At 68.8% G+C, this 229,178-nt stretch carries 205 protein-coding genes, 8 tRNA genes, 1 other RNA gene and 1 pseudogene (2 of these 215 cut by a window edge); 81 read left to right on the plus strand and 134 right to left on the minus strand.

Features of this window, described 5'->3' with window-relative positions:
- Nucleotides 1–794 carry the 3' portion of an MBL fold metallo-hydrolase RNA specificity domain-containing protein gene (locus ACXKZF_RS07020; protein WP_488985803.1) on the plus strand. It extends 637 nt beyond the left edge of the window, so the window shows 794 of its 1,431 coding nt (coding positions 638–1,431); its start codon lies off the left edge, out of view; it ends in the stop codon at nt 792–794.
- A 100-nt stretch (nt 795–894) separates the two neighbouring features.
- Here the strand turns inward: ACXKZF_RS07020 and ACXKZF_RS07025 are convergent, their stop codons facing one another.
- Both ACXKZF_RS07025 and ACXKZF_RS07030 read right to left on the minus strand, forming a co-directional pair.
- On the minus strand, nt 895–1,374 hold the full coding sequence (locus tag ACXKZF_RS07025; RefSeq protein WP_488985804.1) for a pyridoxamine 5'-phosphate oxidase family protein: 480 nt from the start codon (nt 1,372–1,374) through the stop codon (nt 895–897).
- Complete coding sequence (locus tag ACXKZF_RS07030) at nt 1,359–1,493, minus strand: SDR family oxidoreductase (protein WP_488985805.1); 135 nt, start codon at nt 1,491–1,493, stop codon at nt 1,359–1,361. Before ACXKZF_RS07030 ends, ACXKZF_RS07025 begins: the two co-directional genes overlap by 16 nt.
- Nucleotides 1,494–1,725: 232 nt before the next feature.
- On the opposite strand from ACXKZF_RS07030, the gene ACXKZF_RS07035 reads away from it, so the two are divergent.
- Complete coding sequence (locus ACXKZF_RS07035; RefSeq protein ID WP_488985806.1) at nt 1,726–2,562, plus strand: universal stress protein; 837 nt, start codon at nt 1,726–1,728, stop codon at nt 2,560–2,562.
- 2 nt (nt 2,563–2,564) lie between these two features.
- Here ACXKZF_RS07035 and ACXKZF_RS07040 read toward each other — a convergent pair whose 3' ends face one another.
- Nucleotides 2,565–3,383, minus strand: a complete 819-nt coding sequence (locus ACXKZF_RS07040) for a universal stress protein (RefSeq protein WP_488985807.1) — start codon at nt 3,381–3,383, stop codon at nt 2,565–2,567.
- Nucleotides 3,384–3,653: 270 nt separating this feature from the next.
- Between ACXKZF_RS07040 and ACXKZF_RS07045 the strand changes: the two genes are divergently transcribed.
- The 3 genes from ACXKZF_RS07045 to ACXKZF_RS07055 all read left to right on the plus strand — a co-directional run bounded on the left by ACXKZF_RS07045 (nt 3,654) and on the right by ACXKZF_RS07055 (nt 6,275).
- Complete coding sequence (locus ACXKZF_RS07045; RefSeq protein ID WP_488985808.1) at nt 3,654–4,319, plus strand: BON domain-containing protein; 666 nt, start codon at nt 3,654–3,656, stop codon at nt 4,317–4,319.
- An 11-nt stretch (nt 4,320–4,330) separates the two neighbouring features.
- Nucleotides 4,331–5,347: an alcohol dehydrogenase AdhP gene (adhP, locus tag ACXKZF_RS07050; RefSeq protein ID WP_488985809.1), complete on the plus strand. Its 1,017-nt coding sequence runs from the start codon at nt 4,331–4,333 to the stop codon at nt 5,345–5,347.
- Nucleotides 5,348–5,612: 265 nt separating this feature from the next.
- On the plus strand, nt 5,613–6,275 hold the full coding sequence (locus tag ACXKZF_RS07055) for a BON domain-containing protein (protein WP_488985810.1): 663 nt from the start codon (nt 5,613–5,615) through the stop codon (nt 6,273–6,275).
- Between the two features lie 303 nt (nt 6,276–6,578).
- Here the strand turns inward: ACXKZF_RS07055 and ACXKZF_RS07060 are convergent, their stop codons facing one another.
- The 4 genes from ACXKZF_RS07060 to ACXKZF_RS07075 all read right to left on the minus strand — a co-directional run bounded on the left by ACXKZF_RS07060 (nt 6,579) and on the right by ACXKZF_RS07075 (nt 9,985).
- A complete protein-coding gene (locus ACXKZF_RS07060) occupies nt 6,579–7,523 on the minus strand; it encodes a hypothetical protein (protein WP_488985811.1) in 945 nt (314 codons plus the stop codon).
- Nucleotides 7,524–8,005: 482 nt separating this feature from the next.
- Nucleotides 8,006–8,854 carry a hypothetical protein gene (locus ACXKZF_RS07065; RefSeq protein ID WP_488985812.1) on the minus strand — a complete coding sequence of 283 codons (849 nt, stop codon included), beginning with the start codon at nt 8,852–8,854 and terminating at the stop codon, nt 8,006–8,008.
- A 204-nt stretch (nt 8,855–9,058) separates the two neighbouring features.
- Complete coding sequence (locus ACXKZF_RS07070; protein WP_488985813.1) at nt 9,059–9,427, minus strand: hypothetical protein; 369 nt, start codon at nt 9,425–9,427, stop codon at nt 9,059–9,061.
- A 75-nt stretch (nt 9,428–9,502) separates the two neighbouring features.
- Nucleotides 9,503–9,985, minus strand: coding sequence for a hypothetical protein (locus tag ACXKZF_RS07075; protein ID WP_055954940.1), 483 nt, complete (start codon nt 9,983–9,985; stop codon nt 9,503–9,505).
- A 70-nt stretch (nt 9,986–10,055) separates the two neighbouring features.
- On the opposite strand from ACXKZF_RS07075, the gene ACXKZF_RS07080 reads away from it, so the two are divergent.
- Complete coding sequence (locus ACXKZF_RS07080) at nt 10,056–10,226, plus strand: hypothetical protein (RefSeq protein ID WP_488985814.1); 171 nt, start codon at nt 10,056–10,058, stop codon at nt 10,224–10,226.
- A gap of 16 nt (nt 10,227–10,242) precedes the next feature.
- Here ACXKZF_RS07080 and ACXKZF_RS07085 read toward each other — a convergent pair whose 3' ends face one another.
- Nucleotides 10,243–11,055, minus strand: coding sequence for an SDR family NAD(P)-dependent oxidoreductase (locus ACXKZF_RS07085; RefSeq protein ID WP_488985815.1), 813 nt, complete (start codon nt 11,053–11,055; stop codon nt 10,243–10,245).
- Between the two features lie 94 nt (nt 11,056–11,149).
- Here ACXKZF_RS07085 and ACXKZF_RS07090 point away from each other — a divergent pair, with 94 nt between their 5' ends.
- Nucleotides 11,150–12,205 (plus strand): hypothetical protein, encoded by a 1,056-nt coding sequence (locus ACXKZF_RS07090; protein WP_488985816.1) that lies wholly within the window; start codon nt 11,150–11,152, stop codon nt 12,203–12,205.
- Nucleotides 12,206–12,243: 38 nt separating this feature from the next.
- Here the strand turns inward: ACXKZF_RS07090 and ACXKZF_RS07095 are convergent, their stop codons facing one another.
- The 6 genes from ACXKZF_RS07095 to polA all read right to left on the minus strand — a co-directional run bounded on the left by ACXKZF_RS07095 (nt 12,244) and on the right by polA (nt 20,855).
- Nucleotides 12,244–12,762, minus strand: coding sequence for a hypothetical protein (locus ACXKZF_RS07095; RefSeq protein WP_488985817.1), 519 nt, complete (start codon nt 12,760–12,762; stop codon nt 12,244–12,246).
- 59 nt (nt 12,763–12,821) lie between these two features.
- Nucleotides 12,822–13,586 carry an SGNH/GDSL hydrolase family protein gene (locus ACXKZF_RS07100; RefSeq protein WP_488985818.1) on the minus strand — a complete coding sequence of 255 codons (765 nt, stop codon included), beginning with the start codon at nt 13,584–13,586 and terminating at the stop codon, nt 12,822–12,824.
- Between the two features lie 317 nt (nt 13,587–13,903).
- A complete protein-coding gene (locus ACXKZF_RS07105; protein ID WP_488985819.1) occupies nt 13,904–15,238 on the minus strand; it encodes an MFS transporter in 1,335 nt (444 codons plus the stop codon).
- Entirely contained in the window at nt 15,235–16,311 is a 1,077-nt protein-coding gene (locus ACXKZF_RS07110) for an LLM class flavin-dependent oxidoreductase (protein WP_055954912.1), read from the minus strand. The genes ACXKZF_RS07105 and ACXKZF_RS07110 overlap by 4 nt, the downstream gene beginning before the upstream one ends.
- Nucleotides 16,312–16,409: 98 nt before the next feature.
- A complete protein-coding gene (locus ACXKZF_RS07115; RefSeq protein ID WP_488985820.1) occupies nt 16,410–18,086 on the minus strand; it encodes a DUF885 domain-containing protein in 1,677 nt (558 codons plus the stop codon).
- Nucleotides 18,087–18,218: 132 nt separating this feature from the next.
- The gene (gene polA / locus ACXKZF_RS07120) at nt 18,219–20,855 is read right to left on the minus strand and encodes a DNA polymerase I (protein WP_488985821.1); all 2,637 of its coding nucleotides are present in this window, start codon (nt 20,853–20,855) and stop codon (nt 18,219–18,221) included.
- Between the two features lie 72 nt (nt 20,856–20,927).
- Between polA and ACXKZF_RS07125 the strand changes: the two genes are divergently transcribed.
- Nucleotides 20,928–21,359: a hotdog fold thioesterase gene (locus tag ACXKZF_RS07125; protein ID WP_243223165.1), complete on the plus strand. Its 432-nt coding sequence runs from the start codon at nt 20,928–20,930 to the stop codon at nt 21,357–21,359.
- Nucleotides 21,360–21,444: 85 nt separating this feature from the next.
- Here ACXKZF_RS07125 and ACXKZF_RS07130 read toward each other — a convergent pair whose 3' ends face one another.
- The 29 genes from ACXKZF_RS07130 to pyrR all read right to left on the minus strand — a co-directional run bounded on the left by ACXKZF_RS07130 (nt 21,445) and on the right by pyrR (nt 54,674).
- On the minus strand, nt 21,445–22,065 hold the full coding sequence (locus tag ACXKZF_RS07130) for an ANTAR domain-containing response regulator (protein WP_055954901.1): 621 nt from the start codon (nt 22,063–22,065) through the stop codon (nt 21,445–21,447).
- A gap of 59 nt (nt 22,066–22,124) precedes the next feature.
- A tRNA-Leu gene (locus tag ACXKZF_RS07135) sits at nt 22,125–22,205 on the minus strand.
- A gap of 75 nt (nt 22,206–22,280) precedes the next feature.
- Nucleotides 22,281–23,726, minus strand: a complete 1,446-nt coding sequence (gene pyk, locus ACXKZF_RS07140; RefSeq protein WP_055954898.1) for a pyruvate kinase — start codon at nt 23,724–23,726, stop codon at nt 22,281–22,283.
- Between the two features lie 55 nt (nt 23,727–23,781).
- Nucleotides 23,782–25,248, minus strand: coding sequence for a glutamate synthase subunit beta (locus ACXKZF_RS07145; RefSeq protein ID WP_055954895.1), 1,467 nt, complete (start codon nt 25,246–25,248; stop codon nt 23,782–23,784).
- Nucleotides 25,241–29,818: a glutamate synthase large subunit gene (gltB, locus tag ACXKZF_RS07150; RefSeq protein WP_488985822.1), complete on the minus strand. Its 4,578-nt coding sequence runs from the start codon at nt 29,816–29,818 to the stop codon at nt 25,241–25,243. The genes ACXKZF_RS07145 and gltB overlap by 8 nt, the downstream gene beginning before the upstream one ends.
- A gap of 52 nt (nt 29,819–29,870) precedes the next feature.
- Nucleotides 29,871–30,875 (minus strand): prolipoprotein diacylglyceryl transferase, encoded by a 1,005-nt coding sequence (gene lgt, locus ACXKZF_RS07155; protein ID WP_488985823.1) that lies wholly within the window; start codon nt 30,873–30,875, stop codon nt 29,871–29,873.
- The gene (trpA, locus tag ACXKZF_RS07160; RefSeq protein WP_488985824.1) at nt 30,872–31,678 is read right to left on the minus strand and encodes a tryptophan synthase subunit alpha; all 807 of its coding nucleotides are present in this window, start codon (nt 31,676–31,678) and stop codon (nt 30,872–30,874) included. The genes lgt and trpA overlap by 4 nt, the downstream gene beginning before the upstream one ends.
- The gene (gene trpB / locus ACXKZF_RS07165) at nt 31,675–33,039 is read right to left on the minus strand and encodes a tryptophan synthase subunit beta (protein ID WP_488985825.1); all 1,365 of its coding nucleotides are present in this window, start codon (nt 33,037–33,039) and stop codon (nt 31,675–31,677) included. Before trpB ends, trpA begins: the two co-directional genes overlap by 4 nt.
- Nucleotides 33,036–33,812: an indole-3-glycerol phosphate synthase TrpC gene (gene trpC / locus ACXKZF_RS07170; protein ID WP_488985826.1), complete on the minus strand. Its 777-nt coding sequence runs from the start codon at nt 33,810–33,812 to the stop codon at nt 33,036–33,038. Before trpC ends, trpB begins: the two co-directional genes overlap by 4 nt.
- A 2-nt stretch (nt 33,813–33,814) precedes the next feature.
- The gene (locus ACXKZF_RS07175; RefSeq protein WP_055954875.1) at nt 33,815–34,045 is read right to left on the minus strand and encodes a DUF6704 family protein; all 231 of its coding nucleotides are present in this window, start codon (nt 34,043–34,045) and stop codon (nt 33,815–33,817) included.
- A gap of 343 nt (nt 34,046–34,388) precedes the next feature.
- Nucleotides 34,389–34,976, minus strand: a complete 588-nt coding sequence (locus tag ACXKZF_RS07180; RefSeq protein WP_488985827.1) for a Trp biosynthesis-associated membrane protein — start codon at nt 34,974–34,976, stop codon at nt 34,389–34,391.
- Nucleotides 34,976–35,314: a phosphoribosyl-AMP cyclohydrolase gene (gene hisI / locus ACXKZF_RS07185; protein ID WP_055954870.1), complete on the minus strand. Its 339-nt coding sequence runs from the start codon at nt 35,312–35,314 to the stop codon at nt 34,976–34,978. Before hisI ends, ACXKZF_RS07180 begins: the two co-directional genes overlap by 1 nt.
- Complete coding sequence (gene hisF, locus ACXKZF_RS07190) at nt 35,311–36,075, minus strand: imidazole glycerol phosphate synthase subunit HisF (protein WP_488985828.1); 765 nt, start codon at nt 36,073–36,075, stop codon at nt 35,311–35,313. Before hisF ends, hisI begins: the two co-directional genes overlap by 4 nt.
- A complete protein-coding gene (hisG, locus tag ACXKZF_RS07195; protein WP_243223173.1) occupies nt 36,075–36,917 on the minus strand; it encodes an ATP phosphoribosyltransferase in 843 nt (280 codons plus the stop codon). Before hisG ends, hisF begins: the two co-directional genes overlap by 1 nt.
- A 46-nt stretch (nt 36,918–36,963) precedes the next feature.
- The gene (locus ACXKZF_RS07200; RefSeq protein ID WP_055954861.1) at nt 36,964–37,227 is read right to left on the minus strand and encodes a phosphoribosyl-ATP diphosphatase; all 264 of its coding nucleotides are present in this window, start codon (nt 37,225–37,227) and stop codon (nt 36,964–36,966) included.
- Nucleotides 37,228–37,721: 494 nt separating this feature from the next.
- Nucleotides 37,722–38,393, minus strand: coding sequence for a ribulose-phosphate 3-epimerase (gene rpe, locus ACXKZF_RS07205; protein WP_308220483.1), 672 nt, complete (start codon nt 38,391–38,393; stop codon nt 37,722–37,724).
- A 263-nt stretch (nt 38,394–38,656) separates the two neighbouring features.
- On the minus strand, nt 38,657–40,027 hold the full coding sequence (locus ACXKZF_RS07210) for an RsmB/NOP family class I SAM-dependent RNA methyltransferase (RefSeq protein WP_488985829.1): 1,371 nt from the start codon (nt 40,025–40,027) through the stop codon (nt 38,657–38,659).
- Nucleotides 40,024–40,941, minus strand: coding sequence for a methionyl-tRNA formyltransferase (fmt, locus tag ACXKZF_RS07215; protein ID WP_488985830.1), 918 nt, complete (start codon nt 40,939–40,941; stop codon nt 40,024–40,026). The genes ACXKZF_RS07210 and fmt overlap by 4 nt, the downstream gene beginning before the upstream one ends.
- Before the next feature lie 88 nt (nt 40,942–41,029).
- Complete coding sequence (locus tag ACXKZF_RS07220) at nt 41,030–43,012, minus strand: primosomal protein N' family DNA-binding protein (protein ID WP_488985831.1); 1,983 nt, start codon at nt 43,010–43,012, stop codon at nt 41,030–41,032.
- 253 nt (nt 43,013–43,265) lie between these two features.
- Nucleotides 43,266–44,459 carry a methionine adenosyltransferase gene (gene metK / locus ACXKZF_RS07225; RefSeq protein WP_488985832.1) on the minus strand — a complete coding sequence of 398 codons (1,194 nt, stop codon included), beginning with the start codon at nt 44,457–44,459 and terminating at the stop codon, nt 43,266–43,268.
- A gap of 121 nt (nt 44,460–44,580) precedes the next feature.
- A complete protein-coding gene (gene rpoZ / locus ACXKZF_RS07230; RefSeq protein WP_055837405.1) occupies nt 44,581–44,835 on the minus strand; it encodes a DNA-directed RNA polymerase subunit omega in 255 nt (84 codons plus the stop codon).
- Between the two features lie 320 nt (nt 44,836–45,155).
- On the minus strand, nt 45,156–46,061 hold the full coding sequence (gene gmk / locus ACXKZF_RS07235; protein ID WP_243223176.1) for a guanylate kinase: 906 nt from the start codon (nt 46,059–46,061) through the stop codon (nt 45,156–45,158).
- Complete coding sequence (gene pyrF / locus ACXKZF_RS07240; protein WP_488985833.1) at nt 46,054–46,914, minus strand: orotidine-5'-phosphate decarboxylase; 861 nt, start codon at nt 46,912–46,914, stop codon at nt 46,054–46,056. Before pyrF ends, gmk begins: the two co-directional genes overlap by 8 nt.
- Nucleotides 46,911–50,198, minus strand: a complete 3,288-nt coding sequence (carB, locus tag ACXKZF_RS07245; RefSeq protein WP_488985834.1) for a carbamoyl-phosphate synthase large subunit — start codon at nt 50,196–50,198, stop codon at nt 46,911–46,913. The genes pyrF and carB overlap by 4 nt, the downstream gene beginning before the upstream one ends.
- Nucleotides 50,191–51,363: a glutamine-hydrolyzing carbamoyl-phosphate synthase small subunit gene (carA, locus tag ACXKZF_RS07250; protein ID WP_055954832.1), complete on the minus strand. Its 1,173-nt coding sequence runs from the start codon at nt 51,361–51,363 to the stop codon at nt 50,191–50,193. The genes carB and carA overlap by 8 nt, the downstream gene beginning before the upstream one ends.
- Nucleotides 51,360–51,863: a PH-like domain-containing protein gene (locus tag ACXKZF_RS07255; protein WP_488985835.1), complete on the minus strand. Its 504-nt coding sequence runs from the start codon at nt 51,861–51,863 to the stop codon at nt 51,360–51,362. Before ACXKZF_RS07255 ends, carA begins: the two co-directional genes overlap by 4 nt.
- Complete coding sequence (locus tag ACXKZF_RS07260) at nt 51,860–53,182, minus strand: dihydroorotase (protein ID WP_488985836.1); 1,323 nt, start codon at nt 53,180–53,182, stop codon at nt 51,860–51,862. The genes ACXKZF_RS07255 and ACXKZF_RS07260 overlap by 4 nt, the downstream gene beginning before the upstream one ends.
- Nucleotides 53,179–54,147, minus strand: a complete 969-nt coding sequence (locus ACXKZF_RS07265) for an aspartate carbamoyltransferase catalytic subunit (protein WP_488985837.1) — start codon at nt 54,145–54,147, stop codon at nt 53,179–53,181. Before ACXKZF_RS07265 ends, ACXKZF_RS07260 begins: the two co-directional genes overlap by 4 nt.
- Nucleotides 54,144–54,674, minus strand: coding sequence for a bifunctional pyr operon transcriptional regulator/uracil phosphoribosyltransferase PyrR (gene pyrR / locus ACXKZF_RS07270; protein ID WP_055954820.1), 531 nt, complete (start codon nt 54,672–54,674; stop codon nt 54,144–54,146). Before pyrR ends, ACXKZF_RS07265 begins: the two co-directional genes overlap by 4 nt.
- Nucleotides 54,675–54,795: 121 nt before the next feature.
- Here pyrR and ACXKZF_RS07275 point away from each other — a divergent pair, with 121 nt between their 5' ends.
- Nucleotides 54,796–56,343 carry an HNH endonuclease signature motif containing protein gene (locus ACXKZF_RS07275; RefSeq protein WP_488985838.1) on the plus strand — a complete coding sequence of 516 codons (1,548 nt, stop codon included), beginning with the start codon at nt 54,796–54,798 and terminating at the stop codon, nt 56,341–56,343.
- 383 nt (nt 56,344–56,726) lie between these two features.
- Here ACXKZF_RS07275 and ACXKZF_RS07280 read toward each other — a convergent pair whose 3' ends face one another.
- The 7 genes from ACXKZF_RS07280 to ACXKZF_RS07310 all read right to left on the minus strand — a co-directional run bounded on the left by ACXKZF_RS07280 (nt 56,727) and on the right by ACXKZF_RS07310 (nt 65,470).
- A complete protein-coding gene (locus ACXKZF_RS07280; RefSeq protein WP_488985839.1) occupies nt 56,727–57,122 on the minus strand; it encodes a VOC family protein in 396 nt (131 codons plus the stop codon).
- Nucleotides 57,123–57,125: 3 nt separating this feature from the next.
- Nucleotides 57,126–58,688: a Rieske 2Fe-2S domain-containing protein gene (locus tag ACXKZF_RS07285; RefSeq protein WP_488985840.1), complete on the minus strand. Its 1,563-nt coding sequence runs from the start codon at nt 58,686–58,688 to the stop codon at nt 57,126–57,128.
- A 153-nt stretch (nt 58,689–58,841) separates the two neighbouring features.
- Nucleotides 58,842–61,793, minus strand: a complete 2,952-nt coding sequence (locus ACXKZF_RS07290) for a DEAD/DEAH box helicase (protein WP_488985841.1) — start codon at nt 61,791–61,793, stop codon at nt 58,842–58,844.
- A gap of 298 nt (nt 61,794–62,091) precedes the next feature.
- Complete coding sequence (gene nusB, locus ACXKZF_RS07295) at nt 62,092–62,502, minus strand: transcription antitermination factor NusB (protein ID WP_488985842.1); 411 nt, start codon at nt 62,500–62,502, stop codon at nt 62,092–62,094.
- A 2-nt stretch (nt 62,503–62,504) separates the two neighbouring features.
- Nucleotides 62,505–63,065 carry an elongation factor P gene (gene efp / locus ACXKZF_RS07300; RefSeq protein ID WP_055954808.1) on the minus strand — a complete coding sequence of 187 codons (561 nt, stop codon included), beginning with the start codon at nt 63,063–63,065 and terminating at the stop codon, nt 62,505–62,507.
- 121 nt (nt 63,066–63,186) lie between these two features.
- The gene (locus ACXKZF_RS07305) at nt 63,187–63,645 is read right to left on the minus strand and encodes a type II 3-dehydroquinate dehydratase (protein ID WP_488985843.1); all 459 of its coding nucleotides are present in this window, start codon (nt 63,643–63,645) and stop codon (nt 63,187–63,189) included.
- A 13-nt stretch (nt 63,646–63,658) separates the two neighbouring features.
- Nucleotides 63,659–65,470: a sugar phosphate isomerase/epimerase and 4-hydroxyphenylpyruvate domain-containing protein gene (locus ACXKZF_RS07310; protein WP_488985844.1), complete on the minus strand. Its 1,812-nt coding sequence runs from the start codon at nt 65,468–65,470 to the stop codon at nt 63,659–63,661.
- A gap of 50 nt (nt 65,471–65,520) precedes the next feature.
- Between ACXKZF_RS07310 and ACXKZF_RS07315 the strand changes: the two genes are divergently transcribed.
- The 3 genes from ACXKZF_RS07315 to ACXKZF_RS07325 all read left to right on the plus strand — a co-directional run bounded on the left by ACXKZF_RS07315 (nt 65,521) and on the right by ACXKZF_RS07325 (nt 68,734).
- A complete protein-coding gene (locus tag ACXKZF_RS07315) occupies nt 65,521–66,153 on the plus strand; it encodes a TetR/AcrR family transcriptional regulator (protein WP_243223186.1) in 633 nt (210 codons plus the stop codon).
- A 354-nt stretch (nt 66,154–66,507) separates the two neighbouring features.
- Nucleotides 66,508–67,401 carry a shikimate dehydrogenase gene (locus tag ACXKZF_RS07320; protein WP_488985845.1) on the plus strand — a complete coding sequence of 298 codons (894 nt, stop codon included), beginning with the start codon at nt 66,508–66,510 and terminating at the stop codon, nt 67,399–67,401.
- A gap of 13 nt (nt 67,402–67,414) precedes the next feature.
- The gene (locus tag ACXKZF_RS07325) at nt 67,415–68,734 is read left to right on the plus strand and encodes an MFS transporter (RefSeq protein ID WP_055954794.1); all 1,320 of its coding nucleotides are present in this window, start codon (nt 67,415–67,417) and stop codon (nt 68,732–68,734) included.
- 82 nt (nt 68,735–68,816) lie between these two features.
- Here ACXKZF_RS07325 and aroB read toward each other — a convergent pair whose 3' ends face one another.
- The 10 genes from aroB to ACXKZF_RS07375 all read right to left on the minus strand — a co-directional run bounded on the left by aroB (nt 68,817) and on the right by ACXKZF_RS07375 (nt 80,321).
- Nucleotides 68,817–69,893, minus strand: a complete 1,077-nt coding sequence (gene aroB, locus ACXKZF_RS07330; protein ID WP_243223190.1) for a 3-dehydroquinate synthase — start codon at nt 69,891–69,893, stop codon at nt 68,817–68,819.
- Complete coding sequence (locus ACXKZF_RS07335; RefSeq protein WP_488985846.1) at nt 69,890–70,441, minus strand: shikimate kinase; 552 nt, start codon at nt 70,439–70,441, stop codon at nt 69,890–69,892. The genes aroB and ACXKZF_RS07335 overlap by 4 nt, the downstream gene beginning before the upstream one ends.
- Nucleotides 70,428–71,654, minus strand: coding sequence for a chorismate synthase (gene aroC / locus ACXKZF_RS07340; protein ID WP_314456278.1), 1,227 nt, complete (start codon nt 71,652–71,654; stop codon nt 70,428–70,430). The genes ACXKZF_RS07335 and aroC overlap by 14 nt, the downstream gene beginning before the upstream one ends.
- A 4-nt stretch (nt 71,655–71,658) precedes the next feature.
- A complete protein-coding gene (locus ACXKZF_RS07345; protein WP_488985847.1) occupies nt 71,659–72,522 on the minus strand; it encodes a shikimate dehydrogenase in 864 nt (287 codons plus the stop codon).
- Complete coding sequence (mltG, locus tag ACXKZF_RS07350; RefSeq protein ID WP_488985848.1) at nt 72,489–74,192, minus strand: endolytic transglycosylase MltG; 1,704 nt, start codon at nt 74,190–74,192, stop codon at nt 72,489–72,491. The genes ACXKZF_RS07345 and mltG overlap by 34 nt, the downstream gene beginning before the upstream one ends.
- Nucleotide 74,193: 1 nt before the next feature.
- Nucleotides 74,194–74,667 carry a Holliday junction resolvase RuvX gene (gene ruvX / locus ACXKZF_RS07355; RefSeq protein WP_243223541.1) on the minus strand — a complete coding sequence of 158 codons (474 nt, stop codon included), beginning with the start codon at nt 74,665–74,667 and terminating at the stop codon, nt 74,194–74,196.
- Entirely contained in the window at nt 74,664–77,333 is a 2,670-nt protein-coding gene (gene alaS, locus ACXKZF_RS07360; RefSeq protein ID WP_488985849.1) for an alanine--tRNA ligase, read from the minus strand. The genes ruvX and alaS overlap by 4 nt, the downstream gene beginning before the upstream one ends.
- A 64-nt stretch (nt 77,334–77,397) precedes the next feature.
- Nucleotides 77,398–77,742 carry an ATPase gene (locus ACXKZF_RS07365; RefSeq protein WP_235561248.1) on the minus strand — a complete coding sequence of 115 codons (345 nt, stop codon included), beginning with the start codon at nt 77,740–77,742 and terminating at the stop codon, nt 77,398–77,400.
- A 337-nt stretch (nt 77,743–78,079) separates the two neighbouring features.
- Nucleotides 78,080–78,709: a 30S ribosomal protein S4 gene (rpsD, locus tag ACXKZF_RS07370; protein ID WP_055954772.1), complete on the minus strand. Its 630-nt coding sequence runs from the start codon at nt 78,707–78,709 to the stop codon at nt 78,080–78,082.
- A 187-nt stretch (nt 78,710–78,896) separates the two neighbouring features.
- Nucleotides 78,897–80,321 (minus strand): replication-associated recombination protein A, encoded by a 1,425-nt coding sequence (locus tag ACXKZF_RS07375; protein ID WP_488985850.1) that lies wholly within the window; start codon nt 80,319–80,321, stop codon nt 78,897–78,899.
- A gap of 129 nt (nt 80,322–80,450) precedes the next feature.
- On the opposite strand from ACXKZF_RS07375, the gene ACXKZF_RS07380 reads away from it, so the two are divergent.
- From ACXKZF_RS07380 to ACXKZF_RS07390, 3 genes are all read left to right on the plus strand, one after another.
- Complete coding sequence (locus tag ACXKZF_RS07380; protein ID WP_488985851.1) at nt 80,451–80,747, plus strand: dioxygenase; 297 nt, start codon at nt 80,451–80,453, stop codon at nt 80,745–80,747.
- An 81-nt stretch (nt 80,748–80,828) separates the two neighbouring features.
- The gene (locus ACXKZF_RS07385; RefSeq protein ID WP_488985852.1) at nt 80,829–82,556 is read left to right on the plus strand and encodes a DUF349 domain-containing protein; all 1,728 of its coding nucleotides are present in this window, start codon (nt 80,829–80,831) and stop codon (nt 82,554–82,556) included.
- 63 nt (nt 82,557–82,619) lie between these two features.
- The gene (locus ACXKZF_RS07390; RefSeq protein ID WP_488985853.1) at nt 82,620–83,159 is read left to right on the plus strand and encodes a type IV toxin-antitoxin system AbiEi family antitoxin; all 540 of its coding nucleotides are present in this window, start codon (nt 82,620–82,622) and stop codon (nt 83,157–83,159) included.
- Here the strand turns inward: ACXKZF_RS07390 and ACXKZF_RS07395 are convergent.
- The 10 genes from ACXKZF_RS07395 to pdxS all read right to left on the minus strand — a co-directional run bounded on the left by ACXKZF_RS07395 (nt 83,146) and on the right by pdxS (nt 93,353).
- Nucleotides 83,146–85,395: a RelA/SpoT family protein gene (locus ACXKZF_RS07395; RefSeq protein WP_488985854.1), complete on the minus strand. Its 2,250-nt coding sequence runs from the start codon at nt 85,393–85,395 to the stop codon at nt 83,146–83,148. The two genes, ACXKZF_RS07390 and ACXKZF_RS07395, sit on opposite strands and share 14 nt — an antisense overlap.
- Nucleotides 85,396–85,505: 110 nt before the next feature.
- Nucleotides 85,506–86,492: a protein translocase subunit SecF gene (gene secF, locus ACXKZF_RS07400; protein WP_055954756.1), complete on the minus strand. Its 987-nt coding sequence runs from the start codon at nt 86,490–86,492 to the stop codon at nt 85,506–85,508.
- On the minus strand, nt 86,492–88,201 hold the full coding sequence (secD, locus tag ACXKZF_RS07405; RefSeq protein WP_488985855.1) for a protein translocase subunit SecD: 1,710 nt from the start codon (nt 88,199–88,201) through the stop codon (nt 86,492–86,494). Before secD ends, secF begins: the two co-directional genes overlap by 1 nt.
- Before the next feature lie 48 nt (nt 88,202–88,249).
- Nucleotides 88,250–88,690, minus strand: a complete 441-nt coding sequence (locus ACXKZF_RS07410; RefSeq protein WP_055954750.1) for a preprotein translocase subunit YajC — start codon at nt 88,688–88,690, stop codon at nt 88,250–88,252.
- A gap of 80 nt (nt 88,691–88,770) precedes the next feature.
- Nucleotides 88,771–89,817 (minus strand): Holliday junction branch migration DNA helicase RuvB, encoded by a 1,047-nt coding sequence (gene ruvB / locus ACXKZF_RS07415; protein WP_488985856.1) that lies wholly within the window; start codon nt 89,815–89,817, stop codon nt 88,771–88,773.
- The gene (ruvA, locus tag ACXKZF_RS07420; protein WP_055954743.1) at nt 89,810–90,430 is read right to left on the minus strand and encodes a Holliday junction branch migration protein RuvA; all 621 of its coding nucleotides are present in this window, start codon (nt 90,428–90,430) and stop codon (nt 89,810–89,812) included. The genes ruvB and ruvA overlap by 8 nt, the downstream gene beginning before the upstream one ends.
- 9 nt (nt 90,431–90,439) lie before the next feature.
- The gene (gene ruvC, locus ACXKZF_RS07425) at nt 90,440–91,051 is read right to left on the minus strand and encodes a crossover junction endodeoxyribonuclease RuvC (protein WP_488985857.1); all 612 of its coding nucleotides are present in this window, start codon (nt 91,049–91,051) and stop codon (nt 90,440–90,442) included.
- 39 nt (nt 91,052–91,090) lie between these two features.
- Nucleotides 91,091–91,849: a YebC/PmpR family DNA-binding transcriptional regulator gene (locus ACXKZF_RS07430; protein ID WP_055954736.1), complete on the minus strand. Its 759-nt coding sequence runs from the start codon at nt 91,847–91,849 to the stop codon at nt 91,091–91,093.
- Nucleotides 91,850–91,858: 9 nt separating this feature from the next.
- Entirely contained in the window at nt 91,859–92,479 is a 621-nt protein-coding gene (gene pdxT, locus ACXKZF_RS07435) for a pyridoxal 5'-phosphate synthase glutaminase subunit PdxT (protein ID WP_488985858.1), read from the minus strand.
- Nucleotides 92,469–93,353: a pyridoxal 5'-phosphate synthase lyase subunit PdxS gene (gene pdxS / locus ACXKZF_RS07440; protein ID WP_243223530.1), complete on the minus strand. Its 885-nt coding sequence runs from the start codon at nt 93,351–93,353 to the stop codon at nt 92,469–92,471. Before pdxS ends, pdxT begins: the two co-directional genes overlap by 11 nt.
- 118 nt (nt 93,354–93,471) lie before the next feature.
- On the opposite strand from pdxS, the gene ACXKZF_RS07445 reads away from it, so the two are divergent.
- Together ACXKZF_RS07445 and pdxY are read left to right on the plus strand one after the other, a co-directional pair.
- Complete coding sequence (locus tag ACXKZF_RS07445) at nt 93,472–94,812, plus strand: aminotransferase class I/II-fold pyridoxal phosphate-dependent enzyme (RefSeq protein WP_488985859.1); 1,341 nt, start codon at nt 93,472–93,474, stop codon at nt 94,810–94,812.
- On the plus strand, nt 94,809–95,663 hold the full coding sequence (gene pdxY, locus ACXKZF_RS07450) for a pyridoxal kinase PdxY (protein WP_488985860.1): 855 nt from the start codon (nt 94,809–94,811) through the stop codon (nt 95,661–95,663). Before ACXKZF_RS07445 ends, pdxY begins: the two co-directional genes overlap by 4 nt.
- 105 nt (nt 95,664–95,768) lie before the next feature.
- Here the strand turns inward: pdxY and ACXKZF_RS07455 are convergent, their stop codons facing one another.
- From ACXKZF_RS07455 to ACXKZF_RS07470, 4 genes are all read right to left on the minus strand, one after another.
- Nucleotides 95,769–96,818 carry an RICIN domain-containing protein gene (locus ACXKZF_RS07455; protein ID WP_488985861.1) on the minus strand — a complete coding sequence of 350 codons (1,050 nt, stop codon included), beginning with the start codon at nt 96,816–96,818 and terminating at the stop codon, nt 95,769–95,771.
- Nucleotides 96,819–97,206: 388 nt separating this feature from the next.
- A complete protein-coding gene (locus tag ACXKZF_RS07460; protein WP_488985976.1) occupies nt 97,207–97,704 on the minus strand; it encodes an HIT family protein in 498 nt (165 codons plus the stop codon).
- 119 nt (nt 97,705–97,823) lie between these two features.
- On the minus strand, nt 97,824–99,809 hold the full coding sequence (gene thrS / locus ACXKZF_RS07465) for a threonine--tRNA ligase (RefSeq protein ID WP_488985862.1): 1,986 nt from the start codon (nt 99,807–99,809) through the stop codon (nt 97,824–97,826).
- Between the two features lie 160 nt (nt 99,810–99,969).
- Nucleotides 99,970–102,840, minus strand: coding sequence for an RCC1 domain-containing protein (locus ACXKZF_RS07470; RefSeq protein ID WP_488985863.1), 2,871 nt, complete (start codon nt 102,838–102,840; stop codon nt 99,970–99,972).
- Nucleotides 102,841–103,269: 429 nt separating this feature from the next.
- On the opposite strand from ACXKZF_RS07470, the gene ACXKZF_RS07475 reads away from it, so the two are divergent.
- Nucleotides 103,270–104,421 (plus strand): SLC13 family permease, encoded by a 1,152-nt coding sequence (locus tag ACXKZF_RS07475; RefSeq protein WP_488985864.1) that lies wholly within the window; start codon nt 103,270–103,272, stop codon nt 104,419–104,421.
- Nucleotides 104,422–104,448: 27 nt separating this feature from the next.
- Here ACXKZF_RS07475 and ACXKZF_RS07480 read toward each other — a convergent pair whose 3' ends face one another.
- From ACXKZF_RS07480 to ACXKZF_RS07490, 3 genes are all read right to left on the minus strand, one after another.
- Complete coding sequence (locus ACXKZF_RS07480; RefSeq protein ID WP_488985865.1) at nt 104,449–104,841, minus strand: TIGR03618 family F420-dependent PPOX class oxidoreductase; 393 nt, start codon at nt 104,839–104,841, stop codon at nt 104,449–104,451.
- Nucleotides 104,842–104,881: 40 nt separating this feature from the next.
- Entirely contained in the window at nt 104,882–105,265 is a 384-nt protein-coding gene (locus tag ACXKZF_RS07485) for a DUF7882 family protein (protein WP_488985866.1), read from the minus strand.
- Nucleotides 105,266–105,449: 184 nt separating this feature from the next.
- Nucleotides 105,450–105,863, minus strand: coding sequence for a PPOX class F420-dependent oxidoreductase (locus ACXKZF_RS07490; RefSeq protein WP_243223523.1), 414 nt, complete (start codon nt 105,861–105,863; stop codon nt 105,450–105,452).
- Nucleotides 105,864–107,108: 1,245 nt separating this feature from the next.
- On the opposite strand from ACXKZF_RS07490, the gene ACXKZF_RS07495 reads away from it, so the two are divergent.
- The gene (locus ACXKZF_RS07495) at nt 107,109–108,050 is read left to right on the plus strand and encodes a hypothetical protein (RefSeq protein WP_488985867.1); all 942 of its coding nucleotides are present in this window, start codon (nt 107,109–107,111) and stop codon (nt 108,048–108,050) included.
- Nucleotides 108,026–108,340, plus strand: coding sequence for a tyrosine-type recombinase/integrase (locus ACXKZF_RS07500; RefSeq protein ID WP_488985868.1), 315 nt, complete (start codon nt 108,026–108,028; stop codon nt 108,338–108,340). The genes ACXKZF_RS07495 and ACXKZF_RS07500 overlap by 25 nt, the downstream gene beginning before the upstream one ends.
- 3 nt (nt 108,341–108,343) lie before the next feature.
- Here the strand turns inward: ACXKZF_RS07500 and ACXKZF_RS07505 are convergent, their stop codons facing one another.
- Nucleotides 108,344–109,138 carry a hypothetical protein gene (locus ACXKZF_RS07505; protein WP_488985869.1) on the minus strand — a complete coding sequence of 265 codons (795 nt, stop codon included), beginning with the start codon at nt 109,136–109,138 and terminating at the stop codon, nt 108,344–108,346.
- 111 nt (nt 109,139–109,249) lie between these two features.
- Complete coding sequence (locus tag ACXKZF_RS07510) at nt 109,250–110,140, minus strand: hypothetical protein (RefSeq protein WP_488985870.1); 891 nt, start codon at nt 110,138–110,140, stop codon at nt 109,250–109,252.
- 166 nt (nt 110,141–110,306) lie between these two features.
- On the opposite strand from ACXKZF_RS07510, the gene ACXKZF_RS07515 reads away from it, so the two are divergent.
- The 6 genes from ACXKZF_RS07515 (at nt 110,307) to ACXKZF_RS07540 (ending at nt 113,298) form a co-directional block, all read left to right on the plus strand.
- Nucleotides 110,307–110,507, plus strand: coding sequence for a helix-turn-helix domain-containing protein (locus tag ACXKZF_RS07515; protein WP_488985871.1), 201 nt, complete (start codon nt 110,307–110,309; stop codon nt 110,505–110,507).
- A 462-nt stretch (nt 110,508–110,969) separates the two neighbouring features.
- On the plus strand, nt 110,970–111,647 hold the full coding sequence (locus ACXKZF_RS07520) for a hypothetical protein (RefSeq protein ID WP_488985872.1): 678 nt from the start codon (nt 110,970–110,972) through the stop codon (nt 111,645–111,647).
- 209 nt (nt 111,648–111,856) lie between these two features.
- A complete protein-coding gene (locus ACXKZF_RS07525; protein ID WP_488985873.1) occupies nt 111,857–112,354 on the plus strand; it encodes a hypothetical protein in 498 nt (165 codons plus the stop codon).
- Nucleotides 112,351–112,506, plus strand: a complete 156-nt coding sequence (locus tag ACXKZF_RS07530; RefSeq protein ID WP_488985874.1) for a hypothetical protein — start codon at nt 112,351–112,353, stop codon at nt 112,504–112,506. Before ACXKZF_RS07525 ends, ACXKZF_RS07530 begins: the two co-directional genes overlap by 4 nt.
- Nucleotides 112,507–112,517: 11 nt before the next feature.
- Nucleotides 112,518–113,066: a hypothetical protein gene (locus tag ACXKZF_RS07535; RefSeq protein WP_488985875.1), complete on the plus strand. Its 549-nt coding sequence runs from the start codon at nt 112,518–112,520 to the stop codon at nt 113,064–113,066.
- On the plus strand, nt 113,059–113,298 hold the full coding sequence (locus ACXKZF_RS07540; RefSeq protein ID WP_488985876.1) for a hypothetical protein: 240 nt from the start codon (nt 113,059–113,061) through the stop codon (nt 113,296–113,298). Before ACXKZF_RS07535 ends, ACXKZF_RS07540 begins: the two co-directional genes overlap by 8 nt.
- 390 nt (nt 113,299–113,688) lie before the next feature.
- Here ACXKZF_RS07540 and ACXKZF_RS07545 read toward each other — a convergent pair.
- From ACXKZF_RS07545 to ACXKZF_RS07555, 3 genes are all read right to left on the minus strand, one after another.
- A tRNA-Val gene (locus ACXKZF_RS07545) sits at nt 113,689–113,763 on the minus strand.
- A 27-nt stretch (nt 113,764–113,790) separates the two neighbouring features.
- Nucleotides 113,791–113,861, minus strand: a tRNA-Cys gene (locus ACXKZF_RS07550).
- Between the two features lie 65 nt (nt 113,862–113,926).
- Nucleotides 113,927–113,999: transfer RNA gene (locus ACXKZF_RS07555), tRNA-Gly, on the minus strand.
- Nucleotides 114,000–114,151: 152 nt separating this feature from the next.
- Between ACXKZF_RS07555 and ACXKZF_RS07560 the strand changes: the two genes are divergently transcribed.
- A tRNA-Val gene (locus tag ACXKZF_RS07560) sits at nt 114,152–114,227 on the plus strand.
- 94 nt (nt 114,228–114,321) lie between these two features.
- On the opposite strand, the gene ACXKZF_RS07565 is transcribed toward ACXKZF_RS07560, so the two are convergent.
- The 3 genes from ACXKZF_RS07565 to zapE all read right to left on the minus strand — a co-directional run bounded on the left by ACXKZF_RS07565 (nt 114,322) and on the right by zapE (nt 117,401).
- Entirely contained in the window at nt 114,322–114,852 is a 531-nt protein-coding gene (locus ACXKZF_RS07565; protein WP_488985877.1) for a type II toxin-antitoxin system PemK/MazF family toxin, read from the minus strand.
- A gap of 72 nt (nt 114,853–114,924) precedes the next feature.
- Nucleotides 114,925–116,199, minus strand: a complete 1,275-nt coding sequence (locus tag ACXKZF_RS07570) for an ammonium transporter (protein WP_055954699.1) — start codon at nt 116,197–116,199, stop codon at nt 114,925–114,927.
- A gap of 164 nt (nt 116,200–116,363) precedes the next feature.
- Nucleotides 116,364–117,401, minus strand: a complete 1,038-nt coding sequence (zapE, locus tag ACXKZF_RS07575) for a cell division protein ZapE (RefSeq protein ID WP_488985878.1) — start codon at nt 117,399–117,401, stop codon at nt 116,364–116,366.
- A gap of 118 nt (nt 117,402–117,519) precedes the next feature.
- Here zapE and ACXKZF_RS07580 point away from each other — a divergent pair, with 118 nt between their 5' ends.
- Both ACXKZF_RS07580 and ACXKZF_RS07585 read left to right on the plus strand, forming a co-directional pair.
- Nucleotides 117,520–118,422 (plus strand): sulfurtransferase, encoded by a 903-nt coding sequence (locus ACXKZF_RS07580; RefSeq protein WP_488985879.1) that lies wholly within the window; start codon nt 117,520–117,522, stop codon nt 118,420–118,422.
- Between the two features lie 46 nt (nt 118,423–118,468).
- On the plus strand, nt 118,469–118,909 hold the full coding sequence (locus ACXKZF_RS07585; RefSeq protein ID WP_055954690.1) for a SufE family protein: 441 nt from the start codon (nt 118,469–118,471) through the stop codon (nt 118,907–118,909).
- Between the two features lie 105 nt (nt 118,910–119,014).
- Here ACXKZF_RS07585 and ACXKZF_RS07590 read toward each other — a convergent pair whose 3' ends face one another.
- The gene (locus ACXKZF_RS07590; protein WP_488985880.1) at nt 119,015–120,220 is read right to left on the minus strand and encodes an alpha/beta hydrolase family protein; all 1,206 of its coding nucleotides are present in this window, start codon (nt 120,218–120,220) and stop codon (nt 119,015–119,017) included.
- A 25-nt stretch (nt 120,221–120,245) separates the two neighbouring features.
- On the opposite strand from ACXKZF_RS07590, the gene ACXKZF_RS07595 reads away from it, so the two are divergent.
- From ACXKZF_RS07595 to ACXKZF_RS07610, 4 genes are all read left to right on the plus strand, one after another.
- Nucleotides 120,246–120,836, plus strand: a complete 591-nt coding sequence (locus tag ACXKZF_RS07595; RefSeq protein ID WP_055955404.1) for a DUF3000 domain-containing protein — start codon at nt 120,246–120,248, stop codon at nt 120,834–120,836.
- Nucleotides 120,829–122,025 (plus strand): ribonuclease D, encoded by a 1,197-nt coding sequence (locus tag ACXKZF_RS07600; RefSeq protein WP_488985881.1) that lies wholly within the window; start codon nt 120,829–120,831, stop codon nt 122,023–122,025. Before ACXKZF_RS07595 ends, ACXKZF_RS07600 begins: the two co-directional genes overlap by 8 nt.
- A 71-nt stretch (nt 122,026–122,096) precedes the next feature.
- Nucleotides 122,097–123,305, plus strand: a complete 1,209-nt coding sequence (locus ACXKZF_RS07605) for a thiolase family protein (RefSeq protein ID WP_243223514.1) — start codon at nt 122,097–122,099, stop codon at nt 123,303–123,305.
- A complete protein-coding gene (locus ACXKZF_RS07610; protein WP_488985882.1) occupies nt 123,302–125,440 on the plus strand; it encodes a 3-hydroxyacyl-CoA dehydrogenase NAD-binding domain-containing protein in 2,139 nt (712 codons plus the stop codon). The genes ACXKZF_RS07605 and ACXKZF_RS07610 overlap by 4 nt, the downstream gene beginning before the upstream one ends.
- A gap of 443 nt (nt 125,441–125,883) precedes the next feature.
- Here ACXKZF_RS07610 and dxs read toward each other — a convergent pair whose 3' ends face one another.
- The 5 genes from dxs to dut all read right to left on the minus strand — a co-directional run bounded on the left by dxs (nt 125,884) and on the right by dut (nt 132,871).
- The gene (dxs, locus tag ACXKZF_RS07615) at nt 125,884–127,833 is read right to left on the minus strand and encodes a 1-deoxy-D-xylulose-5-phosphate synthase (RefSeq protein ID WP_488985883.1); all 1,950 of its coding nucleotides are present in this window, start codon (nt 127,831–127,833) and stop codon (nt 125,884–125,886) included.
- Between the two features lie 227 nt (nt 127,834–128,060).
- Nucleotides 128,061–130,901, minus strand: coding sequence for an aconitate hydratase AcnA (acnA, locus tag ACXKZF_RS07620; RefSeq protein WP_488985884.1), 2,841 nt, complete (start codon nt 130,899–130,901; stop codon nt 128,061–128,063).
- A 133-nt stretch (nt 130,902–131,034) separates the two neighbouring features.
- Nucleotides 131,035–131,790, minus strand: coding sequence for a DUF3159 domain-containing protein (locus tag ACXKZF_RS07625; protein WP_055954667.1), 756 nt, complete (start codon nt 131,788–131,790; stop codon nt 131,035–131,037).
- Nucleotides 131,787–132,419, minus strand: a complete 633-nt coding sequence (locus tag ACXKZF_RS07630) for a DUF3710 domain-containing protein (RefSeq protein ID WP_243223511.1) — start codon at nt 132,417–132,419, stop codon at nt 131,787–131,789. The genes ACXKZF_RS07625 and ACXKZF_RS07630 overlap by 4 nt, the downstream gene beginning before the upstream one ends.
- On the minus strand, nt 132,416–132,871 hold the full coding sequence (gene dut, locus ACXKZF_RS07635) for a dUTP diphosphatase (RefSeq protein WP_055954664.1): 456 nt from the start codon (nt 132,869–132,871) through the stop codon (nt 132,416–132,418). The genes ACXKZF_RS07630 and dut overlap by 4 nt, the downstream gene beginning before the upstream one ends.
- Before the next feature lie 12 nt (nt 132,872–132,883).
- Here dut and ACXKZF_RS07640 point away from each other — a divergent pair, with 12 nt between their 5' ends.
- Entirely contained in the window at nt 132,884–133,375 is a 492-nt protein-coding gene (locus ACXKZF_RS07640) for a DUF3093 domain-containing protein (protein ID WP_055954662.1), read from the plus strand.
- Here ACXKZF_RS07640 and ACXKZF_RS07645 read toward each other — a convergent pair.
- A complete protein-coding gene (locus ACXKZF_RS07645) occupies nt 133,350–133,643 on the minus strand; it encodes a DUF4193 domain-containing protein (RefSeq protein ID WP_488985885.1) in 294 nt (97 codons plus the stop codon). The two genes, ACXKZF_RS07640 and ACXKZF_RS07645, sit on opposite strands and share 26 nt — an antisense overlap.
- Nucleotides 133,644–133,864: 221 nt before the next feature.
- On the opposite strand from ACXKZF_RS07645, the gene sepH reads away from it, so the two are divergent.
- On the plus strand, nt 133,865–134,890 hold the full coding sequence (gene sepH, locus ACXKZF_RS07650) for a septation protein SepH (protein ID WP_055954656.1): 1,026 nt from the start codon (nt 133,865–133,867) through the stop codon (nt 134,888–134,890).
- Nucleotides 134,891–134,935: 45 nt separating this feature from the next.
- Here the strand turns inward: sepH and ACXKZF_RS07655 are convergent, their stop codons facing one another.
- Nucleotides 134,936–136,054, minus strand: coding sequence for an alkaline phosphatase family protein (locus ACXKZF_RS07655; RefSeq protein ID WP_488985886.1), 1,119 nt, complete (start codon nt 136,052–136,054; stop codon nt 134,936–134,938).
- A 70-nt stretch (nt 136,055–136,124) separates the two neighbouring features.
- On the opposite strand from ACXKZF_RS07655, the gene ACXKZF_RS07660 reads away from it, so the two are divergent.
- Nucleotides 136,125–138,590, plus strand: a complete 2,466-nt coding sequence (locus ACXKZF_RS07660) for a DNA gyrase/topoisomerase IV subunit A (protein ID WP_488985887.1) — start codon at nt 136,125–136,127, stop codon at nt 138,588–138,590.
- A gap of 152 nt (nt 138,591–138,742) precedes the next feature.
- Here ACXKZF_RS07660 and ACXKZF_RS07665 read toward each other — a convergent pair whose 3' ends face one another.
- On the minus strand, nt 138,743–140,815 hold the full coding sequence (locus tag ACXKZF_RS07665; RefSeq protein WP_488985977.1) for a DNA gyrase/topoisomerase IV subunit B: 2,073 nt from the start codon (nt 140,813–140,815) through the stop codon (nt 138,743–138,745).
- A gap of 162 nt (nt 140,816–140,977) precedes the next feature.
- On the opposite strand from ACXKZF_RS07665, the gene ACXKZF_RS07670 reads away from it, so the two are divergent.
- Nucleotides 140,978–141,196 carry a DUF7455 domain-containing protein gene (locus ACXKZF_RS07670; RefSeq protein WP_055954644.1) on the plus strand — a complete coding sequence of 73 codons (219 nt, stop codon included), beginning with the start codon at nt 140,978–140,980 and terminating at the stop codon, nt 141,194–141,196.
- 70 nt (nt 141,197–141,266) lie between these two features.
- Here the strand turns inward: ACXKZF_RS07670 and ACXKZF_RS07675 are convergent, their stop codons facing one another.
- The gene (locus ACXKZF_RS07675) at nt 141,267–142,298 is read right to left on the minus strand and encodes an alanine racemase (protein WP_243223507.1); all 1,032 of its coding nucleotides are present in this window, start codon (nt 142,296–142,298) and stop codon (nt 141,267–141,269) included.
- Nucleotides 142,295–142,930: an alanine racemase C-terminal domain-containing protein gene (locus tag ACXKZF_RS07680; protein ID WP_488985888.1), complete on the minus strand. Its 636-nt coding sequence runs from the start codon at nt 142,928–142,930 to the stop codon at nt 142,295–142,297. Before ACXKZF_RS07680 ends, ACXKZF_RS07675 begins: the two co-directional genes overlap by 4 nt.
- Nucleotides 142,931–142,975: 45 nt before the next feature.
- Here ACXKZF_RS07680 and ACXKZF_RS07685 point away from each other — a divergent pair, with 45 nt between their 5' ends.
- Nucleotides 142,976–143,998, plus strand: coding sequence for a sugar-transfer associated ATP-grasp domain-containing protein (locus ACXKZF_RS07685; RefSeq protein WP_055954634.1), 1,023 nt, complete (start codon nt 142,976–142,978; stop codon nt 143,996–143,998).
- Between the two features lie 201 nt (nt 143,999–144,199).
- On the opposite strand, the gene ACXKZF_RS07690 is transcribed toward ACXKZF_RS07685, so the two are convergent.
- From ACXKZF_RS07690 to ACXKZF_RS07700, 3 genes are all read right to left on the minus strand, one after another.
- Nucleotides 144,200–144,898 (minus strand): coenzyme F420-0:L-glutamate ligase, encoded by a 699-nt coding sequence (locus tag ACXKZF_RS07690; RefSeq protein ID WP_488985889.1) that lies wholly within the window; start codon nt 144,896–144,898, stop codon nt 144,200–144,202.
- Nucleotides 144,895–146,223: an RNA polymerase sigma factor gene (locus ACXKZF_RS07695; RefSeq protein ID WP_055954628.1), complete on the minus strand. Its 1,329-nt coding sequence runs from the start codon at nt 146,221–146,223 to the stop codon at nt 144,895–144,897. The genes ACXKZF_RS07690 and ACXKZF_RS07695 overlap by 4 nt, the downstream gene beginning before the upstream one ends.
- Nucleotides 146,224–146,500: 277 nt before the next feature.
- Nucleotides 146,501–147,427, minus strand: a complete 927-nt coding sequence (locus tag ACXKZF_RS07700; RefSeq protein WP_488985890.1) for a proteasome assembly chaperone family protein — start codon at nt 147,425–147,427, stop codon at nt 146,501–146,503.
- Nucleotides 147,428–147,511: 84 nt separating this feature from the next.
- On the opposite strand from ACXKZF_RS07700, the gene ACXKZF_RS07705 reads away from it, so the two are divergent.
- From ACXKZF_RS07705 to sucB, 3 genes are read left to right on the plus strand one after another with little or no spacing between them, the layout of a single operon-like run.
- Nucleotides 147,512–148,978 (plus strand): leucyl aminopeptidase, encoded by a 1,467-nt coding sequence (locus tag ACXKZF_RS07705; RefSeq protein WP_488985891.1) that lies wholly within the window; start codon nt 147,512–147,514, stop codon nt 148,976–148,978.
- Entirely contained in the window at nt 148,975–150,348 is a 1,374-nt protein-coding gene (lpdA, locus tag ACXKZF_RS07710; protein ID WP_055954618.1) for a dihydrolipoyl dehydrogenase, read from the plus strand. Before ACXKZF_RS07705 ends, lpdA begins: the two co-directional genes overlap by 4 nt.
- A 54-nt stretch (nt 150,349–150,402) precedes the next feature.
- Nucleotides 150,403–152,115 (plus strand): 2-oxoglutarate dehydrogenase, E2 component, dihydrolipoamide succinyltransferase, encoded by a 1,713-nt coding sequence (gene sucB / locus ACXKZF_RS07715; protein WP_488985892.1) that lies wholly within the window; start codon nt 150,403–150,405, stop codon nt 152,113–152,115.
- A 17-nt stretch (nt 152,116–152,132) separates the two neighbouring features.
- On the opposite strand, the gene ACXKZF_RS07720 is transcribed toward sucB, so the two are convergent.
- Nucleotides 152,133–153,239, minus strand: coding sequence for a hypothetical protein (locus tag ACXKZF_RS07720; protein WP_488985893.1), 1,107 nt, complete (start codon nt 153,237–153,239; stop codon nt 152,133–152,135).
- A gap of 117 nt (nt 153,240–153,356) precedes the next feature.
- Here ACXKZF_RS07720 and ACXKZF_RS07725 point away from each other — a divergent pair, with 117 nt between their 5' ends.
- A complete protein-coding gene (locus tag ACXKZF_RS07725; RefSeq protein WP_488985894.1) occupies nt 153,357–154,067 on the plus strand; it encodes a DUF4191 domain-containing protein in 711 nt (236 codons plus the stop codon).
- 56 nt (nt 154,068–154,123) lie between these two features.
- Here the strand turns inward: ACXKZF_RS07725 and ACXKZF_RS07730 are convergent, their stop codons facing one another.
- A complete protein-coding gene (locus ACXKZF_RS07730) occupies nt 154,124–154,552 on the minus strand; it encodes an RDD family protein (RefSeq protein ID WP_055954606.1) in 429 nt (142 codons plus the stop codon).
- A gap of 132 nt (nt 154,553–154,684) precedes the next feature.
- Between ACXKZF_RS07730 and glnA (ACXKZF_RS07735) the strand changes: the two genes are divergently transcribed.
- A complete protein-coding gene (gene glnA / locus ACXKZF_RS07735) occupies nt 154,685–156,109 on the plus strand; it encodes a type I glutamate--ammonia ligase (protein ID WP_055954603.1) in 1,425 nt (474 codons plus the stop codon).
- A 468-nt stretch (nt 156,110–156,577) separates the two neighbouring features.
- A complete protein-coding gene (locus ACXKZF_RS07740) occupies nt 156,578–156,772 on the plus strand; it encodes a helix-turn-helix domain-containing protein (protein WP_488985895.1) in 195 nt (64 codons plus the stop codon).
- A 720-nt stretch (nt 156,773–157,492) separates the two neighbouring features.
- Here the strand turns inward: ACXKZF_RS07740 and ACXKZF_RS07745 are convergent.
- Entirely contained in the window at nt 157,493–157,750 is a 258-nt protein-coding gene (locus ACXKZF_RS07745; protein WP_488985896.1) for a hypothetical protein, read from the minus strand.
- A gap of 323 nt (nt 157,751–158,073) precedes the next feature.
- Here ACXKZF_RS07745 and ACXKZF_RS07750 point away from each other — a divergent pair, with 323 nt between their 5' ends.
- From ACXKZF_RS07750 to ACXKZF_RS07765, 4 genes are all read left to right on the plus strand, one after another.
- Nucleotides 158,074–161,460 (plus strand): AAA domain-containing protein, encoded by a 3,387-nt coding sequence (locus ACXKZF_RS07750; protein WP_488985897.1) that lies wholly within the window; start codon nt 158,074–158,076, stop codon nt 161,458–161,460.
- The gene (locus ACXKZF_RS07755; RefSeq protein WP_488985898.1) at nt 161,457–162,674 is read left to right on the plus strand and encodes a hypothetical protein; all 1,218 of its coding nucleotides are present in this window, start codon (nt 161,457–161,459) and stop codon (nt 162,672–162,674) included. Before ACXKZF_RS07750 ends, ACXKZF_RS07755 begins: the two co-directional genes overlap by 4 nt.
- Nucleotides 162,675–162,933: 259 nt before the next feature.
- Nucleotides 162,934–164,412 (plus strand): AAA family ATPase, encoded by a 1,479-nt coding sequence (locus tag ACXKZF_RS07760; protein WP_488985899.1) that lies wholly within the window; start codon nt 162,934–162,936, stop codon nt 164,410–164,412.
- Nucleotides 164,405–165,268 carry an HNH endonuclease gene (locus ACXKZF_RS07765; protein WP_488985900.1) on the plus strand — a complete coding sequence of 288 codons (864 nt, stop codon included), beginning with the start codon at nt 164,405–164,407 and terminating at the stop codon, nt 165,266–165,268. The genes ACXKZF_RS07760 and ACXKZF_RS07765 overlap by 8 nt, the downstream gene beginning before the upstream one ends.
- Before the next feature lie 208 nt (nt 165,269–165,476).
- Here the strand turns inward: ACXKZF_RS07765 and ACXKZF_RS07770 are convergent, their stop codons facing one another.
- A complete protein-coding gene (locus tag ACXKZF_RS07770; protein ID WP_488985901.1) occupies nt 165,477–168,962 on the minus strand; it encodes an NACHT domain-containing protein in 3,486 nt (1,161 codons plus the stop codon).
- A gap of 138 nt (nt 168,963–169,100) precedes the next feature.
- A complete protein-coding gene (locus tag ACXKZF_RS07775; RefSeq protein WP_488985902.1) occupies nt 169,101–169,946 on the minus strand; it encodes a DUF6988 family protein in 846 nt (281 codons plus the stop codon).
- A 292-nt stretch (nt 169,947–170,238) separates the two neighbouring features.
- Here ACXKZF_RS07775 and ACXKZF_RS07780 point away from each other — a divergent pair, with 292 nt between their 5' ends.
- Nucleotides 170,239–171,144: a hypothetical protein gene (locus tag ACXKZF_RS07780; protein WP_488985903.1), complete on the plus strand. Its 906-nt coding sequence runs from the start codon at nt 170,239–170,241 to the stop codon at nt 171,142–171,144.
- Nucleotides 171,145–171,362: 218 nt separating this feature from the next.
- Nucleotides 171,363–171,692 carry a hypothetical protein gene (locus tag ACXKZF_RS07785; protein WP_488985904.1) on the plus strand — a complete coding sequence of 110 codons (330 nt, stop codon included), beginning with the start codon at nt 171,363–171,365 and terminating at the stop codon, nt 171,690–171,692.
- A gap of 97 nt (nt 171,693–171,789) precedes the next feature.
- Here ACXKZF_RS07785 and ACXKZF_RS07790 read toward each other — a convergent pair whose 3' ends face one another.
- Nucleotides 171,790–172,050, minus strand: coding sequence for a hypothetical protein (locus ACXKZF_RS07790; protein WP_488985905.1), 261 nt, complete (start codon nt 172,048–172,050; stop codon nt 171,790–171,792).
- A 108-nt stretch (nt 172,051–172,158) separates the two neighbouring features.
- Here ACXKZF_RS07790 and ACXKZF_RS07795 point away from each other — a divergent pair, with 108 nt between their 5' ends.
- The 10 genes and pseudogenes from ACXKZF_RS07795 (at nt 172,159) to ACXKZF_RS07840 (ending at nt 177,559) form a co-directional block, all read left to right on the plus strand.
- Nucleotides 172,159–172,443 (plus strand): hypothetical protein, encoded by a 285-nt coding sequence (locus ACXKZF_RS07795; RefSeq protein WP_488985906.1) that lies wholly within the window; start codon nt 172,159–172,161, stop codon nt 172,441–172,443.
- Nucleotides 172,444–172,649: 206 nt separating this feature from the next.
- The gene (locus ACXKZF_RS07800) at nt 172,650–173,141 is read left to right on the plus strand and encodes a hypothetical protein (protein ID WP_488985907.1); all 492 of its coding nucleotides are present in this window, start codon (nt 172,650–172,652) and stop codon (nt 173,139–173,141) included.
- A gap of 237 nt (nt 173,142–173,378) precedes the next feature.
- Nucleotides 173,379–173,564, plus strand: coding sequence for a helix-turn-helix domain-containing protein (locus tag ACXKZF_RS07805; RefSeq protein WP_488985908.1), 186 nt, complete (start codon nt 173,379–173,381; stop codon nt 173,562–173,564).
- A 477-nt stretch (nt 173,565–174,041) separates the two neighbouring features.
- A complete protein-coding gene (locus tag ACXKZF_RS07810; RefSeq protein ID WP_488985978.1) occupies nt 174,042–174,452 on the plus strand; it encodes a helicase associated domain-containing protein in 411 nt (136 codons plus the stop codon).
- Between the two features lie 5 nt (nt 174,453–174,457).
- Nucleotides 174,458–174,709 (plus strand): hypothetical protein, encoded by a 252-nt coding sequence (locus ACXKZF_RS07815; RefSeq protein ID WP_488985909.1) that lies wholly within the window; start codon nt 174,458–174,460, stop codon nt 174,707–174,709.
- Between the two features lie 11 nt (nt 174,710–174,720).
- Nucleotides 174,721–175,227: a hypothetical protein gene (locus tag ACXKZF_RS07820; RefSeq protein ID WP_488985910.1), complete on the plus strand. Its 507-nt coding sequence runs from the start codon at nt 174,721–174,723 to the stop codon at nt 175,225–175,227.
- Nucleotides 175,224–175,334, plus strand: a pseudogene (locus tag ACXKZF_RS07825) (HTH domain-containing protein); the annotation flags it as partial. The gene ACXKZF_RS07820 and the pseudogene ACXKZF_RS07825, both read left to right, overlap by 4 nt.
- A 99-nt stretch (nt 175,335–175,433) precedes the next feature.
- Entirely contained in the window at nt 175,434–176,075 is a 642-nt protein-coding gene (locus ACXKZF_RS07830; RefSeq protein ID WP_488985979.1) for a GIY-YIG nuclease family protein, read from the plus strand.
- Between the two features lie 51 nt (nt 176,076–176,126).
- Nucleotides 176,127–176,939: a GIY-YIG nuclease family protein gene (locus tag ACXKZF_RS07835; protein WP_488985911.1), complete on the plus strand. Its 813-nt coding sequence runs from the start codon at nt 176,127–176,129 to the stop codon at nt 176,937–176,939.
- 374 nt (nt 176,940–177,313) lie between these two features.
- Nucleotides 177,314–177,559, plus strand: coding sequence for a helix-turn-helix transcriptional regulator (locus tag ACXKZF_RS07840; protein ID WP_488985980.1), 246 nt, complete (start codon nt 177,314–177,316; stop codon nt 177,557–177,559).
- A 376-nt stretch (nt 177,560–177,935) separates the two neighbouring features.
- Here the strand turns inward: ACXKZF_RS07840 and ACXKZF_RS07845 are convergent, their stop codons facing one another.
- Entirely contained in the window at nt 177,936–178,979 is a 1,044-nt protein-coding gene (locus ACXKZF_RS07845) for a hypothetical protein (protein WP_488985912.1), read from the minus strand.
- A gap of 82 nt (nt 178,980–179,061) precedes the next feature.
- Complete coding sequence (locus tag ACXKZF_RS07850) at nt 179,062–179,469, minus strand: hypothetical protein (RefSeq protein ID WP_488985913.1); 408 nt, start codon at nt 179,467–179,469, stop codon at nt 179,062–179,064.
- 162 nt (nt 179,470–179,631) lie between these two features.
- On the opposite strand from ACXKZF_RS07850, the gene phoA reads away from it, so the two are divergent.
- The gene (phoA, locus tag ACXKZF_RS07855) at nt 179,632–181,533 is read left to right on the plus strand and encodes an alkaline phosphatase (RefSeq protein WP_488985914.1); all 1,902 of its coding nucleotides are present in this window, start codon (nt 179,632–179,634) and stop codon (nt 181,531–181,533) included.
- Nucleotides 181,534–181,587: 54 nt separating this feature from the next.
- Here the strand turns inward: phoA and ACXKZF_RS07860 are convergent, their stop codons facing one another.
- Nucleotides 181,588–181,899, minus strand: coding sequence for a DUF2277 domain-containing protein (locus ACXKZF_RS07860; RefSeq protein ID WP_055954591.1), 312 nt, complete (start codon nt 181,897–181,899; stop codon nt 181,588–181,590).
- Between the two features lie 107 nt (nt 181,900–182,006).
- Here ACXKZF_RS07860 and ACXKZF_RS07865 point away from each other — a divergent pair, with 107 nt between their 5' ends.
- Entirely contained in the window at nt 182,007–183,704 is a 1,698-nt protein-coding gene (locus tag ACXKZF_RS07865; protein ID WP_055954587.1) for a long-chain-fatty-acid--CoA ligase, read from the plus strand.
- Nucleotides 183,705–183,827: 123 nt separating this feature from the next.
- On the opposite strand, the gene ACXKZF_RS07870 is transcribed toward ACXKZF_RS07865, so the two are convergent.
- From ACXKZF_RS07870 to ACXKZF_RS07880, 3 genes are read right to left on the minus strand one after another with little or no spacing between them, the layout of a single operon-like run.
- On the minus strand, nt 183,828–186,818 hold the full coding sequence (locus ACXKZF_RS07870) for a bifunctional [glutamine synthetase] adenylyltransferase/[glutamine synthetase]-adenylyl-L-tyrosine phosphorylase (protein ID WP_488985915.1): 2,991 nt from the start codon (nt 186,816–186,818) through the stop codon (nt 183,828–183,830).
- Nucleotides 186,819–186,828: 10 nt separating this feature from the next.
- A complete protein-coding gene (gene glnA / locus ACXKZF_RS07875; RefSeq protein ID WP_055955399.1) occupies nt 186,829–188,169 on the minus strand; it encodes a type I glutamate--ammonia ligase in 1,341 nt (446 codons plus the stop codon).
- Nucleotides 188,170–188,192: 23 nt separating this feature from the next.
- Nucleotides 188,193–188,396 carry a hypothetical protein gene (locus ACXKZF_RS07880; RefSeq protein WP_055954581.1) on the minus strand — a complete coding sequence of 68 codons (204 nt, stop codon included), beginning with the start codon at nt 188,394–188,396 and terminating at the stop codon, nt 188,193–188,195.
- 95 nt (nt 188,397–188,491) lie between these two features.
- Between ACXKZF_RS07880 and ppgK the strand changes: the two genes are divergently transcribed.
- Nucleotides 188,492–189,277: a polyphosphate--glucose phosphotransferase gene (ppgK, locus tag ACXKZF_RS07885; RefSeq protein ID WP_243223493.1), complete on the plus strand. Its 786-nt coding sequence runs from the start codon at nt 188,492–188,494 to the stop codon at nt 189,275–189,277.
- A 24-nt stretch (nt 189,278–189,301) separates the two neighbouring features.
- Here ppgK and ACXKZF_RS07890 read toward each other — a convergent pair whose 3' ends face one another.
- The 4 genes from ACXKZF_RS07890 to ACXKZF_RS07905 all read right to left on the minus strand — a co-directional run bounded on the left by ACXKZF_RS07890 (nt 189,302) and on the right by ACXKZF_RS07905 (nt 192,638).
- Nucleotides 189,302–189,592 (minus strand): hypothetical protein, encoded by a 291-nt coding sequence (locus tag ACXKZF_RS07890; RefSeq protein WP_488985916.1) that lies wholly within the window; start codon nt 189,590–189,592, stop codon nt 189,302–189,304.
- A 195-nt stretch (nt 189,593–189,787) separates the two neighbouring features.
- Nucleotides 189,788–190,156, minus strand: an RNA gene (gene rnpB, locus ACXKZF_RS07895) — RNase P RNA component class A.
- 31 nt (nt 190,157–190,187) lie between these two features.
- Nucleotides 190,188–191,894: a bifunctional 3'-5' exonuclease/DNA polymerase gene (locus tag ACXKZF_RS07900; RefSeq protein ID WP_488985917.1), complete on the minus strand. Its 1,707-nt coding sequence runs from the start codon at nt 191,892–191,894 to the stop codon at nt 190,188–190,190.
- Between the two features lie 15 nt (nt 191,895–191,909).
- Entirely contained in the window at nt 191,910–192,638 is a 729-nt protein-coding gene (locus ACXKZF_RS07905; protein WP_488985918.1) for a zinc ribbon domain-containing protein, read from the minus strand.
- Nucleotides 192,639–192,920: 282 nt separating this feature from the next.
- On the opposite strand from ACXKZF_RS07905, the gene ACXKZF_RS07910 reads away from it, so the two are divergent.
- Nucleotides 192,921–192,993: transfer RNA gene (locus ACXKZF_RS07910), tRNA-Val, on the plus strand.
- 3 nt (nt 192,994–192,996) lie between these two features.
- On the opposite strand, the gene ACXKZF_RS07915 is transcribed toward ACXKZF_RS07910, so the two are convergent.
- The gene (locus ACXKZF_RS07915; RefSeq protein ID WP_488985919.1) at nt 192,997–193,692 is read right to left on the minus strand and encodes a hypothetical protein; all 696 of its coding nucleotides are present in this window, start codon (nt 193,690–193,692) and stop codon (nt 192,997–192,999) included.
- A 263-nt stretch (nt 193,693–193,955) separates the two neighbouring features.
- Here ACXKZF_RS07915 and aceE point away from each other — a divergent pair, with 263 nt between their 5' ends.
- From aceE to ACXKZF_RS07945, 6 genes are all read left to right on the plus strand, one after another.
- Nucleotides 193,956–196,682, plus strand: a complete 2,727-nt coding sequence (aceE, locus tag ACXKZF_RS07920) for a pyruvate dehydrogenase (acetyl-transferring), homodimeric type (protein WP_488985920.1) — start codon at nt 193,956–193,958, stop codon at nt 196,680–196,682.
- A 125-nt stretch (nt 196,683–196,807) separates the two neighbouring features.
- Nucleotides 196,808–197,986 carry a PucR family transcriptional regulator gene (locus tag ACXKZF_RS07925; RefSeq protein ID WP_055955396.1) on the plus strand — a complete coding sequence of 393 codons (1,179 nt, stop codon included), beginning with the start codon at nt 196,808–196,810 and terminating at the stop codon, nt 197,984–197,986.
- Between the two features lie 82 nt (nt 197,987–198,068).
- On the plus strand, nt 198,069–198,989 hold the full coding sequence (locus ACXKZF_RS07930) for an ACP S-malonyltransferase (protein WP_488985921.1): 921 nt from the start codon (nt 198,069–198,071) through the stop codon (nt 198,987–198,989).
- Nucleotides 198,986–199,990 carry a beta-ketoacyl-ACP synthase III gene (locus tag ACXKZF_RS07935; RefSeq protein WP_488985922.1) on the plus strand — a complete coding sequence of 335 codons (1,005 nt, stop codon included), beginning with the start codon at nt 198,986–198,988 and terminating at the stop codon, nt 199,988–199,990. The genes ACXKZF_RS07930 and ACXKZF_RS07935 overlap by 4 nt, the downstream gene beginning before the upstream one ends.
- A 69-nt stretch (nt 199,991–200,059) precedes the next feature.
- Nucleotides 200,060–200,308, plus strand: a complete 249-nt coding sequence (locus tag ACXKZF_RS07940) for an acyl carrier protein (RefSeq protein ID WP_108320051.1) — start codon at nt 200,060–200,062, stop codon at nt 200,306–200,308.
- A gap of 69 nt (nt 200,309–200,377) precedes the next feature.
- The gene (locus tag ACXKZF_RS07945) at nt 200,378–201,616 is read left to right on the plus strand and encodes a beta-ketoacyl-[acyl-carrier-protein] synthase family protein (protein WP_488985923.1); all 1,239 of its coding nucleotides are present in this window, start codon (nt 200,378–200,380) and stop codon (nt 201,614–201,616) included.
- A gap of 263 nt (nt 201,617–201,879) precedes the next feature.
- Here the strand turns inward: ACXKZF_RS07945 and ACXKZF_RS07950 are convergent, their stop codons facing one another.
- From ACXKZF_RS07950 to ACXKZF_RS07960, 3 genes are all read right to left on the minus strand, one after another.
- Nucleotides 201,880–202,383, minus strand: a complete 504-nt coding sequence (locus ACXKZF_RS07950; protein ID WP_055954545.1) for a DUF3145 domain-containing protein — start codon at nt 202,381–202,383, stop codon at nt 201,880–201,882.
- Between the two features lie 111 nt (nt 202,384–202,494).
- A complete protein-coding gene (locus tag ACXKZF_RS07955) occupies nt 202,495–203,382 on the minus strand; it encodes a hypothetical protein (protein ID WP_488985924.1) in 888 nt (295 codons plus the stop codon).
- A gap of 119 nt (nt 203,383–203,501) precedes the next feature.
- The gene (locus tag ACXKZF_RS07960; protein ID WP_488985925.1) at nt 203,502–204,071 is read right to left on the minus strand and encodes a hypothetical protein; all 570 of its coding nucleotides are present in this window, start codon (nt 204,069–204,071) and stop codon (nt 203,502–203,504) included.
- 144 nt (nt 204,072–204,215) lie between these two features.
- Between ACXKZF_RS07960 and ACXKZF_RS07965 the strand changes: the two genes are divergently transcribed.
- On the plus strand, nt 204,216–204,890 hold the full coding sequence (locus ACXKZF_RS07965) for a response regulator transcription factor (protein WP_055954538.1): 675 nt from the start codon (nt 204,216–204,218) through the stop codon (nt 204,888–204,890).
- Nucleotides 204,887–206,305, plus strand: coding sequence for a sensor histidine kinase (locus tag ACXKZF_RS07970; RefSeq protein WP_488985926.1), 1,419 nt, complete (start codon nt 204,887–204,889; stop codon nt 206,303–206,305). The genes ACXKZF_RS07965 and ACXKZF_RS07970 overlap by 4 nt, the downstream gene beginning before the upstream one ends.
- Before the next feature lie 42 nt (nt 206,306–206,347).
- Here the strand turns inward: ACXKZF_RS07970 and ACXKZF_RS07975 are convergent, their stop codons facing one another.
- Nucleotides 206,348–206,689 carry a DUF7882 family protein gene (locus ACXKZF_RS07975; protein ID WP_082484892.1) on the minus strand — a complete coding sequence of 114 codons (342 nt, stop codon included), beginning with the start codon at nt 206,687–206,689 and terminating at the stop codon, nt 206,348–206,350.
- Nucleotides 206,690–206,943: 254 nt separating this feature from the next.
- Between ACXKZF_RS07975 and ACXKZF_RS07980 the strand changes: the two genes are divergently transcribed.
- The 6 genes from ACXKZF_RS07980 (at nt 206,944) to ACXKZF_RS08005 (ending at nt 212,791) form a co-directional block, all read left to right on the plus strand.
- Entirely contained in the window at nt 206,944–207,342 is a 399-nt protein-coding gene (locus ACXKZF_RS07980) for a GntR family transcriptional regulator (protein WP_055954530.1), read from the plus strand.
- Nucleotides 207,339–208,250 (plus strand): ABC transporter ATP-binding protein, encoded by a 912-nt coding sequence (locus ACXKZF_RS07985; protein WP_243222332.1) that lies wholly within the window; start codon nt 207,339–207,341, stop codon nt 208,248–208,250. Before ACXKZF_RS07980 ends, ACXKZF_RS07985 begins: the two co-directional genes overlap by 4 nt.
- Nucleotides 208,247–208,942: a hypothetical protein gene (locus tag ACXKZF_RS07990; protein ID WP_243222331.1), complete on the plus strand. Its 696-nt coding sequence runs from the start codon at nt 208,247–208,249 to the stop codon at nt 208,940–208,942. The genes ACXKZF_RS07985 and ACXKZF_RS07990 overlap by 4 nt, the downstream gene beginning before the upstream one ends.
- Nucleotides 208,943–209,293: 351 nt before the next feature.
- Complete coding sequence (locus ACXKZF_RS07995; protein ID WP_055954520.1) at nt 209,294–210,697, plus strand: hemolysin family protein; 1,404 nt, start codon at nt 209,294–209,296, stop codon at nt 210,695–210,697.
- Nucleotides 210,694–211,719, plus strand: a complete 1,026-nt coding sequence (locus ACXKZF_RS08000; protein WP_488985927.1) for a CNNM domain-containing protein — start codon at nt 210,694–210,696, stop codon at nt 211,717–211,719. Before ACXKZF_RS07995 ends, ACXKZF_RS08000 begins: the two co-directional genes overlap by 4 nt.
- A 253-nt stretch (nt 211,720–211,972) precedes the next feature.
- Complete coding sequence (locus ACXKZF_RS08005; protein WP_055954515.1) at nt 211,973–212,791, plus strand: SDR family oxidoreductase; 819 nt, start codon at nt 211,973–211,975, stop codon at nt 212,789–212,791.
- Between the two features lie 29 nt (nt 212,792–212,820).
- Here the strand turns inward: ACXKZF_RS08005 and ACXKZF_RS08010 are convergent, their stop codons facing one another.
- The 4 genes from ACXKZF_RS08010 to ACXKZF_RS08025 form a co-directional block, all read right to left on the minus strand.
- A complete protein-coding gene (locus ACXKZF_RS08010) occupies nt 212,821–213,687 on the minus strand; it encodes a zinc-ribbon domain-containing protein (protein WP_488985928.1) in 867 nt (288 codons plus the stop codon).
- A 94-nt stretch (nt 213,688–213,781) separates the two neighbouring features.
- Nucleotides 213,782–214,756 (minus strand): 3-oxoacyl-ACP synthase III family protein, encoded by a 975-nt coding sequence (locus ACXKZF_RS08015; protein WP_488985929.1) that lies wholly within the window; start codon nt 214,754–214,756, stop codon nt 213,782–213,784.
- Nucleotides 214,757–214,773: 17 nt separating this feature from the next.
- Nucleotides 214,774–215,535, minus strand: coding sequence for an MBL fold metallo-hydrolase (locus tag ACXKZF_RS08020; protein WP_488985930.1), 762 nt, complete (start codon nt 215,533–215,535; stop codon nt 214,774–214,776).
- Entirely contained in the window at nt 215,528–216,535 is a 1,008-nt protein-coding gene (locus tag ACXKZF_RS08025; RefSeq protein WP_488985931.1) for an NAD-dependent epimerase/dehydratase family protein, read from the minus strand. The genes ACXKZF_RS08020 and ACXKZF_RS08025 overlap by 8 nt, the downstream gene beginning before the upstream one ends.
- A gap of 39 nt (nt 216,536–216,574) precedes the next feature.
- Here ACXKZF_RS08025 and ACXKZF_RS08030 point away from each other — a divergent pair, with 39 nt between their 5' ends.
- Entirely contained in the window at nt 216,575–217,783 is a 1,209-nt protein-coding gene (locus ACXKZF_RS08030; protein WP_488985932.1) for a glycosyltransferase, read from the plus strand.
- 90 nt (nt 217,784–217,873) lie between these two features.
- Here the strand turns inward: ACXKZF_RS08030 and ACXKZF_RS08035 are convergent.
- Together ACXKZF_RS08035 and ACXKZF_RS08040 are read right to left on the minus strand one after the other, a co-directional pair.
- Nucleotides 217,874–217,947: transfer RNA gene (locus ACXKZF_RS08035), tRNA-Ile, on the minus strand.
- A gap of 295 nt (nt 217,948–218,242) precedes the next feature.
- Entirely contained in the window at nt 218,243–219,208 is a 966-nt protein-coding gene (locus tag ACXKZF_RS08040) for a DMT family transporter (RefSeq protein WP_488985933.1), read from the minus strand.
- A 41-nt stretch (nt 219,209–219,249) separates the two neighbouring features.
- Between ACXKZF_RS08040 and def the strand changes: the two genes are divergently transcribed.
- Nucleotides 219,250–219,816 carry a peptide deformylase gene (gene def / locus ACXKZF_RS08045; protein ID WP_183419786.1) on the plus strand — a complete coding sequence of 189 codons (567 nt, stop codon included), beginning with the start codon at nt 219,250–219,252 and terminating at the stop codon, nt 219,814–219,816.
- Between the two features lie 72 nt (nt 219,817–219,888).
- On the opposite strand, the gene ACXKZF_RS08050 is transcribed toward def, so the two are convergent.
- From ACXKZF_RS08050 to glsA, 3 genes are all read right to left on the minus strand, one after another.
- Nucleotides 219,889–220,557 carry a DUF4166 domain-containing protein gene (locus ACXKZF_RS08050; RefSeq protein WP_488985934.1) on the minus strand — a complete coding sequence of 223 codons (669 nt, stop codon included), beginning with the start codon at nt 220,555–220,557 and terminating at the stop codon, nt 219,889–219,891.
- The gene (locus ACXKZF_RS08055) at nt 220,554–221,171 is read right to left on the minus strand and encodes an SRPBCC family protein (RefSeq protein ID WP_488985935.1); all 618 of its coding nucleotides are present in this window, start codon (nt 221,169–221,171) and stop codon (nt 220,554–220,556) included. Before ACXKZF_RS08055 ends, ACXKZF_RS08050 begins: the two co-directional genes overlap by 4 nt.
- Before the next feature lie 69 nt (nt 221,172–221,240).
- Nucleotides 221,241–222,167, minus strand: a complete 927-nt coding sequence (gene glsA / locus ACXKZF_RS08060; protein ID WP_488985936.1) for a glutaminase A — start codon at nt 222,165–222,167, stop codon at nt 221,241–221,243.
- Between the two features lie 193 nt (nt 222,168–222,360).
- Here glsA and ACXKZF_RS08065 point away from each other — a divergent pair, with 193 nt between their 5' ends.
- A complete protein-coding gene (locus ACXKZF_RS08065) occupies nt 222,361–223,980 on the plus strand; it encodes a serine/threonine-protein kinase (RefSeq protein ID WP_488985937.1) in 1,620 nt (539 codons plus the stop codon).
- Between the two features lie 173 nt (nt 223,981–224,153).
- On the opposite strand, the gene ACXKZF_RS08070 is transcribed toward ACXKZF_RS08065, so the two are convergent.
- The 5 genes from ACXKZF_RS08070 to dusB all read right to left on the minus strand — a co-directional run.
- Nucleotides 224,154–224,229, minus strand: a tRNA-Asn gene (locus ACXKZF_RS08070).
- A 62-nt stretch (nt 224,230–224,291) separates the two neighbouring features.
- Nucleotides 224,292–225,065 (minus strand): ATP-binding cassette domain-containing protein, encoded by a 774-nt coding sequence (locus tag ACXKZF_RS08075; RefSeq protein ID WP_055954492.1) that lies wholly within the window; start codon nt 225,063–225,065, stop codon nt 224,292–224,294.
- 194 nt (nt 225,066–225,259) lie between these two features.
- Nucleotides 225,260–227,101: a DNA primase gene (gene dnaG / locus ACXKZF_RS08080; RefSeq protein ID WP_488985938.1), complete on the minus strand. Its 1,842-nt coding sequence runs from the start codon at nt 227,099–227,101 to the stop codon at nt 225,260–225,262.
- Nucleotides 227,101–228,414 (minus strand): deoxyguanosinetriphosphate triphosphohydrolase, encoded by a 1,314-nt coding sequence (locus ACXKZF_RS08085; protein ID WP_488985939.1) that lies wholly within the window; start codon nt 228,412–228,414, stop codon nt 227,101–227,103. Before ACXKZF_RS08085 ends, dnaG begins: the two co-directional genes overlap by 1 nt.
- A gap of 7 nt (nt 228,415–228,421) precedes the next feature.
- A protein-coding gene (gene dusB / locus ACXKZF_RS08090) for a tRNA dihydrouridine synthase DusB (RefSeq protein WP_488985940.1) crosses the window boundary here: on the minus strand, nt 228,422–229,178 show its 3' portion. Its footprint extends 410 nt past the window's final position; the window shows 757 of its 1,167 coding nt (coding positions 411–1,167); the start codon falls outside the window, past its right edge — the gene reads right to left on this strand; the stop codon is at nt 228,422–228,424.

Raw genomic sequence — 229,178 nt, forward strand, 5'->3', positions numbered from 1 at the left:
CTCCGGCGCCGCGGACGGACACCGACTACGTCGTCGTGGAGTCGACGTACGGTGACCGCCACCACGCGGCGGACGACTCCGCGACGATTCTTGGAGACGCTATTTCGCGGACGGTCAACCGAGGGGGTGTGATCCTCATTCCGGTCTTCGCGGTCGGCCGGACGGAGCAGGTGCTGCTCCTGCTCGACGAGTTACGGCAGAGCGGTCAACTCCCCGAGGTTCCCGTGTACCTCAACAGCCCTATGGCCACGGACGTTCTCAGCGTGTACGGGCGGCATCCCGACGAACACCGGCTTCCCCCCGAGCAGCTTCACCGCATGTATTCGCAGGTGACTCCGATCCGAAGCGTCGGTGAATCGAAAGCACTGAACAGCCAACCCGGTCCCATGATCATCCTCTCCGCGAGCGGCATGCTCAGTGGAGGGCGGATCCTTCATCACCTGGTGCGGTTCGGCGTCGAGGAGCGAAACACGATCATCCTCACCGGTTTTCACGCGCCGGGCACACGCGGTGCAGCACTTGCGGCGGGGGAGAGGACAGTCCGGGTTTTCGGGAAAGACGTCCACGTGAGGTCGGAGATCGTGCAGATCGTGTCCCTTTCGGCGCACGCGGACGGCGATGGAATCATGGCCTGGCTGCGTACCTCCCCGTCGAGGCCTGCCGAAGCGTTCGTGACGCATGGGGAACCGGCGGCAGCTGATGTTCTTCGTGCCCGTATCACGCACGAACTGGGGTGGACCGCGCGCGTACCGGAGCTTGGCGACGGTGTCACACTCGAGGCGCGCAGACCGTGAACGAACGGATGCGTCGACCTCGTCGCCCGGCGCTGGATCCCCTCCCGTACATCTGTCCTGAATCCGATGTTGAGCATGCGGGGTGCGCAGGATTGATCGGTCAGGAGTTGTCGGGGACGCGGACCGTGAAGCGACGGCCTACGACATGAAGCGGGGCGATGCGCAGGAACACGGTCGTCGGGAGGGGGAGATGCGGCATCATCGCGGTGATGCCGCTGTCGTAGATCTCGAATTCGTCGTCCATACGCCACGCGATGCCGCGGAAGACGACACTCCACCGTTTCGCGCCGGTGATGCCGTCGATTTCGAAAGCGATCTGTGGGTTGTGGGTGAGGGCAGCGGTCTTCGTACCGGGGGACGTGCGGCAGTAGATCTGTCGCTGCGTGACGATGAAGTTCAGGGGGACGATGTCGGGTGCGCCATCCGGCGCGATGAAGCCCATTCGTCCCACGCCCCGTTCATCAGCCGCAAGACGCCAGCATTCTCTCGTGGAAAGCTCTTCCACCGTGGTGCCCAGACTCAGCTGCGGAAGATCCGCCGCGTGGGTCTCGCTGTTGTCATCCATCACACAGCCGCCCATCCGCCGTCGACGGGGAGAATCGACCAGGACACCCCGGAGGCGTCGTCGCTGAGCAGCCAGCAGATCGCCGCGGCGATCTGCTCGGGCCGCGCGGACGGGGGAATGGTGGTGGAGAACAACGGCGTGAGCCGGTTCTGTGCGAGCCGGCGCCTGTCACCACGACGGTCCGTGCGGAGAACCGTCCGTTGCTGATGCTCATATCCCTCACCTCGAGGTGAGTCTGATCCGACGGCACTCTTCTGTGAGGGCATAAAGTCCCCCACATCTGAGCCTCATTCGGGACTTTCGTCACGCCGTGAGGAGAGGGCCCGTGCCTACGATCGCCGCGAGAAGTATCGGGAAGGTCTCGTGATGAATCGCGTAGTGATCGGCGTTGATGGTTCGGCGGCTTCCACCGCCGCAGCAGAGTGGCTTGTTGATCGAGTGGGAGACAGTCCCACCCTGATCGACCTCGTTTCCGTTCATTCGTGGCTGGCGCGTCTCCTGGCTGATCGCGCTGTCCAGACCGATCTCGAGCACATCGAACGGATACTCACCGGGTGGAACGACGCGTACTCCGTCTCCACCCACCGATCCAGCGGACGCCCGGCGCGGGTTCTCGCAGAACTCGCCAGGGGGTCGGACCTGCTCGTCATCGGAGTTGACCCCAAGCGGCCGCTCAGCGCGGCTCTGCGCGGGTGGCTGCCCGTGCGTGTGTGTGCGGCGTCATCAGTACCGGTGTGCGTCATCCCCGTGGGGTGGCGGCCGAGTGACGATCCGATCACCGTGGGTGTCGACGTGGACGGCTCATCCGGGGCTGCCGTGCGGTGGGCCGTTCACGAAGCGGAAGTCACCACACGCCGGCTTCGCCTGCTCCACGCCTGGCACCTGCCCGAGCCCACTGACGCCGGAGCCGTTGCCTACCTTGCCAACCCCGCGAGAATTCTCTCCGAGCATCGCACCGCCCTGGAGGCTGTGCGCCATGTCGTGGCGAAAGCGCATCCGCAAGTCTCGCTCGAAACCGACCTGACACGCTCCGCGCCCCCTGCCGCGCTGTTGAGTTACGCCCCCTCGTCATCAATCATCGTGCTGGGTTCTCACCGCCTCGGCGTTCTCCCAGGCGGGCTCATGGGCGCAACCGCGGCGGATCTGTTCTGGCGAGCGGGCTGCCCGATCGCCGTCGTCCCTCCGGACACTTACGACGAATGACCTCACGGCACGATGATCAACGGACCGCGAAGATCCCTCGTCATGTCCCGGGCCACTGAACCGAGGAACTCGTCGGCGATGATGCCTCGCCGGTGACTACCGATCACGGTCTCACAGGCGTGCGTGCTAGCGACGGTGAGTGTGCTGACGGGGTTGTCGTGCACCATTGTGAGTTCGACAGCTAAGGCTGGCCAGCCGGTCCGAACACGCGCGGCGACGACGTCGAAGAGGCGGCGGTGCGCCGCCTCGATGTCCGACGTGTGGGGGAGTGCGTCGTCGCGATGCGCGGAAAGTAAGGGCATGTTTCTCCAGGCGTGGACCAGGTGAATGGGCACTCGGAGCCGGGTGGCTTCGTCGGCGGCGTACGTGACCGCCGGGTCGGAGGACCGGTCGTCGTCGATGCCGACGACCACTCGTAATCCCGCGGTGTCGGGCGCCCATCCCTCGGGGACAAGACAGGTGGGGCAGGTTACCCGGTCGGCGATGCGGAGGGGTAGGCGCCCGCTGCTGGGCCCGGCATCGCTGCTCTGGCGCGCCACCCCCATGACCACGAGGTCCGCCTCGATTGCGCCTCGCAGGAGGTTCGGGACCTTCCGGCCGTCCCGTTCGATTGCGTGCACCGTCAATCGGGGGTTGTCGTGGCGAAGACGGTGGCGGGCGTCGTGCAATTGTGACTTCACCTGCGTCTTGTCCGCCCACAGCGGGTTGTCGACGTGCAGGAGGTCGACGACGGCGTTGTGGCCGGCGGTGCGCCGAGATACCCATTGCAGGGCCGATTCTGCACCGGCGCTGGCGTCATAGGCGAGAACGATGTGTTCCATGTGGACCCTCCGCTCCCACCGTAGGAGCAGCAACAACACGGGGGAGGGGTCGTAGGTCCTAGCGGGTCACCGGCCGTGATCGCGTTGGTGTGACCCCGCGACTTCGCTCCCCGGGGTGCGGTCGATGGGATTCGCCAGTCCCCGCCGCACAAGTTCGTGGTCCGCGCCCCCACCGGCTGAGCCCGAGGGCCCCGACGACGGGACCTTAGACCCGATCACCGGACGCGAACGCGACCGATCCTGGATGCTCCGACACACGAGGGAGAGACCGTGAGCATCACCATCGATACCGACTATGACCTGCAGACAGACGTCCAAGACGAACTCGCCTGGACACCGGAAGTGGATGAGGCGAGCATCGGGGTCGCGGTCTCAAACGGTACCGTCACCCTCTCCGGGCAGGTGGAATCCAGCTCGGAGCGTATCGCCGCGTCGAAAGCAGCGCTCCGAGTTCGCGGCGTCCGCGCACTCGCTGACGAGCTCACCGTCCACCCGCGCGAAGGGTGGGTGGCAAGCGATGTGGACATCGCGAGCGACGTCGCTCGCGCGCTTCGCTCCGCGATCAACGTGCCCGACACCGTACAGGCCACCGTCCACTCGCACGTCGTCACCCTCACCGGGGAGATCGGTTGGCAATACGAACGACGCTGCGCCATCAGCATCGCCGAGAACCTGCGGGGTGTGAGCGAGGTCATCGACAACATGACCCTTCGAGCGCGCGCCTCTGCCGCCGACACGGAAGACCGGATCCGACGCGCTTTGGCCCGTAACGCGGAGATCGATTCGCAGACCATTCATGTCACCGTCGACGGGTCGACGGTGACCCTGACTGGATCGGCGACATCCTGGTCGGAAAAGTTCGAAGCCGGCGCCGCGGCATGGGGCTCGCCGCACGTCACCGCCGTCCACAACAAGATCGTCGTGGCCTCGCGGTGAGGGGCGCTCTGATGAAAGCCGCCGTCGTCACCTCTTTCGATCAGGCCATCGAGCTGCAGGAGCACCCCGTCCCCACCCCGCCCGCTGACCACGTCTTGGTCCGCATCGAGGCATGCGGCCTCTGTCACACCGACATCCACGCCGCGCATGGCGACTGGCCCGTCAAACCCTCCCTCCCCTTCGTTCCCGGCCACGAAGGAATCGGCATCGTCGAATCGCTCGGCGACGGCGTCACGAACCGCAGGGTGGGGGAGCGGGTCGCCATCGCCTGGCTCGGGTACGCATGCGGTGAATGCCGCTACTGCATCGACGGTCGAGAGACGCTGTGCCTGTCCCAACGCAACAGTGGCTACAGCGTCGACGGGGCGTTCGCCGAGTACGCCGTCGTCCACGCCGATTTCGCGGTCCCCGTCCCGCCGAAGATCGCGGCGCTCGAGGCCGCGCCGCTCGTCTGCGCCGGAGTCACGACCTACAAGGCGTTGAAGGTCGCGCACATCGTTCCTGCCGAGACGGTTGCCGTCTTCGGTGTCGGCGGACTCGGCCATCTCGCCATCCAATACGCCCGGCTCTTCGGTGCATCCGTCATCGCCATCGATGTCGAACCCGAAAAGTTAAAGCTCGCTCTCGAACTGGGAGCCGACCACGTCATCGACGCCGCGGCAGACGACCCGGCGGCGAAGATCGCCGACCTCGGGGGAGCGGATGTCGCCATCGTTCTCGCACCGTCGGCGCAGGTCTTCCAGGCAGCGTTCACCTCGCTGAACCGCGGCGGACGATTGGTGTGCGTAGGACTTCCCGCTGGCGGCACCCTGACATTCCCCATCTTCGACATCGTTCTGAAAGGAATCTCGGTGATCGGCTCCATTGTGGGAACGCGACAAGATCTCCGCGAGGTCTTCGACCTCCACGCCGCAGGACGAACGCGCGTGATCACCGAATCGTTCTCGATGGACACCATCAACGACCAGATCGCACGCGTAGAGCAGGGCGCCGTGCCCGCGCGCACGGTGATGGAGTTCCTCCCGTGACCGTTCCACCGTCCCGGCAGGACACACCCCTGGTTGGTCCCGCGGATCTTCAGCTGCCCCCGACGCAACCCATCGATATCACCGACCTCCTCCAGGTAGCCACCCGCCCCTCGGATGCGATCGAGCAATGAAGCGCCATCGCGGGTGACCGACGAGGGCTCCTGGCACCGGGGAGGTCGCGTCAGGGGGACGAACGGCCCACACCTGCAGAGTGCAGATCATCACAGTTGAGACGTGCCTGACGAACACCACCAGGAGGAAAGAAATGAGCACCACCACAACCGACCCCATCCTGAAGACCTCGGTGCAAGAAGAACTCGAGTGGACCCCGGACGTCGACGCCACGAGCATCGGCGTCAGCGCGGACGGGGGAGCGGTGACCCTCTCCGGTGAAGTGGATTCCTACGCCGAACGGATCGCCGCCAAGCGAGCGGCATTCCGGGTGCGGGGCGTACGAACCGTCGTCGACGACATGACCGTGCATCCCAAAGCCGCATGGCCCGTCACGGAGCAGGACATCGCCAAAGAAGTCGAGCACGCCCTGCGCGGCGCCAGCAACATCCCCGCCACCGTGCACGCCGAAGTCAACACCCATAACGTCACCCTCACCGGCGAAGTCGACTGGGAGTTCCAACGCGCTGCGGCCAAAAAGGCCGTCCAGTACCTCCGCGGCGTCTACACCGTCAACAACATGATCACCCTTACGTCCAAGCCCTCCGCCGCCGACACCGCAGAACGCATCAAGAACGCACTCACTCGCAACGCACAACTCGACGCCGGGAAGATCCACGTCAACGCATCAGGCACCACGATCACCCTGACGGGCGTGGTGAGGTCGTGGGCTGAGAGATCTCAAGCCGGAAACGCCGCGTGGGCGTCACCACACGTCACCCACGTCGACAACCACATCGTCGTGCAGGCCTCCTGAGCCGGCGATGCATCCGCTGGGGCTGTGGGTCCTCCTGAGCCGGCGATGCATCCGCTGGGGCTGTGGGTCACCTCACAAGCTCCGCGCTGATCGAACCACTACTGGCCCCCGTTGCAGGCCAGGCGCACAGGCGCCAGGACCTAGCCGCGACGTAACGCGTGCGCCGATAATGCACATTATGTCAGTTTGCAGCGGCGACACGGTTCGATCTCTCCCCCGTTCGGCCGCAAGGTCGCGGGGCTGGCGGGAGGCGATACGGCTCTCGTCCCCCGCCAGCGGGCCCCGGCGACTCGTGCGGAAGCCTCAGATATCGAGGATGCCGTCGACTGCCGTCTCGACCGGAGGAATCCTCTGCGTCGCGAGGTCCTCCATGAGGTGCACCGACGCATAAAGCGCAGGCACGAACCGTCCGGCAGCGTCAAAGACGTGGAGCGTCCGCCGCATCCGCCCGCCCGGAAAGAGAGGATTCCGAAAACTCACCTCCACGCGGGTGTCGGGCCACTCCCCTCCCACCTCGACCCGGGGTTGGCGCAGGTCCCCCGTGAGTGGTGACGTCGCTCCGGAAGGATCGGTCCAGTAGGCGGCCAGGTCCGCGAATTCCCCGGTGACGGCTGCGACCGCCGCCGTGCGGTCGGCGGCGGACACCGGTGCCGGCCGCCACGACGCGCGAGGATCACCTGGCTCGCGCGCGACGCGTTGCGGTAAGAGGGCGCTGATCGCCTTGATCATCGCGGCGTCGTCGACGGGATCGAGCACGAGGGCCCGGGTACGGAGCTCCGCGGGAAGTTCTCCCGGCTGCAGAGGGATGTGGGCGGTCGTGTATACCCGGCCCCGTGGCGACCGGCGCGGTGGCTCCGTAAAGACAGCCACACGAGTGTCGGAGGCTCCCGCGTCGAGCGCCCATGCGATGCGCCGGTCCACGGGCATCCGATGCTCAGCACCCTCGTTGGACCACACTCGCACGTCGTCCGAGAGCCAGGCGGTGACGTCGTCCGGGTCGCTGCTGGCGGCCGGGTCGCGCAGCCACAGTCCATGGACGGTCGCTCCGATGAGCTGAAGGTCGCCCAGCGGGGCGGCGATACTCACCCGCGCGTCGAGCCCGATGTGCACGGCCGCGCTGCGACCGGGTGCGATCGACTCGTCCGGGGCCTCCCGCGGGCGGTACACGACCCACGCACCCGACGACGTGGACAGCAGGGTCATCTGGGTCGCGCGCGCCCCGAGATCGAGATCGGGCCACGTCGCCACCCGGTCGCGCTCACCCGGGCGGTGGACGCATGCGACCGGCTCATCTTCGGCGACCGAGATCCTCGCGTCGCCGGCGTGTACCCGCTGCCACCCGTACTCCCCCTGCACCTTTCCAGTCTGGCAGGGACCTCCCGCGGCGGTCCGGTAACGGGCCGTTAGCCTCCTCCCGCTCCTGCCATCCGCCTCGTTCCGAGAAGAAGGATGAGAGGGCGGTGCCGCCGTCGCGGAGCAGCTTCGCTCAGGTATGAGTCCTGGTGGCTGAAGTCTCTGCGCTCGGCGAGCACGCAGCGGCAACACCGTGCGGACGCGACCTGTCGCTCGGCACTCTGGAGAGACCGATGGCGAATCTGACGACGGTCTTGACGACGCTCCGCAGCGTGCACTCCTCCCCGACTCCCCGCTCGCAACGCGAGCCGTCCCGGGATCACCGTCGAACGCGCGGTGCCCCGGGACGAACTCACGTCACCGCTGCTGGATGCCCGCTACTCGGTGTAGACGGCCGTCGTGGTGGTGCGCCAGCTCCCCGGCTCGACCTCCCACGCAACGGTCAGAGGCTGCGTCTCGGCGGAGGGCGCCGAGGCTTCCCATGCGATGTCCCAGCGCGCTTGGAGATCGCTCATCGCCGACGAGGCGGGAACCTCCACCGTGCCGAGATACGCGGTGATCGTGGACGGGAAGCCGACGAGTCCGGGACCCTCCACTCCTGCTTCGGCTGCCAGGTCGCGGAAGATCAGCGCGGCGGGAGCCGACGGGTCGACGGCGACCGAGTCGCGCACGTCCTCGGGGCCTGACGCGGGGTTCACCCACTCGTACGGACTGGCGCCGGTCGAGGGCACGCCGGCGTCGTCGATGCGCATTCCCGCGCCCGTGTCGCGGACGAGCCACCCGTCCGCGATGCGGTCGCTGACGGCCGTCACCAGGATGCTGCCGTCGGCGGGGCCGGGTCCCGCCTCGATGGTGCCGCCGGTGCCGAGGTACCCCGCTGCCTCCTCGGATCGGACGATGCTATGCACGGCCGATTCAGCGAACTGCTGCTCGGAACCGACCAAGGCACGGGACTCATCGGTCAACAGCGCATACGCCTCGCCATACTGCTCGGCCTGGATCGCCGTGAGGTATTTCTCGACGATAGCCGCGGCCTCCTCGGCGGGAACGGCGGCTGCAGAGGTGGCATCCGGTGTCGACGCGCTGGGGTCGACGGATGCCGTGGGCGCGGCGGTCGTGGAGGGTGCGGCGGCGTCGGCTCCCCCGGTGCAGCCCGCGAGAACCAGCGCGGCCGTGGCCACTGTCCCGAGCAGAACGAGCGTGCGATACGTGATCTTCTGGGTCATACAACGACGCTAGGCGAGGCTGTCCCGGGGGCTTCATGTGGTGGCCGGCGCGACGAGAGTGTGAAAGGGTGCGCCCCGGCACGCCGCCGAAGGCCCCTCCCCCGTCGCGACTCGAGACCGCGGTGAGGGCGAGGCTCGGCGCACGTCGGCGACCACGCCCTCGCCACCGAACGGGCCGATCGTCGACGGTCGACGTCGGTCCCGTCAGCGCAGCACGTCGGTCGCCACGCCGGTCGCGATGGCGATCGCCGCGAAGAGCAGCACGACCGCCAGCACGACGCGCGCGCCGCCCGAAGCCCCCGCCTTCCTCCGGGCCCGCGCGCTGCGCACGAGGGTGACGCTCCCTGCGACGAGGCCGGCGCACGCGACGATGCCGAGCCCCAGCAGAAGACCCGCGCCGATCTCCGGAGTGTGCAGGTACCCGAGCAGGAGGGCACCCGCGTAGACGATGGCGGCTGTGACGACACCGGCCAGCACACGCGCGCCGATGTCGCGCCAGAACTTCTCTTCCCGCACCCAGACGCCGATCCAGCCCCACGGGCCGCGCGGAGAGGTGTCGATGTCGTGGGGCATTTCTGCACCATATCGAACTCGCGCGACGGGATGCGCTTCCCGCGTGGAGCGGAGGGCGCCGGAGGGCGGCACCTGTCAGCGCAGCACCTCGACGAGCACGATCCACGAGATCATCAGGGCCACGATGATGGAGAGCAACGCCCCGAACGCGAAGGCGGCCGTTCCTGCAGCCACCGACCCCGAGACCATCAGGATGCCGCCCACGGCGTACGCGGCGGGAACGAGAAAACCCAGCACACTCTTCAGACCGCGTAACCGGTTCAGCGGGCTGCGATCGGCCGTGATGCGGCGGGCAGCATCGACAGCGAATGTCGCCGCGACGAGGGATGCCAGCGTCGCGACGGCGCCATAGACCACGGTGTCGAGACCGGGGGCGAGCCCGAGCGCGCTGACGACGAGCGCCAGTACGAGGGACGAGATGGCCGTCCCGAGACGCGCAGTCAGCGCCGGTGCCTTCACGATCTCGGCGATGTTCACGCTGGCGGCGACGATCACGAGCCCCGCGAGGGCGGCCGTCGCGCCGACGAGCGCGAGGTTGAAGTCGCCCCAGTCATCCATGACCGGATGCTAGCGCCCGACCTCATGCGCGGCCAACCTTTGCGTGAACCCCCGCCGTTACGCTGGGCACATGCCCGACGACGACGGCGAGACGCAGGAGGAACGCGCGCTCCGCGCCATCGCGAACATGCAGGCCGGCGCCGACATCTCCGATGAGGCGCTGCGCCTCTCGAACGATTACACCGACCGTCAGACGCGCCGTGTGAGGGAGTGGCTCGCTCGCCTGGCCCGGCGTCGTTGACCCCCGCCTGTCTTGGTCACTCCCCCGGCCGAACCCACCCCGCGGTGACCGACAGTACCCGTGAGCCGTCGAGGTCGGCGAGCGAAAGGCTTGCGAAGCGCGCTGCGGCATCCGATGTCTGCCAGCGGAACCGCGGCGCCGAGGTGGTCGCGGCCTCCACCACCGTCTTCGCCGCGTCCTCCGCCGACTGCGCCGATGCGAAGGCTGTCGCCGTGCGGTCGAGATACGCCTGCTGCTGCTCGGCGTAAGGGCCGGGCTCCGCGCGGTGCACCGAGTCGGTGAACGACGACGCCACCGCAGCGGGCTCGACGATCGCCACGTCGACGCCGAACGGCGCGACGACGGGGGCGAGCGACTGCATGAGTCCCTCGACGGCGAACTTCGCGGCGCAGTAGGCGTCGGCGAACGGCTGTCCCACCGCTCCCCCGACGCTCGTGACGGTGACGATCCGGCCGTTGCGGCGTTCGCGCATGCCCGGGAGCACAAGGCGTGTCAGGCGAGCCACCGAGAGGTAGTTCGTCTCGAGCTGCTCCTGCAGGTCGGCGTCGCTCAGCTGCTCTAGCGTGCCCACGGCGCCGCGGCCGGCGTTGTTGACGAGGATGTCGAGGGGACCCACCGCCTCGATCAGGGCCCGGGTTGCGGCGGCATCCGTCACGTCCAACGATCGGATGTCGAGCTCGACACCCGCCTCGGATGCCGCGGAGCGCAGCGCGTCGGCGCGCGAGGCGTCGCGCACGGTGGCGACTACCTCAACCCCCGACAGCGCGAGTCCGATGGCCGTGTGCAGGCCGATTCCGCTGGAGGTGCCGGTGACGAGAGCGAGGGTCATGACGACATGCTGTCGCACGCACCCGTGTGGGAGCTATGGGGTGTCGGGGTCACCACGTCGGCGTGGCCCCAGGTGCGGATGCCAGGCTGAGCGGGTGACGGATGCCTGGACACTGCCGCTGTCGGATCGACGACTGTTTCGCGCCCGCTGGTGGATCGCTGCGGTGGCCGGTGCGGGGCTTCTGATCGTGGTCGGCCTGTACGCCGCCGTCGTGTCAGTAGGAGCGCGGAGCGACGGGATGCAGCAGGTCGTCGTCGGCTCGTGGAACGGCGACATGATCGCAATGGTCTGCGTGGTGACATCCATTGTGCTTTTCGCCGTGATCGTGATCGCCGTTCCCGCACCCCGCTGGTGGCTGCTGCTCCTCGTACCCCTGCGCGTGGGGGGTGTCGCGGCGGTCTTCCTGAGCGGTTTCGGTCTCGTGCTCACCGATGAGTCGGCGACACCGATCGTGGCGGACGGGTGCGACACGGGATACGTGGTCAGCGAGAGCGCTTTCCTGTTCGGGGCCTCCGGGGAGGTGCTGCGGCTCGACGGCGCGATCGGTACGCGGGTCGTTCGCACCACGGTCGACGATGGCCATAAGCCGTTTCAGCAGCGGTCCTACATCGCCGTCGACGAAGGCGATGTGGTGCGCGTTCGACACACCGTCGAGAGCGTCCGCGATCCGATGGCGGCGTCGTTCGTCCTCCCCCGCCTCTCGTACCGGACGGGGTGCGGCCTGGCAGGCGGAGAACCGCAGGCCGCATCCGAGACCGCGGAGCCGACGTTCGATGCCGACGCCGGTGAGGGGCCGGCACCCAGCGCACCGCACGACTCCCGCGCGCAGGTGGCCCGCATGGCGGCGCTCACGGTCGAATCGGCGCTGGGGACGGCGGTGGATGCCACGGGCGCTCCCCTCCGCGTGCCCTCAGCGGCCGAGCTGCCGTGCGAGGGGACGACCGGCGTGGAGCTCGTCTTCGCGACCGAGGACAACGAGTCTTCCTACGCCGCCATCCTCGGTGCGTGGACCGCGGCCGGCTACGCCTCCGATCGCGCGATGCAGGAGGACATCCGCTACGACGGTACAGTGCGGCTGTCGGCCCGCGACCGGACGACGATCGACGGCATGCTGCATCTGCACCTGGGCGGTGTCTGTCAGGTGCCGTGACAGCCGGCCCCGGAGACGCCGGGTCGGTGAGTCGGCGACTACTCCCCCGCCGGGGCGAGCTGGAGGAGGAACGCCCCCGGCTCGCGGTCGCTGTCGAGATACACGAGCAGGCCGCGCTCGGGCAGGGTCACCGACGTGGTCGTCGAGGCGCCGCAGACGAACGGAACAGGGTCGGCGATCGCCGCGCCGGCCGACGTCGATATCTGCGCGGTCACCGTCTCGGGCCCGGCGCAGCGCAGTGTCACGTCGTAGACACCGGGTTCGACGGTGCGGTTCTCACTGCGGAACGGCCCTACCCCGCCCGGGTCGCCGAAGGTCCCCCACGACTGCCAGAGGTACTGCCCCACCTCGGCGGAGGCTGCGACGTCGTCGAAATAGCCCGCCCACGATTCCGCCGTCCCGTTCGGCGCCGACGTCTCAGCCGTGGGGACCGGGGCAGGCGTGGATTCCGGGGCGGTCGTGGGAGCCGCGTCACCGTCTCCCGTGCAGCCCGCCAAGGCAAAACCGGCCGCGAGGACGGTCGCGGCAGCGAGAAGGTGCTTCGTCGGTGACGGCATCCGCCGATCCTAGGGAGCGGGTGTCCTCCACGCCAGACGGATGCCACGATCCGATACGACTATCCGCCGGGTGTCAGCTCCACCCACTGCCCGCCGAACTTCGCCGCGCGGCCGTCACCCGAGGAGGTGCCCGCGAGGCGCCGACGCACCCACGGTCCGACGTGCTCACGGTAGTAGGCCGTGCCCTTCAATCGCTCGATCTCGGGGATCTCGCGCAGTCTCCACCACTCCTGCGGCGGGGTGAGCCCGACCGCCTCGATGACGCGTGCGGCGACGCGATGGTGTCCGCGGGTGTTCATGTGCAGGCGGTCCACCGACCAGAACTCTCCGCCCGCCAGTTCGCGGTCGAACCAGTTGTAGGCGGTGATGATGTCGGCGCGCGCCGCGAGTCGCTTCTCGACCGCGCTCGACAGCCGGTCGCCTCGCGTCTGCAGCACGCGTCCGAGCGGCAGCCCCGCCGACGGATTCGCACCCGACAGCACGATGAGCTGCACGCCCTCTTCGTCGCAGCGGCGCAGCACGTGCTCGAAGATCCCGACGATGCGCTCCAGGTCGGCGCGCGGGCGCAGCATGTCGTTGCCCCCGCCATTGAACGACAGGTGCGTCGGCTTCAGCGCGAGCGCGGGTTCGAGCTGCTGCTCGACGATCGGCTCGATGAGCTTGCCGCGGATCGCGAGGTTGGCGTACCGGATCGGCTCGCCGACGGCATCCGCCCATCCCTGAGCCGTCAGGTCGGCCCACCCCCGCACGGTGCCGTCGGGCAGTTCGTCGCCGACCCCTTCGGTGAACGAGTCGCCGATCGCGACGTAGCGCACGGATGCCATGCGTCGAGCCTACGCGGGCCCAATCCCTGGTTGAGCGTCCAGGACACGCCGCGCGTGCCGCGACGATGCGGCGTGTTGTGGACGCTCGATGGGGTGGGCGTGCACGCCTGATCCCCTCGGTTGAGTGTCCAGGACACGCCGCGCGTTGCACGACGGTGCGGCGTGTTGTGGACGCTCGATGGGGTGGGCGTGCACGCCGGCTCCCCTCGGTTGAGTGTCCAGGACACGCCGCGCGTGCCGCGACGGTGCGGCGTGTTGTGGACGCTCGACGGAAGAGCCAGACGCGACCGTTGGGCCCGCGATCGCGGACGCAGCCGTCACGCCAGCGCACGCCCCCGCTGCTCCCGGAGGAACAGCGCGGCGACCACGGCGACGGCGAAGAACGCCGCGAACACGACGAACAGAAGCTGCGCCCCGCCGAGGCCCAGCAGCGGCGGCACCGCGAGAGGGGCGATGATCGACGCGATGCGCCCCACCCCGGCGGCCCAGCCGGCCCCGGTCGCGCGCAGCGTCGTGGGATAGGTCTCGGGAGTCGCCGCGTACAGGGCACCCCACGCTCCGAGGTTGAAGAACGACAGCATCATGCCCGTCGCGATCACGGAGAACTCGCCCGACGCGGTCCCGAAGAGCACCGCCGCCACCGCCGAACCGGCGAGGAACGCCGCGAGCGTCGCGCGCCGGCCCCACGCTTCGATGAGCCAGGCGGCTACGGCGTACCCGGGCAGCTGCGCGAGCGTGATGATGAGCGTGAAGCCGAAGGAGCGCACGAGGTCGTAGCCCTGGGCGACGAGGATCGTGGGGATCCAGATGAACGCGCCGTAGTACGAGAAGTTCACGCAGAACCACAACACCCACAGACTCGCCGTGCGGGGGCGGAGCGCCGCTGCCCACAGGTCGCTCACCCTCGGTCGGGCGGCCGGAGCGGATGCCGCGACACCCTCCGTCGACGCCTCAAGGGCCACGCGACCGGCCGCGGCCTCCAGATCGCGCACGATGACTATGGCCTCGGCGTTGCGTCCGCGCGAGGCGAGCCACCGAGGTGACTCGGGAAGGCCCCATCGCACGATGAGCGCGTACACCGCGGGGATCGCCCCGATCGCGAACGCCCAGCGCCAGCCGTCGGCCGAGGACGGCACGACGAGGTAGCCGATGAGCGCCGCGGCGGTCCACCCCACGGCCCAGAACGCCTCGAGGAACACGATGAGCCGCCCGCGCATGCGCGCCGGGGCGAACTCGCTCACGTACGTGGAAGCGACGGGGAGCTCCGCGCCGAGGCCGAGCCCCACCACGAAGCGCAGCACGAGAAGGGCGGCGAGTCCCCCGACGAGGGCGCTCGCACCCGTCGCGAGACCGTAGACGAGCAGGGTGAGCGCGAAGACGTGGCGGCGACCGAAGCGGTCGGCGAGCAGCCCTCCGACGCTCGCGCCGATGGCCATACCGGCGAATCCGACCGACGCGATCCACGACGCCTCGGTCGGCGCCAGTTGCCACTGCACGCTGAGGGCGGCGATGACGAACGAGATGAGCCCGACGTCCATGGCATCCAGCGCCCAGCCCAGACCCGACCCGCCGAGGATCTTCGCGTGCCGGCGGGTGAACGGGAGCGCATCGAGGCGTTCGGACACCCGGACGGCGTCGGTGCTGGTGGTCACCGGATGCCGGAGACGTCGCTCGTGACGCGCGCGTCGCTGTCGGCGAGCATTTCGTGGACGAGCGGCAGCACCCGCGTGCCGTAAAGCTCGATGCTCGACATGAGACGGTCGTGCGAGATGGAGCCGCTGGCGATCTTCATCTGGAAGCGCGTGTTGCCCAGCGCCTGGACCGTGGCGACGATCTTGCGCGCGACGGTCTCGGGCGAGCCGATGTACATCGCCCCCTCGGGGCCGACGTCCTGCTGGAAGCGCAGGCGGTTGTACGCGGGCCACCCGCGCTCGCGACCGATCGTCGTGTTCAGCTCGGCGACGCCCTCGTAGGCTTCGTCCCACGCCTGCTGGTCGGTCTCGGCGATGTGGCCGGGCGAGTGCACCGAGATGGGCAGCTGCGGTCTGCCGAGTTCTTGCAGCGATCGCCGGTAGAGGTCGGCATACGGACGGAACCGTGCCGACGATCCGCCGATGATCGCGAGCACGAGGCCGTACCCGTAGCGCGCAGCGCGCACGACCGACTCCGGGGAGCCGCCGACGCCGACCCAGGCCGTCAGCCCCTTCTCGGTCTTCGGGTACACGTCGGCATCCTGGAGCCCGGCGCGCGTGCGACCCGACCAGGTGACGGGCTTCTCGTCGAGCAGGAGCGAGAACAGCTCGAGCTTCTCCTCGAACAGCTGCTCGTAGTCGGCGAGGTCGTAGCCGAACAGCGGGAACGACTCGATGAACGACCCGCGGCCGAGGATCACCTCTGCGCGTCCGTTCGAGACGGCGTCCAGCGTCGCGAAGCGCTCGTACACCCGTACGGGATCATCGCTCGACAGCACCGTCACGGCGGTGCCGAGGTGGATGTTCGTCGTGCGGGCAGCCGCGGCGGCCAGCACGATCTCGGGGCTCGTGACCGCGAAGTCCTTGCGGTGGTGCTCCCCCACCCCGAAGAACGACAGGCCGACCTGATCGGCGAGCACCGCCTGTTCCACGACGTTGCGGATCGTCTGCGCGTCCGATTGCAGCGACCCGTCGGCGCCGCGCGAGATGTCTCCGAAGGTGTCGAGTCCGAGCTCGAGGGGACGGTCGTCCATGGGGTCTCCTTGCATTCGGATGAATGAACTTTACGCGACGGCGGAGTATTCCCCCGCATCACCGAGGGGCCCCACCGAAGCGACGCCCCTCGGGGAGATCAACCGGATGCCAGGGCGGCACGCAGCGTGTCGAGACCGACGCCACCGATGTCGAGGGCCCGCGTGTGGAACTGCTTCATCGAGAAGTCGGCGCCGCGGCGCTCCTGCTCCTCGTCGCGCACCTGCTCCCAGATGCGCTGGCCCACCTTGTACGAGGGCGCCTGTCCCGGCCAGCCGAGGTAGCGATTGACCTCGAACCGCACGAACTCCTCGCTCATGTTCACGTTCTTCAGCATGAACGCCAGAGCGTAGTCGTGGTCCCAGGTGCCGCTTCCGTCGAGGCGGGGCTTCTGCAGATGCACGCCGATGTCGAGCACCACGCGCGCTGCGCGCATGCGCTGCCCGTCGAGCATGCCGAGGCGGTCGGCGGGGTCGTCGAGGTAGCCGAGCTGCTCCATGAGGCGCTCGGCGTACAGCGCCCACCCCTCGGCGTGTCCGCTGGTGCCGGCGAGCAGGCGCCGCCACGAATTCAACTGTGCGCGGTTGTAGACCGCCTGCGCGATCTGCAGGTGATGTCCGGGAACGCCTTCGTGGTACACGGTGGTGAGCTCGCGCCAGGTGTCGAAGGTGTCGACGCCCTCGGGCACCGACCACCACATGCGACCCGGACGCGAGAAGTCGTCAGTCGGTCCGGTGTAGTAGATACCGCCCTCGTTCGTCGGAGCGATCATGCACTCCAGCTTGCGGATGGGCTCGGCGATGTCGAAGTGCGTGCGGCCGAGCTCCTCGACCGCCCTGTCGCTCGTGCGCTGCATCCACTCCTGCAGCGCCTGGGTGCCGCGGAGTTTTCTCGACTCGTCGTTCTCGAGGAACGCGACCGCCTCCTCGACCGTGGCGCCGGGGAGGATCTCGTTCGCGATCGCCTCCTGCTCGGCGACCATGCGTGCAAGTTCTTCGACACCCCAGTCGTAGGTCTCGTCGAGATCGATCTCGGCCCCCAGGAACCGGCGGGAGTGCAGCGCGTACAGCTCCCGCCCGACGGCGTCCGTGTCACCGGCCACGGGTGCCAGCTCCGACGACAGGAACTTCGCGAGCGAGTCGTAGGCGAGGCGGGCGGCGTTGGCGTTCGTCGAGAGGTCCCGCGCAAGGGATGCCGGCAGCTGGCCCTCTTCGGGGGCGGCGTCGCCGACGAACTCGGCGAAGAACCCGGTGTCGGCGGTGTAGCGGGCGATCTGTGTGACGACCTCGCTCACCTGGCGGCGCGCCGGGACGACCCCCTCGGCGATGCCGCGTCGGAGCGTGGCGACGTAGCCGTCGACGGCGGCGGGAAGGGCGCCCAGGCGTGTGGAGATCGTCGCCCAGTCGTCGACCGTCGCGGTGGGCATGAGGTCGAAGGTCGCGCGGATGTCCTGCGCGGGAGAGGCGATCACGTTCAGGTCCCGCAGGTGCGTCTTGGCCTCGTGCTGCTCGACCATGAGGTCGAGCTCGCGCCCCAGATCCATCTTGGTGACGGTGTCGATCGAGTCGACCGCGTCGGCGGCCGCGAGTGCGGCCCGAGCAGACCGCGCCTCCGCGATGAGAGCTTCGGCTCCCTCGGGGCTGTAGTCGCCGAAGCGTCCGTTGTGCTCGAAGCGACCGATGTAGGTCGCCAGCGTCGGCTCGCGCTCTGCCAGGGTGTCCACCCACGCGTCGGCGATCGTGTCGATCGGCGTGGGCGTGCGTTGTGCGTCAGTCATCCTCCGAGCCTAGGCACCTCGCGACGGCAGCGCACACCCCCGGTCGCGAGGACGCGGGTACCCAGGTCGATGACGACGTGGTCGTCGCCCGTGTTCCGCGAGGTCGGCTCCCTGATCCCGGCCGCGAACCGCTCAGTGGCCCGCCTCGTCCCAGTCGCCGCCGCGGCCGATCTGCACGTCGAGCGGCACCGACAGCTCGGCGGCGTCGGCCATGCGCGCCCGCACGATCTGCTCCACGGCATCCCACTCCCCCGTCGCCACCTCGACGACCAGTTCGTCGTGGATCTGCAGCAGCACGCGCGAACGCAGTCGAGCGTATGCCAGGTCATCGCGGATGCGGAACAGTGCGACCTTCATGATGTCGGCGGCACTGCCCTGGATGGGGGCGTTCAGAGCCGCGCGCTCGGCGTTCTCGCGCAGCACGCGGTTCATGCTGGTGAGATCGGGGAACGGGCGGCGGCGGCCGAAGATCGTCTCGGTGTAGCCGTCTTGGCGGGCCTGCTCGACGGAGCCGCGCAGGTAGTCACGGACCGCGCCGAAACGGGCGAAGTACTCGAGCATGAGCTTCTTCGCCTCGGACTGCTCGATGCGCAACTGCTTCGACAGCCCGAACGCCGACAGGCCGTACACGAGGCCGTACGACATCGCTTTGACCTTCGTGCGCATCGCCGGGGTGACGTCGGCAGGCTCGACGCCGAAGACGCGCGCGCCGACGAACCGGTGCAGGTCTTCACCCGAGTTGAACGCCTCGATGAGCCCGGGGTCGCCCGACAGGTGCGCCATGATGCGCATCTCGATCTGCGAGTAGTCGGCCGTCAGCAACGTCTCGTAGCCCTCGCCGACCTCGAAGGCGGCGCGGATCCGACGACTCTCCTCGGTGCGGATGGGGATGTTCTGCAGGTTCGGGTCGGTGCTCGACAGGCGTCCGGTCTGGCTCCCGGTCTGCACGTAGGTGGTGTGGATGCGCCCGTCGGCACCCGTCGCAGTGTCGAGGGCGTCGATGATCTGCTTCAGCTTCGTCGCCTCGCGGTGACGCAGCAGCAGGTCGAGGAAGGGGTGGTCGGCGCTCTCTTGCAGGTCGGCGAGGGCGGCGGCATCCGTGGTGTAGCCGCTCTTGGTCTTACGCGTCTTGGGGAGTTGCAGTTCGTCGAACAGCACCTCCTGCAGCTGCTTGGGGGAACCGAGGTTCACCTCGTGTCCGATCGCCGCGTACGCGTCGCGGGCGAGCGCGTCGGCGCGAGCGCCGAGCTCGGACGAGAATCCCGCCAGCTTGTCGTGCGAAACGGCGACGCCGGCGAGCTCCATGTCTGCCAGCGCGGTGAGCGTCGGCATCTCGATTTCGTCGAGCACCTCGGCCACGCGCTCCGGCATCTCGGCGCGCTGCACCGCGGCCACGCGCCGCGTGAACCACGACAACTGGCCGGGGGTGGCGCCCTCGGTCTCGGGCACGAGCTGCGTCGGGTCGGCGACGGGAAGCTTTTCGTCGAGGGCGCGCTCGACGAGGTCGGCGAGCGTCTTGTCGGGGAAGCTCGGGCGCACCAGCCACCCGGCCAGGATCACGTCGAACGCGACCCCGCCGACCTCGACGCCCTCGCGGGCCAGCGCCTTGACCTGCGGCTTGGCGTCGGCGAACACCTTCGGGGCATCGGATGTCAGCCACGCGGCCAGCGCGTCGCGCACCGCCGGGGTCCAGTCGGCCTCGACCGCGGCCGACGCCGAGGCGAGCCCGATCTGCACGGGGACGCTGCCCGCGAGGGTCACGGTGACGCCGACCGAGCCGTCTGCGGATGCCACCCAGGCGGCGAGGGCGTCGGCGTCGAGGCGCGACGGAGTGGGGGCGGTGGCGGTCGGTCGTGCCTCTTCGGCAACGCCGATGTCAGCGCCGAACGCGTCGAAAACCCGGGGCAGCAGGGTGCGGAACTCCAGGCGCGCGAAGATGTCGCGCACGGCCTGCGCGTCGAGCGGCTTCACGGCCAGGTCGCCGGGCCCGACGGGTAGCTCGACGTCGCGCAGGAGGCGGTTCAGCGTGCGATTGCGCCGAACGCCGTCGAGGTGCTCGCGAAGATTGTTGCCGACCACGCCCGTGATCTTGTCGGCGTTGTCGAGCAGCGCCTCCAGCGAGCCCCACTGCGTCAGCCATTTGACCGCGGTCTTCTCGCCGACCTTGGGCACACCGGGCAGGTTGTCGCTCGTCTCGCCGACGAGCGCCGCGATCTCGGGATACTGAGCGGGCGGGAGCCCGTACTTCTCGACCACGGCGTCGGTGTCGTAGCGCTTGAGCTGCGACACGCCCTGCACGTTGGGGTAGAGCAGCGTGATGTCTTCGGTGACGAGCTGGATCGTGTCGCGGTCGCCGGAGCACACCAGCACGGTGAACCCTTGCTCTTCGCCCTGGGTGGCGAGGGTGGCGAGGATGTCGTCGGCCTCGAAGTCTTCTTTCTTCAGCACCGGCACGCCCATCGCCTCGAGGCAGTCCTGCAACAGCGGGATCTGGCCTTTGAACTCGGACGGCGACTCGCTGCGGTTGGCCTTGTATTCGGCGTACTCGCGAGTGCGGAACGACTGCCGCGACGTGTCGAACGCGACCGCCAGGTGGGTCGGTTTCTCAGCCTTGACGAGGTTCACGAACATCGACAAGAAGCCGTAGATGCCGTTGGTGTGCTGGCCGTCCTTCGTCGAGAAGTTGTCGACCGGCAGGGCGTAGAACGCCCGGTACGCCAGCGAATGGCCGTCGACGACGAGGAGAGTAGGCTTTTCGGCATCCGTCACCCCTCCAGCGTAACGAGAACCACGGACACTCCCCCGGCCCCGCCCGAACAGGGCGACGACAGGAAGGCGACGATGACGTCGACGACAGGCGACACCACCTCCGGCCTCGACTGGGCGAAGATGCGCGGAATGGGCGCCCTCGCCGAGAAGATGGGCATCGAATGGGTTGAGTTCACCGTCGAGCGGTGTGTTGCGACCATGCCGGTCGAGGGCAACACCCAGCCGGTCGGCCTGCTGCACGGCGGGGCCTATGTGGTGCTCGGTGAGTCACTCGGGTCGATGGCGGCCAACCTGCATGCCGGCGCCGGACGCCTCGCCGTCGGCATCGACATCAACGCCACGCACACGCGGTCCGCGACGTCGGGTGTCGTGACCGGGGTCTGCACGCCCATCCACCTCGGCCGCTCGCTGACGGTGCACGAGATCGCGGTGACCGACGAACAGGGCCGCCGCTGCTCGACCGTGCGCATCACGAACATGATCAAGGACGCACCGCAGCGCTGACTGACCCCTCGGCGGGTTCAGCCTCCTCTTCCGGAAACGCGAAATGGATGCCACCGCGGTGGCATCCATTCGGCGAATCGTCTCGTCAGGCCTTCTTGGGGGCCAGCTGCTCGATGATCGCCTTCGCGACGTCTTGCATGGTGAGGCGGCGGTCCATCGAGGCCTTCTGGATCCAGCGGAACGCCTCGGGCTCGCTGAGGCCCATCTTCTCGTTGAGCAGGCCCTTGGCGCGGTCGACGAGCTTGCGGGTCTCGAAGCGCTCGACCATGTCGGCGACCTCGGCCTCGAGCGTGATGATCTGCTCGTAGCGAGCCAGGGCGATCTCGATAGCCGGCAGGAGGTCGTTGGGCGTGAAGGGCTTGACGACGTAGGCCAGGGCACCGGCCTCGCTCGCGCGTTCCACGAGCTCCTTCTGGCTGAAGGCCGTCAGCAGAACGACGGGGGCGATGTGGTTCTTGCTCAGCTTCTCGGCGGCGCTGATGCCGTCGAGTTGCGGCATCTTGACGTCCATGATGACGAGGTCGGGACGCAGCTCGGTCGCCAGCTGCACAGCGGTCTCACCGTCGCCGGCCTCTCCGACGACGTCGTAGCCGTTGTCGCGGAGGATCTCGACGATGTCGAGGCGGATGAGCGACTCGTCTTCCGCCACGACGACGCGACGGGGAGCCGCGGGTGCGCTGCCGGTAACGGCTTCTTGATCAGTCACGGAACCATCCTAAGTCTGGAAGGGCGCCTAGCCCTGGATCGCACGGGATGCTGTACGGGTACCGGTGGTGGGACTCGAACCCACACGTCTTTCGACAGAGCATTTTGAGTGCCCCGCGTCTGCCATTCCGCCACACCGGCAAGTGTTGCGCTCCCAACCTAGCGGGCGGGAGCGCGACGACGCGCGCCGGATGCACCGGCGCGCGTCGTCTGGGCTCAGACTTCCTGGTACCCGGGGGCTGCGCCGTGAACGGCGTCGCCCACGCGGTGCACCCGCAGGTCGTTCGTCGACCCGGCGATTCCGGGAGGGGAACCGGAGATGACCACGACCTTGTCGCCGACCTTGGCCAGGTCGTGCGAGAGCAGGTAGTCGTCGACCTGCAGGAACATCTTGTCGGTGTGCGACACGTGCTCCACCAGCGTCGAGCGCACGCCCCACGTCAGCGCCAGGCGACGACGGATGCCGGGCTCGGGCGTGAACGCGATCATCGGGATGGTCGAACGCAGGCGCGACATACGGCGGGCCGAGTCACCCGACTCGGTGAAGACGCACAGGTACTTCGCCTCGACGAAGTCGGCGACCTCGACCGCGGCGAGCGTGATGGCGCCACCCTGGGTGCGGGGCTTGTTGGTCAGGGGCGCGATGCGGTCCAGACCGTGCTCCTCGGTGGACTCCACGATGCGGGCCATCGTCTCGACGACCACCACCGGGAAGTCGCCGACGCTGGTCTCGCCCGAGAGCATGACCGCGTCCGCGCCGTCGAGCACGGCGTTGGCGACGTCGGAGGTCTCGGCGCGCGTGGGCACGGGGTTGTTGATCATCGACTCGAGCATCTGCGTCGCGACGATGACGGGCTTCGCCATACGGCGGGCCAGCTCGACGGCGCGCTTCTGCACGATCGGCACGGCCTCGAGCGGCAGCTCGACGCCCAGGTCGCCACGGGCGACCATGATGGCGTCGAACGCGTCGATGATCTCTTCGAGGTTGTCGACCGCCTGCGGCTTCTCGATCTTGGCGATGACGGGCACGTAGCGTCCCTCTTCGGCCATGATCTCGTGCACACGCACGATGTCGGAGGCGTCGCGCACGAACGACAGCGCGATGAGGTCGGCTCCGGCCTTGAGGCCCCAGCGGAGGTCGGCTTCGTCCTTCTCGCTCAGTGCGGGGACGTTGACGGCGACGCCGGGCAGGTTGATGCCCTTGTTGTTCGACACGGGGCCGCCGACGATGACCTCGGTGGTCACGACGGTGCCGTCGGTCTCGACGACGCGCACGCGCACCTTGCCGTCGTCGATCAGCAGGAAATCACCGGGCTTGACGTCGTGGGGCAGCCCCTTGAACGTGGTGCCGACGATCTCTTTGGTGCCGAGGATGTCTTCGATGGTGATCTTGAAGATGTCGCCGGGCAGCAGGTCGTGGGGGCCGTTCTCGAACTTGCCGAGGCGGATCTTGGGGCCCTGCAGGTCGACGAGGGCGGCGACCGGGCGGCCGGCGTCTTCTGCGGCCTTGCGCACATTGGCGAAGTTGGCGTCGTGCACGGAGTAATCTCCGTGGCTCAGGTTGAGGCGGGCGACGTCCACCCCGGCGTCGATGATGGCGCGAACCATCTCATACGACGACGTGGCGGGCCCGAGTGTTGCGACGATCTTGGCGCGTCTCATCCGTTTTCAAGCTCCGTGAGGATTTTCGGGAAGTGGCCGATCGGCCCTTGCCAGCTTAGGCGGGCAGGAGGCCGATGGCGACATCGGTGGGGCGCACCGGTGCGGGCAGCACCGTCTCGCCCATGAGGAACGTGTCGACCTCGGCGGCGGCCGCGCGGCCCTCGGCGATGGCCCACACGATGAGGGACTGTCCGCGGCCGGCGTCACCGGCGACGAACACGCCCGGCGTGGTCGTGGCGTACGTGGCGTCGCGCTCGATGTTGCCGCGCCCGGTGAACTGCGTGCCGAGCTGGTCTTCGAGGTGCTCGCGCTCGGGACCGGTGAAGCCCATCGCGATGAGCACCAGGTCGGCCGGGATCTCGCGCTCGGTGCCGCTCTTGGGCACGCGGCGACCGTCGAGGTACTCGGTCTCGGCGACGCGCAGGGCGCGCACCTCGCCCGCGGCATTGCCGAGGAACTCCACGGTGGAGGCGAGGAACGAACGCTCCCCGCCCTCTTCGTGGGCCGAGGCCATCTCGAACAGGTTCGGCATCATCGGCCAGGGCTGTTCGGAGGGACGCTCCGACGGCGGCTGCTTGCCGATCGCGAGGTTCGTCACACTCAGCGCACCTTGGCGGTGCGCCGTGCCGATGCAGTCGGCTCCGGTGTCGCCACCGCCGATGACGACGACGTGCTTGCCCGAGGCACTGATCTGCTGGGGGACCTGATCGCCCGCGACCGCCTTGTTGCCCTCGATGAGGTACTCCATGGCGTAGTGGACGCCGTCGAGGTCGCGACCCGGGATGGCGAGGTCGCGCGGAACGGTGGCGCCGGTGGCCACCACGACGGCGTCGTAGCGCGCCCGCAGGTCGCTCCACGAGATGTCTTTGCCGATCTCGACGCCCGCGCGGAAGCGCGTGCCCTCCGCCTGCATCTGGCGCAGGCGCAGCTCGAGGTGGCGCTTCTCCATTTTGAAGTCGGGGATGCCGTAGCGCATGAGGCCGCCGATGCGGTCGTCGCGCTCGAACACCGCCACCGTGTGGCCGGCGCGCGTGAGCTGCTGGGCGGCCGCGAGTCCGGCGGGACCGGAGCCCACGACGGCGACGGTCTTGCCGGTCAGGCGCTCCGGCGGCTCGGGCTCGACCCACCCGTTGGCGAAGGCCTCGTCGATGATCGAGACCTCGACCTGCTTGATCGTCACGGCCGGCTGGTTGATGCCGAGCACGCACGAGCTCTCGCAGGGCGCGGGGCACAGGCGACCAGTGAACTCCGGGAAATTGTTCGTCGCGTGCAGACGCTCGATCGCGGCCCGCCCCTCACCACGCCAGGTCAGGTCGTTCCACTCCGGGATGAGGTTGCCCAGCGGGCACCCCTTGTGGCAGAACGGGATGCCGCAATCCATGCAACGACCGGCCTGGCGGCGGATGACGGCCGAATCGCCCGGCTCGTACACCTCTTTCCAGTCCATGATGCGCACGGGCACCGGTCGACGCTTCGGGAGCTCGCGCTCCGTGGTCTTGAGAAAGCCCTTCGGGTCAGCCACCCGTCACCTCCAGAATGCGCTTCCAGACGACGTCGCCGTCGGGGTCGAGCCCCTCCGACATCGCCTCCTGGCGGGTCTGCAGTACCGCGGCGTAGTCGCGTGGCAGCACCCGGACGAAGTTGTCCACCTCGGTCTCGAAGTCGTCGAGCAGACGACGGCCGAGGGTGGAATCGGTCTCCGCGACGTGCTTTGCGAGCAGGTCGCGGAGGATCTCGGCATCCCCGGATCCGAGGGGGCCGAGTTCGAGCTCGCCGGATCCCATGGCATCGCGGTTCACGAGATCGCGATCGAGCTGGTAGACGTAGGCCTGGCCACCCGACATACCGGCACCGAGGTTGCGACCCGTCGCGCCGAGGATGACGGCGAGACCACCGGTCATGTACTCGAGAGCGTGGTCGCCCACGCCCTCGACGACCGCCGTGGCGCCGGAGTTGCGCACGAGGAAGCGCTCCCCCACGACGCCGTTCAGGAACATCTGCCCCTGCGTGGCCCCGTAGCCGATGACGTTGCCGGCGATGACGTTCTCGGATGCCGCGAACGACGACCCGCGCGGCGGGCGCACCACGATCGTGCCGCCCGAGAGGCCCTTGCCGACGTAGTCGTTCGAGTCGCCCTCGAGGCGCAGCGTGATGCCCGCGGGCATGAACGCACCGAAAGACTGTCCGGCGGAGCCGGTCAGGCGCACGTCGATCGAGTTCTCGGGCAGGCCGTGCTCGCCCCGTGCCTTGGTGACGTGGTGACCGAGCATGGTTCCGACCGCACGGGCGGTGTTGCGGATGGGCAGGTCGACCGTGAGCTGGCCGCCGTGCGCGATGACATCCTGGGCGCGCTCGATGAGCTGCACGTCGAAGTGGTCTTCGAGCTCGTGGTTCTGGTTGCGGCCGTGGCGTCGCGGCTCGTCGTCGGCGAAGCGGGGTCCTTCGAGGATCGGTGCGAGGTTGAGCCCGCGCGCCTTCCAGTGCTGGATCGCCTCGTTGGCGTCGAGCAGCTCCGCGTGACCGACGATCTCGTCGATCGAGCGGTAGCCGAGGGCGGCGAGGTACTCGCGCACCTCCTGCGCGATGAACTCCATGAAGGTGACGATGTACTCGGCCTTGCCGGTGAAGCGCTGACGCAGCACAGGGTTCTGCGTCGCGACGCCCACGGGGCACGTGTCGAGGTGACAGACGCGCATCATGATGCAGCCCGAGACCACCAGCGGGGCGGTGGCGAAACCGAACTCCTCGGCACCGAGCAGCGCGCCGATGATGACGTCGCGACCGGTCTTCATCTGACCGTCGACCTGCACCACCACGCGGTCGCGCATGCCGTTGAGCATGAGCGTCTGCTGCGTCTCGGCGAGGCCCAGCTCCCACGGGGTGCCCGCGTGCTTGAGCGAGTTCATCGGGCTCGCGCCCGTGCCGCCGTCTTGACCGGAGACCAGGATGACGTCGCTCAGCGCCTTGGCGACACCCGCGGCGACCGCGCCGATACCCGACTGACTCACCAGCTTGGTGTGGATGCGGGCCGAGGGGTTGGCGCGCTTGAGGTCGAAGATGAGCTGCTTGAGGTCTTCGATCGAGTAGATGTCGTGGTGCGGCGGCGGCGAGATCAGGCCGACGCCCGCTGTCGCGTGACGCGTGCGCGCCACCCACGGGTACACCTTGGTCGGGGGCAGCTGACCGCCCTCGCCGGGCTTGGCGCCCTGGGCGAGTTTGATCTGGATGTCGTCGGCCTCGGTGAGGTAGAGGCTCGTCACACCGAACCGACCGGACGCCACCTGCTTGATGGCGCTGCGACGGGTGGGGTCGAGCAGACGGTCGACGTCTTCTCCGCCCTCACCGGTGTTGCTCTTGCCACCGATCTGGTTCATCGCCACCGCGAGCACTTCGTGCGCCTCTTTCGAGATCGAGCCGTAGCTCATCGCACCGGTCGAGAAGCGCTTGACGATGGCCGAGACCGGCTCGACCTCGTCGATCGGCACGGCGGGGCGGGTGCCCGTACGCAGGCCGAACAGGCCGCGCAGTGTCTTCAGTTCGTGCGCCTGGTCGTCGATGAGCTGCGTGTACTCACGGAAGATGTCGTACCGGCGCTCGCGCGTGGCGTGCTGCAGACGGAAGACCGTGTCGGGGTTGAACAAGTGCGGGGCGCCGTCGCGGCGCCACTGGTACTCGCCACCGGTCCACAGGCGCTCGTGCGCCCGGGCCGCGGCATCCTGGGGGTAGGCGTACTCGTGACGTGCGGCGTTCTCGGCGGCGATGATGTCGAGCCCGACACCACCGAGCTTGGATTCGGTGCCGGTGAAGTAGGCCTCGACGAAGTCGCGCGACAGCCCGACGGCCTCGAACACCTGGGCGCCGGCGTACGACGACACGGTCGAGATCCCCATCTTCGACATGATCTTCAGCACGCCCTTGCCGAGCGCGTAGATCAGGTTCTTGACGGCCTTTTCGGGCGTGACGTCGTTGATGAAGCCGGCGCGTACGAGGTACTCGACGGTCTCCATCGCGAGGTACGGATTGACCGCCGAGGCGCCGTACCCGATGAGGGTGGCGACGTGGTGCACTTCGCGCACGTCGCCCGCCTCGACCACGAGGCCGACCTTCATGCGGGTCTCTCTGCGGATGAGGTGGTGGTGCACCGCCGCGAGCATGAGCAGCGACGGGATCGGCGCCAGGTCTTTGTTGGAGTCGCGGTCGCTGAGCACGATGAACTCGGCGCCGTCTTCAATGGCCGCGTCGACCTCGGAGCACATCTGCACGAGACGCTTCTGCAGCCCCTTGTGACCGGCTTCGACGCGGTACAGGCCACGCACCGTCACCGACGACCGGCCCGGGAGCGCGGTGTCTATGTGCTGAATCTTGGCGAGCTCGTCGTTGTCGATCACGGGGAAGTCGAGCGTCACCGTGCGGGTGTGGTCGGGTCCCCAGTCGAGGAGGTTGCGCTCAGGACCGAGGCCCAGCGACAGCGACGTGACGACCTCTTCGCGGATGGAGTCCAGCGGAGGGTTGGTCACCTGCGCGAACTGCTGCGAGAAGTAGTCGAACAGCAGGCGGGGGCGGTCGCTCAGCACGGCGACGGGTGCGTCGCTGCCCATGGCGCCGAGCGGCTCGGCACCGCCCTGACCCATGGGGGTGAGCAGGATGCGCACCTCTTCTTCGGTGTAGCCGAAGGTGCGCTGGCGGCGGGTGATCGAGGCGATGGGGTGCACGATGTGCTCGCGCTCGGGCAGCTCGCTGAGCTTCACTCGACCCTTGTCGACCCACTCGCCCCACGGCTGCAGGGCGGCCAGGTCGGCCTTGATCTCTTCGTCTTCGACGATGCGGCGCTGGGCCGTGTCGACGAGGAACATGCGGCCCGGCTGCAGACGACCGCGGCGCTTGATGCGCTCGGGCGCGAAGTCGAGCACACCGGTCTCGGAACCGATCACGACGAGGCCGTCGGTGGTCTCGGTCCAGCGCCCGGGACGCAGGCCGTTGCGGTCGAGGGTGGCGCCGACGAGCGTGCCGTCGGTGAAGATCAGGGCGGCGGGGCCGTCCCACGGCTCCATCTGCATGGAGTGATAGTCGTAGAAGGCGCGCAGGGCGGGGTCGATCGTCGCCTGCTTCTCGTACGCCTCGGGGACCATCATCATGATCGCGTGCGGGAGGCTCCGGCCGGTGAGGGTCAGGAGCTCGAGCACCTCGTCGAAGGATGCCGAGTCGCTGGCGCCCTCGGTGCAGATCGGCAGGAGCGGACGCACGTCGCCGATCAGCTGGGACTCCAGCTGCGACTGGCGGGCGCGCATCCAGTTGCGGTTGCCCTTGACGGTGTTGATCTCGCCGTTGTGCGCGAGCATGCGCAGCGGCTGGGCGAGGGGCCACGACGGGAACGTGTTGGTCGAGTAGCGCGAGTGCACCACGGCCAGTTCGGAGGTGAAACGCTCATCCGACAGGTCGGGGTAGAACGGCTCGAGCTGGAGGGTCGTGACCATGCCCTTGTAGCCGAGCGTGCGGCTCGACAGCGAGACGAAGTAGGCGTCGATCTCGTGACGCGCGCGCTTGCGCAGGCGGTACACGCGGCGGTCGAGCGCGATGCCCGACAGTGCCGGCTGGTCGCCGACGGCCGGGCGTGCGACGAACAGCTGCTCGAACGCGGGCCGCGCCTCGTAGGCGAGCTTGCCGAGGTTTTCATGCTCGACGGGCACCTCGCGCCAGCCGAGAACCTCGAGGTTCTCGTGCCGTGCGATCTCTTCGATGCCCGCCTTCATCGCGGCGCGTTCGTCGTGGCCGAGCGGCAGGAACACCATGCCGGCGGCGTACTCCCCCACCGGGGGCAGGTCGAAGTCGACCACGGCGCGCAGGAACGCGTCGGGCATCTGCGTCAGGATGCCGGCACCGTCGCCGGTGCCCGCGTCGGAGCCGATGGCGCCGCGGTGCTCGAGGTTGCGCAGCGCCGTCAGCGCCAGGTCGATGATGTCGTGACCCGCTTCGCCGCGGAGAGTGGCGACCATGGCGAGGCCACAGGCGTCTTTCTCGAACGACGGGTCGTACATTCCCTGTCGGGCCGGGAATGAGCCTCCGACGGTGTCGGAACGCAGGCTGGAAGCCATTTCAACCGTCCTCACGTTGATGCTTCGGATGGGACGACGTCGGCCCAGAGTGTTAGTTCGTGGCGGGGCTGCTTGTGGCGCTGGTGCCGACGGTGTCGCTCGTCGCGGGCGGCTCGCTCACGTCGACGAAGTCAGAGGGGTCGCCTGAGTCTACAGCCCCGGGAGCCTTGCCCTCGCGACCGGGTACGTACGGCGACGGCTCGAGACCGAGGTGACGACGGGACTGCACGACGAAGATCACGATGCCCAGGAGCACACCGAAGATGGCCGCCCAGACGTTGGTGCGCAGGCCCAGGATGATGTCGCTGGGGTCGATACGGATGGATTCCCAGACGATACGGCCCGCCGAATACCACACGAGGTAGATCGCGAACTGCTTGCCCCACTGCAGTCCGAAGCGCTTGCCGGCCCACAGGATGACGGCGGCGCCGAGCAGGTTCCAGATGACTTCGTAGAGGAAGGTCGGCTGGAAAAGCGTGCCGGATGGCAGTCCGACGGGGATCGCGGGGTTACCGGCCGCGATCTCGAGACCCCAGGGCAGGTCGGTGGGCTGGCCGAAGAGCTCCTGGTTGAACCAGTTGCCGAAGCGGCCCATGGCCTGCGCGATGATGAGGCCCGGTGCGACGGCGTCGGCGAAGGTCCAGAACCGGATGCCGGTCCACTTGCATCCGAGGATCGCACCGATGGCGCCACCGATGAGTGCACCGTAGATGGCGATGCCGCCCTCCCAGATCGCCCACACGGAGCCCGGCTGGGTGATGTTCCAGGGGTTGGATCCGGGACCGAAGTAGAAGCCGAGGTGCGTGACGACGTGGTAGATGCGTGCCACGACGATGGCGAGCGGCACCGCCAGCAGGCAGATGTCGATGACGACCCACTTCTCGGCCCCCCGACGCGTCAAACGCGCGTTCGTCAGGAAGACCGCCACGATGATGCCCGCGATGATGCAGAGCGCGTAGAAGTGGATGCGGAGCGGACCGAGATCGACGTAGGAGATCGTCGGGCTCGGGATGCTGGCGAGCACGCCGGAGGCGGCGCTCGAGAGGGCGAACGTCATGCGAACGAGTCTAAGGCGCGCCGCGTCGTGCCCGCGGACAGCTCCCGTGCGAGGTCTGACAGCCCCTCGACACCGCCATCGCGCAGCGCTTTGACCAGGGCGGTGCCGACGATCGCGCCGTCGGCGTAATCGACGACGCCCGCGACCTGCTCGGCGTTGGAGATGCCGATGCCCACGCACGCGTGCTCTGCGCCGAAGCTGCGCAGCCGACCGACGAGCGTGCGAGCTGCGGCATCCAGCTGCGTGCGCTCCCCCGTGATGCCCATGGTCGACACGGTGTAGACGAAGCCCGTGGAGGCCTCGACGATCATCTGCAGGCGCTCGTCCGACGAGGTGGGAGCGGCGAGGAACACGCGGTCGAGACCGGTGCGCTCGCTCGCGGTGATCCACGCGGCGCCGGCATCGGGCGTGATGTCGGGGGTGATGAGACCCGCGCCGCCTGCGGCGACGAGCTCGTCGGCGTACCGGTCGACGCCGTATTGCTCGACGAGGTTCCAGTACGTCATCACCAGGACCGGCACATCGGTGCGCGCCGTGACCTCGCGGATGATCGTGAACAGGTCGCGCATGCGGAAGCCGTTGGCGAGCGCCGTCTGCGTCGCCTCCTGGATCACCAGGCCGTCCATCACCGGGTCGCTGTAGGGAGGGCCGAGCTCGATCACGTCGGCACCGGCCTCGGCCAGGGCGACGGCGGCGTCGATGCTCGTCTGCACGTCGGGGAAGCCGGCGGGCAGGTATCCCACGAACGCCCCGCGCCCCTCTGCGCGGGCCGCGTCGATGGCGGCGGAGACGCGCGAGGTCACAGCTCGACCCCCGCACCGCTCGCGGCGTCGGGCGCGGCTGTCACATCGACCGGTGAGCCGGGTGCGGATGCCACGGCCTCGGCCGCGCGCGTCTGCGCGGGGCCGTCCGCCTCCTCCGACGCGTGCTCGGCGTCATAGAGGTCGAAGTAGCGCGCCGCGGTGTCCATGTCTTTGTCACCGCGACCCGAGAGGTTGATGGCGATGACGGCATCCGGACCCATCTCCCGTCCGACGCGGAGGGCGCCGGCCAGGGCGTGGGCCGACTCGATCGCGGGGATGATGCCCTCGGTGCGCGACAGCAGGCGCAGGGCCTGCATCGCCTCGTCGTCGGTGGCCGGGATGTACTTCGCGCGACCCAGATCGGCGAGCCACGCATGCTCGGGGCCGACGCCCGGGTAGTCGAGGCCCGCCGAGATCGAGTGGGATTCGGTGGTCTGACCGTCTTCGTCCTGCAGCACGTACGTGCGGGCGCCGTGCAGCACACCGGGGCGGCCGCGACCGATGGATGCCGCGTGCTTGGGGGTGTCGACGCCGTCGCCGGCGGCCTCGACGCCGTAGAGCGCGACGCCTTCGTCGTCGAGGAACGCATCGAACATGCCGATGGCGTTGGAGCCGCCGCCGACGCACGCGAACACGGCATCCGGGAGGCGGCCGAGGCGTTCGAGGAACTCCGCGCGCGTCTCTTCGCCGATGATCTTCTGGAAATCGCGCACCATGGCCGGGAACGGGTGGGGGCCCGCGGCCGTGCCGAAGATGTAGTTGGTCGTCTCGACCGAGGCGACCCAGTCGCGGTACGCCTCGTTGATCGCGTCCTTGAGGGTGCGGGAGCCGGTCGTGACGGGCACGACCTCGGCGCCCAGCAGACGCATGCGCGCGACGTTGAGCGCCTGGCGCTCGGTGTCGACCTCGCCCATGTAGACCACGCAGTCGAGGCCGAAGAGCGCCGCCGCGGTGGCCGTGGCCACGCCGTGCTGGCCCGCGCCGGTCTCGGCGATCACGCGCGTCTTGCCCAAGCGCTTGGTGAGCAGCGCCTGGCCGAGCACGTTGTTGATCTTGTGCGAGCCGGTGTGGTTCAGGTCTTCGCGCTTGAGGAACACCCGGGCGCCGCCCGCGTGCTCGGCGAATCGCGGCACCTCGGTGAGCACCGAGGGGCGGCCCGCGTAGTCGTGGAGCAGGGCGCGCAGCTCGGCGTGGAAGGTCGGGTCGGCCATCGCGGATTCGTAGACCTCGGTGAGCTCGTCGATCGCGGCGATCAGCGACTCGGGCATGTAGCGGCCGCCGAAGTCGCCGAAGAACGGCCCCTTCTGGTCGCGAAGGCTCGCGGGCCGGTCGCCCTGTGCGTGGTCACTGAGGGTGGTCATGAGGTCTCCTGGAGGAACGCACGGAGGGTGGCGACGGGGTCGCCGGTCACGAGGGCCTCGCCCACCAGCACCACATCGGCGCCCGCGGCTCGGTAGTGGGCGACGTCGGCGGGCGCGAGCACCGCGGATTCGGCGATCTTGACCGCGTCGGAGGGGAAGCCGTCGGCGAGCGAGCCGAACAGATCGCGGTCGAGCTCGAACGTCGAGAGATTGCGGGCGTTGACGCCGATGAGCTTCGCGCCGATGTCGGCGGCGCGTTCGAGTTCTTCCGCCGAATGCGTCTCGACGAGGGCGGTCATACCGAGCTCGTTGGTCAGCGCGAACAGCTCCGAGAGCGTCTTCTGGTCGAGGGCGGCGACGATCAGCAACACGAGGTCGGCGCCGGATGCACGCGCTTCGAGCACCTGGTAGGGCGTCGCCAAGAAGTCCTTGCGCAGTACCGGCACGCCTACGGCGGCGCGCACGGCCTCGAGGTCGGCCAGACTGCCCTTGAACTTGCGCCCCTCGGTGAGCACCGAGATGGCCGACGCTCCGCCTTCTTCGTACAGGCGCGCCTGGCGTGCCGGGTCGGGGATGGCGGCGAGGTCGCCGCGCGAGGGGCTCGCACGCTTGACCTCGGCGATGATCTTCACCCGGTCTGCGGGGGCGAGCATCGCCAGGGCGTCGCGTGCCGGCGACTGTGCGAGGGCGTCGCGTTCGACGTCGGCGAGCGAACGCGACGCGGCGCGCTGCTCGGCATCTTGAACCGCTCCGGCCGTGAGATCGGCCAGCACGGTCAGTGCGCCTTCGGGTTGGACTTCGCGCCGTCCGCGCCGTAGCCGGCCTTCTTCATCGCCAGCCCGACGATCGCACCGACGACGAGCAGACCCACCGACGCCCACACGAGCGCGGGGATGTCGAGCCAGAAGAACAGCGTGCCGAGCGTGAACGCGACGAGCATGATGATCACGGCCGTCCAGGCGGCGGGCGAGTGTCCGTGGCCGGGGTCACCGATGGGGTTGCTCATGGGGCTCCTAACAGTCGCGCGCGGGCGCGGGGAAAAGCGTCGATGCAGTCTATCGAAGCGCAAGGGGGGTCCCGGCTTCGACGTCTCGATGTCGCGAGGTCCGCCGTCGCAGCCGTCTGATCCACCCACCGCCCCTCCGCTTCGAGAAACGCGATCGGCGTGGAGGAACGCGCCCTCACGGCGTTTCCTCCACGCGAACACGTTCCTCGACCGCGCTCGGTGGGTACCGCGAAGCTCCGCGTGCGACAGCGCTCCGCATCGCCATCGGCCGCACGCCATGGATGTCGTGACGCTCCGCCGTGCGACGGCTCGCGCGGACGACTCGGGCCTCGCGGCGGGAGGCTCAGGCCGTGGGGTCCTCGCCGCGGGAGAGGTCGTCCCACGAGTCGATCGCGTCGTGCGGGCGACCGGTGTCGGAGCCGGCCTCGGTGGCCGTGCGGTACTTGCGGCTCGCACCCGATGCCCAGCGGCGGGCGGTGACGAGGGTGAAGACCGCAGCGGCGAACAGCACCGCCTGCGCGAGCAGGGTGAGCGCCGGCCAGGGCGTCAGCGAGAACCCCGTGACGAGGGAGGCCACGGCATCCGTTCCCGAGATCCCGGTGGCCTCGGTGACGGTCGAGGCCGCGGCGGCGACGGGGCGGCCGACGAGCAGCTGCGCGGTACCCACGCCCACCAGCGCCGCGATCAGGGCGCCGACGACGCCGAATACGTAGCGCAGCACGGGACCGACGATCGACAGGGCGGCGCCCAACGCGAGCGCGGCCAGGCTGAGCGGGGTGAGGATCGGCAGGGCGTCAGCGCCGGCGACGGCGAGGGTCTGCTGCGCGCCGTCGTCGAGGGTGACGTCTATCCACGTCTGGGTGGATGCGATCACGCCCAGCGCTCCGGCGGCGAGCATGGCGAGGACGGCCGTCGAGCGGGCGCGCCGCATCAGCGCTCCCCCACGACCGGGTGCAGGTCGTCGGCGTCGAAGCAGGTGTGGTCGCCCGTGTGGCAGGCCGCGCCGATCTGGTCGACCTCGATGAGCAGCGTGTCACCGTCGCAGTCCAAACGCGCACCCTTCACCAGCTGGATGTGGCCCGAGGTGTCGCCCTTGCGCCAGTACTCCTGGCGTGAACGCGACCAGAATGTCACGCGGCCGGAGGTGAGCGTGCGCTTCAGTGCCTCGGCATCCATCCACCCGACCATGAGCACCTCGCGCGAGTCGAACTGCTGGATGACGGCGGCCACCAGGCCGTCCGCGTCGTATTTCACGCGGTCGACGCTCATCGGCGCACCTCGATTCCCTCGGCGGCCATGGCGTCTTTGACCTGTCCGACGGTGAGCTGACCGGAGTGGAAGACGGATGCCGCGAGCACCGCGTCGGCGCCCGCCTGCACGGCCGGGGCGAAGTGGCCGAGCTCTCCCGCGCCGCCCGACGCGATGACCGGGACCGCGGCGACCTGGCGCATGAGGCGGACGAGTTCGAGGTCGAAGCCCTGCTTCGTGCCGTCGGCGTCTATGGAGTTGACCAGCAGCTCGCCGGCCCCGCGTTCGACGGCCTCGCGTGCCCACTCGAGGGCGTCGAGGGTCGTCTCGGTGCGTCCGCCATGGGTGGTCACGACGAAGCCGGAGGGAGTGGATGCCGCGCGCTTCACATCGAGCGAGAGAACGACCACCTGCGCGCCGAAACGGTCGGCGATCTCGTCGATGAGATCGGGGCGGGCGATCGCGGCGGAATTCACGCCGATCTTGTCGGCGCCCACGGCCAGCAGGCGCGCCACGTCGTCGGCGGAGCGCACTCCCCCACCGACCGTCAGCGGGATGAAGACCTGCTCGGCCGTGCGGCGCACGACGTCGTAGGTCGTCGCGCGCTCGTCGACCGTGGCGGTGACGTCGAGGAAGGTGACCTCGTCGGCGCCCTGGTCGAAGTAGAGCTTCGCGAGCTCGACAGGATCGCCCATGTCGCGCAGGTCGAGGAAGTTGACGCCCTTGACGACGCGACCGGCCGCGACGTCGAGGCAGGGGATGACGCGACGCGCGAGGGTCATCAGAGCCTCGCGGCGAGGATCTCGGTCACCAGGATCGCGCGCGCTCCGATCGCGTAGAGCGCGTCCATGACCTGGTTGACGTCGCGGCGCGGGCTCATGACGCGCACGGCCACCCACTCGGGGTCGCGCAGCGGCGAGATCGTCGGCGACTCCAGGCCCGGAGCCACGGCGACGGCCTGCTCCACGAGGGCGGCGGGCAGGTCGTAATCGATGAGTACGTACTTGCGGGCGGCGAGGACACCGCGCAGACGCCGCAGCAGTGTCTCGGTCCCCTCGGCCTCCTGCGGGCCGGCGATCAGGACAGCGTCGCTCTCGAGCAGGACGGGCCCGAAGATCTCGAGCCCCGCCTGACGGAGCGTGGTGCCCGTGGAGACGACGTCGGCCACGGCATCCGCCACTCCGAGCTGCACGGCGGACTCCACTGCACCGTCGAGCGGCACGATGTCGACGGCGATGCCGCGTTCGTCGAGGAACGCGTCGACCAGGCCCGGATAGGCGGTGGCGACGCGCAGGCCCTGCAGGTCGTGCACGTCGGTGAAGCGTCCCGGACGACCGGCGAAGCGGAACGTGGAGCCGGCGAAGCCGAGTGATTCGACCTCGCGGGCGCCCGGCATGCGGGCATCCAACAGCAGATCGCGGCCGGTGATGCCGACATCCAGCGCGCCGGAGCCGACGTAGGTCGCGATGTCACGGGGGCGGAGATAGAAGAACTCGACCTCGTTGACGGGGTCGACGGTGTACAGGTCTTTCGAGTCGCGTCGTCCGGTGTACCCGGCCTCCGAGAGCATCTCGGCGGCGGTCTCGGCGAGCGACCCCTTGTTCGGCACGGCGATTCGCAGCATGACGGGGGCTTTCGTGTTGAAGTGAGCGAACGGGACGGGTGACGGCTCAGAGATGTCGGTAGACGTCTTCGAGTGTCAGGCCCTTCGCGAGCATGAGGGTCTGCAGGTGGTACAGCAGCTGCGAGATCTCTTCGGCCGTCGCGGCGTCGGACTCGTACTCGGCGGCCATCCACACCTCGGCGGCCTCTTCGACGATCTTCTTGCCGATGGCGTGCACGCCCGCGTCGAGCTGCGCGACGGTGCCGGACCCCTCGGGTCGCTCGACGGCCTTGGCGCTGAGTTCCGCGAACAGGTCGTCGAAGGTCTTCACGGTTCCAGGGTATCGGGTCGGCCGGGGTGGGCGGTGCCGCGGGGCGTGGCGCGGATGGGGGTGGGTGGCGCGGGGTGGGTGTGTGAGTGGGGCCTGGGTGTGGGTGCCGGTGCGTTTGCGGGCGGGGGGGGCGTGGGGTGCGCGTGCGTGCGGCGCCGCGTGCGGGGCAGCTCGCGCATAAACGCTTGCTGCGCGCGGAAACGCGAGGAGAGCGCGTTTATGCGCGTGGATCGCGTTTATGCGTGGGGTCGGGTGGGCGCAGCGGGGCTGCCTCGACGAGGTCGGGCGGGTGCCGGCGTGGGCTCGGCGTGGCGCGGGGCTGGCGGTTCGGCCGAGGATCTGGCATCCGGATGCCGTGTCTCCGTCACGCGTAAACGCTTGCTGCGCGCAGAAACGCGAGGAGAGCGCGTTTATGCGCATGGATCGCGTTTATCCGTGAGTTCGCGGGGCGCGACGCAACCGCGGACGCCGAGCGAGGACGGACCGCGCCCTGCTCAATGGCGGTGGCGGGACGCCGTGGTGCGCAGCGATTGGATGGCCGCGTCGGGGTCGTCGGCGCCGAAGACCGCGGACCCGGCGACGAAGGTGTCGGCCCCCGCCTCGGCGGCCTGCGCGATCGTGGACTCGCCGATGCCGCCGTCGACCTGGAGCCAGACGCTCGAGCCGCGCCGCTTCGCCTCGTCGGCGAGGGCACGGAGCTTGGGCATGGTCTCGGGCATGAAGGACTGGCCGCCGAAGCCGGGTTCGACGGTCATGACGAGGATCTGATCGAATTCGTTGAGCGAATCGAGAAGGTTCTCCACGGGGGTGCCGGGTTTCACGGCGACGCCGGCGCGCGCGCCGATGGAACGCAACCGGCGCGCCAGGGCGATCGGGGATGCAGCCGCCTCGAGGTGGAAGGTCACGGATGCCGCACCGAGCTCGGCGTAGGCCGGAGCCCAGCGGTCGGGGTCGTCGATCATCAGGTGCACGTCGAGGGGCACCGGACTCGTCTCCTGGATGCGCGCCACCATCTGCGGCCCGAACGTGAGGTTGGGCACGAAGTGGTTGTCCATGACGTCGACGTGCACGAAGTCGGCACCCGCGATGCGCGCGAGCTCGGCCTCCATGTTCACGAAGTCGGCGGCGAGGATGCTCGGGTTGATGCGGGAGGCGTCGGTAGGCACCCGACCATTATGGGCGGGCACTGCGCTCGTCCCGTCGCCGCGCTCCCCCGGGCCGTCCAGCCGAGTGTCCAGGACACGCCGTTCGACGGGGCGCCTGCGCGGCGTGTCCTGGACACTCGACGAGCTGGACGGGCCCGGCCGCGCACGGCGGGGTCGGGCTTGTCAGCGCACGGCGGGCCCGGGCTTGTCAGCGCACGGCGGGCCCGGGCTTGTCCGCGCACAGCGGGCCCGGGCCTGTCCGCTGGCGGCGGGCGAGCAACCGGTCAGCGCTTGCGCAGCAGGGCGATCGACATCGCGTCGGTGCCGTGGCGGTGGGGCCAGAGTTGCACGCGGAGGGAGCCGTCGGCCTGGTCGGGCAGGTCGATCTCGTCGACAGCCACGGAGCGCACGACCGCGCGGGCATCGAGTTCCTCGACCGCGTCTCCGAGCTCGCGTTTGACCTCGGCGAGCACGCCGGAGGTCTCGGCCAGATGCGGCGAGCACGTCACGTACGCGACGACCCCGCCGGTCTTGAGCGCCTCGAACGCGGCGAGCACCAGATCCAGCTGCAGGGCCGTCAGATCGGGTACGTCGGCGGGGGTTTTGCGCCAGCGCGCCTCGGGCCGGCGGCGCAGCGCTCCGATGCCGGTGCACGGGGCGTCGACGAGGATGCGGTCGTACTCCCCCGGCATCCGGGCCGCGCGCTCGCGCCCGTCCTCCTCGCTCACCTCGACCTCGAGGGGCACGGGTGCCAGGGCCTGTCGCACCAACCCGGCGCGCGCCGGTGAGATCTCGTTGGCATCCAGCGTCGCGCCGTGCGCGAGCGCTTCGGCCGCGAGCAAGGCGGTTTTGCCGCCGGGTCCGGCGCAAAGGTCGAGCCAGCGTTCACCCTCGCGAACGGGGAGGGCGCGGCTCAGGGCGAGCGCGGCGAGTTGCGACCCCTCGTCCTGCACGCGTATGCGGCCGCCGGAGCCGCGGATGAGGCCCTCGGGGTCTCCGCCGCGGGTGGTGAACGCGGTAGGCGCGAAGCGGGTGGATGCGGCATCGTCGGGCACTTCGGCGAGTCCGGGGAGGGCGATCATGGCCACGCGCGGGGCGATGTTGTCGGCCTCGAGCAGGGCGGTGAGCTCGTCGGCGCGGCCCTCGGCCGTCAGCGCGCGACGGAGGGCTCGCACGATCCACACGGGGTGCGAGGTGGTCAGCCCGATCCGCTCGTCGTCACTGCGCGCGGCGGCGGCGATGCGGTCCATCCATTGGCCGGGCGTATCGCGCGAGACGCGGCGCAGCACGGCGTTGGCGAACCCCGCCGCGCCCTTTCCCCCGCCGTGCCGACGGGCGAGTTCGACGGACTCGTTGACCGCGGCGTGCGAGGCGACGCGGGTGGACAGCAGCTGGTGCACCCCGAGGCGGAGCGCGTCGAGCACGTTCGGGTCGATGCGATCGACGGTGCGGTCGGCTGCGGCGGCGATGATGGCGTCGTACGTTCCCCGCCGGCGCAGGGTCCCGTAGGCGAGTTCCGTTGCGAGACCGGCGTCTTTGGCATCCAATCCCGCCCGCACGATCGCGTGCGGCAGCAGCAGGTTGGCGTAGGCCTCGTCGCCGGAGACGGCGCGGAGGACCTCGTACGCGACGGCGCGCGCTCCCTGCACGCTCATGCGCCGAGCACCGGTTCGTCGGTGCGCAGACCTCGGAACCAGTCGCCGGCGGCCATCGCCCCCTTGCCTGCGGGCTGGACGGTCTCGAGGCGCAGGGGCGCCGTGCCGGTACCGACGATCACGTCCTTTCCGGATGCCGCGACCCGTCCCGGCGTGAGCGGCGGCGCCTCGGAGGGAGCTGCGCGCAGCACTTTGAAGCGGGCGCCGTCGAGGGTCGTGTGGGCTCCGGGTTCGGGCGTGACGCCGGCGATGCGGTGGAGGAGGGTCTCGGCATCCTGGGTGAAGTCGAGAGCGCCGTCGTCGAGGGTGAGCTTGGGCGCGAGAGTCGGTTCGCCGCGCTGCGCAGTCGCGACCGCCGTGCCGTCGGCGATGCCGTCGACCACGCGGGCGAGCACGGGAGAGCCGATGTCGGCGAGGGCGTCGAGCACGTCGGCGGTGGTGGCGCCGGGGGGCACCTCGTAGCGCTCCTCGGCGAACACGTCGCCCGCGTCGAGCGCCGCGACCAGTTGGAAGACGCTGGCGCCGGTCACGGTGTCACCGGCGATGAGGGCGCGCTGCACGGGAGCTGCGCCGCGCCAGCGCGGGAGGAGTGAGAAGTGCAGGTTGATCCACCCATGCGCGGGGGTCGACAGCAGTGGCTCGCGCACGAGTCCGCCGTAGGCCACGATCACGCCGAGGTCGGGCGCGAGTTCGGCGATCCGCTCGGTCACGTCGGCGTCCAGGCGGTCGGCCTTGATGGTCGGGATGCCGAGCTCGTCGGCGGCCTGAGCGACCGGCGACGGGGTGAGCACGCGCTTGCGTCCGAGCGGAGCGTCGCTGCGGGTCACGACCGCGGCGATCTCGTGAGGACCGGCGGCCAAGGCGCGGAGGGAGGGGAGGGCGACGGCGGGGGTACCGGCGAAGACGAGGCGCATGGTTCTCCTCAGGCGGTTCGGGGCGGGTGGGTCTGGGTGGGTGCGCCGGCACGGACCACGGTGGCGGTCGGCCGAAGGCGCGTGTCGCTCACAGGTCGGGTTCGGGGATGTCGAGACGGACTCTGAGCGTACTGCGCGGCTTCGGGCCGCGATCCTTGCGCGACTTGCGAGCGCGTAGCGCATCGGCGATGACTCCGGCGCGCAGCGCCTCGGCGACGGCGCGTCCGTGCGCGTAGTCGAAACGCACGAGCGCACGCGCCGTTGCGACGTCGGGGGTCTCCGACGTGTCGACCGGCCCCAGGATCGCGAGCGGATCGAGGTCGGTCACCGTCTCGCGCAGGGACGCGAGCAGGGTGTCGACGCTGCGGGAGTGGCCGTCGACGCTGGCGACACGCACGGCGGGCGGCATGCGAAGCGGCGCACGATCGACGAGTTCGGCGCGGGCGTACGCCGGTTGGGTCCAGGTCGCGAGCGCGCGGGCGACGGGGCCCGCGACGCCGACGAGATGCACGGGCGCGCCGGGTGCGGCGAGGGCCGCGGCGTTCGACCACCAGCGCAGACAGCTCTCACCGATGCGCAGGGCCTCGCTCTGCAGCATCCGGTCGCCGTCGAGCAGGATGACGGCGCGGTAGCCTCCGCGGGCGATCGGCTCGGCGCCGCGGGTGGCGATGACCAGCGCCGGCTGGCCGTCGACCTCGGCCACCGGGTGGGCCCCGTCGGCGATGATCACGCGGGTGTTCGGAAAGGCGCGGCCGAGCTCGTCGGCGGTTCGCTCGCTGCCCGAGGACGCCATCCGCAGCTTCGTCGAGTGACAATGCCCGCAGGTCCAGGCGTGGGCGCTGCGACCGCACCAGGCGCACACCGGGGTCGCGCCGGGACGAGCCGCGCGGAGCGGACCTGCGCAGTGCGCGCACCGGGCGGGGCGACGGCAGTCGGCGCAGACGAGCGAGGGGGCGTATCCGGGGCGGGCGACTTGCACGAGCACGGGCCCGTGCTGCAGGGCCTCGCGCGCGGCGGCGAACGCGGAGGAGGGCACGCGCGACTGGCGCTGCTCCCCCTCGCGCGTCGCACTCAGCACGATGCGCGGGCTGGGGCGGCGAGCTTGCGTGATCTCGCGCACGTAGCCGACGTCGACGAGCCTCTGCACGTCGGTCGTGCGCGTGTGCCCGGCGAAGATGAGGGCCGATCCCTCCGACTCCTGGCGCACGAGGGCTGCGTCGCGGGCGTGCACGCCCGGAGAGAGCGGTTCCGACAGCAGGGAGTCGCCGTCGTCCCAGATCGCCACGAGCCCGGTGTGGTGCGCGGGCGCGTACACCCCCGAGCGGCGGCCGACCACGATGCAGGGCACGGATGCCAGGGTGCGCAGGTACTGCGCGTAGCGGGCGGGCCCGGACTGGTCGGCGTCGTCGCGCACGATGGCATCCGGGGCCACGAGCTCGCCGAGGGCGGCGAGCAATTGCGCCTGATCGCGGTAGTCGGGTACGACGAGCACGGCGCTCTTCCCCCGGGCCAGCGTGTGCACCGCGGCGGCGGCGAGCAGGTCGGCCCAGGCTCCCCGCGGGAGCTCGGGGTGCGGGTGCGGGGGGGCGTCGATCGCGAGACGCTCGCCGGCGTCGAGAGCCTCGGCGAGCCCCGGGTAGGCGCGCAGCTCGACGTCGGATCGCTCGCGGGCGGCCGGCACCACCTCGGGCGCATCGGGCGGCGGTGCCGCGGCCCAGGCCTTCTCGGCGCGGACCATGCGTCGAGGGACGGCCAACCGCAGCACATCGCTGACGGAGCCGGCGGCACGGTCGGCGACACGGCGCGCGAGCGTGTACAGGCGCTCGGGCAGCACGGGCATCGGCGACACCACGGCCTCGATCGACGAGAGCGGTCGTTCGCTGCCGTCGTCTGCCACCACCTCGACGACGAAGGCATCCATCATGCGCCCCGCCGAGCGCAGCGGCACCTTGACCCGCACGCCCGGAGCGATGTCAGCCACGAGCGGGTGCGGCACGGCGTAATCGAAGAGACGGTCCAGTTGCGGCACGGGCGACTCGAGCTGCACGCGCGCGACGCGGCGCTCGCTCACGGAAGCTCTCCCCCGCCCCGGACGCCGGGGCGCGCGCGGACAGGGGCGCCTGCGCTCGCGCGGACGCCGGCGCACGGGCGCCGGTGGACCTGGGCGCGGGCACCCCTGATCCCGTTCGCCATCGCCTGCGCACCGGAACACACGCGAACGCCGGCGCACGGGCGTTGGCGGGCTTGAGCACGGACGCGCCGAATCACGCCCACCGTCGCACCGACGCGTCGCCGGCTGCGTCGCGCGGCGCCCGCCCGCACGCTCAGATTCCGGCGGCGGCGCGCAGCTCGTCGACGCGGTCGGTGCGCTCCCAGCTGAAATCGGCCAGCTCGCGGCCGAAGTGACCGTACTTCGCCGTCTGCGCGTAGATCGGGCGCAGAAGGTCGAGCTGCTCGACGATGGCCGCGGGTCGCAGGTCGAACACATCGCGGATCGCGCGCACGATCACATCGTCGTCCACGTGAGCGGTGCCGAACGACTCCACGTAGAGACCGACGGGGTTTGCCTTGCCGATGGCGTAGGCGACCTGCACCTCGAGGCGGTCGGCGAGGCCCGCCGCGACGGCGTTCTTCGCGACCCATCGCATGGCGTAGGCGGCCGAGCGGTCGACCTTGGACGGGTCCTTGCCGCTGAACGCGCCACCGCCGTGGCGGGAGGCTCCACCGTAGGTGTCGATGATGATCTTGCGGCCGGTGAGCCCGGCGTCGCCCTTCGGGCCGCCGATGACGAAGGGACCGGCCGGGTTGATGTAGTACTTCACGTCGGGGAGTTCGAGCCCGGTCTCGGCCAGCACGGGATCGATGACCTCGGCCTGCACCTGCGCGCGCAGATCTTCCTGCGAGATGTCGGGGTGGTGCTGCGTCGACAGCACCACGCTGTCGACGGTGCGCGGAGTGAAGCCGTCGTAGCCGAGCGTCACCTGGGTCTTGCCGTCGGGGCGCAGGAACGGCAGCGCTCCGCTCTTGCGCACGGCCGCCAGACGCTCGGCGATGCGATGCGCCGTCCAGATGGCCATCGGCATGAGCTGCGGAGTCTCGTTCGTGGCGAAGCCGAACATGATGCCCTGATCGCCCGCCCCCTGCAGGTCGTGGGGATCGACGGACCCGCGCTCGCGCTGCTCGAACGCCTTGTTGACGCCGGCGGCGATGTCGGAGGACTGCGCGCCGATCGAGACGGAGACACCGCACGACTCACCGTCGAACCCGGTGTCGCTCGAGGTGTAGCCGATGCGGTTCACCACGTCACGGACGATCGCGGGGATCTCGACGTAGGCCCGCGTCGACACCTCGCCCGCCACGTGCACGAGCCCGGTCGTGACGAGGGTCTCGACGGCGACGCGCCCCGTGGGGTCGTCGGTGAGGATGGCATCCAGAATGCTGTCGGAGATCTGGTCGCAGATCTTGTCGGGGTGTCCTTCGGTGACGGACTCGGACGTGAACAGGCGTAGGTCGGTCAAGACGACTCCGGGAGGCTAGCGAGCAAGGAACGGGCACAAGTATGCCCCGGACGGCGGTGAGCCGCCCGGGGCATCGTCACATCTGTGAATACTTCACGCGTGAGCCGGTGAGGGCTGTGGATTACTCCGCAGCGCGCAGGCGCAGCTTGTCTTCGTGGATCTCGTGCAGTGCGATCGTGAGGGGCTTGTCTTCGACGGTGGAGTCGACCAGCGGGCCGACGTTGTCGAAGAGGTTTCCCTCGTGCAGGTCGGAGTAGTAGTCGTTGATCTGACGCGCGCGCTTGGACGCGTAGATGACGAGCTGGTACTTCGAGTCGACCTTGTCGAGCAGAGCGTCGATGGGCGGGTCGATGATGCCCTTGTCACGTCCGGCCATGGGGAACCTCCTGGTTCGGCGGGATGGGGTGGATGCGGCGCCGGGAGCGCCGAAGCATCCCCCCATTCTAGCCGACGCCGACCCGGGGTGTGCCGAGGGCGTCGGGCGGGTCGTGTAGGCGGTGCCGGGGCGACGGCGACGCGGTGACGGCGACGTGGCGACGGCGACGTCGCGACGGGTGCGGCGTCCGGCGGGGCGCCGGGCTACGCGGCGTCGGGGCGTCGTTTGTGCACCGGGGCGTGCGATGTCCGCCCCGGTGCACATTTCGCGCTTCCAACGAGTGCTGGCCGGGCGGCGCTGCGCCGCCGCGGACCGGCGCGTCAGCCCTGCGCGGCGGCCAGAGCCACGACGTCGGCGGCGGCGGATGCCACGTCTTCGTTCACGACGCGGTAGTCGAACTCGTTCTGCGCGGCGAGCTCGACGCGGGCCGTGCGAAGGCGACGGGCACGCTCCTCGGCATCCTCGGTTCCCCTCCCGACCAGGCGTTGGACGAGTTCGTCCCAGCTCGGCGGCAGCAGGAACACCAGCGTCGCCGAAGGGTCGGCGGCGCGCACCTGCCGCGCACCCTGCAGGTCGATCTCGAGCAGGGCGGTGCCGCCCGCGGCCAGTACCCGCTCGATGGGTTCGCGGGGCGTGCCGTAGCGGTTCTGGTTGTGCACGACGGCCCACTCCAACAACTCCCCCGCGGCGACCATGCGGTCGAACTCGGCGTCGTCGACGAAGTAGTAGTGCTGCCCGTCGACCTCGCCCGGGCGGGGGCTTCTCGTCGTCGCCGACACCGAGAGGTGGATCTGCGGGTAGTTCTGCTTGATGTGTGCGGCCACCGTGCCCTTGCCGACCGCCGTGGGACCGGCGAGCACGATGAGCCGGCTGCGACCCTCGCGCGGACCCGGCTCGGGCCAGCGGGTGTCGAGGAATGCGCGCAACGCGTCGCGCTGACGTGTGCCGAGACCACCGAGTCGCTTCACCGGCGAGATGCCGAGCGAGATGAGGATGCGATCGCGCTTGCTCTCGCCGATCGCGGGGATCGCCGTGAGGAACTCGGTCACGCGCATCGCTCCGGCCGGAGACAGCGGGTCGGCGAGACCCCGCCGCAGCAGCTCCTGCGGCGAGATGACTCGGCTGGAAACGTCGCGCTTCAGCGCGGCGCGCTCGCGGCGCGCCTCGACGGCACGGCGCGAGGCGGCGGCGCGGTCGACCTCGGGCGGGCGACGGGTGTCAACCATGCAGGGTCTCCCGGTAGAGCGCGGCACGCTGGTCGATGCGCGCGGCGAGACGGTCGGGTCCGACCGCGAGGATGCTGCGACTCTCGTTGGCCACGACCGCTTTGGCGACATAACCGAAGAGACGTCCCAGATCGGCGGGCTCAGCGCCCTGCGCGCCGAAGCCGGGCGCGAGGATCGGCATCCCGGCGAGGGCCACATCTCCGAGACCGAATGCGGCACGGTCGACGGTGGCGCCGACCACGACGCCGATCGAGCCGAACGCACCGGGAGCGCCGATGTTCGCCTCGTTCACATCGTGGGCCACGCGCGCCGCGACGTGCTCGTGATCGCCGACGGCGAGGGCGTCGTCGACGATCGCGCTCTGCAGCGCCCGCGCTTCGGGGTTGCTCGTCGCGGTGAGCACGAACGCACCCTTGCGGTGACGCAGGGCCAGCGAGAGCGTGTCGCGCAGCGAATCGGCGCCCAGGTACGGGGTCAGGGTCACGGCATCCGCTTCGAGGGGCGAACCGGGCTCGAGCCAGGCGTGGGCATAGCCCTCCATGGTCGTGCCGATGTCACCGCGTTTGGCGTCGGCGATGACCAGCAGCCCCGCGGCGCGCGCGGCGGCCATCACGTCCTCGAGCGCCGCGAAACCCTTCGAGCCGTATCGCTCGTAGAACGCCACCTGCGGCTTCACGACGCCGACGCGGCCGGACGCTGCCTCGACCACGCGCAGGCCGAACGCGCGCACGCCCTCGGCCGTGGCATCCAGCCCCCACGCCGACAGGAGTGCGGCGTGAGGGTCGATGCCGACGCACAGCGGACCGTGGGCGTCGAGCGCGGCGCTGAGCCGCTGCCCGAACGGCTCGCTCACAGACGGCCCGCGCGATCCACCGCGTACTCCTGAAGGCTGCGCACCTCGAAGCCGTCCTTCATCGCACCCAGCGCGCTCACCGCGGCACCGAGAACGGCCATCGTGGTGAACAGGGCCTTGTCGGCGGCGACCGCCGCGGCCCGGATTTCGTAACCGTCGGCGCGCGCCGATCCACCGCTGGGGGTGTTGACGATCATGTCGATCTCCCCGGCGTTGATGAGATCGACGACGTTCTGCTGGCCGGAGCCCTGGGTCGCGGAGTACTTCTCGACGACCTGCACCTTGATGCCGTTGCGGGCGAGGATCTCAGCTGTGCCCTCGGTGGCCAGAAGCGAGAAGCCGAGCTCCTGCAGGCGGTGGGCGGGCAGGATCACGGCGCGTTTGTCGGCATCGGCGACCGAGATGAACACCACGCCCGACGTCGGCATCCCTCCGTACGCGGCCTCTTGCGACTTCGCGAACGCCGTCGGGAAGTCGCGGTCGATGCCCATGACCTCACCGGTCGAGCGCATCTCGGGTCCGAGCACACTGTCGACGGTGTGACCGTCGGCGGTGCGGAAGCGCTTGAACGGCAGCACCGCCTCTTTCACGGCGACGGGGGCGTCGAGAGGGACGCGCGAGCCGTCCTGCTCGGGCAGCAGCCCCTCGGCGATGAGCTCGGCGATCGTGTTGCCGGCCATGATGCGGCTGGCGGCCTTGGCGAGTGGGATGCCGAGGGCCTTCGACACGAACGGCACCGTGCGGCTGGCGCGCGGGTTCGCCTCGATGACGTAGAGCACACCGGCGGAGATCGCGAACTGCACGTTGAGCAGGCCGCGCACGCCGACGCCCTTCGCGATGGCCAGGGTCGCCTCGCGCACGCGATCGACCTCGGTGCGGCCGAGCGAGACGGGCGGCAGGGTGCAGGACGAGTCGCCGGAGTGGATGCCGGCTTCCTCGAGGTGCTCCATGACGCCGCCGATGTAGAGGTCGATGCCGTCGTACAGTGCGTCGACGTCGAGCTCGATCGCGTCGTCGAGGAAGCGGTCGACCAGCAGTGGGAGCCCGGGCCCGATGATCGCCTGGTCGGCGACGCGCACGAAGTAGTCGCGCAGCGCCTCGGTCGAGTAGACGATCTCCATGCCGCGGCCGCCGAGCACGAAGCTCGGGCGCACGAGCACCGGGTAGCCGATCTCCTCGGCCACCGCGACGGCGCCGTCGACGTCGATCGCGGTGCCGCTGCGGGGGGCGACGAGACCCGCCTCATCGAGCAGGCGCGAGAACAGCTCGCGCTCCTCGGCGAGGTCGATCGCCTCGGGGCTGGTGCCGAGGATCGTGTAGCCGGCGGCCTCGATGCCCTTGGCCAGGCCGAGGGGCGTCTGACCGCCGAGCTGGCAGACGACGCCGAGGATGGTGCCCGACTGCGCCTCGGCGTGCAGCACCTCGAGCACGTCTTCGAGCGTGAGCGGCTCGAAGTACAGGCGGTCGGAGGTGTCGTAGTCGGTGGAGACGGTCTCGGGATTGCAGTTGACCATGACGGTCTCGTACCCGGCATCGGACAGTGCGAAGGAGGCGTGCACGCACGAGTAGTCGAACTCGACGCCCTGGCCGATGCGGTTGGGCCCCGAGCCGATGATGACGACCTTCGTGCGGTCGGAGGGGGTGACCTCGGTCTCGGCGTCGTAGCTGGAGTAGTGGTAGGGCGTGAGGGCCGGGAACTCCCCCGCACAGGTGTCGACGGTCTTGTAGACCGGCCGCACGTCGAGCGCGTAGCGGGCTTCCCGCACCTCGGCCTCGTCGAGACCGCGGAGCTGGGCGATCTGCACGTCGCTGAAGCCGTGCTCCTTCGCGAGGCGGAGGGTGTCGGCATCCAGGCTCTCCGCCTCGCCGATGAACTCCGCGACCTCGTTGATCAGCACCATCTGGTCGATGAACCAGGGGTCGATCTTGGTCGCCTCGAACGCCTCCTCCGCCGTCGCACCGAACCGCAGCGCCTGCTGCAGCACGACGATGCGACCGTCGGTCGGCTTCTTCGCGATCTCGAGCAGCTCTTCCGCCGAGCGCGACTCCTCGCCCCAGTGGAAGCTCGAGCCGCGCTTCTCGAGCGAGCGCAGCGCCTTCTGCAGGGCGGTGGTGTAGTTGCGGCCGATGGCCATCGCCTCGCCGACCGACTTCATGGTGGTGGTGAGGGTGGTGTCGGCGGCCGGGAACTTCTCGAAGTTGAATCGCGGCACCTTGACCACGACGTAGTCGAGCGTGGGCTCGAAGCTCGCCGGCGTGACCTTGGTGATGTCGTTGGGGATCTCGTCGAGCCGGTAGCCGATCGCGAGCTTCGCGGCGATCTTCGCGATCGGGAACCCCGTGGCCTTCGACGCCAGGGCCGACGAGCGCGAGACACGCGGGTTCATCTCGATGACGATGATGCGCCCGGTCGCGGGGTCGACGGCGAACTGGATGTTGCAGCCGCCGGTATCGACGCCCACGGCACGGATGATGTCGATACCGATGTCGCGCAGGCGCTGGTACTCGCGGTCGGTCAACGTGAGCGCGGGGGCGACGGTGATCGAGTCGCCGGTGTGCACGCCGACCGGATCGACGTTCTCGATCGAGCAGACGACGACCGTGTTGTCGGCGGTGTCGCGCATGAGCTCGAGCTCGTACTCCTTCCACCCGAGGATCGACTCCTCGAGCAGCACCTCGTTGGTGGGCGAGTCGTGCAGGCCCGCGCCTCCGATGCGGCGGAGGTCGGCCTCGTCGTACGCGAAGCCCGAGCCGAGACCGCCCATCGTGAACGACGGACGCACGACCAACGGGTACCCGAGCTTCTCGGCCCCGGCGATCAGCTCGTCCATCGAGTGGCAGATGACGGATGCCGCGACGTCGGCGCCCGCCTCGATGACGAGTTCTTTGAAGATCTGGCGGTCCTCGCCGCGGTTGATCGCGTCGAAGTCGGCGCCGATGAGCTCGACGTCGTACTTCTCGAGGATGCCGCGCTTGTGGAGCTGGATCGCCGCGTTGAGGGCCGTCTGTCCGCCGAGCGTGGGGAGCACGGCATCCGGCTTCTCTTTGGCGATGATCGTCTCGATCACCTCGGGCGTGATCGGCTCGATGTAGGTCGCGTCGGCGAAGTCGGGGTCGGTCATGATCGTGGCCGGGTTGGAGTTGACGAGGATGACGCGCACCCCCTCTTCACGCAGCACGCGGCACGCCTGGGTGCCGGAGTAGTCGAACTCGCAGGCCTGGCCGATGACGATCGGGCCGGAGCCGATGACGAGGACGGAGTTGATGTCGTCGCGCTTAGGCATTCTTCTGGGTCTCCATCGTCGCGAGAACCATCTCGCGGAAGCGGTCGAACAGGTAGTTGGCGTCGTGCGGTCCTGAGGCGGCCTCAGGGTGGTACTGCACGCTGAACGCGGGGATGTCGAGGGCGCGAAGGCCCTCGACGACGTTGTCGTTGAGGCCGATGTGGCTCACCTCGACGCGGCCGAAACCGGCGGGGCTGTCGACGACCTCATCCAGCGGCGCGTCGACGGCGAAGCCGTGGTTCTGCGACGTGATCTCGACGCGGCCGGTTGTCTTGTCGAGCACGGGCTGGTTGATGCCGCGGTGGCCGAACGGCAGCTTGTACGTGCCGAAGCCGAGAGCACGGCCCAGCAGCTGGTTGCCGAAGCAGATGCCGAAGAACGGCAGGCCGTCGCCGAGGACGGCGCGCAGAAGCTCGACATGCTGATCGGATGCGGCGGGGTCACCGGGGCCGTTGGAGTAGAACGCCGCGACCGGCTCGATGGCGCGGATGTCGTCGATCGTCGCGGACTGCGGGAAGACGTGCACGTCGAATCCGCGGGCGGCGAGGTTGTCGATCGTCGACTTCTTCACGCCCAGATCGAGCACGGCGAGATTGCCGATGCGCTCCGCGGTGGCGGGGGTGACCTCGACCTCGGTGACCGAGACCTCGGCGCTCAGGTTGCGGCCGGCCATCCCCGGGGCTTCGCGGACGCGGCGCAGCTGCTCGTCGGCATCCAGGTTCGCGGCTTCACCCGAGAAGACGCCGCCGCGCATGCTGCCGGAGGAGCGGATGCGGCGGGTGACCGCGCGGGTGTCGATACCGGAGATGCCGACGATGCCGTCTTCGACGAGCGCGTCGTCGAGCGAGCGGTTCGCGCGCCAATTCGACACCATGCGCGAAGGGTCCCGTACGACGTAGCCGGCGACCCAGATGCGGCGCGATTCGGGGTCTTCGTCGTTCACGCCGGTGTTGCCGATGTGGGGGGCCGTCTGCAGGACGATCTGGCCGGCGTACGAGGGGTCGGTGATCGTCTCCTGGTAGCCGGTCATGCCGGTCGCGAAGACGACCTCGCCGAGGGTCTCACCGCGCGCACCGTACGCGCGTCCGACGTAGCGGGTGCCGTCCTCGAGGACGAGGACGGCGGGGTCTCGCGAGATCCGCGAGGAAGGGATCAGGGCGGTCATGCGTCGCTTCCTGTCGTGGTGATGAGGGGACGGATGGCGTCGGCCAGCGCTTTGGCCGAGGCATCCTGAGGTCGGAGGTAGGTGTCGACGACGGTGTCGTCGTCGATGCGCCAGCTGACGCGCGTCAGGCCGCCCGCCTCGACCACGCGGTCGATGGCGACGGTGGCCTGCGCGGCGTCCACCAGCCGGTCGCGGGTCAGCGCGATGCGGGGCTGGCCCGGAAGGTCGAGGGCGACGCCGGCCGTGGTGACGGTGACGTCGACGCGGGAGCGGAAGCCGAGACCCTTGATCGCGAGTCGCTCGAGCGGCTGGTCGTGTCGGGTCGTGGCGACGTAGAGACCGGGGAACACCGCGGTCTCGACGGCGTCGTCGGGAAGCTCCCCCACCGGGGCGGTGTAGCGCGCATCGCGCCGCGTTCGTCGCACCCACGCCCACGCGAGGAGTGCCAGAGCGATCACGGCCACCGCGGCCATCACGAGCAAGGCGCCCTCACGCGTCATGCGAGGGCCCCCGGAGCGTCGAGCAGAACGCCGTCGGCGACGGTGGGGATGCCGGCGCGCACGGTCCAGCGCACCTCTCCGGGCAGCTCCCGGCCGAGGTACGGCGAGTTCTTGCTGCGTCCGCGGAGGTCGGTGATGGCGAAGGTGCGCGAGGGGCGCGGGTCGTACAGCGTGAAGCTGGCCGGGTGACCGGCGGCCACGGGGGTGCCGTGACCGTCGAGGCGACCGATGCGCGCGGGTGCCTTCGACAGCACGCGGGCGACATCGGCCCAGTCGAGGAGGCCCGTGTCGACCATCGCCTGCTGCACGACGCGCAGGGCGCTCTCGAGACCCACCATGCCGTTGGCGGCCGCCGCCCACTCGCAGGCCTTCGCCTCGGCGGGGTGCGGGGCGTGGTCGGTGGCGACGATGTCGATCGTCCCGTCGGCGAGACCCTCGCGCACGGCCATCACGTCTTCCTCGCGGCGCAGCGGCGGGTTGACCTTGAAGCGCGCGTCGTAGTCGCGCACGAGCTCGTCGGTCAGCAGCAGGTGGTGCGGGGTCACTTCGGCGGTGACGTTCACGCCGCGCTTCTTGGCCCAGCGGATGATGTCGACCGAGCCGGCGGTCGAGAGGTGGCACACATGCAGGCGCGAGCCCACGTGCTCGGCCAGCAGCACGTCACGGGCGATGATCGACTCTTCGGCGACCGCGGGCCAGCCGGTGAGGCCGAGCTCCGCCGAGACCGCACCCTCGTTCATCTGGGCGCCCTCGGTCAGGCGCGGGTCCTGCGCGTGCTGCGCGACCACTCCGTCGAACGCCTTCACGTACTCGAGCGCCCGCCGCATGATGAGCGGGTCGAAGACGCAGAAGCCGTCGTCGCTGAACACGCGCACGCGCGCGCGGGAGTCGGCCATCGCGCCGAGCTCGGCGAGACGTTCGCCCCTCTGGCCGACGGTCACGGCGCCGATCGGCTGGACGTGCACGTAGCCGGCGGCCTCGCCGAGGGCGAGCTCCTGCTCGACGACGCCGGCCGTGTCGGCGGTGGGCGAGGTGTTGGGCATCGCGAAGACGGTCGTGAACCCGCCCGCGGCGGCGGCGCGGGAGCCGGTGAGGACGGTCTCGGATGCCTCGAAGCCGGGCTCGCGAAGGTGCACGTGCAGGTCGACCAGGCCGGGAAGGGCGATCAACCCGTCGGCGTCGACGACCGTGGCGCCGGCGTGCGACAGCCCGGTGCCTGCCTCGGCGATGACGCCGTCGCGCACGAGGAGGTCGGTGGCATCCTGACCCTCGACGCGCGCGCCGCGCACCAGAAGCGTCTGGGGGGTGGCATGGCTCATCGGAGGCCCTCTCTCTCGGTGTCGGGCCGCTCGCCCGCCAGCAGCAGGTACAGCACGGCCATCCGCACGGAGACGCCGTTCGTGACCTGCTCGAGCACCGTCGAGCGAGGCGAATCGGCGGCTTCGGCGGAGATCTCCAGACCCCGGTTCATCGGACCGGGGTGCAACACAATGCTATCGGTCGCGAGGGCCTCCAGCCGCCGCGCATCGAGGCCGTAGCGACGCGAATACTCCCGTTCAGTCGGGAAATACGCGGCAGACATGCGTTCGAGCTGGATGCGGAGCATCATCAGCGCGTCGGGGCCCACGGCGATCGCGTGGTCGAGGTCGTAGTCGATGTCGACGGGCCAGCCGCTGACGTCCTGCGGAACCAGGGTCGGCGGCGCCACCAGCGTCACGCGGGCGCCGAGGGTGTGCAAGAGCCACACGTTCGACCGTGCGACCCGCGAGTGCAGCACGTCGCCGACGATCGTGACCCGGATGCCGCCGAGGTCGCGGCCGCGGCTGTCGTCGCCGAACAGGCGCTTGCGGATGGTGAACGCGTCGAGCAGCGCCTGCGTGGGGTGCTCGTGCGTGCCGTCGCCCGCGTTGACCACGCCGGCGCTGATCCAGCCGCTGGTGGCGAGGGTGCGCGGGGCACCGGATGCGCCGTGGCGTATGACCACGGCATCCGCCCCCATCGCCTGGAGGGTCTGCGCGGTGTCCTGCAGCGATTCGCCCTTGCTGACGCTGGAGCCCTTCGCGGAGAAGTTGATGACGTCGGCGGAGAGACGCTTGGCGGCGGCCTCGAACGAGATGCGGGTGCGCGTGGAGTCCTCGAAGAAGAGATTGACCACGGTCTTACCGCGCAGCGTCGGCAGCTTCTTGACCTCGCGCCGTTGGGTGTCGGCCATGTCTTCGGCGACGTCGAGGATCTCGAGCGCGTCGGCGCGCGAGAGGTGCTGGGTGTCGAGGAGGTGCCTCATGATTCGATCGTCACCTCCTCGACGCCGTCGACCTCGGCGAGGCGCACGTTGACCCGCTCGTCGCGGGCGCTGGGCAGGTTCTTCCCCACGAAGTCGGGGCGGATCGGCAGCTCGCGGTGGCCGCGGTCGATGAGGGTCGCGAGGCGCACCGCCGCGGGACGCCCGATGTCCTGCAGGGCATCGAGAGCAGCTCGGATGCTGCGGCCCGAGAACAGCACGTCGTCGACCAGAACGACGGTCTTGCCGTCGATGCCGCCGGCCGGGATCTCGGTGCGCCGAGGTGCACGGGTCGGGTTGCGGTGCAGATCGTCGCGATACATGGTCACGTCGAGCGCGCCGACCGGGACGAATGTGCCGCCGAACTCCCCGACCAGCGGGCCGATCCGATTCGCGAGCGTGACGCCGCGGGTCGGGATGCCGAGGAGGACGAGCCCTTCCGGACCCTTGTTCGACTCCAGGATCTCATGCGAGATTCGCGTCAAAGCGCGGGCGATGTCGGCATCGTGCATGACGGTGCGCGTGTTCATCCGCCGCTCCCTTCTCCGCCTCACGGGACGGGGTTAAAGGTTGCTGTGGTTCGCGTCGAGTCTAGCGGGTGGGGTGGGGTGAAATCTCAGCGGGGTCGGGTGGTGTCGGGCTCCGGCTCTGGTGGCACGGCGACAGTGTTCGTACATTTGTTCTATGGAATCGCGCACGCCGGTCGACCGCCCTCGGGCGGCGAGCGACCGCGTCGTCGCGCTGGTGGCGGGCCAGGAGGTCGAGGCGCTGGACGACCGCGAGCTTCTGATGCTGGTGAGCGAGATCACCGCAGCTCGCAATGCCCTCGATGTGCTGGCGGCCTGTGCGGCGCGCGTGATTGACGCGCGCTCGGCGCGCGAGCGGGGCGGGGCAGGGCTGGCGCAACGTCAGGGGCACCGAAACGCCACGGAGTTGCTGCAGACGCTGACCGGGCGGAGCAGGCGGGAGGTGTCGCGGGCGGTGAAGACCGGGGGTGATCTGCTCCTCTCGCTTCGTTCCGCGATCGGGCCCGACGGTAATGGTCCGGCGGCCGCTCCGGGCGTCGTGCCCGAGGACGCCGGCGAGGAGAGGCTCGACCGCATGAGCGGGTCGCTTCGAGACGGGACGCTCAGCCACGCGCAGTTTCAAGCGATCCGCGTGGGGCTGGGCGAGCCGCCGGTCGAGAGGTATCCCAAGCTCGATCCGGACTTCCTCCCCCGCGCCTGGGCGACAGCGGTCGAGCGGCTGATCGATGAAGCGCCGCATCTGCCGGTCGAGGAGTTGCGGACGTCCGCCCGGATCGCGCGGGATCGCCTCGACCCGGTCGGGGTGACCCTGCGGTTCGAGGAGCGCTTCGCCGCCCGATCGTTCCGTTCGTGGGTCGACGAGCACGGGCAGCGGCACGGGCGGTTCGTGTTCGACGACGATGCGGCGGCGTGGGTCGACGCGATTCTGCAGGCGGCGCTGCGTCCGCGGCGGGGTCCGCGGTTCGTGGATCCGCATGCCGTGACCACCGGCACCGCTACCGTCGTCGACGCATCCGACGATCGGTCGGGCGAGCAGATCGCTTATGACACCTTGGTCGCCGTCCTTCGCACCGGTGCGGCCGCCGATCCGGGGCAGGCGTTCGGCGATCGGCAGCCCGGGGTGCGAATCGTGCTCGAGGCGTCGGCGCTGGCGAAAGCCGAGCCGGACGGTTCCGAGGCGACCAGCGTCGAGCCCGCCGTGAGCGGCGTCGGGCACCTCGAAGACGGTGGGGAGGCTCTCCCCGGCGGGGTCGTCGAGAGCTACCTGTGCGATGCGGGTGCGGTGCCGGTCTCGCTGGACGACGCGGGGCGACCGCTCGACGTCGGCCGACATCAGCGCCTGTTCACCCGTGCCCAGCGGATAGCGATCGCCGTGCGCGACGGCGGGTGCGTCGGTATCGGATGCCGTGCCCCCATCTCGCAGTGCGAGATGCACCACATCGACCACTGGGCGGCGGACAGGGGGCACACCGACGTCGACGACGGGGTTCCGCTCTGCCGGAACCATCACCTTGGGCTCCACAACCGGAGCGAGAGGATCGTACGGGAAAGAGATCCCGTGACCGGGCGGGATACGTATTGGCTGCACGCCCCGCCCGATCCGCGCACGGGTGAGGTGCAACCGCCGGTACTCCTGCGGTCGAGATCCCCGCGTCGCTTCGACGCGGCGTGATCGGACGCGCGTCCGGCGAGGATTGTCGGCTGAGGACGGTTGCCGCCGATCCTTCGCTGAGGACGGATTGCTGCGGATCGCTCGCTGAGGACGGTCGCCGCGGATGGTTGCCTGACGACGGATTGCTGCGGATCGCTCGCTGAGGACAGCTCGGTGCTGGGCTGGGCAGGTGGGTCGGAGTGTGGCGCAGACTGATGCGCTCGCCGTGCCTACCACCTCCGCAGTGTCGGCCGCCACGGCGGTGTCCGGCGTGATCGCCGTGACGGCGATGTTCGCCGTGCTCGCCACTGTGCCGTTCGCCGTGCTCGCCACTGTGCCGTTCGCCGCGCCTCGCGGCATCCACCGCCCTCTGCCCTGCCGTCAGGCGAACACCCGCGGTCGGGTCACTCCTCGTCCGCGACGATCTCTGCCTTGAACCCCGCGGAATTCTCGAGCCAGCCGGCATAGTGCGAGGGGCCACCGGCGAACGGGTACCGCCCCTCGTACAGCGGTCGCCACCCCTGCTCGGGTGCCGCAGCCATCACGGCATCCACCTCAGCACGCGAACCGCCGAGGAACGCGAGATGGTTCACCCCGGGAGCGCGACGGTCGTGATCGCGCCCAGACAGGTTCGGTGACGTCGTCAAGGTCAGGTACGGGCCGTCACCCGCACTCCACGTCTCACCGTCAGCCCACTGGCTGATCTGCTCGAAGCCGACGGCTCTGAGCAGCCATCCCCACTCGGCCTGCGCGACGGACATGTCGGCGACCCAGACCTCGATGTGATGGACGCCCGGCACAGGTCAGCTCGCGGCGACCTCGGCCGGCTCGGCGGCGCGCGTCGATCGGATCGGGTGACCCGTCGTCGTCAGGCACCGGCCCGACGCCAGGTCCCACTTCCAGTCGTGCAGCGAGCACGTCAGCACGCCGTCCTCGATCTTGCCGGTCTTGGTCAGATCGGCGCGCAGGTGCGGGCACCGACGCTGCACGGTCCAGCCGTCGATCTCGGCATCCTCGGTCTGATCCGACTGCTCGGCGTACCAGTTCTCGACGTACTCGATGCGGTCGCGTGACAGGCACTTCAGGAACGTGGTGAGGAACTCGTTGAACTTGCCCGAGCGGCCCACCTCGAACTGCATGGAAAGGAAGATCGAATTCGACCAGTCGATCTCGCGATCGCGGATGTTCGTCGAGACGAGGTCGGCAGGGATCGTGTACCAGTAGATGCACTCCTCGCCGGCGTACTCGCGCACCTTCGCCTTGGGGAAGTCGACGACCATGTCGAGCTCACCGATGCGGAATCGCACCGCTCCCCCGACGCCGTTGCGAATGGTGCGGGCGCGGCGCAGCAGCGGCTCCCACCACTCTTTGATGGCGGCGAGCATCTCGGCCGGTGGGAGGACCTCGGAACGGGATGCCACCTCGGCGGCGATCTCGTTGCGGCGGCTGTCGCGCTGCTCGGCGAGGTAGTTCCACTTGTCGCCGAAGACACGCTCGATCTCGTCGTCGGTGTACAGCGTCTGCGTGACGGTCACGTCGGATCCCTGCACCTCGACCTCGGTGCCGGGGAGGAACAGGTACCCCTTCTGGTCTGGGCGCTGCTCTTTCATGTGCGCGAGGAAGTCGCGCTGATCGGTGAAGATCGAATCGTTGTCGAGCCCGGTGCCGTTGTAGCGGAACAGCTCGTCGCGCAGGAACATCGGCGGCCCCGCCATCGGGAACACGTGAGGCGCGTCGACCTTGTCGATGTAGTACATCGCGCGCTTGTTCTGCGCGTCTCGCTTGAGCTGGGCGAAGTTCTGCTTGGCATCCTGGGGCAGGTCGTAGACCATGGGCCACCAGATCGCGCCCGACACCTGGGTGAAGTAGGCGTCGGGCTTGCCGAAATCGAAGAGCGCGTCGAGATCCAGCGGATGCGAGTCGTTCTGATTCAGGACGGATGCCGTGCCGTCGTCGAGCGAGAGCGACGAGTCGCCGATGGGGCCGTCGGAGGGGGCGCGCAGAGGCGTCACCATCAGCTTCAAGTCGCCGAACTGCAACGGGACGCCCGCCTCGGTGCGCACGAGGTTCGTGTAGCCGAGGGCGATGAGGTCTTGCTCGAGGTCGTCGGTCGGGTACTCGGGCAGCAGGACCTTGATGTCTTTCGACACGTACCGCTCGAGCAGCGCCGGATCGAAGTGATCGCGGTGGCGGTGCGAGATGTAGAGGAAGTCGGCCGCGCCGAAGCGCGCCCAGTCCAGAGAGCGGTTGTCGGGGAAAGGGAACCACGAGCCGAAGAAGCTCGGACCGATGACGGGGTCGCAGAGGATGCTGCCGCCCGCCGTCTCGATGAACATGCCTGCGTGGCCGAGGCCGGTGACTCTCATGTCGCTCCTGTGTCGTGGACGGAACCCGTCGAGTCTACGCGGGGGTCGCCTGGGCGGGCGGTGGACGTGGACCTTCCCGGGAGACGGATGCCGGACCGCGCCGGGATCGACTGTGCCCTCGTACGCGACACGACGCCGCAGCTCCCTCCCGCATCACGGCCCGAGGAGCCCACGGATGTCCTCGGCGTCGAGCGCCGCCGCGAAGGCCTCGCCGTCGTCGATGACCGCCTCCGACAGCGCGGCCTTGCGGCGCTGCAGGGCGAGAACTTTCTCCTCGATCGTGCCCGCGGCGATCAATCGATAGACGAACACGCTCTTGTCCTGTCCGATGCGGTGGGCGCGGTCGATCGCCTGTGCCTCGGCCGCGGGGTTCCACCACGGGTCGAGGACGAACACGTACTCCGCCTCGGTGAGAGTCAGCCCGAACCCTCCGGCTTTGAGGCTGATGAGGAACACCGGCGCGTCACCCTGGCGGAAGTCGGCGACCACGTCGCCACGCCGTGTGGTGCTGCCGTCGAGGTGCGCGTAGGTGAGGCCCTCGGCATCCAGTCGCTGCGCCGCCATGTCGAGGAACGAGGTGAACTGACTGAACACCAGTGCACGGTGCCCCTCGGCGGCGATCTCGACGAGCCGACTGAGCAGCACATCGAGCTTTGCGGAGCCGAGGCTCGTGTCACGGTCGTCGACCAGACCCGGCGCGAGTGCCAACATACGCAGCAGCGTCAACGAGCGGAACACGATGAACCGCTGCCGATCGAGGTCGTCGAGCAGGCCGAGCACCTTCTGTCTCTCGCGCTGCAGCACCCGGTCGTAGACCGCCTGATGCGCGGGGCCGAGGGGAACCGCGATCTCCTGCTCCTGCTTCGGGGGGAGATCGGATGCCACGACGTCTTTCGTGCGGCGCAAGAGGAACGGCCGCACGCGTCGGCGCAGCTTCGCGAGCATCTTCTCGCGGTGAGCGTCGGTGGCGGCGGCTGAGAGCTCGGTGGGCGCGTCGGTGGGGAGCCGTTCGATGGACCGGGTGTAGTCCTCACGGAACTGCCGGATCGAGGGGAACAACCCGGGCGCGGTCAGAGCCAGCAGCGCCCACAGGTCGTCGAGCCCGTTCTCGATCGGCGTGCCCGTGGCCGCGTACACCGCGTCGGCGCGCAGCGCCGCGATGGCGCGATGGATGCGGGTCGCGGGGTTCTTCACGAACTGCGCCTCATCGAGCACCACCCCCGAGAAGTGCGTCGCGGCGAACTCCTCGGCATCCGCTCGTACGACGCCGTACGACGCGACGACCACGTCGGCATCGCCCGCGATGTCGGCGATGGTCCGATCACGGCGCACGGACGTCGCCTCGACGACGGCGAACCGCAGCTCGGGGACGAACCGCGCCGCCTCGGCGTGCCATGTCGGCAGCACCGAGGTGGGGGCGACGACGAGCCACGGGCGCACGTCTCGGCGCGAACGGGTGTGGGCGATCAGCGCGAGCAGCTGCAGGGTCTTGCCGAGTCCCATGTCGTCGGCCAGGATGCCGCCCAGTCGGTGTGCGTGCAGGAGCGCGAGCCACGACAGGCCCTCGCGCTGATAGGGACGCAGGTCGGCGAGGAAGCCGGGCGGCGTCGCTACCTCGGGTACCTCGGCGACGTCGCGCAGCGCCCGGGCGAGCTGTCGCCACTCCCCCGCCGCCTCGGACTGGTCGGCCAGGTCTTCGAACTCCGCCCAGAGGGCCAGGTGCGTGCGCGGGACGCGCGGCGCGGTCTCCCATTCGTCGAGCGCGGCGGCTTCGTCCAGCAGCTCCCGCAGTCGTTGCAGGGCCGGGTGAGCGAGCGAAAACCATGCCCCATCGGACAGCTTGATGCGTGTCCGCCCGCGCGACAGCGCCGTGAAAAGGACGCCGAACGGGATCAGTCGACCGTCGATCGTCACGGCGATTCCGAGGTCGAGCCAATCGCGATCGAGGGACTCGACCGTCGTGATGCGCAACGACGGATCGCCGCGCAGCTCGCGGAACGTCGGGCGGATGCCGCGCGTGCGCACACGCACCTCGTCGACCACGTCGACAGCCGGGAGCACGTGCGCGCTGAACGCCGCGGCGTCGGCATCGCGCAGAGTGGCCCGCGGCGCGAGGGGCAGATCGGATGCCGACACCCACGCCGTCTCGAACCGCTCCCCGATCTGCGCCTCGGCGCGGTCCTCACGGTCGGGGTGCTGCCGATCGTCGTTCCATGACGCACGGTAGCCGCCGGGGTAGACCCAGTCGAGGCGGTACTCCACCGCGTCGCCGTCGACGTACGAGACCTCGAGCGTGAGCGTCGGCCGCGCCGGAGGCGGCGCCGGCACACCGGCGCCGACCGACAGCGGCGCGCGGCGCGCCAGCCGGGGGTAGACCTCGGCGACGAACTCCGCCGCGTCGTCCGACGGCACATCGACCACCCCGCCTCGGAGCAGGGAGGGCAGCGGCGCGGGCAGGTCGACCGCCGCGAGAACGAGGGGCACGGGGTCGCGGTCGAGCTCGTACGCGAACAGGCCGTACCCGCCGATCGCCCGGGCGTGAGCGGCATCCCGTCGCCGTCCGTCGATCTCGAGGTCGGCAGAGACGCGCAACGCTCCCCCACTCACGGCGTCCAGCGCCACACGCGCCGTCGCCTGGGCCGCGAGACTCACGCTCTGCTGCGTGTTCATCGAGACGATCGGGATGCCGAGCGCCTCCGCCGCGCGCAAATGGGGCCAGAGCAGGGGTGAGTCGACGGCATCGAGGGCGATCGTGTCACCGGACGGGGCGAATGGTCCCGTCGTCCTCAGCGCCTGGGCCAGGGCGTGCAACTCGGCGAACCAGCGAACCTGCGACGGATCGAAGCGGCCCGACGACCGCCGCACGGCATCCCACGTGGCATCCGCCCGGATCCAGGTGTCTCGCGTTCCGCGTACGAGAGGCCGCGCGGCGAGCTGCAGGTCGTCCTGCCGTTGTGCGAGCACGCGCGGGGTGACCGGCACGACCGCGCGGGCGTCCCACCGGGCGGGGTCGTAGGCCTCGCGCTGGCGCAGCTCGATGCCGAGGGCGAGCGGCTCGAACGCGGCCGGCTCACTCCTCGGGACGAGATCGCGCCAGGTGGTCACGCGAGCATCCTGCCGGAGACCTCCGACAGTGGCCCGTGCGCGTCCCTCGCCGGTGTGTGCGCGGGGCGCCTGAGCGTCGAAGAAACGCGATTCGCGAGCAGAAACGCCGGGAGGTGCCGTTTCTCCCCGCGGTTCGCGTCTCTTGCTACCCACGGGGTAGCTCCCGACGCAGTCGCAGCGGCACTCCGGATCACAGCGCCACGCCGTGCCGCACCTGCCCGAAAACCCGGCGACGCGACCGCCGACGAAACGTCGGGGCCGCGTCGGGTCACGTCGCGCGCAGTCAGGATGCGAGGGGTCAGGACGAACGCGCGATGCGCGCGAGCACGCCGTGCACGAACGAGCCGGAGTCGTCGGTCGAGAACTCCTTCGCGAGCTCCACCGCCTCGTCGATCGCGACGGCGGTGGGCACCTCGTCGTTGTAGAGGATCTCCCACGCGGCGATGCGCAGAAGGGCGCGGTCGACGGCGGGCATGCGCTGCAGCGACCAGTCCTTGGAGAACGTGGTGATCTGCTCGTCGATCGCGTCGCGGTTGTCGATGACGCCGTCGACGATGTCGCGCGCGTAGAGCCACGAGGCCTGACGGTCGGGTTCGCTCGAAGCGCGCTTCGCCTCGGTCGCCAGCATGATCGCGAGCTCTTCACCGCGGACGTCGGCTTGGAAAAGGATGTCGAGGGCGCGCTTGCGCGCCTTTGTGCGGGCGCTCAACGTCAGCTGATGCGGCCGAGGTACTCGCCGGTGCGAGTGTCGACCTTGATCTTCGTGCCGGTCTCGAGGAACAGCGGAACCTGCATCTCGTAGCCGGTCTCGACCGTCGCGGGCTTGGTGCCGGCCGACGAGCGGTCGCCCTGCAGACCCGGCTCGGTGTAGGTGACCTCGAGCACGACGGACGGCGGCATTTCGACGTAGAGCGGGTTGCCGTTGTTCAGCGCGATCTGCACCTGCTGGTTCTCGAGCAGGAAGTTGGCGGCATCGCCGACGGTGGCGGATCCCACGGTGATCTGGTCGTAGTCGGCGACGTCCATGAAGACGAAGCCCTCGCCGTCGTTGTAGAGGTAGGTGAAGTCGCGGCGGTCGACGTTCTCGGTCTCGATCTTGGCGCCGGCGTTGAAGGTCTTGTCGACGACCTTGCCGCTCATGACGTTCTTCAGCTTCGTGCGGACGAACGCGCCGCCCTTGCCGGGCTTGACGTGCTGGAACTCCACGACGCTCCAGAGCTGACCGTCGATGTTCAGGACGACGCCGTTCTTGATGTCTGCGGTGGATGCCATGAGTGCCAGTATTCCGTTTCGTGTGAGGAGAGGCGGCGCTCCGGCGCACACCCAGCGACCCAGTCTACGTGATGCCCCGTGACCGACGCGATCGCGTCCGACCCGACCCGACCCGAGCCCCTCAGCCGTCGGCTCGGCCCGAGATGACCTCGACGAGCAGGTCGACCGCCCGCGCGTAGCCGGGGACGCCCTCGCCGATCACGTGCACGACCGCCACGTCTTCGATGTAGGAGAAGTGCCGGAAGGTCTCGCGTTCCTTGATGTTCGAGATGTGCACCTCGGCAACCGGGAGATCGACGGATGCGAGCGCGTCACGGAGGGCGACGGAGGTGTGCGTGAGTCCCCCGGCGTTGATCACGATGCCGGCGCAGTCAAGGCGCGCAGCGTGGATCGCGTCGATCAGCACGCCCTCGTGATTGCTCTGGACGGCGCGCGTCTCGAGACCGTGCCGCGCGGCGGCCCCGGCGGTGACCCGCTCGACGTCGGCGAGCGTGTCGCGTCCGTAGATCTCGGGCTGGCGGGTGCCGAGAAGGTTGAGGTTCGGACCGTTCACGAGCAGCAGGCGGCGGGGCGTCGTCATGTCGGGCACGCTATCAGCGTCGACCCTGGGCGGTGAGGCGCACGGGGGCGGTGCCCGCGCCGAAGCCCGCGTAGGCGTCGACGCGCTCGACGAACTCGAAGAACACCTCGCCGATCGTGCGCGTGTAGAAGTGCAGGTACTCCCCCGCGGCATCCTGGTCGTACCCGAGATGGAGGTCGCGCAGTTCGTCGACGTCGGCCTCCGACAGTGCGAAACGCGCGGCGATGTCGTCGTAGTAGTTGGCGGGCATCTCCAGCGGCGCGAACCCGCGCTCGCGCGCCGCCCGGGCGACCGCGCGCACGTCGGCGCAGACGAAAGCGACGTGCTGCGGGAGGGCCACGCCCGCCCGCTCGGCGGCGAGGATCGGGGGCGCGACGTTCAGCGGCAGGCGCACGCCCCCGCCCGGGGCGACGAGCACGCGGCTGGCGACGAGGCCCTGCGGGCCGGGAACATCGGTGCTGCTGTCGACGCGCAAGGCGAAACCGGCGGTGTAGAACAGGGTCGCCTCTTCGACGGCGTCCCACGGCTGGCTGAGGCTGACGTGATCGACGCCCGTGATCTCGGTGGCCAGCTCCGTCTCGCCGTGCTCGAACTCCCGCACCCAGGCAGGGTCCCCCTCGTCGGCGGCCTGCGCCCAGTAGACCTCGGTGCCGTCGGGGGCGATCGCCCCGTCGAGGCGCTCCTCGGTGGCGTACGTGCGCCGATAGGCGCGCGGCACCCCCAGCTCGCGCATGCGCAGGTCGACGGCCTCGACGTCGTCGACCTCGAGGCCGATCGCCGCCAGGCGCGGATCCCACCCTCGGGCGTGCTGTTCGTTGAGCACGACCCGCGCCTTGCCCGCGGTCCACAGGGCCACGGGCTTCGTACGGTGGCGTCCGCGCGAGGTGAAACCGAGCTGGCCGAGCAGTTCCTCGACGGCGGAGGTGTCCTCCGCCTTCACTTCGACGAAGTCGACGGCGGACGGGGCGGCCGAATCGGGCAGCATCTCCAGCTCGGCCGGGGCGTCGGGCATCGCGCGCGACACGGCGTCCTCGAGCCACCGGAGCGAGCGGCGCGCGTGGCGGGCGGTGCGCCGTGCATCGGTCTGGCGGAAGGTGTCGTTGAACACCTCGAGCGACCACGGCCCCGTGTATCCGGCATCCACGATCCGCGCGGTGAAGTCGGTCAGATCGAAGTCGCCTTCGCCGGGGAAGAGTCGGTGATGCCGGCTCCACGAGAGCACGTCCATGCTGAGCCGCGGCGCGTCGGCGAGCTGCACGAAGAAGATCTTCTCGCCCGGGATTCCGCCGATATCGGCGGGGTCGTGGCCGCGCGAGAGGATGTGGAAGGAGTCCAGGCACACCCCCACCGCGGGGTGGTCCGCGAGCTCGACGATGCGCCAGGCGCGCCGGTAGTCGTCGATGAAGCGGCCCCACGCGAGGGCTTCGAAGGCGATGCGGATGCCGTACCCCGCCGCCAGGTCGCCGAGACGCCGCAGCTGGTCGGCCGAAACGGTGTCGTCGTCGATCGTCGCGGTGGCGACGTTGCTGCAGCACAGCACGAGGTCGATGCCGAGGCGCCGCATGAGGCGGAACTTCGCGTCGGCTCGTCGCAGCACCGCCGCGAAGGCCTCGTCGTCGACTCCCTCGACGTCACGCATCGGTTGGTAGAGGTCGAGGCTGAGACCCAGGCGACCGGCGAGGGCCGCGATCTCCTCGGGGCTCTCGGGGGCGGCGAGCAGGTCGGGCTCGAAGATCTCCACGCCGTCGAACCCGGCCTCCGCGCACGCGTGCAACTTGTCGGCCAGGGTGCCGCTGATACAGACGGTCGCCATCGAGGTCTTCATGGGCGCCGAATGTACCATCTGGTACAAAGCGGGTCCACTAGTCTGACCGAATGGCCGAGGCACGCAGGGACGCCGAGCGCACTCGCGCCGAACTGCTCACCGTCGCGACCGAGGTGTTCGCCGAAGACGGCTTCTCCGGCGCCCGCGTCGATGAGATCGCCGCCCGCACCCGCACCACGAAGCGGATGATCTACTACTACTTCGGCGGCAAGGAGGGCCTGTACCGGGCCGTGCTCGAAGAGGCGTACCGCGGTATCCGCGAGGCGGAGCGGGCGATCGACGTCGACCACGCCGATCCCGTGGACGCCATCCGTGCCCTCGCTGAGCTGACGTTCGACCACCACGTGGGACACGAGGCCTTCATCCGTCTGGTCGCCATCGAGAACATCCATCGCGGCCAGTTCATCCGTCAGATCGAGGGGCTCCGCACGCTGTCACAGCCGGCGAAGGGCCTTCTCGACGAGATCCTGGAGCGCGGGCGCGAGGCCGGCGTGTTCCGCTCCGACGTCGATGCGATCGACGTGCACCTCGTGATCAGTTCGTACTGCGTGTTCCAGGTCGCGAACCAATACACGTTCGGTCACCTCTTCGACGTCGACCTCGCCTCCCCCGAGCGTCGCGCGCACCTTCGCACAGCCCTCGGCGACGTGGTCGTCGGCTGGCTCACGGCGCCCGCGCGCTGACGCGCACCACCTCGCCCGAGGGGCGTTGGGTGTCCAAGACACGCCGCTGCCCCGCGAGCGGTGCGGCGTGTTGTGGCCACTCGATGCCGCGGAGGCGCCGCGCGTCAAGTCGGTCGAGGCCTCGGCCCCGGCCCCGGCCTCGGCCCCGGCCCCGAATCAGGGTCCAAGACACGCCGCTGCCCCGCGAGCGGTGCGGCGTGTTGTGGACACTCGATCCCGCGGAGGCGCCGTGTCGGCAAGCGGAGCGCCGGCCCGTGGCATCCGGAACCCGCCGTTGACAACGCGGCGCCGCCATGATTTCCTCTGAACGTACCGGTTAGTACATAACCGGACCCACGGACACGAAGGAGTACCGTGATCGACGCGCATCCCTACCTCGTCGGCCTCATCGGCACCGGGGTCCTCCCCTCGCTCACCCCGCCGATGCACATGGCCGAAGCGCGCGCGCTCGGCATGACCTACGTCTACCGCCCGCTCGACCTCACCGCCCTCGGTATCGACCCCGAGCGCATCGGCGATGTCCTCGCCTGGGCGGAACGCCTCGGCTACGACGCCGTGAACGTCACCCACCCCTGCAAGCAGAGCGTGCTCGCCCACCTCGACCGCATCGACCCGGTCGCCGCCGCCCTCGGCGCGGTCAACACCGTGCTGTTCACGCCCACCGGGCGCGTCGGCCACAACACCGACACCACCGGCTTCGCCGCCGCGTTCGTCGACGGGCTGCCGGATGCCGAGACCCGGCACGTCGTCCAGCTCGGTGCAGGAGGTGCGGGCTCGGCCGTCGCCGACGCGCTGCTGCGCCTGGGCACCGCGCGGCTGAGCATCGTCGACCTCGACCCGGTGCGCGCCGCTGCCCTCGCCGACGATCTGGCGTCACGTCATCCGCTCGCCGTCGTCGACACCGCCGCGCCCGACGGGCTCGCCGACGTGCTGGCCGGCGCCGACGGTCTCGTGCACTGCACTCCCGTCGGCATGGCCGAGCATCCGGGACTGCCCCTCGACGCCGCCCTGCTGCGTCCGGAGCTCTGGATCGCCGACATCGTCTACCGACCGCTCGACACCGAACTGTTGATCACCGCGCGTGAGCGCGGCTGCCGCACGCTCAGCGGCGGACGCATGGCGGTCCACCAGGCCGTCGACGCGTTCGCCCTCATCACGGGGACGCGACCCGACCCCGACCGCATGACCACCCATTTCCTCGACCTCGTCGCCGCCGACACCACCGTCGGACCGGCCGTCGCCCGCTAAGGAGCATCCGTTCATGACCACCACCGCAACGACGCGGAAGACTCCCGTGAAGGCGGCCACGGCCAGCTTCATGGGCAGCGCCGTGGAGTACTACGACTTCTTCCTGTTCGGCTCCGCCGCCGCCCTCATCTTCCCGACGGTGTTCTTCCCCTCGGGCGACCAGGCGGCCCTCGTGATGTCGTTCGCGACCTTCGGGTTCGCCTACATCGCGCGCCCGTTCGGAGCCGTCATCCTCGGCCACTTCGGTGACCGCATCGGGCGCCAGAAGGTGTTGATGTTCACCCTGCTCCTGATGGGTCTGTCGACCTTCATCATCGGTTGCCTCCCCGGCTTTGCGCAGATCGGCTGGTTCGCGCCGGCTCTTCTCGTGCTGTGCCGCCTCGCCCAGGGGCTGTCGGCGGCCGGCGAGCAGGCCGGGGCGTCGTCGCTGACCCTCGAGCACGCCCCCGACACGCGTCGCTCGTTCTTCACGTCGTGGACGCTGACCGGCACGCAGGGCGGCCAGATCCTCGCCGCGCTGATCTTCATCCCCGTCGTCGCACTGCCCGACGACATCAAGTTCTCGTGGGGCTGGCGCGTGCCGTTCTGGCTCAGCGCGGTCGTCGTCGTGGTGGCCTTCTTCATCCGCCGGAGCCTCCACGAGACCCCCGAGTTCGAGCAGGCGAAGGCCACCGGCCAGATCGCCCGGATGCCGCTGGTGCCCCTGCTGAAGAACCACTGGCGAGACGTGCTGCGCGTGATCTTCTGCGCCTTCATCGCCGCGGTCTCCACCGTCTTCGGCACCCTCGCGATCGCGTACGGCAAGGAGGTCGGTCTCGCCGCCAGCGTGACGCTGTGGCTGGTCGTCGTAGCCAACGTCGTCGCGCTGTTCACTCAGCCACTGTTCGGCAGGCTCGCCGACCGCATCGGCCGCAAGCCCGTCTTCATCTACGGCGCGCTGTCGTCGGCGGCCTTCATGCCGTTCTACATGCTCTCGATGGGCGCCGGAAACGACCTGCTCACGTTCGGCCTGGCGATCCTGACGTTCTCCTGCGGGTACGCCGCGGCCAATGCCGTGTGGCCGTCGTTCTACGGCGAGATGTTCAGCACCCGTGTGCGCTTCTCGGGCATGGCGATCGGCACGCAGCTCGGCTTCCTCATGGCCGGCTTCGCGCCGAGCATCGTCGCCGCCCTCGGTGGTGGCGGTGCGGGCGGCTGGGTCGTCATCAGCATCTTCACGGCGGTCATCGCGATCATCGCTTCGGTGAGTGCCCTGACCGCTCGGGAGACGAAGAACGTCCCCACCGATCAGCTCGGGCTGCGGGCCGAGGGACGCGTCCCCGCGAGCGTCTGATCCGACCGCGAACGGCCCCGTCTCCTTCGAGAGGCGGGGCCGTTCGGCGTTCGCGTCGCGGATCGAGCGCCCGCGTCGGAGCCTACGCTCCGACCTCCTGGTATGCCGCGAAGAGCAGCGACTCGTCGGGGGCCTGCAGCACGGTGGGGCGCGCGAGGTCATCCAGCACGATGAAGCGCAGCATCGCCCCACGGCTCTTCTTGTCGCGCTGCATCGTGGCCTTGAGCGTTTGGAACGCTCCGGCGCGGTAGGTCGTCGGCAGTCCCAGCGATTCGAGCACCGTGCGGTGACGCTGTGCGACGTCGTCGGAGAGGCGGCCGGCCAGGCGCGACAACTCGGCCGCGAACACCATGCCCACCGAGATCGCGGCACCGTGACGCCAGCGGTAGCGCTCGGCGTGCTCGATCGCGTGGCCGAGCGTATGGCCGTAGTTCAGGACCTCGCGCAGGCCCGCTTCGCGCAGGTCTTCGCCCACGACGCGCGCCTTCATGTCGATGGCCAGTTCGATGCACCGGCGGAACGCGTCGCCGCGAGGGTCGACGACACCCTCGGGATCGGCCTCGATGAGGTCGAGGATCTCCGGATGCCAGATGAAACCGGCCTTCACCACCTCGGCGAAGCCGGCGGTCGCTTCGTTCCTCGACAGTGTGTCGAGAAGGTCGAGATCGCAGATCACGGCGGTCGGGGGCCAGAACGCGCCGACGAGGTTCTTACCCTCGGCGGTGTTGATCCCGGTCTTACCGCCCACAGCGGCATCCACCATTCCGAGCACCGTGGTCGGGACCTGCACGAGCGCCACGCCGCGCAACCAGGTCGCGGCGACGAAACCGGCGAGGTCGGTGACCGATCCCCCGCCGAAACCGATGACGACGTCGGTGCGAGTGAAGTCGGCCTGACCCATCACCTGCCAGCAGAACGCGGCGACCTCGACGCGCTTGCCGGCCTCGGCGTCGGGGATCTCGGCGAGCAGCACCTGACGGTCGCCCATCAGCTGCGCGCGCAACGCCTCGGCCTGCTTCGCGAGGGTCGGCGGGTGCACCACGAGCACCTTTCGGGCCGCCGCGGGCAGCCTCTCGCCCAGCGCGGCGAGCAGTCCGCGGCCGATCGTGATGTCGTAGCCGGCATCACCGGCGACGCTGATGGTGGTGGTGTCGGTCATGCCGTCTCTCCGGCCGGCACACGGCGTGCCCAGGCCACGATGTCGTCGACGACGCGAACGAGCGGTCCCGATGACGTGTCGAAGGTGATGTCGGCGGTCCGCTCGTAGACGGACCGCCGTTCGTCGTAGATGCGCTGCCAGCGGGCGACGGGGTCTTCGCCGCCCAGCAACGGGCGCTCGTCGCCGTGGATCCGGGATGCCACGACGTGCGGCGCCACCGTCAGCAGCACCACGCGATGCGCGGTGAGCCGCTCGCGGGTCACCGGATCGAGCACGGCCCCGCCGCCGAGGGCGATTACTCCGCCGCGGGCGAGGGCTTCGGCCACGGCTTCTCGTTCGAGGGCACGGAAGTGGGGCTCGCCGTGGGCGACGAAGAGGGCCGGGATGGGCCCGTGATCGCGCACGACGAGTTTGTCGGTGTCGGTGAACGGCGTACCCAGCGCGCGGGCGACGCGGCGGCCGACACTGGTCTTGCCCGCACCCATCGGTCCGATGAGCACGACGGCCGACCCGGGCGCCGCGTCGGGAGCGGCCTCAGGCGAGGTCATGCGCGAGGAGCCCCGCGTCGGACGCGTCGGCGGTGCGCAGCGTCTCGGGCAGGTTCGCGAGGTAGGTCTCGAGGTTGCGACGCGTCTCGACGATGTTGTCGCCGCCGAACTTGTCGAGTACGGCGTCGGCGAGGGTGACGGCGACCATGGCCTCGGCGACGACGCCGGCGGCCGGCACAGCGCACACATCGGAACGCTGGTGGTGGGCGGCAGCGGTGTCGCCGGTCGCGACGTCGACCGTGCGAAGGGCCTTGGGGATCGTGGCGATGGGCTTCATACCGGCGCGAACCCTCAGCACCGTGCCGGTCGACATTCCGCCCTCGGTGCCGCCCGCGCGGTCTGACGAGCGCGTGATGCCCTCCCCCGTGGCGAACAGCTCGTCGTGGGCCTGCGACCCGCGACGGGTCGTGGTGAGGAAGCCGTCGCCGACCTCGACGCCCTTGATGGCCTGAATGCTCATCAGGGCGTGGGCGAGCTTGGCATCCAGTCGTCGATCCCACTGCACGTGCGAGCCGAGTCCGGGCGGCAGGCCGTAGGCGAGCACCTCGACGATGCCGCCGAGCGTGTCGCCGGCCTTCTTGGCGTCGTCGACCTCGGCCACCATGGCGGCGCTGGTCTCGGGGTGGAAGCAGCGCAACGGGTCGGCGTCGAGCACGTCGACGTCGTCGGGGGTCGGGAAGGCGGCGTCGTCGGGCACGCGCACCGGACCGATCGAGAGCGTGTGGCTGACGAGGCGGATGCCGAGCTCGTTCAGGAACGACCGCGCGATGGCGCCGAGGGCGACGCGCGCCGCGGTCTCGCGGGCGGAGGCGCGCTCGAGGATCGGACGTGCCTCGTCGAAGCCGTACTTCTGCATGCCCACCAGATCGGCGTGACCCGGACGCGGACGCGTGAGGGCCGCACCGCGACCGCGCGACCGGTCGGACAGCTCGATCGGCTCGGGGCTCATGACCTCGGTCCACTTCGGCCACTCGGTGTTGCCGATGCGCAACGCGATAGGGCTCCCGATCGTGAAGCCGTGCACGATACCTGTCGAGAGCGTGAGCTCGTCTTCCTCGAACTTCATCCGCGACCCGCGACCGTAACCCAGGCGGCGGCGCGCGAGTTCGGCGCGGATCTGCGCGGACGAGACGGGAACGCCGGCCGGCATCCCCTCCATGAGGGCGATCAGTTCGGGGCCGTGGGACTCGCCGGCCGTGAGAACGCGAAGCATTCCCCTAGTCTCCCACGAGCGCGGTGCGCATCGCGGCCAGCACCGCATCCTCGTGGACAACCGGCCGCTGCGGGTCGCCTGTGACGAACACGCGCACCTGCAGCAGCGCCTGGTGCAGCAGCATCTCGAGACCGTTGTGCGCGGCCACTCCGGCTCGCTCCCACGCCTGCGCCAGCGGCGTCGGCCATCCGCCGTAGACGACATCGACGAGAGGACCGGACCCGGATGCCAGGATGTCGGCGACCGGGCCGAGGTCGGTCCCTCCGGGCAGCGCCGCTATCGTCGCATCCACCGGGTCGACCCTGTCGTCGTCGATCGCGCGGACGCGCATCTCGACGCCGAGCGCGTCGCCGAGCGCGCGGAGCGACTCGGCGGCTTCCGGCCGACGTGCGCGCGCCTCGATGAGGTCCGCGCCCGCGCGCGCGGCGGAGACGACCGCCGACGTCGCCGTCGCTCCGGCTCCCAGCACGCGCACCGCGCCCGGTGAGTTCACACCGATCTCCACGAGCGCGCGGGCGAGTCCCCCGACGTCGGTGTTGAAGCCGTGGGGGCCGTCGTCGGTGAGCAGGAAGGTGTTGACCGCGCCCGTCCGACGCGCGTCCTCGTCGAGGGAGCGGGCCGTTCGTGCGGCGACCGTCTTGAGTGGCATCGTCAGCGAGAGACCGCGCCAGGTGGCATCCAATCCCGCGAGGTCATCGGTGAAGGCATCGGCCGACACCTGCCGGCGCCCGTACTCCCACTCGAGCCCGAGCACGCCGTACGCCGCCGCGTGCAGCCGGGGCGACCGCGAGTGCGCGATCGGGTCGCCCCAGACGGCCAGGCGCGTGGGTCCGGTCAGCATCCCGAGTTCGGGTTGTCGGCGCACCACGCCCGCCATTGCTCGACGGCCGCCAAATGCTCGTTGTACGTCGAGGTGAACACGGTCTCGCCGGTGTCGAGGTTGACCGTCACGAAGTACAACCACGGGCCGTCGGCGGGCTTCATCGCGGCATCGATGGCGAGATCGCCCGCGTTCGCGATGGGTCCGATCGGCAGGCCCGGATACATGTAGGTGTTCCACGGGTTGTCGCTGTTGCGCGCCTCTTCGGACGTGCTGACCGATCCGCTGCCCATCTCCCCGGCGCCGTACTGCACCGTGGAGTCCATCTCGAGCTTGCCGAACGTCTCCTGGTTGGAGGGCTGCAGGCGGTTCTCGATGACACGCGAGACCTTGTAGAAGTCGTCACTGCTGCGCGCTTCGCGCTCGATGATCGAGGCGATGATGAGGATCCGCTCGCGGTCGCTTTCGGGTACGCCCGCGGTGTCCAGCGACTGCATGGTGCGCTTGACCATCGTGTCGATGACCTGCGCGGCGGTCACACCCTCGTCGAAGTCGTACGTGGCCGGGAAGATCCAGCCTTCGAGCGTGGTGGCGCTCACGCCGTACTGCGAAGGGTCGGCGACGGCCGCATCGAGGTCGGTGCGTGCCAGGCCGAGCTGCTCGGAGATGAGGTCGAGCGACTGCGCGAGCGTCAGGCCCTCGCGCAACTGCACCGAGTAGTCGAGGCGGTTCTCAGGCAGACGGAGGGCCGCGAGCACGGCTTCGGAGGTCATCTGCTGCTGCAGCTTGTAGACGCCGGGCTGGAATGTGAAGGCGACGGAGTTGTCGACCATGTATTTGTAGAGCGAGTTCGACGCCTTCGTGACGCCGGCCTCGAACATCTTCGGCGACACCGATTCTCCGGTGTCTCCCGCGACGATCGTGACACGCGTCTCGCCGGTGGCCTGGCCCGCCTCGAAGTCGACCGGCTCCTCTTGACCGAGGAAGGCCTGCACACGATCCCCGTAGGTGTTCCACAGGGCCATGCCACCGCCGACCACGCCACCGATCAGGAGCACGACGACGGCCAGGGCGATCCACCGGCCGACGTGGCGGCGCTTCCGCGACGGCTGCGGCGCGGGCTGGCCGATGTCGTGCGTGGTGGTCTGACCCGTGAAGAGCTGTTCGAGCGATCCGGATGCCGCAGACCCCGGGGCCGGCGATGCGGCGGCGGAGGCGGCACCGGCACCGGCACCCACGAGAGCGGGCTCGCGTGCGGGTTCGACGTCGCGCGACGGCGTGCTGCGCCGGCGCGGCCCGGGGGCAGCGTCGTTACCGCCCGCGGTGCGGGCGGTGGGGCGGCGCGCTCCGGCGGCCGGCGCGGTATCGCGCGGACGGGCCGGGATCTCCCGTGATCCCGCGTCACGTGGCGGGTCGTTCCGCACGGCGGAGCGTGGTGCGTCATCCGGCGAGACCTCGGCGGCCGGGCGGGCCACCGGAGCGTCCGGCGCCGGCGTGACGTCTTCGGGGGCCGACGGCGTGTCACCGGGTGCGCGGCGCGCGGCGTCGAACCGCGCGCTGTCCGGAGCGTCGGACGCATCGCCGCCCGCCGCGCGGGCCTCGCGAGCGGCGCGGCGCGACGGCGGTGCGTCGTCGGCGCGTGCTCCCCTGCGCGGGTCGGGCAGACGCCCGTAGAGGTCGGCGAACGGATCGCTCTCGGGCGGCTGATTCTCGGGCATGTCAGGCGGGCTCCTGTCCCGGTGATACGGCGGGTCCGGCCGGCTCACCGGACCTTCGCTCCACGTCGAGCGCCTGCTGCAGCAGCACCACAGCGGCGACTTGGTCCACAATGCTACGAGAGTCACGCTGGGAACGTCCTGCCTCTCGCAGAACGCTGTGCGCCGACACCGTGCTGAGACGCTCGTCGACCAGCCGCACGGGCATAGGCAGAGCCGCCGCGAGCGCCTCCGCGAAATCCCGTGCGTCGGTCGTCGACGGCGTGTCCTCACCTCGGAGGTTCAGCGGTAGACCGACCAGCACCTCGAACGCCTCGTACTCCGTGGCCAGGGCGGCGATGCGGCGCACAGACTCGCCCTTGCGCGGCACCGTCTCGACCGGAACGGCGAGTACCCCGTCGGGGTCCGACCGGGCCACGCCCACGCGGGCGCGCCCGACATCTATCCCCAATCGGATGCCGCGCCGGAACGCGGTCACGCGGTGGTCGCCCGCACGTCCGCGACGATGCCCTCGAGTGCCTGCGGTAGAGCCGTGGCATCCGTTCCGCCACCCTGGGCGACGTCGGGACGACCGCCGCCGCCTCCGCCGAGGACGCCTGCGGCCCCCTTCGCCAGAACGCCGGCGGCGAGTCCGCGTTCGCGAGCGGCGTCGTTGGTGACGACGACGACCGTGGCGCGGCCGCTGGTGACGCTCGCCAGAGCGACGACCGCGGGGTCGGAGCCCAGGCGGTCGCGCACCTGCAACGCGAGCGAGCGAACGTCGTCGGCCGACGCGCCCTCCCCCAGGCTCTGGGTGACGACGCGGACCGTGCCGACGGCGACGGCCGACTCGACCAGCTGCGGCAGACGTCCGGTGAGGGCCTGCGCCTCGAACGCGGCGATCTTCTTCTCCGCGGCCTTGAGGCTCGCTGCCAGCTCCGAGATGCGCGTGGTCAGTTGCTCACGCGGTGTCTTGAGCGACGTCGACAGCTGCGACACGATCGCGCGCTCGGCGGCGAGGTCGCGGAAGGCGTCGAGGCCGACCAGGGCCTCCACGCGCCGGTTGGAGGCACCGACCGACTGCTCGCCGACGAGGTTGACCAGCCCGATCTCGGAGCTCCGGGCGACGTGGGTACCGCCGCACAGTTCGCGCGACCAGGGTCCGCCGACGTCGACCATGCGTACCGTGTCGCCGTACTTCTCGCCGAACAGCGCCATGGCGCCGGCGGCCTTGGCCTCGTCGAGCGACATCACGCGCGTGGTCACCTCGAGGTTGTCGCGCACGGCGTTGTTCGCGATGTCCTCGATCTCGGTGCGGGTCTCGGCTGACAGGGCAGAGCCCCAGCTGAAGTCGAACCGCATGTAGCCGGCGCGGTTCAGCGAACCGGTCTGCGTGGCGGACTTGCCCAGGGTGTCGCGGATCGCCGCGTGCACGAGGTGCGTCGCGGTGTGCGCCTGCTGCGCCGAGTGGCGGTTCAGCGCGTCGACGACGGTCGTCGCCGGAGCGCCGACCGACACCTCACCGGTGGTGACCTCCACGGTGTGGCTGATGAGCCCCGGCACCGGACGCTGCACGTCGAGCACTTCGAGCTCGTAGCCGGGACCGACGATGATGCCCTTGTCGGCGACCTGACCGCCCGACTCTGCGTAGAGGGCGGTCTCGGCGGTGATGATCTCTGCGATCTGGCCCTCGGAGGCGCGATCGGTACCGTGACCCGCGATCAGGATGCCGAGGACCTTCGACTCCGTCTGCAGCTCGGTGTAGCCGGTGAACACCGTTTCGCCGAGGGCACGGAACTCGCGGTACGCGCTCTGATCGGCGATGGCGCCCTTGCGGGCGCGTGCGTCGGCCTTGGCGCGGGTGCGCTGCTCGAGCATGAGCTGATCGAAGGAACCGCGGTCGACGGTCAGGCCGGCCTCTTCCGCGATCTCGAGGGTCAGGTCGATGGGGAACCCGTAGGTGTCGTGGAGGAGGAACGCCTCGGACCCCGACAGGGTCGTGCCGCCGCCGATCTTCGCCTCTGCGACCGACTGGTCGAGGATGGCGGATCCCGCCGCGAGAGTGCGCAGGAAGGTCTGCTCCTCGGCGATGGCGTAAGCGGAGAGGCGGGCGTAATCGGCCTCGACCTCGGGGTACGACTCCTTCATCGCGTCGCGCGACGCGGCGAAGAGCTCGGGGAATGTGGCGCCCTCGACGCCCAGCAGGCGCATCGAGCGGATCGCGCGGCGCATGATGCGACGCAGGATGTAGCCGCGACCCTCGTTCGAGGGGGTCACACCATCGGCGAGCAGCATGAGCGAGGAACGCACGTGGTCGGCGACGATGCGCAGGCGCACGTCGTCTTCGTGCGACTCGTGGCCGTACGCCTTGCCGGCCAGCTTCGCTGCGAGATCGAGCACAGGGCGCACCTGATCGGTCTCGTACATGTTGTCGACGCCCTGCTTGATGAACGCGATGCGCTCGAGGCCCATGCCGGTGTCGATGTTCTTCGCGGGGAGCTCACCGACGATGTCGAAGTCGTACTTCGAGCGCACGTTCGTGATCTCGTACTGCATGAACACGAGGTTCCAGATCTCGACGTAACGGTCGTCGTCGGTGGCGGGACCACCGTCGATGCCGTAGTCGGGTCCTCGGTCGAAGAAGATCTCCGAGCAGGGACCCGCGGGACCGGGAAGACCGGTGGACCAGTAGTTCGTGTCCTTGCCGAGGCGCTGGATACGCTCCTCGGGCAGCGGGGTGAGCGAGCGCCAGAGATCGCGCGCCTCGTCGTCCTCTTCGTAGACGGTGACCCACAGGTCCTTCGGGTCGAAGGCGAGGCCGCCCTCCGACTCGGGGGCGGTGAGCAGCTCCCACGCGAAACGGATGGCATCTTCTTTGAAGTAGTCGCCGAACGACCAATTGCCCAGCATCTGGAAGAAGGTGCCGTGGCGGGGGGTCTTGCCGACCTCCTCGATGTCGTTGGTGCGGATGCACTTCTGCACATCCGCCGCGCGCGGGTAGGGCGGCGGCACGACGCCGCTGAGATACGGGATGAACGGCACCATGCCCGCGACGGTGAAGAGCAGGGCCGGGTCGTCGGTGACGAGCGAGGCCGAGGGGACGATCGTGTGATTCTTCTTCTCGAAGAAGTCGAGGAAGCGCTGGGCGATCTCGGCGGTTTTCATGGCGGGTCTTTCCGTGCGCGTGCGCGCTTCGTCCAGCGGCGGCGGGACGGAGGGCGCGGAGAGGTCAGTCGGAGGGCGAAACGGTCTTCTTGGCGGCCGCGGCGGCACTACCGACAGCGTCGGTGGCGTGATCCACGGCTTCCGCGACGTGACCCGCAGCAGAGGCGGCGACGCCTTTGGCATCGTCGAGGATGTCCGACAGGCGGGTCTCCTGATCGTGGTACGCGTCGCTCATGTGGTCGGTGAACTCGCCGATGCGGGAGTCGAGCTGCGCGAGCAGCTCTTGACCGCGGGGGTCTTTGTTGACGAGGTGGGCGGCGACGAATCCGCCGGCGATGCCCAACGCGAACCAGACGAGGCTTTTCACGATCACCACTTCTTCCTCGATGAGACGCCGCGTTCGCGGCATCCTTCATCGTAGGCGACGGCCCCTGTGCACCGCGCAAGAGAGATCGATGGATGCCGTCTCCCCGGGCCGCCGTGACTGTTCGAGTCGGTCGCCGCGGCAGCGTGCCGGCTCCGCGGCGGACGTGACGCAGGAGCTTCGCCCGATCCGGCCTCCGGGCCGGCGATCGCGGGCCGCCTCGGGTAGTACTCCTGCGTTGTATCCGCCGACACGGGTCCGGCCACGTGACGCCGCCCGGACCCGGGCGCCGCAGGCAGGCCGCGGACCGGCACAGGATGCCGCGTGCGCGGGAACGACGAAGGGCGCCGGGGAACCCCGACGCCCTTCTCTGCTCGCTGGATCAGCGGGCGGCGTAGTACTCGACGACGAGCTGCACGTCACAGGTGACGGGCACTTCGGCGCGCTTGGGGCGGCGCAGCAGGCGGGCCTGAAGCGTCGACAGGTCGACCTCGATGTAGCCCGGGACGGGGGGCAGCACTTCGGCGTGCCCGCCGGCGGCGGCGACCTGGAAGGGCTCGAGGCCCTCGCTCTTGGTCTTGACGTGGATCAGCTGGTTCGGCTTGACGCGGAACGACGGGCGGTCCACGAGCTGGCCGTCGACCAGGATGTGGCGGTGCACGACGAGCTGGCGAGCCTGCGCGGTGGTGCGGGCGAAGCCCGCGCGCACGACGAGGGCGTCCAGACGCATTTCGAGCAGCTCGACCAGGTTCTCACCCGTCAGGCCGTCGGTGCGACGCGCTTCGTTGAACGCGATGCGCAGCTGCTTCTCGCGGATGCCGTACTGCTCGCGCAGACGCTGCTTCTCGCGGAGACGAACGGCGTAGTCGCTGTCGGCCTTGCGCTTGGTGCGGCCGTGCTCGCCCGGAGCGTAGGGACGCTTCTCGAGGTAGCGGGCGGCCTTGGGGGTGAGCGCGATGCCGAGGGCTCGCGACAGACGCACCTTGCGGCGGTCCTGAGACTTCGTGGTCACGAAGTTCTCCTTCCGATGACGTGGCCGCGCCTTTCACGGCTCACGGGCGTATCGCCCCCTTCCGCCCGATCCGAAGCGCACGCCGGGGCGCACCGGAGGGTGATCACAGAAAGGAGGGGATGCCCGAAAACCCTGTTTCGAGCCGGTTCATGCTATCAGAGCCGCCCGGACGGCCCGTGTGCGTCGCTCAGGTGCCGTCGAGGATGCGGCGGATCTTCTCGAGCCGCGCCGACACGTCGCGCTCGGCGCCGTGGTTCGTGGGCTCGTAATAGCGGCGTCCGCGCAGCTCGTCGGGGAGGTACTGCTGCGCGACGATGCCGATCTCGCTGTCGTGGGCGTACTTGTATCCCTTGCCGTGGCCGAGGCGCTTCGCCCCGGGGTAGTGCGCGTCGCGCAGGTGCATCGGTACGCGGCCGAAACCCCCCGCTCGGACGTCGGCGATCGCGGCGTTGATGGCGTTGTAGGCGGCGTTCGATTTCGCGGTCGTGGCGAGGTAGACGGTCGCCTCGGCGAGGGGGATGCGCCCCTCGGGCATGCCGATGAAGGCGACGGCGTCGGCGGCGGCGACGGCGATCTGCAGCGCCTGGGGGTCGGCCATGCCGATGTCTTCGGCGGCGGAGATCACGAGGCGCCGTGCGATGAACCGCGGGTCCTCTCCGGCCTCGATCATGCGCGCGAGGTAGTGGATCGCGGCATCCGGGTCGGATCCGCGCACCGACTTGATGAAGGCGCTGATGACGTCGTAGTGCTCGTCGCCCTGCCGGTCGTAGCGCAGCAGGGCTCGGTCGACGGCCTGGGCGATGTGGTCGGCCGTGATGACCGTCGTGGGCGCGGTGGCGTCCCCGGCCTCCGCCTCACCGTTCTCGTTCTCGACGTCGTCGGCCTCGCCTTCGTCGTCGCTCTCATCGGCGGGTGCCGGTGCCGCCGCGTCGAGGTCGCCCGCGACGGCCGCCGCTGCCTCGAGGGCGGTCAGCGCGCGCCGGGCGTCTCCAGATGCGAGGCGGACCAGGGCGGCCCGGGCGTCGTCGTCGAGCTCGACCCGGCCCGCCAGGCCCCGCGGGTCGCGCACGGCGCGGTCGACGAGAGCTCCGAGGTCGTCGTCACCGAGCGGCCGCAGGGTCAGCAGCAGGGAGCGCGACAGCAGCGGCGAGATGACCGAGAACGAGGGGTTCTCGGTCGTCGCGGCGATGAGCACGACCCACCCGTTCTCGACGCCCGGCAACAGCGCGTCTTGCTGGGCCTTGGTGAAGCGGTGGATCTCGTCGAGGAACAGGATGGTCGACTGCCCGTAGAGGTCGCGCTGCGTCAGGGCCTCTTGCATGACCTCGCGGACGTCTTTCACGCCCGCCGTGATCGCCGACAGCTCCACGAATCGCCGCCCCGACGACCGGGCGATTGCCTGAGCGAGCGTTGTCTTACCCGTGCCGGGCGGGCCCCACAGGATGACGGAGACGGCGGAGACGGATGCCGACGAGTCGGTCGTGGCGAGAGTGACCAGCGGCGAACCGGGACGCAGCAGATGCCCCTGCCCGGCGACCTCGTCGAGGCTCACGGGCCGCATGCGCACGGCCAGCGGCGTCTGGCCCTGGAAGAGCGCCGAAGAAGGGGTCACCGGTCCAGGCTAACCGGGGCCCCCGACATCGGACCCGTCTTCGCCGGCACCGTGCGGCCGGGGAGCCGCGGGGGCTGCGGGCGCGGTGTTTGTAGGATCGACGAGTCCGGACGGGCAGAGGAGGTCGATGTGGCGACGCGCGGAAATGACCGGCAGACGCGGGAGCAGCGGGAGCGTGCCCGCGCCTACCAAGCGCGGCTCGAGCTGCATGAACGACAGGGACACCGGCGCACGCGCGACAACGTGATCGCGCTCGTCGTGGGCCTCGTCGTCGTCCTGGGGGCGATCGGCGCGCAGACGGCCTACTTCGTCGCCGGGCCCGGGACGCCCGAGCCGGTGCCGACGTCGACCTCCACCCCGAGCACCCCCGCGACCGAGGCGCCGGCGACTCCGGTACCGGATGCCACGGAGTCCGCCGCACCCTGATCCTGTGTCGGCGGGGCGGCTCGTACTAGGCTCGGAGGGTCCTTCTCCCCCAGGCGGCTCTGCCGCGATGAGGTGCTATCCGTGTCTTCCGCTTCCACCCCCGAGACCTCCGACCCGCGCGACGCCGCGAGCAACGCCGAGGCCGACGCTTCTTCCACGACCGAGGTGCAGACCGACGAGGTCTCCCCCACCGCCGGTGAGCAGACGGCTCCGGACGTCGACGGCGCGGACCGCGAACCCGACGGGGTTCCCGACGTCGACCCGAGCGCCGAGGTCGAGCCCGTCGCGGACGACGAGGCTGCTGCCGCCGCCGAGTCCGTCGGGGCCGAGCCTGACTCTGGCGACGAGCCTGCCACGGACGAGCCTGTCGCCGATGCCGAGACCGTCGCCGACGTGTCCGAGGCCGGAGAAGCGGAGCCCGTCGCCGAGGCCGAGCCCGTCGCTGACGCCGAGACCGTCGAAGATGACGACTCCGCCCAGGATGCCGAACCGGCGTCCGCCGCGCCCTCCCCCGCGCAGCCGGCGGCACGCCCCGGCCCGCGGCTCCCCGGTCCGCCCCCCGGTGCGACGGCCTCGAAGACCACGACCCCGCCGTGGGGACGCGTCGACGACGACGGCACCGTGTCGGTTCGTGAGGGAGACGATTGGCGCGAGGTCGGTCAGTACCCCGACGGCACGCCCGCCGAGGCCCTCGCGTACTACCAGCGCAAATTCTCCGACCTGGCCGGCGAGGTCACGCTGATCGAGACCCGTCACCGCCGCGGCGGTGCATCGGCATCCGATCTACGCTCCACCGCCAAGACGCTGCGCGCCAAACTCGACGGTGCGGCCGCCGTGGGCGACCTCGCCGCCCTCATCGCCCGCGTCGACGCGCTCACGGCCGAGCTCGCCGAAGCCAGCGAGACTGAGGCCGTCGCTGCCAAGCAGGCCAGCGAGGAGGCCGTGCGCGAGCGCACCGCGATCGTCGAAGAGGCGGAGGCCCTTGCGGCGCGCGACCCGCAGAGCGTGCAATGGAAGCAGATGACCGCCGACATGACGGCGCTGTTCGACCGGTGGCAGGCGCACCAGCAGAACGGCCCGCGCCTGTCGAAGTCGACCGCTCAGCAGTTGTGGCGTCGCTTCCGCGACGCGCGCGCCACGGTCGATCGCCACCGCCGCGAGTTCTTCTCGTCCCTCGACGAGACGCACAAGTCGGCACGCGAGGCCAAGACGCGTCTCGCCGAGCGTGCCGAGGCGCTCGCTCCGCGCGGCGAAGACGGTATCAACGCCTACCGCGACCTGCTCGACGCGTGGAAGGCGTCGGGACGCGCGGGCCGCAAGGTCGACGACGCGCTGTGGGCGCGCTTCAAGGCCGCCGGCGACGCCCTCTACGGGGCGCGCATCGAGCGGGAGTCCGCCGAGAACGAGGCGTCGAAAGAGAAGATCGAGCAGAAGCGCGCGCTCCTCGAAGAGGCCGCCCCGATCGTCGACGAGAAGAACCTCGCGACCGCTCGTCAGAAGCTGACCGCGATCCAGCGCCAGTGGGACGATATCGGTCGCATCTTCCCGCGAGACAAGGAGCGCACGCTCGACGATGAGCTGCGCAAGATCGAGCTGAGCGTCCGCACGCGCGAAGACGCCGACTGGAAGCGCAACGACCCCGAGCAGAAGGCGCGTGCGAACGACATGACGCGTCAGCTGACCGACGCCATCGACAAGCTCGAGGCGGAGGTCGCCGGGGCCGAAGCCCGCGGCGACAAGCGCGCCGCCGCACAGGCGAAAGAGGCCCTCGAGGCTCGTCGCACCTGGCTGCGCGCGCTGGGCGGCTGATCGGTTCTCCACAGGTCCGACGCTCCGGCGTCCTGGGCGACATCGCCCCGCCACACTGGCGGGATGGTGTCGCCCTTCCTGTTCTTCGCCGACGAGCGTCTCTCGCTCGCCGAACTGACCGCCGCGTGCCTCGATGGTCTGCTCGTGCCGCTCGGCGAGGGGTTCATGCCCGCCGACGCCGCCGAGACGCCGTGGATGCGTGCGCGGAGCCTGCTCCCCCTGCTGGGCGAGCGGTGGGCGGCCGTGCGCGGCAGCGCGGCGTGGATCCACGGGGCGGTGTCGGAGGAGCCGACGCCGCATCACGTCCAGAGAGCGGGTGCGACCCGTGCGCGGGCGCGTTCCGACGCCCGCACGATCTTCCACGATGTGCGTCTCGATCCCGTAGACGTGTGCGCGATCGCGGGTGTGAACGTGAGCTCACCCGAGCGGACGCTCGTCGACCTCGCTCGTTCCGACGACACTGTTGACCGGGATCTCGCGCGCACCTGGGCGAACACCGATCCACTCGTTCGCCGTTCGGCTGAGGAGTGGCTCGCACGGCATCCGCGGTTCCCTCATGGACGACGCGCGACGGCCCTGCTGACGGGGCCTACGACGAGGTGACGCGGTAGACGTCGTAGACGGCGTCGATGCGTCTGACGGCGTTCAACACTCGATCCAAGTGCACGGTGTCACCCATCTCGAAGACGAACTTGCTGAGGGCCAGCCGGTCGTTCGTGGTCGACACGGTCGCCGACAAGATGTTGACGTGGTGCTCGCTGAGTACCCGCGTCACGTCGCTGAGCAGCCCCGATCGATCGAGCGCTTCGACCTGGATCTGCACGAGGAACACGCTCTTGGTGGTCGGCGCCCACTCGACGTCGATCAGACGGTCGGGTTCTTCCTTCAGCGATTTGACGTTCGTGCAGTCGCCACGGTGCACCGAGACACCGCTTCCGCGGGTCACGAATCCGACGATCTCGTCGCCGGGGACCGGTGTACAGCACTTCGCGAGCTTCACCAGGATGTCGGGGGCGCCGCGCACGAGCACGCCGGAGTCGCCGCCGCGCGGAGCCCGGCTGCGTCCGACGGGGATGTCGATGGGGCCGGTGTTGGTCTCTTCGACGCTGACGAGGGCCGTGACCTTCTCGATCACCGATTGCGTCGAGACGTGTCCTTCGCCGACCGCGGCGTACAGCGCGGAGACGTCTTCATAGTGGAAGAGTCGTGCGACCTCGGTGAAGGAGTCCTGGCTCATCAGGCGCTGCAACGGAAGGTTCTGCCGGCGCATCGCTCGGGCGATGGAGTCCTTGCCCTGCTCGATCGCCTCTTCGCGGCGCTCCTTCGTGAACCACCCGCGGATCTTGTTGCGCGCGCGCGTGCTCTTGACGAAGCCGAGCCAGTCCTGGCTGGGGCCGGCGTCGGGGTTCTTCGAGGTGAAGACCTCGACCACGTCGCCGCTCTGCAGCGTGGACTCCAACGGCACGAGACGCCCGTTGACCTTCGCCCCCATGGTGCGGTGGCCGATCTCGGTGTGTACCGCGTAGGCGAAGTCGACGGGCGTCGCCCCCGTGGGAAGACCGACGACGCGGCCCTTGGGGGTGAAGACGTAGACCTCTTTCGCGCCGATCTCGAACCGCAGCGAGTCGAGGAACTCCCCCGGATCGGCGGTCTCGGCCTGCCAGTCGGAGATGTGGGCGATCCACGCCATGTCGGCGTCGACGGCTTTGGCATCCGACTTCGTGCCGGCCATGCGCTCTTTGTACTTCCAGTGCGCGGCGACGCCGAATTCGGCCTGCTGGTGCATCTCGTGCGTGCGGATCTGGATCTCCACCGTACGCCCGCCCGGACCGATCACCGTCGTGTGGAGCGACTGGTAGAGGTTGAACTTCGGGGTCGCGATGTAGTCCTTGAAGCGCCCGGGCAGCGGCGTCCATCGCGCGTGGATCGCACCGAGCACGGCGTAGCAGTCGCGCACGGTGCCCACCAGGATGCGGATGCCGATGAGGTCGTAGATGTCGTCGAACTCACGCCCTCGCACGACCATCTTCTGGTACACGGAGTAGAGCTGCTTCGGCCGGCCCATCACGCGGCCGCGCACGCGCAACTCGCGCAGATCCGCGTCGACGGCGTCGATGACGTTCTGCACGTACTGCTCGCGCTGCGGGGTGCGTTGCTTGACGAGACTCTCGATCTCGGCGTAGAGCTTGGGGTGCATCACGGCGAACGAGAGGTCTTCGAGTTCGCTCTTGATCGCCTGGATGCCGAGGCGGTGCGCGAGCGGCGCGTAGATCTCGAGCGTCTCGGTGGCCTTCTTCGCCGCTTTGTGCGGCGGCACGAAGCCCCAGGTACGCGCGTTGTGCAGGCGGTCGGCGAGCTTGATCAACAGGACGCGGATGTCTTTCGACATCGCCACGATCATCTTGCGGACGGTCTCGGCCTGTGCACTGTCGCCGTACTTGACCTTGTCGAGCTTGGTGACCCCGTCGACCAGCATCGCCACTTCGTCGCCGAAGTCGGCGGCCAGTTCGTCGAGCGGGTAGCCGGTGTCTTCGACGGTGTCGTGCAGCAGGGCGGCGGCGATCGCCTTGGGGCCGAGGCCGAGCTCGGCGAGGATTTGCGCCACCGCGAGCGGGTGGGTGATGTACGGCTCACCACTCTGGCGCTTCTGACCGTCGTGCGCCTTGTCGGCGACGGCGTACGCGCGCTCGATGATCGCGAGATCACCCTTGGGGTGATGGGTGCGTACAGTACGCAGCAGCTTGTCGACGTCGTCGCGGCGTGCGGCACGGGAGAAGATGCGCGGAACGAGGCGACGCAGAGAGGACGGCGGTGGCGCTGAGGACGCGGTCTCGGTCATCGCCACCTCTCCCCTACGGCCGTTCGTTCAAGTCTACGCCCCGACGGGTGAGGCCCCGACATGTCGTCGGGGCCTCACCTCAGGACGGGCGTTGCGATGCGGGTCCGCCCTCAGGCCGGAACCCCTGCCTTCTCGCGGGCGGCTCGCACGCGCGCGTCGCGCTGGGCGACCGGCTTCTCTTTCTCGCGCAGGAGGGCGTACATCGGCACGGCGACGAACAGCGTCGAGTACGCCGCAACGATGGTGCCGACGAAGATCGACAGCGAGATGTCGCTCAGCGTGCGGGCGCCGAGGGGCACACCGATGAAGAGGATCGCGCCGACCGGCAGGATCGCGACAACGGTCGTGTTGATCGAGCGGATGAGCGTCTGGTTGGCGGCGAGGTTGACCGACTCCGCGAACGTGCGACCGGATATCTCGCCGTCTTCCCGCGTGTTCTCACGCACTTTATCGAAGACGACGGTGGTGTCGTACAGGGCGTACGACAGGATCGTGAGGAAGCCGATGACGGCGGCCGGTGAGATCTCGAACCCGAAGACGGCGTACACGCCGATGGTGATGACGAGCACGTCGACGAGGCCGATGATCGCCGCGACCGACATCTTCCACGTGCGGAAGTAGATCGCCAGGATCAGGAACGTCAGCGCGAGGAAGATGGAAAGACCCCACAACGACTGGCGGGTGACGTCGTTGCCCCAGGTCGGGCCGATGAACGAGTTCGTGATCTCCGACGAGGGCACGTCGTAGGCGGTGGCGAGCGCGGCCGACACCGCCTGCGCCTCGTCGTTGTCGAGCTGGTCGGTCTGTACGCGAACGGCCTGGTCGTTGATCGTCGACACGCGCGTGGTGGCGCCCGGGAGCACCGACGCGACGGCCTCGGTGGCGAGGGACTGGTCGAGGGATGCCGGGTTCGACACCGTGAACTGCGCACCGCCGGTGAACTCGATGGAGAACTGCACCGGGCGGAACAACGGCACGAGAGCCGCGCCGATGACGAGCACCGCGGCGATGATGAACCACAGGCGGCGACGCTGCACGAACGGGAAAGAGGTCTTGCCCGAGTAGAGGTCGTTACCGAGTTGCGTCATGGAGCGCATCAGTTGTCTCCCTCCTTCGTGGAGCGGCTATCGCCGCGGCCGGCGGCGGCGAGTTCGGCCTGCTTGCGTTCCGCGATGGTTTGACGGCGCTGGGCCTCGCCGCGTGAGCGCTTCGCGCGCGAGGCGTCGGCGACGGGGGCGCGGAACTCTGCGCGCCCGCGGTAGACGGCTCCCAGCGCGTGGGGGTCCATGCCCGAGAGCGGGTGGCCCGAGCCGAAGAACCGAGTGCGGGCCAGTAGCTGCATGACCGGGTGGGTGAAGAGGATGAAGATCAGGATGTCGATCGCGGTCGTCAGGCCCAGCGTGAACGCGAAGCCCTTCACCGTGGCATCCGCGAGGATGTACAGCACGACGGCGGCGAGGATGTTGATCGACTTCGAGATGTAGATCGTGCGCTTCGCGCGAGCCCAGCCGTCTTCGACCGCGGCCGTGATCGACTTGCCGTCTCGCAACTCGTCTCGGATGCGTTCGAAGTAGACGATGAACGAGTCGGCGGTGAAGCCGATCGTGACGATCAGGCCCGCGACGCCGGCGAGCGACAGGCGGAACCCGGCACGCCAGGCCAGGATGCACAGCGCCACGTACGTCAGAACGGCCATCACGCCGAGCGAGGCGATGATCACCGTGCCGAGCGCGCGGTAGACGATCAACGAGTAGATCGCGACCAGGCCCAGTCCGATGAGGCCGGCGATGAAGCCGACCTGCAGCTGCTGCGATCCGAGGGTGGCCGAGACGGTGTCGGAGCTGACGACGGTGAAGCTCAAGGGCAGGGCACCGTACTTCAGCTGGTCGGCGAGAGCCTTGGACGACTCCTGCGTGAAGCTGCCGGTGATGCTCGGACGGCCGTCGAGGATGGTCCCCTGCATGACGGGCGCCGACAGCACCGAGCCGTCGAGGACGAAGGCGAACTGGTTCAGCGGCGGCTGCAGCGCGACGAGGCGCTGGCTGATCTCGCCGAACGTCTGCGTGCCCTGATCGTTGAAGACGAGGTTCACGGCCCAGCGGCCGGTGTTCTGCTCCTGGCCATTGGTTGCGTCGCTGATGTCGGTGCCGTTGAGCTCGACGGGGCCGAGGATGTACTTGCCGCCGTCGTCGATACCGCACGTGATCATGGGTTGATCGGCCGGGGCCTCGGAGGGGTTCGACGGAGGGTTGGCGCAGTCGTACGCGAGGAACTCCGCCTGCAGGGCCGGCGTGATGTAGGCCGGGTCGCTCCCGTTGGTGGGCGATGCGGTCGGCGTCGCAGGCAGGGCGGGGTCGGGCGTCGGGTACGGCGTGGAGTTGCCGTCCTCGCCGACGAACGAGGTCGCCTGCGAGCCCGTGAACAGCACCGGACGAAGCTGCAGCTGAGCAGAGCTCTGGATGCGCTCACGCGTCGCCTCATCGGCTTGGCCGGGAATCTGCACCACGATGTTGCGACCGCCCTCGGTCGCGACGTCGGTCTCACCGACACCGGACGCGTCGACGCGCTGGCGGATGATCGTGACGGCCTGCTGCAGCTGCTCACTGTCGGGCGCTGCGCCGTCGGTGGTCTGGGCCTGCAGGATGATCTGCGTGCCGCCCTGGAGGTCGAGGGCGAGGTCGGGGGTCCAGGAACTGGCATTGAAGGTGTACACACCCAGGGCGTTGATGCCGAACAGCACGCCGGTGATGGCGAGCAGTCCGGTCAATACGCGCCAGGCGTGACGGACGGGAGTCGAGGGCGCCACGGAATCGGCTTTCTGTGCGGCGGTGAACGAAAGGGAAAGGGAAGGGGATCAGACCGCGGGGCGGTCCTTGTCATCGCGGTCGACGTCGACGGTGTTCTGGCGCGCGGCGCGCTTGTCGTCGCTGATGGAGGTGGTGTCGCCGTCGGCGACCCCGGCGATGTACTCGGCCTCGGATTCTTCGGCCTCGATGAACTCGTCTTCGGTGACGGCTCCCTCGATCGGGTCGACGATGCGGAGCACGGCCTGGCTGTGCACCTTGATGACGATGCCGGGGGCGATCTCGACCAGCGCGGGCTTGTCGAGGTCTTCGCCGTCGTATTCGACGATGGTGCCGTACAGACCACCCTGCAGCAGCACCTCGGCGCCGGGAACGGTGTCGCGGGCCTTCTTCTCCTGCTCGGCCTTCTGCTTCTTCATGCGGCGGCGGGAGCTCACGAACATGAACACGAGCAAGCCGGCCAGCAGGAGGGGAAGGAGGAGACTATCCATGGAGGCGGTGCACCTTTCAAATCAGGCGCGCCGTGCGGCACTGCCTAGCGGGGGTCGGGGAATCCCTCGCCGAGTATAGGTCATACGCCCTGGCTGAACCGGAGCAGGCCGTCGGGGTGGGGAGCGCCGAGGTGGTCGTACGCCTCGGGCGTCGCGACACGGCCACGGGGCGTCCGCCCCATGAATCCGATGCGCACGAGGTAGGGCTCGACGACGGACTCGATCGTCTCGGGCTCCTCGCCGACGGCGACGGCCAGCGTGCTCAGCCCCACCGGACCCCCGCGGAATCGACGCACGAGGGCGTCGAGCACGGCGCGGTCCAGCCGGTCGAGGCCGATGGCGTCGACGTCGTAGAGATCGAGTGCGGCGCCCACCGTGCGAAGGTCTGCGTGGCCGTCGTCGGCACCGACCGAGGGGCCGTGCACGACGAGGTAATCGCGTACGCGGCGCAGCAGACGGTTGGCGATACGGGGCGTGCCGCGCGAGCGGCGGGCGATCTCCGACCGCGCCGTGCCCGGGAGCCCCACGTCGAGCATGGATGCCGAGCGGGAAACCACGAGCTCGAGCTCTTCGGGCTCGTAGTACTCCAGGTGAGCGGTGAAACCGAAGCGGTCGCGGAGGGGGTTGGGGAGGAGTCCTGCGCGGGTGGTGGCGCCTACGAGGGTGAACGGAGAGAGGTCGAGGGGGATGCTCGTCGCGCCCGCACCCTTACCCACCATGATGTCGATGCGGAAGTCCTCCATCGCGAGGTAGAGCATCTCTTCCGCCGAGCGCGCCATCCGGTGGATCTCGTCGATGAAGAGCACCTCGCCCGGCGTGAGCGACGACAGCAGCGCGGCCAGATCGCCCGCATGCTGGATGGCCGGGCCGCTCGAGAGCCGCAGCGGCCGACCGCTCTCGTGGGCGACGATCATCGCGAGCGTCGTCTTGCCCAGTCCGGGCGGGCCCGACATCAGGATGTGGTCGGGCGAGCGCTGCTGGATGCGAGCGGCGTCGAGCAACAGCTGCAGCTGCGCGCGCACCTTGTGCTGGCCGACGAACTCGGCGAGCGAGACGGGGCGCAGAGCCCCCTCGATCGCGAGCTCGGTCTCGTCGTCCGGCGTGCCGGCGTCGCGGACGTCAGCCACCCACGGTCTCCTTGCGCGCGGGGCCGAGCAGCGCGAGCGTCAGACGCAGCAGGCTCTGCACCGACGCACGGTCGCCGTCGGAGGCGTTCTCGGCGACGGATGCCACGGCCTCGGCGGCGGTGCGTTCACTCCACCCGAGCCCGATCAGCGCCTGCGTGACCTGCAGGGGAACCTGCCCGTGCGCGCTGACGGCGGCGGGAGCGGTCGTCGGAACGACGGCGAGTTTGCCCGCGAGCTGCACGACGATGAGTTTCGCGGTCTTGGGGCCGATACCCGACACGCGACGGAAGGGCGCGTCGTCGTCGTCGGCGACGGCCTGGGCGATCTGCGGCACCGTGAGCGATGACAGCACGCCCAGGGCGGACTTGGGCCCGACACCGGTCACACTGATGAGCTGCGTGAAGACGGTCAGTTCTTCGCGGCTCTCGAAACCGAATAGCGACAGTGCGTCTTCGCGCACGATGAGGTTCGTGTGCAAGTGCACGTCTGCTCCGACGTGGACCGCGCGTGCCAACTGCGCGGTGACGGCGACCGAGAAGCCGACACCGCCCACCACGACCACGAGCGAGTCGTCGGCGACATGGGCCGCCGTCCCGTGCAGCGAAGAGATCATGCCGCTAGCCTACGCGCCCGTTCGTACATTCGTTCGAGCGACACGGGGCTGCGGAGAACGACGCTTCTCCGCATCACGCCATGCACGCTGAGCGGGCGTCAACGATGTGTCCTCCGGGGCCGAGGCCGCTCCTCCGCGCCAGGCGTGGCACAACGCGATCGCCAGGGCGTCGGCGGCATCCGCGGGCTGGGGAAGGACGTCGAGGCGCAGCACGCGCGCGACCATCGTCTGCACCTGGAGCTTGTCGGCGGAGCCGTAACCGGTGATCGCGGCCTTCACCTCGCTCGGGGTGTGGGTCGCGGCCGGAATGCCGTGCTCCGCGGCCAGCAACAGCGCGATGCCGCTTGCCTGGGCCGTTCCCATCACCGAGTGGCGGTTGTTCTGCGCGAAGACGCGTTCGACGGCGACCACCCCCGGATCGTGCTCGGCCAGCACGAGGCGGATGCCGGCGGCGATCGCGGCGAGCCGTTTCTCGATGGGGTCGGTCGTCAGGGAGCGGACGACACCCACGTGCACCAGCGAGGCGGTGCGGTTCGGCGAGACGTCGACGACCCCGACGCCGCAGCGGGTGAGGCCGGGGTCGATGCCGAGCACGCGGAGAAAACGGGACACGGCCCCCACGCTAAGCGCAGGGGCCGTGTGGCGATCGAGGGCGCGCCCTTACTCGTCGTTCTCGAGCTCCGCCTGCACCTCGGAGGTGAGATCGAAGTTCGTGTAGACGTTCTGGACGTCGTCGCTGTCTTCGAGTGCGTCGATGAGTCGGAACACCTTGCGGGCGGTGTCGGCGTCGACCTCCACCTTGAGCGAGGGGACGAACTCGACGTCGGCTGAGTCGTACTCGATCCCGGCTTCCTGCAGGGCGCTGCGTACCGAGACGAGGTCGGTGGCATCGGTGATGACGCCGAATCCCTCGCCATGGGGCTCGACCTCTTCGGCGCCGGCCTCGAGCACCGCGAGCATGACGTCGTCTTCGCTGGTGCCCTCGGAGGGGACGACGATGACGCCTTTGCGGCTGAAGTTGTAGGCGACGCTGCCCGGATCGGCGAGCGTGCCGCCGTTACGGCTGAGAGCAGTGCGCACCTCGGCCGCGGCGCGATTCTTGTTGTCGGTCAGACACTCGATGAGGAACGCCACACCGTTGGGGCCGTAGCCCTCGTACATGATCGAGGCGTACTCGACGGCTTCGCCGCCGATGCCGGCACCGCGCTTGATGGCGCGGTCGATGTTGTCTTTGGGGACCGATGTCTTCTTGGCTTTGAGGACAGCGTCGAACAGCGTCGGGTTGCCCTGGAGGTCGGCCCCACCGAGCTTCGCCGCGACCTCGATGTTCTTGATGAGCTTGGCCCACGACTTGGCGCGACGGGAGTCGATGACCGCCTTCTTGTGCTTGGTCGTGGCCCATTTGGAGTGTCCGGACATCTTTCCATTCTAGAGCGCAGGGGCGCTCGTCCCGCGTCTGGCATCGACGTGCGAGAGGAACCGCTCGTGGAAGCGCGTCTCCCCGGTCGATTCGGGGTGGAAGGCCGTGCCGAGCAGCGCGCCCTGCTCGATCGCGACGACGCGCCCATCGGGAAGGGATGCCAGAGGCACGGCATCCGGGCCCCATTCCACCACCGCGGGGGCACGGATGAAGACGGCGTGCACGGGCGGCTCACCCAGCGCCGGCACATCGAGGTCGGTCTCGAACGAGGCGGTCTGCCCGCCGAAGACGTTCCGCGCGACGCGCGCGTCGATGCCGCCGAACGTCCGTTGTCCGGCGATGGCTCCGTCGATGCGGTCGGCCAGCAGAATCAGGCCCGCGCACGTGCCGTACATCGGCAGGCCGGCGGCGATCGCCGCGCGGATCGGTTCGAAGAGCCCGAAGGCCCGCGCGAGCTTGTCGATGACACTCGACTCGCCGCCGGGGAGCACGAGGCCCTCCACGGCAGCGAGTTCCTCGGGCCGACGCACGGGTCGTGCGTCGGCGCCGAGGGCGGTCAACACCGACACGTGCTCGCGCACGTCGCCCTGGAGGGCGAGGACTCCGACGCGCGGGCTTCTACCAGCCACGCTCGGCCAGGCGGTGCGGTGCGGGGAGGTCGGCGACGTTGATGCCGACCATCGCCTCGCCGAGTCCACGCGACGCCTCGGCCACGATCTTCGGGTCGTCGTGGAAGGTGGTGGCCTTCACGATCGCGGCGGCGCGCTGGGCGGGATTGCCCGACTTGAAGATGCCCGAGCCCACGAACACGCCGTCGGCGCCGAGCTGCATCATCATGGCGGCGTCGGCCGGGGTCGCCACTCCCCCGGCGGTGAACAGCACGACGGGGAGCTTTCCGGTCTCGGCGATCTCGGCGACGAGGTCGTAGGGCGCCTGCAGCTCCTTCGCGGCGACGTAGAGCTCGTCCTTCGTCTTGGCGCGCAGGGCGTTGATCTCTCCGCGGATGGTGCGGATGTGCTTGGTCGCCTCCGACACGTCGCCCGTGCCGGCCTCGCCCTTGGAGCGGATCATCGCCGCGCCCTCGGTGATGCGGCGGAGCGCCTCGCCGAGGTTCGTCGCCCCGCACACGAACGGCACGGTGAAGCCGTACTTGTCGATGTGGTTGACGTAGTCGGCGGGCGAGAGCACCTCGGATTCGTCGATGTAGTCGACACCCAGCTCCTGCAGGATCTGCGCCTCGACGAAGTGGCCGATGCGGGCTTTCGCCATGACCGGGATCGATACGGTCGCGATGATGTCGTCGATGAGGTCGGGGTCGCTCATGCGCGCGACGCCTCCCTGGGCCCGGATGTCGGCGGGAACGCGCTCGAGCGCCATGACGGCGACGGCGCCGGCGTCTTCGGCGATGCGGGCCTGCTCGGCGGTGACGACGTCCATGATCACGCCGCCCTTGAGCATCTCGGCGAGGCCGCGCTTGACGCGGGGTGTTCCGGTGTCGGTCATGTCCACTCCGTTCCGCGCCTGTCGGCGCGAGGTTCCGCGCTTCGGGGCGCGATCTATTGGCTTAGGCCAAACCGTAGCATGGCGCAGGACATAGGCTGGCGGTGAGTCGAGGGGGCGTATGAGCATCGATCTGACCGGCAATTCGGCATCCGGGATCGCCGCCGACCTGCGCACGCGCATCGAACGCGGCGAGCTCGCCCCCGGCACTCCGCTGCCGTCGGTGCGGGCCGTCGCCGTGGATCTCGGGGTCAATCGCAACACCGTGGTCGCCGCCTATCGGCAGCTCGCGCAGGCGGGCCTCGTCGAGGCGCGCGGGCGCGGCGGCACGCGCGTCGCCGACCGCGCCGCGGTCGCCCAGGAGGGCTACGCGCCCGACACCGTGCTGCGCGACGTCGGCACGGGCAACCCCGACCCCGCGCGCATCCCGGATCCGACCGCGGCCCTCGCCCGCTCGACCCGGCCGGTGCTGTACGGCGAACCGGTCATCGACCCCGGCCTGGAAGCCTGGGCGCGCCGATGGATGACCGATCAGCTCCCGCATGACGACGTTCGCATCACCGTCACGAGCGGCGCGAGCGACGCGATCGAGCGCCTGCTCGCCCAGGCCCTTCAGCGTGACGACGCGGTCGCACTGGAAGACCCGTGCTTCCTCTCGGCCCTGCACACCGTACGCACCGGTGGATACCGGGCCGTCCCCGTCGCGGTGGATGCCGAGGGTATGACCGTCGACGGACTCCGTGCGGCGCTCGAGGCGGGGGTGCGGGCCGTCATCTGCACGCCGCGCGCGCACAATCCCACCGGCGCGAGCTTGAGCGTCGAGCGCGCGGCGGCGCTGCGCGCCGTTCTCGAAGGCCACCCCTATGTGCTCGTCATCGAAGACGATCACTTCTCGCTCCTCTCGCGGGCGCCGTTGCATTCGGTGATCGGTCCCGCGCAGCGGAGGTGGGCGCGCATCCGGTCGATGTCGAAGTTCCTCGGGCCCGACACGTGCCTCGCCGTCACGGCATCCGACCCCGATACCGCCGACGGTCTCGCTGTGCGTCTGACCCCGGGCACCACCTGGGTGAGCCACATCCTGCAGCGAATGACCCTCGCGCTGGTGACCGACGACGCCGTCCGCGCCGACATCGAGCACGCGGCCGAGCACTACGCCGCCCGCAACGCCGCGTTCGCGCGGGCGCTCACCGAACGGGGACTCCCCACCGCCCCCGGCGACGGGCTCAACCTGTGGGTGCCGTTGCCCGCTCCGGCGGCGAGCGTGCGCGAGGAGCTCATGCGACGGGGCTGGCTCGTACGCGAGGGAGACCCGTTCTTCCTCTCCCCCGATCATGCGGGGGCGTTCCTGCGGCTCACCGTGCACGACCTCGACGATTCGTCGGCCGCAGCCCTCGCCGACGACATGGCCGTCGCCGCGGGCACGCGTCGCTCGAGCGTGCGAAGTGGAAGGATCGAGTCATGAAGGTTCTCTCGATCCAGTCCGCCGTCGCGTACGGACACGTCGGCAACTCCGCCGCGGTCTTCCCCCTCCAGCGCATCGGCGTCGAGGTTCTCCCCGTGTACACGGTCAACTTCTCCAACCACACCGGTTACGGCGCGTGGCGGGGTCCGCTCATCTCCCCCGACGATGTGGCGGCCGTCATCGCCGGCATCGAGGACCGCGGGGTGTTCCCCGAGATCGACGTGGTGCTCTCGGGCTACCAGGGCGGCGAGGGCATCGCCGACGTCATCATCGACACCGTCGCGCGGGTGAAGAAGGCGAACCCGGATGCCGTCTACGCCTGCGATCCCGTCATGGGCAACGCCAAATCGGGATGCTTCGTGGCCCCCGCCATTCCCGAGCTGCTGCGCGAGCGGGTCGTACCGGTGGCCGACATCCTGACGCCGAACCAGTTCGAGCTGGGCTTCCTGACGGGCACCGAGCCCGGGAGCATCGACTCGACCCTCGGGTCTGCCGACGTGCTGCGCGGCCGCGGCCCGCGGACCATCCTGGTGACGAGTGTCGAGCGCCCCGACCGTGAGGCGGACACCATCGAGATGATGGTCGTCGACGACAGCGGCGCCTGGATCGTGCAGACCCCCCTCATTCCGATGAAGGCCAACGGCTCGGGCGACGTCACCGCCGCTCTGTTCACCGCGCACTACCGTCGCAGCGGCGGCGACGCGCCCGATGCGCTCGCGCGCACGGCATCCAGCGTCTTCGACCTGCTGACCAACACCTACGAGTCGGGCTCACGGGAACTGCGTCTCATCGAGTCGCAGGAGGCCTACGCGCACCCGAGACTGCAGTTCTCGGTGCGGCAGGTGCGCTGACCGGCTCCCTGCGCGCTCCGCGCGGATGCCCTGCACGGGGGTGGCTCCGAGGCCGACCGCTCGCAGAACGGTCGGCCCCGGAGCCGTGGTGCGGGATTCGAGGCGTCAGAGTCCGTCGTGGTGCATCGCCTGCACGAGACGCACGTGGCGGTCGAAGTTCAGCTCGGAGTACTCGTTCGAGTAGTTGAGGCCGTAGGGCCACATGTGGCTTCCGCCGCCGTTGATCCGCGCGTCGGGGCCGTCCCACGTGCGCAGCAGTGGCACCGCGGCCGGCCAGTCCTGCGCGTCGACCTTGCTCTGGAAGTTCCACGCGGTGCCCACACCGACGGTGTGTGCGATCTCGTGCAGCGCGGTGCCCTCCTGCATGAAGCCGCGGTTGGCGCCGAAGCGGATGTTGCCGTAAATGGTGGCATCCGCGGTCTGCACGCCCGGGTCGTACGAGACCCAGAGCTGGCGCTGGGTGTTGTTGAACTTGTTGTAGCGGGCGACGGCGCGGTCCATCGCGTCGGTGATGCGCGCGTAGGCGTCGACCTCATCGGCGGACGGGTTCGACGACCTGGCCAGCGTGTAGGTCATCTTCGACACGTTCGGGTCGGTGAGCCGCCAGCGCTGAACGCCCGAGCCGTCGCAGGTCTGCTGCGAAAGCAGGCCACCGTCGACCGGCGAGGCGACGCTCTGCAGGCAGAGGTTGTTGTGCCTGTTGCGGATCTCGGTCCAGCCGCCGCCCACGTCGGCCAACTGCCACTGCTGCACGTTGTTACGCGAGCACGTCCACTGACGCACCTCGGATCCGGGTGCGGTGGCGAAGTTGAAGTTGTCGAGGCAGAGGTTGCTGTATCGGTTCTTGATCTCGGCGTAACCGTTGCCGAGGTCGGTGACCGCCCACAGCTGGTTCTGCCCCTCGAGGCACGTCCACTGACGCACCTCCGCGCCGGGCTGGGTGTTGAAGGCGTAGTCGTCCATGCAGAGGGTGTTCTGCTGGTTGCGGATCTCCTGGTTGGAGCCTGTACCGACCGGCGCGGCGGCCGCGGCGGGTGTGGCCACGCCGAGCGTCGTGAGGCCGATGACGAGGGATGCGAAGACGGCGGCGAGCGCCTTCGCCTTCGTGCCTCGCGTCGTGGGGGGTTTCGTCGGGGACGTCGTCGTCCGTGACATGGTGTGCCTTTCGGATCGTCGGACCACCGGCGGGGTGATCCGAGGGTGTTTCGACGCTCGTCGGACGGCCGGGCGAGGCGGTGTCGGACGAGCGGGTGCGCCTCCACCCCGCGCCACAGGAACGCAGGGGTCACCGATCTCATCGGGTGACGATATCGCCGGGGGGACGCGATCATCACGAAGCGGGAACGTCCATGTTCACGCTAACACTTCGCTTATCGGCCACCTTGTCGCATCAGATCCGACCCTGTCAAGGTCGAATGTGGACGCGGGTCAGAAACTCGAGCGGCGACGAAAGCGCGCGGTGCGGGCCGTTTGGCGGCTCCCTCGTCGAATGAGGTGGAGGAGCGCCGGCCGCGAGTCACGCCTCCCCGGTTCGCCTGACGGCTCAGGCGCCCCAGGCCTCGGCGACGGTGCGACGCACGTCGCCCAGAAGCTGCGGCAGCGCCTTGGTCTTGGCGATGATCGGGAAGAAGTTGGCGTCAGATGCCCAGCGTGGAACGATGTGCTGGTGCAGGTGCGCGTCGACGCCTGCGCCGGCGATCGCGCCCTGGTTCATGCCCAGGTTGAACCCGTCGCACCGCGATACCGCGCGCAGTACCCGCATACCGCGCTGCGTCAATGCGCCGATCTCCGCCACCTCTTCGTCGGTCGCCTGGTCGTACGTGGCGATGTGCCGGTAGGGGCAGACGAGCAGATGCCCGGAGTTGTAGGGGAAGAGATTGAGCAGGACGTAGGCCGTGGCACCGCGAGCGACGATCAGACCGTCCTCGTCGGTCTTGTCCGGCGCCGCGCAGAACGGGCAGTTCTTCTCCATCGGCTCACGCCCGGCGGAGATGTACGCCATGCGGTGCGGTGTCCACAGGCGCTGGAACTCGTCGGGCACCCCCGGAAGGGTCGCGGCGTCGACGAGCTCGGCATCCGTCGTGGACGCGTCGGCCGGCGCCCCGTCCGTCGCTGCGTGATGCCCGGGAACGGACCGCGTTGCAGCGGCGTCGGGGTTCGTCACGCCAGATCCTCGGCGGTGTTCACCAGCGTGCGTGCGGCGATCGCGCCGGTGATGTGCGCGACGGCGTCGGCGACGGGGATGCCGTTGAGCTGCGTGCCGTCGCGGAAGCGGAACGAGACCGTACCGTTCGAGCGGTCCTGCTCACCGGCGATCAGCATGAGCGGCACCTTCTGCGTGGTGTGCGTGCGGATCTTCTTCTGCATCCGGTCGTCGCTGTGATCGGCCTCGGCGCGCACGCCGGCGGCCTTGAGGTCGGCGACGATCCCCTGGAGGTAGTCGCCGTACTCGGCGGCGACTGGGACGGCCACGACCTGCACGGGCGCGAGCCAGACCGGGAACGCTCCGGCGTAGTGCTCGAGCAGGATCGCGAAGAAACGCTCGACCGAGCCGAAGAGGGCGCGGTGGATCATGACGGGGCGGTGCTTCTCGCCATCGGGACCGGTGTACTCGAGCTCGAAGCGCTCGGGCTGGTTGAAGTCGAGCTGGATCGTCGACATCTGCCAGGTACGGCCGATCGCGTCGCGCGCCTGCACCGAGATCTTCGGGCCGTAGAACGCCGCCCCGCCCGGGTCGGGAACGAGCGCGAGGCCCGAGGCCTCGGCGACCTCGCGAAGGGTCTCGGTCGCTTCGGTCCAGAGGGTGTCGTCGCCGATGAACTTCGGGTTGCCCTCTTCTTTCGTCGACAGCTCGAGGTAGAAGTCGTTGAGGCCGTAATCGCGCAGCGTCTGCAGGACGAAGTCGAGGCTGTGGGTCAGCTCGCCCTTGACCTGGTCGGCGGTGACGTAGATGTGCGTGTCGTCCTGGGTCATGCCGCGCACGCGCGTGAGACCGGAGAGGGTGCCGCTCTTCTCGTAGCGGTAGACCGACCCGAACTCGCTCAAGCGCAGCGGGAGCTCCCGGTAGCTGCGCCCGCGCGAGCGGAAGATGAGGTTGTGGAACGGGCAGTTCATGGGCTTGAGGTAGTACTCCTGGCCCTCGCGCGAGACGTGCCCGTCGGCATCCACGACCTCGTCGAGCACCATCGGGGGGTACATGCCGTCGGCGTACCACTGCAGGTGGCCGCTCGTCATGAACAGGTCGCCCTTGGTGATGTGCGGGGTGTTCACGACCTCGTAGCCGCTGGCGAGGAGACGCTCGCGCATGTAGCGCTCGATCTCGTAGCGGATGATCCCGCCCTTGGGGTGGAATACCGACAGACCCGGGCCGATCTCGTCGGGGAACGAGAAGAGATCGAGCTCCTTGCCCAGCTTGCGGTGGTCGCGCTTCGCAGCCTCCTCCAGGCGGTGCTGGTATGCGCGCAGCTCATCTTTCGTCGGCCACGCGGTGCCGTAGATGCGCTGCAGCTGCGGGTTCTTCTCACTGCCGCGCCAGTAAGCGCCGGCGATACGCGTGAGGTCCCAACCGTTGCCGATCAGGCGCGTGCCGGGCACGTGCGGTCCTCGGCAGAGGTCTTTCCACGCGGTCTCGCCGTCGCGGGTGACGTTGTCGTAGATGGTCAACTCACCGGCGCCCACCTCGACGGACGCGCCCTCGGCGGCCTCGGCCGATCCGCCCTTGAGTCCGATCAGCTCGAGCTTGAACGGCTCGTCGGCGAGTTCGGCGCGAGCCTCATCGTCGGTGACGACCCGACGCACGAACCGCTGGTTCTCGCGGACGATGCGCTCCATCTCCTTCTTGATGACCTTCAGGTCGTCGGGGGTGAAGGGCTCGTCGACCTGGAAGTCGTAGTAGAAGCCGTCGGTGACCGGCGGGCCGATCCCGAGGTTCGTCTGCGGCTTGACGCGTTGAACCGCCTGCGCGAGCACGTGGGCCGTCGAGTGGCGAAGGATCGAGAGGCCGTCGGTGCTGTCGATCGTGACCGGCTCGACGGCGTCGTCGGCGGTCACGATCGTGGCCAGGTCTTTCAGCTCTCCGTTCACGCGCAGCGCGACGACCGAACGGTCGGGGAAGAGGGCGAAGCCATCGGCGGGGAAATCAGTCACAGCGCATCTCCTGAAGGGGTCGATTCCAGGCTACCGGGCAGTGTGGTCCCGACCGCGCCCCACCGCCCATTGATTGCTCGCGCACAACGTGTTGGGCACGGCGCTCCTGCCTACGGAGAACCGCACCCCACCCGGAATGACGCCGAGGACGACGGGTCCGCTAGAGCACGAGGTAGGTGGTGTTGCCTCCGGCGCCGGAGGAGACGAGGAGGCTGGTGATCGGGTGGTCCGTGATGGGGATGCCGACCATCGCGACGGGCCTGTTCCGATCCGTACTCGTCCCGTCTCCGAGCTGGCCCTGAGCGTTCGATCCCCACGACTTCACAGATCCGTCGGAGGCCAGGGCGTATGCTGCTGCGCCCATCGCGGAGATCTTCGACACGGTGGAGCCGGAGGTCAGAATCGTGACCGGTGAGAATCGGGCGGTGGTGGTTCCATCGCCGATCTGGCCGTAGTTGTTCATGCCCCAGGCGGAGAGGGTGCCGTTGGAGGCGAGTGCGTACCCTGTTTTGAAGCCGCCGGCGATTTGGATCACGTTCGACAGACCGGGGACGGTGACGGGGGTGGTCTTGTTCGCCTGCGTCGCGTCACCGATCTGGCCGAAGTCGTTCAAGCCCCAGGCCTGCACGCTCCCGGTCTGAGTGACGGCGTAGCCCGTGTCGGAGCCCGTGACGATCTGCGTCACTCCCGACGACAGACCCGAAACGGGGCCGGGTGTGAGACGGTTCGCGGTCGTCGTGTCTCCGAGCTGGCCGCTCGCGTTCACGCCCCACGCATACACCGCGCCACCGGTGGTCAGGGCGACAGCGCTCGAGGCCATCCCGGAGACCGTCGAGATCGCGGGCAGGCCCGACACCGATGTCGGCGATTTCTGCATGGTCGTGTTGCCGATGCCCAGCTGGCCCGAGCCGTTCGCTCCCCACGCCTTCACGGAACCGTCCGTCAGCACCGCGTACGCGCTTGCCGACCCCGCAGCGACCGAACCCACCCCCGACAACCCCGGCACCTGAGCCCACGTCGACCGGTTCGTGGTGGTGCCATCACCCAACTGACCCGACGAGTTGGCACCTTTCGTCCACACCGTCCCATCACCCAGCAGCACCATCGAGAAGTTCGACCCCACCACCACCTGCACAACCGACGACACGAACGCGCGGTCGCCCCGCAGAGGGGTCGAACCGTACCCGGCGCCCACACCGATGAGATTCGCGTTGCCCTGCACGACGAATGATCCGGAGTTCGACCCGTTTGCACCGCTCGCCGTCACCGTGACGGACGAGCCGGGGGTCGGTCCGGGTGTGTCCAAACTCACCTGTGTCGTGACACGTCCAGACGAGTCAGTGGTTCCTGACGTCGCGGATAGGGACGATCCGGACGAGGCGGACATCGAAAGCGCGCGACCGGCGACTGCTGCACCCGACGAATCCGTGACGCTCACGGTGACGGTCGCGAATCCGGACTCCTGAACGGTCATGGTGGGCGTGGTCACCGAGATGCTGTCAGCAGACGGCTTCGTGTAGCGGGCGGCTGCGGGGTCGTCCACGACGAGGTATGTCGTGAACCCTCCGGCGCCGGAGGAGACGAGCAGGCTGGTGATCGGGTGGTCTGAGATGGGGATGCCGGCCATCGCGACGGGCCTGTTCCGATCCGTATTCGTCCCGTTACCGAGACGCCCCGAACCATTCTGCCCCCACGACTTGACGGTGCCGTCGGAGAAGAGTGCGTAGGCGGACGTGCCGACGGAGGAGATCTGCGATGGTCCCGCTCCAGAGGAGAGGACGGTTGTGGGTGAGAATCGGGCGGTGGTGGTTCCATCGCCGATCTGGCCGTAGTTGTTCATGCCCCAGGCGGAGAGGGTGCCGTTGGAGGCGAGTGCGTACCCTGTTTTGAAGCCGCCGGCGATTTGGATCACGTTCGACAGACCGGGGACGGTGACGGGGGTGGTCTTGTTCGCCTGCGTCGCGTCACCGATCTGGCCGAAGTCGTTCAAGCCCCAGGCCTGCACGCTCCCGGTCTGAGTGACGGCGTAGCCCGTGTCGGAGCCCGTGACGATCTGCGTCACTCCCGACGACAGACCCGAAACGGGGCCGGGTGTGAGACGGTTCGCGGTCGTCGTGTCTCCGAGCTGGCCGCTCGCGTTCACGCCCCACGCATACACCGCGCCACCGGTGGTCAGGGCGACAGCGCTCGAGGCCATCCCGGAGACCGTCGAGATCGCGGGCAGGCCCGACACCGATGTCGGCGATTTCTGCATGGTCGTGTTGCCGATGCCCAGCTGGCCCGAGCCGTTCGCTCCCCACGCCTTCACGGAACCGTCCGTCAGCACCGCGTACGCGCTTGCCGACCCCGCAGCGACCGAACCCACCCCCGACAACCCCGGCACCTGAGCCCACGTCGACCGGTTCGTGGTGGTGCCATCACCCAACTGACCCGACGAGTTGGCACCTTTCGTCCACACCGTCCCATCACCCAGCAGCACCATCGAGAAGTTCGACCCCACCACCACCTGCACAACCGACGACACGAACGCGAGCTCCGTCTGGCCGGGCGCATTCGAGTAGTCGGTTCCCGTGGCGAGGAGGTTCGAACCCCTCACCGAGAACGACTGCGACCTCGTTGCGGAGCCGGAGACAGCCGTGATGGTCGTCATCGACCCCGGGCGTGCCCAGGGCGTCTGGAGGTTCACTTGCGAGGTCGCCGTGCCGACACTGTCGGTCGTGGCCGTCGACGGGCTGAATGACGCGCCCGCCGGACCGCTGAACGAGACCGCGGCGCCGGCGACAGCCTGGCCCGTGGCATCCGACAACATCGCAGTCAGTGTCGCTCCGCCCGATGCGGGTAGCTGCATGGCGGAGGAAGACAGCGCCATCGATGCCCCGGACGCGGCGAAAGCGGGCGTTGTCGACGCCATGATCACCGCGGGTACCGACCAAGCGGCACCCGCCACGAGCGTGCGGCGATCTACACGCGCGCCCCCGGAAGCCTTCGCTGCAGCAGTGATGCCGGGGGGAAGCTCTTGACTGTTCTTCATGGTCGGCTTTTCTTTCTCGAGAGGGGGAAGACGTTCGCACGCAACGGGCGACAGGGTGACGCGCTGACGCCGATATAAGGCTCTGAAAGGCACGTGGTCGTTCACCGGAATGAGTAAGTGTCGAGGGTGAAGGTGCCTCCTCCGCTCAATCTCGCGTGGCAATCAGGGCCGAGGGCCGTCTCGACGCGAGCACGTCAGCCGCGAGTTCATCCTCATCGCGCGGCGTCCTCACCCGCCCGGAGCCGCTTCTGACGGGGCGTGGATGCTCATCTCACTCTTCGATCGCCTCCCGCGCAGCGCGCGAGCGGGGAGGTGACGGGCTCACTCGCCGACGAGTGACGTCCGCACGGGACATCTGCCGAGGGGTCGATTCCCGCCTGCCCGGCGGCCGTGGCCTCGATCGCACCGGGTGTGCCTCATAGTGGAGCGGTGACTCTGGCCATCATCGGCGGCGTGCTCTGGATCCTCGGGATCGTCGCGCTGCTCACCGGCGCCTTTCCCGCGAGCGAGGCATTGGCCGTCGCCGACCGGGTGTGGCCGATCCTGCTGTTCGTCGTCGCCGTCACGGTCGTGGCGGAGCTGGCATCCAAGGCGGGACTCTTCGACGTCGTCGCCGCGCGCCTGGCGCGCGTCGCACGCGGCCGCACGGTCTGGCTGTGGGTGCTCGTCGTGGCTCTGGCGACAGTGGCGACGGCGTTCCTCTCGCTCGACACGACGGCGGTTCTGCTGACGCCGGTCGTCATCTCGATGGCGGTGGCGCGCAAGCTCGATCCCCTCCCCTTCGCGTTCGTCACGGTGGTGCTGGCCAACACCGCATCCCTCGTGCTGCCGGTGTCGAACCTGACCAACCTGTTGGCATCCGAAGCCCTCGGTGGCGGGCACGACCCCGTCGCGTTCCTCGCGCTGCTCGGCCCCTCTGCGTTCATCGCGATCGCGGTGTCGGTCGTGGTGCTCACGCTGGTATTCCTGCGCCGTCTTCCGAAGACGTACCCGGATGCCGCCTCCCCCGCGGTCTCCGACCCGGTGCTCCTGCGCGTCGCCGGCGTCGTCACCCTCGCGCTGCTGCCGCTGCTCGTGGTGGGTCTCGAACCGTGGATGCCGGCACTCGGCGCCGCCGTCGTGCTGGCGGTGGCGTTCGCGTGGCGTGCGCCGGGGGCTCTCGGCATCCATCTCGTGCCCTGGTCGCTGTTGGTGTTCGCGGGCGGCCTCTTCCTCGCCGTCGGCGCGCTGGAGGCGCTCGGCAACGGCCAGGTGACAACGGTGCTCGCCGGCACGGGCGACGATCTCGTGTCGCTGTGGCAACTGGCCGGAGTGGGTGCGCTGGCCGCGAACGGCATCAACAACCTGCCGGCGTACCTGGCGCTGGAGTCGGTCGCGGGCTCCCCCGCGCGCCTCGCGGCCCTGCTGGTGGGTGTCAACGCCGGACCCATCGTCACGCCGTGGGCGTCGCTGGCGACACTGCTGTGGCACGAGAGGCTCGTCGCCGCCGGGGTCGAGGTGAAGTGGAGCCGCTTCGTCGTGCTCGGCGCCGTGATCGCACCGCTCATCCTGCTGCTGGGCGTGCTCCCGCTGTCGCGGTGAGCCCTGCGGCAGCGGCAGCGCTCCCGCTCAGCCTTCGTACGCGCGTGCCCACGCCTTGCCCGGCTCGATGAGCCAGACGGCCAGCCCCTCACGCATCTCGTACGGGCCGCCCGTGTAGCTCGCCGAGATGCGGTCGACATAGGGCAACGCGTCATCACCCGCGATGCGCTCGACCGCCTCACCGCGTACGAAGGCCATCGCGTACGGGTTGTCGGCGCCGGTCACCGAGATGGCGACGCGCGGGTCGCGGCGGAGGTTTCGATCCTTCAGCGTGTCGACTTCGGTGAAGATGGCGAGCCGGTCGCCCTCGACGCCCACCCACAGCGGGATGGAGTGTGGAGACCCGTCTCGCATCAGTGTCGCGAGGTGCGCGACGGCATTCGTCTCGAAGTACGGCTTGGCCTCGGTCCAGTCGGTCATGCAAGACACAACTGCCCAGCCGATCCGCTGCATTCCCTCTTCAGGATCGCGCGGCCGCGGGAGCGTGGTCGTTGGGTACCTCGCGGAAGACCATCTCTCCACGCTGAAGACTCTCCCGAGGGCTGAACTCGTCAGGTTCCGGAATGACGTAAAGCCCTCTGCCGGAGTTCGCGTTGTAGGTGAGGGCGTGCAGCCAGGCGGGACTCATCTGCGGCGATCGGCTGCCATGGTACTTGAACACCAGCGAGACATTCGGGTGGATGTACACGGTCGTGCGACCGCCGCCCGTGCTGATGTCGTCCTTCCACGTGAAGGGGAAACTCTCACCTCGACGCACTTTGGCCATGATCACGGCCTGCAGGTGGGCGAGGAGGCGGTCCTCGAAGTCGACCTTGATGTTGCCGTCATAGATGAACTTGCCCATGCTGCCCCCTTTGCAGCCACCACCGCCCTACGCGTCTCCGAGCGAGAGGAGGGCGCGAGCCCGAAGGCGGTGATCGCTGTGTCTCTTCCGGAACTGTCTCCCGCGACGGTGTCGCCCGCAAACCCCCTTGCAGGCTTCGTCGCTTTATGGATAGCGCGTTTCGTCCCGGCGTCGTCCGAGGTGCTCAGGCCGAGCGGGAGATGCGGATGATGACGCGGTCGCCGGGCTTGCGCTGCACTCGACGGACCAGCGACTCGAACCCGAGGATGGCCCGGTATTGCAGTCCGTACTTGCGGCGGAGTGCGTGATCGGCCCTCGCGTCGTCGGTGGCCGGCCCCGCGATCCGTCCCTGCGCCTCGACGGTGATGGCATCCGGCTCGACTGCGCCCATCCGGCTGCAGGGGCGCAGGGTCACGCGCGCGTCGTTTCGGAGCCGCTTCACCTTGCCCGTCGTGCGCTCACTCGTGACCACGAGCTCGTCGCCGTCGCGGGCGATCCACACGGGCACGGCGACCAGGTCGCCATTGCGGCGGTAGGTGCCGAGAGAGACGAACGGGGATGCCGAGATCTCACGCCACAGGGTGTCGGGAACAGTCATGGTGCTGAGGCTACTGGTCGCGACCGAGCCGAAAGCGGGGGCGTTCGAACCTGGCGGGACCCCTCCTCGCGCCGTCGCGCCCCTTGCCGCGTGCGATGAACCTCAAGACGAGCACAAGGAAGACGCAAGGCTCCGCGAAACGCCCTGTCGACGGGGTGCTCATGCCCTAGCTTCGAGCTGTCCCCGCCGCCCGGTAGACCCCACACCCGTTCCAGCTGCGGCGGGGACAATCATGTCTCCGGCCCGGAGCCAGAGCACCGCCGTGTGCGCCGTCGTCTCGCGTACGAGTGCTCCTCCGCTAGGCGGTCGTCAGCGGGGTGTCGGACGGGACCGCATCCTCGACGACGTGATGCTCCTGCGGCGCCGGTGGACACTTGAGCGAGATGCAGCGCGCGGCGGATATGTGCAAGCTCAACGTCTTCTGAGGAGCGGGTCAAGATGGGCGATTCCGTGTCCCCCATTTGGCGGACATGGGATAGCTTTTACATGTCCCCGCCGCCAGGCACTCCGCAGCCCCCCTTACTGGCGGCGGGGGCGACACTCTCCCGCAGGCCACGCTCTGCAGTGATCGAGTGACGCTCCCGGTAGCTGCGGGCAAAGTGGCCTCTGCGCTTGTGCGACGACGGGGCGTGGGAGCGTTCGTCGTCCCCGATCTCGGGACCCCCGTGCCTCTGAGCTTCGGCACCGGCTGCCCCAGCAATACGCCCAAGACGCGGCTCGGCTGGGGCGAGCGACGAGCGACAGTCGGCACCAGCGGCCGTCAGGGTTGCGCCGATCACTATGGACGACTGCGACTTCGCCCCCACCCTTCCGTCGTCGACGCAGTGGGGGCCGGGCCGGGCTTGGCGCGCGTCGTCCACGGGTTCAGGGGGGATAGGCAGAGCGGACTCGATTTCTGTTGTCGAGCGGCACCGCGGGGCCGGCGGGACATGCCGCCGATCTTGCTTCGGACGGACTCGGCGACGTTCCCGCGACCGACTCCTTCGAGAATCCACCTGAACGGGCGGTGGGCCTTCGTCGGCGAGCAGCTCGCAAACGACAAAACCCCCGGCGAACCGGGGGTTTTGTGGTGGTGGTGCGCGATACTGGGATCGAACCAGTACATGGCCCAAGCGCTCGCCCTGATGATTCCGGCGCGCAGGCTCGGAATTATCGAGAAAATAGCCGCGTGGCGACACTGTTTCGTGGACTAGTGTGGACTCTAACGGACAATCGTTAGGCCACGTTAGGCCACGGAGGATGACCATGGCGCGCCCGAAGAAGATCACCGACTCGCTGGGTCGCGAGCGTAAGGCCACGCGCCGCAGCTTCGGCAAGGTCGAGCGCCTGCCGAGCGGGTACTACCGAGCGCGCTACACCGGGCCGGACGGCAAGACCTACAGCGCGCCAATGACGTTCACCACGGTGACGGACGCTGATGCATGGCTGGCAACCCAGCGCGCGGCGATTGTGGCCGGTACGTGGACCCCCAGCACGGCACGGGGCGCGCACGAGGCGCAGCGCGACCGCTCACAGACCTTGGCCGACTACGCGACCTCCTGGATCTCCACGCGCACGAACGCCCGCGGTGACCATTTGAAGCCCCGCACGCAGTCTGAGTACGAACGCCTCCTGCGTCTGCCTGATCCCGCGCGAGAGGGCGACGAGGGCGGTCCCCTGGCACCTCTCGCCCTGTTCCCCCTGATCGAGATCACCCCGGCGCGCGTTCGGACCTGGCGCGCCAATCTGCTGGCGACCGGCGCGAAGACTCAGACCTCGCGCGCGTACGGACTCCTCAACGCGATCATGCGCACCGCCGCCGACGACGACCGGATCATCGACGCGAACCCATGCACCGTCAAAGGTGGTCAGTCCACGCATACCGGGCGAAAGGTTGTCCCCCCGACTGAGACTGAGTTGGAGGCAATCGTCAGCGCGATCACGCCCCGTTTCCGTGCCCTAGTGACTGTCGCCGCATGGGGCGGGCTCCGCTGGGGCGAGGCGACCGCCCTCCGCGCCAAGGATGTGACCGTGGAGCGCGACGAGGCCGGGGGCGTGATCGCCGTCCGAATCAACGTGGGTCGCGCAGTCACCCACTCGGCGGGACAGGGGTTCGTGGTCGGATCGACCAAGAGTGAGGCAGGTCTGCGCCCCGTGGCGATTTTGGCCAGGACGCGGAGATTGTGGCCGACCACGTTCGCGGCATGATCGGTGACGCGCTCCTCTTCCCCGCCGCTGACGGGGTTTCCTTCCTCTCGCAGAGCGCATTCTGGAAGCACTGGAACGCCGCTCGCACCGCCGCTGGACGCCCCGATATGCCCTTCCACGCACTGCGCCACCACAGCGCGACGGCGTACGCCGAGGCGGGCGCGACGGCGGCGGAGAACAACGCTCGCCACGGTTGGAGCACTGCCACGGTGGGGATGCGCTATCAGCACGCGACCGACCGCGCCGACGAACTGGCCGCGCGGATGCGCCGCCGTCAGACGACGGCCTGAGGATCACCCCTGCTGGACCGGCTCCGGGTCGCCCCACTCTGCGCGAAACTCTCCTGTCTCGACTACGGCGAATGTCTGTGCGACCTGCTGGTCGATGAGGCGAAGCAACTCGAACACGTCTCGACCCTGAGCATCGCTGAAAGTCGTCAGCCGCAGCGGTAGGTCGTCGATCTCAGCAGCCTCAATCGGGTGCGTTGAGATGCAGCGCAGAACAGGGTCGCCGTCCTGCAGTTGGCTTTGTCCGGCGATCCATTCCTCTTCGACGTACGCGGAAGACGCGACAGCCTCATGATTCTCGAAGCGGTAAGCCATCATGAAGTGGGTGTGATCGGCGGCGATGGTCCGTACGTCGAGTGCAGCCTTGTGTTTATCGTCGATGTCAAGCTGGTTGAGGATCAGGGCGATGCCGTCCTCGATCTTGTGACCGGGCGGCACGTGATACGGCTGGACTTTCTGCAGCCGCTCGATGATGTCGCGCGGGACGCTTTTCAGAGTCGAGTTCGCGGTCGCCCAGAATGACTCGCGATTCTTCTTCATGGGGAAGTAGATCTTGTGCGCGTCGCCCTTGCTCGGAGTGTTGCCGTCCAGGTGCGCCATCGCCCATGTGAGGGCATCGAGTGCCGACCTGTAATTGTGGATGATGTCACCAAACGTCAGCGCCCATTCGTACACGGGGGGCGAGCTAGACAACGCCGCGCGGAAGGTGACTGTTCTGCGATCATTCGAGTAGTCCGCGGTAGATTCTGCGCCGAGACTCCCGCGCCACATCATCCAGTCGTATTCGAGCCGATTTGCCATGCGCTGAGCATGTCCCCATTTGAGGTGAGGCCAATTGGGGTAATCGCGGCCCGGCCGCAATCTGCGTAGGTTCGTCACACCTCACATCCTGCACGCCGGTGGAGTGGGCCATCACACATCCGCGGTCCCCGGGCCGAACATCGCGCGGTGCGCGACAGGAGTCGAGTCGAGCAGGTTCCGCAGGTCACGAGCGTTGATGAATGGCCCATGGTTCACGCCTACCCAGTCGTGGACGGCGCGAGACCACGCCTGCACTGACCATTGCGCTACTCGACCGATCAGTCGTGCCAGAGAATCCGGCGTCTCCCACGTCGTCACGAGGTGCAGTTGCTCGCCATGGGCGACACCGGAGAGCGCGGAGTACATAGAGCCCATCTTGGGAATCTCGCTCGCGATTCTCTGCGTCTGGTTGAACTCGACCTTGGCGTGCTCCTTGCCGATGCAGACGCTCGCGATGACAGGACTTTCGACACCCCCGCGACTTCTGCGGACGACGTTCGCCCCCTCTTTCTGAAGTTGTTGCACTAGGACATCGCGGAACCCGGCGATGCGTTCCGAGTCGTCTGGCGCGGTCGCTAGGACGGCTTTTTCGAGGGAGCGCACGACGGTCGAATAGGACCGCGCCGCGCGCTGCTCGACGCTGACATCGCCGCGGAGCAACCACGAGGTTGTGGAGGCAATTTCGGCGATAGACCGAACTACCGGCACCGCGGGTATCGGCAGAAATGTATCGTGCCGCAGCAGAACGTCCAGTCCGCGCAAATGTGAGATGACCCCGTTCGAGTTGGACTCGACCACGCTCACGCGCTGTCTCAGCGCAGTCGGATATAGCTCCCTGTCGAGCGCCGCCATGTCCTGGCCGTGGATTGATGAAGCGGACGCGCTGTTTACCCGCTCAGACAGTCGCTGGGTCGCGCGCTCTGCGTGATTGAGGCATTGGCGCACGATCGCTCGCGCCGCACCCGCCGCTTGCTGGAAGCGCTCCTCGTCTCCCGGTTCCATGCCGGGAGCCTATGCGAATGCGATCCGGGTCCGCGCCGCCGTCAGACGACGGCCCAGGTGGACCCTTACCCCCTAAGGTGGACTCAGCGCCCGTCTGATGTCGGGAAGTGCTCACGTGTGGCGAGCGACGTAACAGCACCATTCGATCTGAACGAATGGTCCCGCCATGTCCCCTTCCCCTACTCCCACCGACCACCTCTCCATCGCGGAGGCGGCGAGCGCTCTCAGCGTCTCGACCAAGACGATCCGGCGCTTGATCGCACGTGGTGACCTTCCCGCGAAGCGCATCGGCGCGCGCATGATTCGCATCCCCGTGGTGGCGCTCGACGGCCTGGGCCGTGCCATGCAGGTTCCCCGCCGCAGCTGAGGCCGGTCGCGCTCGCCGCGTCGGGGGGTGTAGGCCCACGCCCTCCGACGCGGCGAGCGCGCATAGCCCGACCCCACTGAGGCGAGCGGGGCCGACCTGACGAAGTGACCGCCCGGGGCGCAAAGAGATGCCGCCCCCGTCCTGCGAAGACGAGAGGCGGCCAAGAAGGAATCTCTTGTGATTAGCGTAGCTGACGACCCCTCCGACCGCACCGGCGACCAGGGGCAACACTGTGACTGTCTATGTGATCGTCCAGCACCTGTGACACCCCCCTCTGAGAGTGCTCACTACCTACGCGAGTACAGCAATCGGAGACGCCTCCAAGAGTGCTCCGTAGGTTATGCCTGCAACCTGCCTGACTGTCCCGAGTGCGGCGAGCGCAAAGCGCTGATTGCACAGAAGGACGCGTTGGCTAAGTTTGCGGAACATCCTCATTGCCTGTCCCTCCGTCTCTCGGCAGACATGCACCACAACCTCGATACGGCATGGCGCGATCTTGCTCGGGCTCGGGCAACGTTCATGAAAAACGCTCGGCTCAGCCGCACCACCTTGGGCTACCTGCGCTCGACTGAGGTCACCCGGCCCGATGCCCGTTGGAACCCTCACGATCACTGGATCGTCATCCCCCGGGGAGACCTTGCCGACGAGCAGCGCCGCCTTCTCGACGCCTGGGAAGATGCCTGCCGAGCGACCGGCCTCACGCCCTCCTGGCACGCCCAGCACGGCGAGACCGAGCCCGCAATCACTTACGTTTTGAAAGAGCGTCTGGGGAGCGGAGAGGGCTCCCTGCGCCATCTCCTGACCGACGCCGCCCGGGGGGACGCCGACGCGCACGACGACTGGCAGGAATGGGATGCATGGCGGCGAGCGCACCCCCGCGTCCGGTTCCGCTCCTCCTGGGTCGCGCCGGTCATCCAGGCCCCCGAGCACAAGATTCTGACTCCTCCGCGCGATCAGCACATCGTGAGCGCCGAGGATGCCGACCTGGCGCGTATGGCGATCCTCACAGCTCTGGGTGTGACCTTTAAGGTGCAGCAGGCCGACGCCCTCGGGGTCTCACCGGCCACGATCAGCCGTCGCCGCCGACACCTTCCGGAGGCCCGTCCCGGCCTGATTCCCTTTAGGGTCACCCGCAGTTGACCCCCTGGACTCGCTCGGGGTCGCAGTCGTGCTAACCGTTTAGCTGCAACATGCCCTTGACCCACGTCTGTGAAAGACAATCTCGAAGTTTTTCCGCATATTGCGCAAGGTGAGACACCGTGGGGTCGATATGACAGGGTATGGAACCCACAACGTTGCAGCGCCGGTCAGACGGGCGCGCGTCGTGCACCGTGTGCGCGAGCCCTCACGTGGACGCCATTCGAGAAGCGCTCGCAGCCGGACACAGCGCCGCAGCCGTCAGCCGACAGTTCGGCGTCAGTGTCGATGCGCTCGGGCGGCACCGCCGCGCCGCACACGACCAGGCCCGACTGGTCCTGATCGGCCCTGACGCCACTGCCCTGGGGTGCGTGGAAGCAGCACTCGCGATTATGAACAACGCTCTCTCGGCCTCAGAACTGGAATACGCGCGCGGGTCGAACCGCGTTGCCTCTCAGATCGGGGATTCAGCAATTCGCGCGCTGAACGCTGTCCGAGATCTCGGCATCGACGCCGACGCCATCGCCGCTGACATCGCCGCGTCGAAGGCGATCAAGCGATCCGCGTTCCTCCTGGCCCGAACCGTCGAGCAGTACATCGAGAGCGCCCCCGAGCAGGCCGAGCGCATGGCCCTCGCCGCTGAGGCGGTCGGGGCTCACGAGCTTGCCGCTCAACTGCGCGACGACGAGCCGGAGGCGGTGACCTCGTGAGCGGCGACCTGAATCATGGCCCCATCTGCGCCGACATCGCCCGCCAGGCCTCGCAGCCGCACCACGTGACCACTGACGACATCACGGCTCTGTACGCGCCCCAGCTCGCCGCCCTGACCCGCCCGCCCCGCACCGGCACCTCGCCGGACTGAGGAGAAGAATCATGAGCAACACATACGACGACGACTTCGACCTTTTGGACTCCCCAACGCCGCGCGCGAGCGGACCCGCGCAGGCGGGTGACGAAGTGACCGCCCTCGTCTCCGGCATCACGATCTCGCTGGGCGGTTTCATGCTCGGGGGCAGCGGAGTCGTGCTCACGCGCGGCCAGGTTTTCGTGTTGACCTCCGCGATGATCGAGTCCAGCCGCGACAACACGGGCGCGGTCACCTGGCCGAGCATCGTTCACGACGAGCGAGCGCAGGTCGAGAAGTGGGGCCAGGTCCGGTTCCGGCTGGGGCGTCACGACCTCGAACGATGGGCCGACGCGAAGGACCCGTTCTGGGAAGTCGATCACTCACAGGCACGTTCCAACGCCCTCGCGATTGTCGATCCCACAGAGCGCGCCGCAGCCCTCGATCAGGTGCGCGAGCGTTTCGGTCGCAAGCCGGTCTCTGACTCGCACACGACGTACCGCGACAGCCGCCGTGAGCGCGCCGAGGCCGACGCCGCAGCAGCCCGTGAGGGTGTCCGCGGGGTGCACCATGCGTGAGCAGGTTCGCGTTCTCGAACTCGACGTGACGACTATCCCCTCCGGCCCTCGAACTCTCGTCATCGGCGGGCGCACCTTCAAGGTCCCCATCAACGCCCAGACGGCACGAGGCCCCGAAGACCTGGTGTACGTCCGCGCGAACGGTCGCGTCTTCTGCGTCAGCGGACGCGGTGCAGAGATCGTCGTTCCCAACAGCGTCCAGGGGGCGCTCACGCGGGCGTACTTCAGCTGATTCCACAGAGCCCCCGTCGCGATGTTGCCTCGCGGCGGGTAACGGGGGCTGGCCGGTTCCTTCTCCGGGACACGTTTCAGCCGGTCAGCCCCCACCTTCGACGGTCGCGTCCCTTTCCGCGACCCCCGCCGTCGCGGCGAGGCGTTCGCTGGATCGTCTCTGAGGGGACGGCGGTCCCGCTGGCGACCTTCGCCGCGACGGCACCCACGACCCGGCGTGCTCCGCCCCGCTCAAAGAGAGTTCGAGCACCTTCACGAACTGCCGTCCGGGCGGAGCCCGCGGACCCTCTTTGGGGGCTAAACGCCGGACGCTAGGCCACGTGGAGGCCACGACCGCCGAACCAATCCCCGCGACAATGCAAGAAACCCCCGGTAAACCGAGGGTTTCAGGTGGTGCGCGATACTGGGATCGAACCAGTGACCTCTTCCGTGTCAGGGAAGCGCGCTACCGCTGCGCCAATCGCGCCTATACAGGCTGTTCTGTTGTGAGTTGAGGTGGCGACGGGATTCGAACCCGTGTAAACGGCTTTGCAGGCCGGTGCCTAGCCGCTCGGCCACGCCACCGTGTGTGGTTCGACCCACGTGTCATGATGCTCCGGCGGCTTCCCAGACGGAGATCCCTCCACTCGAGCGGATGACGAGACTCGAACTCGCGACCCCAACCTTGGCAAGGTTGTGCGCTACCAACTGCGCTACATCCGCATTTCGTTCCCGGGGCTTGCCCCGAGCACTCGTAAGACATTACCTGATCTGGGCGTCCGCGCAAAACCACGCGCGGCCCGGGTGTGTCCGGCGCAGGTGGTCCGAAGCACGTTCCGGCATCCGGTACGATCGATGAGTCCCGTTCGGGATGCGGGCGATTGGCGCAGTTGGTAGCGCGCTTCCTTCACACGGAAGAGGTCATCGGTTCGAGTCCGGTATCGCCCACCACACACAAGCCCCCGGCTCGCCGGGGGCTTCGTCATTCTCTCTGGCATCGAGACAGCCGTCGGGGCGATGTCCATGGCATCCGGCTCTCGCCTGCTCAGGCCCGCTGCCATCCGTACCGAGCGGCGAGGGCCGCGGCGACGGCGTCGAATCGCTTGCGATCCAGGGCGGCCGCCTCACGGCGCATACCCGCGTCGTGCACGAGGTACACCTGCTCGACATCGATCCACGAGGGACGGCTCTGCGGGTCCCACTCCCCCGTGCCGAGCGCGAGGTACTGGCGGTCGCCGTCGTGCGGCTTGCTCGTCAGTCTCACGGCGTACGAGTGGGTGGCATCCGCTCTGCCGATGACGAGCACGGGGCGGTCCTTGCCGCGCCCGTCGCGCTCCTCGTAAGGCACCCAGGTCCAGACGATTTCGCCGCCATCGGGCGCGTTGTCGCGTTGTGGGGCGTAGACCAGCGTCAGCCGACGTGGAGGGTCGATCTCGACCGTCTCGCTCCCCCGCGGTGCCATCGGGCGCCGCGACGCCTCTCCCGGCGCGTCCCGGACCGGTGCCGGACGCGCCTGCGGTGCGGACGGGCGCAGCAGGCCCAGGACGGCGGAGATCAGACGAGACGCGGTTCCCATACCGCCCACCCTAGACACGACGAACGGGGCGCCACCGACGAGTCGGTGACGCCCCGTACGGGGTGGAGCGGATCAGCCGCGGGTGTCGGAGAGCACGTAGCCCTCTTCACCGTGCACGACCGTGTCGATGCCGGCGATCTCGTCCTCGTTCTTCACGCGGAAGCCGATGGTCTTGTCGACCGCGAACCCGATGACGAAAGCGAGCACGAACGAGTAGATCATCACGGCGAAGGCGGCGATGGCCTGCACGAGCAGCTGCGTGAGCGAGCCGCTGTAGATGAGACCACTGCCGTTGGCGAAGATGCCGAGGTACAGCGTTCCGATCAGACCACCGACGAGGTGGATGCCGACCACGTCGAGCGAGTCGTCGAAGCCGAGCTTGAACTTCAGCTCGATGGCGAGGGCGCAGACGGCACCGGCGACGAGGCCGAGGACGATCGCCCAGACCGGCGTCAGCGAAGCGCAGGCCGGGGTGATGGCGACCAGGCCCGCGACGGCACCGGAGGCGGCGCCGACCGAGGTGGGCTTGCCGTCCTTGATCTTCTCCACGATCAGCCACGCGAGCAGAGCGGCGGCGGGAGCGGCGATCGTGTTGACGAACGCGAGGGCGGCGGTGTTGTCGGCGGCGAGCTCGGAGCCGGCGTTGAAGCCGAACCACCCGAACCACAGCAGGCCCGCACCCAGCAGAACGAACGGCGGGTTGTGGGGGACGTGCGCGCCCTTCTGGAAGCCGACGCGCTTGCCGAGCACCAGCGCGAGCGCGAGGGCTGCGGCACCGGCGTTGATGTGCACCGCGGTACCGCCGGCGAAGTCGATCGCGCCGACGCCGAAGACGTCCTGCATGCCGTGGGTGATCCAGCCGCCGTACGAGAACGACCCGTCATCGGCGAGGCCGAAGTTGAACACCCAGCTGGCGACGGGGAAGTACACGACCGTGGCCCAGATGGCGGCGAAGACCATCCACGCGCCGAACTTGGCGCGGTCGGCGATGGCGCCCGAGACGAGCGCGACGGTGATGATGGCGAAGGTGGCCTGGAACGCGACGAACGCGAGCGGCGGGTATGCCGCGCCCTCGGGCGTCTCGAGCACGCTGGCGAGGCCGAAGTTGGTGAAGTCGATCGTCCAGGGCACCTGGGTGGCGCCCTCATCGGTGCTGGGGAAGGCGATGGAGTACCCGTAGAGCACCCACAGCACGCCCATGAGCCCCATCGCGCCGAAGCTCATCATCATCATGCTGATGACGCTCTTGGCCTTGACGAGTCCGCCGTAGAAGAATGCGAGTCCTGGCGTCATGAGCAGCACGAGTGCCGCTGCTATCAGGATGAATGCGGTGTTGCCTTGATCCATCTCGGAGGGAACCTCTCTGCAGGGACGCAGGTAAAGCGTCGGGTCCCCTCAGTGTTCCCACCCCGGGTTACCGTCGTCGTTCGCCTCGTGTTTCAGGCACGTTACAGAGAGCTCACTCCGGTAAACACTGCGTTTCGCGCACCTTCAGGCCACCGATGAGCGGCTCACGAATGCGTGAGCGCCACCATGCGCGACACCGCGCGCAGGTATTTCTTGCGATACCCGCCGCCCAGCATCTCGTCGCTGAACACACTGCTCAACGGCACGCCGGTCGCGCGGATCGGGATCTGCGCGTCGTAGGCCCGGTCGACGAACGCGACGAGGCGCAGCGCCGCCGACTGGTCGTGCAGCACCTGCACGTCGCGCAGGCCGACCGTGGTGACGCCGTCGATGAGGCGGATGAACCGCGAGGGGTGCACGCGCGCAAGGTGACCCACGAGCTCCGAGAACGCGTCATCGGATGCCACTCCCCCGGCGGAGGCGGCATCCACCGCCTGTCGGTAGTCGTCGTCGCCGAGCACGCGGGCCGCGCCGTCGATGGCGCGCTGACGATAGTCGGTGCCGTCGATGCGGATGGTGCGGAAGCTGTCGGACATCGACTGGATCTCGCGGAGGAAGTCCTGGGCGGCGAACCGGCCCTCGCCCAGCGCGTTCGGAGGGGTGTTCGAGGTCGCGGCGAGCCGTGTTCCGGATGCCACGAGCTCGCCCAGCAGGCGCGTCATCACCATCGTGTCGCCCGGGTCGTCGAGCTCGAACTCGTCGATGCAGAGCAGGTCGGAGCCGCGGAACAGCTCGACGGCTTTGGCGTAGCCGAGCACGCCCACCAGTGCGGTGTATTCGATGAACGAGCCGAAGTACTTCCGGCGGGCGGGCATCGCGTGGTAGATCGAGGCGAGCAGGTGGGTCTTTCCGACACCGAAACCGCCATCGAGGTACACGCCCGGCTTGACCTGCGGCGCCTTCTCGGCCCGGCGGAAGAATCCGCCCTTCTTCGCCGGCGTCGACTGCTTGCCCGCGAACGCCTGCAGCAGTTCCTTCGCCTCCTGCTGCGAGGGGTACGCGGCATCCGCCCGGTAAGACTCGAAGGTCGCGCCGTCGAACTGCGGAGGCGGCACGAGAGCACTCACCATCTCTGCTCCCGAGACGGCGGGCTCGCGCTCGGTGAGGTGGATGAGCCCAGTCGTTGCGGGAGTCGAGGTCATGGCCGTCCTGTGTCCAAGTCTTACGGAAGGGTGCGTGCCCCGACATGGCGGATCTAGGGTCGAAGGTGCGGTGTCCAGCCTATGCCGCCGCATCCATCGCCCCGACCGAGGAGATCCCGTGACCGTCGAGTTCGACACCACCTCGCCCAAGTTCGCCGAGTACGCCGAGCCCGGCCGCCTCGTCACCGGTGAATGGCTGCAGGAACGCCTCGGCCAGCCCGGTCTCGTCGTGGTCGAATCCGACGAAGACGTGCTGCTGTACGAGACGGGGCACATTCCCGGAGCCGTGAAGGTGGACTGGCACACGGAACTGAACGACCCCGTCGTCCGTGACTACGTCGACGGCGACGGCTTCGCGCGGCTGCTGAGCCGCAAGGGCATCTCGCGCGACGACACCGTCGTCATCTACGGCGACAAGAACAACTGGTGGGCCGCCTACGCGCTGTGGGTGTTCTCGCTGTTCGGCCACGACGACGTACGCCTGCTCGACGGCGGCCGCGACAAGTGGATCGCCGAGGGGCGTCCCGTCACGACCGACAAGACGGTCGTCGAGGCCACCGCGTATCCGGTGGTCGAGCGCGACGACTCCGTCATCCGCGCCTACAAGGACGACGTGCTCCGCCACCTCGGCAACCCCCTCATCGATGTCCGCTCACCGGAGGAGTACTCGGGCGAGCGCACGACGGCGCCCGCCTACCCCGAAGAGGGCGCGTTGCGCGCCGGGCACATCCCGAGCGCCCAGAGTGTTCCGTGGGGCAAGGCCGTGGCCGAAGACGGCGGATTCAAGCCGCGTGCGGAATTGGATGCCATCTACCGCGAGGGTGCGGGTCTCGAGGACGGCGACAAGGTCGTGGCCTATTGCCGCATCGGCGAGCGGTCCAGCCACACGTGGTTCGTGCTCCGGCACCTCCTCGGGTTCGACGACGTGCGCAACTACGACGGCTCCTGGACCGAATGGGGCAGCGCGGTGCGCGTGCCGATCGTGTCGGGCGAAGAGCCCGGCGAGGTGCCCGGGCGCTGATGCCGTCGACGAGCCCGAGCGTGACGGGCGTGGGAGGATGTCCGTGATGTCCGCCAACGCCCTCCCCACCCGCCTCGCCGAGATCCGCGAGGAGTTTCTCGAGCTCGAGGAGCCCGACCGGCTGCAACTGCTGCTGGAGTTCTCCCAGGAGCTTCCCGAGGTGCCGGCGGAGTTTGCCGACCACCCCGAGATGCGCGAGCGGGTCGTGGAGTGTCAGTCGCCGGTCTACATCATCGTCACGGTCGACGCCGACGACAGCGTCGCGATGCACGCCACCGCGCCGGCCGAGGCGCCGACCACGCGCGGGTTCGCGAGCATCCTCGCGCAGGGGCTCACGGGGCTCCGTGCCGACGAAGTGCTCGCCGTGCCCGACGACTTCCCGCTGAGCATCGGGCTCACCCGCGCCGTGAGCCCGCTGCGCATCGCCGGGATGACGGGGATGCTGATGCGCGTGAAGCGGCAAGTCAGCGCCAAGCGCGCAGGGTGACAGCCGCCGCCCGGCCCCCGCGTTCGGGGCGGGTTTCGCGATCCGGGGCGCGAATGGCGCGCCCCAAGACGCAGAATGCGCCCGGAAACCCCGGAAGCTCTCGCGTCAGTCGCGGGCGAGGCCCCGCGCGCGCACCCAGTCGGCGATGGCGGTGACCCAGCGGGTCTCGTCGTAGTTCCACAGCTTCGTGTGGCGTGCGACGTGGAAGGTCTCGATCGTGACGAGGTCGGGCCGGGCGGCGGCCAGTGCATGCGAGGCGTCGGACGGCACGAATCCGTCGTCGTCGCTGTGGAGCACGAGCATCGGGTGCCGGAGTTCGCCGGCGCGCGCCACGGCGTCGAGGCGGTCGAGGGGGATGGCCTCGCCACTGCCCAGGACGGCCGCGCCCCAGTTCGACGCGAGGGCGCTCTGGGCGACGGTGACCACGGGCGCGGGCAATCGCATGAGGCGCGCGTGGAAGCGGAGCACCGTGCGCCAGTCGACGACCGGGGATTCGAGCACGAGACCCGCGATGACGTCGGCGTGGGGCGACTCGAGCGCCGCCTGCAGGGCGAGCGCGCCGCCCATCGACCATCCCATGACGATGACGTGCCGGGCGCCCTGTCGACGTGCGTAGCCGATGGCGGCGTCGAGGTCGCGCCACTCGGTGGCTCCGAGCGCATAGGTGCCGGACGCGCTCTGGGGCGCCTCGCCGTCGTTGCGGTACGACACGACCAGGCTCGTGATGCCCAGGTCGTGGAAGACGGGGACCGCACGCAACGCCTCGGCCTTCGTCGTGCCGCGGCCGTGCACCTGGATCACCCAGACGTCCGTGGCGGCCGGGGCGGCGAACTCCCAGGCGGGACAGGGCCCGACACCGGTATCGATGTCGACGGTGCGGAACGGACGGTGCACCTGCTCGGGGCGGTCGTAGTACCACCCGCTGAAGGCGGCGTCGGGTGCGAGGTCGCCGTCGGCGGCGACGTGCGTGAGGAGCTTGCGTGTCACCGTGATCTCGTCTGCGCCCACGATGGAGCCGAGGCGTACGTAGTCGACCGAGCCGACCGTGAAGAGGCCGTATCGGCCCGGCAGGGCCGTGTCGGGTGTGCGCGCGAGGGTGACGGTCTGCGCGGCGGAGTCGACGCGCACGATGCGCGTGTCGGGCAGGCGGCCCGCAGGGTGCACGACGGTGCGGGCGACGCGGAGCGAGACCACGCCGAGGGCGGCGGCCGAGGCGGCGAGCGTCAGGCTGAGAGCCGATAGGGCGATCCGGATGCTAGTTGCTCCGCGTTGCGTTGCGCGGAGACCTGCGGCGCGCCTGGGAGCGTTCATCGAGGCCTCACTCTAGTCTGTGGCCGTGAGTGACCAGCGCGCGGCGGAGGCCGCCAGCCCCTTCGCGCGGGCAGCCGAAGAGGTGCGGGCCACCAGCTTCCGCGAAGATCTGGTCGTTCGCGAGATCCCCTCGCCGGCCGGGCTCGCGCCGTTCTCGTTGGCGTTGGCCGGTGACGTGCGACCCGAGGAGCACGCCACGGACTCGCCCTTCGGTACGGGGCGTTTCATTTTGCTGCACGATCCCGAAGAGCCCGAGCCGTGGGGTGGGGCGTGGCGCATCGTCTGCTTCGCGCAGGCTCCCCTCGAGCCCGAGATCGGGGTCGATCCCCTGCTGGCTGAGGTCGCCTGGTCGTGGCTCATCGACGCCCTCGATTCGCGCGGGGCCGAGCGGCACTCGGAGTCGGGCACGGCCACCAAGACCCTCTCCACCGGCTTCGGCGCCCTCTCGTCGCAGGGCGAGGGGTCGCAGATCGAACTTCGCGCGTCATGGTCGCCGCGCGGTCCCTTCCGCCCGCACCTCGAGGCGTGGGCGGAGCTCGTGTGCATGCTCGCCGGCCTCCCCCCGGGGTCGGAGGGTGTCGCAGTGTTCGGAGCCCGGAGGCCCACGCGTGGTTGAGTACATCGTCATCGAGGATGCCGCGGGGCTCAGCTCCGCCTGCGCGGCACTGGCCGAAGGTCACGGTCCCGTCGCGGTCGACGTCGAACGGGCGTCGGGGTTCCGCTACTCCCAGCGGGCGTACCTCATCCAGGTGTTCCGCCGCGGGGCGGGCGTCTTCCTGTTCGACCCGTCGACCATCGAGGACTTCGCGCCGTTGCAGGCGGCGATCGGCGACGTCGAGTGGGTGTTCCACGCGGCGAGCCAGGATCTCCCCTCCCTGCGCGAGCGCGGTCTCGAGCCGTCGTCCATCTTCGACACCGAGCTGGGCTCCCGTGTGCTCGGCCACGAGCGAGTGGGTCTCGGGGCCGTCGTCGAGCAGACGTTGGGCATCACCCTGGCCAAGGCCCATTCGGCCGCAGACTGGTCGACGCGCCCGCTGCCGGCATCCTGGCTCGAGTACGCCGCCCTCGACGTGGAGCATCTCATCGACGTGCGCGACGTGCTCGTGGCCGAACTCGACGAGCAGCAGAAGACGGAGTTCGCCCGGCAGGAGTTCCAGGCGGTGCTCGAGCGCCTCCCCAAACCCGTGCGTGACGACCCTTGGCGCCGCCTCAGCGGTCTGCACTCGGTGCGCGGACGCCGCGCCCTCGCCGTCGCCCGTTCGCTCTGGCAGGCCCGCGAGGACTACGCCCGTGAGCAGGACGTCGCCCCCGGTCGTCTCGTACCCGACCGCGCCCTCGTGGCGGCGATCCTGGCCGACCCGGCGAGCAAGCAGGCGCTGGCCAGCGTGAAGGAGTTTAACGGGCGGGCCAGCCGCACGCAGCTCGACCGGTGGTGGAACGCGATCGTGGCGGGCCGCGAGGCGACGGATCTGCCGGCCGACCGCGTCCCGAGCGACACGCTGCCGCCTCCGCGTGCGTGGGTCGACCGCAATCCCGAGGCCGACCGGCGGCTGAAGGCCGCACGTCCGGCCGTCGAAGCGCGCGCAGAAGAGTTGCGGATGCCGACGGAGAACCTTCTGACGCCCGAGACGCTGCGCCGCGTGGCATGGGCCCCGCCCGGCGAGGTGACGGCCGATTCGGTCGGCGCCGCACTCGCCGACCTCGGTGCGCGACCCTGGCAGATTGAGCAGACTGCACAGGTGATCGCAGATAGCTTTGTAGCTTCCCTCAACGCGGATGACGACGACCCCGCCACGGATTCGTAGGTTCGGACAACCGATTCTCGGGCGCGAAACCGCCTTCCTAGGCTGGGATCATCCCAAACACTGGAGGCAGAGTGGCCGAGATGACGGACGTCTTCTTCGTTGACGGAATGCGAACCCCCTTCGGGCGCGCCGGCGAGAAGGGCATGTACTGGAACACCCGAGCCGATGACCTGGTGGTCAAGGCGATCATCGGGTTGATGGAGCGCAACGGGGACGTGCCGAAGGACCGCATCGACGACGTGGCGATCGCCGCGACGTCGCAGACCGGTGACCAGGGCCTGACCCTGGGACGCACCGCGGCGATCCTCGCGGGACTTCCGATGACGGTGCCCGGCTTCGCGGTCGAGCGCATGTGCGCGGGCGCCATGACGAGCGTCACGACGATGGGCGCCTCGATCGGCGTCGGGATGTACGATCTCGCCCTCGCGGGCGGTGTCGAGCACATGGGGCGTCACCCCATCGGTGGCAATGTCGACCCCAATCCGCGCTTCGTGGCCGAGAAACTGGTCGATCCGGGCGCGCTCAACATGGGCGTCACCGCCGAGCGCATCCACGACCGCTTCCCGCACTTGACCAAGGAACGTGCCGATCGCTTCGGCGCCGCGAGCCAGCACAAGGTGCAGGCGGCCTATGAGGCGGGCAAGATCCAGCCCGATCTCGTCTCCATCGCCGTCAAGGATGCCGAGGGCGCGTGGGGCCTCGCCACCGAGGACGAAGGTCGTCGCCCCGAGACGACGGTCGAAGGACTCGCGACGCTCAAGACGCCCTTCCGCCCGCACGGTCGGGTCACCGCGGGGACCTCGTCGCCCCTCACCGACGGCGCGACGATCAGCCTGCTCGCGGGCCGGGACGCCGTGAAAGAGTTCGGCCTCGCCCCCAAGATGCGCATGGTGTCGTTCGCTTTCGCGGGCGTCGAGCCCGAGATCATGGGCATCGGCCCGATCCCCTCCACCGAGAAGGCGCTGAAGAAGGCCGGACTCACGATCGACGACATCGGTCTGTTCGAGCTCAACGAGGCCTTCGCCATCCAGGTGATCTCGCTGCTCGATCACTTCGGTATCGCCGACGACGACCCGCGCGTGAACCCGTGGGGCGGCGCCATCGCCCTGGGCCATCCGCTTGCGGCATCCGGAGTCCGCCTCATGATCCAGCTGGCTGCGCAGTTCGCCGAGCGTCCCGACGTGCGCTACGGCCTCACCGCCATGTGCGTGGGCCTCGGCCAGGGCGGCTCGGTCATCTGGGAGAACCCGTTCTTCGACGGAAAGAAGAAGCGCAAGTGACCGACTACTCCACGATCGACTTCTCCCCGCTCGACGCCCTGACCGGCGACGAGGTGGTTACCCACTCCCCCGCTCGCGACGTTCGCCTGCCCTCGGGCAACGTGCTCGCGCTGATCACGCTCGACAACGGGCGCGACCACACGCGGCCCAACACGCTGGGACCGGCGACGTTGGCCGAGCTCGGGCAGACGCTTGCGATGCTGAGATCGCGCGCTTCCGCCGGTGAGATCCACGCGGTCGCGATTACCGGCAAGCAGTACATCCTCGCCGCGGGTGCCGACCTGTCCGACGTCGCGAAGCTGCCGTCGAAGGACGTCGCGCGCCTCATCGCCCAGCGCGGCCATCAGGTGATCGGGTCGTTGTCCGACCTGGGTGTGCCCTCGTTCGCGTTCGTGAACGGCCTCGCCCTCGGCGGCGGCCTCGAGATCGCGCTGAACTCTACCTACCGCACGGTCGACGCGTCGGCTGCGGCGGTGGCGCTGCCCGAGGTGTTCCTCGGCATCATCCCCGGCTGGGGCGGTGCCTACCTGCTGCCGAACCTCATCGGCATCGAGAATGCGCTCGAGGTCGTCATCTCGAACCCGCTCAAGCAGAACCGCATGCTCAAGCCGCAGCAGGCCTTCGACCTCGGGATCATGGATGCCATCTTCCCCGCGGCCTCCTACCTCGAGGATTCGCTGCGCTGGGCCGACGGTGTGCTCACCGGCCGCGTCCGGGTCGAGCGGAAGAACGAGCCGGGCAAGCTCGAGCGCCTGACGAAATGGCCCATCGCGATCAAGATGGCCCGCGGCATGCTGGAATCCAAGATCGGGACGGTCCCCCGCTCCCCCTACGTCGCTCTCGATCTGCTCGACAAGGCCAAGAGCGGCACGAAGGCCGAAGGGTTCGCCCGCGAAGACGAGGCTCTCGCCGATCTCATCACGGGCGACCAGTTCGCGGCATCCATGTACGCCTTCGATCTCGTGCAGAAGCGTGCGAAGCGTCCGGTGGGAGCCCCCGACAAGGCGCTGGCCAAGAAGGTCACGAAAGTCGGTGTCATCGGTGCGGGACTCATGGCCTCGCAGTTCGCGCTGCTGTTCGCGCGCAAGCTCCGGGTGCCCGTGATCATCACCGACCTCGATCAGGGCCGCGTCGACAAGGGTGTGGCATCCATCCGCGAAGAGATCGGCAAGCTCGAGGCCAAGGGTCGTCTCGACGGCGACACAGCCAACCAGCTTCGTGCCCTCGTGCACGGGACAACCGATCGCTCGGAGTTCGCCGACTGCGACTTCGTCATCGAGGCCGTGTTCGAAGAGGTCGGGGTCAAGCAGGAGGTGTTCTCCGCCATCGAGAAGATCGTCGCTGACGACGCGATCCTCGCAACGAACACCTCGTCCCTCTCGGTGGCTGAGATCGGATCGGTGCTGCAGAACCCCGAGCGTCTCGTCGGCTTCCATTTCTTCAACCCCGTCGCGGTCATGCCGCTCATCGAGGTGGTCAAGACGGATGCCACCAGCGACGCCGCTCTGTCCACCGCCTTCGTCGTCGCGAAGGGCCTGGGCAAGAATGCCGTGCTCACCGCCGATGCGCCCGGCTTCGTCGTGAACCGTCTGCTGGCGAAGGTCATGGGCGAGGCGGCACGTGCTGTCTACGAGGGCACCCCGATCACGACGGTCGAGAAGGCGTTCGCGCCCCTCGGGCTGCCGATGGGCCCGTTCCAGCTCATCGACCTCGTGGGCTGGAAGGTCGCGGCCCACGTGCAGGACACGATGGCGCACGCCTTCCCCGACCGGTTCTTCTCATCGGAGAACTTCCACGAGCTCGCAGCCCTCCCCGAGGTCGTCGAGAAGGACAAGGGCGGCCGCGTGACCGGCTGGACCAGAGCGGCGCAGAAGGTGCTCGTCACCGGAAAGACGCCCGTGGCGCCCGAGACGATCCTCGCCCGCGTGCAGGACGGCCTCGCCCAGGAGATCAAGATCATGCTCGACGAGGGCGTGGTACCCGAGGTGCAGGACATCGACCTGTGCCTCATCCTCGGCGCCGGCTGGCCCTTCATCGACGGTGGCGCCTCGCCCTACCTCGACCGCGAGGGGGCGTCGGAGCGCGCCTTCGGCGACACGTTCCATCACCCGCCCATCCGCGGCATCGGGGGCTGATCCTCTGAACGCGAGAGCGGCGCCGTCCCCGAGGGGCGGCGCCGCTCTCGTCGCTGCGGGCGGGCCCGGGAGTGGGCGGCGTGCGAGGACAGGTGTTTCGGTGACAACAGGCCCGGGCCGGCGGGGTCAGGGCCTGTTTCCGCGTGATCGCCTGTTCTGGTGAGACCGGAGTGGTGCGCGGGTCCGGGGAGCGGGCGGCACGCGAGGACAGGTATTTCGGTGAGAACAGGCCCCGGTCGGCGGGTCACGGCCTGTTACGGCGTGATCGCCTGTTCTGGTGAGACCGCTTGTCTTGGTGAGACCGCTTGTTGGTGCGGTCGCTTGCCCTGGCAGCGTGGCACGCGGCACGGCGCAACAGTGCAGCGCGGGCCAATCGTGAGGGCGGAACGAGATGAGGCCGGGACGCGCGTGCGTCCCGGCCTCATCTCACGGCGGAGCCGATATCACGGGCGCGACTTCTCCCACTGCTCGATCGTGGGGATAGAACCCGTGGGCGTCTGGCGTGCCATGGGGATGCGGGTACCGAGCACCTGGGCGACGACATCGTGCGCAATCTTGGGAGCCGTGAGGCCGGCATCCTCGAAGATCTGCTCGCGCGTGGCGTGATCGATGAACTCATCGGGGATGCCGAGCTCGTCGACGGCCGTGTCCACCCCCGCCTCGCGCAGCACCTGTCGCACGCGGGTACCGACGCCACCGACGCGGATGCCGTCTTCGATCGTGATGACGAGACGGTGATCGCGCGCGAGGTCGACGATCGACGGCTGCACGGGGATGGCCCAGCGCGGGTCGATGACGGTCGCTCCGATGCCCTGCGCCTCGAGTCGCTCAGCGACCTCGAGGGCGAGGTGCACCATCGGGCCGATGCCGACCAGGAGCACGTCTTCGCTCGCACCGCGGGCGAGAACGTCGACGCCGTCCTGCAGGCGCTCAATGGCCTCGACGTCGTCGTTCACCTTGCCCTTGGGGTAGCGCACCACGGTGGGTGCGTCCTCGACAGCGGCGGCCTCACGGAACTCCTCACGCAGGCGCGTGGCGTCGCGAGGGGCGGCGATTCGGATGCCGGGGACGAGTTGCAGCATCGCCAGATCCCAGATGCCGTGGTGGCTGGGACCGTCGGGGCCCGTCACCCCCGCGCGGTCGAGCACGAAGGTCACGCCCGCCTTGTGGAGGGCGACGTCCATCATGACCTGGTCGAAAGCCCGGTTCATGAAGGTGGCGTAGATGGCGACGACGGGGTGCAGACCACCGAATGCGAGCCCGGCCGCCGAGGCGACCGCGTGCTGTTCGGCGATGCCGACGTCGTAGACCCGCTCGGGGAAGCGCTCGGCGAACTGCTGCAATCCGGTGGGGCGCAGCATCGCCGCGGTCATCGCGATGACGTCGTCTCGTTCGGCGCCGACCTTCACCAGTTCTTCCGCGAAGACGTCGGTCCACTGCAGACCGCTGCCGGCGCCGAGCGACTCTCCGGTGATGGGGTCGATCTTGCCCACGGCGTGGAACTGGTCGGCCACGTCGCTCATGGCGGGGGCGTAGCCGCTGCCCTTGTCGGTGATCGCGTGCACGATGACCGGTGCCCCGTACGACTTCGCCAGCTCCAGGGTCTCGATGAGCGACTCGAAGTCGTGGCCGTCGATGGGACCGAGGTACTTGATGTCGAGGTTGCTGTACAGCGCTTCGTTGTTGGTGAAACGCGACAGGAAGCCATGGGTGCCGCCGCGCACACCGCGATAGACCGCGCGGGCGGCGGGACCGAGGCGGCGGAACAGGGTGTCGGAGCCGCGGTGCAGGGTGCGATAGGCGTCGTTCGTGCGCACCCGGTTGAGATAACGCGCCATGCCGCCGATCGTGGGGGCGTAGGAGCGGCCGTTGTCGTTGACGACGATCACGAGGTTGCGGTCGTTGTCGTCGCTGATGTTGTTCAGCGCCTCCCACGTCATACCGCCCGTGAGGGCGCCGTCGCCGACGACGGCGACGACGTGCCGATCACGACGACCGGTGCGGCTGAAGGCGCGCGAGACCCCGTCGGCCCAGCTGAGCGAGCTGGAGGCGTGCGAGGACTCCACGACATCGTGCTCGCTCTCGGAGCGCTGCGGGTAGCCGGCCAGGCCTCCACGCGAACGCAGCGCCGAGAAGTCCTGTCGACCGGTGAGCATCTTGTGCACGTACGACTGGTGGCCGGTGTCGAAGATGATGGGGTCGGAGGGCGAGTCGAAGACCTTGTGCAAGGCGATCGTCAGTTCGACGACACCGAGGTTGGGACCGAGGTGTCCGCCGGTGCGGGCGACGTTCTCTACGAGGAACGAGCGCACCTCGGCGGCCAGCTGTCGCAGCTCGTCAGGGGTGAGCGCGTCGAGGTCGCGGGGTCCGTTGATGCCGGGCAGGAGAGCCATCCGACTCCTCTCGTGCGGTGCGCGCAGTGGTGCGCGTCCCGATGAATTCTAGTCTCGGAGGGTGCGCCGGGCTCGGCAACGGCTTGCGCGCGGCGCTACGACCCGGCCGCGTGACGTCCGCCTGCTGTCCGCTCGAGCGCCTCCGAGGGCCGGCGGATCGGCGATCCGTGACGAACGAGATGTGCCCCGGGAGCAGAGGCTCCCGGGGCACATCGATGCGGGGTGGATCAGACGAGCGAGCGCAGCACGTACTGCAGGATGCCGCCGTTGCGGTAGTAGTCCGCCTCACCGGGGGTGTCGATGCGGACCACGGCGTCGAACGTCACGGTCTGCTTGCCCTCGGGCGAGAACTCGCTGGGCTCGGCCGTCACCTTCACCGTCTTGGGCGTGACGCCCTCATTCAGCTGCTCGAGACCCTCGATCGAGATGATCTCGGTGCCGTCGAGTCCGAGCGACTTCCAGCTCTCGCCGGCGGGGAACTGCAGCGGGACCACGCCCATACCGATGAGGTTCGAGCGGTGGATGCGCTCGAAGCTCTCGGTGATGACGGCCTTCACACCGAGGAGCTTGGTGCCCTTGGCCGCCCAGTCACGCGACGAGCCGGAGCCGTACTCCTTGCCGCCGAAGATGACCAGCGGGGTGTCCTGGTCCTGGTAGTTCTGGCACGCGTCGTAGATGTACGACTTCGGGCCACCCTGCTGGGTGAAGTCGCGGGTCCAGCTGCCCTCGACGATCTGGCCGTCGTTGACGGCCGCGACCATCTCGTTCTTCAGGCGGATGTTGGCGAAGGTGCCGCGGATCATGACCTCGTGGTTGCCACGGCGTGAGCCGTAGGAGTTGAAGTCCTTCTGCGCGACCCCGTGCTCGGTCAGGTACTGCGCGGCGGGGGTGCCCGCCTTGATGTTGCCGGCCGGGCTGATGTGGTCGGTGGTCACCGAATCGCCCAGCGTCGCCATGACGCGCGCACCGGTGATGTCGCGCACCGGGTCGGGCTGCATGGTCATGCCGTCGAAGTAGGGGGCCTTGCGCACGTACGTGGAGTCGGCATCCCACTCGAAGATCGGGCCGGTCGGGGTGGGCAGGTTCTTCCAGCGCTCGTCGCCCTCGAAGACGGTGGCGTACTGCTGAATGAACTGCTCGCGCGAGATCGACGCGTCGATGATGGTCTGCACCTGGTCGGGTGCGGGCCAGATGTCCTTCAGGAAGACGTCTTCGCCGTTCTGGTCGGTGCCGAGCGCGTCGGTCTCGAAGTCGAAGTTCATCGAACCGGCCAGGGCGTAGGCGACCACCAGCGGCGGGGATGCCAGGTAGTTCATCTTCACATCGGGGCTGATGCGACCCTCGAAGTTTCGGTTGCCCGAGAGCACCGCGGTGACGGCCAGGTCGTTCTCGTTGACGGCCGCGGAGACCTCTTCGATGAGCGGACCCGAGTTGCCGATGCAGATCGTGCAGCCGTAGCCGACGGTGTAGAAGCCGAGGCCCTCGAGCGACTTGTCGAGGCCCGACTTCTCGTAGTAGTCGGTGACGACCTTAGAGCCCGGTCCGAGCGTCGTCTTGACCCAGGGCTTGCGCTTCAGGCCCTTGTCGACGGCGTTCTTGGCGAGCAGGCCCGCCGCGATCATGACCGAGGGGTTCGAGGTGTTGGTGCACGACGTGATGGCGGCCAGGGTGACGGCGCCGTTGTCGAGCAGGTAGGACTGGCCATCGGGCGTCGTCACGCGCACCGGGTTGGAGGCGTTGACCGGGTGCCCCGACGAGATGAGCACCTCGCTGTCAGTGACGTCTTCCTCTTCTTCGCCGGGGACCGAACCGGGGTCGGAGGCGGGGAAGGTGCCGTCGACCTCGAGGTCGACGATCGAGTCCGAGACCGAGGCGTCGGCGTAGTTCAGGATGTCCTTCTCGAACTGCGACTTCGCCTCGGACAGCAGGATGCGGTCCTGCGGGCGCTTCGGGCCCGCGATCGAGGGGACGACCGTCGAGAGGTCGAGCTCGATGAACTCGCTGAACGACAGTTCGCGCGACGGGTCGTGCCACAGCTTCTGCTCTTTCGCATACGCCTCGACCAGGTCGACGGTCTGCTCGTCGCGGCCGGTGAGGCGCAGGTACTCGAGGGTGACGTCGTCGATGGGGAACATCGCGGCTGTCGAACCGAACTCGGGGCTCATGTTGCCGATCGTGGCACGGTTGGCCAGCGGCACCGAGGCGACGCCCTCGCCGTAGAACTCGACGAACTTGCCGACGACGCCGTGCTTGCGCAGCATGTCGGTGATGGTGAGCACGACGTCGGTCGCCGTGACGCCCGCGGGGATCTCACCCGAGAGCTTGAAACCGACGACGCGCGGGATGAGCATCGACACGGGCTGGCCGAGCATGGCGGCCTCGGCCTCGATGCCGCCGACGCCCCACCCGAGAACGCCCAGACCGTTGACCATCGTGGTGTGCGAATCGGTGCCGACGCAGGTGTCGGGGTAGGCGCGGAGGACGCCGTCGACCGTGCGGTCGTAGATGACCTTCGCCAGGTGCTCGATGTTGACCTGGTGCACGATGCCGGTGCCCGGGGGGACGACCTTGAAGTCGTCGAAGGCGGTCTGGCCCCAGCGCAGGAACTGGTACCGCTCGCCGTTGCGCTCGTACTCGATCTCGACGTTGCGCTCGAGGGCGTTCTCGCTGCCGAACAGATCGGCGATCACCGAGTGATCGATGACCATCTCGGCGGGCGAGAGCGGGTTGATCTTGTTGGGGTCGCCGCCGAGGGCCGTCACAGCCTCGCGCATGGTGGCGAGGTCGACGATGCAGGGGACGCCGGTGAAGTCCTGCATCACCACGCGCGCCGGGGTGAACTGGATCTCGGTGTCGGGGTCGGCCGTGGGCACCCACGAACCGAGCGCCTCGATCTGCTCCTTGGTGACGTTGGCACCGTCTTCGGTGCGCAGCAGGTTCTCGAGCAGGACCTTGAGGCTGAAGGGGAGCTTCTCGTGACCGGCGACCGTGTCGATCCGGAAGATCTCGTAGTCGGTGCTGCCGACTGTCAGGGTGCTCTTTGCACCGAAGCTGTCAACCGTGGACACGATCGTCTCCTTCGTCGGCGAATGCGCAGGCGTGGGCCCGCTCCTTCCCATCTTCCCCGCGCTGCGAGGCCGATTCCAGGAAGGTCGACCTAACCGCGGGGAGCGACGGATTTATCTTGATGTCAAGATAATATCAGGACTCTCGCCGAGGTGAGAGAGAACGCACCACGAGCCACGTCACCGCGAGCATCGGGGCGAACAACGGCAGCCCCATCACGATCTTCAACGTGCCGAGCGCCGTCACGTCGCCCGCGAAGTACAGCGGCAGCTGCACGATCAGGCGCGCCGCGAACAGCGCCGCCCACGCGAGCGAGAGCCAGGTGTAGGCCCGGCGCTTGCGGGGATCGCTGCGCCAGCGCGTGCCCTCCCCCAGCAGGTAGCCGGCGGCCAGACCGATGAGCGGCCAGCCGACCAGCGCCGACACCAGGAATGCGGTGCCGTAGGCGCCGTTGGTGAAGAAGCCGAAGACGAAATTGTCCTGCCCGCGACCCGTCACCAGGGAGAGCACCGCGGCCCCGGCCGTCGCGAGCAGGCCGCCGATCGCCGCGCTCGGTGGCGACTTGGCGATCAGCCGCGCGAGCGTGAACACGACGGCGAGGCCCACGGAGACGCCCAAGCTCAACCAGAGGTTTCCCTGCCGCGTCTCGGGATCGATCGTGAGCGTGAACAGCACGACGAACGCGAGCGAGGGCAACACCGACTCGAGGATGCCGCGCACCCCGCCCATCGCCGACCAGACGGCGGCGCCGGTCGAGCCGTGCTGCGCAGGGTCGAGTCCCGCGCGTCGGGCGGCACTCCCGAGCGCGGCCCCCACGCTCTCGGCTGCGGTGGGCGGCTCGAGCGGAACGCGGTCGCCGTCGGGCGCTGACCGGGTCGGGTCGTCGCTCATGCGGTGCCGGCGGTGCCCGGCATCCGGAGCGGGATCAGATCGCGCGGTGGCATGGGCGAGGTGCCGCGCACGACGACGATCGATCGGAAGAGGTCTTCGACGGCGGCCGCGGCCTCGATGTCGCTGGTCGCGGCTCCCCCGACGACTCCGCGCAGGAACCAGCGCGGGCCGTCGACGCCGACGAAACGAGCAAGACGCTGCGAGGCGACGTCTGCACCCGCCATGACGGGCACCTCGGCGAGCAGCTCCGGGCCGAGGGGGCCCTCGCGCTCCTCGACGCGGCCACCCTGCTGCTTGACCTGCTGACGGATCTGCTCGCGCGTCTCTTGCCACAGACCGCTCGTGCGCGGGGCGGCGAAGGGCTGCACCTGCAGGGTCGAGTCGGCGTAATCGAGGCCGACGGCGACGATGCGCTTGGTCTGCTCCTCGACCTCGAGGCGGAGGTTGAGGCCCTCGCGGGGCAGGATCTTGATGCCGCCGAGATCGATGTAGGGGCGCACCGGGTTGGCCTCGGCCTCGTCGAAGGGACCGGCGCTCTCGCGGTCGATCGGCGCGCTCTTGGCGGGCGGGGCGAGGTCGGTCACGGGCTGCTCCGCCTCGGGGGTGGTCTGCGTCTCGTCGTCGGTCATCGGGTGCTCCCTTGAAGGCTCTGGTATCCGCTCGATCCGAAGCCGCCGTCGCCGCGCGCGCTGTCGGGTAGGTCGTCGACGGAGACGAAGCGCACGGGCGGGACGGGCAACACGATGAGCTGGGCGATGCGGTCGCCGACCGCGATGTCATACGCCTCGTCGAGGTCGGTGTTCAACAGCGCCACCTTGATCTCGCCGCGATAGCCGGCGTCGATCGTGCCGGGCGAGTTGACGATGGTGATGCCGTGCTTGGCGGCGAGGCCGCTGCGGGGTACCACGAAGGCCGCGTGCCCCTCCGGCAGGGCGATCCGCACGCCCGTCGACACGAGCGCGCGGCGACCGGGTTCGAGGCGAACCGCCTCCGCGGCGGTCAGGTCGGCACCGGCGTCGCCCGGGTGGGCGAAGACCGGGGGCTCGGATGCGACAATGAGGACATCCACCGTTTCGGTCACCCCACGAGGGTAATGCAGAAGAGGGGGTGCGGCATCCGCACCGCAGCCGAGTATCGCGAGCGTCTGAGTCCGTCCCTGTGGGCGCTCGTCGCCGCCGCCGTGTGCGGGCCCATGGCCGCCGTGGTCTTCTCACCGCTTGACACGACCCTCGCCCTGTTCATCGGGCTGGTCGTGTCGGTGGCCATCGTGGTGGCGCTGCTCGCCCTCTCGCCGATCGTGGAGGTGCGCGACGGCGAATTGCGCGCCGGGCGCGCGCACATCGCCGTGGATCTGCTGGGTGAGCCCGCGGGAGTCGTGGCCGATGAGGCCCGTACCGCGCGCGGCAGCGGGCTCGATCGCCGGGCGTGGCATGTCATCCGGGGCGGGATCGACGGCATCGTGACGGTGCCGGTGAACGATCCCGACGACCCGACCCCGATGTGGGTCATCTCGACCCGCACGCCGGATCGCCTGGTGGCGGCGATCCAGCGCGCTCAGGTCAGGCTGCGCACTCCAGGCAGATGAAGCCGGGGCCGCTCTCGTCAGCGATCTGGGAGCGGTGCTTCACCAGGAAGCAGCTCATGCAGGTGAACTCGTCCTCCTGCGGGGGAAGGACGACGACATCGAGCTCGATGTCGGAGAGGTCGGCGCCGGGCAGTTCGAAGCCCGAAGGGTTGTCGGCATCCTCGTTGTCGATCGACCCCGACGCTTTGTCGGGCACGCGCTCCTTGAGGGCCTCGATCGACTCGCTGTCGTCCTCGGTCTTGCGCGGTGCGTCGTAATCGGTTGCCATGCGTGCAGGTCTCTACTTCCGGATTTCGTGGTGCTGTGCCCCATCGGGTGCCCGATCGGGCGGCCATAGTTTGCATGACCAGCCTTCGATAAGCAAATGCTCCCGAAGGGGTATGCGTGCCGGGCGAGGCGTGAAACTCGCGGCGCGCCCGCGATATTCCCGAAAGCACGGGGTGGGCATGTCAGCATGGGCGCTGACCGCAGATCGGAGGGGTGTTTCGCATGGAACAGCTCAAAGTCATCGGAACCGAGGATGACGTCCTCGTCGTGGCGACCCAGGCCGGCGAACGCTTCGCCCTCGCACTCGACGAGGTGCTGCGCGTGGAAGCGCGCCGCGCGCGCCGGGATCGTGAAGACGACGACCGCGCCCCGCGTCCCAGCCCCCGCGAGATCCAGGCGCACATCCGGGCCGGCATGTCGGCGCGCGAGGTCGCGACTCTGTTGAACGCACGTATCGAAGACATCGAGCGCTTCGAGGGTCCGGTACTCGCCGAGCGCGAGCACGTCGTCAGCCAAGCCCTCGCGGTGCCCGTGCTGCTCGGCGGCACCATCGAGCACGACACCCCGATCACCTTCGGCGCGGCCGTGCGCGCCAAGCTCTCCGAGGCGGCCGCCTCGGCCGAGCGGTGGAACAGTTGGAAAGAGGGCGCGAGCTGGATGGTGAAGCTCGAGTTCACCGCCAACGGCGTCGACCACGATGCTCGATGGGGATTCGATCCGCGTCGGAGCACGCTGTCGCCCCAGAACGCCGACGCGATCCAGCTCTCGCGCCAGGGATCGCTGCCCGAGGGTCTCATCCCGCGACTGCGCGCCTTGGACACGGTTCAGAAAGACGACTCGCGCTTCGACAGCGGGTCCTTCGGTCCCCGCCGCCTCGACATCGAGGACGAACCGGGCGTGGAGGCCACGGGACCGGTCGCCCCGGCCGTCCAGGCGGCCGCGATCAAGCGCGCACCCGACGTCCCCGTCACCTCGGCCGAGACCGCCGACCTCCTCGAGGCACTTCGCCGACGCCGCGGACAGCGCGAGCCGCTGCCCGGTATCACCGAGGTCGAGCCGGAGCCGCGTCCGTCGGGTCCGCCCGTGGCGCTGTTCGACGCCGTCGATCCGGGATTCGTCGACGAGCCCGCTGCACCGTCGCCCGAGCCGGAACGCCCGCAGGCCGATTCGGCCCGCCGCGCGAAGGGCCGTCCGTCGATGCCCTCGTGGGACGAGATCGTCTTCGGCGCGCGATCCGACGAGAGCTGATCGCGCGCATCCGACGGATGCCGGGATGTCCGGCATCCACGGGTCTCAGGCGAACGCGCCGAGGCGCAGGAGCGGGACCGCGCGCTCCTCGTCCGTGAGCGAGCCGTGCTGACCCACCATCCGCTGCGGGCGCTTGTCGGGCTCGCGATCGTCGTAGTAAGCGAACCGCCCGCGGGCGGCGACCAGCACATCGCCGATACGGGGACGTACTTCGTCGTCGACCGCGCCGAAGAGACCGGCGGAGATCGCCTCGTCACGCGTCATGACCCAGGCGCGACCGGCCTCGCCCTCTTTCCACGCCGCGGCGACGGCATCCGCGCGTCCGTCCTCGGCGTAGAGGTGGAGCATGCGCGGCTCTCCGCCGACGAGGGCGACGCCGTCGAGCAAAGGATCGCCTTCGCGCAGCAGAACGTGCTTGTGCGCCGGCACGTCGACCATGCCGTGATCGGCGGTGACGACCACGCCGGTGCGCGGATCGATGGCCTCGGCGAGTCGGCGGGCGCCGCTGTCGATGCGTTCGAGGGCGTCGGTCCAGCGGTCGGACTCCCAGCCGTCGCGGTGCCCGGCGGTGTCGAGCTCGGGGGCATACAAGTAGGTGAGGGAGCCCGGATGCCGAGCGGCCAGGTCGGCCGCAATCGTTACTCGCTCGTCGAGGTCGTCGGAGGGGAAGAAAGCCGCCCCCCGCAGCGTCGCCTCGGTGAAGCCGGTCCCGGTGTACATCGGCTTGGACACGACGAACGCCCGGCCGGGGAGCGCGGCGAAGATCGGCTCTCGGCGCTGCCAGGAGTGCGGATCCAGCCCGTCGGTCTCCCATCCGTGCAGCTGGTTGGAGGCGATCAACGTGCCCGGGATCCGTGTGCGATAGCCGACGATGCCATGCACGCCGGGGTCGACCCCCGTCAGCAGACTGGTGAGTGCGGCGGCCGTGGTCGAGGGGAAGACCGTCCGCGCGACGTCGCGACGACCACCGGCGGCGGCCAGGAACCGCGCATGACCGCGACGCGCGGCGAGGTTGTGCGCGCCGAGACCGTCGACGAGGAAGACGATCACGCTGCGCGCGGGGGCGAACCATTCGGACGACCCGTCCAGCGCCGCGACGGACTGCGTCAGGACACCGGTGAGGCTCCGAGAGCGCGGCGGGTCCGCCGGTAAGCTGAGTGACATCGGGGCAAGTCTTCCACACGGCTCCCGATTCCCGTCCGTTCCGGACGCCCGCCCGACCCGAGGCCCTCCTATGCCCGATTCCCGTTCCTCTTCCGCCGCGACGTCGCCCGTCGTCGAGCGCATCGAAGACGTCGATGTCTCGACCGAGATGCAGGGGTCCTTCCTCGAGTACGCCTACTCGGTCATCTACTCGCGCGCCCTCCCCGACGCCCGAGACGGTCTCAAGCCGGTGCAGCGCCGCATCCTCTACCAGATGGCCGAGATGGGGCTGCGGCCCGACCGCGGGCACGTCAAGAGCGCCCGCGTCGTCGGCGAGGTCATGGGAAAGCTGCACCCCCACGGCGACGCGCCGATCTACGACGCCCTCGTGCGCCTCGCGCAGCACTTCACGCTCCGCGTGCCGCTGGTCGACGGTCACGGCAACTTCGGCTCACTCGACGACGGCCCGGCGGCGTCGCGGTACACCGAGGCACGTCTCGCTCCCCCGGCCCTCGCCCTCACCGAGAACCTCGACGAAGACGTCGTCGACTTCATTCCGAACTACGACGGCCAGTTCCAACAGCCCGAGGTCTTGCCGGCGGCCTTCCCCAACCTCCTCGTGAACGGGGCGACGGGCATCGCGGTCGGCATGGCCACCAACATGGCTCCGCACAACCTCGTCGAGGTCGTTTCGGCGGCGACGCACCTGCTCCAGCACCCCGATGCCACGGTGGAGGAGCTCATGGAGTTCGTCCCCGGCCCTGACCTGCCCACGGGCGGCATCATCGTCGGTCTCGACGGCATCAAGGACGCGTACACGAACGGCCGCGGCACCTTTCGTACGCGGGCGAAGGCATCGATCGAATCGCTCGGCCCGCGTCGTACCGGCATCGTCATCACGGAGCTGCCCTACCTCGTGGGTGCGGAGCGGGTGATCGAGAAGATCAAAGACGCGGTGCAGGCGAAGAAGCTGGCGGGGATCGCCGACGTCACTGATCTCTCCGATCGCCATCACGGTCTGCGGCTGGTCATCGGCATCAAAACCGGGTTCGACCCCAAGGCCGTCCTCGAGCACCTTTACCGGCTGACGCCGCTCGAAGACTCCTTCGGTATCAACAACGTCGCCCTGGTCGACGGGCAGCCGCAGACCCTGGGGTTGCGCGACCTGCTGCGCGTGTACCTCGACCACCGCGTCCGCGTCGTCACCCGGCGCAGCGAGTACCGCCTGGCGCGCCGGCGCGAGCGGCTGCACCTCGTCGAGGGCCTGCTCATCGCGATCCTCGACATCGATGAGGTCATCCAGGTCATCCGCTCGTCCGATGACGGCGAGCAGGCCCGCGCCAAGCTGCAGGAGGTGTTCGACCTCTCGCATCCGCAGGCGGAGTACATCCTCGAATTGCGTCTGCGACGTCTGACGAAGTTCTCGCGCATCGAGCTCGAGGCCGAGCGCGACCAGTTGAACGCCGAGATCGCGCAGCTCGTCGAGCTGCTCGGCAGCGAGACGCTGCTGCGCCAGCAGGTGGCCCGAGAACTGGATGCCGCGGCCGAGGCGTACGGCACGCCGCGACGGACCCTGCTGCTCAACGGCGGACCCGTTCAACCCCGGTCGGCCAAGGCCGCCGCCGCCGCGGATCTGCAGATCGCCGACGCGCCCTGCCGCGTCTACCTGTCGGCCACCGGGCGCATGGTGCGGGCCGAGCTCGTCGCCGACGCGCCGGGCGGTGGCGTGGTCGCGCCCACCCGCCGGTCGAAGCACGATGCGATCCGCTCCTCCGTCGACACCACCACGCGCGGTGACATCGGTGCGGTCACCTCGGCGGGGCGCCTCGTGCGCTTCTCCCCCGTCGACCTGCCCTCGGTGCCGGCCAATTCGGTGCAGGTTGCCGCGGGCATGAAGGTCGAGCAGTATCTGGCGCTCGGCAAGGGCGAGACGGTCATCGGCCTCGTTCCCCTGACCGACGGACCCACCATCGCCCTCGGTACCGAGCAGGGTGTGGTCAAGCGGGTCGCTGCGAGCGAGCTGGGGACGAAGGACGAGATCGAGATCATCGCGTTGCGCGACGGAGACCGTGTCGTCGGAGCGGCCCCCGCAGGTGACAACGCAGAGCTGGTGTTCGTCGCCGACGATGCGCAGCTGCTGCGCTTCGATGCGTCGTCTGTGCGTCCGCAGGGGCGCTCGGCGGGAGGGATGGCCGGCATCCGCCTCTCTGACGGGGCGCGCGCCATCGCCTTCGCCGTCGTGGGTGCGTCGGCGTTCGACGCCGTCGTGGTCACCGTGGCCGGCTCGTCGGCCGCGCTTGCCGGAGCCGACGCCGGCAGCGCGAAGGTCTCGGCCTTCACGGAGTTCCCCGCGAAGGGGCGCGCCACCGGCGGCGTTCGTGCACAGCGGCTTCTGCGCGGCGAAGATGCCCTGGTGCTCGCCTGGGTCGGTATCGAACCGCGCGCGGTGGGCACGGATGGTTCGGTGCGGGCGTTGCCCGAGCCGGGCGCGAAGCGCGATGCCTCGGGCCAGCCCCTCGACGCCGCGGTGGGCGCGATCGGCACCGCCGTTCGCTGAGCCGGGCCGCTCGGCTGCACCAGCTTGCCCGATGCGGGCGCGCCCTGTGGCGGGCGGTGCGGTCGACGCTCAGGTCTACGCGTCGGTGGCGGGTGCCGCGCGGCGGTGGGCGCCGCGCGGCGGCGCGTCGGGGCGAGACTGCGCCGCCCGGATCAGACGTCGATGCTCTCGCGGGCCAATCGGTCGCTGGAATGCACGATGAACTCGCGGCGCGGCGCGACCTCGCTGCCCATCAACAGGTCGAACACCTGGGCTGCGCCCTCCATGTCCTTCACGCGGACGCGACGGAGCGTACGGCCGGCGCGGTCCATGGTGGTGGTCGCGAGCTGGTCGGCATCCATCTCGCCGAGGCCCTTGTAGCGCTGAATGGGCTCTTGCCAGCGCTTGTTCGACTTCTTGAGGCGCGCGAGCAGTGTGTGCAGCTCCTGCTCGCTATACGTGTAGATCGTCTCATTGGGCTTGGAGCCCGGGTTGATCACGATGACGCGGTGCAGCGGCGGTACGGCCGCGAAGACCCGCCCGGCCTCCACCAGAGGGCGCATGTAGCGGAAGAACAACGTCAGCAGCAGGGTGCGGATGTGCGCACCGTCGACGTCGGCGTCGCTCATGAGGATGATCTTGCCGTAGCGGGCGGCACTGAGGTCGAAGGAGCGACCCGACCCGGCCCCGATGACCTGGATGATCGAGGCGCACTCCGCATTCGACAGCATGTCGCTGATCGACGCTTTCTGCGTGTTGAGGATCTTGCCGCGGATGGGCAGCAGCGCCTGGTACTCGCTGTTGCGTGCATCGCGTGCGGTGCCGAGGGCGGAGTTGCCCTCGACGATGAACAGTTCGGAGTTGTCGACGTCGTTCGAGCGGCAGTCGACGAGCTTCGACGGCAGCGACGACGACTCGAGCGCGTTCTTACGACGCTGCGTCTCTTTGTGCGTGCGGGCCGAGATGCGCGCCTTCATCTCGGACACGATCTTCTCGAGCAACTGCGCGGTCTGCGCCTTGTCGTCGCGCTTGGGTGAGGCGAATCGCTCCGCCAGTTCTTTCTGGACGACGGAGGCCACGATCTGGCGTACCGCGGGGGTGCCCAGCACCTCTTTGGTCTGCCCCTCGAACTGCGGCTCGGGCAGGCGTACGGTCAACACCGCGGTGAGACCGGCGAGCAGGTCGTCTTTCTCGACCTTGTCGCTTCCCACCTTGAGCTTGCGGGCGTTCTGCTCCACCTGCGCGCGCAGCACCTTCATCAGACCCAGCTCGAAGCCCTGCTGGTGGGTCCCGCCCTTGGGCGTGGCGATGATGTTGACGAAGGAGCGTGAGGTGGTGTCGTAGCCGGTCCCCCAGCGCACGGCGATGTCGACCTCGCACTCGCGCTGAACCTCGGTGGGAATCATGGACCCGCCGGGCTGCAGCACCGGTACGGTCTCGGAGAAGGTTCCGGTGCCGGTCAGACGCCACGTGTCGGTGACCGCGGCGTCGGGGGCGAGGAACTCCGCGAACTCCGAGATACCCCCGTCGAAGCGGTAGCTCGTCTCGACGCGTTCCTCCGCGCGCTCGTCGAGCACCAGGAGCTCGAGCCCGGGCACGAGGAACGCCGTCTGGCGAACGCGCTGCACGAGTTCGTCGTGGCCGAAGGCTGCGTCCTTCGTGAAGATCTGCCGGTCGGCCCAGTACCGGATGCGCGTGCCCGTGACACCGCGCGGCGCCTTGCCCACGACCCGCAGCTCGCTGCTGCGCTCGAACGGCGTGAAGGGTGCGTCGGGGCCGTCCCCGGCGAAGAGCCCGGGCTCACCGCGATGGAACGACATCGCGTAGGTCTTGCCGCCGCGGTCGACCTCGACGTCGAGGCGCTCCGACAGGGCGTTCACGACCGACGCGCCGACACCGTGCAGACCACCGGATGCCGCGTACGAGCCGCCACCGAACTTTCCCCCGGCATGGAGCTTGGTGAAGACCACCTCGACACCGGTCAGACCGGTGCGCGGTTCGACGTCGACGGGGATGCCGCGCGCGCGGTCGCGCACCTCGACGCTGCCGTCGGCGTGCAGCACGATGTCGATGCGGGTGCCGTGGCCGGCGAGGGCTTCATCGACGGAGTTGTCGATGATCTCCCAGAGGCAGTGCATGAGACCGCGGGAGTCGGTGGAGCCGATGTACATTCCGGGGCGCTTGCGCACGGCTTCGAGGCCCTCGAGGACCTGCAGGTGGTGGGCGGAGTACTCGGACGTCACGATCTCCCAGCGTAATCGGGGCCGCCGACATCGTCTGGCAGACACACAGCGAGGTGGGGTCGCCGTACGCGCACAGCGAAATGTGATCAAGGCGCGGCATAGGGGAAACATCCGCGTGGTTGTATATGGAGACTCGCCCACGACCACATGAGGAGGGCACCCGAGATGACCACCACGACCGCACCCGACGCGATTGTTCTCGACCACCGTCTGACGGCGGCGGATCGCTGCGACTCCTGCGGCGCGCAGGCTTACATCGCCGCCGAGGTCAACGGCAGCGAATTGCTGTTCTGCGCGCACCACGGACGCAAGTACGAAGAGAAGCTGCGCAGCATCGCCACGTCGTGGCACGACGAGACCGCGCGCCTCTCGTCCGCCGACTGAGCCCTCACACCAGATCCGGCCCCGACCGCTTCCTCCGAAGCGGGCCGGGGCCTTTTCTGTGTCCTGACGTTCACGCCGTGTAGACGCGAGGGAGCGAGGGCGACACGCGCAACGCGATCTCCTCGCCGATGGTGTCGATGATCTCCGCGAGATCGGTCGCACTGTACAGCGCCCCTCGACCGAAGACGACGATCTCGTCGCCCGTTCGGGCATCGTCCCACGGCGCGACGACGGTCTCGGTCGCACCGATGTCCTCGACGCGGCGGGGGCCCGCAGGGGTGGCGACGTCGAAGTGCCCGGAGAGGGTGCTCGGCAGGCCGTGCAGACTGCCCACGTCCAGGTGCACGCCCGCCGGGTCGATGGCGGTCACGGTTGCGACCAGGGCGGCGACGGGTTCGATGCCCAGCTCGGTTTCGCCGGGGCCTCCGGCGGGCCGGATGCCGTACGAGAACGCCCCGACCCGCACGAGGTCTTCGCGGAACTCCCCGCGGGCGAAGCCGGCGGCGCTGGCGGCCAAGTGGGAGAAGCGGGGGTGAAGGCCCGCGGCGCGCGCCGCGTCGCGCGCGGCGAGGAACAGCGCTCGGGCGTCGTCGTCGTCGGCATCCGAGGCTTCGGAGATGTGCGACCAGATCCCCTCGAAAACCGCTCGACCGTCGGCGACGAGAACGGAGGTCCGTGCGAGGGCGCTGTCCCACTGCTCGGGACGGATGCCGTTGCGGTGGAGGCCGGTGTCGATCTTGAGGTGCACGCGGGCCGGGCGCCCGGTGAGAGTGGCGAGGTCGTCGAGCAGCGCTTCGTCGCCGATGCCGAGGTCGAGGTCGGCGGCCACCCCGGCCGCGAGGTCGTCGAACCCACCGATGAGCCAGACGAAGATGCGGGCTTCGGGGCCGACCGCCGCGCGCACCGCGCCTCCGGTGGCGACGTCGAAGGCGCCGAACCAGCGGACGCCCTCATCCCACGCCCGGCGCACGAGCGCATCGAGCCCGTGGGCGTACGCGTCGTCCTTGACGACCAGCATGTGCGCGGCGGGCGCCACGGCCGCGCGCACGCGGCGGAGGTTGCGTGCGAAGGCGTCGAGATCGACGCGGTAGACCGCGCTCATGCGGTCACCCGGCGGTCGGACCGCGCGCCCACGGCGGCGACGATCTCGGCTGCGCTCCAGCCCGTGGCATCCATCCACTCCGCGAGGGAGGGGTGACCGGCGGCCGGATCGCCGAAGAAGACGACTTCGGTGCCGCGCGGGATCGGGGTGCCGCCGACGTCGACGACGCAGACGTCCATCGCCACGCGACCGACGATCGGGTGGCGACACCCCTCGATGGCCACGGTGGCCACGTTGCCGAGGGAGCGCACGACGCCCTGCGCGTATCCGCCCGTGACGAGCGCCACGTTCGTGTCGGCGGGCGCGCGGTGGGTGTAGCCGTACGAGACGCCCTCGCCCCGCAGCAGCGGCTTGGTGCCCAGGGCGCGCCCGCGCAGCGACAGGACGGGCGTGGTGCAGGAACCCGGGAGGCCGTACAGGACCGCGGCGTCGAGGGCCGCGGCATCCATTCCGAGATCGGCGAGCACGGATGCCACCCATTCGGCGCCGTGGCCCCACCCGTCCGCTGTCAGCACGTCGTCGCGACCACCCACGGCCCTCCCGGCGTTGCGGCGCAGCGCGGCGTCCGAAACGAGGGCCACCGGCGCCACTGTCCCGGCCCCGGGCGCGCGGGCAGGGAGCGTGGAGGTCACACATCTAGACTAACGGGGTCCGTCGTCCCCGACCCCGGAGCGTGCATGCCTACCCACGGCTTCTCCCCCGTCACCCGTCTGCGCTACCTCGCCGGACGTGCCCGCCGCATCGACGTGGGCTCGGTGATCGAACGGGCCAAAGAGGCCTCGGCGCAGCACGGCAAATCGCTGCCGCTCGTCGTCGGCGACATGCTCTTCCAGGCGGGCGTGAAGAACGTCGGGTTCCAGGACTACATCGACTACGACTTCGCGATCCTCACCCCGGCCGAGCGCGCCACGTACATGACGCACCCGGTGTCGAACCAGATTTCGCAGAAGTACGACCACCCCGACTTCCGCGGCATCTTCCAGGACAAGGTCGCCTTCGACCGGCGTTTCAGCGAGTTCCTCCGCCGCGAGTGGATGGTGGTCGATGCCCACAACGCCGACGAGCTGCGCGCCTTCGCCGAGCGTCTGGGCACCGTCGTCACGAAGGAGCCCGTCGGCCAGGCGGGAACCGGTGTGCACCGATACCACGCGGCCGAGGTCGCCGACTGGGACGCCTTCCACCGCGGTCTGCTCGAACGCGGCGAGATCCTCGTCGAGGAGGTCATCCGCCAGCACGACGACCTTGCCGCGGTCTGCCCCGGCACCGTGAACACCACGCGCGTCACCGCGTTCTTCGACGGAGAGACGACGCACATCCTCGCGATGGCCCAGAAGTTCGGCCGCGGCGCCGTCAGTGACCAGATGACGTTCGGCGGCTTCTACACGATGCTCGATGACGACGGTCGCGCGCTCGGGGCCGGGTACGACTCCCATGGGCACGTGCACGAGCTGCACCCCGATTCGGGTGTCCGCATCGCCGACTTCCAGCTTCCGCTGATCGAAGAGGTCAAGGCGTTCGTCGATCAGGTCGCGCGCGTCGTGCCGCAGGTGCAGTACGTCGGCTGGGACATCGTCGTCGGCCCCGACGGCCCCGTGCTCGTCGAGGGCAACTGGGGCGCCGGTGTCTACGAGAACAAGCCGAGCGTCACCGGTATCCGCACCGGGCACAAGCCTCGCTACCAGGCCGCCATCGGTTTCTGACACCGGATGCCGCGAAGGCCCGCTCCCGCGAGGGGGCGGGCCTTCGCCATATCACGGTGGCTTCGACGGGCTGCGACGTCCGGCGTCGACGGCCCCCGCGTCGAGGACCCCGAGCGTGTCGCAGGGGCCGGCTCCGAGTCATGGCATCCGGATACGGCGAAGGCCCGCCCCGTGAACGGAGCGGGCCTTCGCAGGGTCGCGTCAGCCGTGGCGGACGATGCCCAGCGGCGTGGACTCGTGTCCCTGACCGAGCGGATTGTCTTTCAGGATGGCGACGAGGCGCTTCTCTCCCGCTTTGTCCATCGTCGAACCGAGGATGTTGCCGCCCAGGTCGTTGATGTCGACGACCGCCACCTGCAGGTCGCCGCCGAGCAGCGACTTCAGGCGCGCAGCGACCTCGCGCGGGCGGTCGGGCCCCAGCACCACGGCCTGGTTGTACGGCGGGATCGTGCCCGAGGTGGGGCCGTCGATCGCGCGGGCCTTATCGCCGGCGATGCGGTAGAAGTCGCCCTTTCGCCCGAACGCCTTCGTTACGGCCGAGACGGCCGCAGCGAACAGGATGCGGGGCGTCCCGCATTCTCGCAACGCCATCTCCATCGTCTCGGGCATGCCGAGTCCGATGCCGTAGGGCGTGCGGGTGACGTACTTTGACAGGAACAGCGCGAGCTTTCTGGGCTGGATGCTGTCGAGCTTGTACGAGCGGCCCTGCGTGATCGCGACGATCTTCTCGGTGACGAACAGCAGGTCGCCCGGCTGCACGGCATCTTTCGCGTACTCGAGAATGAAGTCGTCGAGGTCGTCGCCCGGCATGACGACCCGGGTTCGGATCGGGATGCGGGCGTACGAGGTGCCCTCGACGGTGCGGGTGAGCGCCTTGCCGGCGTTGGCCTCGCCGCTCATTCGAGGTAGTCCCGGAGCGACTGCGAACGGCTGGGGTGACGCAACTTCGCCATGGTCTTCGACTCGATCTGGCGGATGCGCTCGCGCGTAACGCCGAACGTGTCGCCGATCTGGTCGAGGGTCTTGGGCTGACCGTCGCCGAGGCCGAAGCGCATGCGGATCACGCCCGCCTCACGCTCGCTGAGCGAATCGAGGAGCGACTCGAGCTGACGCTGCAACATCGTGAACCCCACCGCGTCGGCGGGGACGACGGCCTCGGTGTCCTCGATGAGGTCACCGAACTCGCTGTCGCCGTCTTCGCCGAGGGGCGTGTGCAACGAGATCGGCTCGCGGCCGTACTTCTGCACCTCGATGACCTTCTCAGGGGTCATGTCGAGTTCGCGGCTGAGCTCTTCGGGCGTGGGTTCGCGACCGAGGTCTTGCAGCATCTGACGCTGAACGCGCGCGAGCTTGTTGATGACTTCGACCATGTGCACCGGGATGCGGATGGTGCGGGCCTGGTCGGCCATCGCGCGCGTGATCGCCTGGCGGATCCACCAGGTGGCGTAGGTCGAGAACTTGAAGCCCTTGGTGTAGTCGAACTTCTCGACTGCACGGATCAGGCCCAGGTTGCCCTCCTGGATGAGGTCGAGGAACTGCATGCCGCGACCGGTGTAGCGCTTCGCGAGCGAAACGACCAGGCGAAGGTTGGCACCCAGCAGGTGGCTCTTGGCGCGCTGACCGTCACGAGCGACCCACTGAAGGTCGAGACCGAGCTGGTTCGTCTTCTCGGCCGCCGACATGTTCGACAGCTTCTCTTCGGCGAACAGGCCCGCCTCGATGCGCATCGCGAGTTCGACCTCTTCGGCCGCGTTCAGCAGCGGGACTTTACCGATCTGCTTCAGGTAGTCCTTGACCGGGTCGGCCGTCGCACCGGTGATCTGCGCCGAGTAGACGGGGACGTCGTCTTCATCGCTGGAGGAGATGACGATCGCGCCCTGGGGCAGAACCTCGGCGGGTTTGGCCGGGGCATCGTCGTCGTCTTCGTCGTCGGCCTTCTTCGCGTCGGTCTTGACGGCGTCGTCGGAGTCTTCCGAGTCATCACTGTCGTCGGCCTCGAGCGCGACCTCGGCCTCTTCGTCGACCTCTTCGTCTTCGTCGAGGTCGTCGTCCTTCTTCGCCTTGGTCTTCGCCTTGGCCGGCGCGGCCTTGGCCTTGGCGGGGGCCTTCTTGGCGGGAGCCTTCTTCGCGGTCGTCGTCGTCGACGCCGTCACGGTCTCCTCGGAGTTCTCGAGCTCGGCGTCCTTCGCACTCCGGGAGCGGGTCTTGGTTGTCGTGCCTGCCACGTTTCGCCTTTCACCGGGAACGTACGTTGCACGGCCGCCGGTCGTTCTCGGACACTAGTAAGACCCTTGTCAAGTCCCGATCCGAGGAGCGGGGGCTCCTGGACCGGTTGACAATGGGTCAGGTTCTTTATTGTCTCACATCCTCGGACCAGGACTTGACGTGGACCGGGGATCTATGCGTAGACAACGCGGACACGCCGACGAGCATTCCCGGATGCCAGGGACTCGGCGTTCTGAATAGGTTCGGCGTCGTCGACGGGGAGCCGCCGTCGTCGGGTCAGCCGAGTTTGCCGCGGCGATCGTCGTCGCCGGAACGCGTCGCGAGGAAGCGCTCCAGCTCGGCGGCCAGCTCGTCGGCGCTGGGCAGATCGCCCGTGTGGATGATCGGCGTCGCCTGTGTCGAGCCCGCCATGTAGGCGTCGTAACGCTCTTCGAGGTTCTCGAGCATGCGCGTGAGCTCGTCGCTGGCCTCGACCTGTTCGGTGACCTTCGTGAGGAATTCACGATTCTCTTCGCGCAGCACCTCGCCCGAGAACTCCAGACCCGTGGCGGCGGTGAGGCTGTCGAGGGCGGCCAGGGCGGCCGCCGGGTACTCGGTGTCGCCGAGGTAATGGGGAACGAGCAGGGCGAAGCCGACCACCTTGGCTCCGGCCTCGGCGAAGCGGAACTCCAGTAGGTGGCCTGCCGTCGACGGGACCTGCGTGTGGGGACGCCACACCGAGTGGGCTTCGGCGAGGTCGGGACGGGTTCCGCTGACCGTCGTGCCGATCGGGCGGGTGTGCGGCACGGGCATGGGGATCGCGTGCACCCACGTCACCGACGACACCTGGAGCCCGGCCGCCAACTCGAGCACGGACTCGGCGAAGGCCTCCCAGAGGAAGTCGGGCTCGTAGCCGGCGAGCAGAAGGAACGGCTGCCCCGTCGAGTCGTGCGCGAGCGACAGCTCGAGACGCGCGGGGCGGTAGTCGGTGAGGTGGTCCTCGACGAAAGTGATGATCGGCCGGCGAGCGCGGTAGTCGAGCAGCAGGTCGTTGTCGAAGACGACCACGGGGTTGGGCTCGAGGTCGTTGCGGAAGTACTCGACCAACCGCGTCACGGCGCCACCGGCGTCGGTGAACCCGGTGAGCGAGATCACCAGCGGCAAGCCCGACGGCACGGGCGGTGCCGCGGGAGCGCGGTCGTACAGCGGTGCGGATACGGGCATACGTCCACTTTACGAGCGCTCCCCCCGGACCGGCGGCGGTGCGTCCCGCTGCTAGCGAACACGCGCGAACCTAGGATGGACACCATGCCCTTCCCCTCTGTGGCGTACACCGACGCCCCCGTTCTCGAGTCCGACGCCGACGCGATCCTCCTGATCGTCCCGACTGTTTCGGAGGGGGCACCGGATCCCGACGGATGGGACGGCCTCGGCGGCGCACTGTCGGCCGTCGGTTTCACGGGCGCGACCGGCTCCTTCCAGCGCGTGCACGTGCCGGGCGTGAACACGCCGCTGGCGGTCGTGGGTGCGGGCACCGATCCGAGTGACTCGGCGCTGCGGGATGCCGCGGGTACGGGCGTTCGTCAGCTCACCGGGTTCTCGCACGTGGCGGTCCAGGCCCTCGTCGACGCCCCGTGGCGTCCGCTGGCCGAGGGCGCGGCCCTCGGCGGGTATCGCTTCGCCGACTACAAGAAGAAGTCCGCGAAGGTGCGCGCCGCGCGCGTCAGCGTCTTCGCGTCCGCGGCGCCGTCCGACGCCGACACCGTCGCCGTCGCCGCCGTCTCGGGCGCTGTGGCGCTGGTGAAAGATCTGGTGACGACCCCCGCCGAGTGGCTCGGACCCGCTGACTTCGCCGACGCCGCCGTCAAGGCCGTCGAGGGACTCCCCGTCGAGGTCGAGGTGCTCGACGAGGCGGCCCTCCGCGAGGGCGGGTATGGCGGCATCCTGGGTGTCGGGCAGGGGTCCGACCGTCCGCCCCGACTGGTGCGGTTGGACTACTCCCCCGCGGGTGCCGAGCGTCACGTCGCGCTGGTCGGCAAGGGCATCACGTTCGACACAGGCGGATTGTCGCTCAAGCCCGCGGCATCCATGGTCGGCATGAAGTACGACATGTGCGGCGCCGCCACCGTGCTCGCGGTGCTGAAAGCCGCAGCCGAGATGCGCCTGCCGGTCAGGGTCAGCGCGTGGCTGTGCATCGCCGACAACATGCCGTCCGGCCGGGCCATCCGTCCCGGAGACGTGCTGCGCACGCTCGACGGCACCACCGTGGAGGTCCTGAACACGGATGCGGAGGGGCGCCTCGTGCTGGCCGACGGTCTGGCCGCGGCCAGCCGTGAGAAGCCCGACCTCATCGTCGATGTGGCCACGCTGACCGGTGCCATCACGGTCGCCCTCGGAAATCGCCACGCCGGTGTCATGGGCGACGACGACGCCGTGGCGGAGTACCTCGCGGCGGCCGGCCGAGCCTCCGAGCCGGCGTGGCAGTTGCCGCTGCCCGACCACATGGTCGACGACCTCGACTCCCCCATCGCCGATCTGCAGAACGCCAAGATCGGCGACCCGGCGGGCGGCTCGCTTTTCGCCGGTCTCTTCCTGCGGCACTTCATCGGTCGGGTCTCCGAGGATGCGGACGCTGCCCGCATCCCCTGGGTGCATCTGGACATCGCCGGAGTCGGTATGAACAAGTCGGCGCCGTTCGGGTACACCGACAAGGGTGTGACCGGCGCGACGGTCCGTTCGCTCGTCGAGATGCTCTCCGCGGAGGCGGCACGATGACGGACCACACGGCAGACGTCGTCGTGCTGGGCGGCGGAAGTGGCGGATATGCTGCGGCGATCCGCCTCGCCGAGCTCGGAAAAGACGTCGTGCTCGTCGAGAAGGACAAACTCGGCGGCACGTGTCTGCACCGCGGGTGCATCCCGACCAAGGCTCTGCTGCACGCGGGCGAGGTGGCCGACGCCGCCCGGGGCGCCGCCGACATCGGCGTCGACGTCACCCTCGGCGGGATCGACCCCGTTCGCGTGCGTGCCTACCGCGAGGGCATCGTCGCCAAGAAGTTCAAGGGACTCGAGGGTCTCATCTCGGCGCGCGGCATCCGCGTCGTGTCCGGTGAGGGCACGCTCGAGACCGGCCCCGCCGTCCGCGTCGGCGACGACGTGTACCGGGGCACCGACGTCATCTTGGCGACCGGCTCGTACAGCCGGAGTCTGCCGGGCCTCGAGATCGGCGGCCGCGTCCTCACGAGCGAGCAGGCGCTGGACCTCGACGTCATCCCCGAGCGCGTCGTGGTGCTGGGCGGCGGGGTGATCGGCGTCGAGTTCGCCAGCGTGTGGCGCTCGTTCGGCGTCGAGGTCACGATCGTCGAGGCGCTGCCGCACCTGCTGCCCGCCGAGGACGTGTCGTCGAGCAAGGCGCTGGAGCGGGCGTTCCGCAAGCGCGGGATCTCGTTCCAGCTCGGTCGTCGCTTCGCCTCGCTCTCGCAGACCACGGATGCCGCGACCGTCACCCTCGACGACGGATCGGAGCTCGTGGCCGACTACGTCCTCGTCGCCGTCGGGCGTGGGCCCGTCACGGCGGGCCTCGGCTACGAGGAGGCGGGAGTCGTGCTCGACCGGGGCTTCGTGCAGACCGACGACCGTCTGCGCACGGCGTCCGCGCACGTGTGGGCCGTGGGCGACATCGTGCCCGGCCTGCAGCTCGCGCACCGCGGGTTCCAACAGGGCATCTTCGTCGCCGAGGAGATCGCAGGCTTGACGCCCGTGCTCGTGCCCGACGTGCACGTTCCCCGCGTCGCCTATTCGCACCCGGAAGTGGCCTCCGTCGGGCTCACCGAGGCTCAGGCCCAGGATCGTTATGGATCCGAGGCCGTGAAGGCGTACGAGTACAACCTCGCCGGCAACGGCCGCAGCGAGATCATCGGCACCTCGGGAATCGTCAAGATCGTCCGGCGGGTCGACGGGCCCGTCATCGGGGCGCATCTCGTGGGCGATCGGGTGGGCGAACTCATCTCCGAGGCGCAACTCGCAGTCGGGTGGGAAGCGCACCCGGAAGACATCGCACCGTTCGTCCACGCTCACCCCACCCAGAGCGAAGCGCTGGGCGAGGCCTTCCTGGCCCTCGCCGGCAAGCCCCTGCACGCACTCTGACCACAAACCGGTCACTAAGCTAGATACCGCATCCGGTACGAAGGAGAACTATTCATGAGCACTTCCGTCGTCCTCCCCGCTCTCGGCGAGAGCGTCACCGAGGGAACGGTCACCCGCTGGCTCAAGCAGGTCGGTGACACCGTCCAGGAGGACGAGGGTCTGCTGGAGATCTCGACCGACAAGGTCGACACCGAGATCCCCTCGCCCGTCGCGGGCGTGATCGAAGAGATCCTCGTCCAAGAAGACGAGACCGTCGAGGTCGGCGCCGTCCTCGCCAAGATCGGCGACGGCTCGGGCGCGACGTCGTCCGACGATGCCCCGCAGGCCGCTCCGGCCGAAGAGGAGTCGGCTCCCGCCGAGGAAGCCGCGCCCGCCGCGTCTGCGCCGGCCGAGCAGTCGGCCCCGGCGGAGCAGCCGGCTCCGGCGGCCGATGGCGACTCGACCGAGGTCAAGCTGCCCGAACTGGGCGAGAGCGTGACCGAGGGAACGGTGACCCGCTGGTTGAAGGCCGTCGGCGACGACGTCGCCGTCGATGAGCCGCTGCTCGAGATCTCGACCGACAAGGTCGACACCGAGATTCCCTCGCCCGTCGCGGGCACGCTGCAGGAGATCCTCGTGCAGGAAGACGAGACGGTCAATGTCGGTGCCGCCCTCGCCCGCATCGGCAGCGGTGCGGCTCCCGCGGCGCAGCCCGAGGCGCCCGCCGCTCCGGCCGCCGAAGAGAAGCCGGCCGAGCAGCCTGCCCCCGCCGCGGAGAAGCCCGCGCCCGCGGAAGAGAAGCCCGCCGCTCCGGCTGCGGAGGAGAAGCCTGCAGCTCCGGCCCCGGCCGCGTCGTCGAACGACGACATCACCTACGTCACGCCCCTCGTGCGCCGTCTGGCGCAGCAGCAGGGCGTCGACCTGGCCTCGGTCACGGGCAGCGGCGTGGGCGGTCGCATCCGTAAGGAAGACGTGCTGAAGGCCGCCGAGGCAGCCAAAGCCGCACCCGCCGCGTCGTCCGCTCCCGCGGCTGCCGCGACCGCCGCTGCTCCGGCGCCGGTGGAGGTCTCGCCGCTGCGCGGCACCACCCAGAAGATGTCGCGTCTGCGCAAGGTCATCGCCGAGCGCGCCGTGGCGTCGATGCAGGCGACGGCTCAGCTGACGACGGTCGTCGAGGTCGACGTGACGAAGGTCGCGGCCCTCCGCGACCGGATGAAGGGCGAGTTCCAGCAGAAGACGGGCGACAAGCTGTCGTTCCTGCCGTTCTTCGCGATCGCGGCCATCGAGGCGCTCAAGTCGTACCCGATCATCAACTCCACGGTCGAGGGCGACGAGATCGTCTACCCCGCCCAGGAGAACGTCGCGATCGCCGTCGACACCGAGCGTGGTCTGCTGACGCCGGTCATCAAGGAGGCGGGCGACAAGAACATCGCACAGCTCGCTCGCGAGATCGCCGATCTCGCCGCGCGCACGCGCGACAACAAGCTGAAGCCCGACGAGCTCGCCGGCGGCACGTTCACGCTGACCAACACCGGTTCGCGCGGCGCGCTGTTCGACACCCCGATCGTCTTCCTGCCGCAGTCGGCCATCCTCGGTCTCGGGGCCGTCGTGAAGAAGCCGGGTGTCGTGTCGGTCGACGGCAAGGACGCTATCTCTGTCCGCTCCTACGTGTACCTCGCACTGTCGTACGACCACCGCACGATCGACGGTGCGGACGCTGCCCGTTTCCTCGGCGCGGTCAAGGCACGCCTCGAAGCGGCGCAGTTCGAAGGCGACCTCGGCATCTGACGAAGCTGAACACCGGCTCATGATGGCTGGTCCGCGACCGTTCTGACGGCGCGGACCAGCCATCGGTCTTCCTGCCTGACGAGCGTCACATACTGCGTGTTGGAGTCGACGCTGAGCCGGACGACGACGACTCCGCCGAAGTCGTCGATGAGGTGGATGTCGGCGTCGTCCGCGCCGGCGATCAGCGGCTCACGCGGGAACCCCGAGTCCTCCTCATATGACGCCACGCACGCGGCATCACCGTCGCATCGATCGATCTCCGCGAACAGGTCGCGGGCGGTCCCGACGAACTCGCCGGGCGACGAAGGGCTTGCCTGTCGCTGCTGCTCGGGCTCGCTCACGGCCTCATCGGGCGGCAGTGACGGAGGTGTCACCGTCGGCGCGACGGGTGCCGGCTGCTCGTCGGTGGACGGCGCGAGCGCCGATGGTGCATTCGTCGACGGGGACCCGCCGGCGGCGCGTGCGACCGACGGCTCGGGAGCTGACGCCGCCGACCCGTCGTGGGTCGGCCACGCCAACAGAGCCGTCACCACGATGACCGCACCGGCGGTGCACAGCGCGCCGAAGCGGACGGCCGGCGAGCTGCGCCATCGCGCACGCATGTCGCGCAACACCTCGTGCACGGCGTCGGCGAGATCGGCGTCGACGAGCTCGAGCATGCGTGACGGCGCTCCCTTCGTCACCTGCCGGGCCGGCGCGGGCGGCGCCTCCGCCACCGGGGTCAGCGGGCCCAAGACGAGCGGAATCGGGAAGGCGTGCTGGAAGAGTCGGCGCTCGACGGCATCCCACTCGCGAGGCGGCAGAGTGAGCACGCTCTCCCGGGCGCGCGTCAACATGTCTCGGGTGGTGTCGTCGTCGGTGATCGTCGCGATCCGCTCCAGCGTCTCGGCCGTGGCCGCGATGGCATCCGGTCCCCCTTCCTCTTCTTCGGCGACGGGGCACCCATCGGCCCGCAGCCACCATCGTGTGCCGGCGAATCGTCCCGTCGCGCCGCGGCAGCCACGGAGCAGCGCGATCGCGGCCGTGACCGCCTCGCCCGCCGTGAACGCGACGGCGCTTCGGGCGCGACGCCGGAGGTAGGCGTCGAACGGTTCGACCAGGAGGGAGGTCGCGGGGCTGCTCATCCCCCGATGGTGGCGAAGGGTGGCACCGCCCGCGGCGTGGCGACGTCGGAACGGGGACGGATGACGCGTTCACGGCTCTGGGGAGGAGGGGGCGGTGTCGAAGATAGAATCGTTCTCATGGCCGCTCGTACTTCCACGCCCGAGAAGCGTCCGGGCTTCTTCTCGCAGCTCAAGACCCTCTACACCTTCACCCAGAAGGAGTACCGGTGGCTGCCGTTCCTGCTGGCCGGCATCGTGCTCGTGGGCATCGCCCTCGGCGTGGTCGTCGGCTTCCTGATTCCGCCGCTGGCGGTCTGGAGCATCATCCTGTGGGCTGTGACGGGCCTGCTGGCCGGCATCCTGGCCGCCATGATCACGATGACCCGCCTGTCGACCACGGCGATGTACAAGAAGATCGACGGCATGCCGGGTGCCACCGGCCACGTGCTGTCATCGTCGCTCGGCCGCAACTGGCAGGCCTCCGAGGCCCCGGTGGGCGTCAACCCGCGCACGCAGGAGGCTCTGTATCGCGCGATCGGACGCGGGGGTGTCGTCCTCATCGGAGAGGGCAACCGCAGCCGCCTCACTCGCCTCGTGGGCGAGGAACGCGGTCGCGTCCAGCGCATCGCCTCGGGCGTTCCCGTGACGGTGCTCTACGTCGGACACGGCGACGACGAGGTGCCGATCGCGAAGCTCGCCTCCACCATCAAAGGCCTGCCGAAGAAGGTCGACCGTGCGACGATGGCGGCCGTCATCAAGCGCGTGTCCTCGGTCTCGCAGGGGCTGTCGTCACTGCCGATCCCCAAGGGCGTCGATCCCACCAAGATGCGGTCGCCGCGCCCGCGTTGATCCCGAGATGAAGAAGGCCCCCGCCGTCGCGGGGGCCTTCTCCGTTCGTGCCTCCATCACGTTCGGACGAGGACAGTGCCGACGATCTTGTCGTGTAGACCGCGCTGATCGGCGTCCCAGACCACAGCGGGGATGATCAGGGCCAGAAGCACGGTTCGCACGATCGGGCGCCACAGCCCCACCCATCCCCCGGATGCCAGCTCGAGACGCATCCCCATGAGGCGGTGTCCGGGGCTTCCCCCGATCAGCGGGATGAAGAGGATCTGCACGGCGAAGAAAATGACGTTGGCCGCGATCGGGTTCGCGAACGGGACGCCGGTCACCGGATCGGGTGTCGAGAAGAAGGCGAAGCCGACCAGGCCGGCGCTGACGACGTCGATCAGGAGCGCGGCGATCCTGCGGCCCGGACGGGCGATGGAGCCGCGCCCCTCGCGGGGAAGACCCAGTCGCTGGCCCGGATAGTCGTGCTCGGAGGGTGCGCTCACGGCATCCAGAGTAATCGGGCCCGCGTAACACGCCCGAAACATGCGAGATATCGCCGAGACACCGGTTCTGTATAGGGTCGAGGAGGCTGGGCGAGGCCCGCCGATCCCGAATGTTCTACCTCTGGAGTCTTCATGTTCAAAGATTCGTCCGAGGTGCTCAAGTTCATCCAGGACGAGGACGTCAAGTTCCTCGACATCCGTTTCACGGATCTTCCTGGTGTGCAGCAGCACTTCAACATCCCCGCCTCGACCGTCGACGAGGAGTTCTTCACCGTCGGGCAGCTGTTCGATGGCTCGTCGATCCGCGGGTTCGCGAACATCCACGAGTCGGACATGCAGCTGATCCCCGACGTGACCACGGCGTACGTCGACCAGTTCCGCGAGGCCAAGACCCTCGTGATGATCTTCGACATCTACAACCCGCGCAACGGTGAGATCTACTCGAAGGACCCGCGTCAGGTCGCCAAGAAGGCCGAGAAGTACCTCGCCTCCACCGGCATCGCCGACACGGCGTTCTTCGCCCCCGAGGCCGAGTTCTACATCTTCGACGACGTGCGCTACGAGGTGAAGCAGAACTCGAGCTTCTTCTCGGTCGACTCCGAGGAAGGCGCGTGGAACACCGGCCGTCAGGAAGAAGGCGGAAACCTCGCCAACAAGACCCCCTACAAGGGCGGGTACTTCCCGGTCTCGCCGGTCGACAAGACGGCCGACCTGCGCGACGACATCACCCTCAAGCTGATCGAGGCGGGCTTCGCGCTCGAGCGCTCGCACCACGAGGTCGGCACCGGTGGTCAGCAGGAGATCAACTACCGCTTCGACACGATGCTGCACGCGGCCGACGACATCTTGAAGTTCAAGTACATCGTCAAGAACACCGCCGAGCTGTGGGGCAAGGTCGCGACCTTCATGCCCAAGCCGCTCTTCGGTGACAACGGCTCGGGAATGCACACCCACCAGTCGCTGTGGAACGACGGCAAGCCGCTGTTCTACGACGAGACCGGCTACGGCGGACTGTCCGACGTCGCCCGCTGGTACATCGGTGGTCTGCTCGCGCACGCTCCCGCGGTGCTGGCCTTCACCAACCCGACCCTCAACAGCTACCACCGTCTGGTGAAGGGCTTCGAGGCGCCGGTCAACCTGGTCTACTCGGCCGGTAACCGCTCCGCGGCCATCCGCATCCCGATCACGGGCACGAACCCCAAGGCCAAGCGCATCGAGTTCCGCGCCCCCGACGCCTCGGGCAACCCGTACCTCGCGTTCGCCGCGCAGCTCATGGCCGGCATCGATGGCATCAAGAACCGCATCGAGCCCCACGAGCCCGTCGACAAGGACCTCTACGAGCTCCCCGCCGAAGAGGCCGCGAACATCCCGCAGGTTCCGAACTCGCTGCTCGACTCGCTCGAGGCCCTGCGCGCCGACCACGAGTTCCTGCTCGCCGGTGGCGTCTTCACGCAGGAGCTTATCGACACCTGGATCGAGTACAAGATCGAGAACGAGATCCAGCCGATGGCCCAGCGTCCGCACCCCTTCGAGTACGAGCTGTATTTTGGTGTCTAACACGTAGCAACGCGTACCAGTGGGTGCCCTATGCGCAGCAATGGCGACAGGGTTCCGCACGCCGACGTGACTCTCAGACCCCCGGTTACTACTGGAACCCCCGTGAAAGCGGCCAGTTAGTCACCGGGGTTCTGTGGTTTCTGGGGCAGGCTCCCGATCCCCCGTGCAGGTACGCGTTGATACCGGATAGCTAGCCAAGATCAGCCCTGGGTCTTCCCAAACTCGACGGGCTTGGCCTGAAGTCGAACTCTGACTTGACTGGCGGCGCAGAACTCAAATCCCGATCACGACGCTGTCCCCTACCGCCCCCTCACGTTGCGTCGCTGATGACCTCAGACGGCGTCGGAAGCGGCTCGCGCACGACCGAGCTGCGCCGCGTACAAGATCACTATGAGCATCAACAACGCCGATCTAGACCCCTCGACAAGCACTGCGCCCGGACCGCAGAGCGCCGCGCATAGGCGGGTCATGACCACGAACCGAGTGACACTCCCCGTGCTGCTAACCCCTGCGGAGGTGGCGGATTACCTCAGCATTCCGCTGCGGACTATCGAGGGCTGGCGGACGGCGAAGAAGGGGCCGCCCTTCAACCGATTCGGCAAGCACGTGAGGTACCCCGCTGACAAGCTCGAGGTGTGGCTGAGTCAGCGAGAGTCTGCTTAGACCTCTCGACTCTCTGGAAGATGTAGTTCACGCGACAGCTCGCTTGCCCGGCGTCCAGCGTCTTGTCCACGCGTCTGTTTCGGCGCGGGATGCATAGAGTCACTGAGTTTGACCTCACCTGATTCGGCTGAGAGGGAAGCAGCGGTGATTCTCGCGACCAGCAATCGATATGGCGATTCCGACGCTTGCGAGGCGCTGGGGAAAGCTTGTTCGAGCGGTTTACGCAAGATCGCCTGCGCGACTCGGAACCCCTGACCCCCTGCATTGCTCGTGACGGTCCCAGGGAGTTCCGAAGTGCCATCGTTTATCTCTGTTCGCGCACGCTGCGACGCAGGTCGCGCACCCAATATTCCCGGTCGAACTAATAGGTGAGGAGATTGCTGTAGCGGCGGTCGCTCAGGAGCTGACCGCGTTCGCTGACGACCGCTTCGGGTCAGGTACCGCCGCGCGGACGCGGGCGAGATGCGCTTCAACTGCCGCGAGCCGCTCCTCGAGTTGCGTGCTCTCCTTCAATCGCCGGTCGCCGACCATACCGGGGAAGCGGCGGCCGCTGCGGAACTCCCCCAGCTCCTCCAAGACGTGCACCTCGATTGACTCTTGCCCGAGCAGCGCCCGGCAGGCTGCGAACAGATCCGGGTCGAAGAGTGCCTCACCGCGTTTCCAGCGAGATTCCTCCTCTCGGTGTTCGGCAGCTCGGGCACGGCGATCCTTGTCGAGCCATTACTGTGCCTCTTCGGCAGCCCACTGCCGGAAGTCCGGCTCGGCGCGTGTCCATCCCTGCATGACCGCCGTTGCCACTTCGAGTGCCTTCTCGTAGTCATCGCGCAGCCACGGATTCAGAGGGCGGCGTCGTTCGTCTGCTTGAAGAAGGTCCGCGCCCTCAGCGGGCTCTCCAGAGCTGGACTGAGCACCTCGGCGGCGCTTCCAGAGCAGGCCGTTGTGTTCGAAGTCCTCGTAGTTGATCAGTTCCGGCTCCATGAGAACACCGTGCGCCTCGTTAGTGGCGGACGTCAATGAAACGATGGGTGACTCATCCGGCAAGACGGGTGCCCGGTGCGGACCGTCGCGCTGCCGCAGCTACCGTTGCGCTACCGGGTTGAGTGCAGATAGGCACCGGCTGTTGTGGCGAACGGTGCGTCTTCTGGGCCTCATCCAAATCGAGGTCGTCGCGTTCGGACGCCATCAACCGCGGCGGACACGACGTCGGGCCTTGGGCCGCATTGCGGGTCACCACGATCACCGCGGCCGACTCCGCCGTCGAAACTCGTCGATAGTGTTGCAACGTCAGGCGAGGGGGGTCTATGGGTGAGGTAGTTAAGGAGCGGTACGCGCTCCAGGATGATGGGCCGAAGATTCCTCAAGGAAACCAGTCCACCGTCGTGCGAGCATTCGATTTGAAGGCCTTCGACTACGTGGCGGTGAAGTTCATTCAGCCGTGGCGAGACGAGTTCACGAAGCGCATGTTCGAGCGAGAAACTGAAGCTCTGCGGCGCCTGTCCCACCCAAACATCATCGGGATCCGGGACTCAGGGGTCGATGAGACCGAAACGCCCTACGTGGTACTCGACTGGGTTGACTCCAGCCTCGAGCAGGTGCTGTCAGAAGGTAGTTGGGACCGCTGGGACGACTTTTACACCACTATGTTTCGACCGATCGTCTCTGCAATCTCGTACGCGCATCTCAACAACACTGAGCACCGCGACATCAAGCCGGCCAACATCCTGGTGGACTCTGAGCAGCGCCCACTCGTTGCTGACTTTGGGATCGCCACTGTCCGCGCGTTGGGCCCGCCAAGCACCCACACGGTCAGGCGGTTCCGTTCGGTTCCGTATGCTCCCGCCGAAGAGGAGACGCGCAGACCGTACGTTCGAGATGTCTTCAGCCTTGGAGTGCTTGCCATCCGGTGCCTGACGAAGGGAGCAATCTCCGACTATGACCAGATCCGACCTGCGTTAGCTGCGGCAAACGTTCCCGACGGAGTTCGGGACGTACTTGCCCGCTGTGTTGACTTTGATCCCAATCTGCGGCCATCGTCCGCCACGGAACTTGAAGGTCTCCTCGAGGACGCCTGGCACATGGCGGCGGAGGTCGCCGGGAAACGCCAGAACACTCTGTGGCTCAGTTTCAACGGTCGCGCACTTAAGGACCTGGCACTGATCGCAGCGGGCGACGAATCGGTGGTCATTCAAGATCTCGATGGAGCCGTCCACGCCGAGTTCGGGATCGAAGACTCAGGTGCGCCCGATCGCTCTTGGATGTTCCTCTATGGCGCCGCCTACCGATACTCGCTTTCGGCTCCCCGGCGAGACGGTGATCCACTCATGATCAGCGCGGTCTCCCACCGAGATTTTGAAACGATCGAACGAGAACGTCGCCGGTCGCTTCAGCTTCCAGCCGTCTTCCGGTGGGAGCTGAATCGACCCATAAACCCGGCTGCTGCAGTGCGCGGTTGGCAGGCGCTACAACGCCTCCTCGAAGCCCATCTCGACGCCCGCCTCTCGCCCCGCCCAGACGCAGAAGTCAACGAGTTGTTCGATCTGTGGAGCCGCATCCTCGATGCCCGCGCCGACCTCGCGCGCGGATCCGTCAGGCCCATGGCATACCGGCGTCGCGACCAGGTCGAACGCCGAGTCACCTTCGCGCTCGCAGAGGAACCCGACACCGATCTCCTCGGAACATTCTGGGAAGCCATCTCCCCCGAAAAGCCGCTTCGCGGTGTCAGCGGCGAAGTTGTTGAGCAGGATGGAAAGGATCTGACAATCCTGCTTCGCAGGAAGGCGAAGTCCATCCCGCTGCGCGGCACCCTCCGCCCATTCGATGCCCCGAGCACGATTGCCCTCTCACGGCAGAGGTCTGCGCTCTACGCAATCCGAGACGGCAAAGTACCGAACAGCGCGATCCGCGAAGTCGTCGTCGATCCGTCAGCGAGCACTTCCCCGCGTCGGCGCAGCGTCGACAGTTGGCGCTCTGACATGGACGCCGACAAACAACGTGCGATCGAAATCGCGCTGGGCAGCTCCGGGCTAATGGTCATCGAAGGGCCTCCCGGCACTGGCAAAACCCGGCTGATCGCGGAGCTCGTATACCAGTTACTGCGCAGCGACCCGAGGAAACGCATACTTATCGCCTCGCAGACGAACGCCGCGGTCGACAACGCACTCGAACGCATTTCCCAAGTGGGCCTCACCAACATCGTCCGTGTGGCGGGATCCGATCAGTCGGCCGTCGACCCCACCGTTCATGCACTACTCCTCGAGAATCGCCTCCCCCGTTGGGCAGACAACATACGCAGTCGCGCGCACGCAACAATGGAACAAGAGGCAGTCAAGTACGACATCCCTGTAGATCAAGCTCGCGCTGCACTCCTCCTCGAACAAGTCGCCGCACTTGGAACGGAACGCCTCTTCCTGGCATCCAGACTCGATGAGAAACCAGAATCGAGAGGCTCCGTCACCGGCCTCGAAGACGATGAACTAGTCGATCAGCCGGAGGACATTCAGGCCCGGATCGAAAAACTCGACGAACGCATCAAGGAACACGTCAGAGGCGCCCAGGCGCTCCTCGGCACCGAACTCATGCTGGACCGCGACCTTTCGCCCGTCGGCGCGCGAGAAGCACTCGCCGCCATCCTCATCGGGAGGCCAGACGCGCAGGCATTTCTATCGCGCGTTGAACTCCAGGCCCAGTGGATGGACCGCATCGAATCCGACGGGGATATCGCCGAGTTCTTCTTGGCGACGACATCGGTCGTCGCCGGCACGTGCGTTGGCCTCCTGCGCCACAAAGCCGTTGCCCGCACCGAGTTCGACGTCTGTATCGTCGATGAAGCGTCGCGGGCGACATTAACCGAAGCCTTGATTCCTATCTCACGTTCCAAGCAATGGATTGTGGTGGGAGACACCAGACAGTTACCGCCAAGCGATGAAGATCTTCTTCGGAGCCCCGCAATCCTGACGGAACACAACCTGACACCGTCCGACATCACAGAAACTCTATTTCAGCGGCTTGTCGACCATCTGCCAGCCGACTCGCAGGTCCTGCTGCAACACCAGTATCGGATGATCAACGCCATTGGCGCGATGATCTCGGAGTGCTTCTACGACGGTCTGCTGCGGTCTCCGCGGAACGACGGCATACCCGGATACGGCCCATGGGCTGGCGCCCCAGTGACGTGGATCGACACCTCCGTCCTAGGCAGCGAACGCCAGGAGGCGAGCGCCGCCGGAACCTCGGTAGCCAACCGCGCCGAAGCAAAGATCATGGTGGAGAAGATCCTCAGCCTCGATCGGGCACTCGAACAAGGACTCGTTCGTCCCCCAACAGGTCAAAAGCTCCAAGTCCTGGCCATTGCGCCTTACATGAGCCAGGTAGCCGACATTCGCCGCCGGCTCGCGGCCGCAACGTTCAAGAACCTCTCCGTAGCTGCAATGTCGGTAGACGCAGTGCAGGGTCGGGAAGCAGACATCGCCTTCTTTTCGGTAACACGCAGTAACCACAGGAGAAGTTTGGGATTTCTTGGCCCAGACTACTGGCGGCGTATCAACGTGGCTCTCTCCAGGGCACGCTTCGGTCTGACGATCATCGGTGACGCTGATTTTATACGATCCCAGGACAGCGGTCTTTCGAAGGTCCTCGAATATATCGAGCGCCACCCGGGGGATTGCGCGCTCAGGCCGGCGGAAAAATGATCCAGACGTATACGAGTATCTTTCGACGATACGCAGATGCGCGACCGGGCCTCAAACTGCTCGCTATTGAGGATGCTGCACTGCCGGTATCTCTTCTTCGCGCCGACGTCCTCGTCCAAGAACGGCGACGCCTGCCCGCAATCGACGAGTTCCTCCTTCGTTTCACAGAGACGGGTGTCAGCACGATCGAAGACATCGCGAAATACATGGGCCTGCCAAACGACCTCCTCCTCGATGCTGCCGTCCGGCAAACAAGCGCAGGGAACCTCACGCGACAAGACTCGACACGGTTCACCCTGACTGCGCAGGGAATGGCATTCAATCGGGAGCTGATTGCGACGCAACCACAGCTCAAAGAGATTGCCTTCGTCTTCGACCGACTCGCCTGGCAGCCCGTGACCTATCCACAGTCGACCCTCCTGAGACGCCGCGAAGCGACACAGCGGGGACTGACGCTCGTTCCCGCCGCGGCCACCGCTGCGATTGGAGTGAGCGACATCAAGATCACCGATCTGAATCGAATCGTGCCGGGCCGTCAAGCCACGATCCTTCGAGTCAACAGGCTCGCTGGTCGGCGCCACCTCTGGGCTCCAGCAAAGTTGCTCGTGTTCGGAGACAGCACATCGCAGGAACTTGAGCTCGCCGTGTATGTCGACGACGAGATCTCACCTGCCCATGAGTCGGCACTCCAGGCCACCGCTGCCGCGACACAACTTCGCATGACTGTCGCTCGTCCCCCCTTCATTCCCGACCCGCGGTTCGGTATGAATGCACCCCCCGAGACCGAGCAGTCTGATGTGCTGTCAATCGAGCACCTAGACCACCTGCTGGAAGCGGCGTTGCACTCGCGGAAGCGGCTGCTGATTGGCTCCCAGTCAGCACGTGGTGACGTAGTGGATGAACCGTTCTGCAGGTACCTCAGAGAGCGAGCGCGCGCAGGCACCAATGTGGCGATAATCATTGGCGACGAGTCCCTGGTGGATCAGACCGCGGCCGAACGCCTCCGAAGGCTGTCCCGAACCGAGCCGAACATCGCCGTATCTTACGCGGACCTGTCCGGAACGTCCTATCTCATCTCTGACGACATCACAATCGAGACGACTTTCGATTGGCTCTCGGGCGGTCAAACAGGCTCAGAGTACAGCTGGCGTGTCGGGCGACGCACTCAATCGGCCACCTATGCAAATGAAGCCGAATCACGACTCCCGCGCTGAAGGCGCTGTCCAGCTGTTCGCGTGGATCCGCCTCGCATATATCGATGAGTCAGCTGCCCGTTGCCGGCACCTCGTCACCCGCGGATGGGCCATACCAACGGGCTACACCAAGACCGCGCTGACGCGACGCGGTTGCGGCGACACCGAGCAAGAGCCGCGGAGATGACACTGCGCAAGGCAGGAAGCCCTGCACCCGATCTTCAAGTCACGTCCTCGCCGCCAATCGCGTGGAATGTTCGCGCTCTGGAAGTATTGATGCATGAGTCGCCCACGCTTCCAAGTCATTAGCAAAGGCCAATGGCCTATACAGACGGCCGGGGAATTTACCCTCGTCGTCGACATGTGGGACGACTTTCACTACAAGACGGCGTACTCGCTCCTCTACGGCACCGGCGATGACACCACCGATCTTGGGATGGTGAAGATCGCCCCGCTCGGAATGGCCGATCGCGATCCACACACTCAACTGCCGTCGACCTTCACCCAACTCCCCCCAAAGTTCTACTCGCTCGGACAAGATCGGGAGTACTACGAGGGCCTGATGAAACTTCCAGACGGCGTGGGACGATCCGCACTACAGGCACTCCGCGACGTCGCCGAGGACCCTGACCACTGGCTGCAGGTCGAGCATGAACCGGCATTTGAGACGTCCCTGCTCCGATCCGTCCCGAAGCAGACCGTCGTGGTCCAGTTCAGACGAATCATCGCCGGACAAGCAGCACTCACGCCTTACCGCTTCAGCTACTCGCGTGCAATTGGGCCGATGACACCCGACCTACGGTTGGAGTTTGGCGTGCACCCAGGTGTCATGCCGCCGACCAACGTGCACGTGGTCATCGGGGCCAATGGCGTAGGTAAGTCGAGCTTGCTGAGAGACTTCACAGAAGCCGCTGGCGGTCACGAGACAGCATCCGGTTCCTTCCGCGACGAGATGGCGTCCGCTTCTCGATCTAATGCAAACGCGGTGCCATTCGCGAACGTTGTGCATGTCGCGTTCTCAGCGTTCGACCGTCAACCTCTGGAGCGGAGCACCAACGATGTTGTTATTCATGCCGTTGGCCTCGCCAACGAACGCAGTGATGACCTCGACATCCAGTTTGCGAAGAGCTTGGTGCTCTGCTCGAAAGGCCCTCGACGTGCTCGCTGGCTTCGAGCCGTCCAAACCCTCAAAGCCGCAGACGGGATCCTTGCAGACGCGGACCCGGATGCCCTGATTTCGTCAGGCAACGCAGCGACAGAGTTCGCTCAGATGAGCTCAGGACACAAGATCGTCCTGCTAACGATGACCCGCCTCGTAGAACTCGTGGAAGAGCGTTCCCTCGTCCTCCTCGATGAGCCGGAGACGCACCTGCACCCGCCGCTGTTGTCCGCGCTCACCCGAGCTATCTCAGACCTAATGAACGACCGCAACGGCGTCGCGATCTTCGCAACGCACTCCCCCGTAGTGCTGCAGGAGGTGCCCCGCACCTGCAGTTGGATGCTTCAGCGTAGCGGCGAAGATCTTCGCGCGTCTCAGATCGAAACTGAAACGTTCGGAGAATCGGTCTCACGTCTTACGTCTGAGGTCTTCCACCTCGATATCAACCGCAGCGGATACCTTCACATGCTGCGCGCGCTTCTCCGGGAGCACGAAGGGTCCGCCGAACGCGCGCTGGACGCGATCGATGGACAGCTCGGAAGCGAGGGCCGATTCCTGTTGAGCGCACTAGACAGCACCGAGGACCACCGGGATGTATAGCCTCAGTCGTCCGACCGTCACCGCCTCTGAGGCTTACGCGCTCGCGGTCAGCGCCATCAAGAAGGAAGACTCCCGCCTCCCGTACTCCAACGCAAAAGACTCGGTCGTTGCAAGGTGCGATGCGTTCGACTCGTCGGCCGAGCGCCGCGACCTTCATCTCGCGGTCGGCAGTGAATATGACGTTGCGGGCCTCGAAGGTACGAAGATGGTCGAACTCTACGACAAGCAGTTCACGAGCCGGACAACGACTGCCGAACTCAGAGATGGCATCAAGAATGCCGCGCCTAACGCGCTCTGCCCGTACTGCGGTCAAGGTTATGTTTCCGAACTCGATCACTATCTGCCCAAGACAGTCTTTGCCGGCACGTCCGTTCATCCGGCCAATCTCGTTCCCTGCTGCAGCGACTGCAATTTCGCTAAGCGTGCGTATTCACCTGGGCACGAAGATCCCGCTGTGCTTCACCCTTACTTCGACGGCGAGATTTTCGATGCTCAGTGGTTGTCGGCCACTCTCGATCGCGGAGTACTTGATGCTCCCAGGGTGACGTTTCACGTCCAGCTTCCTCAACCCGATGACTTACTGCTGGCTCGGCTTGATCAACACTTGAAGGTGTTCAAGTTGCAGAAGCGGTTCAGAGCGTGGGCGGCTCAAGAACTCAACAATTTCGCGACTCTCCTCACAACCGACGAGGGGAGATCAATGACGCGTGACCAAGCCGAACAGCATCTTCGCCGCAACGCGATGAGTCTTTCCGGCGGGCGCGTGAACTCATGGGAGCGAGCAACGTACGCAGCGATGGCCGACAGCAGTTGGTACCTGACCGACCATCTCGGCCTCTCGGCCGCGACGATCTAACAGCCAGACCACGAGTCACACCCGATGCTCAGACCTGCGAGGGTCATGACGTGCGGCGACCGCTGAGGTCCGCTGGCGTCTGTGGTTGTACTCGGGTGTGACGAGCACGAAACCATCCCCTTGCGCGCATCGCACGCTAGGCAAACCTTTGCGGGCAATGAGCTCTGTTCGCGTCCATAGCCAAATGCAGGGCAGGTCCTCCGCCGATTTAGTCGAGCCATGAACAGAGTAGGTGACACTCCTCGCACGAGCTCTGGGAAAGTGGGTTCTCGGTGAAGCAGTGGCGGCAGGTCCAGATTTCGGCAAGTCGCACGTCTCCGCCACATTGGTGTCGCACCGTTGCGTCACGGTCGAGTTGGAGTTGTGCAAGTAGTTCGGGATGTTCGTCAGGAACGGAAGCGACGACGAAAGCGACAGCCGATCGCTGCGAACTCATGGCGATTTTGTAGCGTTCGATCAGGCGAGAGCGGTCCGCGGAGGTCGCGATCGAAACGGCTGTTGACAAGAAGCGACCTTGCCAAGTCATCGGCACGTCGAGGGTTTCTATCACTGTGCTCACCTCAGGACATCCTGTGTTGATGGTGAGTTGCGCAACCATGGTCACGATCTGTTCAGAGCGTGAGACAAAGCACTGCGCTATCGCCTCTGCTTCGTCGCAGCTCAGAGGTCGCTTGACAGCGCGAACGGACATCCCTGTCGTGCAGATCTGCCGGAGCACCTCGTCATCATCCTGACGAAGAATCTCTCGGGCCTCTGCCGCGAGTCGCTCACGATCTAGGCCGTGCGCGTCAACCACGGCATCGATCCATACGCGCTTGAGACTCTCTGGCGTCGCTGTCAGATTCCCCATGTCACCCGCAGTGGACTGGCCCCAGCCGATGATCGATACAAGCTCAGAAAGTTCACCCCAACGCCAGGGCTCGGGAGGGACTCCGGCTCCGTCGAGCGCCGGCCAAGCAGCCAGGATTCTCAGAAGCCACCCTAGGCCGTGTCGATCTGCGTAGAGTTCAGCAACGCTGCGCAGACCTTCGAACCCGGCGACAAGGTTGGATAGGTCAACATTGTGCCCGTGTCTCGACAGCGCCGTTGTGACCGCTTCAAATGTTCCTGCGCTCAGACGCTTTGCTATTGCGACAAACTTCTCGGCCGACCCAGCCGGTAGCTGATTCACGTGATCGACGGCAAGACGGATCGCATCATCGACCCCTTCGATCAATCGCTCGCCTGCTTCGATCACAAGGGTCTCGCCTCGATATTCCGATGCTAGCGGCTCCGGCGTAGGCGTCTCCAAGAGTGCACTTGCGAGCGCGACTTCATCAGCATTTAAGGGACGGCCCTGCTCGTTCGCATCCTGCAAAGCAATCAGCAGCTCGATCAAGTCACGTTGCTGAGGCGCAAGCGAAAGAAGTCGAAGGCGGGAACGCTGACGGTCCCTCACGTCGTCGGTCGAGCGGATGCGAACCAGTTGCACAGCGAAGTGCCAGCCGTCAGGGTCTCGACCGTGACTCATGAGTCGATCTATCAAGGAAGTGCCGAGTGCGGGCGGCGGGAGGTGGTCTTCTGCCGCGTCGGCGAGTAGATCGATAATCCGCCTCTCAGTCACGTGGTCAAGGTCTGACCAGTTGGGCGCGAACGAAGCAACCCACAGGACAGCCCTCCCTCTAGTGCTCTCGGGCGCGTCGCGCTCTGCTGAGTCCACGAGAATGCCGCGCATCGAGCTGTCCGTCTGTACTGCAAGCTGAACTGTGGGCCGTAGATCGGGATCCTCCAACGACCTCGCCATCCATGACTGCTTGTCGTTGGCTGAGAGCTGGTTGGCTCGACGCGCGTCTGCAAGTTCGGCGAACTGACGACTCCGCGCCACCAGCTCGTTGCCATTCTTGACGAACACACCGACCCGCTCGTCCCAGAAGTGGACCACCTGACGGGAGAGCTCCTCGTTCAACCGTTCGCCGAGACCCCACATTCGAAGTTGCTCTTGCACGGCTACCTCGGCATCCGCGACGGTTGCGCCGCCCGTATTGACGAGGCAACCGATCGTTACGAATCCATCCGTCAGCATCGGCGCCCGCATATCCCGGTCCAGCCCGTCGGCATGACTAGCCTTGAGCTGCTCCCATGCGGTCACACTGTCGTCGATCACACTGCTCAATAGCTCAACCGGATTGGTCAGCTCTGCTTCATCGTGAGCCACGCGGATAGTAGCGAGCGTCGCAAGGAGCGGAACGCTCCAGATGTCATCTGCCCGCCTCGACATAGATGCCAGCCGCCGTAGGCGTTGACCGACCCAAGCGTCGCGGACTGTAGCGTCCGCTGGAGCAAGCGCGGAAACGATTGCAGGGAGAGATCGTTCGAGGCTCTTCGGTGACTCAAGCTCGACGCTTGGCAACGACAACTGAAGCGCCGCATCGACCGCACTGGGGCGGGTCGATAGCAGGAAGCCAGTCGCCGACGGAAGGTGGGCCAAGATGTGTGCCAGATCACGGGCAACGGTGCCACGTCGGCTCCTCGCTTCGTCGAGCCCATCAACGATGAGGATCGCGTTGCCGGACAGGAGCGCATCGCGCAGCGCCGTCTTGGTCACCATGGGGTCGGCCCCAACCACGCGCTCGGAAACCTTTCGAAGGATCACGTCTAGTGTGATCGAGTCGCCGGAGCTAGCGACCGTGAGAGATTCCCTCAGGTCAAACAGCACAGGGACAGGGGCCTCAGTATCGGAGGCCAAACTGGCGGCCAGCTGTCGTAGCGCTTCGCTCTTGCCAATTCCTGGTAGTCCTGTGAGCACGAATCGATTGTTGCGGCGCGTGATCCGAAGTAGATCTTCGGACATCCGGTGATCGTCCGTTCGGACTGTCCAGTCCTTCAACAGGTCGTCGACGTGAACCTCGCCCAGACTCGGGTCCAGCGCCGACAGGTGGAGTACGTCCCGTGCTCTCGAGACGAGCTCGCGGTAAGCGCGGACTGCCTGTCGCTTCGCCTCAGACGCTGCTGCGGGCGCACCTTCAATGTCCGCGATGACGTCGATCCCGGCGGCGTCTATCGCCCCAAGCCAATCCGCCATGTCTGTCCACCGACGATTCGCAGCTGCCTCCTGCATCATCGTCCGAAGCGCGCGGAACGCTGCATCTGCCCTGTCCAGCCGAACTACCGAGCCGAGTAATGCACAGGCGACCTGCGCGTGCGGATCGGCGGTTGCCTCGGTCGCGAGTTGCATGAACAACAAGTCGCGCATTGTCGCGTCGGGATCCGAGCATCCGCCACTCTTGAGTTCGCGCCGGAGAGCATCTAGCGACTGTCGCTGCCCCTTGTTCAGCGGCGCGGCATGCTCGTCGTTCAATTGGTCGATCGTCAGTTGCATCTGACGGAGATGCCCGCGCAGCTCGCGAGCCACCAGGCCGAGTCGATCGCCGGGCTGATACCCCTGACGGCTCCACTGACCGATCGCGGCTCGAAGAGCAGCATCAATTCCCGCAGAGCGCTTGCACTGGAGGTACCAGGTGGATCCGTTGGACATTTTCACGACGATGTCGTCAACGTCCTCCGACGCTTCGAGGTAGATGCGCTCCGGAACCGCGCCGTTACGACCCTCTACTGCCTTGCCCAGCATGGCGTGCACGGCGAAGTATGCGGCGGCACCACTGCGATGCAAGCTGCCTTGCTCGTTGGCGGCACCACCGCCCGCTCCATTCGGCATTGCGCTCCTGATTGCTGGGCGCGTGACCTTCCCGTCGATGCGCCTGTAGGCCAACTCTATTGACCGGCACGTTCGTCGCTCGGCCGGTGTGCTTCGTGGGGCGTATACGGTCGCTGGGCGAGCGGTTGTGCCGTTGAGTTAGGGGACGTCGCCGGTCGCGGACTCCCGCGACTTCCTCCGGGCGTCTGCGTGCCGTTTCCTGTATGCACTGCTCAGTTGAATTTCGGAAGTCACCTCGAGCGCTCTGGCAGCTCGCCGGAGTGTGGCCCGGTATGACTGGTTCTTGCTGATGTAGGTGACGGCGCGCCCACTCCAGACCATTGATGCGTTGCTTAGAAAGAGCAGTAGATCTTCGCCCAGCGCGCTCCGTGGTTCTCGCCGCGGGGGCGGAACTTGGTCGCCGGGTGCCGGCGCTGAGAAGTAGAGGTCAACGACCCGGACGCCGGCGTGGCTGTAGGAGCTGAGCGCCTTGTGGTACAGGTACGCGTCAGTGCCGCCAGGGGCCAGGTCCTCGCAGATGAGGTCGAACCGGCGAGCGTTGTCGGCTGAACCGACATGAGCGTCCATGTTCGTGTCCGCGACGTCATCTGCACCATCACGGAAGGTCTCCACGATCGAGCGCTTGAGCACTGACTGCAGGTTCGTCTGCTGCCTGGTGTACTCGTGCATAAACGCCCTCACACCGTCGTGATTCTCGCTCTGCACGAGCCAGATCGCCGTCAATGCGCACTCGTACACAAGGCGCACCAGCGGGACAGCAGCGTTGGCATGGCCACTGTCAATGAGCAACCGGATGCCCCGCGCTGTCTCGTGGATGTGCCGCGCTAGCCCGACGACGGACTCCATCCTCGCTAAATCAGACGTCGTGATCGGCTTACCTGACCGTGCGTGGGGTTGCGACATCGCTGTCGGATGGCCCTCATCATCCCAAGCTGAGACGAGGTCGTCGGCGAGTTGACGAAGCTCCGGCGTCGTGAGAGTCATCACCGCACCCTAGAGCATCTTGTGGCTTCGGGCTGGCGTTGGCTAGAGCGCCTCGCTAGTCGCTCGTGATGATGAGCTAGGTGGCGTTTGATCGTCGCCCAGTGAGCGGCCGAAGAAGCGCCCGCAACGTCCTTGTCGGACCCGCAAGAGGGTCATCACGCTTCCCGCCGCGGTGTCCTGAACCCCCTGAAGGGCGCGGCGTGGTCGCGACTGATACCCCGGCCAGAACAGGCTTGTGAATCACGGACGTGGCATGTGCGGCGGCACACACTGAGTCAGGGAGAATCCGTGCATGACGTCAGCGCAACCCATGTCGGCATCCTCAGCGTTCTGGCCGCCCGATTGGTCTCAGATGTTCCCTGACATCCTCGTTGCAATCATCACTGGCGTGTTGGTCGGGCTTGCCGTCCTGTGGGTCGAGCGCGGCACCTCCTCTCGCCGCGACCGGTCCGCGCAACTCGAGCGAGCTTCCGTTTTGGTCAAGAGAACGTTCATTGAACACGCCTTCACCTACCCGGAAGGCGAGCTGATGCCGGATGACCCCGGACTCGATCGATTGGTCCGAGAGGAGTCGCTGATAGACCTCCCCTCGACCGAATGGCTTCGGGTTCCCGGCTACATCTTTCTGCGAAGCATCGTGCGCAACTGGTCGGCCATGCGAGTGCAGACAGAGGAGTTCGAACGAATCATGGACACCGCGCATCAGGTGATGTTGAAGCCCGACATGAAAAGCCCGATCCGGACTGCGATCCGACTCTTCTCCTATATCCCGGATCAGGAGTGGAAGCCGTCGCGCTTGGTGCCTCGATGGGCGACTCTGTCCCCAGACGAAAAGCGAGACTTCAATGACGTACTAACCGACCCGGGGATGGTCGGCGCAGCCCGGAAGTACGCGATTGCCCGGCAGGAGGTCGAGGCGTGGCGAGCAGGCTTCGTCGGTGCAACGGCGCATATGGCGCAGGTTGAGGAGCGAGTATACGAACTGCTGACGGCGGTGGCCGGTCAAGGCTGGGTGGAGCAATCCGGCGCGAGAGGCACTACGCGGATGCTCCAGAAGGATGCTCCCGGGTTCGCAGCAATCGCGGGCATGGAGGCCTACAACGCAGCTGGGGGGAAGGGGCCAGTTCTCCCCCAGAACCTGCGGCCGTCCCGGGACCAACCCGGGCTTCGGTCGGGCAGACGCGCGTCCTCCGACTAATTTGGCCGCCCGCCGGAGATGACCTCCACGAGCCCGAAGTGCGGCGCGTGACTCTCCGCTACCACTTGCCCGCAAGTCGATCCCTCTTCGCGTCGTAACGAGGTCCTCTGCGGATGACGTCCATGTGACAAGCTTCGACCGTGAGGCGAGCGAGCGGGTCTCTGGCGGGCGTGGCCACAGCTGCCGCGATCCTCACTGCTTGTGCGGGGGCGCCACCAGTGCAGCAGTCGAACGGATTCACGCTGATGACTGCCCCCGGCCGTCCCACTGCATTTATGGAGGCGCAGATCAACGGGACATTGACGATCACCGACTCTGGATGCTTTGCGGTCGCCAGCGGCGAAGTCGTTTACCCGCTCCAGTTTCCATTCGGAACGGTGCTGGGCGACGATGGGCAAACCATTCAAGTCCCTGGACTGGACCCGCTAAAACTCGGCGACCCAATCCATGGCGAAGGCGGTTACGTCGCGTTAGACACGGTCCCTCCCGATTATGAAGCTGAGAACGAGCACGCGGAATCTGTCGTGTGGCAGACCGTCGCTAACTGATCTCACCAGAGCCGACAACCCGGCGCCGCGCCTGTCGTCATCGCACGGACGTTCACGATGCTCTGCACACGCTCAGCTGTGACGGCGCCACGCCTCATCACGCATAGAAGCGGTGTACGTGCCAATCGCCCTCGGTGCGATACACGTCGAACACGACGCTCTCCCCCGCGGGGTCAGTGGCCTGGAAACGCCATCCGTAGAGCCCGTGGTGGTGGTCCAGCGGCGCAAACCATACTGACTCCCGCAGCCGGGTGGGGGTGTCCGTGACGCGCCAGCGGCGGCCGTTGTAGATCATCCGGGCGGGGATGTCGTTGACCAGCCATAGTGTCGTCTCCGGTGTCGTCGTGGGCGCGCTCATAGCGTCCGACGTTAGTACACACGTTCGAATGCGGCTAGTCTGGGCCCCCGCGAGGGGAGGCCTGGCATCGGTACCTCGAAACGTTATGCGCACCATTTCGACAAGCTGATGGATCAGCGCATCGTCGAGCGGGTAGCAGCGACGGCGGGTCCACTGCAGTCCCTCAGTCGTGAGGAGCTCGGTCTGGATACGGAACCGATCACGCGCGATCCGCAGCCGAAGCGGGCGCATGCGTGGGTCTGGTTCGGTGGCACCCCGGTTCTCGTCGACGCGGAGGTGCTCAGCTGGACTTCGAACGCCATCGCCATCCGCTTCACCATTGGTCAGACGGAGCACAAAGCCTGGGTGTGGTCGTCAGCCGTCCGGGAGGTACCGGGTCCAGGTTCCGGATGAGCACGGGCCGTTGTGGCATCGCCTACCCCAGATGTCTGACGTGGCGCTCAACGTGGCCTCAGCATGCTGCCGCGTGCGGCAGGTTCGGATCCTCTAACCGCATCCCGTGCGGGGGCCGGCAGCGTCCACGGAGACTGTCGCCCAGGTTCTCACCGCACCGCGCATAGGGCACTCACCACCGACGAGCTCACCGACCGGAGAAACTCATGCTCTACAGCTCAACCCCCCTCAACATCCTCGACGGGACACTCGTCCCCACGGACGAAGAATGCCTCTTGTCCTCACGGGCACGGGCGGTCGCGCTCCTGGCCCCGCTGCAGTGGCTACGAGCCAGCTTCGACAACCTCCTCCCGTGCATCGAAGTCGAAGACCTCCACGGAGTCCGCGTTCACATCAGCGAGGACCCTCGCGGCGCCGAAGTCACCATCAGCATCCCCGCACTGCTCACCCCTGCGATCCGTGCCGAACTTGATGCGTGTGCCCGTCAGTGGGTGGAGTACACCGCGCTGGACGCCAGCTGGGATGAGGAGTCCGGCTGGCAGATCCCGATGTCTTACAGCGAAGCGGGCGACTTCCACCGCGCCGTCGTCGATGCTGTCGAGTTCGCCCGCACCGCCGTCGACGAGGCCGCCCGCGCACACGCCCGCGGACAGAAGTGGACCCTCATGCAGGAACGGCCGGAAAGGTCCATCGACTAGACCGGCAGGGGCTGACGCGGACGGCGCACACGCGCTGAATCAATTTGACCGGCAGCGGCGTGCCACCCAGCCATCTCTCGCCCGTCTGGCCCTGCGAACCCCGCGCTCCCACCGGAAGGAGGGTTCCGGCAAGACTCGCTGCCCCGTCGCGCGTCGCTGTTCACCGGGCTCGCCACGGCGTCCGGAGCTACTTCGTTTGCGGTCGCGCCTCTGACGGACACCGCGCATAGGGCTGCCATGGACAAGACAAGCACCGTGCTCCCCGACCTGCTGACCCCTCAAGAACTCGCAGACTACCTCAAGATTCCTTTGCGAACCATCGAGGGATGGCGCCTCAGCAAGAAGGGCCCGCGGCACCTACCCGTGGGCAAGCACGTCCGCTACCGCGTCGACCACCTCGAACAATGGCTCAACGAGCAGTAACGGTCCACCGGACTACCCGCTCGCGGGTGCGCACCTCTGACGCTGACCACCGTAAAGGCCGCAACTTCGCTCGAGCCTCTCCCCCACCACACCAACCGCCCGTCGAGACTCTGCGGGAACTCGTGATTAGCCACGGGCGCCCTTGCGAGGGCGTGTACAGCCAGACTGATCAGCTGGGGGCGAGGTGAGGCGACCTCCTACCACGCGTGCTGTTGACCAAGCAAGCTCGCCGTCAGCCGACCGCGGCCCTCGGCCGCGAGGGCGTCGCTAGCGTCCGGCACCGCGCATGAGCGACGTGTGAACATCAAACGCGAGCAGAGCAGCTATTCCTCCCCAACGTGGTCCTCGTTCGTCGCCGCCGTCAACTCCGAGTGGCGCGGCGATACCGAGTCCGTGCGATGGCTTGACTCAATCGATGCCCCCGGTTCGGGACGGTCGGGTCGGTGGGCGAGTCGGTACGTGGAGGTCCGGCTCGCGGTGCTCGACGAAAGGTTGATTGAGGGCCACGCGGCATGGTTGCGCAGCCAACGACGGGCCAAGAGCTTGACCCTGATACAACAGCTGCTCCTTGAAGCGCTCCCGGGCTGGAGCTGGGCGCCGCAGGAAGACGCGTGGGAAACACGCAGGACGCAGCTCGCGGGCTTTCTGCGCGACCATCGAAGGACGCCGCGCGTGCGGGCCATGGATGCCAATGAGCGTGCGCTCGCACACTGGTGCTCGCGACAAAGGGTTCTACATCGAAACGGGAAGCTTACTCATTTGCGCGTCCAAAGCCTCAAGGAGCTGTTCAGTCGCGAGAGTCGGGTACCTCGCTCGCAAGACGCCCATCGCGCCGTCGGTATGACTCTTGAATGCGGTCTGGGATGTCCGAAGGCTGCACCACACTGAGTGCTATGACCGAACTCGCATACATGGTTCGCGAAGACTGGGGACAACACGGCACTGCGATGGCATCACAGAGCCTGGTCATCCGAGATTGGCTTGGCGATCCGCCTTACGTCTTCGCGACGTGGGATATGAAGAAGTACCAGTCCTCGAACAGCGCCGACCGAGAGTTCGTGGGATACATCGCTCCACGCGCTGCCGACCGCTCCGTCGTTAGTCTTTCCGAGCTTGGGCAGCTCCGCGGCGGCGGCAAGACATGAGGCGCGCACTCGTGATTCTGCACCCGTACAGGGACCGGGACTGCGATCTGATGCGTGAGGTGGTCGAGGCGGGGTCGGTTGCGCGCGTGTTCGTGATCGTGTGGTCGCCACGAGACAGTGTCCGCACGTGGCTTGATGGAGTCGGCGCCGTCAACCTACACACGGGCGTGGCGTTGGAGACGCCCGATCCTGTGCAGCTGGAAGCAGCGAAGTGCTGGGTCTCTGAGCAGTACAACGGGCTCTCCAGCGGCAACGGCAAAGACGCGGTCGTGCAACTGCTCCGGGTCTTCACTGCGGCGGGCTACGCCCTCGACGCCGATACCTGGCTCCGCGCGTTCTTCGCGGCAGGCGGCGAATTTGATGAGGCTGGGAAGATCGCCAAGCTCATCAAGGAGATGCAGCACGGCGTGAAGCATCGAATCAGAGAGCGTTATCGTCCAGAAATCCTTGAGGTGCTTCGCGAGCGTGCTGCCGAAGTCGCGCCGGATCTCTCAACGATCCAACAGGCAGACTGTTGACGCTCCACCTCGCCATTGAAGAAGTGCTTACGCGCGCCGGCCGTCCGCTCACGCCGCGGCAGATCGCCGATGAGATAACCCGTCGTGGTTTGTATGCCCGCGGCGACAGCACGCCACTACCACCCGGACAGGTAAGTGCACGCGTCCGGAACTACCCGACTCTGTTTAGGAGAACAGAGGACGGCATTTGGCTCGTCGGTCGGACGATGACCGTCGACATCGACACCACAGACGCGGTCACTCCGCGCGAGACCCGACCGCGGCTGCGCCCGGTGGTCTCACGGAGTAGCGGACAGTCCGACGACCTCGAGGCCGCACTCCTTGATCCCGCGCGCTTCCGATCTGCGCGCGACATCGACGACGACGTTCCCGACGAACTCGGGCTATACGCGATCCGCGTGCGAGTAACCGAAGCGCTGCCAGAGCCGTACAGGACGATAGCTCAGGAGCGAGGCACCGATCTCATCTACCTCGGTGAGGCGACACGTCAAACGCTCAGAGCGCGATTCCTGCGCAACGAGCTGCGAGGCCGCGGACACGGGACGTTCTTCCGAAGCATCGGAGCGGTACTCGGCTACCGCCCGCCCGTCGGGTCGCTGGTCGGCAAGGGAAACCAGCGGAACTTCCGCTTCTCCCCCGCCGACGCAGCGTCGATCGTGGAATGGATCGATGAAAACCTCCTGGTGTCGTGGGTCGGGTTCGAGGAGGGAGTGCACGCCGCCGAAGTGGCATTCATACGCGTCCACACCCCACTGCTGAACCTCCGCGACAACCCCGCAGCACTCCCTGAGCTGTCGCGGCTTCGTGCGGTGTGCGTTGAGATTGCAACCACGGCGTTGCCCTCGTAAAGCCCTAGGCGTCAGCCAATCTTGATCCGCCGCACCCGCTACGGTCGGGAGATGCCACTGACGCTAGGACCGCTGTTGACTGACGCGGGTATCGACCCCACCAAGGCGCTGGTCATTCGTCACGCTTTTGCGCAAGAAGCCGAGGAGAGCGGTCTGACCGGGCTGCATGCTGACTCGACGCACTCGGAGATCCTGGAGTACACGCGCCGGCAGTCCGCCGACACGATGCGATTCCCAGCCCAACCGGCGCCGTTCTGGGTTGTTTTCATCAAAGAGGGCGGCGACCAAGCCCGACTGTGGTCAGTTCTTGAGAACCGCGGCGAGGTAGAGAACAACGGGATCATTCGGACCTTTGAAGTCGCCGAGTCTGAGCACATGGCTGACCTAAGGAACCGCCTCGTAATCGGGTGGCGTTCACCGCGCACCTGGCGGATGAACGCGAGCACGGCGGCGACCTACCCAGTTGTCGGCATCGCCGACGCCGAGCCAATACCGTTCCCGGGGTTTGATCGGCTTCTACTCAGCCACGTCCAACTTCAGGCCGTCATGAGGGAGCACCGGTATTCGTCGTGGCGGACGGCGCTCTCCTCCGTGATCGGCGTCTACCTCATCACGGACACCAGCGACGGGCGGCACTATGTGGGCAAGGCGGATGGCGTGGAAAGCGTCCGGCAGCGATGGACTACCTATGCGATCAACGGGCACGGCGGCAATGTTGAGCTCCGCGGTCTCGACCCCTCGAGCTTTCGGTTCTCGCTGTTGCGGGTTTTCGGTCCGTCGACACCGACGCGCGACATCGATGCTGCCGAGGGCCACTTCAAGGATGCGCTCGACTCGCGTCGGCACGGACTGAATAGGAACTGATAAGTCGCATCGTCGACGCCCGCCCAGAATCAGGGGGCTCCGTAGACCGACACTGCCGACTTCATCCGACGCAGGCTGCGGATGCGGCGTGTCCGAGCAACGGAACGGGCCCCCGCGCACTGGGCGTCGCTCCGGCGGGTCCTACGTCAGCGGTCAGTGGTGCCCCTCCCGCGCGCTAATGCCTGTCCCGCCGAGACCTCGATCATGGCGGAGGCCCCCGCTCGCACGACGTGCAATCAGCCTTCGGCGACCAGAAGTAGGTTCGCGACACAGCACTCGAGAAAGGTGAGTCCAATGCAAGGTTGCTCGGTTCGAACCAGATCGACTCCAGGCGCGCCACCGCAACGTCGCTGCTCGACTCAGCGGCGGCCATCTTGAGCGGGAGCAACCTACCCAAGCTCCTCACGCCAGAAGAAGTAGCCGAGTACCTGCAGATCTCCGCGAGAACGGTCGACCGCTGGCGCTCGGAGGGAAACGGACCGCCATTCTTTCGAATGGGCCGCGCGATCAGGTATTCGGAACCTCAGCTCGTGGATTGGTTGCTTCGGCAGCAGGGCCAGAGATCCACCGATCAGAGTCCACCGAATCCTGACCGCTCGGGCGACGGGCGCGTGGAGTGAGGCGTTACGGATCGCCGCCGACACTCCTAACGGGGCGGGTCGTCGTCCGTCCGCGCCGTGGGGAGGAAGTTGACGGCGCCCGTCAGCCCGCTGGCCGATGCCGTCAGCTCGGCAGCAGTCTGGTCGGCGCCCGTCTCTTCACTTATTCTCAACGACGGTTACAAATAGTTCACTTATTAGGTTGTGCTGCACGTTATCGTCAGGTTGGAAACTGTAGTGAGTGGCAGGATTTTGTAGTGGATCCGGTGGTCCCCGGCCCGAAAACGGCTGGGGTTCGAGTACGAGCTGTACTTCGGGGTCTGATCGCCGCAGCACCACCCGACGCCCGTCCCCGCCGTTTCGCGGGGGCGGGCGTCGTCGCGTTGCGGCGGGACGGTCAGCGGACGGCCCCCGCGCTGCTGTCTCCGTCGACCACGATCGAAGAGGAATGACGGCGCAGCGTGTCGCGACTCACCCCCGTGAGCTCGTGCACAGCGCGTTGGCTCAGCCCCGCGATATGCATCAGCGCGACGGCGGCGTCGCGGCGCCGCCGCGGCGGCCATGACCTGAGGCGCTGCACGGTGGCCGCGTGGAGGGCTTCTCCGACGCCGATCTCCGTCATCGCGGCGAACCGTCGGGCGCTTTCGACCGCCTGCTCGATCGCGCGCGGTGTCTCGCCCTGGCGCAGAGCAGCGATCACCCGGATGACGCGGTCGTCGATGTCGCCCACCATGTCACCGAGGAGAGACTCGACCATGGCGACGTCGGGGACGCCGACCTCGATGACCGCATCGACGGCGAGATCGATGCGCGCCTCGATCGTCTCCACCAGGACGAGACCCGATCCGGCACGGGCGCGCACGAGCATCGTGAGTGCCTCGACGTCGTGCACCTGCGCATTCTCCAGGTGCACCGTCATCCCGGATGCCGTGGCGGAGGCGACCGCGTCGACGAGACGTGCGAGCGGAACATCGCGCGTCGTCGCGAGATCGATCGTGGTGATCGCACGTCTCCGTTGATGGGCCATCCACCGTACGCGCAGGGTCTTGCCCGTCCCCTCGGCGCCGACGAAGAGCACCGACCCTCCCTCCCCGAGGCGCTCGGCGACGGAGCTGAGGTGACGCGTCTTCGCCGCCCCCAGGCCTTCCCCGGGGGCGGGCACGACGCGCTCCACCGTCGCGATCGGTGCCACGGGACGGTTCTTCGGCTGGACCGGACGGGGTGATGTGCGTTCGAGGATCCCGGCGATCACCTCGGAGGCGCCCGCTCCGTCGTGATCGGCGATCTGCGCGAGCACGGTTCGCGCCGCCGGGTCGGTGCCCCGCACGGCGAATTCGACGATCTGAGCGAGGTCGTCGGCGGCGAGCCGCACCTGGCGTCGACCGCGAGGCGGTGAACCTGCCGAACGGGTGGTGCGGGCAGTGACAGGGATGACGGACATGAGGGATCTCCCGAGCTGAGGTCGACACGATCGGCCGTCGTTCGACGGCCGCGATCCGCCGCATGAGCGGCGGCGTGCGATCTCAGGTACGGGAGATACCGAAGACGATCAGAGGATGCCGCCGTGGCGGCGGTGCTCCCGACGGCATCGCCCCTCCGCGGACCGCCGCGAGCGGGCGGAGGCTCAGGACAACGAACACGACGGCGGTGAGGACGAGCAGAACCACATCGATCGACCCGTCGGCGGCGACCACGTTCGTCGCGTCGGTGTCGACGGGCGGGACCAGCGCGGCATCCGGAATCGCGTTGTCATCCGCGTGAAGGAGGGAACCGACCGTGATGGCACTGTGCGCCGTGCCCTCGTGGTGACCGCCCGCTTCATCGAAGTGCGTCGTGGCCCAGGCGCAGACCAGGAGGAAGACCGCCAGCGTAAGCCGGACCGCACGCTCGGCGGCGCGCCGGTCGGACGAGCGGGATACGGCGACGGTCATCGAGCCGAGCCTAGGCGCGCGTATCCGAGAGCTGACCGCCGGTGGGCGATTGACTACCGTCTGGACACCTGATCTTCACCTGCGCATCGCGAGGAGATGACCAGCGGGCAGTGGGCTTGGCCTGCGGTCGACGGCCGCCCCGATCCGACGAAGGACTCCCCCATGGACTCTCGCACTTCCCGACGCCTCCGCGCGGCCGCCGCTTCAGTGGCCGTCGCGTTGGCGGCCTCGACCTCCATCGGCCTCGTGGCCGCTCCCGCGCTGGCCGCGACGCCCGACATCACCGAGCACGGTGGAGCCGCTCGCAACGACGGCGACATGACCGACCTGCTGCGCGAGTCGATCGTCGACGGTCCCGCCAAGAACGTCATCCTGCTGATCGGCGACGGCATGGGCGACTCCGAGATCACCGTCGCGCGCGACTACGCCGAGGGCGCGGCGGGGCGGTTCGCCGGTATCGACGCGCTCCCCCTGACGGGGCAGTACACGACGTACTCGATCGATGAGGCGGGCAAGCCCAACTACGCCTCCGAGTCGGCCTCGACCGCCAGCGCCTGGTCGACGGGTACCAAGACGGTGAACGGTCGCCTCAGCGTCGACGTCGCCAACACGCCGCAGGCCACCCTGCTCGAGATCGCCAAAGCCAACGGCCTCAAGACCGGCAACGTCTCGACCGCGGAGATCCAGGATGCCACTCCGGGCGCGCAGATCGCCCACATCTCGACCCGTGGGTGCTACGGCCCCGAGCAAGCGTCGAAGAACTGCTCCGCGGAGGCGCTCGAGAACGGCGGCCTCGGCTCGATCAGCGAGCAGCTGCTCAACGTGCGCCCGGACGTCACCCTCGGCGGCGGCGCGGCGAGCTTCGCGCAGACGGCGAAGGCGGGCCCCTGGGAGGGGCGGACGCTCTCGGACCAGGCGCGCGACCGTGGCTACGCCCTCGTGGACGATGCAGCCGGTCTCGACGCGATCACCGCGGCGGATGCCGATCGGCCCCTGCTCGGGCTCTTCAGCGAGGGCAACTTCCCCGTCCGCTGGAACGGCCCCGCGGCGACCGATCTGACCTCCGGTGGCGAGCTCCCCGCTCCGGTCTCCTGCACGGAGAACCCCGATCGTCTGGCCACGGGTCTGTCGCTGGCATCGCTCACTTCTAAGGCGATCGACCTGCTCGACAACGACAACGGCTTCTTCCTGCAGGTCGAGGGCGCGAGCATCGACAAGCAGGACCACGCCGCCAACGCCTGCGGTCAGATCGGTGAGACGATCGACCTTGACGAGGCCGTGCAGGTCGCCCTGGAGTTCGCACGCACTCAGGGCGACACCCTCGTGGTCGTCACCGCCGACCACGCGCACACGAGCCAGATCGTGGGCTCGGCGATCCCCGGCCTCAACACCCACCTGCTCACTGCCGACGGCCAGCCCCTGATCGTCGCGTATGGAACCTCGCCGGCAGGCGGCTCGCAGCAGCACACCGGCTCCCAGGTGCGTATCGCCGGGTACGGCCCGGGTGCGGCGAACGTCGTCGGTCTCACCGACCAGACCGACCTGTTCTTCACCGCCGCGAACGGCCTCGCCCTCTCGCAGAACCTCGCCGCTCTCAGCGCGCAGGCGACGGTCAGCGTGCCCGCCGAGGTCCGCCCGGGCGACCCGCTCACGGTGGCCGCCGACGGCTTCGCGGCCGACTGGCAGCTCGCCGGCACGGTGTCGACGACAGGCGACCTCGGGCAGCGCGACGCGCTGCGCGGCTCCGCGCGTTTCGCGACCACGGCCCCGACGGCGGAGGGCACCTACGAAGTCACGGTGAGCGGTGCGCAGACCGGTGTCGTCAAGACCGTGTCGTTCCGCGTGTCCGCCTCGGCGGCTCCTGCACCGACGACCACTCCCACCCCTCTGCCCTCGCCCACGGCCGGGGCGGGCGCTGCGGGCGTGGGGCAGAACGGCGGGGGTTCGCCGCTGGCGATGACCGGTGCGGCTCTGCCCTTGGGCGCGATCGTGCTGGCGATGGGACTGCTCGCCGTCGGCGTGATCCTGCGTCTGCGTCGTCGTCGCCGCACCGAGTTCGTCTGATCCGACTCTCCCCGATGCCCGTTCCCGCAGTCGCGGGGGCGGGCATCGAGGCGTTCAGGCGGTGCGTTCGGCCCGTTTCTGCTCCTGGAACACCCGGATGGCCTCGTAGCGTTCGGCCGAACGCGCCTGCCGCTTCGCGGCCTCGACTTCGCGGACCTTCGGCGGTGCCGCGGTGACGAGGTCGTCGAGCAGCAGGCGGACGGACGCCGTGATCTCGGCCACGGCGTGATCGAAGACCGCCTCATTGGCTCGCGACGGCGTAGTCGTCCCCACGATCTTGCGCACGAACTGCAGTGCGGCGTCGTGGCATTCAGCGTCCGTGGCCGGCGGCGTGAAATTGTGCAGGGGGATGATGTTGCGGCACATGCCCCACAGGGTAGGCCGATCGCGGGCGCATGGCGAGAGGGACGACCGATGGGTCCGTCCCCGTCAAGTGCGGGCGGGATGTCGGAGGGGCTTGGAAGGATGGAGGCATGCCGGAGTCTCCTTACGCCTCGCGTCCGTGGTCGACCTCGTACGCCGAGGGCGTCCCGCTCGAGATCGACGTGCCATCGCAAACCCTGCCCGAGATGCTGGCGGCCTCCGTCTCGTCGTACGCAAAGAAGGTGGCCCTGGAGTTCTTCGGTGCGCAGACGACGTACGCGCAGCTCGGCGATGACATCTCGCGTGCCGCCGAAGGGCTCCGCCGGCTGGGCGTCCGCGCGGGCGACCGGGTGGCGCTGGTGCTCCCCAACTGCCCGCAGCACGTCGTCGCGTTCTACGCGGCGTTGCGCCTGGGAGCCATCGTCATCGAGCACAATCCGCTGTACACGGCGCGCGAGCTGCGCCACCAGTTCGAAGATCACGGGGCTCGCTTCGCGATCGTGTGGGACAAGCTCGCCGACACCGTCGCCGACTTCCCCTCCGACCTCGCGCTCGAGCACATCGTGAGCGTCGACATCACCGCCGCATTCCCGCTCTCCAAGCGGCTGGCCCTGCGTCTGCCGATCACCAAGGCCCGCACGGCACGCGCGCAACTGACGGCGACACCCCAGTCGAAGCGTCCGAGCCGCTGGGAGAAACTCCTGACCCGCGGCACGTTGTCCAAGAAGCACCCCGGCCCGCGGGTCGATGACATCGCCCTGCTGCAGTACACCAGTGGCACGACCGGCACCCCCAAGGGGGCGATCCTGACCCACGCCAACCTGCGAGCGAACGCGATGCAGGGGCGGGCGTGGGTGCCAGGGCTCCACGACGGTGAAGAGACGTTCTACGCCGTGCTTCCGCTCTTCCACGCGTATGGCCTGACGCTGTGCCTGACGTTCGCGATGAGTATCGGGGCAAAGCTCGTGCTCTTCCCCAAGTACGATCTCGATCTCGTCGCGGCGGCCGCGAAGAAGAGCCCGCCGACGTTCCTGCCCGCGGTCCCGCCGATCTACGACCAGTTGGCGCGCGCCGCTGCGCGCGGCTCGATCGACCTGACGAGCGTGCGGTTCGCGATCTCCGGGGCGATGAGTCTGCCGGTCGCGACGGTCGACCGCTGGGAACAGGCGACCGGCGGGCTGCTCGTCGAGGGCTACGGCATGACCGAGTCGTCCCCGGTGGCCCTGGGCAACCCCATCGGCCCCTCGCGGCGGCCGGGAACCGTCGGCGTGCCGTTCCCCAGCACCGAGATCCGTATCGTCGATCCCGAGAACCCGGCCGTCGACCGTCCGCTCGGAGAAGCGGGCGAGTTGCTGCTGCGCGGCCCCCAGGTCTTCCGGGGGTACTGGCAGCGCCCGGCCGACACCGCCGACACCCTGCTGCCCGGCGGCTGGCTGCGCACCGGCGACATCGCTACCGTGTCCTCCGACGGGTTCGTCACCATCGTCGACCGGTTGAAGGAGATCATCATCACCGGTGGCTTCAACGTGGCGCCGACCGAGGTCGAAGACGTGCTCACCTCGCATCCCGACATCGAGAGCGCCGCGGTCGTCGCGCTGCCCAAGCCGCGCGGCGGAGAAGACGTCGCCGCTGCCATCGTCGTCCGTGACGGCGTCGACATCTCGTCGGAGACGGTGCGCGACTACTGCAAGACGCGCCTGGCGGCGTACAAGGTGCCGCGCCGTATCGTCGTGGTCGACGACCTCCCGCGCTCGCTCATCGGCAAGGTGCTGCGCCGAGAGGTGCGAGAGCGCCTCATGGCGTCGTGAGGCTCGCGGGCTCGGAGCAGATGTCCGCGGGACGCACCCGCGGCCGGCGTCGGACGGGCAACGTACGGCACCGACGAGCCACGAGGTAGGCATGGATGCCGGAGCTCCCGGCAGCCATGCGCCTCAGCCGTAGAAGAGCTTGTCGAAGACGCGCCGAGCCCGACGTGTCGCACCGAGGTAGTCCTCTTCGACGCGCGTCGCCGAGCGGGGCGGATACTCGAGGATCCGCCCGATCCCGTCGAGTCGCACCCGGTCGGCGGGCAGGACGTCGCTCGTCTGCCCCGACAGGAGCGTGTTCGCCGAACGCAGGCGACTTGCGAGATGCCAGGCGGCGGCGAGCTTCTGCGCCGCGTCGGCCTCGACGATCCCCGCCTCGACCGCAGCGTTCAGCGCCGTCAGTGTCGAGGTGGTGCGCATTGCCGGAACGGCTCGGGCGTGTTGCAGCTGCAGCAGCTGCACGAGCCACTCGACGTCGCTGAGCGATCCGGGGCCGAGCTTGAGGTGACGCGCGGGATCGGCGCCCTGCGGGAGCCGCTCGTTCTCGACGCGCGCCTTGATACGGCGGATCTCGCGCAGACCGTTCTGGTCGGCCGACGCCGGATAACGCACCTCGTCGGCGAGCGCCATGAACGCGGCGATGAGCTTGATGCTGCCCGCGACGCCCCGGGCGCGCAGCAGCGCCTGTGCCTCCCACGACAGCGACCATCGCCGGTAGTACTCCGCATACGCCTCGATGGACCGGGCGAGCGGGCCGCTGCGGCCCTCGGGCCGGAGCTCGGCGTCGAGGTCGAGCGGTAGGCGGTGGTCTTCCGAGTGCTCCCGGATGCCGGCGACGAGTTTGAGCGCCAATTGACCCGCGCGCTGCGGGTCGACGCCGTTGGCGCGGTAGACGTACATGACGTCGGCATCCGACCCGAACCCCATCTCGCGCCCGCCGAAGCGCCCCATCGCGATGACCGCGAAGTCGAGGTCGTCGTCTTCGGGCGGCACGACCACGCGTCGCACCGCGCGCAGTGTCGCCTGGATCGTCACCTCCGTGATCGTCGAGAGGGCGTCGGCGAGTTCTTCGAGCGACACTGTTCCGAGGACCGCGGCCATGGCCACCCGCAGCATCTCGCGGCGGCGCAGCGCCCGCACCGACCGCATGGCGTCGTCGATGTTGTGCCAACGGGTCTGGATCGCCCGCGCCTCTTCTTCGAGGGCTTTGCCCGAGCGAGGTCGAAGCAGGGCATCGTCGTCGAGCCAGGCGACGGACTCGGGGATCCACTCCATCAGTTCGCCGATGTAGCGCGAGCCCGAGAGCACGCGCGTGAGACTTTCGGCCGCGCCCGCGGAGTCGCGCAGCATGCGCAGGAACCACGGCGTGTTACCGAGCCGCTCACTGATGCGGCGGAAGACGAGGAGGCCGTAATCGGGATCGACGCCGTCGGCGAACCACCGGATCATGACCGGCATGAGGTGCCGCTGGATCGTCGCCTTGCGGCTGAGGCCGCTGGTCAGTGCCGCGATGTGGCGAAGCGCCCCGGCGGGGTCGCGGAAGCCGATGGCCGCGAGACGGTCGCGTGCCTGCGCGGTGGACAGCGTCCGCTCCCCCTCGGGCAGCGATGCCACGGCCGACAGCAGCGGCCGGTAGAACAGGCGCACGTGGATGTCGCGGACCTCGCGCTTGATGGCTTCCCACGCCGCTTGGACCCCGGATGCCGAGTCGGCCAGCCGGGTCGCGCGCGCGAGCACTCGGAGGTCGTCGTCCTTCTCGGGCAGTAGCGCCGTCCGGCGGAGCCCGCGCAACTGCAACCGGTGCTCGAGCAGGCGCAGCGTGCGGTAGTCGCGGGCGAACGCCTCGGCTTCGGAGCGGCCGATGTATCCCTCAGCCACGAGCGCCTCGAGGGCCTCGAGACTGCCGCGCTGGCGAATGCGCTCGTCGGTCAGGCCGTGCACGAGCTGTAGCAGCTGCACGGTGAACTCGACGTCGCGGATGCCACCGGGCCCGAGCTTGAGCTGACGGTTCACCTCGGCCGCGGGGATGTGCTCGGTCACGCGCTCCCGCATGCGCTGGACGCCCTCGACGAAGTTCTCGCGCGCCGCGCTGTGCCACACCAGCGGCTGCACGGCGGCGACGTACTCGGCGCCGAGGGCCGGGTCACCGGCGATCGCCCGCGCCTTGAGCAACGCCTGGAATTCCCAGCTCTTCGCCCACCTGTCGTAGTACTGCTGGTGCGACGCCAGACTGCGCACGAGCGCGCCCTGCTTGCCCTCGGGGCGCAGGTTCGGATCGACCTCCCAGAGGGGTGGCTCGATCTCGGGGCCGGAGATGCCGCGCATCGTCTGCACGGCGAGGCGGGTACCGATGTCGATCGCCCGGGCCTCCGAGACGACATCGTCGTCGGACGTTCCGCCGACGAAGATCACGTCGACGTCACTGACGTAGTTGAGCTCGCGCGCGCCCGTCTTGCCCATCGCGATGATCGCGAAGCGGGTGGCCTCGACCTGCTCGCGGGGGAAGGCGCCGGGCCCGGGAGCCGACACCCGAGCGCGGGCGACGCTCAGCGACGCCTCCAGCGCCGCGCCGGCGATGTCGGCCAACGCCGCCGAGACGACGTCGATCGCCCCCGCCGGGTCGTCCTGACCGAGGTCGTATGCCGCGATCCGCGCCAGCAGGCGGCGGTAGCGCACCCGCAGCGCGACCCACGCGGCATCCGAAGCCTCCGACGCGAACCCGTCGACGTCGCCGACGGATTCCAGCAGCTCGGCGCGCATCGACTGCTCGTCGGGGACGGTGAGGCCCGCACCCGACAGGTGCACGAGCTCATCGGGATGCCGAAGGTAGAACTCCGCGAAGCCGTCGGACGCCCCCACCAGATCCCACAGCGCACGCCACGCGCCCGCGTCGGCGGCAGCCGCTCTCACGGCCGCCGCGTCGCGCCGGGCCACCTGCAGGATCGCCCGCAGGGCGCCGTCGGGGTCGGCCACGCGCTGCGCCAGCCGCATGGCATCCGCCCGGTCGACACCGACCGTCTCGTCGAGCTCACCGAGCAGGGTGTCCGCCTCGGTGAGCCGCGAGAAGCCGGTGCGAGCGAGCGCGGTGAGCGCGGTGGAGCGATCGCCCGAGGTCATGGGACGACCGTCAGAGTGCTTCGAGGTTGCTCGCGAGCTCGAACGGCGTCACCTGGGCGCGGTACTGCTGCCACTCACGGCGCTTGTTGAGCAGGACGTACTTGAACACCTGCTCGCCCAGCGTCTCGGCGACGAGCTCGGACTCCTCGAGGTACTCGAGAGCGTGGTCGAGGCTCGCCGGCAGGGGCGCGTAACCGAGGGCCCGGCGCTCCGAGTCGGTGAGCGACCACACGTTGTCTTCCGCCTCGGCGGGGAGCTCGTACTCCTCCTCGATGCCCTTGAGACCAGCCGCGAGCATGAGTGCGTACGACAGGTACGGGTTGGCCGCGGAGTCCAGCGCGCGATACTCCACACGGGTCGACTGGCCCTTGTTCGGCTTGTACAGCGGCACGCGCACGAGCGCGGAGCGGTTGTTGTGGCCCCAGCAGATGAAGCTGGGTGCCTCGTCGCCGCCCCAGAGGCGCTTGTACGAGTTGACGAACTGGTTCGTCACCGCAGAGATCTCGTTCGCGTGGCGCAGTAGGCCCGCGATGAAGTGGCGACCGACCTTCGACAGCTGGTACTGACCGCCCTCTTCGTAGAAGGCGTTCATGTCGCCCTCGAAGAGCGAGAGGTGGGTGTGCATGCCGCTGCCGGGCTGACCGCTGATGGGCTTGGGCATGAAGGTCGCGTACACGCCCTGCTCGATCGCGACCTCTTTCACGACCGTGCGGAAGGTCATGATGTTGTCGGCCGTGGTGAGGGCGTCGGCATAACGCAGGTCGATCTCGTTCTGCCCGGGGCCGCCCTCGTGGTGGCTGAACTCGACCGAGATGCCGAGGTCTTCGAGCATGCGCACCGAACGGCGGCGGAAGTCGTGCGCCGTGCCGCCGGGGACGTTGTCGAAGTAGCCCGCCGAGTCGACCGGCTGCGGGCGTCCGTCGGGGCCGAGCTGCGACGACTTCAGCAGGTAGAACTCGATCTCCGGGTGCGTGTAGAAGGTGAAACCGGCGTCGGCGGCCTTCGCGAGCGTGCGCTTGAGCACGTGACGGGGGTCTGCCACGGCGGGCTGGCCGTCGGGCGTGGTGATGTCGCAGAACATGCGCGCCGTCGGGTCGATCTCACCGCGCCACGGCAGGATCTGGAACGTCGTGGGGTCGGGGTGGGCGAGCAGGTCGGACTCGTACGAGCGGGTGAGCCCCTCGATCGCCGATCCGTCGAAGCCCAGTCCCTCGGTGAACGCCCCCTCGACCTCGGCCGGGGCGATCGCCACCGACTTCAGCGTCCCCACCACGTCGGTGAACCACAGGCGCACGAACTTGACGCCGCGCTCCTCGATCGTGCGCAGGACGAAATCACGCTGCTTGTCCATCGTCATCCCTCGTATTGGTGCGGTCAGCGGGCGGAGCCGGAGCCCCAGTCGTCACGAGCCTCTTCTTCGGCCCACTTCTTCGAACGCTCCTTGAAGAGCTGCGGCGCGTTGGCCGCCTCTTCGGCGGTGTCGAAAGGGCCGGCGCGGTCGACGGCAGGTGACTCGTACCCCTGCTCGACCTGACCGGTCTCGAGGTTGTACCAGTACTTCGTGTTGTCGTCGCTCACGATGCTCCTCACGTGGGTCTCGCGTGTCGGCGTGAACCGCCGGTGCTCCCCCGATCCTACTGATGCCGACCGTGCGGCTGGATAGGCTGAGGGGTATGGCAACGAATGCGTCTCGTGCGGTCGGAGTGGACATCGGCGGAACCGGCATCAAGGCCGGGATCGTCGACCTGGATGCCGGAGAGCTCGTCAGCGACCGCGTCAAGGTCGCGACTCCCGCAGGTGCCGAGCCCGCCGACGTCCTGACCGCGGTACGCCAGGTGCTCGAGACGCTCGAAGCCCCCGCCGATCTGCCGCTCGGCGTGGCCTTCCCGGCCATCGTGAAGAGCGGCAAGACACTTTCGGCGGCGAACGTCTCGAAGACCTGGATCGGCTTCGAGGCCGAGAAGTTCTTCGAAGACGGCCTGTCGCGTGGCATCCATTTCGCGAACGACGCCGACGTGGCCGGAATCGCCGAGGTGCGTTACGGCGCGGCGAAGGGCGTCGAGGGTCTCGTGATCCTCACCACGCTCGGCACCGGCATCGGCTCGGCCATGATCTACGACGGCGTGCTCGTGCCCAACAGCGAGCTCGGTCACCTGCAGCGCGCCGGTCACAAGAAGGATGCCGAGCACTTCGCCGCCTACTCGGCGATGGAGCGCGAGGAACTGTCGTGGGACAAGTGGGCCAAGCGCCTGCAGTGGTACTACGACTACGTCGAGTTCCTCTTCAGCCCCGACCTGCTCGTCGTCGGCGGCGGCGTGTCGAAGCACTCCGAGCAGTTCCTCCCGCTGCTGAAACTGCGCGCGCCCATCGTGCCGGCGAAGCACCGCAACAACGCGGGCATCATCGGTGCGGCGTCCCTCGCCGTTCCGGTGCCTGAGGCGCTCCCCGCCGTCAAGTAGACGGCGCCCTGGTCGTCCCCGTCGTCATGCGGCGTCGACCTGCCGCACGCTGACGGCGTTACGCCACACCACCGGCGCCCAGTGCCCGCCCTCGCACGGCACCTCGAGCATGACCACGCGGTCGTTGCCGCCGGTCGCCCAGGCCGGTTCGCGCGTGGCCGCCCGGTTGGGCCACGTGACCCACGCCCACACGGGACGCTTCTGCACGTACCACTCGATGGGCCGGGCGCCCCACGTCTCGGGTTGCAGGGTGCACGGGGCGATGGATGCCAGCACCCGAGCGACCATCTCGTCGCTGACCCTCGTCGAACCCATGCGCCGGACCCCTTCCCCGGCCGTGGTCGATGTTAGAACATAACTCCGACATTCACCCGGGGACGGGACGGGAAGCGCAGGCGTTCTCCCTCGGATACGCCGCGACCCTCCTGAGGCAGGGGGCCAGCAGGAGGGTCGATGGGTATTCGGCGCGAAGCGCCCGTCGGTTTGGATGCGCTGCGCCGCGCGTCAGGGCGAATGGGCCGGCCTGTACGCCGGGTTCTGTCCGGGGGCGCGAAGCCCCGTGGACGGTCATCTCTCTCGGCGACACGTTGCCGTGCCGCTCCAGCGGCCTACCCGGGGACTCGGCGAGCCGCGTCAGCATCCCCTGTCTGGCCTTGCTCCGGACGAGGTTTACCTCGCGGGTCGTGTCACCACGACCCCGGTGGTCTCTTACACCACCCTTTCACCCTTACCCCGAACCCCTGCGGGCCGAGGCGGTCTGCTCTCTGTGGCACTGTCTCGCGGATTGCTCCGGGTGGGCGTTACCCACCGTCCTGCCCTGTGGAGCCCGGACGTTCCTCGGCACGGGCGAACCCGTGACGCGACCGTCCAGCCGACCCATTCGCACCGCCCAGTCTACCGGCGGGCGCGCTCAGCCCTTTTCCGCCGTCTGGCCGACGCGCAGGTCGAGGGGGAAGTCGATCGGGAACGTGCCGAAGAGCAGTCGGCCCGCCGATGCAGCCGACTCGCGCACAGCCTCGGCCACGGCCTCCGCGTGCTCGAGGGGGGTGTGCACGACGATCTCGTCGTGGAGGAAGAACGCCAGATGCGGCGCCCGTCCGAACACCGCGCCCGATGCCGGCGCCGCGCGGGCGGCATCCACCTCGGGGAGGGCGGCCAGGCGCGCGCGCAGGTCGGCCAACCACGCGAGGGCCCACTCGGCGGCCGTTCCCTGAACGATGAAGTTGCGGGTGAAGCGGCCCCGGTCGCGTGCGGAGCGGCGGGCGCGGGTCTCATCGACTCCGGATGCCGCGGCGTCGCTCGCCCGCGACTGCAGCTCGCGCCATGACTCCCCCGCCAGGGGCGACGTGCGCCCGAGCCACGTATGAACGACTCCCCCTTCTTCACCCGTGCGGGCGGCGTCGTCGACGAGCTGCATGGCCCGCGGGAAGGTGCGCCGGAGCCGCGGCAGCAGGCGCCCGCTCTCACCCGTCGTGGCGCCGTACATCGCACCCAGCATCGCGAGCTTCGCCTCGGCGCGGCTGGCGACGGCTCCGCGCTCGACGATGCCGGCGTAGAGGTCGCGACCGGATGCCGCTTCGGCCAGCGCGGTGTCGCGTGCCATCGCCGCGAGCACGCGGGGTTCGAGCTGAGCGACGTCGGCGGTGACGAGGGTCCAGCCAGGGTCGGCGCGAACGGCCGTACGCAACGATCGCGGGATCTGCAGAGCCCCTCCGCCGGATGACGCCCAGCGGCCCGTGACGACCCCCGCCGGAACGTAGACGGGGCGGAACCGATCATCGCGCACCCACTCGTCGAGCCACGCCCAGCCGTTCGCGGTGTAGAGGCGCATGAGCTTCTTGTAGGCGATGAGCGGAGCGACGGCGGGGTGGTCGTGCTCGGCGAGCTCCCATCGGCTGGTGGACTGCACCATCAGTCCCGCGCGGTGGAGCGAGCGCAGCAGGCGCGGCTGCGAGTCGAGAGAGGCCGAGGGATCGCCGAGTGCCGCCCGCACGGTGACGGCCGCCTGTTCGATGCGGACGGGGAGCCCTCCCCCGCGCCGGGCGCCGAGTTCACCCTCGAGCAGTTCCTCGTGTGCGGCGCGGCTCCACGGCACTCCTGCGGCGTGGAGCTCCGTCGAGATGAGCGCCCCCGCCGACTCGGCCGCACACAGCAACCTGAGCGCGCCGGGTGTCTCCGACGACGTGATCGCGGCGACCTGGCGGCGGTACTCCGCCACGGCGGCGTCGGCGCTGTCGGGGACCCCGGATGCCGAGTCGCCCAGGTCGAAGAGCGTGTCTCCGACCGCGGGCACGGCGCTGTCGGCTTCCCATTGCGTGGCGTGGCGGAGACCGTGGTCGTCGGTCAGCGCCTGCGCCTGACGAAGGATGGCGTGCACGAGCCGGAGGTCCCAGGCGCGAGCGACGCGCACGCCGGCCGCGAGCAGGCGCGGATAGGTGGCGGAGGTGTCGGCCCAGACCCATCGGACCTCGCCCGCGCCCTCCCGTGTGGAGACGGCGTCGGCGAGGGCGTCGACGTCGATCTCGGTGGCGCCGGACGGCACGGCATCCGGCCCTACGGAGACGAGGGCGATCCGCCCGGTCGCGCTGCGCCCGACGACGACCGTGTCAGAGACCACGGACGCCGATCGGTGTCATCGGGATTCTTCGGTGCGAACGAGGATCGCGCCGCACTCGGGGCAGAACACCACCTCGTCCGTCTGCGAGCGGCGCACCACGTTGAGGTCGCTGGGCGGCAGCACCATTCGGCATGCTTCACATGCACCGGCCAGGAGGAGTCCGGCCCCGTTGCCGCGGGACGCGAGACGCTCGTAGAGGGCGAGCAGGTCGGCGGGGACCGAGGCGGCGACGGCGTCGCGATCGCGACGCGCGCCCTCGAGGCGGGTGGTCGCGTCGGCGACGGTGGTCTTGGCCTCGGCGCTCAGCTGCGCGCCCTGTGCGTTGGTGTCGGCGATCAACGCTTGTTGCTCGGCTACGGCGGCGTCGGCAGCCTCGAGGCGCTCCATGAGAGTGATCTCGATGTCTTCGAGGTCGTCTTTGCGGCGCCGGAGCGACACCAGCTCGTTCTCGAAGCCCTGTGCCTGCTTCGCGTTCGACGAGGCGGCGAGCCGCTCGGTGTCGCGGGCGATTCGGGCGTCGACCACGGCGACGTCGGACTCGAGACGCTTCAGTTCGGCGGTGATGTCGTCACGCGCGTTGGCTCGGGACCCGAGCTCTTGCGAGCGGGCGCCCCGCTGCGCGATCAACTCGCGGACGCGCTCGGCCTGCGGCGGGTTCGCGGCGACCTTCTCATCGCGATGGATTCGCGCGTCGAGGTCGGCGAGGTCGAGCAGTTTGCGCTGGTCGGCGGGATCGGCATTCACGGTCTCAACGCTACCCCGGGGGTGGGACATCGGCGGATGCGTCCTCGGACCAGGGGGCGCCGCGGCTTCCGGTGGCGGCTTCACCCGCGCGGCGAGATCACTCGATTTGTCCGAGATCACCCGACTTTCTGCCGAACGGTGTGTGATGTCGCGAAGGGGATGTCATCTCGCGGCTCTCCGGCGGATCGGTGCGGGCCTTGGGACGGCGCGGGCATCGGGATGGCGCGGGCATCGGGGCGGCGCGGGCCTCGGGACGGCGCCGCGCTAGACTCGTGGCATCCCGGGCCTTTAGCTCAGCTGGTAGAGCGCCACGTTTACACCGTGGATGTCGTCGGTTCGATCCCGGCAGGGCCCACCCTCAATTCAGGACGTTCACGCTCCGCGCGATGACGAGCGCGAGCAGGATGAACCCCGACACCGCCTGCACCATCATGAACAGCTTCGCGCGCGACGACAGCGGCATGACGTCGGTCGGGCTGAACGCCATCGCGTTGGATGCCGAGAAGTAGAGGTAGTCGACGTAGCCCGGCGCCCAGTCGTCGACGTCGGACGAGCGGCGCCGCACCTCGCTCACCGCGTCGCCGTCGGAGTCCTGCGGGAACTGGAAGTCGGCCGCGGGCAGCGCGTCGCGCAGGTCGCGGCGACGGGCGATGGGTCCGCCCCGGTCCATCTCCCAGTAGACGACGGCATAGCCGATGACGTTGATCGCCCACACCTGGGCCGCCCCGAGCAGGGTCGTGGCCCCCTCGCCCTCCCCCTGCAGCAACTGGCGGATGAGCAGCACGAGGGCAACCTGGTTCGCGAGCAGCAGGAGCGCCGTGAACGCCAGCGCGAAGCCGCGCCCCAGGCGCGAATCGCGCGTCAGCCGGGCGGGGTTGGTGGCGATCATCGGGATCGCGCACAGCACACCGGCGCCCACCACGACGTAGCGGAGCACACCCGACGCCTCGCTCGGCAGGACGGCGTACAGGCCCGTCCCGACGGCGAGGGCGATGAGCACCGGCCACCGATGCTCGGGGCGGGTGCGGAACGTGGCGGGATCCTGCGGGCTCACGCGCTCAGGCTAGACCCGCGAGGCTCGCCTCCCCCGCCCGTGCGGCGTGGCCCGGCATCCTTCATGAGGAGCACACGGATGCCGCAGACGTCTCGACGTCGAACAGTAGCTGCGAGCGTGCGGCGGGGCGTGTCGGCAGCGCGCATCCGGGACCGCCCCGACTCGCTAGGGTGGACTCTGGTTGATTGTGCGGAGCAGACAAGGGTTGCCGCACTCGTATGGCGATTCTCTGGCATGACCTGCCAGACGACGAAAGGTCTTCCGTGACTGTTCACGACCAGGATCCGTATTCGCAGGGGCCGCAGGACAGCGACCCGGAAGAGACCGGGGAGTGGCAGGAATCCCTGCGACAGCTGGTCCAGGCCAAGGGCCCGGCCCGTGCGCGCGAGATCATGCTGAGCCTTCTCAAGGGCTCGAAGGAACTGCACCTCAACGTGCCGATGGTTCCCACCACCGACTACATCAACACCATCTCGCAGAAGAACGAGCCCGAGTTCCCCGGTGACGAGGAGCTCGAGCGGCGCTACCGCAAGTGGATCCGCTGGAACGCCGCGGTCACCGTGCACCGCGCGCAGCGCCCCGGCATCGGTGTCGGCGGCCACATCTCGACCTATGCCTCGTCGGCCGCGCTCTACGAAGTCGGTTTCAACCACTTCTTCCGCGGCCAGGACGACCCCTCGGGCGGCGACCAGATCTTCATCCAGGGCCACGCCTCGCCCGGCGCCTACGCCCGCGCCTACCTCGAGGGTCGCCTCACCGAGGCGCAGCTCGACGGCTTCCGCCAGGAGAAGTCGCAGGCCCCCAACGGCATCCCTTCGTACCCGCACCCCCGTCTCATGCCGGAGTTCTGGCAGTTCCCGACCGTGTCGATGGGTCTCGGTCCGATCAACGCCATCTACCAGGCGATGTCGAACAAGTACCTCGCCAACCGCGGCATCAAGGACGTCGGCGACTCGCAGGTCTGGGCCTACCTCGGCGATGGCGAGATGGACGAGGTCGAGAGCCGTGGTCAGCTGCAGGTCGCGGCCAACGAGGGCCTCGACAACCTGAACTTCATCATCAACTGCAACCTCCAGCGCCTCGACGGTCCCGTGCGCGGTAACGGCAAGATCATCCAGGAGCTCGAGAGCTTCTTCCGCGGTGCCGGCTGGAACGTCATCAAGGTCGTCTGGGGCCGCGAGTGGGACGACCTGCTCGCCCGCGACACCGAGGGCGCACTGCTCAACCTGATGAACACCACCCCCGACGGCGATTACCAGACGTACAAGGCCGAGAACGGCGCTTACGTCCGCGAGAACTTCTTCGGTCGCGACCCGCGCGCCCTCGAGCTCGTCAAGGACTTCTCCGACGAGCAGGTCTGGGGCCTCAAGCGCGGTGGCCACGACTACCGCAAGGTCTACGCGGCGTTCAAGGCGGCGGCCGAGCACAAGGGCCAGCCGACCGTCATCCTCGCCAAGACGATCAAGGGCTACGGCCTCGGCCCCCACTTCGAGGGTCGCAACGCCACGCACCAGATGAAGAAGCTGACGCTCGACGACCTCAAGTCGTTCCGCGATGCGATGGAGATCCCCGTCACCGACGCGCAGCTCGAAGAGAACCCGTACCAGCCGCCGTACTACACCCCCGGCGAGAAGGACGAGACGATCCAGTACATGCTGGAGCGTCGCCGTTCGCTCGGCGGGTTCCTGCCCGAGCGCCGCACCACCCACGTCGGTCTCGAGCTCCCCGGGGATGCCGCGTACGCGCTGCCCAAGAAGGGCTCGGGCACGCAAGAGATCGCCACGACGATGGCGTTCGTGCGTCTGCTGAAGGACCTCCTGCGGGTCAAGGACTTCGGTCACCGCATCGTGCCGATCATCCCCGACGAGGCGCGCACGTTCGGTATGGACGCGTATTTCCCGACGGCGAAGATCTACAACCCCAAGGGGCAGCACTACACGTCGGTCGACCGCGAGCTGCTGCTGGCGTACAAGGAGAGCCCGCAGGGGCAGATCATCCACGTCGGCATCAACGAGGCCGGTGCCCTGGCCGCGTTCACGGCGGCGGGTACGTCCTACTCCACCCACGGCGAGCCGCTCATCCCGGTCTACGTCTTCTACTCGATGTTCGGCTTCCAGCGCACCGGCGACGCCCAGTGGGCTGCGGGCGACCAGATGGCGCGCGGTTTCATCATCGGCGCGACCGCGGGTCGCACCACCCTGACGGGTGAGGGTCTGCAGCACGCCGACGGCCACTCGCAGCTGCTGGCATCCACGAACCCGGCGACCGTGTCGTACGACCCGGCCTACGGCTACGAGATCTCGCACATCGTGCGTTCGGGTATCGAGCGCATGTACGGCGGCAACCACCCCGACCCCAACGTCATGTACTACATGACGGTGTACAACGAGCCCTACGTGCAGCCGGCTGAGCCCGAGGGGGTCGACGTCGACGGCATCGTCCGCGGCATCCACCACATCTCCTCGGGTGAGGGCGACGGTCCCCGCACGCAGCTGCTCGCCTCGGGCGTGGGCGTGCCGTGGGCGTTCGAGGCCCAGCGTCTGCTCAAGGACGACTGGGGCGTCGTCGCCGACGTGTGGTCGGTCACCTCGTGGACGGAGCTGCGTCGCGACGGTCTCGCCGCGGACGAGCACAACTTCCTGCACCCCGAAGAGGAGCGCCGCACGCCCTACCTCACCGACAAGCTCAAAGAAGCCGAGGGCCCGGTCGTCGCGGTCAGCGACTGGATGCACGCGGTCCAGGATCAGATCCGCCAGTGGGTCCCGCAGAACTACTGGACGCTCGGTGCCGACGGCTTCGGCTTCTCCGACACCCGTGCCGCAGCTCGTCGCTTCTTCAAGATCGACGGCCCCTCGCTCGCCGTCCGCGCCCTGCAGGCGCTGGCCGAAGAGGGCAAGATCGACCGCGCCGTGGTCGGACAGGCCATCGAGAAGTACCGCCTGCACGACGTCAACGCCGGCACCAGCGGCAACGCGGGTGGCGAGGCCTGATCCACGTGACGGACTCCACCGTCGGACCCGGTTCCCCCTCTTCGGGCGGGGCCGGGTCCGACCGGTCTTCGGGAGGGGACGCGCGCGCTGAGGCGGCCGTCGAGAAGGCCGAAACCCTCGCGTGGCTGCGGCGCATTTCGGGCGATCTCGCCACCGCCACGATCCAGCGCCTCGAAGAGACGCTCCCCTGGTACGCCGAGATGCCGCCGGCGCGGCGTTCCGCCGTCGGGCTGGTGGCACAGGCCGGCATCACCTCGTTCCTGCAGTGGTTCGAGGAGCCGGCATCCACTCCCGCGATCGCGGCCGACATCTTCGCCGCCGCCCCCCGCGAGCTGCTGCGCAGCGTCAGCTTGACGCAGACGCTGCAGCTCGTGCGCGTCACCGTCGAGGTGATGGAGGAGCGCGTCGCCGGCCGCAGCGAGAAGGTGCGCGAGGCGATGCTGTCGTACTCGCGCGAAGTGGCGTTCGCCGCCGCCGACGTCTACGCACGCGCCGCCGAGGCGCGGGGCCTCTGGGACGCACGCCTCGAAGCCCTCGTCGTCGACTCGATCCTCACCGGCGAGGCCGACGACGAACTCCCCAGCCGCATCGCCGCTCTCGGGTGGCACGGCCACGGCGAGGTGTCGGTGCTCGTGGGCACGACTCCCCCGCAGCTCGATGTCGATCAGGTGCGCCGTACCGCGCGCAAGCTCGGCGTCGACGTGCTCATCGGAGTGCAGGGCCTGCGTCTGGTGCTCGTGCTCGGCCGCGCCGACCTCCCCGCCCGCGGTGGCGCCGAGATCACCGAGCTGCCGTTCACCGACATCGCGAAGCGGCTCGAGCCCAGCTTCGGGACGGGTCACCTCGTGCTCGGACCGGCTGTTCCCGCCCTCGTCGACGCGGGACAGAGCGCTCGCGCCGCGCTCGCGGGTTTCGCTGTCGCCCGGGCGTGGAGGCACGCGCCGCGACCCGTCGAGGCCGACGACCTGCTCCCCGAGCGCGCCCTGGCGGGTGACGCGGTGGCGAAGCAGACCCTCGTCGACCGCGTGTACCGCCCGCTGCACGCGCACAGCGCCGATCTCGTCGCGACGCTGTGGAGCTACCTCGACAACGGCCGGTCGTTGGAGGCCACGGCCCGCGAGCTGTACGTGCATCCCAACACCGTGCGCTACCGCCTCAAGCGCGTCTCCGAAGTCATCGGATGGGATGCCACGGGCCCGCGCGAGGCGCTCATCCTGCAGACGGCGCTGATCCTCGGATCGATCGGCACCGACGCCACGCGGCGGCGCGGAACCGGCAAACGGCGGCCGTCGCAACCGCGGTGATGCACGGCACGCACAAAGACACGCCGCATATCTGTGTCGATATCTCCAGAAGCGGCCGCCCGATCCCTGTCAGGATGGAATCGTGATCATCGCCGTCTTCCCGGGACAGGGTTCGCAGACCCCCGGATTCCTCACCCCGTGGCTCGAACTCGACGGAGTACGTGAGCGCCTCGAGGCTTTCTCCGAGCAGTCGGGCGTCGACCTGGTCGCGGCGGGCACCGAGTGGGACGCCGACCAGATCCGCGACACGGCCGTCGCGCAGCCGCTCATCGTGGCGGCGAGCCTCGTGTCGTGGGCCGCCTTCACCGAGCGCACCGGTACGCCCGTCGCCGGGGTCGCGGGCCACTCGGTCGGCGAGATCGCCGCGCTGGCGGCATCCGGTGTGCTCCGTGACACCGATGCCCTTCGCCTCGTGGGCCTGCGCGGTCGCGCCATGGCCGACGCCGCCGCCGCGGTCGAGACCGGCATGAGCGCGGTCGTCGGCGGAGACGAGACCGCCGTGCTCGAGCGGCTCGAGACCCTCGGCCTGACTCCCGCCAACTACAACGGCGGCGGCCAGATCGTCGCGGCGGGTGAGAAGCCCGCCCTCGCCGAGCTCGCAGGAGAGGCACCGCGCGGCGCGCGCGTCATCCCTCTGCAGGTGGCCGGCGCCTTCCACACCCGCTTCATGGAGCCCGCGGTCGAGGCGCTTCGCACCGCAGCGGCCGATGTCCCGGTGTCCGACCCGGCGACGACGCTGTGGACGAACTCCGACGGCTCCGTCGTCACCGAGGGCCGCCGCGCGCTCGACCTGGTGGTCGCGCAGGTCGCCTCCCCCGTGCGATGGGACCGCTGCATGGCATCCTTCGCCGAACACGGCGTGACCGGCATCATCGAACTTTCGCCCGCGGGCGCGTTGACCGGGCTCGCCAAGCGCGCCTTGCGCGGCACGCCCACCGTGGCGGTCAAGACCCCCGACGACCTCGACGCGGCCGTCTCACTCTTGAAGGAAGACCAGGCATGAGCACCCCCACCCTCCGTCAGCTGCAGGGCCCCGCCCACACGCGCATCTACGCGTACGGCGCCGCTCGAGGCGAGAACTTCGTGCCCAACGACGACCTCGTCGGCCCCATCGACTCCAGCGACGAGTGGATCCGCCAGCGCACGGGCATCGTGACCCGCGTGCGGGCGAACAAAGACACGGATGCCATCGACCTGGCCACTGAGGCCGCTCGGGAGGCCGTCGAGAAGTCGGGTGTCGCACCCGCCGACATCGACGCCGTGATCGTGGCGACCATCAGCAACCCCAAGCAGACGCCGTCGGCTTCGGCCATCGTCGCCGACCGCATCGGTGCGAACCCCGCGGCCGCCTACGACGTCAACGCCGCCTGCGCCGGATTCGCCTATGGCGTCGGTCAGGCCGACGCGCTGGTGCGCGCGGGCCTGGCGAAGCACGTCGTCGTGGTGGGCGCCGAGAAGCTCAGCGACATCGTCGACCCCACCGATCGCAGCATCTCGTTCCTGCTCGGCGACGGCGCGGGCGCCGTCGTCATCGGTCCCAGCGACACCCCCGGCATCGGCCCCACCGTCTGGGGATCCGACGGATCGAAGGCGGATGCCGTGGGCATGAACGCCACGCTCACCGACTTCCGCGACGGCACCGCCGCGTGGCCCACCCTGCGCCAGGAGGGGCCCACGGTGTTCCGCTGGGCCGTCTGGGAGATGGTTAAGGTCGCCCGTCAGGCGATCGAGGCCGCCGGTATCGAGCCCGCCGACCTCGCCGCTTTCGTGCCCCACCAGGCGAACATGCGCATCATCGACGAGTTCGCCAAGCAGCTCGGCCTGCCCGAGACCGTCGTCATCGGCCGTGACATCGAGACCACGGGCAACACCTCGGCGGCATCCATTCCGCTCGCCACCCACCGCCTGCTCGAGGAACACCCCGAGCTCAGCGGTGGACTCGCGCTGCAGATCGGCTTCGGCGCCGGACTCGTGTTCGGCGCGCAGGTCGTCGTCCTCCCCTGACGCACGGCCGTCGAACCCTAAACTGATCCAGGCTCGTTCGGGCCCACCCCAAGAAAAACAGGAGACATCATGGCATTCACCAACGACGAGGTTCTCGCCGGCCTTGCCGAGCTCATCACCGACGAGACCGGCATCTCGGCCGACGAGGTCGCCATGGAGAAGTCGTTCACCGACGACCTCGACATCGACTCGATCTCGATGATGACGATCGTCGTCAACGCCGAGGAGAAGTTCGGCGTCACCATTCCCGACGACGAGGTCAAGAACCTCAAGACCGTCGGCGACGCCGTGACCTTCATCACGTCGAACCAGTCCTGACACCTCCCGGTGGGGGCTCCGGCCCCCACCGGTCACGACCCGTCGGCCGCACCAAGGATTTCTTCGCTCATGAGCACACCCCGCATCGTCGTCACCGGTATCGGTGCCACCTCGCCCATCGGCGGCACCGCCCCCGAGAGCTGGTCGGCGCTGCTCGCCGGCACCTCCGGCGCGCGCACCCTCGAGCACGAGTGGGTCGAGAAGTACAACCTGCCCGTCACCTTCGCCGCCGAGGCGCTGGTGCGTCCCGAGACCGTGCTCGAGCGTCCCGTCGCCAAGCGGCTCGACCCGTCGTCTCAGCTCGCGATCGTCGCGGCCAATGAGGCGTGGGAAGACGCTGGAGCTCCCGACATCGACCCCGACCGCCTGGGTGTCGACTTCGCCACCGGCATCGGAGGCGTCTGGACATTGCTCGACGCCTGGGACACCCTGCGCGAGAAGGGTCCGCGCCGCGTCATGCCGATGACGGTGCCGATGCTCATGCCCAACGCCGCGGCGGGCAACCTGTCGCTGCACTTCAACGCCCGTGCGTTCGCCCGCACGGTGGCCTCGGCGTGCGCGTCGAGCACCGAGTCGATCGTCAACGCCGTGCAGCACATCCGCGACGGCCTCGCCGACGTCGTGATCGCCGGCGGTACCGAGTCGGCGATCCACCCGATCACCATCGCGTCGTTCGCGTCGATGCAGGCGCTGTCGAAGCGCAACGACTCGCCCGAGACGGCCTCGCGTCCGGCCAGCATCGACCGTGACGGTTTCGTCATGGGCGAGGGCGCCGGCGTGCTGATCCTCGAAACAGAGGAGCACGCCAAGGCCCGCGGCGCGAAGATCTACGCGTCGATCGTCGGAGGCGGCGTCACCGCCGACTCGTACCACATCACCGCCAACGACCCCGAGGGCACGGGTGCGGCCCGCGCCGTGCGCCTGGCGCTCGACATGGCCGGGGCATCGGCGGACGATGTCACGCACATCAACGCCCACGCCACGTCGACCCCCGTCGGCGACCCGAACGAGTACCGGGCGCTCCACACGGTGTTCGGCGACCGGATCGACGAGATCCCCGTATCGGCCACGAAGGCCTCGACCGGGCACCTGCTCGGTGGCACCGGTGCGCTGGAGGCGATCTTCACAGTGCTGGCGCTGCAGGATCGCGTCGCCCCGCCCACGATCAACCTCACCGAGCAGGACCCCGAGGTTCCGTTCGCGCTGTCGGGTTCGCCCGTCGAGCTCGGCGCCGGCGACCAGCTCGCCATCAGCAACTCCTTCGGCTTCGGCGGACACAACGCCGTCGTCGCGATCGCTTCGGTTTGACGGCTGAGGCGCGATGCCGAGTGTCCACGACACCCGGAGGCGCCCTGGCGGACTCCCGAGCATCCACGACGATCTGACACGGGTCCCTCCGGCGGCGGCCCGCGTCACGGTGCGCAGATGAGAACGCCCCCGGGCATCCCCGACTGAGGTCCGGATGCGCGGGGGCGTTCGTCGTGCCGGGCCGGGGATACGCGGTCTCGGTGCCAGGTGTGTTCACCGACCTCCGCTAGTGGCGCCTCCCCGCCGACGTTCTGTGGCGGCGCTCAGCCCACCTTGTGGAGCCAGACGATCTGCTGATCGTCGCCCGCGTGGCGGAAGGGCTCCAGCTCTTCGTCCCAAGACGAACCGAGAGCGATGTCGAGCTCGCGCTGCAGCTCCAGCAGGTCGCCGGCGGCGACCTCCATCGCGTAGCGCACGCGATCCTCGCCGATGACGACGTTGCCCGCCGCGTCGGTCTGGGCGTAATGGATGCCGAGACCCGGCGTGTGCATCCAGCGTCCGCCGTCGCTGCGGGGAGTGGGATCCTCGCTCACTTCGAAGCGCAGATGCTCCCAGCCGCGAATGGCGCTCGCGAGAGCCGCACCGGAACCCACCGGGCCCTCCCAGTAGAACTCCGCGCGGCGGCTGCCCACGAGCACGGGCTGGTCGGCCCAGTCGAAGTTGACGGCTCGGCCGAGGGCGCGTCCTACCGCCCACTCGAGGTGGGGGCACAACGCGCGGGGCGCGGAGTGGATCAGGATCACTCCGCGCGAAGACGTGATCGCCATGGTCTCTCCTTCGTCAGGTACGTCTTCCCCTACGACCTGGGATGGAGTGTGGCGACTGTTCGGTTGTCCGGCCATTATCGCCCGCGCATAACGAAATCACAACACTGTGATTCAGGAGCGGGCGAACCAGAGGGCCCAGTAGAGGACGAAGTTGCGATTGCCGTACGCGGAGCAGTCGTCGCCGGTCCCCCACCGCGCGGCGAGGGCCGCTGGGTTCGGCTGGTACGGCGTGTAGTTGTACAGCGCGGCAGTCGCCTCGTTGGAGATCGTCACGTCGGTACCGCCGCATGCCGGATCGGGTGAATAGGCGATGTAGTGCGTCCCCGGTTGGCGCATGAAGTCGGAGGCGCTGTAGGACTTGAGGTCGGACGCACCCTGGGCGACCTGGTCGGCGAAGCCTGCGGCGCCGGGGTCGCACGCCGCGTCGTCGGGGCAACGCGCCCCCATCGCCGCACCGAGTTGCCGCTCCGTGGGGGCGCGCGCGGTGCGACCCGAGATGAGACTCTGCTCTTTCTGCAGGGTGACCAGCAGCACCTTCGCCGAGATGCCGCATGCGCGCTGGACGCGGTCGATGACCTCGGCCGCGCTGAGGTCGCCGCCCTCGAAGCCCTCGCAGACGGTCTCGCCCGTCGCGTCGGAGACCACCGGATCGCGGCCCTCGACCGGCATCCGCAAGCGCGCGAGACACGAGTCGGTCGCGCACCGCCCGACCTGTTCGTCGAGGAAGCGCTGGATCTCGTCGGCGGTCAGGGCGTCGCCGTCGTAGAAGTCGTCGTCGCTGATGAGCGTTCCCGGGGTGAACTCGGTGAGGTCGACGGCATCGCGCCGCGCCTCGGTGTTCCACGCTGCGTTCCACGCGGACGTCAGCGATACCAGCGGCACCACGGCGAGCACGACGAGGGCGATGAGGCCGGCCGCGACGAGGCCGAAGACGATACGTCGGCGACGGAGCACACGCGCGCGGTTCGTGCGGCGGCGCCGCGTGCCAGTTCTCGCCACCCTCCGATCGTGCCGTACCGCGCTGACCGCGCGCTGCACATCTCAGGATGTGGCGCGTCGGCCAGCGCGATCGCGGAGCGCACGGGGCGGCTCGTGCGCGGCTCTTGTGAGCGGCGCGGTCAGCTGCCCGGCTGGGCGGACGGGGTGGGCGCAGTGCCGTCGGCGGGCGGGGTCGGAGCCGTGCCGTCGGCGGGCGGCGTGGGCTTGTCACCCTCGGCCGGGGGCGTGGGCGCGGTGCCGTCCGCCGGGGGTGTGGGGGCGGTGCCGTCGGCGGGCGGGGTGGGCTTGTCGCCCTCGGCCTTCGGTCCGTGTCCGGGGCCGGCGGGACCGCTCCCGGGGCCGCACTCGCCGGGACCGGAGCCCTCGCCGGGCGCGGGCGGGGTGGGCGCGGTGCCGTCCGCCGGGGGTGTGGGCGCGGTGCCGTCCGCCGGGGCGCCGGTGGGGGCGGCGCTGGGGGTCGTGCCGGCGCCTGGGCCGACCGACCCGCCGTCGGCGCTGGGCGCCGAGGTGGCCGCGGCCGTCGACGAGCCGCCGTTGGTCTGCGCAGCCAAGGCGGCGCTTCCGCCGGTGAGGCCGACGGCCACGATGACGGCTCCCGCGATGAGTGCGGGCCGACGCCATGAGCGGCGGCGCGGTTCGGTGGTGTCGTCCAGTCGCGGCAGCGGGGTGGTGGGGTTGTCGTCGTTCATGATCTTCCTCTCGCCGGTGGCGTTCACCGGCTCTGAGACCAGACTTCGAGCCGGGACTGAAGCGAACCTGAAGCTCGTCGACGACCGGTCACTGCATACGCAAGCCATAACCGGCGTACAGCAGTCGCCCCTATCGTCGGCCGAATGTCCCCCGCCGCCCGTGTGCTCGTCGTCGACGATGACGAGACGATCCGCCTTGCCGTCGCGACGGCACTGCGCGCCGAGGGTTTCGTCACCGATGTCGCCGCCGACGGCGTGGACCTGTCCGAACGACTGAGCGCATTCCGCCCCGATCTCGTGGTGCTGGACTGGATGATGCCGGGGCCGAGTGGCATCCGGTTACTGCCCGTCGTGCGCGCGGCGGGCGACACCGCGGTCATCATGCTGACCGCCCGCGACGAGGTCGATGACCGGTTGCGCGGCTTCGCCGAGGGGGCCGACGACTACGTGCTGAAGCCCTTCACGATGGCGGAGCTCGTGGCACGCGCGGGAGCAGTGCTCCGACGGCGCGGGCGGCTACCTCAGACCATCTCGGTCGGCGATCTCGTCGTCGATCCGGATGCCACGACAGCCCATCGCGCGGGAGCGGTGCTGGATCTGACGGCCACCGAGTTCCGCCTGCTGCATCTGTTGGCGGACGGACGCGGAAGGACCTTGTCGAAGGCGCAGATCCTCACGCAGGTCTGGGGGTACGACGATTACGACCCCAACCTCGTCGAAGTGCACCTCAGCGCACTGCGGCGCAAGATGGAGCAGCACGGTCCGCGTCTCATCCACACCGTGCGCGGTCTCGGCTATCGCCTGAGCGCGGCGCCGTGAGCTCGCCGCCTCCCCTGCGCTCGGGCTCGCTGCGACGTCGGACGATCGTCGCCGTGCTCGCCCTGGTCGCGCTGCTCCTGGTGGTGCTCGCCGTCGTCGTCGACCTCGCGCTCGGCGCGCGCCTTCGTGGACAGATCGAGGATCGCCTCCGCGACCGCGCCGCCGCGGCCGCGTCGCTCGTCGGCACGGTCGACGACGCCGACCTCGCCGAGCGCCTGTCGTACCAGGGGCTGGCCGTGCGGATCGACGGGGCGGGTGGTGACTCCGTCGTCGCGGGCCCCAGCCCCGACCAACTGCGCGACGGTCCCCCGGGGCCGGGCGGGGGGCCGGGTGCAGGCGACCGGTCGGTGCCGCAGCCCACGGCCTCCGGCAGTGTCTCGGTCGTGGCATCCGATGTGTCCGGCGACGACCAGCTCGTGACTCTGCGCTCGACCCTCAGCGACGGCTCCGCCCTCACGCTGACGGCATCGGCGGTCGGTGTGGACGAGACGCTCGTGCAGGTGCGCTGGATCATGGCGCTGGCATCCGCCGGCGTCCTGCTGCTCGCGGCCGGGGCGGTGACGGTCGTGGTACGCCGAAGCCTCGGACCGCTCGAGCAGGTGTCGCAGGTCGCGCGGGCCATCGGCGCCGGTGAGCGGGAGCGGCGGCTGCGACCGACGCGATCCGACACCGAGATCGGCCGGGTGGCCGCGGCGCTCGACGACATGCTCGACGACGTCGTGGGGGCCGAGCAGGCGGCGCGTGACGCCGAGGCGCGGCTGCGGGCGTTCCTCTCCGACGCCGCGCACGAGTTGCGCACGCCGGTCGCCGGCATCCGCGCCGCCGCCGACACCCTCGTGCGCGCCGACCTCGACGGACCCGAGCGCGATCAGCTCGCGGCCCACGTCGCGCGGGAGGCCACCCGCGCGTCGCGGCTCATCGACGATCTGCTGACGATGGCCCGCGTCGACCGTGGCCTCGAGTTGCACGTCGTCGACGCCGATCTTCGGGCGGTGGTCGAGGCCGAAGTGCGCCGGGTGCCGCTCGTGCACCCCTCGCTACGGATCCGAGCGGAGATCCCGGATGCCGCCGTGCCCGTCCGCATCGACGTCGACCGCATCTCTCAGGTGCTGTCGAATCTCGTCGAGAACGCCGCTCGAGCGACGGGCGGGCGCGGATCGGTGCTCCTCGGCGTCGACAGCGCGGGCGGAGAAGCCCGCGTCACGGTCGACGACGACGGGCCCGGTGTCGCCGACGCCGATCGCGAGCGGATCTTCGAAAGGCTCGTGCGCCTCGACGAGGGACGAGTCTCTTCCGGCGGCGTGGGACTCGGTCTCCCCATCGCGCGGGGCATCGCGCGCGCGCACGGCGGCGACGTCCGCTGCGCGCCCGGGGAGGCTGGAGCACGGTTCGTCGTGACGGTGCCGCGGAGCTGAGGCCACCGGCCCCGCGGCATCCGACTCAGCCCCTTGACGGGGTCAGGGACGCGCGTGGCCCCCGACGGGCTGGCGGGGCGCCGCGGACGCCGGAGCGATCCCGGCTGCGGTCAGCGTCAGGCCGTCGGCGCCGCTGGCGTCGTGCATCATCTGGTCGACGAGGTTCCGATCGATGGCGGGTTCGCGACCGCCATAGAACTGCATCACGAGGGCGTTCGACGCATGGATCCAGAGGCTGGCCTGGCGCACGCCCTCGTTGACGGGCAGCTGGAGCATGAACCCCTCGTTGCGACGGAGCTTGTTCATCACGACGATGCGGAGGTGGGCGAGGATGCGGTCGTCGATATCGAACGATGCACGGTCTCGGTAGATGAGGCGTCCCACGGCTGGTCCTTTTCTGGCGCGCCGAAGCGTACCGGTTGAGCAAGGGCGGGACCACGCCGGGAAGCGAGGCAATGCGGGAGCATCAGTATTTCACCCCCGGAGACGTGTCGGCCGAGTCCGACCGATATATCGCCTGGAGATGCTTCGCCCGTGGACAAACTCCATTTCGGACCGAATCGGACCTGCTCTTGACGCGGCCGCGTTCGTGTTGCATGGTTACCTAGTCAAGTAACTAACCAACAAACGGAGATCGCATGATCGACGACGGCAGAGCGCTGTTCCTCCAGATAGCCGAGGGCGTGGAGGACCAGATCGTCGACGGTTCGCTGCCGGAAGAGAGCCGCGCGCCCTCCACGAACGAACTGGCAGCTTTTCACCGCATCAACCCCGCCACCGCCGCGAAAGGAATCGCTGTGCTCGTCGACAAGGGAGTCCTCTACAAACGCCGGGGAATCGGGATGTTCGTCGCCGACGGAGCCCGCGCACAGCTCCTGGGCGAACGGCGCTCGGCCTTCGCCGATCGCTACCTCGATCCGCTCCTGAGCGAGGCGCGCACGCTCGGCCTCGGCCCCGACGACCTCGCCGAACTCATCCGCGAGCGTGCCGCGCTCGTCTCCTCCCCCGCTCACCTCATCGAAGGGACCGCACGATGACCGCAGTGATCGAAGTGGCCGGCCTCCACAAGCGCTACCGTGACACCGACGCGCTGACCGATGTGTCGTTCGCCGTCGAGGCGGACGCGATCTACGGCCTGCTCGGGCGCAACGGCGCCGGCAAGACGACCCTGATGTCCATCCTCACCGCGCAGAATTTCGCGACCGGCGGGCGCGTACGGGTCTTCGGGGAAGACCCGTACGAGAACCCGCGGGTGCTATCGCGAATGTGCTTCGTCCGCGAGAGCCAGAAGTATCCGGATGACGCCAAACCCCGCCACGCGTTCGCGGCGGCGCGCCTGTTCTTCCCGAACTGGGACGACGACCTCGCCACCGACCTGATCGAGGCGTTCCAGATCCCCGTCGGACGCACGATCAAGAAGCTGTCGCGCGGCCAGCTCTCGGCGGTGGGTGTGGTCATCGGTCTTGCGTCGCGGGCCGAGATTACCTTCTTCGATGAGCCGTACCTGGGTCTCGACGCCGTCGCGCGCCAGATCTTCTACGACCGGCTGCTGCAGGACTACTCCCTGCACCCGCGCACGATCGTCCTGTCGAGTCACCTGATCGACGAGGTCGCCAATCTGCTCGAGCGCGTCATCGTGCTCGACGGTGGTCGCGTCGTGATGGACGAGGACACGGATGCCGTGCGCGAACGCGCGGCGACGATCATGGGCGACGCCGCCGCGGTCGACGCCTTCTGCGCGGGTCGCGAGGTTCTGCACCGTGAGACCTTGGGCCGCGTCGCGTCGGTCACCATCCTGGGCGCCCTGACAACCGAGGACCGCCGCCTGCTGGCGGACGCACGGCTGGAGGCCTCCCCGGTGTCGCTGCAGGAGTTCATCGTCCGATCCACCCAACACGCGGCGAGCACGCCGGCCGCCCCCGCCCAGGAAGGAGCGCTGCGATGAACCGCGCGCTGAAGGTCGTCCGCCTCCAACTCATCAACCGCCAGACCTTCGTCTGGATCCCGCTCATCATCCTGTTCGGGTCATTGGCGATCAGCCTGCTGCTCTACGGCATCATCCAGTCGTCGGGCGCCCGTGGGGTCATGATCAGCGGCGGGGTGCAGGCGCCGCTGTGGTACTTCGGCGTCATCGGGGCGCAGGCGCTGACCCGCACGTTCCCGTTCTCCCAGGCGATGAGCGTCACACGTGGTGACTTCTTCGTCGGAACGCTGCTGACGGCGGTGCTCACCGCGGGTCTGCTGTCGGTCGTCTTCGTCATCGGTGGCCTGCTCGAGCAGGCCACGAACGGGTACGGCATGAACGGGTGGTTCTTCTACATCCCGTGGGTGTGGGAAGCAGGCCCGGTGGCGGCCGGCATCGCCTACTTCGCCCTGGCGATGTTCGCCTTCGTCGTGGGTTTCTGGGCGGCGACGATCTTCAAGCGCTTCGGTGGCCTGACGACGGCCGTCACACTGGTGGGCGTCGGCCTCGCTCTCGTCGCGGCAGCGTGGCTCATCACGGCGACCCGCTCGTGGGCGACCGTCGGTGAGACCGTTGTGACGCTGGGGGCGTTCGGGCTGGCCGTCTGCGGCATCGTGCTCACGTTCGCGCTGGCCGCATCGTCGTTCGCGACCCTGCGCCGCGCGATTCCCTGACTGCGGCGATGACGGGCCGGATCGCGATGGGCGGTTCGGCCCCTTCGCGGCTCCCGGGCTCTGGGGTCGTCTCGCACCGTCACCCCGGGCGATCTGTCCGCGGCTCGGGACGCGACGCTTCTCGCCCCGAGCCGGTCGGACTTTTCACGGCCGCCGGGCCCCGGGCCGAACACCGCCGGGCTGCGCTGTCGAGGCGTATCCCCAGCCTGGCGCGCACCACGGTCGATAGGGTCGAAGGGATCTGCGATCATCCGACCCACGAGAGAGAAAACCCGTGAGCCATCACCGCACCTCCACCGACCAGGAGGGCCGATCTTCGAGCCCCCTCTTTTCGAGAGGGGGTGAAATCTGATGCTGGCTGCGGCCTTGACACTCCTGGTGGGTGTCATCGTGACTCTTGCGATCATCGTCGCGTGCGGTTTCTTCGTCGCGCAGGAGTTCGCCTACATGTCGGTCGACCGCTCGCGCATGGCGGCGCTGGCCGAGAAGGGCGATGCGCAGGCGAAGCGCGTCCTCGCCATCACCAAGCGCACGTCGTTCATGCTCTCGGGCGCCCAGTTGGGCATCACCGTCACGGGACTGCTCATCGGCTACGTCGCCGAGCCGTTGATCGGAGAGTCGCTGGGGACACTGCTGGGCGGTGTGGGCATCGACCCGGCCGTCTCGGTGCTCATCGGCACCGTGGGAGCGCTGCTGCTGGCGACCATCGTGACGATGATCTTCGGTGAGCTGTACCCGAAGAACCTCGCCATCGCGAGCCCCGAGCCCCTCGCCCGCGCCCTCGCCATGCCCACGCGCATCTACCTCATGCTGTTCGGGTGGCTCATCACCGTCTTCGACGTCGCCGCCAACGCGCTGCTCCGTCTGCTGCGCATCGAGCCGTTGGAAGACGTCGACGAGAGTGCCACCGCGCGCGACCTCGAGGCCATCATCGAGGAGTCGCGCCAGAGCGGCGATCTGCCCGACGACCTGTCGATCATCATCGACCGCATCCTCGACTTCCCCCAGCGCGACGTCGAGCACGCGATGGTCCCCCGCTCCCAGATCGACTCGGTGACGCCCGACACCACGGTCGGCGAGGTGCGAGCGCTCATGGCGACGGGCCACACGCGCTACCCGGTGATCGGTGACGAAGACTCCCCCGTCGGCGTCGTCGAGCTCATCGACCTCCTGCGCGAGCAGCCTGCCGACGACGCCCCCGTGGCATCCGTCATGCGCGCCGCCGTCGTCATCCCCACCTCGATGCTGCTTCCCGTGGCGTTGGACCGCATGCGGCACTCGCGCAACGAACTCGCGTGCGTGGTCGACGAGTACGGCAACTTCGACGGCATCCTGACCATCGAAGACCTCACGGAAGAAGTGATCGGCGAGCTGTCCGATGAGCACGACGTCGAGACCGCCGAGGCGGCGTCCGTCGGCGACGACGCGTGGAGCGTGCCGGGCGACCTGCACCTCGACGAACTCGAGCGCCTCATCGGGCACGACCTCGCCGAGAGCGACGTCGAGACCGTCGCGGGTCTCGTCATCGAGACGCACGGCGACCTGCCGCCCGTCGGCACCGTGGTGCGGATCGACCTCCCCGAGCGTCCGGGCGAGACCGTTCAAGGGATCGACATCGACCGCTGGCTGGCCGTGGAGGTCACCGAGGTCGACCGTCACGTCCCCGCACAGGTGCGCGTGCAGCTGCACGAGGTGGATCGGGATGCCGAGCCCGCCGACGACGCGCGTGCCATCGATGAGGAGGTGACCCGATGAACGGCTGGACCGTCGCCCTCATCACGACGGCGCTGATCGTCGCGAGCGCGTTCTTCGTCATCGTCGAATTCGCCCTGCTCGCCGCACGCCGTCACCGCCTGGAAGAGGAGGCCGCCACCAGCGCCTCCGCCCGCGCTGCGCTTCGCGGTGTCAACGAGCTGACCGTCATGCTCGCCTTCGCGCAGCTCGGCATCACCGCCTGCACGTTCTTGCTCGGTGCCATCACAAAGCCCGCCATCGACTACGCGCTCGCGCCGGTGTTCGAGATGTGGGGTCTGCCGTACGTGCTGGCCGACGTCATCGCGTTCATGCTCGCGCTGATCGTGGTGACGTTCCTGCACCTCGTCATCGGCGAGATGGCACCCAAGTCGTGGGCGATCGCGCACCCCGAGACGGCGGCGAAGGCCACCGGCATCCTGGCCCGTGCGCTCACGTGGCCTCTGCGCCCGTTCCTGCTGTGGATCAACCACATCGCCAACCGTCTGGTGAGGGCGTCGGGCGTGGAGCCGGTCGACAAGGCCGCCGCCGGTGGCCAGGACGCCGACACCATCCGTGAGCTCGTCGCGCACTCGCGCCAGGCGGGCACGCTGGAGCAGAAGTACTCGGAACCGATCGCGCGGGCCATCGCCCTCGGTACGCTCACCGTCGGCGATATCGTGCGCACCGATCGCTCCCCCACCGCTGTACGGATGGATGCCACGGTCGCCGACATCCAGGCGGTCGCCGCCTCGTCGACGCACCTGCGCATCCTCGTCGGCTCCGGGGCGACATCTCGCGTGGTACACGTGCGCGATACGCTCGCGGTCGATGCCGCCACGCCGGCGCTCGACATCGCGCGCGAGCCCCTGCGGCTGGGACCGGATGCCTCGGCGTACGACGCCCTCGCGCGCATGCGCCGCGGCCGCGTGCAGCTCGCGACGGTCGTCGAGGGCGAGCGGTTGATCGGGGTCGTGACGCTCGACGACCTGCTGCGCGAAATCCTGCCCGGACCGGGCGAGGTGGCCGAGGTCGCGGCGCGATAGGCGCGGTTTCAGGTTCGGGGCGGGTTCTGCGCTTCGGGGCGGACTGCTCCCGCCCCGAACGGCGGGATCCGCCCCGAACCGCGTCGGCAGCGGGACGGTCGGTATCGCACGTCCGGCGGCGCGCGATCCGGCCAGAACGGCAGGGGGCGGTGGGACGTATCGATGGCGTTCGGAGTGTCAAGCCATCACGGACGTCCGGCGGGGCGGCGTACCGTCGCCCGCGTCAACCACTCCCCTTTCCCCAAGGACTCCCATGAGCAAGATCTGGTTCATCACCGGCGCATCCAAGGGCTTCGGCCGCGAGTGGGCCGAAGCGGCCCTCGAGCGCGGCGACAGCGTCGCCGGTACCGCGCGCAACCTCGACGACGTCCGCGACCTCGTCGATGCGTACCCCGACACGTTTCTGCCCCTGCAGCTCGACGTGACCGACCACGCCGCCGACACCGCCGCGGTGAAGGCCGCGCATGAGCGGTTCGGCCGCCTCGACGTCGTCGTCAACAACGCCGGGTTCGGTCACTTCGGAATGGTGGAGGAACTCACCGAAGACGAGGTGCGCGCGCAGATGGAGACGAACTTCTTCGGCGCACTCTGGGTCACCCAGGCGGCATTGCCCGTCTTGCGCGAGCAGGGGTCGGGCCACATCATCCAGGTGTCCAGCATCGGGGGTATCAGCGCGTTCCCGAGCGTCGGGGTCTATCACGCCTCGAAGTGGGCGCTGGAGGGACTGTCGCAGTCGCTCGCGCAAGAGGTCGCCGGTTTCGGCATCCACGTCACCCTCATCGAGCCCGGCGGATACTCGACCGATTGGTCGGGCCCGTCGGCGAAGCGCAGCGAAGAGATCGAGGCGTACGCCGACGTGCGGGAGCAGGCATCCAAGCGCCCGTCGGCCGCTGACCCGGGGAAGCCCGAGGCCACGCGCTCCGCCATCCTGAAGGTGGTGGATGCCGAGAAGCCTCCGCTGCGCATCTTCTTCGGCAAGGCACCCCTCGCCATCGCCGAGCGCGACTACGAATCGCGCCTGCAGACGTGGCGCGAGTGGCAGCCGGTGTCGGAGGAGGCGCACGGGTCCTGAGAACGGGTGGGGTGGGGGTACGCGGTGGGTCACCGCAGGTAGGAATCGACGAGCAGCGGACCCCGGATGCCGCGGAAGGCACCGATCAGTCGGTCGAGAGCGGCGGGGTTCCAGACCGTCAGCGGCACGTCGTGCGGCCCGAGCGGTTCGAGGCGGCCGAGCCGCAGGCGCACCACCTCCCACCCGGCACCGCGCAGCGCGCGGTCCTTGCGGCGGTCGGCGTCTGCGCGGCGCCCGACGTGCTCGAGGCCGTAACGGCCGATCGTGTCGTACTCGACCGCGATCCGCAGCTCGGGGAAGACGAAGTCGGGCCACACCTCGAGGTGGTCGAAGAAGGGACGGCCGACCCGGACGGCGTTGAGTCCCTCCGTGAGCGTCAGACGGTCGCGCAGGTCGGCACGAACGCGATCCTCGGCGGCTGACGCGGGCCTCGGCGCGCAGGCCGAGACGAATGCCTCGCCGACGGCGACCGGGGGCGTCTTGTCGCACAGCCTCGACGGGCGACGGGGTGGCCGGGGGCGGAGCACCGTCTTCTCGGTGACGGCGGGCACGATCACCGACTCGCACATCGGCAGCGCGACCACGCGTGTCGGGTTCGCGAGCTCGCTGCACTCGGGGCACCAGGCGCTGCGCCGGCGTTGTCGTCCCGGTCGCTGACGTTGCTCCTGCGGAGTGGCGGCGAAGCGATGGCCCGCGTCGCATTGCCAGAGCAGCAGCACATCGGCCGCGGGAGGCACTTGGCTGAGGACGATCCCTGCATTGAGGTCGGGGTGGTACTGACGCATCAGGGCGGGGTACGCAGCCCACTCCTCGCGATAGGCACCCACCGGGTAGGGCACGTCACGCTCCTTCGACCACTGCCGTCGCGACCACCAGGCCTGCACTCTCTCCGCCACCGGAGGCACGTTAGCGGCGACCACGGACATCGACTCCGCCACGGCGCAACCGGCGCCCGCCCGGCCGTGGCGTATCGTCGACGCCCCCGGCTCGTCAGAGCCTGAGCGCGAGAGCGTTCGCGGTTAAGCCCGCGGCCGTGCCGCACAGCACGATGGTGTCCCCGGGGCCGACCTGTCCCTCGTCGAGACTGGTTGCGAGCATGAACGGCACCGAAGAGGACACCATGTTGCCGAATTCCGCGACGCGGTCGACATACGCGTCGCGCGGGATGCCGATCCGGCGCATCGCGATGCCGAGCGCCCTGCTCGCCTGATGCGGCACGACGAGGCCGATCTCGTCGAGACCGAGACCGACACGGGCGAAGAACCGGTCGAAGAAATCGGGCAGTACAGCCAGCATGCCCAAGAGCGCCCGTCGCCCGTTCATCGCGAAAAGGTAGTCGGAGGGGTCGCCGTCGGTATAGGACTGGGCCGGATGCAGCGACAGTCCGCCACGGAGTTCGGTGTCGTGTGCGTGCGCGGGCCACGTCTGTTGCAGGCTGCCGAGAACTCCGGGCGCGCTCTCCCCGCCGGCTCCTCGCGTGAGCACGACGGCGGCGGCGGCGTCCGAGAAGAGCTCGAAGCTCTCGCGCTGGCCGGCGTCGAGGAATCGGGATCCGACATCGCCGGAGACGATGAGCACGCGCTCGTAGTCGCCGGCGGCGAGGTAGCGGGACGCGATGTCCACCGCCGTGATGAAGCTGGTGCAGGTCGAATTGACGTCGAAGGCGGCGGCGCCGGCACGAGGGGCGACGCGCTCCATGACGAGTGCGGCCGTGCAGGGGATCGGCTGCACGCCGGCCGCACAGGCGGCGATGATGCAGTCGATGTCGTCAGGGTGAAGGTCTGCTCGTCGGAGGGCGTCCTCAGCCGCCGCGGCGAGCATGTCGAGCTGCGACATGCCGTCCGGGATGCGGTAGCGCGTCTGGCTCCCGAACGTGACCACCTCGTCGGGGAGGTATGTCCCCCACCCCGCCAGCCGGCACGGTCGGAGCGGAGGCCGCTGCCCGATCGGTGGGTGCTGGGGCATCCTCGTCTCCCTCGTGGTCACAGCAGGTTCCTCCCGGCCGGGTGCCGATCGTGGCTGAAGAGGAGTCGGAGCCCGTCCTGCTCGGCGGCCAGGAGCATCTGCGCGGTGGTGCGCTGCGTGGTCGCGTCGTGACTGACCAGTCGCGGGAGGGCGCGGATGCGACGCTCCTCGCCGAGCAGGTCGCGCCCCCAGGCCGCGTCTCCGGCGAGCAGCACCCGGTCTTCGATGAGGGCGCCGAGGTGACCTCGGGCGTGACCGGGCAGATCGACGAGCAGATACGACCCGTCGCCGAAGAGGTCCGCGGTGCGGAGACCGTGCGGACCGGGCGCGAACACGGGCGGCGGGAGCACCGTCGCCGCCTCGAACCACGGCGGCAGCAGCCGTCGGAGCACGCCGTCGCGCAGCCGCGGTCGCTCGAGGGTGCGGCGAACCCCGTCGCTGAGGACGAATGCGGCGTCGGGGAAGAAGCGGACGCCGCCGATGTGGTCCGGGTGCAGGTGCGAGAGGACGACGTGCGTGATCGAGGCGGGATCGAGCTGCTCGGCAATCGTGTCGCCCGCGCCGACGCGAGGCGGCAGCATCCTGCGGTACGCCCACCCGCTCAGCCCGGCGCGCCACGGTTCGGGCGCGTAGCCGGTGTCGAAGAGCACGCGCCGCGCACCGAAGCGGTACAGGAACGCCCCGGCCGGGAAGACACGCCGCTCCCGACGGGTACCGCGCAGCAACCGGCTCATGTCGTGGGAGGTCTCGCCGCAGGCGAAGAAGACCAGCTCAGACACGCGCGTACCCCGCGAGGCTCTCGTCGAGCGAAACCGCGGGCCGATAGCCGAGCAGATCGCGCGCGCGGGAGATGTCGAGCGTCTGCGAATGGGCGATCGTCGTGACGGTGTATCGCGTGACGGGCGGCTCGGGATGCCCGGGAAGAACCCCGCACACGGCCTCCAGCAGTGCAGCGACCCCGTAGGCGACCGGGGTCGGCACCGGCCGGTACCGCGGCTCGAGACTCAGCCCCGCCAGCAACTGCTCGAGCACCGCGCGGAACGGACGAGGATCCCCGTTCGTGATGTTGAACGCCTGCCCGTGCACATCGGGCGCCTCGGCCGCGAGCCGCACCGCCATCGCGACGTTCTCCACCGCTGTCAGGTCGATGAGTCCCCGTCCGCCGCGCATCAGGGGGATGCCGAACCGCTCGCGGACACGCAGGATCCGGGGGACGAGGCTGGGGTCGCCGCGGCCGATGATGCCGCGGGGTCGAAGGATGACGATCTCCGGTCCCGTGCCCTGCGTCGCCGCATGCTGCAGCAGGGACTCCGCCTCGAGTTTCGATCGGATGTAGCCGTTCATCGGATGCCGCGGATCGACCTCGCCCTCCCGGATGCCGATCCGATCGCGAGGGGCGGCGTAGATGCCCGGGGAGGAGATGTGCACGAGTCGACGCGATCCGGCGCGTCGGGCGAACTCGAGCACCCGCGCGGTACCGGTGACGTTGGCGTGCTCGAACTGTGCCCAGCGACCCCAGGGCGAGGAGAGCGCCGCGCAGTGCACGACCACATCGACGGTGCGGCCGAGGTCGACCCGGGCGAGGTCGTCGAGGTCGCCGACGAAGGTCTCCCCCGCGGGCAGGGCGGCGGCGTTGCGTCCCGACGCGATCACGTCGTAGCCGTGGGCGCGGAGTTCTCGCACGACGTACCCGCCGAGAAAACCGCTCGCGCCGGTGACCAGCGCCGTCTCCCCTCGACGCGCCGGGCCCGGCGCACCCACCTCTGCTGCTGCCCCCATTCGGCCGATCCTACGGCCGTCGGCCCTAGGATTCGGGACATGCGGATCGCCCTGGTGACCGACTACTACCTGCCCACGCTCGGTGGCGTGCAGACCGCGGTGAAGTCGCTCCGGGAAGCGCTCACCCGAGCCGGTCTCGAGGTGACGGTGTTCTGCCCCCTGGCTCACGGCAGCGACGACCGCTCGATCGTCGCATTGCCCACCTCCCGGGTGTTCCGGCCCGACGGCTACCCGTTCACGTGGTCGCCGCGCGACGCGGTGGCGGTGCTCCGGCGGGAGTTCGCCGAGCGGCGCATCGACGTGGTGCACACGCATTCCGAGATGTTCGCCGCTCTCGCGGGGGTGCGAGCGGCTCGGGATCTGGGAATTCCGGTCGTCCACACCATGCACGGCCGCGTGGACGTGTACACGACGAGTGTCGTTCCTCTCCCCCGCGTCACCGTTCCCCTGCTGGCCGCCCTCCACTCCCGGCAGATCAGCCATCGCGGTCTCCGCGTGCGCGCCGACGCGCCCTACACGGCCACCTCGCCGGCGAGACGCATGTGGCGCCTCATGCTCGCTCAGTCGCGCGCGAGCGACCAGGTGATCGTCCCGTCGACACACTTCGCACGGAAACTCGAGGAGCAAGGGGTGCGGACACCCGTCTCGGTCGTGTCGAACGGGCTCGAGCAGAGCGTGCTCGACCGCGTCGGCGCGCCCATCGAGCGTCGACTCGCCCCCGGGGAGACTCTGCGTCTGCTGTGGGTCGGACGACTCTCGCCGGAGAAGCGTCCCGCGGTGATCGCCGAGGCAGCGCGGTCGTTCGACCGCGACGTCTCGGTGGACGTCTACGGCGACGGCCTCTCGCGACGCTCGATCGAGCGGATGGGCTCCCCCCTGGTCCTGCACGGGTCGGTGTCGCAGCAGGAGGTGCTCGACGCCATGCGGGCGAGCCACCTGCTGGTGTCGAGCTCGTACGACTTCGACAATCAACCGATGGTGATGCTGGAAGCGGCGGCATCCGGTCTTCCCGTGCTCTTCTGCGACCCCGATCTCAGCGAGGTCGTACCGCCGGGCGGTGGCTTCCTCACCGACACCCCGGACGCCGCGGGCATCACCGCGCTCGTGGCGCGCCTTCGGAGGGAACCCGAAACGATCACCGCCGCGAGCGCGGCCATGATCCGGGCACGCCCTCAGGTCGCACAGCGGATCGAACCGGTGGTCGAGGTCTACGAGTCCGCGATCACCGGCGTCGCTTCGGCACGGTGAACCCCTGTTCGACGCATTCCCGCCGTGCGGTGAGGAGCATGGTCGGCACAGCGTCGGAGCGCACTCCTGCCGCGTCGTCGCGGGCTCTCGTAGGGCGGGTGGGACTTGAACCCACGATCGTCGGGTTATGAGCCCGCTGCCTTGACCAGCTTGGCCACCGCCCCCAGCGACGACGAGCCTACCGGCATCCGTCCCGCGTCGCCGCCCGCGGCACGGCACCCGTCTCCCGTCGCTGTTGGCGTCACGGCACTCGTCTCCCGTCGCTGTTGGCGTCACGGCATCCGTCTCCCGTCGCCGCTCGCGTCGCGGCTTCCGTCGCCGCCACGGCATCCGCGAGATCACCTGTCCTTAGCGAGATGACCCGCCGATGCGCGCCGGAAGAGGTGATCTCGCGCATCGCCGGTCATCTCGGCGACAACCGCCCGACGGCCCGCGACGCGAAACCGCACGGAGCCCGCGTCAGTGCACCCGCGGCTTCTTCGGCTTGCCGTCGGCGGTGATCTGCGGGTGGTGCTTCGTCAGCTGGATGACACCCCACGTGGCGATCGCGCCGGCGATGGCGAAGCCGATGAGCGCCCATGCGGGGGCGGTGGAGGCCTCGCCGAGCACGAGCAGGCCGATCAGCACGGCGACGATGGGGTCGATCACGGTGAGCCCGGCGATCACCAGGTCGGGAGGACCGACCGAGTACGCGGTCTGCACGAAGTACGCGCCCACGGCGACGGCGGCGAGGAGCGCCACGAGGCACAGCAGGGTCAGCCACTCGAAGTTGCCCGCCTGCGCGCGGCTGATCACGACCTTGGCGAGGGTGGCGACGAAGCCGTAGATGACGCCCGCGGCCATGATGTAGAACAACGCCTGGGCGCGGCGACGCACCAGCACCCAGAAGACGCCGAACACGACCACGACCAAGGCCAGGATGCCCAGGATGATCAGCAGCTCGCGTTCGGTGACGACCTGCTCGGTGGCGAAGAACGCCGCGATCGTGACGAAGACGAGGATGCCGCCGACGCACAGGGCGATGGCAATGAGCGACTGCCGGGTCGGTTTGTGGCGCGACACCCGAGCGTTCAGCACGGTGGTGATCACGAGGGCGATCGCACCGAGCGGCTGCACGAGGATCAGCGGCGCCACCGAGAGCGCTGCCAGCTGACACACGATCGCCAAGCCCAGCATGACGGTGCCCGCCATCCACGACGGGCGTGTCAGCAGCGACGTCAGCTGCGACCGCGAGAGGCCGCCGGTCGTCTTGCCGCCCGAAAGGCGCTCGACCTTCTGCACGCCGCGGTGCTGGTACTGCGCTCCGAACGACATGAACACCGCGCCGAGCAGGGCCAGCGGGATGCCGAGGAGGATGCGCGGGTCGCGGAAGACGCCGACGAGTTGGTCGATTCCGTCGCTGAGAGTGGCATCGAGCGGGATCACCCCTCGACAGTAGCCGCCCCTCCGCTGGTTAGGCTGGAGGCGTGGCCGTACTCCCGATTCGCATCATGGGCGATCCCGTGCTGCACGCACCCGCCGCCCGTGTCGACGAGATCACCGATGAGGTGCGTCAGCTCGTCGCCGACATGTTCGAGACGATGGATGCCGCACCCGGTGTCGGCCTCGCCGCCCCCCAAGTGGGTGTGGGGCTGCGGATCTTCACGTACACGTACGAAGACGACGAGGGTCAGCCCTGGCGGGGGGTCGTGATCAACCCGGAGCTGTGGATCCGTCCGCTCGAGCCCGGCTACCCCGACCCCGACGACGAGAGCGAGGGCTGCCTGTCGTTCCCCGGCGAGCGCTTCCCGCTGCGTCGTTCGGAGGCGGCGCTGCTCACCGGCACCGACCTCGACGGGCACTCGGTGCGTGTCGAGGTCACGGGGTGGCGCGCTCGCATCCTGCAGCACGAATTCGACCACCTCGACGGCATCCTGTACGTCGACCGTCTCGACGACGAAGACAGCCGCGTCGTGGCCAAGATCGCGAAGAAGCGCAAGTGGGGCAAGCCCGGGGCATCGTGGATGCCGGGCGTGGACGACATCGACGCGTGACGGCCTGACATCGCGTCGATCGCCCTCGTTGGGGAGGCGCGGCGAGACGCTTTTGTTCCCGCACCGTCGAGCTCAGACGCGGGATTCGTGGCGATGCGGGATGACGTGCGCCGGCGCCTCCCCGGCCGGCATCCATTCGCACGTGAAGCTGCCGCGGTAACCGAACAGGAACCCGAAACGCTCGTTGTCGACGCGCATCTCGACATGGAAGCGACCGTCGCGCTCGTCGAAGTGCTCGCGCAGGCTCGCTCGCCCGCTGAAGAGCATCGGGAAGCGGAATCCGAAGCGTCCCTCGTAGAACCGCTGCTCCCCCGAGCGCAGGATCAACGCCCCCTCGTCGTCGACCGTGAGGTCGAGGTCGACCGCGAGGTGCTGGTGCGTACCGAGGTAGTCGACGATGCGCCCGTCGGCGAGGATCATGGTCGCGTCGAACCGTGCCGGGCGGCCGTCGATCTCGTACTCGCGCACGAACGTCACGGTCTCGCGGCCGAACGGGTCGCGGTAGGGGCGGTTCCAGATGACGAACGGCACGTCGCTCCCGACGGCCGGCACGAGGATGTTACGGAGCTTGCCGATCTGCAGGAATGGGACGGTCCACCACGGTCCGCGTCGGATCTCGGTCATGACCCCGCGGCCCACGCACGCCTCGCCCCCGTCCAGGCCCACGCTGAAGCGCCGCTGCATCATCGGGTGCAACCGGGCGAAGTCGACGCCGAGCGCCTCGGCGAAGATCGAGATCATCGGTCCCCTCCCGGCAGAGGCAGTGCGGCCAGGGTCTCCGGAGCGTCGTCGAGAGCGCGGCGCCGGTGCGGCGGGATGCGGCGGCAACGGCGTGCCAGGGGTCTCTCGTCGCGCCAGAGGGCCGCCGCGGTCAAGAGCGTCCACGTCTCGGGCGGCCGTCCCGTCTCAAGCCACAGCCGGAGCCGGTCGAAGCTCCACGCGGTGGCCCACCCGACGAGGGGACGCACGACCATGTCGAGCACTCCCCATCCGGGTGTGTAGTCGTACCCGGTCGAGAAGCGGATGCCATGGGCCGTGGGCTCGTAGCGCCAGTACCCGCGGCCGTCGCGAAGCGGGGAAAGACGGTCCGCGGTGGTGAATCGCAGCGCCGAGGTGCGCGTGCCATCGGGGCGGGATGTCTCCCCGATGCTGATGCCGTGGCCACGGACGGTATGGACGGGCGTGTGCCGTTCGTACAAGAAACGGGCGGCGCCGTCGGCTGTGCGCGTGGTCGGAGTGATGCGCGAGAAGCGGACGTCCCACCGCACGTGCTGGCGCGGATCCTGCGTCGCGGTCCACACCTCGTCGAGGGTCGCCCGAATTGTGGTCTCGACGTAGATCCCCTGTCCCCCCATGCGTTCAGCCTAGGGTCGGGGGCGCCTGCGCTCCGGCAGCAGGTCGCGTGGCGGGCGGCGTCCGCCGGGTCAGCCCGCGGCGAAGCTGTGCAGGTGCAGCTCGTCGCTGATCGCCTCACTCGCGAGGCGGCCTCGCACGCTGGTCCCCTGCGCATCGAGGGGCGGACTCACGACGGCGGCGCCGAGGCGGCCGGGAGCGGCGAGGACGATGGCCCCCGACACGCTGGACTTCGCCGGAACGCCGACGGCTCGCATCCACCGGCCCGATCCGTCGTAGACGCCGCAGGTCGCCATGACCGAAACCACGTCTCGCGCCACGCGTGCGGGCACGACGCGCACGCCCGTACGGGGGTTCACACCGCCGCACGCGAGGGTGGCGCCCATGACGGCCAGGGTCTCGGCATCCACCAGGGTCGCGCAGGCCCGCGCGTAGACGGCGACGGCGTCATCCGCACTGACCTGCATGGTGCCCTCGGCTCGCATGAGGTGGGCGAGGGCGTGGTTACGGTCGCCGAGCAGGTGCTCATTGTGCGCGACGTCCTCGTCGACCGCGAGGTCGTGCCCCGCGAAAGCAGCGAGTCCCTCGGCGATGCGGGCGTCGCGCGCGGCGGGGTCGGAACCGCGCACGAGGGATGCCGTGAGCAGGGCTCCCGCGTTGACCATGGGGTTGGGTGGCCGGCCCGTGCCGCTCTCGAGCTTGATCGCGTCGAATGATTCCCCGGTCGGCTCGATCCCCACACGGTCGAGCGCCTCGCCCTCGGTGTCGAGCAGCGCCAGGGCGAACAGGAACGGCTTCACCGCCGATTGGATGCTGAAGGCGACGTCGGCGTCGGTCGTCACGCGGGCGGTGCCGTCGGGAAGGACGAGCGCCACCGCGCAGAGCTCGGGATCGGCGTCTGCGAGCTGAGGGATGCTGTCGTCCACCTCTCCGCCGCGTTCATTCATCAGCCGGGCACGGAGGGCATCGAGGTCGTACCGGTGCGGGTCGGGGATCACATGTCCACCCTCGCAGTGATCGACCGTCTCGCCGACCGGGTTGCAGAGAAGCTACGCGCGCGGACGGGCTGCGCCATTATGCGTGCCGCCCCCGATGACCGCCAGCCCCCGGCGGAACCGCCCCCGCGCGCCTAGTGTGCGATCAGGCGGTGACCCCGCGCCGCTCCCGCAGTACCGCTCCGCGAAGGACCCGATGAGTCACGCCCCCGACCTCTCGATGCCTCACACGGGCGACATCCTCGGTGGGCGCTACATCCTCCGCGAACGCATCGGCGCCGGTGGAATGGGACGCGTCTTCCGCGCGCGCGATGAGGTGCTCGCCCGTGACGTCGCGATCAAGATCTTCCACGCCGACGGCGCCGGCGAACCCGAACCGCTGCGTCGCCTGTCGGAGGCGCGAGCGCTCGCGGCCCTCGACCACCCCTCGCTCGTCACCCTCTACGACGCCCGCCTCGTCGGTGAAGGTCACGTCTATCTCGTCATGGAGTTGGTCACCGGACCGTCGTTGCAGCGCCGCATCGAGCAGCGGGCGATCCCCGCAGCGGAACTCGCCGGCATCCTGAGCGACCTCGCCGGGGCCCTCGCCGTCGTCCACGAGGCGGGCATCGTGCACCGCGACGTCAAGCCGTCGAACGTCCTGCTGCGACCGCTGCACGGGGCGGCCCGAGAGTCCGAGGCCGTTCTCGCCGACTTCGGCGTCGCCCACCTCATCGACGCGACGCGGTTGACCACCCCGGGCACCGTCATCGGCACTGCCGCCTACCTCGCGCCGGAGCAGGTCCGCGGCGAAGCACCGCAGGCCGCGTCCGACATCTATGCGTTGGGCTTGCTGGCTATCGAGGCGTTGACGCGCCTGCATCCGTTCGGTGCCGGTTCATTGCAGGAGACCCTGCTCGCGCGTCTGGCCCGCCAGCCCGACGTTCCGAATTCGGTGGGTCCACGGTGGCGTTCGCTGCTGGATGCCATGACGGCCGCGGACGCGGGTATGCGACCCACCGCCGCGGAGGTGGCCGCGTGTGCGACCGCGCTCGCCGCAGAGGATCACACCGTCGTCCCGGATGCCGCGAAGCAGACGCCGGTATGGATGCTGCCGACCGCTCTCATCACCGCGCCGACGGCGACACCCGATGACGCGTCTACGCCGTCGACCGCCGTCCAGGATGCGCTCGGCGTCGCCGCGTCGGGCGCGCCGGAACCGGCCGACGCCGTGCTCGTCTCCGCACCGTCCGATGCCGCACGTCTTGCGGGCCGGACGGATGCCGCGAGTTCGCGCCGCGGGACCGGACGCCGTCCGCGACGCCGGGGATGGGCGTGGGGAGCGGCGAGCATCGGTGCGGCCCTGATCGTCGGGGGGCATCTGGCGGCCTTCTCGCTCGGAGCCGCCGGGGGCGCGACCTCGGACCCGGCCCCGGTGCCGGTGATGACTCCCGCCCCCGCGGCCACACCGGCGACGGGGAGCACGCAGGACACACCCCTCGACACCGCGGCACCGGTCTCGGAGACGTCCCCCGCGGAGGACGCCGTTGCGGAGCGGAGCCCCGAGGCGACGACGCCGGTGCAGGCGCCCGTGAGCGTCGAGCGGGCCACCGTGGTGTCGGACGACGCGGGGGTGGGTGCGGAAACGGTTCCGGCGAACCCCGCAGATCGGCTGCCGGAGGCGGTCGCGGGGAACGGTTCCGACCCCGGCGGAGTGGCGGACGGTACGTCGGCCGGGCCGGGTCGTGGCGGCCCGGAGGGCAAGGGGCGACCGGACTCCCCCGGGAAGTCGGATGACAGCAGAGGGCGGGGCAACGGGGTCTCGGACAAGAACTGACCGGCGCTGGCGTCCGCCGTACGGACGGGCAATCGCGTCTCGCGGCGCCAGCCGGCGCATCCGTCAGGGTTGTACACCGTTGGTCAACCGGCGTACGACCTCGGATGACGCGGGGATCTCGAGCTGACCGGGGGAATAACGAAGGCCCGCCTCTCGTGAGGCGGGCCTTTCATTGGCTCCCCGGCTTGGACTCGAACCAAGAACCTATCGGTTAACAGCCGATTGCTCTGCCAATTGAGCTACCGAGGATCATGCCCGCCTTGCGGTGGGCAACCCCACGATACTAACAGCACGCGGGGGCGGCGAGAAAATCAGGGGGATGAAAGACGTCTCTCGGGCGTGCCGTCGGGAGTCCACTGCACGGCGTCCCCACCATGGCCGAGGCCCACAGCGTGACCGGCGTGGAGCACGAGCACGTCGGCATCCAGTTCCCGTGGCGCGTCGGCGTCGTTCGTCACGATGAGGGAGGCCATGTCGCGTTCGTCGCGGCGGCGGGTGATCGCTGTGCGGGCGGCGGCGCGCACCTCGAGGTCGAGGTTGGCGTACAGGTCGTCGGCGACGAACAGGCGCGGCTCGAGCACGAGCGCGCGCGCGAGGGCGACGCGTTGGCGCATGCCGGCGCTGAGCTCGTACGGGTACTTCGGGGCGGTGCCGAGGGGCAGCTCCATCTCGTCGAGCAGCGTCGCCACGCGCACCGCGAGCGCTCGGGTGTTGACGCGCCGGTCGCGGCTCGTGATCGGCTCGGAGATGACGTCGTGCACTGTGAGGCGCGATGGCAGCGCCGCTCCCGCGCCCTGCGGAAGGTACCCGGTGTGGAAGACCCACTCGCGGCGCGCCCTGCCCGGGTGCCGGGCCGAGATCCCGTGCACGCGCGCGTCACCGCCGACGACGCTCAGCCCGTCGTCGGGATGGCCGGCGAGGAGCGAGACGAGCGACGACTTGCCCGCCCCCGTGGCGCCGCGGACGACCAGCGTCCGTCCCGGCAGCAGCGTGAAGGTGATGCCGTCGATCACGCGCACGCCACTGCGAGCGAGCGAGAGGTCGTCGGTGCGGAGGACGACGTCGGTGTCGAGGATCCGGGGCATCTGCCAATCCTCGCCCACGAGGGTGAGGGATGCCAACGGCGCGCCCGGAGAGCGCATGCCGGGATGACGTGCGCCTCTCGAGACCCCAGGCGGATGCCGAGACCGTGTCCGGTGGATGCGGATGACCCGCGGTCTCCACAACGCCCTGCGGTCTCGGCGCGAACCACCTCCACCGCCGCCGCCGCGGGCGCCCGCTACGAGACGATCAGGCGCTGCCTGTCGGCATCCAATTCACGAAGGCGGAGGCGCAGACGGCGCCCCTCTTCGGAGTCGGCCGGCACGCGCTGGATGCCCCGGAGCAAGTCGTCCTTCTCGCGCTGCAGCTGACGCACCAGCAGCCCGCGGGCGAGATCGTTCGCCGAGGCCACCGCGCCCTCTTCGGTGCGCGCGGGGAACTCCGCGGTCAGCAGCTCGGCGGCGAGGGAGCGGAACGGCTCGCGCACCGCCTCGACGGCCGCGACCGCCCAGCCGGGCTGAGAGAGGTCAGTGGATGCCAGCGAGCTGCGCACGGCTTCGAGGGCGGGGTGGCCGAACGGTAGCTGCAGCGCGCGGAGGAACACGTCGGGCTCGATCCGGTGCCCGTACTGCAGGAAGGCCATCATCGCCCCCCGCTCGAGGGCGACGTCGCGCGTGTTCGGCAGCGATGCCATCGTGACCGACACCGCGATGGGCGCGGGCTCGGCGACGCGGGCGTTCTCGCGCTGCTCGGCGCGGTCTGCCCCGCGCGCGGCCCGCTCGACGGCGGCCTGCACCTCGGGCATGTCGAGGCCGAGACGACGGGCCAGCACCCGGACGTACCCGGGACGCAGGGAGGGGTCGCGGATGTCGGCGACGATGGGGGCCGCCGCGCGGAGCGCGCCCGCACGCCCCTCGACGCTGGCGAGGTCGAAGTCTTTCAGGCGCTGATCGATGACGAACTCGAACATGGGGTTCTTGTTCTCCATGAGCGCGCGCACGGCGCCGTCGCCCCGCTGCAGGCGCAGATCGCAGGGGTCGAGCCCCTCGGGGGCGACCGCCACGTACGTCTGCGCCGCGAACCGCTTCTCGTCGGCGAAAGCGCGCAACGCCGCCTTCTGCCCCGCGGCATCGGGATCGAAGGTGAAGACGACCTCGCCCGACGAGCTGTCGTCGCCCATGACGCGACGGAGCACCGTGATGTGATCGGTGCCGAAGGCCGTACCGCACGAGGCGATCGCCGTGGTGACCCCCGCGAGGTGGCAGGCCATGACGTCGGTGTACCCCTCGACGACGACCACCCGGTGCGATCGTGAGATGTCGCGCTTGGCCAGATCGAGGCCGTACAGCACCTGCGACTTCTTGTAGATCAGCGTCTCGGGGGTGTTGAGGTACTTCGGGCCCTGGTCGTCGTCGAACAGCTTGCGGGCACCGAAGCCGATCACCTGGCCCGTCACATCGCGGATGGGCCAAATCAGCCGCCCGCGGAAGCGGTCGTATACTCCCCCGCGTTGATTGGTCGACACCAGCCCCGCCTTCTCGAGCTCGTCGCGGGAGAACTTCTGCGCCGTCAGGTGGTCGAAGAGATTCGACCACCCCTTCGGGGCATAGCCGACGCCGAAGTGGGCCGCCGCTCCCGCGTCGAAGCCGCGGTCGCCGAGGAAGCGCCGTCCGATCTCGGCCTCGGGGGTCATCAGCTGGGAGCGGAAGTACTCGGCCGCGGCCGCATTCGCGGCGTACAGCCGCGAGCGTCCGGTGGTCTCGGGGGCCGCTCCCCCGTCTTCGTAGTGCAGGGTGAAGCCGACCCGCGCGGCCATGCGCTCGACCGCCTCGGTGAACGACACGTGGTCCAGCGCACGCAGGAACGAGTAGACGTCGCCCGACTCACCGCAGCCGAAGCAGTGGTAGTACCCGACCTGCGGGCGCACGTTGAAGCTCGGCGACCGCTCGTCGTGGAAGGGGCACAGGCCCTTCATCGACCCGACGCCGGCAGGCTTCAGCGCTACGCGTTCACCGATCACGTCGGCGATGTTGACCCGCGCCTTCACCTCGTCGACGTCGGCCTGGCGGATGCGGGCCATCAGACATCCGCTCGCGCGGCGCGGGCGCCGGGTGCCCACACGCCGAGTTCGGCGGCATCGACCTCGCCGACGAGCCGGCCGTGCCACGCGATCGCCAGTTGGTCCGTCAGACTCGCCACCTGGTCGACCACCACGCGGCGACGGGCGGTGTCGTCGGCGGCCGCGGCGAAGTCGGGTGCGTGCAGCGCGTCGAGCGCACCGGGGTTCTCCCACATCGCGGATGCCAGTCGCTTCAGCACGTTGCGCTGCTCGCGGTAGAGCACCTTGCGGCCGTCGATCGAGACGACGGTGGCGCCGATGATGCCCTTCAGCACCGCCATCTCGACCTCGACGGCGGCGGGGACGACGACGTGCGCCCGGTAACGCGTGAGCTGGTCGGCGGGATACGCCTCGCGGGTGGCGGCGGTGGCAGCACGCGCGAAGCGGCCGATGAGGTCGGAGGTGAGGTTCTTCAAGCGTGCGAGCGCGGGACGCGTGCCGTCGAACGACGGGATCCATTCCGGCATGGCCATGAGCCGCTCGAGTCCGGCATCGAGATCGTCGCGCACGAAGTCGTACCCCACCCAGCGCTGGATGGCGTCGAGCAGCCCCTCGCGGCCGACCCGGGATGCCAGACGCGCGGGGTCGACGTAGCGGTTGACGACCGCGTCTTCGAAATCGTGCACCGAATAGGCGATGTCGTCGGAGAGGTCCATGGCCTCGGCCTCGATGCACCGCTGGCGGGCGGGCGCTCCGCCACGCATCCAGTGGAACACCGGTTCGTCATCGGGGTACACCCCAAACTTGAGGCGCCCACCCGGATCGGGGACGGGCTCGTCGGCCGTCCACGGGTACTTGCAGGTGGCGTCGAGGCTCGACCGGGTGAGGTTGAGGCCGAACGGTCGACCGTCGGCGCCGAAGACCTTGGGTTCGAGCCGGGTGAGGATGCGCAGCGTCTGCGCGTTGCCCTCGAACCCCCCGATGTCTTCCGCCCACTCGTTCAGCGCGCGTTCGCCGTTGTGCCCGAACGGCGGGTGACCGAGGTCGTGGCTGAGGCACGCCGTGTCGACGACGTCGGGCGACAGCTGCAGGGCGGTCGCGAGCTCTCGGCCGACCTGGGCCACCTCGAGCGAGTGCGTGAGCCGGTTGCGGGCGAAGTCGGCGGGGCTCGCCGGGCTCAGCACCTGGGTCTTGGCGGCGAGGCGGCGCAGAGCCGCGGAGTGCAGCACGCGGGCGCGGTCGCGGGCGAAGTCGTCGCGCTGCGAGCGGTGCTTCTCGACGTGGAAACGGGCAGCGTCCGCGTCGTCGTACCCGAGGGGTCGGGCGGCGGTCACCGCGACCTCAGCCACCGCTGTGGTCCAGCTCCGCGTCGGCCAGGGCACGCCCGGCGTCGTCGCCGATCTCGCGCGAGGCGAGCCATCCGTCGGGGAGCGCCGGACGCTTGGGGGTGCCGGCACGACCGCGCTGGCCCTCGGCCGCGGCCCCGGGGTACGGGGCGTCGAGTTCCATCGTGGCGAGCAGGTCGTCGAACTCGTCGAGGGTCGATGCCGTCGCGAGGCTCGCCCGCAACTCACCGCCGACGGGGTACCCCTTGAAGTACCAGGCGACGTGCTTGCGGATGTCACGGCATCCGCGACCCTCGTCGTCGAAGAACTCGACCAGCAACTCCGCGTGTCGGCGGAAGGCCCGGGCGACGAACCCGAGGGTGGCGTCGACCGGCGCGCCGTGAGCGGCATCGGGGCCGCCGAGCGCGCGGGCAAGATCGCCGAAGAGCCACGGGCGGCCGAGGCAGCCGCGACCGACCACGACCCCGTCGCAGCCGGTCTCGGTCATCATGCGCACGGCATCGTCGGCCGACCAGATGTCGCCGTTGCCGAGTACCGGGACGCTCGTCACGGTCTCTTTGAGCTTCGTGATGGCGGACCAGTCGGCGTGGCCCGAGTAGAACTCGCTCGCCGTGCGGGCGTGCAGGGCGATGGATGCCACCCCGGCACCCTCGGCGATGCGACCGGCCTCGAGATAAGTGAGGTAATCGGCGTCGATGCCTTTTCGCATCTTGATCGTCAGCGGAGTGCTGCCGGCGGCACGCACGGCTCGC

Source organism: Microbacterium sp. ABR10 (assembly GCF_057812175.1).

Coding starts and splice junctions, on each gene's coding strand:
- ACXKZF_RS07025 (WP_488985804.1), bottom strand. CDS start 1,374: ATGGGCGGCTGTGTGATGGATGACAACAGCGAGACCCACGCGGCGGAT.
- ACXKZF_RS07035 (WP_488985806.1), top strand. CDS start 1,726: ATGAATCGCGTAGTGATCGGCGTTGATGGTTCGGCGGCTTCCACCGCC.
- ACXKZF_RS07040 (WP_488985807.1), bottom strand. CDS start 3,383: ATGGAACACATCGTTCTCGCCTATGACGCCAGCGCCGGTGCAGAATCG.
- adhP (WP_488985809.1), top strand. CDS start 4,331: ATGAAAGCCGCCGTCGTCACCTCTTTCGATCAGGCCATCGAGCTGCAG.
- ACXKZF_RS07055 (WP_488985810.1), top strand. CDS start 5,613: ATGAGCACCACCACAACCGACCCCATCCTGAAGACCTCGGTGCAAGAA.
- ACXKZF_RS07065 (WP_488985812.1), bottom strand. CDS start 8,854: ATGACCCAGAAGATCACGTATCGCACGCTCGTTCTGCTCGGGACAGTG.
- ACXKZF_RS07070 (WP_488985813.1), bottom strand. CDS start 9,427: ATGCCCCACGACATCGACACCTCTCCGCGCGGCCCGTGGGGCTGGATC.
- ACXKZF_RS07075 (WP_055954940.1), bottom strand. CDS start 9,985: ATGGATGACTGGGGCGACTTCAACCTCGCGCTCGTCGGCGCGACGGCC.
- ACXKZF_RS07080 (WP_488985814.1), top strand. CDS start 10,056: ATGCCCGACGACGACGGCGAGACGCAGGAGGAACGCGCGCTCCGCGCC.
- ACXKZF_RS07085 (WP_488985815.1), bottom strand. CDS start 11,055: ATGACCCTCGCTCTCGTCACCGGCACCTCCAGCGGAATCGGCCTGCAC.
- ACXKZF_RS07095 (WP_488985817.1), bottom strand. CDS start 12,762: ATGCCGTCACCGACGAAGCACCTTCTCGCTGCCGCGACCGTCCTCGCG.
- ACXKZF_RS07100 (WP_488985818.1), bottom strand. CDS start 13,586: ATGGCATCCGTGCGCTACGTCGCGATCGGCGACTCGTTCACCGAAGGG.
- ACXKZF_RS07110 (WP_055954912.1), bottom strand. CDS start 16,311: ATGGACGACCGTCCCCTCGAGCTCGGACTCGACACCTTCGGAGACATC.
- ACXKZF_RS07115 (WP_488985820.1), bottom strand. CDS start 18,086: ATGACTGACGCACAACGCACGCCCACGCCGATCGACACGATCGCCGAC.
- ACXKZF_RS07125 (WP_243223165.1), top strand. CDS start 20,928: ATGACGTCGACGACAGGCGACACCACCTCCGGCCTCGACTGGGCGAAG.
- pyk (WP_055954898.1), bottom strand. CDS start 23,726: ATGAGACGCGCCAAGATCGTCGCAACACTCGGGCCCGCCACGTCGTCG.
- gltB (WP_488985822.1), bottom strand. CDS start 29,818: ATGGCTTCCAGCCTGCGTTCCGACACCGTCGGAGGCTCATTCCCGGCC.
- lgt (WP_488985823.1), bottom strand. CDS start 30,875: ATGACGTTCGCCCTCTCGAGCGCCGCCTCCGGCGTGCTCGCCAGCATC.
- trpB (WP_488985825.1), bottom strand. CDS start 33,039: ATGACCACCCTCAGTGACCACGCACAGGGCGACCGGCCCGCGAGCCTT.
- ACXKZF_RS07175 (WP_055954875.1), bottom strand. CDS start 34,045: ATGAGCAACCCCATCGGTGACCCCGGCCACGGACACTCGCCCGCCGCC.
- ACXKZF_RS07180 (WP_488985827.1), bottom strand. CDS start 34,976: ATGCGGCGCGCCCGCTCGACGGCCGTCCTCGCCATGCTCGCCGCCGGA.
- hisI (WP_055954870.1), bottom strand. CDS start 35,314: ATGAGCGTCGACCGCGTGAAATACGACGCGGACGGCCTGGTGGCCGCC.
- hisF (WP_488985828.1), bottom strand. CDS start 36,075: ATGACCCTCGCGCGTCGCGTCATCCCCTGCCTCGACGTCGCGGCCGGT.
- hisG (WP_243223173.1), bottom strand. CDS start 36,917: ATGCTGCGAATCGCCGTGCCGAACAAGGGGTCGCTCGCCGAGACCGCC.
- ACXKZF_RS07210 (WP_488985829.1), bottom strand. CDS start 40,027: ATGAGCGTGCAGGGAGCGCGCGCCGTCGCGTACGAGGTCCTCCGCGCC.
- fmt (WP_488985830.1), bottom strand. CDS start 40,941: ATGCGCCTCGTCTTCGCCGGTACCCCCGCCGTCGCCCTCCCCTCCCTC.
- rpoZ (WP_055837405.1), bottom strand. CDS start 44,835: ATGGCCGGACGTGACAAGGGCATCATCGACCCGCCCATCGACGCTCTG.
- gmk (WP_243223176.1), bottom strand. CDS start 46,061: ATGGTTGACACCCGTCGCCCGCCCGAGGTCGACCGCGCCGCCGCCTCG.
- carB (WP_488985834.1), bottom strand. CDS start 50,198: ATGCCTAAGCGCGACGACATCAACTCCGTCCTCGTCATCGGCTCCGGC.
- carA (WP_055954832.1), bottom strand. CDS start 51,363: ATGACCGCCCTGATCCCTTCCTCGCGGATCTCGCGAGACCCCGCCGTC.
- ACXKZF_RS07255 (WP_488985835.1), bottom strand. CDS start 51,863: ATGACGCGTGAGGGCGCCTTGCTCGTGATGGCCGCGGTGGCCGTGATC.
- ACXKZF_RS07260 (WP_488985836.1), bottom strand. CDS start 53,182: ATGAGCCATGCCACCCCCCAGACGCTTCTGGTGCGCGGCGCGCGCGTC.
- ACXKZF_RS07265 (WP_488985837.1), bottom strand. CDS start 54,147: ATGAGGCACCTCCTCGACACCCAGCACCTCTCGCGCGCCGACGCGCTC.
- pyrR (WP_055954820.1), bottom strand. CDS start 54,674: ATGAACACGCGCACCGTCATGCACGATGCCGACATCGCCCGCGCTTTG.
- ACXKZF_RS07285 (WP_488985840.1), bottom strand. CDS start 58,688: ATGAGAGTCACCGGCCTCGGCCACGCAGGCATGTTCATCGAGACGGCG.
- efp (WP_055954808.1), bottom strand. CDS start 63,065: ATGGCATCCACCGCAGACATCAAGAACGGCGTCGTCCTGAACATCGAC.
- ACXKZF_RS07305 (WP_488985843.1), bottom strand. CDS start 63,645: ATGACGACGCCCCGCCGCCTGCTGCTCGTGAACGGTCCGAACCTCAAC.
- ACXKZF_RS07310 (WP_488985844.1), bottom strand. CDS start 65,470: ATGAAGACCTCGATGGCGACCGTCTGTATCAGCGGCACCCTGGCCGAC.
- ACXKZF_RS07315 (WP_243223186.1), top strand. CDS start 65,521: ATGGCCGAGGCACGCAGGGACGCCGAGCGCACTCGCGCCGAACTGCTC.
- ACXKZF_RS07325 (WP_055954794.1), top strand. CDS start 67,415: ATGACCACCACCGCAACGACGCGGAAGACTCCCGTGAAGGCGGCCACG.
- aroB (WP_243223190.1), bottom strand. CDS start 69,893: ATGACCGACACCACCACCATCAGCGTCGCCGGTGATGCCGGCTACGAC.
- ACXKZF_RS07335 (WP_488985846.1), bottom strand. CDS start 70,441: ATGACCTCGCCTGAGGCCGCTCCCGACGCGGCGCCCGGGTCGGCCGTC.
- aroC (WP_314456278.1), bottom strand. CDS start 71,654: ATGCTTCGCGTTCTCACGGCCGGCGAGTCCCACGGCCCCGAACTGATC.
- mltG (WP_488985848.1), bottom strand. CDS start 74,192: ATGCCCGAGAATCAGCCGCCCGAGAGCGATCCGTTCGCCGACCTCTAC.
- alaS (WP_488985849.1), bottom strand. CDS start 77,333: ATGAAAACCGCCGAGATCGCCCAGCGCTTCCTCGACTTCTTCGAGAAG.
- ACXKZF_RS07365 (WP_235561248.1), bottom strand. CDS start 77,742: ATGCCGCGAACGCGGCGTCTCATCGAGGAAGAAGTGGTGATCGTGAAA.
- ACXKZF_RS07390 (WP_488985853.1), top strand. CDS start 82,620: ATGGTGTCGCCCTTCCTGTTCTTCGCCGACGAGCGTCTCTCGCTCGCC.
- ACXKZF_RS07395 (WP_488985854.1), bottom strand. CDS start 85,395: ATGACCGAGACCGCGTCCTCAGCGCCACCGCCGTCCTCTCTGCGTCGC.
- secF (WP_055954756.1), bottom strand. CDS start 86,492: ATGCGCTCCATGACGCAACTCGGTAACGACCTCTACTCGGGCAAGACC.
- ACXKZF_RS07410 (WP_055954750.1), bottom strand. CDS start 88,690: ATGGATAGTCTCCTCCTTCCCCTCCTGCTGGCCGGCTTGCTCGTGTTC.
- ruvA (WP_055954743.1), bottom strand. CDS start 90,430: ATGATCTCTTCGCTGCACGGGACGGCGGCCCATGTCGCCGACGACTCG.
- ACXKZF_RS07430 (WP_055954736.1), bottom strand. CDS start 91,849: ATGTCCGGACACTCCAAATGGGCCACGACCAAGCACAAGAAGGCGGTC.
- pdxS (WP_243223530.1), bottom strand. CDS start 93,353: ATGACCGACACCGGAACACCCCGCGTCAAGCGCGGCCTCGCCGAGATG.
- ACXKZF_RS07445 (WP_488985859.1), top strand. CDS start 93,472: ATGAGCATCGATCTGACCGGCAATTCGGCATCCGGGATCGCCGCCGAC.
- pdxY (WP_488985860.1), top strand. CDS start 94,809: ATGAAGGTTCTCTCGATCCAGTCCGCCGTCGCGTACGGACACGTCGGC.
- ACXKZF_RS07455 (WP_488985861.1), bottom strand. CDS start 96,818: ATGTCACGGACGACGACGTCCCCGACGAAACCCCCCACGACGCGAGGC.
- ACXKZF_RS07470 (WP_488985863.1), bottom strand. CDS start 102,840: ATGAAGAACAGTCAAGAGCTTCCCCCCGGCATCACTGCTGCAGCGAAG.
- ACXKZF_RS07480 (WP_488985865.1), bottom strand. CDS start 104,841: ATGACCGACTGGACCGAGGCCAAGCCGTACTTCGAGACGAATGCCGTC.
- ACXKZF_RS07485 (WP_488985866.1), bottom strand. CDS start 105,265: ATGGGCAAGTTCATCTATGACGGCAACATCAAGGTCGACTTCGAGGAC.
- ACXKZF_RS07490 (WP_243223523.1), bottom strand. CDS start 105,863: ATGACTGTTCCCGACACCCTGTGGCGTGAGATCTCGGCATCCCCGTTC.
- ACXKZF_RS07495 (WP_488985867.1), top strand. CDS start 107,109: ATGGCGCGCCCGAAGAAGATCACCGACTCGCTGGGTCGCGAGCGTAAG.
- ACXKZF_RS07505 (WP_488985869.1), bottom strand. CDS start 109,138: ATGGCAAATCGGCTCGAATACGACTGGATGATGTGGCGCGGGAGTCTC.
- ACXKZF_RS07510 (WP_488985870.1), bottom strand. CDS start 110,140: ATGGAACCGGGAGACGAGGAGCGCTTCCAGCAAGCGGCGGGTGCGGCG.
- ACXKZF_RS07515 (WP_488985871.1), top strand. CDS start 110,307: ATGTCCCCTTCCCCTACTCCCACCGACCACCTCTCCATCGCGGAGGCG.
- ACXKZF_RS07520 (WP_488985872.1), top strand. CDS start 110,970: ATGCACCACAACCTCGATACGGCATGGCGCGATCTTGCTCGGGCTCGG.
- ACXKZF_RS07535 (WP_488985875.1), top strand. CDS start 112,518: ATGAGCAACACATACGACGACGACTTCGACCTTTTGGACTCCCCAACG.
- ACXKZF_RS07540 (WP_488985876.1), top strand. CDS start 113,059: ATGCGTGAGCAGGTTCGCGTTCTCGAACTCGACGTGACGACTATCCCC.
- ACXKZF_RS07565 (WP_488985877.1), bottom strand. CDS start 114,852: ATGGGAACCGCGTCTCGTCTGATCTCCGCCGTCCTGGGCCTGCTGCGC.
- ACXKZF_RS07570 (WP_055954699.1), bottom strand. CDS start 116,199: ATGGATCAAGGCAACACCGCATTCATCCTGATAGCAGCGGCACTCGTG.
- zapE (WP_488985878.1), bottom strand. CDS start 117,401: ATGACCTCGACTCCCGCAACGACTGGGCTCATCCACCTCACCGAGCGC.
- ACXKZF_RS07585 (WP_055954690.1), top strand. CDS start 118,469: ATGTCCGCCAACGCCCTCCCCACCCGCCTCGCCGAGATCCGCGAGGAG.
- ACXKZF_RS07590 (WP_488985880.1), bottom strand. CDS start 120,220: ATGAACGCTCCCAGGCGCGCCGCAGGTCTCCGCGCAACGCAACGCGGA.
- dxs (WP_488985883.1), bottom strand. CDS start 127,833: ATGGCTCTCCTGCCCGGCATCAACGGACCCCGCGACCTCGACGCGCTC.
- ACXKZF_RS07625 (WP_055954667.1), bottom strand. CDS start 131,790: ATGAGCGACGACCCGACCCGGTCAGCGCCCGACGGCGACCGCGTTCCG.
- ACXKZF_RS07630 (WP_243223511.1), bottom strand. CDS start 132,419: ATGACCGACGACGAGACGCAGACCACCCCCGAGGCGGAGCAGCCCGTG.
- ACXKZF_RS07640 (WP_055954662.1), top strand. CDS start 132,884: ATGCAGAAGAGGGGGTGCGGCATCCGCACCGCAGCCGAGTATCGCGAG.
- ACXKZF_RS07645 (WP_488985885.1), bottom strand. CDS start 133,643: ATGGCAACCGATTACGACGCACCGCGCAAGACCGAGGACGACAGCGAG.
- sepH (WP_055954656.1), top strand. CDS start 133,865: ATGGAACAGCTCAAAGTCATCGGAACCGAGGATGACGTCCTCGTCGTG.
- ACXKZF_RS07655 (WP_488985886.1), bottom strand. CDS start 136,054: ATGTCACTCAGCTTACCGGCGGACCCGCCGCGCTCTCGGAGCCTCACC.
- ACXKZF_RS07660 (WP_488985887.1), top strand. CDS start 136,125: ATGCCCGATTCCCGTTCCTCTTCCGCCGCGACGTCGCCCGTCGTCGAG.
- ACXKZF_RS07670 (WP_055954644.1), top strand. CDS start 140,978: ATGACCACCACGACCGCACCCGACGCGATTGTTCTCGACCACCGTCTG.
- ACXKZF_RS07675 (WP_243223507.1), bottom strand. CDS start 142,298: ATGAGCGCGGTCTACCGCGTCGATCTCGACGCCTTCGCACGCAACCTC.
- ACXKZF_RS07685 (WP_055954634.1), top strand. CDS start 142,976: ATGCCTACCCACGGCTTCTCCCCCGTCACCCGTCTGCGCTACCTCGCC.
- ACXKZF_RS07690 (WP_488985889.1), bottom strand. CDS start 144,898: ATGAGCGGCGAGGCCAACGCCGGCAAGGCGCTCACCCGCACCGTCGAG.
- ACXKZF_RS07700 (WP_488985890.1), bottom strand. CDS start 147,427: ATGCCCGTATCCGCACCGCTGTACGACCGCGCTCCCGCGGCACCGCCC.
- ACXKZF_RS07705 (WP_488985891.1), top strand. CDS start 147,512: ATGCCCTTCCCCTCTGTGGCGTACACCGACGCCCCCGTTCTCGAGTCC.
- lpdA (WP_055954618.1), top strand. CDS start 148,975: ATGACGGACCACACGGCAGACGTCGTCGTGCTGGGCGGCGGAAGTGGC.
- sucB (WP_488985892.1), top strand. CDS start 150,403: ATGAGCACTTCCGTCGTCCTCCCCGCTCTCGGCGAGAGCGTCACCGAG.
- ACXKZF_RS07720 (WP_488985893.1), bottom strand. CDS start 153,239: ATGAGCAGCCCCGCGACCTCCCTCCTGGTCGAACCGTTCGACGCCTAC.
- ACXKZF_RS07725 (WP_488985894.1), top strand. CDS start 153,357: ATGGCCGCTCGTACTTCCACGCCCGAGAAGCGTCCGGGCTTCTTCTCG.
- glnA (WP_055954603.1), top strand. CDS start 154,685: ATGTTCAAAGATTCGTCCGAGGTGCTCAAGTTCATCCAGGACGAGGAC.
- ACXKZF_RS07740 (WP_488985895.1), top strand. CDS start 156,578: ATGACCACGAACCGAGTGACACTCCCCGTGCTGCTAACCCCTGCGGAG.
- ACXKZF_RS07745 (WP_488985896.1), bottom strand. CDS start 157,750: ATGGAGCCGGAACTGATCAACTACGAGGACTTCGAACACAACGGCCTG.
- ACXKZF_RS07750 (WP_488985897.1), top strand. CDS start 158,074: ATGGGTGAGGTAGTTAAGGAGCGGTACGCGCTCCAGGATGATGGGCCG.
- ACXKZF_RS07755 (WP_488985898.1), top strand. CDS start 161,457: ATGATCCAGACGTATACGAGTATCTTTCGACGATACGCAGATGCGCGA.
- ACXKZF_RS07760 (WP_488985899.1), top strand. CDS start 162,934: ATGAGTCGCCCACGCTTCCAAGTCATTAGCAAAGGCCAATGGCCTATA.
- ACXKZF_RS07765 (WP_488985900.1), top strand. CDS start 164,405: ATGTATAGCCTCAGTCGTCCGACCGTCACCGCCTCTGAGGCTTACGCG.
- ACXKZF_RS07770 (WP_488985901.1), bottom strand. CDS start 168,962: ATGCCGAATGGAGCGGGCGGTGGTGCCGCCAACGAGCAAGGCAGCTTG.
- ACXKZF_RS07775 (WP_488985902.1), bottom strand. CDS start 169,946: ATGACTCTCACGACGCCGGAGCTTCGTCAACTCGCCGACGACCTCGTC.
- ACXKZF_RS07780 (WP_488985903.1), top strand. CDS start 170,239: ATGACGTCAGCGCAACCCATGTCGGCATCCTCAGCGTTCTGGCCGCCC.
- ACXKZF_RS07790 (WP_488985905.1), bottom strand. CDS start 172,050: ATGAGCGCGCCCACGACGACACCGGAGACGACACTATGGCTGGTCAAC.
- ACXKZF_RS07795 (WP_488985906.1), top strand. CDS start 172,159: ATGGATCAGCGCATCGTCGAGCGGGTAGCAGCGACGGCGGGTCCACTG.
- ACXKZF_RS07800 (WP_488985907.1), top strand. CDS start 172,650: ATGCTCTACAGCTCAACCCCCCTCAACATCCTCGACGGGACACTCGTC.
- ACXKZF_RS07805 (WP_488985908.1), top strand. CDS start 173,379: ATGGACAAGACAAGCACCGTGCTCCCCGACCTGCTGACCCCTCAAGAA.
- ACXKZF_RS07815 (WP_488985909.1), top strand. CDS start 174,458: ATGACCGAACTCGCATACATGGTTCGCGAAGACTGGGGACAACACGGC.
- ACXKZF_RS07830 (WP_488985979.1), top strand. CDS start 175,434: ATGACCGTCGACATCGACACCACAGACGCGGTCACTCCGCGCGAGACC.
- ACXKZF_RS07835 (WP_488985911.1), top strand. CDS start 176,127: ATGCCACTGACGCTAGGACCGCTGTTGACTGACGCGGGTATCGACCCC.
- ACXKZF_RS07845 (WP_488985912.1), bottom strand. CDS start 178,979: ATGTCCGTCATCCCTGTCACTGCCCGCACCACCCGTTCGGCAGGTTCA.
- ACXKZF_RS07850 (WP_488985913.1), bottom strand. CDS start 179,469: ATGACCGTCGCCGTATCCCGCTCGTCCGACCGGCGCGCCGCCGAGCGT.
- phoA (WP_488985914.1), top strand. CDS start 179,632: ATGGACTCTCGCACTTCCCGACGCCTCCGCGCGGCCGCCGCTTCAGTG.
- ACXKZF_RS07860 (WP_055954591.1), bottom strand. CDS start 181,899: ATGTGCCGCAACATCATCCCCCTGCACAATTTCACGCCGCCGGCCACG.
- ACXKZF_RS07865 (WP_055954587.1), top strand. CDS start 182,007: ATGCCGGAGTCTCCTTACGCCTCGCGTCCGTGGTCGACCTCGTACGCC.
- ACXKZF_RS07870 (WP_488985915.1), bottom strand. CDS start 186,818: ATGACCTCGGGCGATCGCTCCACCGCGCTCACCGCGCTCGCTCGCACC.
- glnA (WP_055955399.1), bottom strand. CDS start 188,169: ATGGACAAGCAGCGTGATTTCGTCCTGCGCACGATCGAGGAGCGCGGC.
- ppgK (WP_243223493.1), top strand. CDS start 188,492: ATGGCAACGAATGCGTCTCGTGCGGTCGGAGTGGACATCGGCGGAACC.
- ACXKZF_RS07890 (WP_488985916.1), bottom strand. CDS start 189,592: ATGGGTTCGACGAGGGTCAGCGACGAGATGGTCGCTCGGGTGCTGGCA.
- ACXKZF_RS07935 (WP_488985922.1), top strand. CDS start 198,986: ATGAGCACCCCCACCCTCCGTCAGCTGCAGGGCCCCGCCCACACGCGC.
- ACXKZF_RS07940 (WP_108320051.1), top strand. CDS start 200,060: ATGGCATTCACCAACGACGAGGTTCTCGCCGGCCTTGCCGAGCTCATC.
- ACXKZF_RS07945 (WP_488985923.1), top strand. CDS start 200,378: ATGAGCACACCCCGCATCGTCGTCACCGGTATCGGTGCCACCTCGCCC.
- ACXKZF_RS07950 (WP_055954545.1), bottom strand. CDS start 202,383: ATGGCGATCACGTCTTCGCGCGGAGTGATCCTGATCCACTCCGCGCCC.
- ACXKZF_RS07960 (WP_488985925.1), bottom strand. CDS start 204,071: ATGAACGACGACAACCCCACCACCCCGCTGCCGCGACTGGACGACACC.
- ACXKZF_RS07965 (WP_055954538.1), top strand. CDS start 204,216: ATGTCCCCCGCCGCCCGTGTGCTCGTCGTCGACGATGACGAGACGATC.
- ACXKZF_RS07980 (WP_055954530.1), top strand. CDS start 206,944: ATGATCGACGACGGCAGAGCGCTGTTCCTCCAGATAGCCGAGGGCGTG.
- ACXKZF_RS07985 (WP_243222332.1), top strand. CDS start 207,339: ATGACCGCAGTGATCGAAGTGGCCGGCCTCCACAAGCGCTACCGTGAC.
- ACXKZF_RS07990 (WP_243222331.1), top strand. CDS start 208,247: ATGAACCGCGCGCTGAAGGTCGTCCGCCTCCAACTCATCAACCGCCAG.
- ACXKZF_RS07995 (WP_055954520.1), top strand. CDS start 209,294: ATGCTGGCTGCGGCCTTGACACTCCTGGTGGGTGTCATCGTGACTCTT.
- ACXKZF_RS08000 (WP_488985927.1), top strand. CDS start 210,694: ATGAACGGCTGGACCGTCGCCCTCATCACGACGGCGCTGATCGTCGCG.
- ACXKZF_RS08005 (WP_055954515.1), top strand. CDS start 211,973: ATGAGCAAGATCTGGTTCATCACCGGCGCATCCAAGGGCTTCGGCCGC.
- ACXKZF_RS08015 (WP_488985929.1), bottom strand. CDS start 214,756: ATGCCCCAGCACCCACCGATCGGGCAGCGGCCTCCGCTCCGACCGTGC.
- ACXKZF_RS08025 (WP_488985931.1), bottom strand. CDS start 216,535: ATGGGGGCAGCAGCAGAGGTGGGTGCGCCGGGCCCGGCGCGTCGAGGG.
- ACXKZF_RS08030 (WP_488985932.1), top strand. CDS start 216,575: ATGCGGATCGCCCTGGTGACCGACTACTACCTGCCCACGCTCGGTGGC.
- ACXKZF_RS08050 (WP_488985934.1), bottom strand. CDS start 220,557: ATGATCTCGATCTTCGCCGAGGCGCTCGGCGTCGACTTCGCCCGGTTG.
- ACXKZF_RS08055 (WP_488985935.1), bottom strand. CDS start 221,171: ATGGGGGGACAGGGGATCTACGTCGAGACCACAATTCGGGCGACCCTC.
- ACXKZF_RS08065 (WP_488985937.1), top strand. CDS start 222,361: ATGAGTCACGCCCCCGACCTCTCGATGCCTCACACGGGCGACATCCTC.
- ACXKZF_RS08075 (WP_055954492.1), bottom strand. CDS start 225,065: ATGCCCCGGATCCTCGACACCGACGTCGTCCTCCGCACCGACGACCTC.
- dnaG (WP_488985938.1), bottom strand. CDS start 227,101: ATGGCCCGCATCCGCCAGGCCGACGTCGACGAGGTGAAGGCGCGGGTC.